General features: G+C 59.2%; 210 protein-coding genes and 9 pseudogenes (2 of these 219 running past the window's edge). 102 read left to right on the plus strand and 117 right to left on the minus strand.

From position 1 onward, the window contains the following. Positions 1-489 carry the beginning of an aldehyde dehydrogenase family protein gene (locus tag DDQ68_RS03630; RefSeq protein ID WP_109654931.1) on the minus strand. It extends 528 nt beyond the left edge of the window, so 489 of the gene's 1,017 nt are visible here — the first part of the coding sequence; the start codon lies at positions 487-489; its stop codon lies beyond the left edge, outside the window. Positions 490-658: 169 nt separating this feature from the next. Between DDQ68_RS03630 and DDQ68_RS03635 the strand changes: the two genes are divergently transcribed. Continuing rightward, positions 659-1,009, plus strand: a complete 351-nt coding sequence (locus DDQ68_RS03635; protein ID WP_109654932.1) for a 4Fe-4S dicluster domain-containing protein — start codon at positions 659-661, stop codon at positions 1,007-1,009. Between the two features lie 247 nt (positions 1,010-1,256). Further along, positions 1,257-3,890, plus strand: coding sequence for a valine--tRNA ligase (locus DDQ68_RS03640; protein ID WP_109654934.1), 2,634 nt, complete (start codon positions 1,257-1,259; stop codon positions 3,888-3,890). A gap of 251 nt (positions 3,891-4,141) precedes the next feature. Here DDQ68_RS03640 and DDQ68_RS03645 read toward each other — a convergent pair whose 3' ends face one another. From DDQ68_RS03645 to DDQ68_RS03665, 5 genes are all read right to left on the minus strand, one after another. Then, positions 4,142-6,187 carry a T9SS type A sorting domain-containing protein gene (locus DDQ68_RS03645; protein ID WP_109654937.1) on the minus strand — a complete coding sequence of 682 codons (2,046 nt, stop codon included), beginning with the start codon at positions 6,185-6,187 and terminating at the stop codon, positions 4,142-4,144. A gap of 692 nt (positions 6,188-6,879) precedes the next feature. Continuing rightward, positions 6,880-7,089, minus strand: a complete 210-nt coding sequence (locus DDQ68_RS03650) for a hypothetical protein (RefSeq protein WP_109654938.1) — start codon at positions 7,087-7,089, stop codon at positions 6,880-6,882. A 39-nt stretch (positions 7,090-7,128) separates the two neighbouring features. After that, entirely contained in the window at positions 7,129-8,547 is a 1,419-nt protein-coding gene (locus DDQ68_RS03655; protein WP_109654940.1) for a dihydrolipoamide acetyltransferase family protein, read from the minus strand. 141 nt (positions 8,548-8,688) lie between these two features. After that, positions 8,689-9,060: a hypothetical protein gene (locus DDQ68_RS03660; RefSeq protein WP_109654942.1), complete on the minus strand. Its 372-nt coding sequence runs from the start codon at positions 9,058-9,060 to the stop codon at positions 8,689-8,691. Positions 9,061-9,089: 29 nt separating this feature from the next. Next, positions 9,090-10,364, minus strand: a complete 1,275-nt coding sequence (locus DDQ68_RS03665; protein ID WP_109654944.1) for a competence/damage-inducible protein A — start codon at positions 10,362-10,364, stop codon at positions 9,090-9,092. Positions 10,365-10,500: 136 nt separating this feature from the next. Here DDQ68_RS03665 and DDQ68_RS03670 point away from each other — a divergent pair, with 136 nt between their 5' ends. Then, the gene (locus tag DDQ68_RS03670; RefSeq protein WP_162549793.1) at positions 10,501-11,352 is read left to right on the plus strand and encodes a DUF4197 domain-containing protein; all 852 of its coding nucleotides are present in this window, start codon (positions 10,501-10,503) and stop codon (positions 11,350-11,352) included. Between the two features lie 81 nt (positions 11,353-11,433). On the opposite strand, the gene DDQ68_RS03675 is transcribed toward DDQ68_RS03670, so the two are convergent. The 6 genes and pseudogenes from DDQ68_RS03675 to DDQ68_RS03700 all read right to left on the minus strand — a co-directional run bounded on the left by DDQ68_RS03675 (position 11,434) and on the right by DDQ68_RS03700 (position 17,407). Further along, complete coding sequence (locus DDQ68_RS03675) at positions 11,434-11,799, minus strand: hypothetical protein (RefSeq protein ID WP_109654948.1); 366 nt, start codon at positions 11,797-11,799, stop codon at positions 11,434-11,436. A 204-nt stretch (positions 11,800-12,003) separates the two neighbouring features. Beyond that, a pseudogene (locus DDQ68_RS03680) lies at positions 12,004-12,567 on the minus strand (ABC transporter ATP-binding protein); the annotation flags it as partial. 64 nt (positions 12,568-12,631) lie between these two features. Beyond that, on the minus strand, positions 12,632-13,435 hold the full coding sequence (gene lpxA, locus DDQ68_RS03685; RefSeq protein WP_109654949.1) for an acyl-ACP--UDP-N-acetylglucosamine O-acyltransferase: 804 nt from the start codon (positions 13,433-13,435) through the stop codon (positions 12,632-12,634). A 96-nt stretch (positions 13,436-13,531) separates the two neighbouring features. After that, positions 13,532-14,929 carry a bifunctional UDP-3-O-[3-hydroxymyristoyl] N-acetylglucosamine deacetylase/3-hydroxyacyl-ACP dehydratase gene (locus DDQ68_RS03690; protein ID WP_109654951.1) on the minus strand — a complete coding sequence of 466 codons (1,398 nt, stop codon included), beginning with the start codon at positions 14,927-14,929 and terminating at the stop codon, positions 13,532-13,534. Between the two features lie 100 nt (positions 14,930-15,029). Next, a complete protein-coding gene (gene lpxD, locus DDQ68_RS03695; RefSeq protein ID WP_109654953.1) occupies positions 15,030-16,070 on the minus strand; it encodes a UDP-3-O-(3-hydroxymyristoyl)glucosamine N-acyltransferase in 1,041 nt (346 codons plus the stop codon). A 107-nt stretch (positions 16,071-16,177) separates the two neighbouring features. Continuing rightward, entirely contained in the window at positions 16,178-17,407 is a 1,230-nt protein-coding gene (locus DDQ68_RS03700; RefSeq protein ID WP_109654955.1) for an HD domain-containing protein, read from the minus strand. Positions 17,408-17,685: 278 nt separating this feature from the next. Between DDQ68_RS03700 and porX the strand changes: the two genes are divergently transcribed. Next, entirely contained in the window at positions 17,686-19,251 is a 1,566-nt protein-coding gene (porX, locus tag DDQ68_RS03705) for a T9SS response regulator signal transducer PorX (protein WP_109654956.1), read from the plus strand. 22 nt (positions 19,252-19,273) lie between these two features. After that, positions 19,274-19,540: a hypothetical protein gene (locus DDQ68_RS03710; RefSeq protein WP_109654958.1), complete on the plus strand. Its 267-nt coding sequence runs from the start codon at positions 19,274-19,276 to the stop codon at positions 19,538-19,540. A 132-nt stretch (positions 19,541-19,672) separates the two neighbouring features. Here DDQ68_RS03710 and DDQ68_RS03715 read toward each other — a convergent pair whose 3' ends face one another. From DDQ68_RS03715 to DDQ68_RS03735, 4 genes and pseudogenes are all read right to left on the minus strand, one after another. Beyond that, on the minus strand, positions 19,673-20,629 hold the full coding sequence (locus tag DDQ68_RS03715) for a glycosyl hydrolase (protein WP_109654960.1): 957 nt from the start codon (positions 20,627-20,629) through the stop codon (positions 19,673-19,675). Between the two features lie 186 nt (positions 20,630-20,815). After that, on the minus strand, positions 20,816-21,343 hold the full coding sequence (locus DDQ68_RS03720) for a fibronectin type III-like domain-contianing protein (RefSeq protein ID WP_109654962.1): 528 nt from the start codon (positions 21,341-21,343) through the stop codon (positions 20,816-20,818). A gap of 32 nt (positions 21,344-21,375) precedes the next feature. After that, positions 21,376-22,356, minus strand: a pseudogene (locus DDQ68_RS03730) (glycoside hydrolase family 3 C-terminal domain-containing protein). 213 nt (positions 22,357-22,569) lie between these two features. Next, positions 22,570-23,229: a transposase gene (locus tag DDQ68_RS03735; RefSeq protein WP_162549794.1), complete on the minus strand. Its 660-nt coding sequence runs from the start codon at positions 23,227-23,229 to the stop codon at positions 22,570-22,572. A gap of 598 nt (positions 23,230-23,827) precedes the next feature. On the opposite strand from DDQ68_RS03735, the gene DDQ68_RS22480 reads away from it, so the two are divergent. The 12 genes from DDQ68_RS22480 to DDQ68_RS03780 all read left to right on the plus strand — a co-directional run bounded on the left by DDQ68_RS22480 (position 23,828) and on the right by DDQ68_RS03780 (position 35,499). Beyond that, on the plus strand, positions 23,828-24,052 hold the full coding sequence (locus DDQ68_RS22480) for a hypothetical protein (protein WP_162549795.1): 225 nt from the start codon (positions 23,828-23,830) through the stop codon (positions 24,050-24,052). 9 nt (positions 24,053-24,061) lie between these two features. After that, entirely contained in the window at positions 24,062-24,193 is a 132-nt protein-coding gene (locus tag DDQ68_RS24215) for a hypothetical protein (protein ID WP_281271077.1), read from the plus strand. 331 nt (positions 24,194-24,524) lie between these two features. Further along, the gene (locus tag DDQ68_RS03740; protein WP_109654969.1) at positions 24,525-25,493 is read left to right on the plus strand and encodes an aspartate carbamoyltransferase catalytic subunit; all 969 of its coding nucleotides are present in this window, start codon (positions 24,525-24,527) and stop codon (positions 25,491-25,493) included. 175 nt (positions 25,494-25,668) lie between these two features. Next, a complete protein-coding gene (locus DDQ68_RS03745; protein ID WP_109654971.1) occupies positions 25,669-26,946 on the plus strand; it encodes a dihydroorotase in 1,278 nt (425 codons plus the stop codon). A gap of 144 nt (positions 26,947-27,090) precedes the next feature. After that, a complete protein-coding gene (purE, locus tag DDQ68_RS03750; RefSeq protein ID WP_109654973.1) occupies positions 27,091-27,603 on the plus strand; it encodes a 5-(carboxyamino)imidazole ribonucleotide mutase in 513 nt (170 codons plus the stop codon). A gap of 23 nt (positions 27,604-27,626) precedes the next feature. Further along, positions 27,627-28,850: a 5-(carboxyamino)imidazole ribonucleotide synthase gene (locus DDQ68_RS03755; protein WP_109654975.1), complete on the plus strand. Its 1,224-nt coding sequence runs from the start codon at positions 27,627-27,629 to the stop codon at positions 28,848-28,850. A gap of 94 nt (positions 28,851-28,944) precedes the next feature. After that, entirely contained in the window at positions 28,945-30,021 is a 1,077-nt protein-coding gene (gene carA, locus DDQ68_RS03760) for a glutamine-hydrolyzing carbamoyl-phosphate synthase small subunit (protein WP_109658306.1), read from the plus strand. A 415-nt stretch (positions 30,022-30,436) separates the two neighbouring features. Continuing rightward, positions 30,437-30,826 carry a COG3415 family protein gene (locus tag DDQ68_RS22485; protein ID WP_162549796.1) on the plus strand — a complete coding sequence of 130 codons (390 nt, stop codon included), beginning with the start codon at positions 30,437-30,439 and terminating at the stop codon, positions 30,824-30,826. 2 nt (positions 30,827-30,828) lie between these two features. Next, positions 30,829-31,470 (plus strand): IS630 family transposase, encoded by a 642-nt coding sequence (locus tag DDQ68_RS03765; RefSeq protein ID WP_245897275.1) that lies wholly within the window; start codon positions 30,829-30,831, stop codon positions 31,468-31,470. Positions 31,471-31,599: 129 nt separating this feature from the next. Next, on the plus strand, positions 31,600-31,890 hold the full coding sequence (locus DDQ68_RS03770; protein ID WP_109654978.1) for a GIY-YIG nuclease family protein: 291 nt from the start codon (positions 31,600-31,602) through the stop codon (positions 31,888-31,890). 106 nt (positions 31,891-31,996) lie between these two features. Beyond that, a complete protein-coding gene (carB, locus tag DDQ68_RS03775; protein WP_109654980.1) occupies positions 31,997-35,227 on the plus strand; it encodes a carbamoyl-phosphate synthase (glutamine-hydrolyzing) large subunit in 3,231 nt (1,076 codons plus the stop codon). 62 nt (positions 35,228-35,289) lie between these two features. Then, positions 35,290-35,499, plus strand: a complete 210-nt coding sequence (locus tag DDQ68_RS03780) for a hypothetical protein (protein WP_109654986.1) — start codon at positions 35,290-35,292, stop codon at positions 35,497-35,499. A 129-nt stretch (positions 35,500-35,628) separates the two neighbouring features. Here DDQ68_RS03780 and DDQ68_RS03785 read toward each other — a convergent pair whose 3' ends face one another. The 6 genes from DDQ68_RS03785 to DDQ68_RS23675 form a co-directional block, all read right to left on the minus strand. Continuing rightward, complete coding sequence (locus tag DDQ68_RS03785; RefSeq protein ID WP_109654988.1) at positions 35,629-35,949, minus strand: hypothetical protein; 321 nt, start codon at positions 35,947-35,949, stop codon at positions 35,629-35,631. 65 nt (positions 35,950-36,014) lie between these two features. Further along, a complete protein-coding gene (locus tag DDQ68_RS03790) occupies positions 36,015-36,455 on the minus strand; it encodes a transposase family protein (RefSeq protein WP_109654769.1) in 441 nt (146 codons plus the stop codon). A 5-nt stretch (positions 36,456-36,460) separates the two neighbouring features. Continuing rightward, a complete protein-coding gene (locus tag DDQ68_RS03795) occupies positions 36,461-36,964 on the minus strand; it encodes a transposase family protein (RefSeq protein WP_109654390.1) in 504 nt (167 codons plus the stop codon). An 8-nt stretch (positions 36,965-36,972) separates the two neighbouring features. After that, the gene (locus DDQ68_RS03800; protein ID WP_109654990.1) at positions 36,973-37,203 is read right to left on the minus strand and encodes a hypothetical protein; all 231 of its coding nucleotides are present in this window, start codon (positions 37,201-37,203) and stop codon (positions 36,973-36,975) included. A gap of 26 nt (positions 37,204-37,229) precedes the next feature. Further along, positions 37,230-37,448: a hypothetical protein gene (locus DDQ68_RS03805; RefSeq protein ID WP_162549799.1), complete on the minus strand. Its 219-nt coding sequence runs from the start codon at positions 37,446-37,448 to the stop codon at positions 37,230-37,232. A gap of 269 nt (positions 37,449-37,717) precedes the next feature. Beyond that, a complete protein-coding gene (locus DDQ68_RS23675) occupies positions 37,718-37,873 on the minus strand; it encodes an IS1/IS1595 family N-terminal zinc-binding domain-containing protein (protein ID WP_438830720.1) in 156 nt (51 codons plus the stop codon). 119 nt (positions 37,874-37,992) lie between these two features. On the opposite strand from DDQ68_RS23675, the gene DDQ68_RS03810 reads away from it, so the two are divergent. From DDQ68_RS03810 to DDQ68_RS22495, 5 genes are all read left to right on the plus strand, one after another. Continuing rightward, a complete protein-coding gene (locus DDQ68_RS03810; RefSeq protein WP_109654994.1) occupies positions 37,993-38,199 on the plus strand; it encodes a hypothetical protein in 207 nt (68 codons plus the stop codon). A gap of 32 nt (positions 38,200-38,231) precedes the next feature. Continuing rightward, complete coding sequence (locus DDQ68_RS03815) at positions 38,232-38,762, plus strand: hypothetical protein (RefSeq protein WP_109654996.1); 531 nt, start codon at positions 38,232-38,234, stop codon at positions 38,760-38,762. A gap of 23 nt (positions 38,763-38,785) precedes the next feature. After that, on the plus strand, positions 38,786-39,100 hold the full coding sequence (locus DDQ68_RS22490; RefSeq protein ID WP_162549800.1) for a transposase-like zinc-binding domain-containing protein: 315 nt from the start codon (positions 38,786-38,788) through the stop codon (positions 39,098-39,100). 19 nt (positions 39,101-39,119) lie between these two features. Continuing rightward, positions 39,120-39,509 carry an IS1 family transposase gene (locus DDQ68_RS03820; RefSeq protein WP_162549802.1) on the plus strand — a complete coding sequence of 130 codons (390 nt, stop codon included), beginning with the start codon at positions 39,120-39,122 and terminating at the stop codon, positions 39,507-39,509. Between the two features lie 122 nt (positions 39,510-39,631). Next, positions 39,632-39,928: a hypothetical protein gene (locus DDQ68_RS22495; protein ID WP_162549803.1), complete on the plus strand. Its 297-nt coding sequence runs from the start codon at positions 39,632-39,634 to the stop codon at positions 39,926-39,928. Between the two features lie 27 nt (positions 39,929-39,955). Here the strand turns inward: DDQ68_RS22495 and DDQ68_RS03830 are convergent, their stop codons facing one another. Both DDQ68_RS03830 and DDQ68_RS03835 read right to left on the minus strand, forming a co-directional pair. Further along, positions 39,956-40,405, minus strand: coding sequence for a transposase family protein (locus DDQ68_RS03830; RefSeq protein WP_109655002.1), 450 nt, complete (start codon positions 40,403-40,405; stop codon positions 39,956-39,958). After that, positions 40,402-40,905 (minus strand): helix-turn-helix domain-containing protein, encoded by a 504-nt coding sequence (locus DDQ68_RS03835; RefSeq protein ID WP_109655004.1) that lies wholly within the window; start codon positions 40,903-40,905, stop codon positions 40,402-40,404. The genes DDQ68_RS03830 and DDQ68_RS03835 overlap by 4 nt, the downstream gene beginning before the upstream one ends. Here DDQ68_RS03835 and DDQ68_RS22500 point away from each other — a divergent pair, their 5' ends adjacent. From DDQ68_RS22500 to DDQ68_RS03845, 3 genes are read left to right on the plus strand one after another with little or no spacing between them, the layout of a single operon-like run. After that, positions 40,906-41,304, plus strand: a complete 399-nt coding sequence (locus DDQ68_RS22500) for an IS1/IS1595 family N-terminal zinc-binding domain-containing protein (RefSeq protein WP_162549804.1) — start codon at positions 40,906-40,908, stop codon at positions 41,302-41,304. After that, entirely contained in the window at positions 41,243-41,695 is a 453-nt protein-coding gene (locus tag DDQ68_RS03840; RefSeq protein ID WP_109655005.1) for an IS1 family transposase, read from the plus strand. Before DDQ68_RS22500 ends, DDQ68_RS03840 begins: the two co-directional genes overlap by 62 nt. Beyond that, positions 41,692-42,804, plus strand: coding sequence for a transposase (locus DDQ68_RS03845; protein ID WP_109655007.1), 1,113 nt, complete (start codon positions 41,692-41,694; stop codon positions 42,802-42,804). Before DDQ68_RS03840 ends, DDQ68_RS03845 begins: the two co-directional genes overlap by 4 nt. Positions 42,805-43,098: 294 nt before the next feature. Here DDQ68_RS03845 and DDQ68_RS03850 read toward each other — a convergent pair whose 3' ends face one another. From DDQ68_RS03850 to DDQ68_RS03865, 5 genes and pseudogenes are all read right to left on the minus strand, one after another. After that, entirely contained in the window at positions 43,099-43,278 is a 180-nt protein-coding gene (locus tag DDQ68_RS03850) for an IS1 family transposase (protein ID WP_162549805.1), read from the minus strand. Positions 43,279-43,330: 52 nt separating this feature from the next. Beyond that, positions 43,331-43,405: pseudogene (locus tag DDQ68_RS24595) on the minus strand (hypothetical protein); the annotation flags it as partial. Positions 43,406-43,537: 132 nt separating this feature from the next. Then, a complete protein-coding gene (locus tag DDQ68_RS24600) occupies positions 43,538-43,642 on the minus strand; it encodes an IS1-like element transposase (RefSeq protein ID WP_162549806.1) in 105 nt (34 codons plus the stop codon). A 39-nt stretch (positions 43,643-43,681) separates the two neighbouring features. After that, complete coding sequence (locus DDQ68_RS24930; protein WP_438830721.1) at positions 43,682-43,822, minus strand: IS1/IS1595 family N-terminal zinc-binding domain-containing protein; 141 nt, start codon at positions 43,820-43,822, stop codon at positions 43,682-43,684. A gap of 75 nt (positions 43,823-43,897) precedes the next feature. After that, entirely contained in the window at positions 43,898-44,668 is a 771-nt protein-coding gene (locus DDQ68_RS03865; RefSeq protein ID WP_162549807.1) for an IS3 family transposase, read from the minus strand. Between the two features lie 60 nt (positions 44,669-44,728). Between DDQ68_RS03865 and DDQ68_RS03870 the strand changes: the two genes are divergently transcribed. After that, a complete protein-coding gene (locus tag DDQ68_RS03870) occupies positions 44,729-45,694 on the plus strand; it encodes an IS481 family transposase (protein WP_109655015.1) in 966 nt (321 codons plus the stop codon). Between the two features lie 128 nt (positions 45,695-45,822). Here the strand turns inward: DDQ68_RS03870 and DDQ68_RS03875 are convergent, their stop codons facing one another. The 10 genes from DDQ68_RS03875 to DDQ68_RS03930 all read right to left on the minus strand — a co-directional run bounded on the left by DDQ68_RS03875 (position 45,823) and on the right by DDQ68_RS03930 (position 56,816). After that, complete coding sequence (locus DDQ68_RS03875) at positions 45,823-46,341, minus strand: hypothetical protein (protein WP_162549808.1); 519 nt, start codon at positions 46,339-46,341, stop codon at positions 45,823-45,825. A gap of 255 nt (positions 46,342-46,596) precedes the next feature. Then, entirely contained in the window at positions 46,597-47,292 is a 696-nt protein-coding gene (locus DDQ68_RS03880; RefSeq protein WP_109655019.1) for an IS630 family transposase, read from the minus strand. Then, the gene (locus tag DDQ68_RS24605; RefSeq protein ID WP_109655021.1) at positions 47,228-47,626 is read right to left on the minus strand and encodes a helix-turn-helix domain-containing protein; all 399 of its coding nucleotides are present in this window, start codon (positions 47,624-47,626) and stop codon (positions 47,228-47,230) included. Before DDQ68_RS24605 ends, DDQ68_RS03880 begins: the two co-directional genes overlap by 65 nt. 608 nt (positions 47,627-48,234) lie before the next feature. Next, positions 48,235-49,821 (minus strand): DHA2 family efflux MFS transporter permease subunit, encoded by a 1,587-nt coding sequence (locus tag DDQ68_RS03895; protein ID WP_109655025.1) that lies wholly within the window; start codon positions 49,819-49,821, stop codon positions 48,235-48,237. 195 nt (positions 49,822-50,016) lie between these two features. After that, complete coding sequence (locus DDQ68_RS03900) at positions 50,017-50,658, minus strand: hypothetical protein (protein ID WP_109655027.1); 642 nt, start codon at positions 50,656-50,658, stop codon at positions 50,017-50,019. An 18-nt stretch (positions 50,659-50,676) separates the two neighbouring features. After that, the gene (locus tag DDQ68_RS03905) at positions 50,677-51,987 is read right to left on the minus strand and encodes an HlyD family secretion protein (RefSeq protein ID WP_162549809.1); all 1,311 of its coding nucleotides are present in this window, start codon (positions 51,985-51,987) and stop codon (positions 50,677-50,679) included. A 260-nt stretch (positions 51,988-52,247) separates the two neighbouring features. Further along, on the minus strand, positions 52,248-54,005 hold the full coding sequence (locus DDQ68_RS03910; RefSeq protein WP_109655031.1) for a TolC family protein: 1,758 nt from the start codon (positions 54,003-54,005) through the stop codon (positions 52,248-52,250). Positions 54,006-54,406: 401 nt separating this feature from the next. Then, on the minus strand, positions 54,407-55,258 hold the full coding sequence (locus DDQ68_RS03915; protein ID WP_109655033.1) for a formate/nitrite transporter family protein: 852 nt from the start codon (positions 55,256-55,258) through the stop codon (positions 54,407-54,409). A 412-nt stretch (positions 55,259-55,670) separates the two neighbouring features. Continuing rightward, positions 55,671-56,228: a hypothetical protein gene (locus DDQ68_RS03925; RefSeq protein ID WP_109655037.1), complete on the minus strand. Its 558-nt coding sequence runs from the start codon at positions 56,226-56,228 to the stop codon at positions 55,671-55,673. Positions 56,229-56,384: 156 nt separating this feature from the next. Further along, positions 56,385-56,816 carry a hypothetical protein gene (locus DDQ68_RS03930; protein ID WP_109655038.1) on the minus strand — a complete coding sequence of 144 codons (432 nt, stop codon included), beginning with the start codon at positions 56,814-56,816 and terminating at the stop codon, positions 56,385-56,387. A gap of 265 nt (positions 56,817-57,081) precedes the next feature. Here DDQ68_RS03930 and DDQ68_RS03935 point away from each other — a divergent pair, with 265 nt between their 5' ends. Together DDQ68_RS03935 and DDQ68_RS03940 are read left to right on the plus strand one after the other, a co-directional pair. Beyond that, entirely contained in the window at positions 57,082-57,345 is a 264-nt protein-coding gene (locus DDQ68_RS03935; RefSeq protein ID WP_109655040.1) for a transposase, read from the plus strand. A gap of 28 nt (positions 57,346-57,373) precedes the next feature. Continuing rightward, positions 57,374-58,129: an IS3 family transposase gene (locus tag DDQ68_RS03940; RefSeq protein WP_109655042.1), complete on the plus strand. Its 756-nt coding sequence runs from the start codon at positions 57,374-57,376 to the stop codon at positions 58,127-58,129. A 129-nt stretch (positions 58,130-58,258) separates the two neighbouring features. On the opposite strand, the gene DDQ68_RS03945 is transcribed toward DDQ68_RS03940, so the two are convergent. The 3 genes and pseudogenes from DDQ68_RS03945 to DDQ68_RS03955 form a co-directional block, all read right to left on the minus strand. Continuing rightward, entirely contained in the window at positions 58,259-58,684 is a 426-nt protein-coding gene (locus tag DDQ68_RS03945; RefSeq protein ID WP_162549810.1) for a transposase family protein, read from the minus strand. A gap of 8 nt (positions 58,685-58,692) precedes the next feature. Next, entirely contained in the window at positions 58,693-59,157 is a 465-nt protein-coding gene (locus tag DDQ68_RS03950) for a hypothetical protein (RefSeq protein ID WP_109655045.1), read from the minus strand. 120 nt (positions 59,158-59,277) lie between these two features. Further along, positions 59,278-60,262, minus strand: a pseudogene (locus DDQ68_RS03955) (IS701 family transposase). A 238-nt stretch (positions 60,263-60,500) separates the two neighbouring features. Between DDQ68_RS03955 and DDQ68_RS23680 the strand changes: the two are divergent. The 4 genes and pseudogenes from DDQ68_RS23680 to DDQ68_RS03975 form a co-directional block, all read left to right on the plus strand. Continuing rightward, positions 60,501-60,578 (plus strand): annotated as a pseudogene (locus DDQ68_RS23680) (hypothetical protein); the annotation flags it as partial. 305 nt (positions 60,579-60,883) lie between these two features. Then, positions 60,884-60,973 (plus strand): annotated as a pseudogene (locus DDQ68_RS24610) (hypothetical protein); the annotation flags it as partial. Between the two features lie 73 nt (positions 60,974-61,046). Further along, positions 61,047-61,343, plus strand: a complete 297-nt coding sequence (locus DDQ68_RS23685; protein ID WP_245897278.1) for an energy transducer TonB — start codon at positions 61,047-61,049, stop codon at positions 61,341-61,343. 9 nt (positions 61,344-61,352) lie between these two features. Then, entirely contained in the window at positions 61,353-61,655 is a 303-nt protein-coding gene (locus DDQ68_RS03975) for a hypothetical protein (RefSeq protein WP_109655052.1), read from the plus strand. 527 nt (positions 61,656-62,182) lie between these two features. Here the strand turns inward: DDQ68_RS03975 and DDQ68_RS22510 are convergent. From DDQ68_RS22510 to DDQ68_RS23690, 5 genes and pseudogenes are all read right to left on the minus strand, one after another. After that, complete coding sequence (locus tag DDQ68_RS22510; RefSeq protein ID WP_162549814.1) at positions 62,183-62,986, minus strand: hypothetical protein; 804 nt, start codon at positions 62,984-62,986, stop codon at positions 62,183-62,185. 370 nt (positions 62,987-63,356) lie between these two features. Beyond that, the gene (locus tag DDQ68_RS03985; RefSeq protein ID WP_109655056.1) at positions 63,357-63,875 is read right to left on the minus strand and encodes an acyl-CoA thioesterase; all 519 of its coding nucleotides are present in this window, start codon (positions 63,873-63,875) and stop codon (positions 63,357-63,359) included. 139 nt (positions 63,876-64,014) lie between these two features. Beyond that, a complete protein-coding gene (locus DDQ68_RS03990; protein WP_109655057.1) occupies positions 64,015-65,109 on the minus strand; it encodes a PKD domain-containing protein in 1,095 nt (364 codons plus the stop codon). 55 nt (positions 65,110-65,164) lie between these two features. After that, a pseudogene (locus DDQ68_RS24615) lies at positions 65,165-65,347 on the minus strand (malectin domain-containing carbohydrate-binding protein); the annotation flags it as partial. Then, the gene (locus DDQ68_RS23690) at positions 65,263-66,708 is read right to left on the minus strand and encodes a PQQ-dependent sugar dehydrogenase family protein (RefSeq protein ID WP_245897280.1); all 1,446 of its coding nucleotides are present in this window, start codon (positions 66,706-66,708) and stop codon (positions 65,263-65,265) included. The gene DDQ68_RS23690 and the pseudogene DDQ68_RS24615, both read right to left, overlap by 85 nt. A gap of 339 nt (positions 66,709-67,047) precedes the next feature. Here DDQ68_RS23690 and DDQ68_RS04000 point away from each other — a divergent pair, with 339 nt between their 5' ends. Both DDQ68_RS04000 and DDQ68_RS22515 read left to right on the plus strand, forming a co-directional pair. Next, positions 67,048-68,793 carry a chitobiase/beta-hexosaminidase C-terminal domain-containing protein gene (locus tag DDQ68_RS04000; protein WP_162549815.1) on the plus strand — a complete coding sequence of 582 codons (1,746 nt, stop codon included), beginning with the start codon at positions 67,048-67,050 and terminating at the stop codon, positions 68,791-68,793. Between the two features lie 5 nt (positions 68,794-68,798). Beyond that, complete coding sequence (locus DDQ68_RS22515; protein WP_162549816.1) at positions 68,799-69,293, plus strand: hypothetical protein; 495 nt, start codon at positions 68,799-68,801, stop codon at positions 69,291-69,293. A 135-nt stretch (positions 69,294-69,428) separates the two neighbouring features. On the opposite strand, the pseudogene DDQ68_RS23695 reads toward DDQ68_RS22515, so the two are convergent. The 3 genes and pseudogenes from DDQ68_RS23695 to DDQ68_RS04015 form a co-directional block, all read right to left on the minus strand. Beyond that, positions 69,429-69,533: pseudogene (locus DDQ68_RS23695) on the minus strand (acyl-CoA thioesterase); the annotation flags it as partial. A 49-nt stretch (positions 69,534-69,582) separates the two neighbouring features. Next, the gene (locus DDQ68_RS04010; RefSeq protein ID WP_109655061.1) at positions 69,583-70,575 is read right to left on the minus strand and encodes a TlpA family protein disulfide reductase; all 993 of its coding nucleotides are present in this window, start codon (positions 70,573-70,575) and stop codon (positions 69,583-69,585) included. A 219-nt stretch (positions 70,576-70,794) separates the two neighbouring features. Further along, positions 70,795-71,487: a protein-L-isoaspartate(D-aspartate) O-methyltransferase gene (locus tag DDQ68_RS04015; protein WP_109655063.1), complete on the minus strand. Its 693-nt coding sequence runs from the start codon at positions 71,485-71,487 to the stop codon at positions 70,795-70,797. A 124-nt stretch (positions 71,488-71,611) separates the two neighbouring features. On the opposite strand from DDQ68_RS04015, the gene DDQ68_RS04020 reads away from it, so the two are divergent. The 3 genes from DDQ68_RS04020 (at position 71,612) to DDQ68_RS04030 (ending at position 74,009) form a co-directional block, all read left to right on the plus strand. Then, positions 71,612-73,033 carry a sugar transferase gene (locus DDQ68_RS04020; RefSeq protein ID WP_109655065.1) on the plus strand — a complete coding sequence of 474 codons (1,422 nt, stop codon included), beginning with the start codon at positions 71,612-71,614 and terminating at the stop codon, positions 73,031-73,033. 119 nt (positions 73,034-73,152) lie between these two features. Next, complete coding sequence (locus DDQ68_RS04025) at positions 73,153-73,743, plus strand: riboflavin synthase (protein WP_109655067.1); 591 nt, start codon at positions 73,153-73,155, stop codon at positions 73,741-73,743. Between the two features lie 68 nt (positions 73,744-73,811). Then, positions 73,812-74,009 (plus strand): hypothetical protein, encoded by a 198-nt coding sequence (locus tag DDQ68_RS04030; protein ID WP_109655069.1) that lies wholly within the window; start codon positions 73,812-73,814, stop codon positions 74,007-74,009. Between the two features lie 255 nt (positions 74,010-74,264). On the opposite strand, the gene DDQ68_RS04035 is transcribed toward DDQ68_RS04030, so the two are convergent. Both DDQ68_RS04035 and hemF read right to left on the minus strand, forming a co-directional pair. Continuing rightward, positions 74,265-74,855, minus strand: coding sequence for a phosphatase PAP2 family protein (locus tag DDQ68_RS04035; RefSeq protein ID WP_109655071.1), 591 nt, complete (start codon positions 74,853-74,855; stop codon positions 74,265-74,267). Next, positions 74,848-75,822 (minus strand): oxygen-dependent coproporphyrinogen oxidase, encoded by a 975-nt coding sequence (hemF, locus tag DDQ68_RS04040; RefSeq protein ID WP_342767433.1) that lies wholly within the window; start codon positions 75,820-75,822, stop codon positions 74,848-74,850. Before hemF ends, DDQ68_RS04035 begins: the two co-directional genes overlap by 8 nt. A gap of 67 nt (positions 75,823-75,889) precedes the next feature. Here hemF and DDQ68_RS04045 point away from each other — a divergent pair, with 67 nt between their 5' ends. After that, positions 75,890-78,079 (plus strand): thiamine pyrophosphate-dependent enzyme, encoded by a 2,190-nt coding sequence (locus DDQ68_RS04045; RefSeq protein ID WP_109655073.1) that lies wholly within the window; start codon positions 75,890-75,892, stop codon positions 78,077-78,079. Between the two features lie 184 nt (positions 78,080-78,263). Here the strand turns inward: DDQ68_RS04045 and DDQ68_RS04050 are convergent, their stop codons facing one another. From DDQ68_RS04050 to tamL, 5 genes are all read right to left on the minus strand, one after another. Further along, entirely contained in the window at positions 78,264-80,675 is a 2,412-nt protein-coding gene (locus DDQ68_RS04050; RefSeq protein ID WP_162549817.1) for a TonB-dependent receptor, read from the minus strand. A gap of 367 nt (positions 80,676-81,042) precedes the next feature. Continuing rightward, positions 81,043-81,477, minus strand: coding sequence for a hypothetical protein (locus tag DDQ68_RS04055; protein ID WP_109655077.1), 435 nt, complete (start codon positions 81,475-81,477; stop codon positions 81,043-81,045). A gap of 62 nt (positions 81,478-81,539) precedes the next feature. After that, on the minus strand, positions 81,540-81,989 hold the full coding sequence (locus tag DDQ68_RS04060) for a hypothetical protein (protein WP_109655079.1): 450 nt from the start codon (positions 81,987-81,989) through the stop codon (positions 81,540-81,542). Further along, positions 81,986-82,591, minus strand: a complete 606-nt coding sequence (locus DDQ68_RS04065; RefSeq protein ID WP_245897282.1) for an RNA polymerase sigma factor — start codon at positions 82,589-82,591, stop codon at positions 81,986-81,988. The genes DDQ68_RS04060 and DDQ68_RS04065 overlap by 4 nt, the downstream gene beginning before the upstream one ends. Before the next feature lie 244 nt (positions 82,592-82,835). Then, positions 82,836-85,439 carry a translocation and assembly module lipoprotein TamL gene (tamL, locus tag DDQ68_RS04070; protein ID WP_162549818.1) on the minus strand — a complete coding sequence of 868 codons (2,604 nt, stop codon included), beginning with the start codon at positions 85,437-85,439 and terminating at the stop codon, positions 82,836-82,838. Here tamL and DDQ68_RS04075 point away from each other — a divergent pair. Beyond that, positions 85,430-86,188 carry an RNA methyltransferase gene (locus DDQ68_RS04075; protein WP_109655085.1) on the plus strand — a complete coding sequence of 253 codons (759 nt, stop codon included), beginning with the start codon at positions 85,430-85,432 and terminating at the stop codon, positions 86,186-86,188. The genes tamL and DDQ68_RS04075 overlap by 10 nt on opposite strands. Before the next feature lie 238 nt (positions 86,189-86,426). Here DDQ68_RS04075 and DDQ68_RS04080 read toward each other — a convergent pair whose 3' ends face one another. The 6 genes from DDQ68_RS04080 to DDQ68_RS04100 form a co-directional block, all read right to left on the minus strand. Then, positions 86,427-87,578 carry a porin family protein gene (locus DDQ68_RS04080; protein WP_109655087.1) on the minus strand — a complete coding sequence of 384 codons (1,152 nt, stop codon included), beginning with the start codon at positions 87,576-87,578 and terminating at the stop codon, positions 86,427-86,429. A gap of 26 nt (positions 87,579-87,604) precedes the next feature. Beyond that, the gene (locus DDQ68_RS04085) at positions 87,605-88,699 is read right to left on the minus strand and encodes a hypothetical protein (protein WP_109655089.1); all 1,095 of its coding nucleotides are present in this window, start codon (positions 88,697-88,699) and stop codon (positions 87,605-87,607) included. Between the two features lie 79 nt (positions 88,700-88,778). Next, positions 88,779-89,327, minus strand: a complete 549-nt coding sequence (locus DDQ68_RS04090) for an RNA polymerase sigma factor (RefSeq protein WP_109655091.1) — start codon at positions 89,325-89,327, stop codon at positions 88,779-88,781. Positions 89,328-89,518: 191 nt separating this feature from the next. After that, complete coding sequence (locus DDQ68_RS04095) at positions 89,519-89,917, minus strand: hypothetical protein (protein WP_109655093.1); 399 nt, start codon at positions 89,915-89,917, stop codon at positions 89,519-89,521. Between the two features lie 276 nt (positions 89,918-90,193). Beyond that, positions 90,194-90,946, minus strand: coding sequence for a hypothetical protein (locus DDQ68_RS22520; RefSeq protein WP_162549819.1), 753 nt, complete (start codon positions 90,944-90,946; stop codon positions 90,194-90,196). 20 nt (positions 90,947-90,966) lie between these two features. Next, positions 90,967-91,323, minus strand: a complete 357-nt coding sequence (locus tag DDQ68_RS04100; protein WP_109655095.1) for a CoA-binding protein — start codon at positions 91,321-91,323, stop codon at positions 90,967-90,969. Between the two features lie 129 nt (positions 91,324-91,452). Between DDQ68_RS04100 and rpe the strand changes: the two genes are divergently transcribed. The 3 genes from rpe (at position 91,453) to DDQ68_RS04115 (ending at position 96,140) form a co-directional block, all read left to right on the plus strand. Next, positions 91,453-92,166, plus strand: a complete 714-nt coding sequence (gene rpe, locus DDQ68_RS04105) for a ribulose-phosphate 3-epimerase (protein WP_109658308.1) — start codon at positions 91,453-91,455, stop codon at positions 92,164-92,166. 57 nt (positions 92,167-92,223) lie between these two features. Then, a complete protein-coding gene (locus DDQ68_RS04110; protein WP_109655097.1) occupies positions 92,224-94,785 on the plus strand; it encodes a carboxypeptidase regulatory-like domain-containing protein in 2,562 nt (853 codons plus the stop codon). 632 nt (positions 94,786-95,417) lie between these two features. Further along, positions 95,418-96,140 (plus strand): transposase, encoded by a 723-nt coding sequence (locus DDQ68_RS04115; protein ID WP_245897284.1) that lies wholly within the window; start codon positions 95,418-95,420, stop codon positions 96,138-96,140. A 1,412-nt stretch (positions 96,141-97,552) separates the two neighbouring features. On the opposite strand, the pseudogene DDQ68_RS04130 reads toward DDQ68_RS04115, so the two are convergent. Further along, positions 97,553-98,251, minus strand: a pseudogene (locus DDQ68_RS04130) (transposase); the annotation flags it as partial. Between the two features lie 51 nt (positions 98,252-98,302). Beyond that, complete coding sequence (locus tag DDQ68_RS04135; RefSeq protein ID WP_109655105.1) at positions 98,303-98,878, minus strand: DUF4386 family protein; 576 nt, start codon at positions 98,876-98,878, stop codon at positions 98,303-98,305. A gap of 807 nt (positions 98,879-99,685) precedes the next feature. On the opposite strand from DDQ68_RS04135, the gene DDQ68_RS04140 reads away from it, so the two are divergent. Next, positions 99,686-100,156, plus strand: coding sequence for a helix-turn-helix domain-containing protein (locus tag DDQ68_RS04140; protein ID WP_109654405.1), 471 nt, complete (start codon positions 99,686-99,688; stop codon positions 100,154-100,156). Continuing rightward, complete coding sequence (locus DDQ68_RS04145; RefSeq protein ID WP_162549743.1) at positions 100,114-100,851, plus strand: IS630 family transposase; 738 nt, start codon at positions 100,114-100,116, stop codon at positions 100,849-100,851. Before DDQ68_RS04140 ends, DDQ68_RS04145 begins: the two co-directional genes overlap by 43 nt. A gap of 3 nt (positions 100,852-100,854) precedes the next feature. On the opposite strand, the gene DDQ68_RS22525 is transcribed toward DDQ68_RS04145, so the two are convergent. Continuing rightward, on the minus strand, positions 100,855-101,094 hold the full coding sequence (locus DDQ68_RS22525; RefSeq protein WP_162549820.1) for a hypothetical protein: 240 nt from the start codon (positions 101,092-101,094) through the stop codon (positions 100,855-100,857). Between the two features lie 240 nt (positions 101,095-101,334). On the opposite strand from DDQ68_RS22525, the gene DDQ68_RS04150 reads away from it, so the two are divergent. Then, positions 101,335-101,886, plus strand: a complete 552-nt coding sequence (locus DDQ68_RS04150) for a GNAT family N-acetyltransferase (RefSeq protein ID WP_109655107.1) — start codon at positions 101,335-101,337, stop codon at positions 101,884-101,886. Positions 101,887-101,908: 22 nt separating this feature from the next. On the opposite strand, the gene DDQ68_RS04155 is transcribed toward DDQ68_RS04150, so the two are convergent. Further along, on the minus strand, positions 101,909-103,018 hold the full coding sequence (locus tag DDQ68_RS04155; protein WP_162549821.1) for a glycosyltransferase family 9 protein: 1,110 nt from the start codon (positions 103,016-103,018) through the stop codon (positions 101,909-101,911). A gap of 222 nt (positions 103,019-103,240) precedes the next feature. On the opposite strand from DDQ68_RS04155, the gene DDQ68_RS04160 reads away from it, so the two are divergent. From DDQ68_RS04160 to hisIE, 10 genes are all read left to right on the plus strand, one after another. Then, the gene (locus tag DDQ68_RS04160) at positions 103,241-103,705 is read left to right on the plus strand and encodes an Xre family toxin-antitoxin system antitoxin (RefSeq protein WP_245897285.1); all 465 of its coding nucleotides are present in this window, start codon (positions 103,241-103,243) and stop codon (positions 103,703-103,705) included. Between the two features lie 19 nt (positions 103,706-103,724). Further along, positions 103,725-104,177, plus strand: coding sequence for an RES family NAD+ phosphorylase (locus tag DDQ68_RS04165; RefSeq protein ID WP_109655108.1), 453 nt, complete (start codon positions 103,725-103,727; stop codon positions 104,175-104,177). A 1,018-nt stretch (positions 104,178-105,195) separates the two neighbouring features. Further along, entirely contained in the window at positions 105,196-106,047 is an 852-nt protein-coding gene (hisG, locus tag DDQ68_RS04170; protein ID WP_109655110.1) for an ATP phosphoribosyltransferase, read from the plus strand. 177 nt (positions 106,048-106,224) lie between these two features. Continuing rightward, the gene (hisD, locus tag DDQ68_RS24380) at positions 106,225-108,672 is read left to right on the plus strand and encodes a histidinol dehydrogenase (RefSeq protein ID WP_342767434.1); all 2,448 of its coding nucleotides are present in this window, start codon (positions 106,225-106,227) and stop codon (positions 108,670-108,672) included. Between the two features lie 58 nt (positions 108,673-108,730). Further along, positions 108,731-109,837 (plus strand): bifunctional histidinol-phosphatase/imidazoleglycerol-phosphate dehydratase HisB, encoded by a 1,107-nt coding sequence (gene hisB / locus DDQ68_RS04180; protein WP_109655112.1) that lies wholly within the window; start codon positions 108,731-108,733, stop codon positions 109,835-109,837. A 75-nt stretch (positions 109,838-109,912) separates the two neighbouring features. Next, positions 109,913-110,554: an imidazole glycerol phosphate synthase subunit HisH gene (hisH, locus tag DDQ68_RS04185; RefSeq protein ID WP_109655114.1), complete on the plus strand. Its 642-nt coding sequence runs from the start codon at positions 109,913-109,915 to the stop codon at positions 110,552-110,554. 93 nt (positions 110,555-110,647) lie between these two features. Continuing rightward, positions 110,648-111,370: a 1-(5-phosphoribosyl)-5-[(5-phosphoribosylamino)methylideneamino]imidazole-4-carboxamide isomerase gene (locus DDQ68_RS04190; RefSeq protein ID WP_109655116.1), complete on the plus strand. Its 723-nt coding sequence runs from the start codon at positions 110,648-110,650 to the stop codon at positions 111,368-111,370. A 70-nt stretch (positions 111,371-111,440) separates the two neighbouring features. Next, positions 111,441-112,169: an HAD family hydrolase gene (locus tag DDQ68_RS04195; RefSeq protein WP_162549822.1), complete on the plus strand. Its 729-nt coding sequence runs from the start codon at positions 111,441-111,443 to the stop codon at positions 112,167-112,169. Positions 112,170-112,207: 38 nt separating this feature from the next. After that, positions 112,208-112,993 carry an imidazole glycerol phosphate synthase subunit HisF gene (gene hisF, locus DDQ68_RS04200; protein ID WP_109655121.1) on the plus strand — a complete coding sequence of 262 codons (786 nt, stop codon included), beginning with the start codon at positions 112,208-112,210 and terminating at the stop codon, positions 112,991-112,993. A 136-nt stretch (positions 112,994-113,129) separates the two neighbouring features. Beyond that, on the plus strand, positions 113,130-113,804 hold the full coding sequence (hisIE, locus tag DDQ68_RS04205) for a bifunctional phosphoribosyl-AMP cyclohydrolase/phosphoribosyl-ATP diphosphatase HisIE (protein ID WP_109655123.1): 675 nt from the start codon (positions 113,130-113,132) through the stop codon (positions 113,802-113,804). A 122-nt stretch (positions 113,805-113,926) separates the two neighbouring features. Here hisIE and DDQ68_RS04210 read toward each other — a convergent pair whose 3' ends face one another. The 6 genes from DDQ68_RS04210 to DDQ68_RS04235 all read right to left on the minus strand — a co-directional run bounded on the left by DDQ68_RS04210 (position 113,927) and on the right by DDQ68_RS04235 (position 123,116). After that, entirely contained in the window at positions 113,927-114,895 is a 969-nt protein-coding gene (locus tag DDQ68_RS04210; protein ID WP_109655124.1) for a hypothetical protein, read from the minus strand. A gap of 879 nt (positions 114,896-115,774) precedes the next feature. Beyond that, positions 115,775-116,941 (minus strand): tetratricopeptide repeat protein, encoded by a 1,167-nt coding sequence (locus DDQ68_RS04215; protein WP_109655126.1) that lies wholly within the window; start codon positions 116,939-116,941, stop codon positions 115,775-115,777. Between the two features lie 214 nt (positions 116,942-117,155). Further along, a complete protein-coding gene (gene gyrA / locus DDQ68_RS04220; RefSeq protein ID WP_109655127.1) occupies positions 117,156-119,729 on the minus strand; it encodes a DNA gyrase subunit A in 2,574 nt (857 codons plus the stop codon). 162 nt (positions 119,730-119,891) lie between these two features. Then, positions 119,892-120,143, minus strand: coding sequence for a hypothetical protein (locus tag DDQ68_RS04225; RefSeq protein WP_162549823.1), 252 nt, complete (start codon positions 120,141-120,143; stop codon positions 119,892-119,894). 90 nt (positions 120,144-120,233) lie between these two features. Then, positions 120,234-120,881 (minus strand): HD domain-containing protein, encoded by a 648-nt coding sequence (locus DDQ68_RS04230; RefSeq protein ID WP_245897287.1) that lies wholly within the window; start codon positions 120,879-120,881, stop codon positions 120,234-120,236. 333 nt (positions 120,882-121,214) lie between these two features. Then, complete coding sequence (locus DDQ68_RS04235; protein ID WP_109655133.1) at positions 121,215-123,116, minus strand: right-handed parallel beta-helix repeat-containing protein; 1,902 nt, start codon at positions 123,114-123,116, stop codon at positions 121,215-121,217. Between the two features lie 462 nt (positions 123,117-123,578). Between DDQ68_RS04235 and DDQ68_RS04240 the strand changes: the two genes are divergently transcribed. From DDQ68_RS04240 to DDQ68_RS04260, 5 genes are all read left to right on the plus strand, one after another. Continuing rightward, on the plus strand, positions 123,579-123,827 hold the full coding sequence (locus tag DDQ68_RS04240) for a type II toxin-antitoxin system HicA family toxin (protein ID WP_109655134.1): 249 nt from the start codon (positions 123,579-123,581) through the stop codon (positions 123,825-123,827). Between the two features lie 28 nt (positions 123,828-123,855). Beyond that, positions 123,856-124,197, plus strand: a complete 342-nt coding sequence (locus DDQ68_RS04245; RefSeq protein WP_109655136.1) for a type II toxin-antitoxin system HicB family antitoxin — start codon at positions 123,856-123,858, stop codon at positions 124,195-124,197. Between the two features lie 3 nt (positions 124,198-124,200). Next, on the plus strand, positions 124,201-124,887 hold the full coding sequence (locus tag DDQ68_RS04250; protein WP_109655138.1) for a helix-turn-helix domain-containing protein: 687 nt from the start codon (positions 124,201-124,203) through the stop codon (positions 124,885-124,887). An 83-nt stretch (positions 124,888-124,970) separates the two neighbouring features. Continuing rightward, entirely contained in the window at positions 124,971-126,956 is a 1,986-nt protein-coding gene (locus tag DDQ68_RS04255) for an AAA domain-containing protein (RefSeq protein WP_245897289.1), read from the plus strand. 122 nt (positions 126,957-127,078) lie between these two features. Continuing rightward, positions 127,079-127,342 carry a DEAD/DEAH box helicase family protein gene (locus DDQ68_RS04260; RefSeq protein WP_109655140.1) on the plus strand — a complete coding sequence of 88 codons (264 nt, stop codon included), beginning with the start codon at positions 127,079-127,081 and terminating at the stop codon, positions 127,340-127,342. Positions 127,343-127,463: 121 nt separating this feature from the next. On the opposite strand, the gene DDQ68_RS04265 is transcribed toward DDQ68_RS04260, so the two are convergent. The 3 genes from DDQ68_RS04265 to DDQ68_RS04280 all read right to left on the minus strand — a co-directional run bounded on the left by DDQ68_RS04265 (position 127,464) and on the right by DDQ68_RS04280 (position 130,298). Further along, entirely contained in the window at positions 127,464-128,606 is a 1,143-nt protein-coding gene (locus DDQ68_RS04265) for an SMP-30/gluconolactonase/LRE family protein (protein ID WP_109655142.1), read from the minus strand. Positions 128,607-129,182: 576 nt separating this feature from the next. Next, positions 129,183-129,518, minus strand: a complete 336-nt coding sequence (locus DDQ68_RS04275; protein ID WP_162549824.1) for a hypothetical protein — start codon at positions 129,516-129,518, stop codon at positions 129,183-129,185. A 234-nt stretch (positions 129,519-129,752) separates the two neighbouring features. Further along, complete coding sequence (locus DDQ68_RS04280; RefSeq protein WP_109655148.1) at positions 129,753-130,298, minus strand: histidine phosphatase family protein; 546 nt, start codon at positions 130,296-130,298, stop codon at positions 129,753-129,755. Between the two features lie 186 nt (positions 130,299-130,484). Here DDQ68_RS04280 and DDQ68_RS04285 point away from each other — a divergent pair, with 186 nt between their 5' ends. The 3 genes from DDQ68_RS04285 (at position 130,485) to DDQ68_RS04295 (ending at position 132,880) form a co-directional block, all read left to right on the plus strand. Then, on the plus strand, positions 130,485-131,168 hold the full coding sequence (locus tag DDQ68_RS04285) for a response regulator transcription factor (RefSeq protein WP_109655150.1): 684 nt from the start codon (positions 130,485-130,487) through the stop codon (positions 131,166-131,168). Positions 131,169-131,256: 88 nt separating this feature from the next. Further along, the gene (locus DDQ68_RS04290; protein WP_162549825.1) at positions 131,257-132,609 is read left to right on the plus strand and encodes a sensor histidine kinase; all 1,353 of its coding nucleotides are present in this window, start codon (positions 131,257-131,259) and stop codon (positions 132,607-132,609) included. An 82-nt stretch (positions 132,610-132,691) separates the two neighbouring features. Further along, positions 132,692-132,880, plus strand: coding sequence for a hypothetical protein (locus DDQ68_RS04295; RefSeq protein ID WP_109655153.1), 189 nt, complete (start codon positions 132,692-132,694; stop codon positions 132,878-132,880). 58 nt (positions 132,881-132,938) lie between these two features. Here the strand turns inward: DDQ68_RS04295 and surE are convergent, their stop codons facing one another. Next, a complete protein-coding gene (gene surE, locus DDQ68_RS04300; RefSeq protein WP_109655155.1) occupies positions 132,939-133,841 on the minus strand; it encodes a 5'/3'-nucleotidase SurE in 903 nt (300 codons plus the stop codon). Positions 133,842-133,917: 76 nt separating this feature from the next. Here surE and DDQ68_RS04305 point away from each other — a divergent pair, with 76 nt between their 5' ends. After that, on the plus strand, positions 133,918-135,684 hold the full coding sequence (locus tag DDQ68_RS04305; protein WP_109655157.1) for a M14 family zinc carboxypeptidase: 1,767 nt from the start codon (positions 133,918-133,920) through the stop codon (positions 135,682-135,684). Between the two features lie 94 nt (positions 135,685-135,778). Here DDQ68_RS04305 and DDQ68_RS04310 read toward each other — a convergent pair whose 3' ends face one another. Further along, positions 135,779-136,300, minus strand: coding sequence for a DUF5996 family protein (locus tag DDQ68_RS04310; protein ID WP_211320225.1), 522 nt, complete (start codon positions 136,298-136,300; stop codon positions 135,779-135,781). A gap of 244 nt (positions 136,301-136,544) precedes the next feature. Here DDQ68_RS04310 and DDQ68_RS04315 point away from each other — a divergent pair, with 244 nt between their 5' ends. Beyond that, positions 136,545-137,231, plus strand: a complete 687-nt coding sequence (locus DDQ68_RS04315; RefSeq protein WP_162549826.1) for a 2'-5' RNA ligase family protein — start codon at positions 136,545-136,547, stop codon at positions 137,229-137,231. A gap of 30 nt (positions 137,232-137,261) precedes the next feature. Here the strand turns inward: DDQ68_RS04315 and DDQ68_RS04320 are convergent, their stop codons facing one another. The 6 genes from DDQ68_RS04320 to DDQ68_RS04345 form a co-directional block, all read right to left on the minus strand. Beyond that, complete coding sequence (locus DDQ68_RS04320) at positions 137,262-138,506, minus strand: bifunctional 3,4-dihydroxy-2-butanone-4-phosphate synthase/GTP cyclohydrolase II (RefSeq protein ID WP_109655160.1); 1,245 nt, start codon at positions 138,504-138,506, stop codon at positions 137,262-137,264. Between the two features lie 147 nt (positions 138,507-138,653). After that, a complete protein-coding gene (locus DDQ68_RS04325) occupies positions 138,654-139,877 on the minus strand; it encodes a glycosyltransferase (protein WP_109655162.1) in 1,224 nt (407 codons plus the stop codon). Then, on the minus strand, positions 139,877-141,112 hold the full coding sequence (locus DDQ68_RS04330; protein ID WP_109655164.1) for a glycosyltransferase family 4 protein: 1,236 nt from the start codon (positions 141,110-141,112) through the stop codon (positions 139,877-139,879). The genes DDQ68_RS04325 and DDQ68_RS04330 overlap by 1 nt, the downstream gene beginning before the upstream one ends. Before the next feature lie 29 nt (positions 141,113-141,141). Continuing rightward, positions 141,142-142,317, minus strand: a complete 1,176-nt coding sequence (locus DDQ68_RS04335) for a glycosyltransferase family 4 protein (protein WP_109655166.1) — start codon at positions 142,315-142,317, stop codon at positions 141,142-141,144. 269 nt (positions 142,318-142,586) lie between these two features. After that, positions 142,587-143,648 (minus strand): potassium channel family protein, encoded by a 1,062-nt coding sequence (locus DDQ68_RS04340; protein ID WP_109655167.1) that lies wholly within the window; start codon positions 143,646-143,648, stop codon positions 142,587-142,589. A gap of 56 nt (positions 143,649-143,704) precedes the next feature. After that, a complete protein-coding gene (locus DDQ68_RS04345) occupies positions 143,705-143,923 on the minus strand; it encodes a PspC domain-containing protein (RefSeq protein ID WP_109655169.1) in 219 nt (72 codons plus the stop codon). 150 nt (positions 143,924-144,073) lie between these two features. Here DDQ68_RS04345 and DDQ68_RS04350 point away from each other — a divergent pair, with 150 nt between their 5' ends. Beyond that, complete coding sequence (locus DDQ68_RS04350; RefSeq protein ID WP_109655171.1) at positions 144,074-145,897, plus strand: tetratricopeptide repeat protein; 1,824 nt, start codon at positions 144,074-144,076, stop codon at positions 145,895-145,897. A 95-nt stretch (positions 145,898-145,992) separates the two neighbouring features. Continuing rightward, positions 145,993-146,700 carry a hypothetical protein gene (locus tag DDQ68_RS04355; protein WP_109655173.1) on the plus strand — a complete coding sequence of 236 codons (708 nt, stop codon included), beginning with the start codon at positions 145,993-145,995 and terminating at the stop codon, positions 146,698-146,700. A 3-nt stretch (positions 146,701-146,703) separates the two neighbouring features. On the opposite strand, the gene DDQ68_RS04360 is transcribed toward DDQ68_RS04355, so the two are convergent. Beyond that, the gene (locus DDQ68_RS04360; RefSeq protein WP_109655174.1) at positions 146,704-147,717 is read right to left on the minus strand and encodes an IS701 family transposase; all 1,014 of its coding nucleotides are present in this window, start codon (positions 147,715-147,717) and stop codon (positions 146,704-146,706) included. A gap of 95 nt (positions 147,718-147,812) precedes the next feature. Here DDQ68_RS04360 and DDQ68_RS22530 point away from each other — a divergent pair, with 95 nt between their 5' ends. Beyond that, positions 147,813-148,202 (plus strand): hypothetical protein, encoded by a 390-nt coding sequence (locus tag DDQ68_RS22530; RefSeq protein ID WP_162549827.1) that lies wholly within the window; start codon positions 147,813-147,815, stop codon positions 148,200-148,202. A gap of 11 nt (positions 148,203-148,213) precedes the next feature. Continuing rightward, positions 148,214-149,197 carry a pyruvate dehydrogenase complex E1 component subunit beta gene (locus DDQ68_RS04365; RefSeq protein WP_109655176.1) on the plus strand — a complete coding sequence of 328 codons (984 nt, stop codon included), beginning with the start codon at positions 148,214-148,216 and terminating at the stop codon, positions 149,195-149,197. Positions 149,198-149,357: 160 nt separating this feature from the next. Here the strand turns inward: DDQ68_RS04365 and DDQ68_RS04370 are convergent, their stop codons facing one another. After that, positions 149,358-150,752 carry a hypothetical protein gene (locus DDQ68_RS04370; RefSeq protein ID WP_162549828.1) on the minus strand — a complete coding sequence of 465 codons (1,395 nt, stop codon included), beginning with the start codon at positions 150,750-150,752 and terminating at the stop codon, positions 149,358-149,360. A 105-nt stretch (positions 150,753-150,857) separates the two neighbouring features. Between DDQ68_RS04370 and DDQ68_RS04375 the strand changes: the two genes are divergently transcribed. Beyond that, positions 150,858-151,424, plus strand: coding sequence for a DinB family protein (locus DDQ68_RS04375; RefSeq protein ID WP_109655179.1), 567 nt, complete (start codon positions 150,858-150,860; stop codon positions 151,422-151,424). Here DDQ68_RS04375 and DDQ68_RS04380 read toward each other — a convergent pair. After that, the gene (locus tag DDQ68_RS04380; protein ID WP_109655181.1) at positions 151,421-151,888 is read right to left on the minus strand and encodes a thioesterase family protein; all 468 of its coding nucleotides are present in this window, start codon (positions 151,886-151,888) and stop codon (positions 151,421-151,423) included. The genes DDQ68_RS04375 and DDQ68_RS04380 overlap by 4 nt on opposite strands. Positions 151,889-151,960: 72 nt before the next feature. Beyond that, positions 151,961-152,719 (minus strand): class I SAM-dependent methyltransferase, encoded by a 759-nt coding sequence (locus tag DDQ68_RS04385; protein WP_109655183.1) that lies wholly within the window; start codon positions 152,717-152,719, stop codon positions 151,961-151,963. A 75-nt stretch (positions 152,720-152,794) separates the two neighbouring features. On the opposite strand from DDQ68_RS04385, the gene DDQ68_RS04390 reads away from it, so the two are divergent. After that, positions 152,795-152,962: a DUF2256 domain-containing protein gene (locus DDQ68_RS04390; RefSeq protein ID WP_109655185.1), complete on the plus strand. Its 168-nt coding sequence runs from the start codon at positions 152,795-152,797 to the stop codon at positions 152,960-152,962. On the opposite strand, the gene DDQ68_RS04395 is transcribed toward DDQ68_RS04390, so the two are convergent. Further along, on the minus strand, positions 152,959-153,393 hold the full coding sequence (locus DDQ68_RS04395) for a hypothetical protein (protein ID WP_162549829.1): 435 nt from the start codon (positions 153,391-153,393) through the stop codon (positions 152,959-152,961). The genes DDQ68_RS04390 and DDQ68_RS04395 overlap by 4 nt on opposite strands. Positions 153,394-154,025: 632 nt before the next feature. Between DDQ68_RS04395 and DDQ68_RS04400 the strand changes: the two genes are divergently transcribed. Together DDQ68_RS04400 and DDQ68_RS04405 are read left to right on the plus strand one after the other, a co-directional pair. Further along, the gene (locus tag DDQ68_RS04400) at positions 154,026-154,409 is read left to right on the plus strand and encodes a hypothetical protein (RefSeq protein ID WP_109655189.1); all 384 of its coding nucleotides are present in this window, start codon (positions 154,026-154,028) and stop codon (positions 154,407-154,409) included. 267 nt (positions 154,410-154,676) lie between these two features. Then, positions 154,677-156,242 carry a tyrosine-type recombinase/integrase gene (locus DDQ68_RS04405; RefSeq protein WP_109655191.1) on the plus strand — a complete coding sequence of 522 codons (1,566 nt, stop codon included), beginning with the start codon at positions 154,677-154,679 and terminating at the stop codon, positions 156,240-156,242. 449 nt (positions 156,243-156,691) lie between these two features. On the opposite strand, the gene DDQ68_RS04410 is transcribed toward DDQ68_RS04405, so the two are convergent. Then, complete coding sequence (locus DDQ68_RS04410; protein ID WP_162549830.1) at positions 156,692-157,162, minus strand: ankyrin repeat domain-containing protein; 471 nt, start codon at positions 157,160-157,162, stop codon at positions 156,692-156,694. A 168-nt stretch (positions 157,163-157,330) separates the two neighbouring features. Between DDQ68_RS04410 and DDQ68_RS04415 the strand changes: the two genes are divergently transcribed. Continuing rightward, on the plus strand, positions 157,331-158,176 hold the full coding sequence (locus tag DDQ68_RS04415) for a hypothetical protein (RefSeq protein WP_162549831.1): 846 nt from the start codon (positions 157,331-157,333) through the stop codon (positions 158,174-158,176). A gap of 209 nt (positions 158,177-158,385) precedes the next feature. Next, entirely contained in the window at positions 158,386-158,994 is a 609-nt protein-coding gene (locus DDQ68_RS04420) for a hypothetical protein (protein WP_109655196.1), read from the plus strand. A 248-nt stretch (positions 158,995-159,242) separates the two neighbouring features. Here DDQ68_RS04420 and DDQ68_RS04425 read toward each other — a convergent pair whose 3' ends face one another. Next, entirely contained in the window at positions 159,243-159,788 is a 546-nt protein-coding gene (locus DDQ68_RS04425) for a murein L,D-transpeptidase catalytic domain-containing protein (RefSeq protein ID WP_109655198.1), read from the minus strand. Between the two features lie 282 nt (positions 159,789-160,070). On the opposite strand from DDQ68_RS04425, the gene DDQ68_RS04430 reads away from it, so the two are divergent. Beyond that, entirely contained in the window at positions 160,071-160,457 is a 387-nt protein-coding gene (locus DDQ68_RS04430) for a hypothetical protein (RefSeq protein WP_109655200.1), read from the plus strand. Between the two features lie 98 nt (positions 160,458-160,555). Here DDQ68_RS04430 and DDQ68_RS04435 read toward each other — a convergent pair whose 3' ends face one another. After that, positions 160,556-161,296, minus strand: coding sequence for a hypothetical protein (locus tag DDQ68_RS04435; RefSeq protein ID WP_162549832.1), 741 nt, complete (start codon positions 161,294-161,296; stop codon positions 160,556-160,558). A gap of 292 nt (positions 161,297-161,588) precedes the next feature. Between DDQ68_RS04435 and DDQ68_RS04440 the strand changes: the two genes are divergently transcribed. After that, positions 161,589-162,575, plus strand: coding sequence for a GIY-YIG nuclease family protein (locus DDQ68_RS04440; protein ID WP_109655204.1), 987 nt, complete (start codon positions 161,589-161,591; stop codon positions 162,573-162,575). 222 nt (positions 162,576-162,797) lie between these two features. Next, positions 162,798-163,499, plus strand: a complete 702-nt coding sequence (locus DDQ68_RS04445; RefSeq protein WP_342767435.1) for a DNA/RNA non-specific endonuclease — start codon at positions 162,798-162,800, stop codon at positions 163,497-163,499. Between the two features lie 211 nt (positions 163,500-163,710). Here DDQ68_RS04445 and DDQ68_RS04450 read toward each other — a convergent pair whose 3' ends face one another. Next, on the minus strand, positions 163,711-165,501 hold the full coding sequence (locus DDQ68_RS04450; protein ID WP_109655206.1) for an ATP-dependent nuclease: 1,791 nt from the start codon (positions 165,499-165,501) through the stop codon (positions 163,711-163,713). Further along, a complete protein-coding gene (locus tag DDQ68_RS04455; protein WP_211320226.1) occupies positions 165,498-166,628 on the minus strand; it encodes a DNA cytosine methyltransferase in 1,131 nt (376 codons plus the stop codon). Before DDQ68_RS04455 ends, DDQ68_RS04450 begins: the two co-directional genes overlap by 4 nt. Before the next feature lie 167 nt (positions 166,629-166,795). On the opposite strand from DDQ68_RS04455, the gene DDQ68_RS04460 reads away from it, so the two are divergent. Further along, entirely contained in the window at positions 166,796-167,200 is a 405-nt protein-coding gene (locus DDQ68_RS04460) for a very short patch repair endonuclease (RefSeq protein WP_245897416.1), read from the plus strand. 55 nt (positions 167,201-167,255) lie between these two features. On the opposite strand, the gene DDQ68_RS22535 is transcribed toward DDQ68_RS04460, so the two are convergent. The 5 genes from DDQ68_RS22535 to DDQ68_RS22540 are packed head-to-tail and all read right to left on the minus strand — an operon-like array spanning position 167,256 to position 179,140. Continuing rightward, entirely contained in the window at positions 167,256-167,561 is a 306-nt protein-coding gene (locus DDQ68_RS22535; protein ID WP_162549833.1) for a hypothetical protein, read from the minus strand. 41 nt (positions 167,562-167,602) lie between these two features. Then, positions 167,603-168,766 carry a DNA cytosine methyltransferase gene (locus DDQ68_RS04465; protein WP_109655207.1) on the minus strand — a complete coding sequence of 388 codons (1,164 nt, stop codon included), beginning with the start codon at positions 168,764-168,766 and terminating at the stop codon, positions 167,603-167,605. A gap of 4 nt (positions 168,767-168,770) precedes the next feature. Then, the gene (locus tag DDQ68_RS04470) at positions 168,771-169,847 is read right to left on the minus strand and encodes a RecB family exonuclease (RefSeq protein ID WP_109655209.1); all 1,077 of its coding nucleotides are present in this window, start codon (positions 169,845-169,847) and stop codon (positions 168,771-168,773) included. Further along, a complete protein-coding gene (locus DDQ68_RS04475) occupies positions 169,844-176,092 on the minus strand; it encodes a DEAD/DEAH box helicase (protein WP_109655211.1) in 6,249 nt (2,082 codons plus the stop codon). Before DDQ68_RS04475 ends, DDQ68_RS04470 begins: the two co-directional genes overlap by 4 nt. 60 nt (positions 176,093-176,152) lie before the next feature. Then, positions 176,153-179,140 carry a hypothetical protein gene (locus tag DDQ68_RS22540; protein WP_162549834.1) on the minus strand — a complete coding sequence of 996 codons (2,988 nt, stop codon included), beginning with the start codon at positions 179,138-179,140 and terminating at the stop codon, positions 176,153-176,155. A 692-nt stretch (positions 179,141-179,832) separates the two neighbouring features. On the opposite strand from DDQ68_RS22540, the gene DDQ68_RS22545 reads away from it, so the two are divergent. After that, positions 179,833-180,561 (plus strand): transglutaminase-like domain-containing protein, encoded by a 729-nt coding sequence (locus DDQ68_RS22545; protein WP_162549835.1) that lies wholly within the window; start codon positions 179,833-179,835, stop codon positions 180,559-180,561. Positions 180,562-180,710: 149 nt separating this feature from the next. Continuing rightward, positions 180,711-181,031 (plus strand): hypothetical protein, encoded by a 321-nt coding sequence (locus tag DDQ68_RS04495; RefSeq protein ID WP_109655219.1) that lies wholly within the window; start codon positions 180,711-180,713, stop codon positions 181,029-181,031. A 360-nt stretch (positions 181,032-181,391) separates the two neighbouring features. On the opposite strand, the gene DDQ68_RS04500 is transcribed toward DDQ68_RS04495, so the two are convergent. The 6 genes from DDQ68_RS04500 to DDQ68_RS04525 all read right to left on the minus strand — a co-directional run bounded on the left by DDQ68_RS04500 (position 181,392) and on the right by DDQ68_RS04525 (position 190,002). Next, a complete protein-coding gene (locus tag DDQ68_RS04500; RefSeq protein ID WP_109655221.1) occupies positions 181,392-181,931 on the minus strand; it encodes a type II toxin-antitoxin system VapC family toxin in 540 nt (179 codons plus the stop codon). A 19-nt stretch (positions 181,932-181,950) separates the two neighbouring features. Further along, the gene (locus tag DDQ68_RS04505; RefSeq protein WP_109655223.1) at positions 181,951-182,769 is read right to left on the minus strand and encodes a hypothetical protein; all 819 of its coding nucleotides are present in this window, start codon (positions 182,767-182,769) and stop codon (positions 181,951-181,953) included. Positions 182,770-182,891: 122 nt separating this feature from the next. Beyond that, positions 182,892-186,335, minus strand: coding sequence for a sacsin N-terminal ATP-binding-like domain-containing protein (locus tag DDQ68_RS04510; RefSeq protein WP_109655225.1), 3,444 nt, complete (start codon positions 186,333-186,335; stop codon positions 182,892-182,894). A 63-nt stretch (positions 186,336-186,398) separates the two neighbouring features. Next, positions 186,399-187,430 (minus strand): hypothetical protein, encoded by a 1,032-nt coding sequence (locus DDQ68_RS04515; RefSeq protein WP_109655227.1) that lies wholly within the window; start codon positions 187,428-187,430, stop codon positions 186,399-186,401. 43 nt (positions 187,431-187,473) lie between these two features. Further along, a complete protein-coding gene (locus DDQ68_RS04520; RefSeq protein WP_211320227.1) occupies positions 187,474-189,099 on the minus strand; it encodes an SNIPE associated domain-containing protein in 1,626 nt (541 codons plus the stop codon). Positions 189,100-189,696: 597 nt separating this feature from the next. Next, the gene (locus DDQ68_RS04525; protein WP_109655230.1) at positions 189,697-190,002 is read right to left on the minus strand and encodes a hypothetical protein; all 306 of its coding nucleotides are present in this window, start codon (positions 190,000-190,002) and stop codon (positions 189,697-189,699) included. Between the two features lie 278 nt (positions 190,003-190,280). Here DDQ68_RS04525 and DDQ68_RS22550 point away from each other — a divergent pair, with 278 nt between their 5' ends. From DDQ68_RS22550 to DDQ68_RS04540, 4 genes are all read left to right on the plus strand, one after another. Continuing rightward, positions 190,281-190,613, plus strand: coding sequence for a hypothetical protein (locus DDQ68_RS22550; protein WP_162549836.1), 333 nt, complete (start codon positions 190,281-190,283; stop codon positions 190,611-190,613). A gap of 435 nt (positions 190,614-191,048) precedes the next feature. Continuing rightward, positions 191,049-191,846 carry a DNA/RNA non-specific endonuclease gene (locus tag DDQ68_RS04530; RefSeq protein WP_245897291.1) on the plus strand — a complete coding sequence of 266 codons (798 nt, stop codon included), beginning with the start codon at positions 191,049-191,051 and terminating at the stop codon, positions 191,844-191,846. 402 nt (positions 191,847-192,248) lie between these two features. Then, the gene (locus tag DDQ68_RS04535; protein ID WP_245897293.1) at positions 192,249-193,388 is read left to right on the plus strand and encodes an NAD-dependent epimerase/dehydratase family protein; all 1,140 of its coding nucleotides are present in this window, start codon (positions 192,249-192,251) and stop codon (positions 193,386-193,388) included. Between the two features lie 29 nt (positions 193,389-193,417). Next, positions 193,418-194,161 (plus strand): NAD-dependent epimerase/dehydratase family protein, encoded by a 744-nt coding sequence (locus DDQ68_RS04540; protein ID WP_211320228.1) that lies wholly within the window; start codon positions 193,418-193,420, stop codon positions 194,159-194,161. Between the two features lie 29 nt (positions 194,162-194,190). Here DDQ68_RS04540 and DDQ68_RS04545 read toward each other — a convergent pair whose 3' ends face one another. From DDQ68_RS04545 to hsdR, 3 genes are all read right to left on the minus strand, one after another. Further along, positions 194,191-195,708, minus strand: coding sequence for a restriction endonuclease subunit S (locus DDQ68_RS04545; protein ID WP_109655236.1), 1,518 nt, complete (start codon positions 195,706-195,708; stop codon positions 194,191-194,193). Continuing rightward, a complete protein-coding gene (locus DDQ68_RS04550) occupies positions 195,698-197,104 on the minus strand; it encodes a class I SAM-dependent DNA methyltransferase (protein WP_109655238.1) in 1,407 nt (468 codons plus the stop codon). The genes DDQ68_RS04545 and DDQ68_RS04550 overlap by 11 nt, the downstream gene beginning before the upstream one ends. A gap of 76 nt (positions 197,105-197,180) precedes the next feature. Further along, entirely contained in the window at positions 197,181-200,459 is a 3,279-nt protein-coding gene (hsdR, locus tag DDQ68_RS04555; RefSeq protein ID WP_162549837.1) for a type I restriction-modification system endonuclease, read from the minus strand. Positions 200,460-201,205: 746 nt separating this feature from the next. Here hsdR and DDQ68_RS04565 point away from each other — a divergent pair. Further along, positions 201,206-201,871: a hypothetical protein gene (locus DDQ68_RS04565; RefSeq protein ID WP_109655244.1), complete on the plus strand. Its 666-nt coding sequence runs from the start codon at positions 201,206-201,208 to the stop codon at positions 201,869-201,871. A gap of 134 nt (positions 201,872-202,005) precedes the next feature. On the opposite strand, the gene DDQ68_RS04570 is transcribed toward DDQ68_RS04565, so the two are convergent. After that, entirely contained in the window at positions 202,006-202,452 is a 447-nt protein-coding gene (locus tag DDQ68_RS04570) for a hypothetical protein (protein WP_162549838.1), read from the minus strand. A gap of 364 nt (positions 202,453-202,816) precedes the next feature. Here DDQ68_RS04570 and DDQ68_RS04580 point away from each other — a divergent pair, with 364 nt between their 5' ends. The 6 genes from DDQ68_RS04580 (at position 202,817) to DDQ68_RS04600 (ending at position 206,505) form a co-directional block, all read left to right on the plus strand. Next, positions 202,817-203,797 (plus strand): ADP-ribosylglycohydrolase family protein, encoded by a 981-nt coding sequence (locus DDQ68_RS04580; protein WP_109655249.1) that lies wholly within the window; start codon positions 202,817-202,819, stop codon positions 203,795-203,797. Between the two features lie 124 nt (positions 203,798-203,921). Beyond that, the gene (locus DDQ68_RS22555) at positions 203,922-204,398 is read left to right on the plus strand and encodes a 6-fold beta flower protein (protein WP_162549839.1); all 477 of its coding nucleotides are present in this window, start codon (positions 203,922-203,924) and stop codon (positions 204,396-204,398) included. A gap of 194 nt (positions 204,399-204,592) precedes the next feature. Further along, positions 204,593-205,075 (plus strand): hypothetical protein, encoded by a 483-nt coding sequence (locus DDQ68_RS22560; protein ID WP_162549840.1) that lies wholly within the window; start codon positions 204,593-204,595, stop codon positions 205,073-205,075. A 120-nt stretch (positions 205,076-205,195) separates the two neighbouring features. Next, complete coding sequence (locus DDQ68_RS24620) at positions 205,196-205,609, plus strand: DUF4339 domain-containing protein (RefSeq protein ID WP_369076536.1); 414 nt, start codon at positions 205,196-205,198, stop codon at positions 205,607-205,609. 63 nt (positions 205,610-205,672) lie between these two features. Beyond that, positions 205,673-206,245, plus strand: coding sequence for a DUF4339 domain-containing protein (locus DDQ68_RS22565; protein WP_162549841.1), 573 nt, complete (start codon positions 205,673-205,675; stop codon positions 206,243-206,245). 44 nt (positions 206,246-206,289) lie between these two features. Then, positions 206,290-206,505 carry a hypothetical protein gene (locus DDQ68_RS04600; RefSeq protein ID WP_162549842.1) on the plus strand — a complete coding sequence of 72 codons (216 nt, stop codon included), beginning with the start codon at positions 206,290-206,292 and terminating at the stop codon, positions 206,503-206,505. 63 nt (positions 206,506-206,568) lie between these two features. Here the strand turns inward: DDQ68_RS04600 and DDQ68_RS04605 are convergent, their stop codons facing one another. Further along, positions 206,569-207,261, minus strand: a complete 693-nt coding sequence (locus DDQ68_RS04605; protein ID WP_109655258.1) for a tetratricopeptide repeat protein — start codon at positions 207,259-207,261, stop codon at positions 206,569-206,571. A gap of 318 nt (positions 207,262-207,579) precedes the next feature. Between DDQ68_RS04605 and DDQ68_RS22570 the strand changes: the two genes are divergently transcribed. After that, positions 207,580-209,013, plus strand: coding sequence for a hypothetical protein (locus tag DDQ68_RS22570; protein WP_162549843.1), 1,434 nt, complete (start codon positions 207,580-207,582; stop codon positions 209,011-209,013). A 221-nt stretch (positions 209,014-209,234) separates the two neighbouring features. On the opposite strand, the gene DDQ68_RS04610 is transcribed toward DDQ68_RS22570, so the two are convergent. Then, a complete protein-coding gene (locus DDQ68_RS04610; protein WP_162549844.1) occupies positions 209,235-210,815 on the minus strand; it encodes a hypothetical protein in 1,581 nt (526 codons plus the stop codon). A gap of 1,063 nt (positions 210,816-211,878) precedes the next feature. Between DDQ68_RS04610 and DDQ68_RS04615 the strand changes: the two genes are divergently transcribed. From DDQ68_RS04615 to DDQ68_RS22575, 4 genes are all read left to right on the plus strand, one after another. Beyond that, positions 211,879-213,072 (plus strand): replication initiation protein, encoded by a 1,194-nt coding sequence (locus DDQ68_RS04615; protein ID WP_109655262.1) that lies wholly within the window; start codon positions 211,879-211,881, stop codon positions 213,070-213,072. 507 nt (positions 213,073-213,579) lie between these two features. Further along, positions 213,580-213,903: a hypothetical protein gene (locus tag DDQ68_RS04620; RefSeq protein ID WP_109655264.1), complete on the plus strand. Its 324-nt coding sequence runs from the start codon at positions 213,580-213,582 to the stop codon at positions 213,901-213,903. 187 nt (positions 213,904-214,090) lie between these two features. After that, positions 214,091-214,642 carry a hypothetical protein gene (locus DDQ68_RS04625; protein ID WP_109655266.1) on the plus strand — a complete coding sequence of 184 codons (552 nt, stop codon included), beginning with the start codon at positions 214,091-214,093 and terminating at the stop codon, positions 214,640-214,642. Then, the gene (locus tag DDQ68_RS22575) at positions 214,614-214,922 is read left to right on the plus strand and encodes a hypothetical protein (RefSeq protein WP_162549845.1); all 309 of its coding nucleotides are present in this window, start codon (positions 214,614-214,616) and stop codon (positions 214,920-214,922) included. Before DDQ68_RS04625 ends, DDQ68_RS22575 begins: the two co-directional genes overlap by 29 nt. A gap of 234 nt (positions 214,923-215,156) precedes the next feature. On the opposite strand, the gene DDQ68_RS04630 is transcribed toward DDQ68_RS22575, so the two are convergent. Continuing rightward, positions 215,157-215,837, minus strand: coding sequence for a recombinase family protein (locus DDQ68_RS04630; protein WP_109655268.1), 681 nt, complete (start codon positions 215,835-215,837; stop codon positions 215,157-215,159). A 616-nt stretch (positions 215,838-216,453) separates the two neighbouring features. Between DDQ68_RS04630 and DDQ68_RS24385 the strand changes: the two genes are divergently transcribed. From DDQ68_RS24385 to DDQ68_RS22580, 3 genes are all read left to right on the plus strand, one after another. Then, on the plus strand, positions 216,454-216,810 hold the full coding sequence (locus DDQ68_RS24385) for a caspase family protein (RefSeq protein ID WP_211320229.1): 357 nt from the start codon (positions 216,454-216,456) through the stop codon (positions 216,808-216,810). A 117-nt stretch (positions 216,811-216,927) separates the two neighbouring features. Then, on the plus strand, positions 216,928-217,263 hold the full coding sequence (locus tag DDQ68_RS24390; protein ID WP_342767436.1) for a hypothetical protein: 336 nt from the start codon (positions 216,928-216,930) through the stop codon (positions 217,261-217,263). A 5-nt stretch (positions 217,264-217,268) separates the two neighbouring features. After that, entirely contained in the window at positions 217,269-218,807 is a 1,539-nt protein-coding gene (locus DDQ68_RS22580; protein WP_162549846.1) for a hypothetical protein, read from the plus strand. A 246-nt stretch (positions 218,808-219,053) separates the two neighbouring features. Here the strand turns inward: DDQ68_RS22580 and DDQ68_RS04640 are convergent, their stop codons facing one another. The 4 genes from DDQ68_RS04640 to DDQ68_RS04655 form a co-directional block, all read right to left on the minus strand. Continuing rightward, positions 219,054-219,530: a hypothetical protein gene (locus DDQ68_RS04640; protein WP_162549847.1), complete on the minus strand. Its 477-nt coding sequence runs from the start codon at positions 219,528-219,530 to the stop codon at positions 219,054-219,056. A 651-nt stretch (positions 219,531-220,181) separates the two neighbouring features. Beyond that, on the minus strand, positions 220,182-222,050 hold the full coding sequence (locus DDQ68_RS04645; RefSeq protein WP_109655271.1) for a GmrSD restriction endonuclease domain-containing protein: 1,869 nt from the start codon (positions 222,048-222,050) through the stop codon (positions 220,182-220,184). A 1,089-nt stretch (positions 222,051-223,139) separates the two neighbouring features. Beyond that, positions 223,140-224,504, minus strand: coding sequence for a signal recognition particle protein (gene ffh, locus DDQ68_RS04650; RefSeq protein WP_109655272.1), 1,365 nt, complete (start codon positions 224,502-224,504; stop codon positions 223,140-223,142). 58 nt (positions 224,505-224,562) lie between these two features. After that, on the minus strand, positions 224,563-225,000 hold the full coding sequence (locus DDQ68_RS04655) for an LPP leucine zipper domain-containing protein (protein WP_109655273.1): 438 nt from the start codon (positions 224,998-225,000) through the stop codon (positions 224,563-224,565). Positions 225,001-225,114: 114 nt separating this feature from the next. On the opposite strand from DDQ68_RS04655, the gene DDQ68_RS04660 reads away from it, so the two are divergent. Continuing rightward, complete coding sequence (locus DDQ68_RS04660; RefSeq protein WP_245897295.1) at positions 225,115-226,437, plus strand: glycosyltransferase family 4 protein; 1,323 nt, start codon at positions 225,115-225,117, stop codon at positions 226,435-226,437. Between the two features lies 1 nt (position 226,438). On the opposite strand, the gene DDQ68_RS04665 is transcribed toward DDQ68_RS04660, so the two are convergent. Then, positions 226,439-228,256, minus strand: coding sequence for a hypothetical protein (locus tag DDQ68_RS04665; protein WP_109655274.1), 1,818 nt, complete (start codon positions 228,254-228,256; stop codon positions 226,439-226,441). Positions 228,257-228,318: 62 nt separating this feature from the next. On the opposite strand from DDQ68_RS04665, the gene pseB reads away from it, so the two are divergent. Further along, positions 228,319-228,465: the 5' portion of a UDP-N-acetylglucosamine 4,6-dehydratase (inverting) gene (gene pseB, locus DDQ68_RS04670; protein ID WP_109655275.1), read on the plus strand. It continues 873 nt past the right edge of the window; only the first 147 of its 1,020 coding nucleotides appear in the window; it begins with the start codon at positions 228,319-228,321; its stop codon lies beyond the right edge, outside the window.

Raw genomic sequence — 228,465 nt, forward strand, 5'->3', positions numbered from 1 at the left:
CTTGCCAAAATAGAACTCAAAGTACCGGGCGGTATTATCCGAACCCGTCGCAATAAAGGCGTCGGCCGCATTCAAACGGGGCACGATTTGGATGAATTTGGTAAATCTTGTCTCAATTTGGGAAAGTTGTTCCAAAATCCACGTCATCAAAAACGTGTCGGATGCGCTGAGCTTGGCCAGCAAAATGTGGCCGCTCAGTAGCACGCACAGCGCGTCGTGGAAGCCCACCAGCGGGATGTTGCCAGCCATCACCACGCCCACCTGGCGCACGGCGGTGGGCTCGGGCGGGTAGCGGGCGGCCCACTGCGCCAGGGCCCCTGGCTCCAGTAAGTGGGCGATGCCAGCGAGGGCGACGGCCACGTTGGGCCGGTCGAACCAGGCGTTTTGGTTGCGGGCGCGGGCGGCCAGTTCGGTGAGCTCGTCGGGGGAGAGGGCGGTGAGGCGGTGGCCCAGGGCTACGAAGGCAGCCAGGCGTTCGGAATAGTTCATGCGGAAGGTGAGGGCGGCGGAGAAGCCGTAAAATTGGGGCGCGGCGCGGGAAAGCGGCGCTTGGTGCGTAAATTTGTGGGCCCAGCCACACGGCCGCGGGCCTCGCTTTTACGTAAAGCGTCCCGTCTCCTTTTGGTTTCCTTCCCTACTACTTGACCCGCGACGCCCCATGGCCATCATGATAACCGACGAGTGCATCAATTGCGGTGCCTGCGAGCCGGAATGCCCCAACAACGCCATTTACGAAGGCGGCGCGCAGTGGCGCTGGGCCGACGGCACCACCCTGAAGCAAGTTGAAACCGCCGACGGCGCCACCGTGGCCGGCACCGCGCCCCAAACGCCGGTGTCGGACGAGTACTACTACATTGTATCGGATAAGTGCACCGAGTGCGTCGGTTTTCACGAGGAGCCGCAGTGCGCCGCCGTGTGCCCCGTCGACTGCTGCGTGGACGACCCCGACCTGCGCGAAACCCGCGAGCGGCTGCTCGAAAAGAAAGGCTGGCTGCACCTGGTTGCGTAAGCGCCGGGGCCCCCTGGCCCAAACCGAATCAGCCGCTGCCTCGCCGGGAGCGGCTTTTTTGTGGCCCCCGGGGCCGTCATGCTGAGCTTATCGAAGCATCTCTACCGCTAACTAATTATGGATTGCTGCTGCGGGAGAGGTGCTTCGAAAAGCTTCAGTATGACCACCTAAATAGAAACAGTGCGGCTCTCAAACGGAGCCTGCCCCAGGGCCCTAAAACGTACCTTTGCCGAAATACCCTTTACTGATGAATCCCACCAAAACCACGTACTCGCCCGCCGATGTTGAAGCCAAATGGTACCAGCGGTGGCAGGAGCAGGGCTTTTTCAAGGCCAGCGCCAACCCCAAAAAGACGCCCTACACCGTTGTAATCCCGCCGCCGAACGTGACCGGCGTGCTGCACATGGGGCACATGCTGAACGCCACCATTCAGGACGTGCTGGTGCGCCGCGCCCGGATGCAGGGCAAGGAGGCGTGCTGGGTGCCCGGCACCGACCACGCCAGCATCGCCACCGAGGCCAAGGTGGTGGCCCTGCTCAAGGAGCAAGGCATCGAAAAAAAGGACCTCACCCGCGAGCAGTTTCTGGCGCACGCTTTTACCTGGAAGGACAAGTACGGCGGCATCATCCTGGAGCAGCTCAAGCAGCTCGGGGCCTCCTGCGACTGGGACCGCACGCGCTTCACCATGGAGCCCAAGCTGACCGAGGCTGTGCTGCGCGTGTTCGTGGACTTGTACCGTAAGGGCCTGATTTACCGCGGCGTGCGCATGGTGAACTGGGACCCGCTGGGCGGCACCGCCATTTCGGACGAGGAAGTGATTCCGAAGGACGTGATGGCCAAGATGTACTACCTCAACTACGAGGTAGTGGGCCAGCCCGGCCGCTTCCTGACGGTGGCCACCTCGCGCCCCGAAACCATCATGGCCGACGTGGCCGTGGCTGTGAACCCCACTGACGGGCGCTACGCCGACCTGGCCGGGCAGCGGGTGCGCATCCCGCTGCTGGGCCGCGACGTGCCCATCATCCAGGACGAGTACGTGCTGACGGACTTCGGCACCGGGGCCCTGAAGGTGACGCCGGCCCACGACCTGAACGACTACAACCTGGGCCAGAAGCACAACCTGCCCACCATCGACATTCTGAACGACGACGGCACGCTCAATGAGAAAGCCGAGCTATACGTGGGCCAGGACCGGTTTGCGGCCCGCCGCAACATCGTGAAGGACCTGGACGCCGCCGGCCTGCTCGTGAAAACGGAGGAGTACGCCAGCATCGTGCAAACCTCGGAGCGCACCAAGGCCGTGATTGAGCCCAAGCTTAGCATGCAGTGGTTCCTGAAAATGGAGCACATGGCCAAGCCCGCCCTGGAAGTGGTGGAGAACGACACCGTGCGCCTGCACCCCGCCAAATTCAAGAACACCTACCGTGTCTGGATGGAAAACGTGCGCGACTGGTGCATCTCGCGGCAGCTCTGGTGGGGCCAGCAAATCCCCGCCTACTACCTGCCCGACGGCTCGTTCGTGGTGGCCCTGTCGGCTGCCGAAGCACTTGAACTGGCGCGTGAGCAGAGCGGTAACGCGGCGCTGGAAATTAGCGACTTGCGCCAGGACGAGGACGTGCTCGATACCTGGTTCTCGTCGTGGCTGTGGCCCATTTCGGTGTTCGATGGTTTTGAGGACCCCGACAACGCCGACGTCAACTATTTCTACCCGACCAACGACCTGGTGACGGGCCCCGACATCCTGTTCTTCTGGGTGGCGCGGATGATCATGGCCGGGCTGGAATTTCGCCAGGAAGTGCCGTTCCGCAACGTGTACCTCACCGGCATCGTGCGCGACGGCCAGGGCCGCAAGATGAGCAAGCAGCTCGGCAACTCGCCCGACCCGCTCGACCTCATTGCGCAGTTCGGGGCCGATGGCGTGCGCACAGGGATGCTGTTTTCGGCGCCTGCCGGCAACGATTTGCTTTATGACGAGAAGCTGGTGGAGCAGGGCCGCAACTTTGCTAACAAGCTCTGGAACGCCTTCCGGCTGGTGAAGGGCTGGACCCCCGACGCGGCCCTGCCCTTCGTGCACGACAAGCCCGTGGCCTGGTTTGGGGCCCGGCTGGCGGCGGCCGTGGCCGAAATCGACGACCACTTCGAGAAATTCCGCATCTCCGACGCACTGCTGGCGGTGTACAAGCTTGTCTGGGACGACTTCTGCGCCCATTACCTGGAAATGGTGAAGCCCGCCTACCAGCAGCCCATCGATGTCGAAACCCTGCGCTACACCACGGCCTACTTCGAAACGCTGCTCAAGCTGCTGCACCCCTTCATGCCCTTCATCACGGAGGAGCTGTGGCACGAGCTGGCCGCCCGGGGCCCCCGCGAGTACGTGACCGTGGCGCACTGGCCTAAGCCCGCGCCGCCGGCCACCAGTGCCCTGCTGCTGGCCGATATGGACAAGGCCCTGGCTGTGGTGGCCGGCATCCGCGCCGTGCGCAACCAGAAAAACCTGGGCCCCAACAAGCCCCTGGCCCTGGTCATCAAAACCGATGAGCCCGCGCTGTTCACGGCCTACGCGGGCGTGCTGCGCAAGCTCGGCAACCTGGAAGCGCTGGACTTTGCCGACGCGGGCCCGGCCGGCGCGGTGAGCTTCGTGCAGGGCAGCAGTGAGTTCTTCATCCCGCTCGAAGGCCCGGTTGACGTGGCCGCCGAGCGCGCCCGCCTCGAAAAGGAGCTGGCCTACGCCCAGGGCTTCCGCGAATCGGTGCAGAAAAAGCTGGGTAACGAGAAATTCGCGGCCAACGCCAAGCCCGACGTGCTGGAGCGCGAGCGGCAAAAGCTGGCCGACGCTGAAGCTAAAATAGGGGCCCTGGAGCAAAGCCTGGGGGCCCTGTAGCCCGCGTTTACCCCATAAAAAAGCCGTCGGTGGTCTAGAACAGGGTGGTCCGGCGAATTACCCGAAGGGCTTCGTCGGGCCACTCTTATTAAAAAGAAACAGCGGCTCCGGGTCATTGCAAGAGTGGTCCGACGACGGAAAAGCCGCTGGACCACCCCGTTTTATACCACCACAAAAAAAGCCGTTCCCCCAACTGAGGGAACGGCTTTTTTATGGGCTCGCGGCGGGGCCCCCGGGGCCCTACGCCGGGGCTACTGGATCAGTAGCGACTGGGTTTTTACGTTGGTGCTGGTCTGTACTTTGGTGATGTACAAGCCTTTGGGTAAGCTGCTGAAATCTTTCGTGGTTTCGAGTTGGGTAGTGCCCTCGCTGCGGAATATCTCCTTGCCCATCTGGTTGAGCACCGTCAGCACGATGGTTTGCTGGTCCTCGGCCACCACCTGGAAATTCACCCGGCCGTTGGACGGGTTGGGGTATAGGGCCACCAGCAACTGCTTGATTTTGCTGATTACCTTCTGCTTGATCAGGTCGCGGATGGCGGCGTCGGCCTGCACAAACCCCACGCCGGTCTTGAAGTCGAAGCCGCGGTCGAAGCCCGGGGTGAGCGGGTTGTCCATATCGACGGCCGATTGCTGCAAGAACTTCGTGACGGTGCGCGGTGGGAGGTCGCCGTCGACCTCCAGCATCAGCGCCGCCACGGCCGCCACGTGCGGCGCTGCTGCGCTGGTACCGAAGAAGTTGGGGAAGCCATCGCCCTCGAAGTCCTGGCCGGGGAAGGGCGGGAAGAAAGTCGTGTTGCCGCCGTCGGGGCCCGTCACTTCGGGCTTGTTGGACGTCAGGGGCTGGCCCAGCCGCCGGCCCTGGTTGTTGAACAGCAGGGGCGTGCCACCCAGCGACGAGAACGACTCCACCACCGGTACCGGCGTGTTGGCGTTGAACAGCGGCGTGTTGAAGTACGGGGCGGCCCCTACGGCTACCACCTGCGGGGCGTTGGCGTGGCCCACCAGGGTCGAGCTTTGCGTGTCGTACTCGATGGTTGTGGGTCGGTCGCCGAAGTTGACGTATTTGAGGCGGGTCGGGTCGGGGCCGTCAAATTTCACGATTACCGCTTCCACGGTTACCGCGGCCGTGCTGCTGTTAGTGATGCTAATAAACTCGAAGGGGTCGCCGCCGATGTTGTTGTCGATGGACGAGAACACGGGCACGCCGTTGTAAAGCAGGTAGAGGTCCATGTCGCTTTTGGCCCCGCGCACGCCGCTGGCCGAAAATGCCGGGTCGTCCCATTGCAAGGCCAGCGACAGGCTGCGGCCAGGGCCGATGGTGATGCTCTGCCGCACGTCGCCGGGGGCGAAGCTGTGCGCCTCGCCCGTGATGCCCGGCACCGAGGTTTTCGAGTTGCGAAACACCGCTTCGTACGACTGCTGGGCCTGATTGCCGGCCGATGAGAAGTACGACGCACCCTTGGCCACTACTTTTTGCGCGGCTTGCGCAATGATGCCGTTCTGGAAGAAGGGTTCGTCGAAATAAATTGCGTCGTCTACAATGGCTTGGCAACCAGCGGCTTGCAAGTCCTCAATGCCCTGGGCAAAGTCGGCCTGGCCCAGGAATGCGGTATGGAAAGCAATGGCAGCCCCGGGGGCCACGTCGTGCACGATTTCGGCCATGCCGCGGCCCTCGTCGGTGCCGCTGCCGGGCAAGTCTTCGAGCACTTCCACGCCGCCGCGGGGCAGGTCGTTGCTGGCCACACCGGCGGCGGCCCCGCCCAGGTTGTTGTAGCTGTCGGAGAGGATGCCCACCTTCACGCCCCGGCCGCTCAGGCCGTACTTGGAGCGGGCCGCGTCGGCCCGCAGGGCCCGGTCGCCCTGGGTAGTGGTGCGGCCCACGTTCAGGGCCGGCTTATAAGCGGGCCGGATGAGCTGTAGCGACGGCACGTTCTCCAGCGTCGATAACTTGTCAACCGGGAACAGGCCTGAGACAAGCGCGCCGTAGGCCGTGCCTTGGCGCAAGCCCTTGGCCTGCAGATCGATTAGCAGCTGCTTGGCGCTGGGCGTTGTGGCCAGGGCCTGCACTACCACGTAGCCGTTGTAAACCTGCACGGCATTGGTGGCCTGAAGCGGCGAGCTTATCCCCGCTTTTGCCGCAAGGCCGCGGGTGGCCACCGCGGGCTTGGCCAGTTCGAGCAGGCTGGCCGATATTTTGCCCTTGGGGGTGGGCATAGTTTGGGCCCCGGCGGGCGCCCCCACCAAGGTTGTCGCGGCCAGCAAAGCCACGGCGGTGCGGAAGTAGATTTTTCTCATGGGTAGTGGAAAAGAGGGAAAATGAAAAAAACTGTCCCGGGTACCGAAAACAGCCACCGTTTGCGTGACAAATCAGCGTCGCCGAGATGTACAAATATATCAATTAAAAATATTAACTTTCACACGTATTTCTTGAGAAAATAAAAAATAATATTCAAAATTAACCAGGTGCTCGCAGACCGGTTTTTCCAGACTCACAGCGGTAAAAATTGGCTGATTGCAAGCACAAACTACTATCAATGAATGAATTGGTAATCTAGCAACCCAGCTGCCCTTGGTGCGGTTCTTTTGCTATGGGGACACGGTGGATGGGCCCCACCGTGTCCCCATAGCAAAAGAACCGCACCAAGGGCCGCCTTCGATCAGTGCAAAAGCGCTACAGTAAAGGCAGCCGGCCTAAATGTAAAAACTGCCGCACCGGTAGGCCCACTGCGTTTCGCCAGTAGATAGGGCCCCCAGCGCAATGGTAGCAAACCTGCCGGGGCCCCGGTACACCATTCGCGCAGTTTTCAGGCCAGGGTGCCCGGTGCGGTAGAACGGAGTAGTACTCCGTTTGGCGTTCGCACGGAAGGAGAGTGCCACTCCGTTTTACAGCACCAGGTACACGGTCCTGAAAACCGCTACAGGCACGCCATAAAAAAAGCCACCGTCTGGGTAGACGGTGGCCTTGGTTAGGTTTTGGGCAGTGGGGCCTACTGCTTGGGACGCGGCGCTACGCCCGTGCCGGCTTGCTTCTGCTGCTGGGCCAGCTGGTTTTGCAGCTGAAAGGTGATAATCTCGCAATCAGCAAAGCGCTGGTCGGCCACTTTCAGGGCCGCTTCGGCGTTGCTCAGCTGCTGGTAGAGGAAGGCGATGATGCCCAGCGCCAGCACCAGGGACCCAATGGTGAGAATGTTTCGCATGGCGGTGGGGCCCCGGGCGCAGCTGCCCGGGGCCGGTCATTAAATCGTGGTGTTGGGGTCGAACTGCTCCAGGTAATCGGCCACTTTGCGCACGAACATGCCGCCGAGCGAGCCATCGACCACGCGGTGGTCGTAGCTGTGGCTCAGGAACATGAACTGGCGCACGCCGATAAGGTCGCCCTGGGGCGTCTCAATTACGGCGGGCTTCTTGGTGATGGCCCCCACGGCCATGATGGCCACCTGCGGCTGCATGATGATGGGCGTACCCATGACGTTGCCGAATGAGCCCACGTTGCTCAGGGTGTAGGTGCCGCCCTCAAGGTCGGCGGGCGTGAGCTTGTTGGTGCGGGCGCGGTTGGCTAGGTCGTTCACCTTCTTGCTCAGGCCGTTGAGGTTGAGCTGGTTGGCCCTGTGAATGACCGGCACGATGAGGTTGCCGCTGGGCAGAGCCACGGCGATGCCGATGTTGATATCCTTTTTCTTGATAATGTAGTCGCCTTCCACCGATACGTTGATGTTCGGGAAATCCTGGATGGCGCGGGCCACGGCCTGGATGAAAATGGGCGTGAAGGTGAGGTTTTCGCCCTCGCGCTTCTTGTAGGCATCCTTGTGCTTATTGCGCCAGTTTACGAGCTCCGTCACGTCGGCTTCCACGAAGCTGGTGACGTGCGGCGCAATGCGCTTCGAGTCGACCATACGCTGGGCAATCATTTTGCGCATCCGGTCCATCTCCACCAACTCATGGCCGCCGCTCACGCTGGGCGCAGGCTTGGCCGCCGGGGCTTGGTTGTTGGCGCTGGGGGCCGGAGCCGCTACGGCAGCGGGCGCGGCCGGGCGCGGGGCGGGCGCGGCCGGGGCAGGCGACGCGGCTGGGGTAGGCAACGCGGCCGGAGCCTGCGGCACCAGCGAAGGTTTGCCGGCCGCCACGTAGTCGAGGATGTCCTTTTTGGTGACGCGGTTTTCCTTGCCCGTGCCGGGTAGGTATTCCAACGCGCTCAGGCTCACCTTTTCCTCGCGGGCAATGCTGAGTACAAGTGGCGACAGGAACCGGCCGGGCATGTGCGGGGCCCCGTCGGCAGCCTGGGCGTCGTCGGGACCGTCGAGCGCGGGCAGGTAGGGTACATCGGAGGCTGACGCGTTGCCGTTGGCGCTGGCCAGCATGGGGGCCGGGGCGGCGGGTGCCGGGGCGCTGGAAGCTGCCGAAGCCGCGGCGCCTACTTCGGTTTCGATGACGGCGATGGGGGCCCCCACGGCCACCACCTGGCCTTCCTGTACCAAAATCTCGGCCAGGGTGCCGGCGTGGGTGGCAGGCACTTCGGTGTCTACTTTGTCGGTGGCTACTTCCAGCACCGATTCGTCCTGCTCGATGGCGTCGCCGACTTGCTTGAGCCATTTTAAGACGGTGCCTTCCATGATGGATTCGCCCATCTTGGGCATCGTCATTTCCACTCGTGCCATAAGGTGCAGGGGGGGGATTGGGGTAAGGGGTGGGGTGGGATAGAGAGGTCGCAAAGGTAGCCAGAAAGCCTTCATCCCCGGCGCACGGTGCACCGGGTGTAGCAAAGCGTGGGGCCCCAACCAGGGGCCCCGGCCGAGCCGTTAGTCGATGGTCAGCCGCGGAATGTCCTCCTCTCCCAGTTCGTCGCCGGCCGTGGCCGGGGCGGGGCGGTAGGTGGTGAAGCAGATGCTGCGGTTCGACGCGTACTTGCTCACCGGGTCGTTGATGATGACCACGTGGCCAAACGTTCCGAATTCTTTGCCCTGCCAGAGCAAGGTTTTCTTGCGGCCCAGCGTCGGTTGGTTCAGCACGTCGACGTAGATGAGCCGGCCGCCGCCGGGCCGGGGCTTGGCGTATAGCACCGTGCCTTCGATGTTGCCGGTGCACGGCGGCGTGCACGCGGGCAGGGCCAGGGCCCCGGCGCAAAGGAGCCAGCGCCCGGCGGCTCCCCAATAACCTAACGAGTTTTTCATGGCCAAAAATAAGGCGCGCACGGGCACGCCTACGCTTGGCCCGTCAGCCGCTGCCACAGCAGCGCCAGCACCGACTGGGCAGTGTAGGTGATGTTCAGGGCCCGGCCCCGGTCGAAGCTAATTTGCCGGGTCACCGTGCCCTGGGCGTCGGCCACGGCAAAGCAGATGGTGCCCACGGGTTTGCCCGGGGTGCCGCCGCCGGGGCCCGCCACGCCGCTGGTGGCCACGGCCACGCTGGCGCCCAGGCGCTGGCGGGCCCCTTCGGCCATGGCCCGCACGGTGGCCTCGCTCACGGCGCCACTGGTAGCCAAGGTTTCGGCGGGTACGTTCAGCTCACTCATTTTAAGGTCGTTGTGGTACGCCACCACGCTGCCGCGGAAGTAGCCCGAGCTACCCGGCACGCCCGTGATGCGGTGCGCTACCAGGCCCCCGGTGCAGCTCTCGGCCGTGGCCAGCGTCAGGCCCCGGGCCAGCAGTAACTGGCCGATGGCGGCCTCCAGCGTGGTTTCTTCCTCAGCAAAAATGTAGGGCCCCGCGCGCTCGCGCAGCGCCGGCAGCAGGGCCAGCATCCGGCCGCGCAGGTCGGGCTGGCCGTCGTCGGTGCCCGTGAGGCGCAGGCGCACGGCCCCCAGGCTGGGCAGGTAGGCCAGTTTGAAATTGGGCGGGAGGGCGTCTTCCCAATCGGCAATTTTCTCGGCCAGGTACGACTCGCCCAGGCCCACGGTCATCACCACCACGTGCTCGATGGGCGCGATATTGAACCGTTCGCGCAGGCGCGGCAGCACTTCGTCGGCCATCAGCTTCTTCATCTCGAAGGGCACGCCGGGCATGCTCACGAACACCGTGCCCTGGTCCTCAAACCACATGCCCGGGGCCGTGCCCACGGCGTTGAACAGCACCTGGCAGCCCGCCGGCACTAAGGCCTGCTGGCGGTTCACGTCGAGCATAGGCCGGTTGTAGCGCCGGAAAAACTCGGTGACGTGAACCAGCGTGGGCGCGTCCATCACCAGCTCGCTGCCGAAGTAGCGGGCCAGCACGTGCTTGGTCAGGTCATCCTTAGTGGGGCCCAGGCCGCCGGTGATGAGTACCACCCGGGCCCGCTGCCGGGCCTGGTCGAGGGCCTCCACTATCTCGTCGGCGCGGTCGGATACCGACGAGATCTGGCGCACGCGTAGCCCGATTTTGGCCAGCTCCTGGCCCATAAAGGCCGAATTGGTGTCGACGACCTGGCCGTAGAGCAGCTCGTCGCCAATGGTCATGATTTCAACGTCGGGCGGGGCAGGGCGGGGGGCAGTAGTGGGCATGAACGGGCGGGCGCGGGGCCCTGCGGGGGGAGGAGGAAATGGATTTGGCGGGAAAATTGCGTCACTTTGCAGCCGCGCCGGCACTACGACAGCCACACCGGCTACCGGGTTTTCCCGCCGCGCTTTTTTTATTGCCATGTTTACCCGTTTTGTCACCCTTTTGCTAACCGCTGGCCTGCTGGCCGCCGCCCCCGCCGCCCGGGCTCAGACCACTAAAAAAACCACTAAAACCAAAACCACGGCCACCAAAACGGCCACCGCCAAGGCTGCTGCCGCTAAAGCTGCCGCGGCTAAAACGGCCGCCGCCAAGGCAGCGGCAACTAAGGCAGCTGCAACCAAGGCTGCCGCCACGCCCGCCCCAGCCCCCGTGGCGCCCCTTACCGAGGCTGAAGCCAGCGGCGGTATTAAGGATGCCCTTAACAAGAGCGTCACCAAGGCCGTGGAATTTGCCTCGGAGAAGGACGGTTTCAACCTGAACGACGATATCCACATCCCCTTTCCGGAAGATATGGTGCTGATGAAGAGCACGCTGGGCCGTATCCCAGGCATGAGCACCGTGGTGTCGACGTTCGAAACCCAGCTCAACCGCGCCGCTGAGGCCGCCGCGCCCAAGGCCAAGGGCATTTTCCTGGCCGCCCTCGCCAACATCAGCCTGACCGACGCGCTGGGCTTGGTCACGAGCAGCTCGACGGACGCGGCCACGCAGTTCCTGCGCAAATCGACCGAGGCGCAGCTCGTAGCGGCCTTCAAGCCCGACATCACCGCGGCCATCAGCCAGGTGGGGGCCGAGGCCGCCTACACTAAAATGACCACCCAGTACAACCGCATTCCGCTGATGACGCCGGTGCAAACCGACCTTTCGGCCTACACCACCCAGAAGGCCGTGGACGGCATCTTCATCCTCATGGCCCAGGAAGAGGCCAAAATCCGCCGCAACCCCGCCGCCCGCACCACCGACTTGCTCAAGCGCGTGTTTGCCACTAAGTAAGGTCTTATTTAGGGGTCCGTCTTACAGAGAAGCTCCAGTTGCACAGCGCAGCCGGGGCTTCTCAGTAGGACGGGGGTCCTACTAATAATCGTCGTTGTCGGAGCTGCGGCCGCTGCGGCCGCGGGGGCTGAAACCGTCGTCCTCGTCCTCATCGTCGCCGAAATCATCGTTTTCGTCGTCGAGTGAGCCGAAGCCGCTGCGCTCGGCGCTGTCGGCATTATCGGCGTTTTCGGCGGCTACGTGCTCGGCTTCGGTCATGCCGGCCAGGTCCAGGGCTTCGTCGTGGCTTGAGCCGGTGTCGCGCCACATCAGGTAGTCGGCGTACTTGGCCGAAAGCTGGTCTTCGGGGTTGCCCAACGCCTTGGCCCCGCCTTGGGCGGCGTAGGAATCGAGGGTATCGTCGTCGTCGAGCAAGTCGTCGTCCAGGTCGTCGTCGTGGTCAATCATGGCCGGGGCGGAATAAAATAAGGGTGGAAGGTAAAGGCAGAAACGGCGGCGAAGATACGCACCGCAGCAAAACGGAGTTCCCTCAGAAAGCGGGTTTGGGGCCCCGGAAGCAATATTACTTTTAGAATAGCCGCATTAGCCGTGCCGTGGTGGCGGGCAATTGCCAGTTGGGAACAGCCAGCGGCTGGGAAGAAAAATACGCGCCTAGCGCGGCCGTACCGCCTGGAAATCTGTCACCAGCAACTCCTCGTCGCAAAAGGCGTACTCGGCCGGCACGTTGGAGCTGAGCAGCACCGTACGGCCGGTGCGGGTGGCGCGCACGTGCTCCTGGAACCAGGCCGCCCCGGTGGCATCGAGGTTGGTGGTGGGCTCGTCGAGCAGCAGCAGCGGCGCGTCGGCGTACAGGGCCAGGCCCAGCTTGAGGCGCTGTTTCATGCCCGACGAAAACTCGCGCACCAGCCGCTGCCGGGCCCCTTCCAGGTACATGATGCCGATGAGGCCATCCAGCGAAACGCCCGGCCGCAGCGGCTTAAACTGGGTGTGGAAGCGCAGCAGCTCGGTCAGCGTCAGCTCCTCCAGCAGGTCGAGGTAGGGGGCGGCGTAAGCCAGGTGCCGGGGCACGTCCTCCACGGCCAGGGCCCGGCCGGCCAGGGTGTAGGCCAGGGTGCCCTCGGTGGGTAGCAATTGGCCCGATAAGGTATTAAGCAGTGTGCTTTTGCCGGCGCCGTTGGGCCCCAGCACGGCCGTAGCGCTGCCGGGCCGAAAGGTGCGCGTGAGGCCCCGGTAAATCCAGTCGCGCTGGTAGCGCTTGCCCAGGCCGGTGGCCGTCAGCTCAATCGGCACCCTCGTCGAGGCCTTTTTTGCCGGGGCCCTTGATGATGCCGCGGCTGGCGGCCTGCACAAACGCCACGGCCAGCGCACGCTCGGCCGAAGCAGGTACTTCGGCCTCGATGCGGTCGAGGGCTTCCTGGGTGTTCAGCCCGCCCAGGAACAGGATGCGGTACAGGTCCTGAATTTCCAGCACCTGCTGCTCGGAGAAGTTGCGGCGGCGCAGGCCCACCGAGTTTACCCCGGCGTAGGTAAGGGGCTCGCGGGCGGCCTTCACGAAGGGGGGTACGTCCTTCCGTACCAGCGAGCCGCCGCCAATAAAGGCGTGGGCCCCCACGCTCACAAACTGGTGGATGGCCGTCATACCACCCAAAATGGCCCAGTCGCCTATCTGCACGTGCCCGGCCAGCTGCACCGCGTTCGAAATCACGCAGTGGTCGCCCACCACGCAGTCGTGGGCCACGTGCACGTAGGCTTGCAGCAGGCAGTGGGCCCCCACCACGGTGCGGCCGCGGTCCACGGTGCCGCGGTTCACGGTCACGCACTCGCGCAGCACGGTATAGTCGCCCACGTGGGCGGTGGTGTGCTCGCCGGCAAACTTGAGGTCTTGCGGGATGGCCGACACTACGGCCCCCGGGAAAATCTGGCAGTGGGCCCCGATGCGGGCCCCGGCCATGATGGTGACGTTGGGCCCCACCCACGTGCCTTCGCCAATTTCCACGTCTGCGGCAATGGTCGTAAAGGGCTCAACGGTAACGCCTGGGGCCAGGCGGGCGTCGGGGTGAATGTGGGCGAGGGGTGAAATCATTTTTTGAGCTATTAGCTACAGCTGTAAGCCGTTAGCTTTTTTGAGTAATCAACAGCGATGAGCTAACAGCTAAAGGCTGATAGCTAACGGCTGACTTCAGGTGTTCTCTTTGCGCACGATGGCGGCGCTCATTTCGGCGTCCATCACCACTTTGCCGTTCACGAAGGCCTGGCCTTTCATTTTGGCAATGCCGCGCTTGACGGGGGCCAGCAGCCAGCAGTGGAAAATGATGGTGTCGCCAGGGATAACCTTCTTGCGGAAGCGGCAGTTTTCGATGCCCAGGAAGTACTGCCAGTAGTTTTCGGGGTCGGGTACGGTGTTCATCACCAGAATGCCGCCCGTTTGGGCCATGGCCTCCACCTGCAACACGCCGGGCATCACCGGGTTGCCGGGGAAGTGGCCCTGAAAGAATTGCTCGTTCATGGTCACGTTCTTCACCGCCGTCACCATCTGCGAATCCAAGTGAATCACCTTATCGAGCAGCAGAAACGGGTAGCGGTGGGGCAGCACCTGCATGATGCGGTTGACGTCCATCACCGGCTCGCGGGTGGGGTCGTACGCCGGTATGGGATTGGAGCGATCCTCCAGCATCTTCTTCTTGATCTTCTTGGCGAAGGCCACGTTGGCAGCGTGGCCGGGCCGGGCGGCCAGGATCTGGCCCTTCAGCGGGCGGCCCACCAGAGCGAGGTCGCCCACGAGGTCGAGCAGCTTGTGGCGGGCGGGCTCGTTCTTGTAGCGCAGGTCCACGTTGTTGAGGATGCCTTCTTTCTTGACGCTCACGCGGGGCTTGCCCAGCATTTTGGCCAGGTCGTTCAGCTCCTCGTCGGCCACCACGCGGTCCACCACCACAATGGCGTTGCTCAGGTCGCCGCCCTTGATAAGGTTGGACTTATACAAGTGCTCCAGCTCGTGCAAAAAGCAGAAGGTGCGCGAGCTGGCAATTTCGTTGGCAAACTGCCCGATGTCGGCCAGCGTGGCGTGCTGTGAGCCCAGCACCGGCGAGTTGTAGTCCACCATCACCGTGAGGCGGTAGTCGGAGAGCGGCAGGGCGGCAATTTCCACGCCCCTCGCATTGTCCACGTAGCGGATGGTGTCCGGGATTTCGTAGTAGTTGCGCAGCGCGTTCTGCTCCTCCAGGCCCACGCTTTGCAGGGCGTGGATGAACTCGGCTGCCGAGCCGTCCATAATTGGCGGCTCGGGGCCTGAGAGCTGGATCAGCACGTTGTCGAGCTGCAAGCCCACCAGGGCGGCCAGCGTGTGCTCCACAGTGTTCACGCGGGCCCCGTTCTGCTCGATGGTGGTGCCCCGCGAGAGGTCTACTACGTTGTCCACGTCGGCGTCGACGACCGGCTGGCCGGGCAAATCCACGCGCTGAAATTTGTAGCCGTGGCCGATGGGAGCGGGGCAGAAGGTCATCGTGGCCTCTACACCGGTGTGCAGCCCAATGCCGCGCACCGTCACGGGCGCTTTGATGGTGTGTTGCTTATCGTTCATTCTGGTGAGTTGTCAGCTGGTAATTACCAGTTGGGAGGGGTTGTAGCCCGAAAGCTTTGACAACCGACAACTGCTAACGAACAACTAAGGGGGTACAAAGCTAGGGCTTTTCCGGCGCGTTTGCTGCCTTTTCGAGGCGTTCGACGCGGTGCAGGATTTCGGGCAGGTTGCGGAACACTACCAGCACCCGCTGGCTTTGCTTGAGGTCGAGGGCGGGGCGACCCTGGAGGATGCGGCCCTCGCCCTTCACCGATTTGTGCACGCCGGTTTGGGCCGCAAGGGTGGTTTTGTTGGCCAGCGTGATGTGGCCCACCACGCCCACCTGCCCGCCCAGTAAGCAGTAATCGCCAATTTTCGTTGAGCCCGAGATGCCGGTTTGCGCGGCGATAACCGTGTGCTTACCAATTTCCACGTTGTGGCCCACTTGCACAAGGTTATCGATTTTGCTGCCCTCGCCCACCCGCGTCGTGCCCATGGTGGCGCAGTCCACGGTGGTGTTGGCCCCGATGCTCACGTAGTCTTCAAGTACTACGTGGCCGATTTGCGGGATGGGGCGGTAACTGCCGTCGGGCTGCGGGGCGAAGCCGAAGCCGTCGGTGCCCACCACGGCCCCCGCCTTGACGACGCAAAACCGGCCAATGACCGTATCGGGGTAGATTTTAGCCCCGGCGTGAATCACGCTGCCCTCGCCAATCGTCACCCGGTCGCCGATGTAGGCATGCGGAAACACCAGCACGTTGGGCCCCAGCCGGCAATTTTCGCCGATGTAGGAGAAGGCCCCGCGGTAGTGCCCGGGCCCCACGGTGGCCGTGGCGGCCAGGTACGCGGGCTCCTCCACGCCGCGCTTGCCCATGCGCGTGGCCTGGGCATAAAATTCGAGCAGCTTGGTGAAGCCCGAATACGGGTCGGCTACCCGGATGAGGGCGGCGGCCACTGGCTGCCGCGGGGCTAAGTCGGGGCCCACAATTACGGCCGAGGCCTGGGTGGTATAAAGGAAGTGCTCGTACTTGAGGTTGGACAGGAAGGCGAGCGAGCCGGCCCGGGCTTCATCAATTTTGGCCAGGCTAGTTACGCGCCGGGTGGCGTCGCCTTCCACGGTGCCCCCGAGCACCTCCGCAATTTGTTGAACGGTAAATTCCATAGGCGGGCAAAAGTAGGTTTTTTTAACTTTTTGCAGCGCGCAACCGGGCCGTGGGGCCCCACGGCCCGGTTGCGCGCGGGGCCCCGCGGTAGCTAACCGCCGACGGCTCAAATTATTTCCTTCGGGTAGCAGATGTAGAACTTGTCGACGCGCTGGCTCAGGGCCCGGATGTTGGGTAGGTCCGAGGCGTCCATCACGTTCACTACTTCGCCTTTTTTGGTGAGGATGTTGATGGGTTCCTGGCTGCGGGCGTCGTAGGCGCTATTGCTGAGGCGGCCGGCAATCATGAGCAGGGCGGCCTCGGCGGGCGGCAGCCGGAAGTGCTCGGCAATCAGCTCCTGAATGCCGAGCTTAAAGTCGTCGTCGAATGGCGCGGAGGCAATCACGATTTTCAGTAAGTTCCGGTTCAACAGGCTTTTGGCCAGGTAGCTGAGCACGACGTCGGGGTGGGTTGCCCAGCCTTTCACCGCCGACCAGATGTCGTAGTCGTCCAGCTCCACGAAGCGGCTCAGGATTTTGGGGTCGGCGGCGAAGTCGGCCAGCGTCACGGCCTGGCCCAGGAAGAAGCCCAGGCAACTGTTGGCCGGCACTGCCACGCCCTGGCGGGTGAGGTCGCGGGCCCGCTGCACGGTGCGAATCACCATTTGCTCGGCGCTGGTCACGGTTTTGTGCAGGTAGACCTGCCAGTACATCAGCCGCCGGCTTACCAGAAAGTTCTCGACCGAGTACACCGCTTTCTCTTCCAGCACCAGCTGCTCGTCCACCACGCGCAGCATTTTGATGAGGCGGTCGGCGCCCGGGCGGCCTTCCTCCACGCCGGTATAGAAGGAGTCGCGGTTGAGGTAGTCGAGGCGGTCCATGTCGAGCTGGCTGCTCACGAGCTGGTGGAAAAACGGCCGGCCGTAGGTATCCTCAAATATTTCGATGGCTAGCGTGAGCCGCCCGCCGAACGTTTCGTTAAGCCGCTGCATCAAAAATAGCGAGAGCTGCTCGTGCGGCACGTCCTGGAAAATAGCCGTTTCCAAGGCGTGCGACAGGGGCCCGTGGCCGATGTCGTGCAGCAGGATGGCGGCCAGCGCGGCCTCGCCCTCGGCGGCCGAAACCGGCACGCCCTTGTCTTTGAGCGTGCGCAGGGCCAGCTGCATCAGGTGCATGGCCCCCAGCGCGTGGTGAAAGCGCGTGTGCAGGGCCCCCGGGTACACAAACCCCGTGAGGCCCAGCTGCTGGATGCGCCGCAGCCGCTGAAAATACGGGTGCTCGATGAGGTCGAACAGCAGCTCGGTGGGAATGGTGACGAACCCGTACACGGGGTCGTTGAAAATCTTCTTCTTGTTCACAGGCAAAACTGGCGCAATGGGCCCCACAAAAGAACGACGCCCGGCCCAACTACCGCCGCCAGGGCCCCGGCAGCCGCCCTTTGGGCCCCCCGGGCGCCGGCCGCGCCGGCCCGGTCGAAACAACCTAACTGCCAGTTTTTCGGTACTGCTGAGCAATTGCGCACCGCACCGGGTACTTATTCCGGCGCGTTTGCCGTTAACTCCTTGCGGGCCGCTGTTGTGGCGCGCGGCAACACCCGCGGCGGGCTCCAGGGCCCCCGCCCTAGTTCCTATTACTTATGCAAACCACGATTCTCTGGGCCGACGACGAAATTGACCTGCTCAAGCCCCACATTCTGTTTCTCAAGGAGAAAGGCTACGACGTGACCCCCGTGAATAGCGGGGCCGACGCCATTGAGGAAATTCAGGAAAAGACATACGACTTGGTGTTCCTCGACGAGAACATGCCCGGCCTCACCGGCCTTCAAACCCTCACCGAAATCAAGGCCATCCGCCCCACCGTGCCGGTGGTGATGATCACCAAGAGCGAGGAGGAACACATTATGGAAGAGGCCATTGGCTCGAAAATCGCCGATTATCTCATCAAGCCCGTTAACCCTAACCAGATCCTGATGTCGGTGAAAAAGGTGCTCGACAACAAGCGCCTGGTGACCGAAAAAACTAACTCGGGTTACCAGCGCGACTTCCGCCAGCTGGGGATGCAGTTTTCCGACCGCCTTTCGCCCGCCGAGTGGGCCGACGTGTACAAAAAGCTGGTGTACTGGGAGTTGGAAATCAACGAAACCGAGGGCAAGAGCATGGCCGAGGTTTTCAACATGCAGAAGGATGAGGCCAATACGTATTTCGGGCGCTTCATCACCGAGAACTACGAGGATTGGGTGAACGGCGACGACAAGGACGCGCCCCTCATGTCGCACCAGCTGTTCAAGGAGCGCGTGTTCCCGACGCTGAAGGCTACCGGCGATACGCCCGTGTACTTCGTGCTCATCGACAACCTGCGCTACGACCAATGGAAGGTGCTCGAACCCATTATCAACGAGTTGTTTACGGTGGATAGCGAGGAGATGTACTACGCCATCCTGCCCACTACTACGGCCTACGCGCGCAACGCCATTTTCTCGGGCATGATGCCGAGCGAGATTCAGAAAAAATACCCCAACCTGTGGGTGGACGACCAGGACGACGAGGGCAAGAACCTGCACGAGGCGGAGTTCATGGAAATTAACTTCCAGAAGAATAACCAGAAGTACCGCCACAGCTACCACAAGGTGACCAACTTGCAGGCTGGCAAGGATTTGCTGGGTAAGATGAGCAACCTGCACAACAACTATAAGTGCAACGTCATCGTGTACAATTTCGTGGACATGCTCTCGCACGCCCGCACTGACATGGCCATGATCCGGGAGCTGGCGGCCGACGAGTCGGCCTACCGCAGCCTCACCCGCTCGTGGTTCCTGCACTCGCCGCTCTACGAAATGCTGCAAGTAATTGCCGAGAAAAAGGGCAAGCTCATCATCACCACCGACCACGGCACCATCCGCTGCAAGCGCCCCTACAAAATTGTGGGCGACCGCAACACCAACACCAACCTGCGCTACAAGCACGGCCGCAACCTGGGCTTCGAAGAATCGCGCGACGTGTACGTGGTGCGCAAGCCGGAGCGCATTTTCCTACCCCGCGAGAACGTGAGCACTGCCTATGTATTCACCGTCGGCGACTACTTTTTCGCCTACCCGAACAACTACAACTACTACGTGAACTACTACAAGGACACGTTCCAGCACGGCGGCATCTCGCTGGAGGAGTGCATCATTCCCTACATAACGCTCACGGCCAAGGGATAAGGATGGTACTGAATTGAAGATTATGAAAAACTTCTTGCTCGCCGGGGCCCTGGTGCTGGGCCTGTCGGCCGCGGCCCGGGCCCAAACCGCGCCGCCCGCCGCCACGCCGCCCACGGCCACCACTACGCCCGCCGCCTCGGGGGCACCTCTCAGCCCTGATGCGTCGTCGCCGGGCCTCGCGTCGGACGACCGGGTGCGCCTGGGCCAGAAAAAGGACAAAAGTGACCAGCTCCCGAAGCGTAAAAGCCGCCGGGCCAAGGAGAAGGACCTGCCGAAGCCCGGTAACTAAGCCGTTTTGATGGTTGCAAAAAAGCCCCGCTGCACACTGTGCAGCGGGGCTTTTTTGGTAGCCCGGGGCCAGTACTCCGTTGCGTTGGTTGCTGGGCGGTATTTGTTTCTACGGTGGGCCCCCTGGGGGGGGCTACCGTTTCGGCAACTCGTCCAGCGTGAGCACGCGCGGGTCGTTGTAGAGCGTTTGGATGGCTTCGACGGAGTTACTTTCCTTCAACAGCTCTGCCCAGGCCATGAAGAACACCCAGCGGGGCTGCGCGGCCAGCACGGTGGGCGTGGGCAGCGCGGCGCACTCGCCGATGGCCATGGGTTTTGGCCCCACAATGGGACGAATGTAGTCGTACCACGACGCGTCGTAGCCCTTGCCGTACACGTCGAAAGCAAACACGTCCCAATATTTATCGCCGGGGTTGTACTGGGCAAAGTCGCGGCTCATGTCCTGCATATCCCACACCCACACTAAGTTGGTGAGGCCCTTGGTGTTTTTCAGGTAGTCGTGGGTGATTTGGTAGAGGCGGGCCGTGCCCTGGGGCCCCGGGCGGCCGCCCCACCAAAACTTGCCTTGGTTCATCTCGTGCAGCGGCCGGAACAGCACCTCCACGTGCCGGTCCTTCAGGTATTGCAGGTACACGGCAATGCCGTCCATGCGGGCTTTCCAGGCCTTATTCAGCGGCGTACCATCGGTGATGAGTTCCTGCCACTGCGCGTCGGTGAGGGGCGCGTTCATCAGGCCGGGGTCCCAGCCGCAGGGCTCGCCGGGGCCCGGCGGGCAGGCGTGCCACATGATATTGACGACCGCGCCGCGGTGCCACTGCCGCTCGGCCTCCTTAATCATCGTCCAGCGCTGGTCGATATTTTCCTGCTGAAAAAGAAAGTCGCCGCTCCATAGCGCCGGGTACTTGCCGGTGGTCCGAAACACGTAGTCGGTCCACTTGGTGGGCTCGGCGCTGGGCTCGCGGTTGTGCTGCCCGGCCAGCGTGTAGGTGCCCGAAATGCGCTGCAAGTAGGCCAGCACCCGGGGCGGCGATTGGGCCGGGCTGCGGGTGGCCAGTAGCGCCAGGAAGAGAAGTAAAACGCGTAGACGCATGGGTGGAAGCAGAAGAGTGGGTGTTCGCTAGGGATGAGCTTTTCTTCACCCACTGGTTCGAGATGAAGTGGAAGCAGAAGAGTGGGTGTTCGCTAGGCGGTCGGGAAATTACTGCGCTCCCGCCGGATTGGGTCCAGCGGGGGTGTAGAGCGGGCCGGGGCGCGGGCGGTTATTTCGCGGCCGCGCTTATTTCCGTGATGGGCCCCTGGGGGGCCAGCAGCTTGCGGCTCTTCTCCACCGGCGAGGCCTGGGGTACCGGAAGGTAGCTGCCTGCTTGATGGCCAGCGACGAGGCCCCCACGCGCACCGTGTAAGTACCCGCATCGGCCACCCACGACTCGGTAGCAGTGTTGTACGAGGCCAGGTCGGCGGCGGTGAGGGCGAAGGTGAGGGTTTGCGACTGGCCGGGGGCTAGTAAGCCGGTTTTAGCGAAGGCTTTCAACTTGATTTCGGGCTTGGCCAGGGCCCCGGTGGGGGCGTGCACGTAGAGTTGCGCCACTTCCTCGCCGGCCACCTCGCCGCTGTTCGTCACCTGGATGCTGGCCGTGATTTTGCCCGCCAGGGTGGGGGCACTCAGATGGAGCTTGCCGTAGGCGAAGGTGGTGTAGCTCAGTTCGTAGCCAAACTCATACGCCGGTTTCACCTTGAAGGTGCTGTAGTAGCGGTAGCCCACATAAATGCCTTCCGCGTAGGTGTTTTCCGAAGGCTTGCCCATCAGCGTGTTGTCGCCGGTGCCGGTGCCGCCGGTCAGTAATTTGCCGGGGAGTCGGCGCTGTAGGGCACGTCCTTGTAGGCCACGGGGAAGGTGGTGGCCAGCTTACCCGAGGGGTTGGTTTTGCCGCCGAGCACATCGGCCAGGGCATTGCCGCCTTCCTGGCCGGGCTGCCAGGCCAGTAGAATGGCGTCGGCCTAGTCGCGCCAGTTGGCCAATTCCACCACATCGCCGGTGTTGATGACGTCAATAACCTTTTTATTTTGAGCGTAAAACGCTGTAGCTACCTGTTTCAGCAGGGCCTGCTCGGTAGGAGGGGTAAGGGTGAAATCGTCGGTTTCCTTGCGGTCGCCGCCCTCGCCGGTGCTGCGGCCCAGCGTGAGCACGGCCACGTCGGCCACTTGCATGGCTTGCTGGAGGGCCCCGGCGTCGGCCGCTATCTCGGGAATGACCGGGGCGGGGTCGAGCAGGCCGCGGGTTTTGGGCAGCTTGGCTTCCTCGGCGCGCAGGTGCTGGGCGTAGGCCTGGCTGAGCGGCGTATTCACGGTGTAGCCGGCGCGGGACAGGCCCATGTAGTGCGAACGGCGCATGCCAAAGCCCCGGACCCCTTGAGAGAGGGTGCCTTCAATGCCCGCTCGCTGATTATAGCGCAGGGGCCAGTCGGCCTGACTATCTCGTACGCGGGCCGCTTGCAAGGCGTGATACGGGGCATCGGCTCGCAGCTTAATAGCTCGGCGTTTCGTGCGCGTGCACTGCGCGCGAACGGGGCAGGGCCCGCAGTGCTTACAGGAGAATTTGCTAAACACGCGGGGCTGGCCTTTTTCCAGCGTGTGAATCCAGGATTGTGACGGATGTCCTTGGGGACAAGTGGCTTGCGGCGCGTCCCAATCCACGTGGAAATCTGCCTCTGCATACCCCTGCCTCGCCAAAGCCTGCCATTTCTGGTCTTTCCGAGCGGGCCCTACTAACTCCACCTGGTGGATTGCCTGACGCTGAACGAGCAGCTCGGCGCTCACATAGGCGGTGTCGACCAGCTGCTGAGACGGTAGTAACGAGCTGTCAGCCAATCTTTACTGAATCTGCGGCAAGGTGGTCGAGTCCGCCTCGGTGCTGACAGTGGTCGCTACCTGCGTGATGAGATGCGGTTGGTCGGTTTCGCAGGTTTCACTCAAATGGACTTTATAGCCCCCCCCCCCACGTCGTGGTGCGTTTGCGACTGAAGCGGGCTTCTATATCGTAGGGGGAGCTGATGAGCTGCGCGAAGGGGGTAATTCTCCCTGATTCTCCACGCGCCAGTTAAGTTGGCCGTCCACCACCTGAAACTGCTGGAGCCAGATTCGGCGCAAGATATCAATAGCCGGCAGCTGCCACAGCCAGGCAGCCCGGTCATCCTGTTCTATTCGCTCCAGTAGCCAGCAGCCGTCCTGACCGACTTGCTGGGCATGGGCCAATCGCTGGGGTTTGGTGTGTGGTAGGCGGTACTCCTCGGTGCGGGGGCCGTACCGGGCGGCCCACTCCGGTTGGAGATGGCTGGCTAACCAGTTGGGCAGGAGCGTGGCCAAGCTGTTAAGGGTGAAGCGCATGGTCTCCCCCACGCACTCCAACCGGTTCATGTCCCGGACACGGGCCAGCACGTGGGTCGAGTCTGTTCGTTGTTTACCCCCGGCTTTCAGCCACTGGTGGTCCTGGCAGCAGAGCAGCAGCTGATTGAGTAGTCGTTCTTCGGCCTTGCCGGCCACTAACCGCTGGCGAAATTCAGACAGGATGCTAAAGTCAAACCCGGCATCGGTCAACTCCAAGCCCAGCAGATACTTCCAGTCAATGCGACTGCGCACGGCATCGGCCGTTTGGCGGTCGGAGAGGTTTTCCGCAAATTGCAGCAGCGTCACCAGCGCCAACTGCTAGGGGGCCTGGGCCGCTTGCCCCCGCGCTGGAAACAGGTCGGCAAAGAGAGTATCGTCGTATAAGGTGCCCAGGGTGTCGCGCAGCTGTAGATAGCGATTGTCACGTAGCGCGCTTGGAGCGGAACAGGCGTACTGTAGGGGTGCAGGCTCATAAGTAGAAGCGGTTAAGATGCCTCCGAAAATAGCCTTTCTATCCCCAAACCAATTCGCCAACAGTATCTCGTTTTAACGAGAACCCCATACCGTGCTTGCCGCCCAGTTTTTGGCTGGTTCGTTACACTTACCCTAATTACGCCGGTCGAAAATGAAGCAGCCCATGAAATACCGGGTATTTCATGGGCTGCTTGCCACCGGAAAGTGGCGGCCCGCTAGCTGAGGTTGCGGAATAAAGAGATAAAGTTAAGGTGGGTTACGCTTGCAAAGCAATTGGTTACGCGGGTTATAATTTTTTTACGGCAAAAAAAATGACAAAGAGTGCTTCGCTCAGCCCGTTAGGCCAAAAATAAAATTTGAGAAAAGCAGTGCAAAATAAATTAATATTACCGATGCGTTACCGGGGATAACGATGCCGTAATTTTGTATCATGCTTCAACCAAAAAGCCAGTTGATGAAGCGCGGTATCCTGCTCGGCAGGGAACCGCGGGAGGGCCGGAAGGTCTTCGCTACCGTCGGTTTTTCCAGTTTTGCCGCTGGTATTTCCGCTATTTTCTCTGGGTATTGCCCCGCCACCGTTTCGGATTCCGAAACGGTTTTTTTATGTCCATTGAGTTCGTCGGCTACCGCCCCGCAGTCAATTCATATTTCATAACCCAAACTCATGGACACCAGCACCCTCTCCCCAACTGTAGCTGCTGCCACCATCGCCTCGGCCCACACCGGCGGTCGCAACCTGAGCACCGACCCCAAGCGCATGGCGGTCATCAAAGTATGGGTGTTGTTAAATAAATAGGGTAAAACTTCCGACTCGTAAGCCAATTGGCCTGAACGATTTTGATAAGGTGTAAACGCGGTGTAAGAGCATCGAAACCAGATAGTCTTACACGTTCCTTAAGACAGTCGAAATCCGTCAGCGAAAACGGTCGTTTACACAATCGCTCATAACGCTACATCACATAATTAATTGATTAACAAAATTTTAGATCATTAAATCAGGTGCCTGCACCCCTGAGTCGGAGGTTTTGCCCTATTTGTTTAACAACACCTCTTATTGTTCATTTGCCCCCGACTACCTCGATTAACAGCAGTTTTCGGCGCACGCTACTATTTTCCCCAACTCCGGTATGGCACGTAAAGACCTGCTCGACATCGCATCCCTTCACCGTGAGGAAATCGAGCTCCTGCTCGACCAATCCACGTCCTTTAAAAAACTGTTCACCCGCTCGGTGAACAAAGTCCCGGCCCTCGGGGGTAAGTCCGTACTCATGCTTTTCTACGAGGCCAGTACCCGGACGCACTCCTCCTTCGAGGTCGCCGCCAAACGCCTCTCCGCAGATGTGACGAATTTCGACATCGCCCATTCCTCCATCACCAAGGGCGAGTCGGTTCGCGAGACGGTCGAGACGCTCCAGGCCATGCGCACCGACTACATCGTTGTCCGCCATGGTCGGTCCGGCCTGCCCGGCCTGATTGCCCGCCAAACCAAGGCGTCGGTTATCAATGCCGGCGACGGGGCGCACGAGCACCCAACCCAGGCTCTGCTGGACGCCTTCACCATCAAAGAAAAGTTTCCCGACCCCAGGGGCAAAAAAGTCCTCATCATCGGCGATATTCTTCACTCCCGCGTCGCACGCTCTACCAGTACCCTGCTGCAAAAGTTGGGCGTCGAGGTCGCCTACCTCGGCCCGGGGTCGCTGGTGCCCAAGTATGGCCCCGCAACCATCCGCCGCTTCACCGACTATCAAGCGGCCATGGCTTGGTCGCCCGATGTCGTGTACCTGCTCCGCGTGCAGATGGAGCGCCAGGACGTGCAGTTTTTTCCCAGCCTCCGGGAATACCACCGGCTCTACGGCATCACCAACGACCGGCTGGCGGAAATCCAACAACGCGGCCTCTACATTATGCATCCCGGTCCCGTGAACCGGGGAGTCGAACTGTGTGACGCTGTCATGGACTATGAGCGCAGCCTCATCACCAACCAGGTCGAAAACGGTATCGTCATTCGAATGGCCGTGCTCGACTGGCTCACGCCGGGTGGGGATGCTCCGAGAGCAGAACCGACTTTCGGCCGGTCCTATGAACGGTCATGCTGAGCTTGTCGAAGCATCTCTACCGCGTAACTAATCCTTTCGATTGAGTTTGCTACTGCGGTAGAGATGCTTCGACAGGCTCAGCATGACCGTTCTTTTGGTTTTCTAAATAGCTTTTTCATATCTAATAGCCAGGACCTCCCAACACGCCTGGCCAGTTTACAGAAATCATTCCTTCATGCTCCTCCTTCAAAACGCCCGCATTGCCTCCGAAAATTCACCCGTGCTTCTCGAGGCCGATGTCCTGATTGTCGAAGGAAAAATTCAGGACATCGGGAACAACCTAGCCATTCCCGAGGGCGCCCGCGTCATCGACGCGCGTGGTCGGATTCTGATGCCGGCCATGTTTGATGCCCACGTCCATTTCCGCGCACCGGGATTTGAGGCCAAGGAAACCATTACCACGGGTAGCGAAGCGGCCATCAACGGCGGCATTACTGGCGTGGTTATGATGCCCAACACCCGCCCGGCCATCGACTCGGCGATGGTGGTGGCTACCGTGCTGGATAATGCCAAACACCGGTCCCGCATTCCGATTTACACCTCCGGCTGCGTCACCAAGGACCGCCAGGGCAAGGAACTGGCGGAAATCGACGGGATGCGCGAACTCGGGGTGAAAATGCTAACCGACGACGGGGATACCACCAACGACCCGGCGGTGCTGCTACGGGCGATGCAGTATGCCACCGAGTTTGGGATGTTTTTCGCCAGCCACTGCGAGGTGCCGGAGCTTGCCGGGCCGCGCGCGCTGAACGAAGGGGTGATGAGTTACCGGCTCGGCATCAAGGGCTCGCCGGCTTGCGCGGAGGAAATCATCATCGACCGCGACATCCGCCTGGCCCACGCGGCGGGCGCGCACGTTCACATCCAGCACGTTTCCAGCAAGCTCGGGATGGAAACCATCCGCTGGTGGAAATCGCGCGGCGATGTGAAGGTCACGGCGGAAGTGGCTCCGCACCATCTGTTGTTCACCGAAGAGCACATCGGGAACTACGACACGAACTATAAAATGAACCCGCCGCTGCGGACGCAGGCGGATTGTGATGCGCTGCTCGAAGGGCTCATTGAAGGCGTACTCGACCTGATTGCCACGGACCACGCGCCGCACACGCCCTACGAAAAAGCACAGGATTTCATCAGCGCGCCCAATGGCATCACCGGCCTGGACACGGCGCTGGTGTCGCTCTATCACTACTTCGTTGAGCCCGCAAAATTCGGGTGGGACGTGGTGGTAAAACGCTATTCGGCGGAGCCCCGCCGCCTGATGGGCCTGCCGGTAGCCGCCATCGAAGTCGGCCAGAAAGCCGAGTGCCTCTTGTTCGATACCGAAGCGGAAACAACCTTCACGCGGGAATTTATGAAATCTAAATCCCACAACACGCCCTTCCTCGACCAGACGTTGAAAGGCCGGGTGGACCTGGTGATTTTAGGTACGGAAATCCTACTGGAGCGCTGATGGTTAAATAATCAGAAGAAGTTTTTGCCATTTTTAGAACGTCATGCTGAGCTTGTCGAAGCATCTCTACCGCTTCATATGAGCCGTCCAACGAAGCGGTAGAGATGCTTCGACAAGCTCAGCATGACGACCAAATATTTTTCAATGAGTACTGTTTCCACCTCCAATACCTCCAAGCCACTTGTCGGCGTTGTAATGGGCTCCAGCAGCGACTGGGACACCATGCAGCATGCCGTGCAGATGCTCACGCATTTTGGCGTAGCCCACGAAGCGCGCGTGGTGTCGGCCCACCGCATGCCCGACGACTTGTTTGCCTACGCCGAACAAGCCGGCCCGCGCGGCTTGCAGGCCATCATCGCCGGCGCGGGTGGGGCCGCCCACCTGCCGGGCATGATGGCCGCCAAAACCACGCTGCCCGTGCTGGGGGTGCCGGTGGCCAGTCGCCATTTGCAGGGGGTAGACTCGCTGCACAGCATCGTGCAAATGCCCAAAGGGGTACCGGTGGCCACGTTTGCGATTGGCAATGCCGGGGCGGCCAATGCCGCGCTGTTCGCGGTCAGCATACTGGCCTTGCATGACGCGGGCCTGGCTACTAAGCTGCAGGCGTTTCGCGCCGAACAAACCGAAGCCGCTCGCGCCATGACGCTGCCACTATGAGCACCACTAGTCAAGTTGCCACGATGACGCCAATTTTCCCAGGCAGTGAAGATGCCGCTGGCCAGCGGGCCACGCTGGGGGTGATGGGGGGCGGCCAGCTGGGCCGCATGTTTGTGCATGCCGCCCAGCGCCTGGGTTACTTCACCGCCGTGCTGGAGCCCGACGTGCAAAGCCCGGCTGGGCAGGTGAGTCACTACCATATCCAGACCGATTACAACGACCCGGCCGGGCTGGCGCAACTGGCCCACCTGTGCCAGGCCATCACCACCGAGTTTGAAAACGTGCCCGCCCAGGCCCTGCAAACGCTGGCGCTGACCCGGCCCGTGGCACCGGGCGCGGCCGTGGTGGGCATTGCCCAAAACCGCATCGAGGAAAAAGCCCACTTCGCGGCCTGCGCTAACTTATCAGGGGTGACCTGCGCGCCCTATGCGGTGATTGAAACGCGGGCCCAGCTGCAGGCCGTCCAGGCCGACCGGGCGGATTTGCTGCCCGGTATCCTGAAAACCGCGCGCATGGGCTACGACGGCAAGGGCCAGGTCCGCGTCAAGACCGCCGTTCAGCTGGCCGCCGCATGGGCCGAGTTGGGCGGCGCCGCTTGCGTGCTGGAAAAGCTGCTACCGCTAACCGCCGAGTGTTCGGTGCTGGTGGCGCGCGGCTGGGACGGGCGGGTTGTCAGCTTCGCGCCGCAGCGCAACGTGCATGTCGATGGCATTTTGGCCGTGACCCACGCTTACGAAGGAAATATGCCGCCCGCCCTGGCCACCAGTGCCCGCGACGCTGCTGTTTCCATCGCGCAGCATCTCGGCTACGTTGGGGTGCTGTGCGTCGAGTTTTTTGTGGTGGACGACGGCAGCGCGCACGGCGGCCTAGTTGTCAACGAGATGGCCCCGCGCCCGCACAACAGCGGCCACTACACCCTGGACGCCTGCGACGTGTCGCAGTTTGACCTGCAGGTCCACGCCATGGCGGGTTTGCCCTTGCCGCAGCCGCGCCAGCATTCCCCGGCAATCATGCTCAACCTACTGGGTGAGGTGTGGTTTAACGCCAACGGCCAACCGCAGGAGCCCGACTGGTCCACCGTGCTGGGCCTGCCGGGCACGCACCTGCATCTATACGGCAAGCTGCAGGCGCGCGCAGGCCGCAAAATGGGCCACCTGACCATCACCGGCCCGGACGTCGCCAGCGTCAAAACCGTGGCGCGCCGCGCCGCTGGTCTACTCGGCTTGCCGGGGCTAAACGAAACATAACTGCCTTAGCATTAATCATTTCTATTCGCACCACTGTTTCCCCCCCCTCTCCTTTTCGGAGAGGGGGTCGGGGGTGAGGCGCAACATCCGCACAATGCCCCAAGTAACCCTAACACTAGAAGACGGCACCACAATACAAGGCGAATCCTTCGGCGCCTTCACCTCCACCGCCGGCGAGGTCGTGTTCAGCACGGCCATGACGGGCTACCCCGAAAACCTCACCGACCCGTCCTTCGCCGGCCAGATTCTGGTGCTCACCACCCCCATGGTGGGCAACTACGGCGTGCCCGGCGAGCAGCTCTACGAGTCGATTTCGACCATTTTCGAGTCCGACAAAATCCACATTGCCGGGCTCGTGGTGAACTACTACTCCGAGGAGCACAGCCACTGGAACGCCGCCAAAAGCCTCGGCGACTGGCTGAAGGAGTACAACATCCCCGGCATCTGCGGCGTCGATACCCGCATGCTCACCAAGAAGCTGCGCGAGAAAGGCGCGATGCTGGGCAAAATCGTGGCCGAGGACGACGTGCCCTTCCACGACCCCAACCTCGACAACCTAGTGGCGCAGGTAAGCCAGCCCGGTGTGCAGCACTTCGGCAGCGGCCAGCACAAAATCGTGCTGGTCGATTGCGGCACCAAAACCAACATCATCCGCTGCTTCCTGGAGCGGGATGTGGAGCTGATTCGCGTGCCCTGGGACTACGATTTCACGACCCTCGACTACGACGGCCTGTTCCTGAGCAACGGCCCCGGCGACCCCAAAATGTGCGAAGCCACCATCCGGCACCTGCAAAAGGCCCTAGCGCAGGACAAGCCCATTTTCGGCATCTGCCTGGGCAGCCAGCTCATGGGCCTGGCGGCGGGCGGCGACACCTTCAAGCTGAAATACGGCCACCGCAGCCATAACCAGCCCGTGAAGCTCACCGGCACCCAGCGCTGCTACATCACCAGCCAGAACCACGGCTTCGCGGTGGATACCGAAACGCTTCCCGCCGAGTGGCAGATGCTGTTCGAGAACCTGAACGACGGCACCTGCGAAGGCATCAAGCACACGTCCAAGCCGTTTTTCTCCACCCAGTTTCACCCCGAAGCCGCTGGCGGACCGGAGGATACAGAGTTTCTGTTTGATGATTTTTTAAAAGCGGTGGTTGCTTACAAAGAGGGGAAATAAAAGGCCGTCATGCTGAGCGGAGCGCAGCGAAGTCGAAGCATCTCTACCGCTTCGTTGAATACGTCACTAACCGTTAATTAATAGTATCAACTCTTCATCAATTTCAACATGAAACTATTGAGCTTATCCGTTTTGATGCTATTGATTTTTCGTAAACATGTGGTGGAAAAGTATGAAGGCGGAAGTCCATACCACTCGCATCTAATTGTAGCGCTGTTCAATGATTCCACTTTTACTTACTCAACTTGGTATCACAGTAGTCCCAAGAAAATAAATACTTATAGAGGCGTTTGGCATAAGACTCCGGGGAAATTAGTACTCGATTCTCAAAAGCGCAACGGTGTATTCCACAATGATAGTTACACTCTTAGAGCGGTTTCCAATTCAATGTACAGAATTTCACGTACCTTCTGTTATGAAAGCGTATTCGATTGATTTGCGGGAACGGGTAGCGGCGGCATGTGCCGCGCCGCAGGCCCGGATTTACCAAGTGGCGGCGCAATTCAGCGTTTCCATCTCCTTCGTGGACAAGCTTTTGCGTCGTCAACGTACGAGCGGTTCGCTGGCGGCCCTGCCCGCGAGCGGCGGCCCGATGCCGCGCCTGGACCCGGCGGGCCAGGACCTGTTGCGGGCCTGTCTGGTGGCGCAGCCCGACGCGACACTGGCCGAAATAAGCCTCGCCTTGGCCGCCGCCGCCGGCCCGGCCCTGAGCCGCACGAGTACGTGGCGGGCCGTCGAGCGCCTGGGGTGGGGGCGCAAAAAAAAAGCATCCACGCCGCCGAGCGTGACACCGAACGCGTCGTAGCCTTGCGCCGCTTGTTTTTGGAAGCCATTCAGCCAGAAGATGTTACCCGTTTCGTATTCGTGGACGAGACGAGCACTAACCTCACCTACTGCCGCCGCTATGGCCGGGCCCCGGCCGGCCAGCGCCTGGACCAGGCCGTGCCGTTGCACAGCGGCCCGAACGTGACGCTCCTCGCCGCCCTGACCCCGGACGGGCTCGGGGCGTTGCTCAGCGTCAACGGGGCTGTCAACGGGGCTGTCAACGGGGCTGTCAACGGGGCTGTCAACGGGGCTGTCAACGGGGCTGTCAACGGGGCTGTCAACGGGGCTGTCAACGGCGACGTGTTTGCCGCCTACCTCGACCAGGTGCTCGGCCCCACCCTGCGGCCGGGCGACGTGGTGGTACTCGACAACCTCTCCGTGCATAAGGTGGACGGGCTGGACGATATCGTGCGCAAATACGGGGCACGGCTGCGCTACCTGCCGCCCTATTCGCCTGATTTCAACCCCATTGAACTGGCTTTTAGCAAGCTCAAGACGTGGCCGCGCACCGCCAAGGCCCCTACCCGCGACCTGCTGGAGGAAGCCATCCGGGCCGCCGCCGAGTGGGTAACCGAACAGGATGCCAAAAATTGGTTTGACCATTGTGGATATCATGTACAGTGATTTGGAAACCGCTCTAAGGGTGACACTTTATTTCTCTATACTAAGGAGGATTCTGTGAAAAGTTACAGTTTCTATAAGGAGTATAAAACCTTAGTTCGCAAGCGGTAGCTATTCACAAAATCATCCAGCATGTACGTCTACATCCTGACTAATCAAACCCAAACCGTTCTGTATATCGGCGTTACCAATGACCTCACGCAACGGCTCTACGAACACAGCGAAAACCGGGGTAATGCAGCGAAATTCACCGGACGGTATCAAGCTGATTTGCTGGTCTACTTTGAAATAGCGCCCGATGCAACGCAGGCCATAGCAAGAGAGAAGCAATTGAAAGGCTGGACCCGCCGCAAAAAAGACGCACTGATTACCGCGTTTAATCCGACGTGGCAAGCCATTGATTTAGAAACCTGGGAAGGCTGATTACTCCTTCAACGAAGCGGTAGAGATGCTTCGACTCCGCTGCGCTCCGCTCAGCATGACGTTCAACTTACTCCGCCTGACGCTCAAAAAGAACAGTACCCTTAGAATGAACAAACCCAACAAAGTACTCATCCTCGGTTCCGGCGCCCTGAAAATTGGCGAGGCCGGGGAGTTCGATTATTCGGGCTCGCAGGCCCTCAAGGCGCTGAAGGAGGAAGGCATCCGCACCATCCTCATCAACCCCAACATTGCCACCGTGCAGACCTCCGACGGTATGGCCGACGACGTGTACTTCCTGCCCGTGACGCCCTACTTCGTGGAGGAAGTCATCAAAAAGGAGCGGCCCGATGGCATTCTGGTGGCCTTTGGCGGCCAGACGGCCCTGAACTGCGCCGTGGCCCTGTACCGCGCCGGCGTGTTCGAGCAGTACGGCGTGCAGGTGCTGGGCACGCCCGTGCAGAGCATCATCGACACCGAGGACCGGGAGATTTTCAAGGTCAAGCTCGACCAGATTGGCGTGCTCTCGGCCCGCAGCGTGGCCTGCACCACGATGGCCGCCGCCCTGGCCGCCGGCGAAACCATCGGCTTCCCCATCATCGTGCGGGCCGCCTTCGCGCTGGGCGGACTGGGCAGCGGCTTCGCCAATAACATGGACGAGCTGCGCCCCCTGGCCCAGCAGGCCTTTACCACGTCCGACCAGATTCTGGTGGAAGAATCGCTGAAGGGCTGGAAGGAAGTGGAGTACGAAGTAGTGCGCGACCAGTTTGATAACTGCATCACGGTCTGTAACATGGAGAACTTCGATCCCATCGGCATCCACACCGGCGAGAGCATCGTGGTGGCCCCGTCGCAGACGCTCAGCAACCGCGAGTACCACAAGCTGCGCACTATCGGCATCAAAACCATCCGGCACCTGGGCATTATCGGCGAGTGCAACATTCAGTACGCCCTCGACCCTTTTTCCGAAGATTATCGGGTGATTGAGGTGAATGCCCGCCTCTCGCGCTCGTCGGCGCTGGCCTCGAAAGCCACGGGCTACCCACTGGCCTTCGTGGCCGCCAAGTTAAGCCTGGGCTACTCGCTGGCCGAGCTGAAAAACAGCGTCACGCAGACCACCTCGGCCTTTTTTGAGCCCGCCCTCGACTACGTGGTGGTGAAGCTGCCGCGCTGGGACCTGGGCAAGTTCTCGGGCGTGAACCGGCAGATTGGCTCGGCCATGAAGAGCGTGGGCGAGGTGATGGCCATCGGCAAAACGTTCGAGGAAGCCATTCAGAAGGGCCTGCGGATGCTCGATACCGGCAAGCGCGGCTTCGTGGCCAACCGGCCCGACAACGTGGATAAAGATACCATCGACCAGCTCCTGAGTGAGCCGAACGAGGAGCGCATTTTCGCCATCAACAGCGCCTTCGAAGCTGGCTACACGCTGGAGCAGGTGCATCAACTCACGCGCATCGACCACTGGTTTTTGCAGCGCCTGCTCACCATTTTCGAGCTGGGCCAGCAGCTAGCCGCTGGCCGCGCTGCGGGCCTTGATTCTTTAGAAACCAAGTTATTGCGCGAGGTGAAGAAAGCCGGTTTCTCGGACCAGCAGATTGCCGTGCAGCTGCTGGGCGAGGGTGATGTGAAGGCCGACGAGCTGCGCGTACGCGCCCGCCGCAAGGCCCTGGGCGTGCTGCCCGTGGTGAAGCAGATTGACACGCTGGCCGCCGAATTCCCAGCCAAAACCAACTACCTCTACACCACCTACCACGGCACCGAAAACGACCTGACCCGCGAAACCGCGAAGTCCATCGTGGTGCTGGGCTCGGGCGTGTACCGCATCGGCTCGTCGGTCGAGTTTGACTGGTGCGGCGTGCAGGCCGTGCAAACGGCCGCCGAGGAGGGCTACAAAACCATCCTCATCAACTACAACCCCGAAACCGTTTCGACCGACTACGACGTGAGCGACCGGCTCTACTTCGAGGAGCTGAGCTTCGAGCGGGTGATGGACATTCTGGATTTCGAGCAACCCGGCGGCGTGATTCTGAGCACCGGCGGCCAGATTCCTAACAATTTAGCCATGCGCCTCGAAGAGGCCCACGCACCCATTTTGGGCACCACGGCCGCGCACATCGACGAGGCCGAGAACCGCCACAAGTTCAGTAGTATTATGGACGAGCTGGGCATTGCCCAGCCCCGCTGGAAGGAGCTGACTTCGCTGGAAACCATGCATGGGTTCGTGCGGGAAGTGGGCTACCCGGTGCTCATCCGACCGAGTTACGTGCTGTCGGGCGCGGCCATGAATGTGGTTTCCAACGCCTTCGAGCTGGAAGAATTCCTGAAAGCGGCCAGGGAAGTCAGCGCCGAATATCCGGTGGTAGTGTCCGAATTCATGCAAGAAGCCAAGGAAATTGAGCTGGACGCGGTGGCCGATAAGGGCGAAATCGTGAGCTACGCCATTTCCGAGCACGTCGAGTTTGCCGGCGTGCACTCCGGCGACGCCACCATGTACTATCCGCCCCAGCGGGTGTACGTGGGCACCATCCGCAAGCTCAAAATCATTGCCGAAAAGGTGGCCAAACGCTACGAAATCAGCGGCCCGTTCAACATCCAGTTTCTGGAAAAAAACGGGGCCATCAGCGTGATTGAGTGCAACCTGCGCGCCTCGCGCAGCTACCCCTTCGTATCGAAAATCTCGGGTAACAACCTCATCAAAAAGGCCACTCAGGTGCTGCTGGGCAAGGAAGTAATGCGCGACGAAAGCGAGCGAATCTACGACCTGCCCTTCGTGGGCGTGAAGGCCCCGCAGTTCTCCTTCACCCGCCTGCCCGGCGCCGACCCGGTGATGCGCGTCGACATGGTGAGCACCGGCGAAGTGGGCTGCCTGGGCGATACCGCCGAGGAAGCCCTGCTGAAATCGATGCTGAGCGTGGGCTACAAAATCCCCGAGAAAACGGTGCTCATTTCCGGCGGCCCCATCCAGTCGAAAGTGGCGCTGCTCTCTGCCACCGGGCTGCTAGTGAAGCGGGGCTACCAGATTTACGCCACCAAGGGCACCCATCGCTTCTTCGCCGAAAATAACATCCCCAGCAACCTGCTCTTCTGGCCCGACGACCTACAGGAGCCCAACGTGCTGACCTACCTGAAGGAAAAGAAAATTGACCTGGTCATCAACATCCCCAAAAACCTATCAAAAGGCGAATTAGATAACGACTACAAAATTCGCCGCACCGCCGTGGATTCCGGTGTGCCCTTGCTGACGAATGCACGGCTGGCAAAGGCGTTTATTAAGGCGTTTTGTACGCTGGAGATGAAGGACTTGAAGATTAAGAGCTGGAACGAGTATAAGGCAATGTAGCGCGGACTTTGTAGTTCGCGTATGGGTGTAATTCAAACTTTCGCTTAGCTATTTTTGAGTAGTTGAGTGACGAGGTCGAATTTTCGGCTTTTACAGGCTGTGCGCAGGCGCAGCAGATGGTCGCAGCCGTGGTTGGCCTAGCGTTGGCCGGAGCGTTTCATGCGTACTTGCAGGACACTTCGGTGGGCGGCTTCGATGGGACCGCTGCCAATGAGCAGGCCGGCGGCCCGATAAGAGCCGTAGCGCATGCGGTGGTGGTTGGCGTGCAGTAGGTCCCCAGGCGCTGGCGCTCGGCCTGGGGCAGTTGCCGCAGCCCGGCCACGTGGGCTTCGACCCGCTCGCTCTCGTCGGCCAGCAGATGTGGCTGTTGGCGCTCAAGCCACGCGGGGCCTTGCGGGGCCTTACGGCAGCAACCGGGCCACGGCGGCCAGCTTTTCGACCACGTGGTAGTAGTCAAGAATGTGGGTAGCAGCGGGGTAGGTAGCCGCTAACCAGTTACCAATCCACTCGGCACCGTCGGTGATAAATACCTTTTGGGCGGCACTATCGGGCGGCAGCCGCCGCTCAAAGTGGGGCGTGAAACCGCTATAATGGCCTCGATGGGCCACGTATTCGGAAGCTTGTGGCCCGGCGGGTCCGTCGGCGGGCACGGCGGCGGGCACGCGGCCGAGTTTGGTTTCCTGCCATCCCTGGTCGGTGAAGAGCATACTGCCGTCCACCATCCCATAAACCAGGCCCGGGGCCTGCGCTTGCTGCCCAGCCAGCGTGGGGGAGGGCGTACTAAAGCTTATTCGGCGTAGTTAGCGAGTTTCGCGTGGACAGGTGCGCGATAGGCGCGGTGCGGGCTGCGCACGCGCAGGTTGTGCAGCCCACAGGCCACGACCATGACCGTATCGCGCACCCATTCGCCGCGCAAGCGGATAGTGCCCTGCACCATGTGCAGGCGCTTGATACCGCTGTGCGCGTGTTCGATAACGACGCGCAACGGACTCAGCAACTGGTTATACAGCTTTTGGGCAAACGTCAACTCCCGCTTCGGCGGCTTCTTGTGGGGCATCTCCACCACGACCCCGGTCGGGGCGTGGCCCAGCAAGCCCAAATCCTGCCGTAACACGCAGCCCGCCGGTAGGTGCAGCGCGTACTCGTCGGCCAGTTTTTTGTCGTGCGCTCGCCCGCTTTCCGTAGCCGAGAGAAAATGCACGTACTGCGTGGAATCGCATAAGGTCATGTTTTTCACGCGGTGCGCTTTTTTTTGGCGCTGTACTCCTCGGCCTGGGCCTCCCGGTCCGTGTTACGTGGTACGCCCCGCTCGACCCCGTCGTAGGCAAAGACCGGCTCCGGGTGGTTAGCCAGGCGCTGAGCCAACTCGCCGCCGTCGCGCACGGGCAGCAGCCCGCGCCGGGCCAGCACCTGGTTGAGCACGCCCAGCAGGGCGGTAGCCAAGTGGCTGACGCGCGCTTGCGAAATGCCAAAGCTGGCGGCCTGGTGCTCTTGCAAGGCGTTGCTTTTGAGGTAGGTGAGCAGAAAAAAGAGCTTTATATCGCTGCCCGCCAGCACGGCGTTGGCCCGCTCGCGGTGGGCGGGGAACGCCCGTTTGGTTCCTTCCAGGGTGTGGTAGCGGTGGTGGCGCTCCCAGGCCGGGGCAAAGTCGGTCAGCAAGTCGTCAAACTCCGCCGCTCGCAGGCTGGTCAGGGCCAGAAACTGGCGGGGCCGCTCGCGCAAACTCAGGTAATCCATAGCCAAATTTACGCCTCGCCTACGGGCAGTAACTTAACACACACTTCCGAATTAGCTTTACTGAGTTGCTGCTCGTCGAGCGCATCGGCGATGCGCTGGCACTGCCGGTACACCTGGCTCTGGTTGACGCGCAGGCCCAGCAACTGCTCGACCAACCCGGGCACCTGGCCAAAAACGGTCAGTGTGCTGAGCAGGGCCAGCTTCTCCTGCAGATAGGGGCTGGTACGGCTGCCGAGCACGGGCCGGCTGAAGGCGTGGCCAACGGCTACTTCAATCTTGCCGTAGCGGCTGTGGATACCGTTTTTTTTCGCTTGTCGGCCGGTACCGGCCCGACCGTCTGCTCCAGCACCTGCCGGCCCATGCCGGTCCAGACCTGGTTAAATTCTTTCTCAAACGTGTAGAAGTCGGCGTGGCGCGCTAACGCGCAGAGGGCCTCGAAACGGGTTTCAGCCAGGGCCAGGTAGTCCGCTTTGGTCATCCTCATGGCGGGGAATGGTGTTAGTCAAAGATAGCACCCCCAAACGAAGATTTGAATTACACCCACGTCTCACTTACATCGCATACGCGATAAATGCCAGAAAGTGAAATGCGTTCTAATAATAATTTAAGGCGGTGGTCCAAAGCAGGATGATACCGGACCTTTAGTTTGTTAATTAAGTCAGCTTAAAAACACGTCAGGAAAGCTGGAAGGACGAATATTCAGACATCATAAATTGAGTGAAATACCAAAATCATCTCGCTTTGGACCACCGCCTAATTTATTAATTCCTTATCAGCGGTACTGTTAAACCACGATTGGCCTGCCGCTACAAATTGGCGCCAACAATTCGTGCATTGATAATTTTGCTTGCCATGATGCGTATGGCCGTTCTTCTTAATGTGTCGGCTTTGACAGTCGGGGCAATTCATATCGTTTTTTCTCAAAGATGGCGGTGGTCTAAAATAAGATGGCCTACGTATATTGGGGTGTAATTCAAAACTACGCGTTGGGGTGGTAACTTGGGGTATTCACTACCTGCTTATTCCCAATGACGAAAGAAGCCTACCTGGCGCTGGCCGCCGCCCAATACGACGAGTTGCGCGCTATCGGCCAGGAGCCGGATTTTTACACGCTGGAAGAGAAGTTTGACCAGTTGTGGACAGCCCTGGGGCGTTCGGTGCTGGAACAGACGCTGGGGCCGGTGCCGGCCAACAAGCAAAAAAAAACAGTGTCCAGACCCGGTTCGGGCGCGTAGCCATCGCCAAAACGAACCCGTTCAGCGCCCCGGTGCTGGGCTCGCGCACCAGCCCCTACCTACAGGCCAAACTCGTGTTGCTGGCCGCTGAGCACGTCTTTGCCCAGGTGCCGCCGCTGGTCGAATCGCTGCTGGGCATCCGCGTGAGCACGACCCAGGTTTACCGCCGCACCCAGGCCGCCGCCCAGGCCCTACCCGCTGCCGGCCTGGATGCGCCCTGCCCGGGGGTGAGCGCCGGGCCGGGGCCGGTCTATGGCATGGTCGACGGCTCGATGCTTTTCACCGACACGGGCTGGCAGGAGGTGAAAGTGGGTCGCGTCTTCCAGCACAGCGCCCCGGCGAGCGCCCCGGCGAGCGCCCCGGCGAGCGCCCCGGCCGGGACGATGGGACCGTCGCAGTACGTGGCGCAGCGCGGGCCCTTCGCCACCTTCACCCAGCGTTTTGAGCAAGTCTTGCCGCCGGACGCGGCGGCCGACCAAGTGTTTGTTACCGACGGGGCGCAGTGGATTCACCGCTGGTTACAAGACGCTTACCCCCATGCCACCCAGGCGGTGGTCTATTAGCGAGTGAGGTTGTAAATTAGCGCATGGTTTATACGCAACACTTATGTGCCCGCTGTGGTAGTGAACACATCCGCCGCAATGGCACGCAGGGTGGTCAGCCTAAATACCAGTGCAAGGCGTGCGGGTATCAGGCACGGTTTATACCAGCGGCCGTGGCCAAGGCGGCACAGTATGCGCAGGTGGAAGCCTTGCTCACCGAGCGTAACTCCCAACGTAGCATCGTGCGCGCCACCGGCGTGGCACGGATGACCATCGCCAAGCTGATAAAAAAAAGCGGCCTTGGACTCGCCCCGGCTGCCGCGTCGCCGGACGAAAAAGGCCCAACGCCGGAAACCTGAAGCCCTCGAACTTGACGAAATGTGGACCTTCGTGGGCCGGCGCACGTGCAAAGTCTGGTTGTGGCTGGCCGTTGAACGGGCCTCGCGCCGCATCGTGGCCTGGGTGCTGGGTTGCCGGGGAGCCGCCACGGCCTGGCGCTTGTGGGCCGCGCTGCCGCGACGCTACCAACGCCACTGCCGCTACCACACCGACCAGTGGGAAGCCTACGCCAAGGTCTTGCCCGCCCACCAGCATCGGCCTCATCCCAAAGGCAGCGGCAAAACCAATATTGTTGAGGCTATCAACTGCTCCTTACGCCAGCGCTGCGGGGTATTGGTCCGCAAATCCTGCTCCTTTAGTAAAAGTTTGCGCATGCACACGGCTCGCATCAAGATTGTGATTGACAATTACAACCTCACTCTTCAATAGACCGCCGCCGCCACCCACATCCTGGACTTCTACCACGTGGCCGAAACACTCGCCGCCGCCGCCCAGGCCGCCGCCGCCCAGGCCGCCGACGCGCCCGCCTCTGGGCCGGACAAAGCCCGGCCGTGGAACAGGCCGTGGCCGGGTTGCCCGGCCTGGCCGCCCCGGTGGCCGCCCAACTCGGCGCCTACCTGGCCACCAACCGGGCCCGCATGCGCTACGACCAGTTCCGCCAACGCGGGCTGCTCTGTGGTAGCGGGCCCGTCGAGGCGGCCCACCGCACCCTGCTGCAGGTCCGACTCAAACGAAGCGGTCAGCGCTGGTCCAATGGCGGACTCGACCGGCTCGTACACTTACGCTCGGCACTGAAAAGCCCTCAAATGCACTTGCTCACAGACCTGTTTAAAAAACCAACCGCGTAGTTTTGAATTACACCCGTATATTAGACCTTATTCGGAAGAGTTGCCGAGACTCAGGGGCGCTTGCGCGAGGTAGGCACGAAGCGGGCTGCACACGCGCAGGTTGTGCAGTCCGCACGCCACGACCATCACCAGGTCGCGCACGGGTTCGCCGCGCAGCCGGACTGTATCGGCCACGATACGCAGCCGTTTGATGCCACTGTGGGCGTGTTCAATCACCACCCGTAAGGGGCTGAGCAAGTGGTTGTATAACTTCTGCGAAAACGACAGCTCCCGCTTGGGCGGCTTTTTGTGGGGCATCTCCACCACCGCCCCGCCCGGGGCGTGGCCCAGCAGGCCCAGGTCTTGGCGCAAGACGCTGCCGACGGGCAGCGACAGGGCGTACTCGTCGGCCAGTTTCTTGTCGTGCTGCCGCCCACTCTCCGTCGGGGAAAGGTAATGCACGTACTGGGTCTGGTCGCACAGGGTCATGTTTTTCATGCGGTGCGCTTTTTTTTAGCGCTATATTCCTCGGCCTGGGCTGCGTAGTCAGCGTTACGCGGCACGCCGCGCTCAACCCCGTCGTAGGCCAGCACGCGCTCGGGGTGGGCAGCCAGGTGCTGGGCCAACGCGCCCCCGTCGCGCACGGGCAGCAGCCCGCGCTGGGCCAGCACGTGGTTGAGCACCGGCAACAGCCCGGCGGCCAACTGGCTAACGCGGGCTTGCGAAATGCCGAAGCTGGCGGCCTGATGCTGCTGCAAGCTGTTGTTTTTGAGGTAGTTGAGCAGAAAAAACAGCTTCGCGTCGCTGCCCGCCAGCACCGCATTGGGCCGCTCGCGGTGGGCGGCGAACCGCCGCCGCTGACCCGCGAGTGTGTGCCAGCGGTGATGGCGCTCCCAGGCCGGGGCAAAGTCGATGAGCAAGTCGTCGAACTCGGCCACGTGCAGGCTAGTCAACGCCAGGAACTGGCGCGGCTTCTCGCGCAGGGTCACATAATCCATGTGCAAAACTACGACTGCCTCGCACGGGACAACCTAGTAACCTTTTCCGAATTAGGTCTATTGTTTATGGTCACGACAATTCACACTTGCGCGAAATGCAGCAGCGCGGATATCCGCCGCAATGGGCACAGCAATGGCCATGCCCGCTACCAGTGTAAAGCTTGCGGCTACCAGGCGCGGTTCGTGCCGGCCGCCGTGGCCAAAGCCGTGCAGTACGCGCAAGTCGAGGCCCTGCTGGTCGAGCGCAATTCGCAGCGCAGTATTACCCGCATCACGGGCGTGGCACGCATGACCATTGCCAAGCGGCTAAAAAAAAGCGGCGGCCGCCTCCCCGCCCTTGCCCCGGTTACGCCCGAAAAAGGCGCAGCGCAAGGAATGGGAAATCCTCGAGTTGGATGAATTGTGGAGCTTTGTGGGCCACAAAAAGCGCAAGGTCTGGTTGTGGCTCGCCGTCGAGCGGGCCCGGCGGCGGATTGTGGGCTGGGCGCTGGGCAGCCGGGGTGAAGCCCCGTTACGCAAACTTTGGCAGGCCCTGCCTCGCCGCTACCACCGCCACTGCTGGTATTTTACCGACCAGTGGAAAGCTTACGCCAAAGTGCTGCCCCGTTGGCAGCACCGGCCTTGTCCCAAGGGCGAGGGCCAGACCAACAGCGTCGAAGCCATCAATTGCTCCTTACGTCAGCGTTGCGGCGTACTCGTGCGCTACTCTACCCTACTAAAAATCGGGCATAAAAACGGGAAGGCCCGACCTTTGGAGTTCCTCAACTACCAAATGCGCTCCTTCCCGTGAAGCAACGCCTCGTGGTCAAAATTACGACCCTTTTACATTCGGTCCCGCTGGTGCGGAACCTGGCCCGCAAAAAGTTCGTGGCCCGCTTCGTGCTCGGCCTCTTTAAAAGCCGAAATGTGCAATTCTGCGAGGTGGCGCAGCACCTCAACGACGGCGTGAAACTGGCCTCGAACGAGACGCGCATCCAAGACTTTTTCCGCGAAGCCGACCTGGATTACGTCGCCTTGGCCGTGTTGCTCGTCGGCCTCTTGCCGGGCACGGGCAAGCTGCGCCTGTGCATCGACCGCACGGAGTGGGACTTCGGCCGCTGCCAGGTCAACATCCTGCTCGTGACGGTGGGCCGGGGCGATTGCCACTGGCCCTTGTGCTGGGAGTTGCTCGACAACCGCAGCGGCAACTCCGGCACCGCCGACCGCACGGCGCTGCTGGATTTTTGCCTGCGGGTGCTGGGCCCCGACCGCGTGGGGCTGGTGGTGGGCGACCGCGAGTTTGTGGGCCATGCCTGGTTCAAATACCTCAAAGACAAGGGCATATTATTCGTCATGCGTCTGCCCAAGCACCACCTGCTCACCGACCCCCAAGGCCGTCGTCACGCCGTGGCCGACTGGGGCCTGCGGCCAGGCCAGTGCCGCCAGTTGCCCGTGTGCCAAGTCGACGGGGTTTGGGGCGGGGCGCAGGTCACGGCCTTGGCCGGGGGCGAGTACCTCTTCCTCTTCGGCACGGCCAACCCGGCTTTTTTGGGCCAGTTCTATCGCAAGCGCTGGACGATTGAGGCTTGTTTCCAGAACCTGAAAGGGCGAGGCTTTGCCTTGCGGGCTACGCACCTGCGTTGCCGGGACAAACTCAAAAAACTCGTGGGCCTGGTGAGTTTGGCCTACGCGCTTTGCGTGAGCGTGGGCACCCGCCTGCACGAAAAAGTGCAACCCATCCCCCAGAAGAACAACGGCTACAAACGCGCCAGTTTTGGCCGCCACGGCCTCAACGCCCTGCGCCAGTACACGCGGCCCGGCCGCAGCACCGACCCGGTATTTACCGCCAACATGAATGCTGTGTTCCGATGGATTATCAATCAACTAACTCATTATAAAGCAACTAAAATAGTAGGGTAGAGTACTCGTGCGCAAGTCCTGTTCGTTCAGCAAATCGTTGGTCATGCACACCGCCCGAATTAAAATAGTCATCGATAATTATAATCGAAATATCATCTTAAATTAGATCACCGCCCTCAAAGATAACAAAGCATTACATTTTGGCAATGGTCTAAACCAAGGTGCTAAACTCGTTATTTAATATAATGATTTTGAGGAAAAATTATTGGATAAATATATTGATAATCAATGGTTTATGCATGAAATAAAAATAAATTTCTAAGTCTGATTAATGATTTTGCAAATCACCATAAATTAGACGACTGCCAAAAAATGGAATATAAATAGGGGGATCAATCCATCGTGGAAGAACTGTTTTTTGGAGAAGCAAATGGTCTTGCGGGTCAGCCTTTTGAGGCGGGTACGCCAGGTCAGATGTTTGCGTTCGAGGCGCTGCATCGGTGCCTTGCCCGTTTGCCGCTGTTCGACGGGCAAGGCACGCCTCATAGGCTCCCCAGGCATCGGTAAACCACCTGTCTGCGACCCAGCCCGCCGCTTCGAGCACCGCCGGCAAGCGCCGAAACGTGGCGTGGGTACGCCGCCCAAATACAAAGGCGACCACCTGTCCCGTGGTAGCCTCTTCTATCCACCACAGCCAGCGTTACTGCTTTTTGCAGCGTACAAACGACCACATCTCGTCGGCGCACAGCCGCCGCTTGGTGCCCGTTTCGGGCGAGTAGGTCGGATGATGCGGCTAGCGCTTCAATCTTTTTTTAAGCTCTCCCATGACCGTTTGCGGACTGATGCCCAACACCCTGGCCGTATCCCGTACGCCGCTGCCATTCAGGGCTAAGTCCATGATTTTGGCCCGCACCCATGGCGCATGTACCTTGTGCCGCTAGTGCAGTTGGAAGGTGCGCCGGTAAGCCGTGCAAAGGTAGCGCTGGGTCCCATCGGTGGCTCTGCCGTGCCGATAGTGTCTCGTCCGGCTATAGCTATACAGGTGAAGGTGATAATCCGTCCTGCGCTTTACAGGCAGAGATAGTAATCCGAATTGAACTTTACAGGTAGGTAAGGTAAGTCGCCATTTTCTTTTAGCCGCTTGGACCGTGCGTCAGGTTGGGGCAGGAATGGCCACCGGCTGATAGTAATTTTTCCAGCGCCGTACCAGCGGCCCTTCCTGCTCGTGAGCTTGGTTCGGGGTCAGGAAGTCGCAACTGCCGTGCGGGCGCAGCTCGTTGTAGGCCCGCACCGCCCGGCCCACCAACGCGTCGGCCTGGGCAAAGCCGGGCAGCACATCGCCCAGGCCAAACTCGTCTTTGAGGATGCCGTTGACCCGTTCGGCCACGGCATTTTCGTACGGGTCGCCGTTTTGGGTCATGCTCAGGGCCACGCCGTGACTTTCCAGCAGGCCCACGTACTCGCGGGCCGCGTACTGCAAGCCCCGGTCGGAGTGGTGAATCAGGGGCCGGTGCGGCTGGATGCGGGCGGCCAGGGCTTGGTGAAGGGCACTGAGCGTGCCGCGCACCGACAGGTCGGGGTGCAGGCAGGCACCCACGATTTTGTGGGAATACAAGTCGGTAATCAGGCTCAGGTAGCTCCAGCCGCTGAGCAAGCGCACGTAGGTGATGTCGCTGACCCAGACCTGTTCCGCCCGGCTCACCGTCAGGTGCTCAATCAAATTCGGCCGCCGAAACAGGGGCAGACAGGTTTGGGTGGTCACCACGCGCCGTTTGCGACGGCGGATGAGCAGGCCGTGGGCGGCCAGCAGGGCAAACAGGTAGTCCCGGCCCACGCGCGGCGCGTGCTCGCCGAGTTGCGGCAGCAACCGGAAATACAGCTTGCGCGTGCCCAAGCGGGGCAGATCCTCGCGGATGTCAGCCACTAGGTGTATAGTCCCGGGGGATGGGAAAGGGGACTTTTGTCGTAGCCTTCAGGCAACTCTATGGAAAAAGTACCACACGGCTGCGCCACCACAACGCCGGCAACTCGGCGCCTTATCCAGCAAAGTACAGAAGGCGTACAAACGCTAGCCAAGCGCCTGGGCCTGACCCAGGGCACCGTGCGCAAATGGCGGCGGCGTACCAGTACGGAAGAGGCTGTGCGCGGCCCCAAACCGGCCTCCACCGTGCTCACTCCCGTGGAAGAGGCGGCTATCGTGCTCTTCCGCCAGCACACGCTGCTGCCACTTGATGACTGCCTCTATGCCTTGCAGGAGACGCTTCCGCACCTGAGCCGCTCGGCCCTGCACCGCTGCTTCCAACGCCACGGCATCAGCCGCTTACCCCCGGCCGACGAGCCGGCAGCTGGGGCGGGTAAGGCGCTGTTTAAGGCCTACGAGCTGGGCTACCTGCACGTGGATTTTGCCGAAGTCCAGACCGAAGAAGGCAAGCAGTATTTATTCGTGGTCATTGACCGCACCAGCAAGCTGGCCTTCGCCGAGTTGCAGCCACAGGCCACGCAGGCGATAGCCACGGACTTCTTGCGCCGGGTCTTGCCGCAGATTCCCTACAAGGTGCATAAGCTATTGACAGACAACGGTATTCAATTCCGAAACTTACCGCATCATACGAAAGTCGGTCGCCATCCGTTCGGTCAGCTCTGCGACGAGTGGGGCATCGAGCAGCGCTTTACCAAGCCGGCTCACCCCTGGACCAATGGGCAGGTAGAGCGGATGAACCGGACGGTGAAGGAGGCCACGATTAAGCAGTTTCACTACGAGACGAGCGCGCAGTTAGACAGTCACTTACAAGCCTTTTTGCTGGCTTACAACTACGCCAAGCGGCTCAAGCGCTTGAAGGGCCTAACCCCGCACGAATTTATCTGTGCGGAATGGCGAAAAAATCCTACTATCTTTCACCGCGACCCAACCCGCGACCCCCTTCCCCATACACCGGTACCATACAACTAGGGCTAGTACCAGCCCGTCGAGCAGGGCCTGGGCCGTGGCCCGGCGCTGGTGGTCGTAAAATGCGTTTCGGGTCTTGCCAAACAGTCCGCAGAGCGTGCCCACACCCACGTGCGGGTACTTCCGGCGCATTATTTCGACGGCTTGGCACCACCCTTTTTTCGGATGTCGATTTTATAAGCGGTCTCGGCCTGGTCGATGAGCGTGTGCAGCGCTTCAATCTGCCACTGCGCCTGCCGCAGCTGCGCGGCCAGGTCGGCGGTACCAGCCGCCTCGGCGGGCGGGTCAGGGGCGGGCGCAGCGGCTACCACCTCGGCGGCGACTTGCGCGGCCACCCACAAGCGCAGGGTCTTCTTCTCGCGCAGCCCATACTTGAGCAAGGCGTCGGCCTCGGAGAGGAGGCCCGTGCGCAACTCACGCACGATGGCGTGTTTTTGGGCGGACGTGTACACTTTTCGTTTAAGCAAGGCGTAAGCGGCCGTGCCGTGGCGGCGCAGCCACTCAATTAGCGTAATCGGAGCGATGCCCATCGCCGCGGCCACCACGCGCTGCACTTCGCCGGCCTCAACGCGGCGCACGGCTTCCAACCGGAACGCAATAGGATAATGAGCTTGTTTGGTTTGCCTGGGGGGAAAGTCATCTAGGGTCATTTACCGGGAGCTTGGTGTAAAGCTCTGGCCGGACGAGACATAGACCACGTCCGGCTGCTGACAAGCTGGACAGAGAGTGGGTTCTAAAACCATAACCAAAGATACAGCCCTCTACATACTCAACACACGACCCTAAATAGAATGCCCGAAATTAAGTTGGTAGACCACTAGTGCTCCGACAGCTTAATTTCGAGGTGTTATATTTCTCTAAAACTTAAATTAATCAAGCACTTGCTTGTAAGTAGGTCGGATGAATTAGTTTGCATTAAATGGGCTGAACGTAATAACGAGTTGCTTCCCGAAATTTGCGAGGCAGCGATTGGTGGCGTAGGCCAAGTCATCGGCCTGGGCGTAGTCCTGGGGTTGGAGCCAACCGCCCTTTAAATGCCGCCATAGGGTTTCGGCCAGGTTGAGGTGGGGCGAATAGGGCGGCAGAAAAAACAGACGCAGGTCCCGTTGCGCCCAGACCGCCCGCCATTGCTGGATAAGATGCGCCTTGTGGATGCTGGCATTGTCTAGCACAATAACCGTTGGACCAGCGATTCGCAGTGAAAGAGCGTCTAATTTTTCGGCCACAAAAGCGGCGGCAATGTTCTGGCAGGTGGTGGCCCAATGGCACTGGTTATCGCGGCTGAAGAGGCCCCAGTAGTTGAGGCGAACACCTTTTTGAGCGGGGATAAACACGTCTTCGCCCGGAAATTGCCAGCCGTAGGGCACGTAGCCTTGCTGGCAGACGTGCGATTCATCGCCGTAGAACAGGGTCAACTCGCCGGCCTCGGCCAAGGTCTCCAATTCTGCTAAGCGTTCGACCGTTTCGGCGTAGTGGAGCGGGTCGGGCTCCTTGGCCGGGCGCCGCCGGATGCGCTGGTATCGGCCACCAAGGCTTTTAAAAAAGCGCGGAAGGCATCGCGTCCCACGGCCGGTTCCCCCGCCACCCGCTGGCTTTCCCACTCGGCCTTGGCCAAGGCAATGCGCTGGCGATTGGTGGCCACGGCGGCCCGCACGCTGGCTTGGTCAGCGGCGACCGTGAGCAGGGATTTACGGCCGCGTCCGGGCTTGTTTTCCAGCCCGTTAACCCTTCTTTGCGGTAGCGTTTGAGCCAGCTGTTGACGCTGACATGACAGAGGCCGACCACTTGACCAACGTCGTGCGAAGTGCGGCCCGTGGCTTTGAGCAGCACCAGTTGGCAGCGCTGCCGCAGGGTATGATTCGGATGCTGTTTGTACAACGATTCCAGGGCTGCCCGTGCGGCCTCATCCAACAGGGGAGTGTTAACGCGACTCATAACCCAAAGATACGCCGATAATGCAAACTATTTCATCCGACCTACTTACGGTTTATTACTTGAAATTATGCTGTTGGAGCACTAGTTACCCTTGGCTGACGGTACCTGAACCTATCTGTGGGCGTTTCAGGACGTGGCCAGCCAGTAGGTGCTGGGCTGGCACGTGGCGGCCACTATGCCGGAAGAATTACTCACGACGGCTTTGCAGCGGGCTTTTTGGCCCAACCGCCTACCCTTGAACTCATCGTTCACTCCGACCGCGGCGGGCAGTACGGTGGCAACGCCTACCAGTAATTGCTGCGCGACCACAAGGCCCGGCGCTCGCAGAGCCATCGCGGGGACTGCTACGATAATGCCCAAGCCGAAAGCCGCTGGTCGCGCTTCAAAACCGAAGCGCTCGAATGCCGGGAATGACCAGTTTTTGCCGACTTAGCCGACGCGAAAGCCAGCGCCGCCACCTATTTTGACTATTGTAATCACCACCGTTTGTACGCCAGTATCGGCTACCAAATCCCGCATATTACTCACCAACAGCCACTTCAAACTACTACCCTAAACTGTCCAGCCTGACTCGACTACCTCAGCTGACCTCATGCGGCCGCGTCGGCCTAGCCGCCCGCGCCGGTTTTGTTAGGTTTCATTAAAAACACGAGCGCAACCGAAATGATGCAGGTAAAACCCAGCAGGTAGAAGGCGTCGGTGTATGCCAGGGTGGTGGACTGCTGCAGCACCGCCCGGTAGATGGCTCCCTGGGCCTGTTGCATGGCATCGCCCGCGCTGGCATTGACCCGCCCAAAAACGGAGGTAGCGAATTGGCGCAGGCCCGCCGCATAGTCAGGATTGGTGAAGGAGAGGTGGTCAATGATGCGGCTCTGGTGAAACTGGCTGCGGCGGGCAATTACGGTTTCGATAGCCGCGATGCCGAAGCCGCCTCCTATAGTTTGCACTAGGTTAGTAAACATGGCCACTTGGTTGGTCTTGGACTTAGCCAGGCCCACGTAGGAAGCCACGCTGATGGGGACGAACAGAAAGCCCAGCCCCAGGCTCTGGTAGACCCGCGCCGTGGCCACCGTGCGAAAGTCAATACTTGTGCTGAGGACGTGCGCGTAATAGAAGCAAGCCAGCGAGCTGATTACCAAACCAAAGCCAATTAGCCAGCGGGCTTGCACCTTGCCCGTCAGCCAGCCCACAACGGGCATTAGTAAAATTAGCGACAGGCCGCCTGGCGTGATGGCCAGGCCGCTATCGACGGCCCGGTAGCCCAGCAGGGTTTGCAGAAATTGCGGCAGCTGCGTGGTGCTGCCGTAGAGTAGCGCGCCCACCACAAACATGACCAGCATGGCGGCCGTAAACGTGCGATTGCGGAACAAGCTCAGGTCGAGGAGCGGGTTTTTAGTGCGCATCTCCCAAATAATGCCGCCCGCCAGCAGCAGCACCGCCGCAACACTGAGCAACATAATGGCCTTCGAGCTGAACCAATCGTCGCGTTCGCCCCGGCTCAGCACGTATTGCAATGCGCTAAGGCCCAAGCCTAATAAGCTTAGTCCAATGTAGTCCACGCTGATGCCCTTGGCCCAGGCATTGGCTTTTTCCTTCACTAGCTCCGGCGGGTCTTTCACCAGCGCCGTCACCAAAAACGCGGTGATTAGGGCGATGGGCACGTTGACGAAAAATACCCAGTGCCAACTGTAGCTATCCACGAGCCAGCCGCAAAGCAGGGGCCCCACCGTGGGAGCTACCACCGTGGCCACGCCGAACAGCGCAAACGCCTGCCCCTGCTCCGCGGGCGGAAAAGAATCTTTGAGAATGGCCTGGCCGACGGGCGGAATAATGCCGCCGCACAGGCCCTGAAAGACGCGCATGACCAGCAGCATCCCCAGCGACGACGACAGCCCGCACAGCAGCGACGAAACCCCGTAGGCCACCAGCGCCAGCATAAACAGGCGCGACCGCCCAACGGCCGTGGATAGAAAGCTCGCCGTAGGCAGCATCACGGCCTTGGCCACCAGCAGCACCGTAATTACCCAGGTCACATCGTCCTGCGACGTACCCAGGCTGCCGCCGATGTTTTGCAGGGCCACTGATACGCTGGAATTGTCCAGCACGTCCATGAACGTGCCCAGCGCCACCGTGATGGCAATGGCCCACTTCAGGTTGCCGGCTCCGGCCGCCGACTGGGGGAGGGCTTGCGCCATAATCGATTATGAATATTAAACTATAAATTATGAATTAGTAATAAACTAGGCCGTTATGCGGAGCTTATCAAAGCATCTCTTCCGCTTCATTGAACGGCGCGGCGGAAGTGGTAGAGATGCTTTAACAAACTCAGTATGACGTTCAACATTAAGCACCTAGCCTTTCTGAGTAGTAGCCTGCCTCTGCCATGTTTTCTAACTACCCCCCTTGTGCAGCTGGGTGCGGGCTAGCCCAATGGCTTCTTTGTAATGCTGCACGAAGTCGTTGAGGATTTCCTCGCGCGTCACGTCCTCGATGCGGCGGTCGTCCTGCCAGGTGCTGAGGACCTCCATCGTTTTGGTGCGGGTCGGCTCCTCTTCCTTCTGCTTATCGTCGCCGCCCTGGTTATCGCCACCTTTATCGTCGTTGCCTTCGTCAGCGGGCTGGTCGTCGCTACCTTTATCGCCAGACTTCGGGGCCTGGTCGTCGGGCTGCTTTTCGGGTTGACCCTGCTGCTTGGTTATCGCTTCGGCCAGCTTGTTTTCCTCAAACCAGCAGTGGATGTAAGGCGTTACGGCCTCGATGCGCACCTCGGCCACCACGGCGTACTGAAACTCGACCTCGCCCGTCAGTTGCCGGATGATGAGGTAGACGCGCTCTGGGTCGAGGCCGGTTTCGCAGCTGCGGGCGTGAGCGCGCAGGGCCTCGGCGGCGGCTTCCAGGGCGGGTAGGGCCGTGTCGTGGTCGAAGGCGCTCTGCCGGTTCAGGTTATCAATGTAGGTGTGACTCTCGTGGTCGATAGTGGCGAACAAGTCGTTGAGGTCGGCCTGCCAGTCGCCGGAAACAGAATTTTCCATGTTTTTTAATGCGTTTAACTACTTTTTATCGGGGGGTACCTTATGGCGGACGGGGGAGTCGGTAATGCGGGGGAGGGCTTCGCGATGGGCGGCTTCCACATTTTGTTGGGTGGGGGCAATGGTAATGTTAACCTCCGGCGTCACCGACATGCCGGGAGCCAGCAGGTGCAGGTCGGGCTGGCCTTCGAACACGATTTTGACCGGGATGCGCTGCACCACTTTCACGTAGTTACCCGTGGCATTCTCGGCCGGCAGCAGGCTGAAGCGGGCCCCGGTACCGCGCTGGAAGCTCTCGACCCGCCCCGCAAACTGCTCGCCCGGATAGGTATCTACCTCCAACTGCACCGGCTGACCCACCCGCATGTGGGTGAGCTGCGTTTCCTTGAAATTAGCCGTTACCCATAGCTGACCGTAGGTAATGAGGAGTAATTGCTGGCCCATTGAAACGGTCTGGCCCTCGTCCACGGCCTTGCTGGTGATGCGGCCCGCTTCGGAGGCGTAAAGCTTGGCGTAGGAAAGTTGCAGCTTCGCTGCATCGGCCTGCGCCTGGGCTTGCTTAATCTGCGCATCGTTGACGGTGATTTGCTCCGTAGACTGGCGGTAGTCGTTGCGGGCCTGGGCTACCACGGCCTGCGCCTGAAGGGCCTGGGCACCGGCGCTTTGGGTGCGGCGTTGGGCGGCGTCGGCCTGGGCGGCTGAGGCGCGGGCGGTGGTAAGGGCCTGGTCGTAGCGTTGGCGCGACACGGCGTCCGTTTTGTACAACTCAGCGTAGCGCTGCTCGTTGCGGGCATCGTTAGCGGCCTGGGCTTGGGCGGCGCGCTCCTCGGCGGCGGCTTGGGCTTGGGTAGCCTCGGCGGCGGCGGCCTGAGCGCGCTGCTGGGTGATGACGCTGGCCCGCGAACGGGTAGCCTGCTGGGCAGTATTTCGCTGGGCGCGAGCGCTGGTCACGGCCGCCTCGGCCTGGGCCAGCTGCGCCTCGTAGTCGCGCGGATCCAGCTCCAGTAGCAGCTGGCCGGCTTTTACTAACTGGTTGTCACGCACGTACACCTTCAATACCTGGCCGGCCAGGCGTGGGCTCACCCGTACGGCGTGGCCTTCTACAAAGGCATCGTCGGTGGTTTCGTGGTCGCTGGCGTAACGGTAGTAGCGGATGCCCCAAATCAACAGCCCTATCAGTAGCAGCGCCGCCCCAATCAGAAACCAGGTGCGCCGGTAGATGGGCTTGTGGGTAACCACGGCCGGGTCGTCCTTGGCCTGGGGCACGGTGCGGCGCGCGGGGTCGAGGCGCTGGTCGGGCGCGTCCGAAGGGGCAGCGACCCGTCGCCGCATCGGGCTGGCAACGGGAGATGGGGGTTTATCGGCCATTGGTATAAATATTTTTGAGGTTCCTGGTTCAACACACTTACCAGTGGAGCTTTTTAAGTTTTTGTGAAAACGTCATGCTGAGCTTGTCGAAGCATCTCTACTGCGTAAGTCATCAATACTGTACAACGAAGCGATAGAAATGCTTCGACAAGCTCAGCATGGCTGTTCTTTTAGCCTTTCAATTTATAAATATCGCTAAGTAACCAGTAATCAATAACTTAAATTTACAAGCGAAAAGACTGCGCCGTGCCGGTGGCGGCGGCAAAATTGAGGCGAGCCGCGCCGTACTGGGCCAGGGCCTGCACGCGCAAGGCGCGGGCGTTGGCCAGGCCGGCCTGGGCCTGCAGTACTTCGAGGTTGTCGGCCACGCCGGCCCGGAAGCGCTGGGTAGCCAGGGCTAGTTCGCGGCCGGCAATGGCGAGCTGCTCGTCGGCCGATTGCACCTGGGCCAGCGATAAATTCCAGGCCAGCAGGGCTTGACGCACGTCCTGCTCTACCTGGCCGCGGGTATTACCGAGCTGCAATTCGGCCTGGCGCTGCTCGCTCAGGGCCGCTTTCACCCGGCCGCCGATGTAGCCGCCGTCGAAAATGGGTACGCTCAGCGTAACGCCGTAGGTTCGGGTAGCGTGGTCGCTCTTGAAGGGCGTCACGGCCGATTGCCCGTAGTCGGCGGCGGCCGTAACGATCGGAACGCGGGCGGCGGTGCGGCTCCGGCGCTCCAGGGTGCGCTGCTCAATGGTTTGCTCCGCGATGCGGGCATCCAAACGGGCGGCCTGGGCGGCGGGCAGAGCGGCGGCCACGGCCGGGATGGCCTCCGGGCGGGCCGCCAGCGTATCGGTCAGCACCGTGGCGCTGCCCTGGGGCAAGCCCACGGCGCGCTCCAGGTCGAGGCGGTCCTGCATGGCGCTGGCTTCGGCCTGCACCACCCGCAGGCGCTGCTGCGCCACCCGCGACTCGGCCCGCACCACGTCGATACCGTTGGCCACGCCCACCTCGCGCTGCTGGCGGGCCAGTTGCAGCAGCGCTTCGGCCAGCACCAGGTCAGCGCGGGCGGCCCGCACGTCGAGGCTGCCACGCTGTGCTATGAGGTAGGCCAGAGCCACGAAAGTCGCCACTTGCTCGCGGGCCAGCTGGGCGGTGAGGTCGGCCACCTGCACAGCGGCCTGGATACCCTTATACTGGCGCAGTGCGCTCAGGTTCAGTAACGTCTGCGAGAAATTGAGCCGGGCATCAAACGTATTAAACGGCCCTACAAAGGAGGGGATAAGCGGGGCCATCCCGCCGCCGGCACTACCCCCCATGCCGCTGCTCATATCCTGGCCGCCGCTGGGCACCAGGCCCTGCGCCACCAGATTAAGGGTGCGGTTTTGCTGATACGCCGTGCCGAACAGGTTGGGTAACAAAAATGAGCGCACCTGCTGCCGCATGGCCCGCGCCTCCAAGGCGCGCTCGGTGGCCAGCAGGGTGGTCAGGTTGTTCTCAATGCCGATGCCGATGGCCTCACCCAGGCTTAGGGTGGCCGGGGCCATGGCCAGCGTACGGGCCGCGCCAGTGGCCTGGCCCGCGCCTACCATGCCGCCCGCGCTTGGGGAGCTACCAAACTGCGCCTGCGGGGTCGTAGCGCCGCTGGGCTCGCCCACCATGCCGGTGCCGCCGGGCCCGAGCGATGGTGGGCCCGTGCGCTGGCTGCCCCCGCCACCCGGCTGCCCACCTGGTGCCGGGCTGGACGGCCCGGCCGGCATTTGCGGCGGCAGCATACTCTGCTGAATTTGCTGCTGGCGCTGTTGCAACTCCTGCTGCTGCTGCTGGCCCACAGGCGGCCCCCCAATGCCGCCCTGTTGGCTACTTTGGGCCCCAGGACGAGTGGCTGGCGGGTTGGAATTGGTTTGCGCCGCCGCGCTCAGTGTCGCGGCCAGAAGCCCTATCCCCGTGGCTGTTATCCGGTAGTTGGCCCGTGCCAGTAAAGGGTGCCTTTTTTGCATAATCGCCCAAGTCAAGCTTCTATTAATCCGGTTGAACGCAAAAATCTCAGAATTGACTAGTCCGTTTCGAAAGAATTGTTGGCTCGCCGTCCATATGCTCCGCCGTAGTTAGCTCTGAAGCCCAACATTAGCTCGCATCAGACGGGCATGGGTAGCGCAACTGAAATGGTGGAACAGGACCTGAGGTGGTCAAGCGGAAGCGATAGTTCGAAGACCTAATCGAAACCAGCAAGGTGCCCCTTTCTGATCCCATTGATACGCAGTCAGCTGGCGTTGGTACGCCCCAGTGAGGCGCTACCTACTAGCCATCCGTTTACCTTTTGGACCAACTTTTTACCCAAGGTCCATCCTCTCCTGTTTTACCCGACCACCTCAGTCGGTCTCAAGATGACCTATCTTGGCTATCCAGCAGCGTTGTCGTCGGGGTCGTTGGCAACTACCTGCGCGTTGTTGAGGCCAGCCACCAGCAGTACCCCGCCCAGAATGTTGCCCAGCAGCGCCGGCACTGTGAAGCCGCCCAACGCCTGCCCCCAGGATACCCCACCCGACGCGGCCAACGTAAACGCCTCTATTGTACCGGCAATAACGTGGCTGAATTGGCAGATGCCTACGACGTACGTGATAACGATAATCACCCAGATGCGTCCCGTGTCGGCAAAAGGCAATATCCACACCATCAAGGCAATCATCCAGCCGGCAAAGATGCCGCGTATCAACACGATGCCGAAGCTGGGGGCCAGCACCTCCTGCCCCATGTGGGCAAACTCGGCCCGGATGGCTGGCTCGAACGTGTCGGTATGCGCCACGACCAGGGCCAAGGCCAGACAGCCCAGCAAATTGGCCACCAGCACCACGCCCCACAAACGCAACACGTTCCACAGGCTACGCCAGGTACGCTCTTCCAGCAGCGGCAGAATCGGGGTGAGCGTATTTTCGGTGAACAGCTGCTGCCGCCCCAGTACCACGACCAAAAAGCCCAGACTATAGCCCAGGTTAGCCACCAGCAGGCGCCCGGGCGAATCAGGCAGGTAATGCATCATCACCCCCTTCGCTATCATCGACAGGCCCATCGACAGGCCTGCCGCCAGCCCCGACCAGAACAGCGCGGCCGACGTGCGGGCTAGTTCCTCCTGGCCTTCTTTGAGAATAGCTTCGTGGATAACTTTACTGGACGGCGCGCTACGCTCTTTGGCTTCCTGATGCTCTTCCTGAGCAGTTACTGACGGACTGGTAGAATGAGGGGGCTGATGCATAAAAATAAGTGGGTTGGTTAGGAAAAGAATATCTCCGCTACTTAGACCGAAAATTCAGGGGGCAGCCCCATTACCTGGCTCAAGGAGCGTGAGTTGATTGTTGGCCGGGTCAATCAGGGAGAGGGTGGCCTGGGCCGGCCGCCACTATCCGCCCCTGGTTTTCGCCCGGCACCACTAGGCGGTGCTCAAACCGCTGCTGGGCAGCGGTAATGGACTCAACTGGAGGTACGTGTGACCCCGGCCGGGCCTGTTCGGAAAATACTAGCGTACCGGTATTGGATAACCGAAGCGTCGGCGGGTCAGCCCGCACCGCCTCTGCGGGCAGGTTGAGTACGCCGGTGTACCAGCGCTGGGAAGCCAGTTGGTCGGGGGCGAAAATAAACTGAATGGCCATGAGCGAAATGAAGAAATGTTAAAGGCCAGAGAAAAGCCAGCCCAGCCGGGCTCCTACCCCGCCTGCGCCTCGTGCTGCCGCCGCAGCGGCACGTCCAGCAGCATGGGCACGCCCTGAATGAGGGCCAGCACTACATATTCGTAGGCCCCCTAGCATCTCGAGGTTGACCAGTAGCAGATCCGCCCCGATCAGGTTGAGCAGGGCGGCTCCGGCATACGGTCGTTTACGGGAGCTGCCATCCACCACGGCGGCCGTGTATGCAAAGTCGACCGCGTCGAACAGGAACCACAGCGCATGAAAACTGAAGTGCATCAGCGGCTTGGACTCGGCAGCGTGGGCTCCGAAGTTTTCGACCGTAGCCAGTACCAGGGCCCCTGCCCACACCCAGACCAGGACGTTGGCCCGACGGCCGAGTAGCAGCGATATGACCACCGGCACAAGCATGGCCCCGGCCCGGGTCCAGAGCACGGCGGCGTGGCCGTAATCCGGGGCATCGTCGAAGTATTCGGTAAGCAGGTAGGCCCCGGTGACGGTAAGCCCCCACCGCAGCAGCAAGGAGTGACGGGTAAGCTTCATGCGGAGATAATCAGGATGAAAAGCGGTTTGCTGGCCGGCCTCGCGGGCTGGCCAGGTAGCATTAAAACGCGTGCTGGAAGCCCAGCGTAGCCCTAAACTTCTCGGCGTCGGTGCCCAGACCGGCCGATGCGCCGGCGCTGAGGACCAGCCGTGGATTCATCTGGCGGCGGATGCCGGCCTCCATGGACGAGCCCATTTCGCCCCGGAAGCGGCGCTGCTCGCGCACGAAATCCAGCACCAGCGACGACTGCGGCGCGATGCGCGTGGAGTAGCCCACAGCAGCGCACAGCAGTTGGGCAGCTTCTCTTTCAGCTGGCCGCCTTCAGCCCGCACGCCGGGCTGGCTGTTATGGAAGCAGACTACGTTGAAATGCAGGCGGTTAATGGTGACTAGCAAGCTCTTAATGAGGATGAAGCGGCCGTTGTAGTCGGTGCCCTCGTTGTGCAGGCTGGTGGGCAGCGTGAGGGCCCCGGCCAGGGCCACGGCAGGCAGGTATTTGCCTTCGTTGTTGAAGTTGTAGAAACCCGACACCTGCACGTCGCTGCTGCCCGACCGGTCGCCGTTGCCTAAGTAAATGGGTACGGCCACGGCCAGCTGCGTGTTGCGGAAAGGGCCAAATTCGAGGGCGTATACTGCACCAGGTTATCGTCCTGCCGGCTGCGTTGGTAGCGCACGGGCAGCTAGAACTCGCGGTTGCCGTAGGTGGTGGGGTAGGCGTCTTCGAGGCGGTTAGGCCGGCCGGCATCGAGGTTAATCTGGTCGGACTAGGCGTAGTGTAAGCTTCCCCTTCAGGTGAGCCAGTCAAAACTAGAGAGAAGTAGTAACTTTTCACTTCTTCTATTTTTAAGTGTTCATGAAAAAGAGTCGCTTTAGCGAGGCCCAGGTTCTGGGTATTTTGCGCCAACAGGACCAGGGTCAGACGGTGGTTCAGATTTGCCGGGAGCACGGCATTAGTGAGCCCACGTTTTACGCGTGGAAAAGCAAGTTGGGGGGCATGAGCGTGCGCGAATTGCAGCGCCTCAAGCACTTGGAAGACGAAAACCGCCGCCTTAAACAGCTCTATGCCGAGTTGAGTCTGGAACACCCGGTTATCAAGGGGGTGTTGCGAAAAAAGTAGTTATCCCCACCGCCCGGCGTGCGCGCTCGTGGGCCTGGCCCGCGGCAGCTACGCCCCGCCCCCAGGTGGGGGCCGTGGGGGAATTCAACCCGCTGAGGACGTACTTGTTGCCCGGCTGCGGGCACTAGTGAAGCGGCACGGTGGCTGGGGCTTTTGGAAATACTACTACCACCTGCGCAAACTACGGGTCGTGGTCAATCACAAGTGCCTGTGGCGTATCTATCAACTCATGAACTTGCAATTCGGCAAGCGGCGGAAAAAGAAACGCCTGCCCGAGCGGGTAAAACGGCCCCTGGAAGTGCCCACGCAGCCCAACGTGTGCTGGTCCTTAGACTTTATGAGCGATGCGCTGACCGGTGGCCGCCGCTTCCGCACCCTGAACGTAATCGAGGACTGGAACTGGGAAGTGCTCGGCATCGAGGTCGATTTTTCGCTGTCCGCCACGCGGGTCGTCGCCTTGCTCACTATGCTGGTCCACCGCCACGGCATCCCGGCCCGCATCCGGGTCGATAATGGTCCGGAGCTTATCAGCCAGGTGCTCCAGGCCTGGTGTCAGGCCCAGGGGATTGACTTGCACTGGATTCAGCCCGCGAGTCCGATGCAAAACGCCTACATTGAACGCTTTAACGGCTCTTTTCGCAGGGATCTGCTCAACGCCTACCTCTTCACCAGCCTGCGCCAGGTGCGCGAACAATGCCAGCGTTGGCAGTACGATTACAACCACCTGCGGCCCCATCAGGCCCTTAACTTCTTAACGCCCATCGAGTTTCGACAAGCTGCCTGACCTCTAGTTTTGACTGGCTTACTTTGAAGGGGAGCTTACAGTAGGCCAGTGGGCCCAGGCCCAGCAGGCAGAGCGCCACCAGCAGCAGGACGCGCAGGATAAGCAGCTTATTACTAGAGCTTGTGCGGATTACTTGTCAAGATTCGTGCGCCCGTGTGCGAGGTGAGCCCGGTGCGGGCTGCGCACGCGCAGGTTGTGCAGGCCGCAGGCTACCACCACGACCGTATCACGAAACCAGTCGCCGCGCACCCGCACTTTGTCGCGGACCATGCGCAAGCGCTTGATGCCGCTGTGAACGTGTTCAATGACTACCCGCAAGGGGCTTAACATTTGGTTGTAAATAAGTTGTGAAAACGTCAACCCCCCTTTCGGGGGCTTCTTGTGGGGCATTCCCACCACGACCCCGGCCGGGGCGGGGCCCAGCAGGCCCAAATCCTGCCGCAGCACACTGCCCACCGGCAAGTGCAAGGGGTGCTCGGCGGCTATTTTTTTGTCGTGCGTCCGCCCGGATTCGGTGGGCGAGAGGTAGTGCAGGTACTGCGTGTCGTCGCACAAGGTGTTGTTCAGGGCGTGGACTTTTTTTTGGCGCTGTATTCCGCTTCCTGGCCGGCCCGATCCACGTTGCGGGGAATACCGCACGCCACCCCGTCGCAGGTGAAAACCTGGTCGGGGTGCGCGGCCAGGCGCTGGGCCAGCGGGGCCCCGTCGCGCACAGGCAACAGGTGCCGGGCGGCCAGTGCCTGGTTGAGTACGCCGAGCAACGGACCCGCCAGGCGGCTGACGCGGGTCGGCGAGAGGCCGAAGCTGGCGGCCTGGGGCTGCTGCAAGGAATTGGTTTTGGGGTAGGTGAGCAAGAAGAAAAGCTTCGTGTCGGTGCCGGGCAAGGTGGCGTTGGCACGCTCCCCGTGCGCCGGGATGCGCCGCCGTTCGCCATCGAGGGTGTGGTAGCGGTGGTAGCGTTCCCAGCGGGGGGCAAAATCGGTGCGCAACGCGTCAAATTCGGTGGGCAGCAGACTGGTCAAGGCCAAAAACTGCGTCGGCCGCTCGCGCAGAGCTAAGTAATCCGTGCCGCAAAATACGACCTCGCCGCACGCATTAGTGCAGCTAAATTTGCCGCATTAACACTAATATAGGACTTACGCACTCGACTACACAAGTGCTGGAATGAGCGGTTTTTGGAGCAACTGCCGCAGGTAGGGTGCCCCTTGCTGTTGGTGGGCTTGATAAATGGTTTGCCCCATCCGGCGGGCGTGTTGGCGGAGCGATACCCAAGTCATGTAGCAACAAGTCAAATGGTTGCGCTGTGCTGCGGCCTTGCGGCACTGGCACTTCTCCGACCTTGAAGCTGCGGTGAAACTCCTCTATCTGCCAGCGTAGCTGCACGGCCTCAATGACTATTTCACGGGTCAGATGAGCGGCCAAGTGGTTAGTCATGACCCATTCCATGTCGCCGTTCGTGGCCACCAGCTTGAAGCGCTTTATCCCAAAGGGCACTTCTTTGAGGCGTACTTCCACGCCCTGGCCCCAGCCCCGGGGCGGCGGTTCGAGCGTATCGAGGCCTTGGTAGCCGCTTGCTTGGGCCAGGCTCACCAACCGGTTGCTTCTCAGGGTCGTGAAAAACGTCCAGCCCGCGCGGTGCATGCGCTTCAAATGGGTGCTGCCCGCGTACCAGGAATCGAATAAAATCGTGCGGGCCAGCAGCTTGTCTTCCGCCACCACCTGGTCAACCATGGCCAGGAAGTGGTCGTTTTTCGTCTGCCCGTCGGTATCGGGGGCGTAGACGCGGTAGTCCAGGGGTAAAAAATCGCCCGCCTCCCCGCTGCTGTGCACCCGGTAGACCAGCCCGATGCCGGTGACCATGCCGTGCACGTTGCCCTGGCGCTTGGCCACGTCGATGAAGCGGCCGTAGCGCTTGTCTTGGACGCTGTCGTCCACGAGCAGAAAGGCCTCGGGCGAATCGTGGAGCAAGGGCAGAACCAGCTCGCGCAACTAATTGACCGGCAGTTTACTTGTGCGCAAGAACCGGTTTGCCTGGTCGTGGCTCACGTCGGGCAGATGGGCCGCCAAATGCGTACAGGTGTAGTTCGTGGGCGTACTGAGCAGGTACTCGATGGAAGTGGTTTGAGTCAGCATGAGCGCGCGCTTTTGCCTAAATTACCTCAAAGTGCGTAAGTCCTATTAACATAAACTGTTTACCAACGGGTACTTAATGTTGAGCAAATGCTCACGCCGCCCATTGGCGGGGGCATAGCCAGCGTCGCGGTGGCCATTTAAGGAGCAGCTGGTATATTTCGCCGAAGTCCGATAGGGCAAGGTGGAGGGCCGGGTATTCATCTCCTTTGTCATCAGCACCACGGGCGAAGTGAAGGACGTGAAAGTGCTGAAGGGCCTCAGTGCCAGCTGCGACGAAGCTGCCGTGAACGCTGTGAAGGTGCTGCCCCGCTTTATCCCCGGCAAGCAAAACGGCCGCCCCGTGGCGGTGGCGTTCACTGTGCCGGTTGCGTTCAAGGAGCCCGACCCGGGGGCCCCACCGGACCTGGGGCCGCCCCGGCGGGGCCCCCAGCCGGCATCTACACCTACGTGGAGCAAATGCCCGCGCTGCCTAACGCCAAGGCAGCGGCCCCGGGCAAGGTATCCGAAACTATGGAGGAAAAGCTGAGCGGGGCGTATGCCGCTGGCTAGGTCACCGTGCTGGCTGCCGTGCAAAAAGCCCTGGTGCTGCCGGCCGGAGTGCTCGACGGCCGCTCCGAAGGTATGGTACAGGCCAGATTCGTGGTGGCGGTCATCGGCGAGGTAACCGACCCAAAAATCATTCAGGGCCTGTGCCCGGCCCGCGATGCGGCCGTGCTGGCCGCCGTGCGCAAGCTGCTGCGCTTCGTGCCTGGCAAGCAAAACGGCCGTGCCCGTATCCCTGAATGTGCCCGTAGTCCTACGTTCGCCCAACCACGTGTACCGCAGCTACGAAGCGCCCACGCGCGCTGCTTTCCCGGCCCCCGGCCTCTACGATTTTCTGCGGCGCAACGCCCGAGTGCCCACCGTGATGGCCGCCGAAAACCTGCGGGGCCGCGTCCGGGTCGATTTCGTTGTGCGAGCCAATGGCAAGGTGGACGCCGCCGAAGCCAAAAGCCACCTCTGCGCCAGCTGCGACGCCGAGGCGCTGCGCCTCGTGCGGGCCTTTCCGGCCTGGGTCCCGGCCCGCGCCGCCGGCGGCTAGCCCGTGGTCATGCACCAGTTCGTTGAGATTTTACTGCCGCTGCCCAACTCCGATGCCCGGCTTACCGATGCCGGAAAGGTGTACACCTACGTTTCGCAAATGCCCGCGCTACCCGATGGCAGCCGCGATTTTCCGGCGGCCATCGGGCGGGCGCTGCGCTATTCCGACGCGGTGCGGCGCAAAAATATTGCCGGCATTGTCGCGGTGGAGTTTGCGGTGGAGTTCGCGGTGGAGGCCGGCGGCCTGGTGCGCCGGCCCTGCATCACCCGCCCCCTCTGCGTAAGCTGCGACCAAGCAGTGCGGTGGCCCTGAGCCGCTTGTGGGTCTTCACGCCCGGCCGCCAAAACGACCAGAACGTGCCCGTGCAGGTGCAGGCCGTGGTGAAGTTTGAGCCCGCGCCCGCGCCCAAGAAATAGGGCCCCGGCTTGGCAAGCAAAAAGCCCGTCTGGTAGCAGCTTGTCCTTACCCAAATCTTTCGCCGGCATATTTGGATGTTGCGTCAAGGTCTTTTTTGCTAATTAATGCAGTTTTCAGGTTCGTGTACCGTCTGGTCGTTGCTGGTCCACCAGCCTTTTAAGCCGGCTGAACGCTTGTCGTCAAGGAGAACAAATAAAGGCTAGGCAACCGGTCGGCCGGCTGAAAAAGCCGGCGGGCCGGACCGTACACGGACCTGAAAACTGCTCTAACGTCATCCAGAAAGCAGCAAAATGAGTAGGGAACCGCCCAAAAGAACTCTTCCGGGCATGTGGCCAGAAGGGCTTTCGAGACTTGGGTAAGGACAAGCTGATAGCAGGCGGGCCTTTTTGTAGCTGAGCGTTCACGCCCGGGGCCCTAAAACCTTACCCCAAAAACATGCGTTGCAGGCCCGGCCAGAGGCGCTTTTTCAGGCTTACGTCGTACTCCACCATCTCAATTTCGGCGGCGGCCAAGTAGGAGAGGCCCTGGGCGGCGAATTGCACGGGCTCGTAAATCTGGGTGTTGCGCACGGCGATGTCGAGCAAGTTGCGGCCAAAGGCCACAACTTGCGTGGCGGCCAGTTCGCGGCGCAGGCTGCTGAGTGCCACCGGCAGGTGCGATTCTACGTTCACCAGCACTACGTCGGCCATCACCAGCCCCAACGCCTGCAACATCTTGTTGAGGAACACGTTGCGGTGCAGCTTGTGGAACTGGTCGGGCGGTAGGCGCACCAGCAGCACCACGCCGTCGGCCCGGCTGCCCAGCGTGGTGAAGGGCGTGAGCTGGGCCGGCGGCACCATTGGCCCAGTGGTTGCCGGGGCCCCAGCGCCCGCTACCGGGCGTGCCGGCCCGGCGTCCGGCGCCGCTGTGGGTTGCGCCGGGGGCAATACCGGCGCCGTTGCTGAGGCCGCTACTGGGGCGGGCGGTACCGGTACCGCGGGCGCTCCCGGGGCCCCGGGTACCGGCGCAACCTGGGCGGCGGCCACCTGGGCCGCGGGCACGGCGAGTGGCGCTGCTGTGGCCGCTGCGGGCAGCCGCGCTGGCGGGACTGGCATGACCGGCGGCGGTGAAGTGGCTGTTTCGGGCGCGGCGGCAGGAGCCCCGGCTACGGCAGCGGGCTCGGCTGGTACGTAGAGCGTGACGTTGGTATAGAAATTCTGGAGGAAAGCCAGGGTTTCGGCAGACATGGCAGGGCTTAGAACAGTTTTCGGGTTGGGGTACTATGCGGCCCGACGGCGCAGGCTTCAGGCCGGTTGTTATGCGCGCTGCCTGCGCCAGTCACACGGCCACTATTTCTACGGCAACCGGTCGGATGCCTCCGGCGTCGGACCGGAGCGGGTACCCCAACCTGAAAACCGCTGTGGTTGTCAGTTGCGCATGGGCAGTTGTTGGTGAGCCTATAAAGCACTGATCGACAACTAATAACCTGCTTGCTTTTCTACGGCTACTCAGTTTTCACCTGCGCATTATTTAGTTGCGCTTTGGCATTTGCGCGTTGGTAGTCAATGTGCTATCCATTCATTACCAATTGACAACCGGTAACTGACAAAAAAAGCGCTATTCCAGCGCAAACAAGGCTTTTAGCTCCTGGGCTTCGGTGGGCTTCATGCGGCCGGCCAGTACCAGGCGCAGCTGCCGGCGGCGCAGGGCCCCGTCGAACAAGGCAATTTCCTCGGGGGTTTCGGGCACGGCTTCGGGCACATCGATGGGCCGGCCCGACTGGTCGACGGCCACGAAGGTGAAGAACGCCTCGTTGGTTTTGAACTTGGTGCCGTTGGGAATGTCCTCGGCCCACACGTCGATGTGCACCTCCATGCTGGAGGCGAACGCCCGCGTGACCTGGGCCTGGAGCGTGACCACGTTGCCGAGCCGGATGGCGTCGCGGAACGACACGTTGTCGACCGAGGCCGTGACCACGATGCGGTTGGAGTGCTTTTGGGCAGCAATGGCGGCGGCGATGTCCATCAGGTGCATCATGCGGCCGCCCATCAGGTTGTTGAGCGTGTTGGTGTCATTGGGCAGCACCAGCTCGGTCATGATGACGAACGAGTCGGCGACGGGCTTTTGCTTACGCATTGTTCTGGAAGAAGGAAGAAAAAAGGTAATAGTGGAGCGAATCGCCCGCACAAAGGTAGGGCCCCGGTTTAGCGGGGCCCTACCTTGGCATGAGTGAAAAGCGCACGGCCTGGCCGTTACCGGCGCTCTAGCTTGAGGACTAGAGCGTGGGCCCCGGGGAAACCAGGCGCAGGTAGTACACGCCGGGGGCCTGCATCTCGGCCGAGAAGTCAAAGGCTAAACCAAGGGCGGCGGCTTCCCGCGGGCGGGTGCCTTGGATTAGTACCGCGCCGGTGGCCGACATCAAGGCGTAGGTTACCTCGCCAGCCCGTGCCGCCGGCAAGGCCACGGTGAACCGGCCGTCGGCCGAGGGGTTGGGGTAAGCCCGGGGTGGCTCGGCCACCGTCAAATCGGGCACCACCACTGGGGGGGTATGCTTCGCCGCAGCGGTAGCGGCGGCTTGCTGCACAACGGTGAAGTTGACGGTGAGGGCGGTGCCAGCCGCGCCGGTACCGCCGGGCCCGGCGTAGGGCGTAGCCGTGAGCTTGTAGCTGCCCACCGCCGGTATCCAAGCCGCGTAGCTCCCATTGGCGTCGCCGAACAGGGCGTAGGGGGCCGTGGTTTCGGTCTGGGTCCGGGCTTGGGCGCCACTCAGGGTGAAGACGACGCTGCCCACCGCCGCGGGGTTGGTGTTGGCCCGCACGTTGAGTCCTGCGGCGGGCAAAGCCGCCAGGTTGAGCACGGCCCCATCGGCCAGGGGTTGCAGGTCGGGCCCGGTACCGGTGCTCACCAGTGTGAAACTCGCCAACCGCGACCCGCCCGCAGGGAGAGGGGGGTTGACGGTGACGGTGGTGGTGCTGGGGGCGCTGGGGGTGCCGAGGTTGTCGGTGACGACGAGGGCGAAGACGTAGGTACCGGGGGCCAGGCCGCTGACGGTGGGGGCGGCCACGGCCGTATTGGGGCTGAAGGTGGCCGGGGCCCCGGCGGGGCCGCTGGCCTGGGCCCAGGCGTAGGCGGCGACGGTGGCGCCGGGGGCCCCGGCGCCACCGTCGCCGGTGAGGGCTGCGCTGGTGGCGGGCAGGGTAAGGTCCTGGACGGGCCCGGCGCTGGCCACCGGTGGGGCGGTGGCGGCGGACTGGCCCAGGACCTCGATGGCCGAGACTTTGGACTGGTCGAGGCCGCCGGGGTTGCGGGCGGAGAAGTCGAGGTTGAGCACGCCGTCGGCGACGGCGAAGGTCTCGGTGGTGGCCGTCATGGGCCCCCGCTTTTCGGTAAATATCGCAAGCGCTCAAGACCTTGGTGCCCTCGGCCGACACGTCGAAAACGCGCTGGCCGGGGCCTGTCCAGTAGATTTCGGCGAAGTGGAGCACGAGCGTGTAGGCGCCGTTGGCCAGGGGCAGGGCGTAGCTCAGCAGCCCGTTGGTGCCGTAGCGCCCGCTTTGGTAGAGGCCCGCGTCGGCGGTGCCGGTGATGGCCGCGTTCGTGGCGTACACGTTGCCGGGGGCGTAGTACCGGTCGGCGGCGAAGGGGCCGCGCGCGGTGGCCAGTCGGCGGGCAGCGGGGTCGGCCCCGTTTTGCTGCTGCGCCACACGCCCGTCGTGCCGTTGGAGGTGTAGAGGCCCGCGCCGGCCGGGTTGGCCCTGGTGGGATCGGGGTGCCCTCCGTAGTAGCTGCCCGGCGTATACGAACCGAGGCTGCCGATGTAGTGCAGGCCGTCCAGGTTGTTCACCGGGCCTTCGGTGGCGGTGGCGGTGGTCGAGCCCGGCTCGCCCACGGCGTAGTTGTTGGTGACATTGGCCGTGCCTTCGTTGGGCGGGTAGCCGCCCCACCCCTGGTTGGCCCCATTGTCGATGGTGTACATCTTCCGGGTCTTAGTGATGACGAGGTCGTAGGGGTTGCGGAAGCCCGGCGAATACACCTGCACGGGGCCGCCCGGCACAATCTTGGCCTGGTTCAATCCGTTGTTGCCGCCGAACGGATCGAAAGGGTCGGAGCCATTGGCGGCGTTCACCCGGTCCGGGTCGTCCAGCGTGGGCAGGTCGTACTTGTAGGCGGTGTTGCCGCTGCCCTTGGTCGGCAGGGCGTTGATGGCCGTCAGGTTGACGGACAGGATCGCCGCCGACAGGACAAACTCGCAGGCGTAGTCGAAGTTGACGGAAGGCGACCCCGCATTGGTATTCCCGCCCTGCGCCACGTACAGGGTGTTGGTTACCGGGTCTAACTGCATCCCGTTCGTGGAGTGGTTCTCTTCGGAGCGGGGCAGGCCCCGCACCAAATCAATCTTGGCCCACGTGCCGCCGCTGCGGGTGAGCTGGGAAATGACGCCGGAGTTGGTGTCGAGCGCGGTTTTCCCGCCGGGGCCCCCGATGCGGCTGCCGCTCGACGTTACGTACAGCAGCGGGGCGGCGGCGGTGCCCATCACCAGCAGGCCCGTCACTTGGCGCACGGCCACGGCCGGGTTGGGCAGGCCGTTATCGTCGTGGTTCGGGATCTGGTTGATCAGGTCCATGGTTTCCGTGGCCGTCACGGCGTAGTCGTTGGCCTTGTTGCGCTTCACGGTGAAGACCTTGATCAGCCCGTCTTGCTGGGCCACGTACAGGCGGCCATCCGGCCCAAACTGCAGCGAGGTTGGGTTGGTCAAGGCCGCGCCGCTCAGGTCGTTCGGCGTGAAGTTGAAGGCGGCCGGGGCCTGGGTCCGGGCCGGCTGGGGAGCAGCGCCGCGCCGCCAGCCCCGGCCAAAACCAGCAGCATGGTAAACGTTGCCTTTAGGGCTTGCGTGCAGGCGTAGAGCATTTGTTTCATGGCAGCTTGTTTGTGGTAGTTGGAAGCGTGGCAGGCAGGGATGGGCAGGCAAGGGAGAAAGGGCCCAAAAACAATCCGAACCCATGCTTCAGCTGGGTCATCGCCGTTGCACGAGCTGAGCCTTATTACTGCAATTTAAATAATATATTATTTAATATATTATTGATAGTCAATATTATGCGACCATAAAATAAATTTATTTTATGGTCGCTCTGGTAAGGATTGCCTTAGCGGAGCGGGGAAGGATTGCGTATCTTGTAACGTATAATATTTTATATATATTTATGTTAATAAATTGATCTAGCCAACCCGCAGCCGGGGCCCCGGCCGCACTAGCGCGTTTCCCCATCCTTTTGCCTGCTGGCCATAAAAAAACTTCTACTTCTTCTTGTTGCTTGCCTGGCTCGTGTTTCCCGGGGCCGTCCGGGGCCAGGACGTAACGTTTTCCAGCACGCGCGGCTTCTACGACGCGCCGTTTCAGCTCGCGTTGAGCACGGGCTTGGCGGGCGGCCGCGTATGCTACACCACCGACGGCTCGGTGCCCACGCCCACCGCCGGCACCCTGTACGCGGGCCCCATCGCCCTGACCACTACCAGCGTAGTGCGCGCCGTGGCCTACGCTGGGGCCGTGGCGACGCCCGTGGCCACCCACTCGTACTTGTTTCTGAACGACGTGCTGCGCCAGCCCAAAACTGTGGCGGGGTGGCCCAACCACGCGTATGCGCTGGGGGCGGGCACGGCCACGGCCGTGCACGACTACGAGATGGACCCGAACGTGGTGAACGCCCCGGCCTACCGCGCGGCCGCCAAAACGGGCCTCACGGTCATCCCCACCATGTCGCTGGTGCTGAACAAGGACGATTTCTGGGACCTGTACGAGGGCGATGCGTCGCACCCCACGTCGGTAGAGGTATTTTACCCCGATGGGGCCAGGGAGCAGTTCAACTGCGCCCTGGGGCCCCATAGCACCAACCGCCTCAAACGCTCGCTGGCCCTGGGTTTCAGCACCCGCGTGGCGACCCAGCTGCTGCAAAAAGCGCCCTTCAACGGCCCCGGCACGGCCACGACATTTAAGGACACTAAAATTGTGCTGCGCGCGGGCAACAACCGGTCCTGGGCCCGCAACTGGAACCCCGACCGCACCGCCTACACCCACGACGAGTGGTACCGCGAGTCGCAGCAGGCTATTTCGGGCGAGGGCGGCCGCGGCACCTTTGTGCACCTCTACGTCAACGGCCTGTACTGGGGCCTCTACAACCCGGTGGAGCGTACCGACGAGGGCATGCTGGCCAACTACTTCGGCGGGGCCAATGCGGACTGGATGGCCCTCGACCAGGACAGCATCCGCAGCGGCGACGGCACCCGCTTCAACTACCTCACCACCACGCTCGTGAACCAGGACCTGCGGGTGCCGGCCAACTATGCCCAGTTCCAGCAGTACCTGGACGTAACCAAGTTTTGCGATTACCTCATCCTGACCTGGATGGCCGGCATGGGCGACTGGCCCAACAACAACTTCCACGGCGCCAACCGCAACGCCCCGGCCCAGCCGTTTTGGTACAGTGCCTGGGACTGCGAGTGGTCGTGGGACGTGACCAACGGCTCGAACCTGGGGGCCTGGGTGCATCCCGAGTTCCGGGTGGCCACGCCGGGCACCTCCACGCTGGCCAAGCTCTGGCACGCGGCCCGGCGCAACCTCGCCTTCCTGCAGCTCTTCGCCGACCGCGTGTATCGCAACTGCTTCAACGCCGGCGGGCTGACCGACGCCGCCGCCCGCGCCCGCTGGGCCCGGGTCAACAACTTTATTCAAACGGCCATCGTCGACGAATCGGCCCGCTGGGGCGATGCGCTGGGCGACGGCGTGACGCGCACGCGCGACGGCTACTGGGCCCCGGAAGTAGCCTGCGTCGATGGGCTAATGAACGGCAACGTGGCCCGGTTGGTGGCGGCGCTGGTGGCCGAGGGCTACTACCCCACGGTGGGGGCCCCCGGCTTTGGGCAGGAGGGCGGCGCGGTGGCCCCGGGCTTTGCCCTCGTGCTCACCAACCCTAACGCGGGGGGCACCGTGTACTACACCACCGATGGCACCGACCCCGCAACCGCCGCCGGGGCCGCCGGCGCTACGCCGGCCCCGTAGGCAGCGTGGTCTTCGCCCTAAGTGGCGCCCAGGCCCGGGCCCAAACCGAAACCGTGGCCCCCTACGCTCTGTTCGGCGACACCAATGGCTCTCACGTGCCGTGGACGCCGGCGCTGGGGGCTTATAAACTCACGGCCACGCCCTACGCCGGGCCCAGCGGCACAGGTGGCGCCGGCATTCCCCTCACCGTCAGCTTCTCCATCGTGGCCACTCCGGCGGCCCGGGGCGGGGCGCCGGCGGTAGCCGCGGCGGTGGTTTACCCCAACCCGTCCGGCGACGGCCGGGTGGTGGTGGCGTTACCCGAGGCATTTGCCGGCGAGGTCACCTACGCGTTGGTGTCGGCCATGGGCGCGCGGGTAGCAACTGGCACATTTGCCTGCCCGGGGCCCGGGGGCACGCAGGCGCTGGATTTTTCCGGGCACATGCCGGCCGCCGGCGTTTACAACTTGTACTTGACAGGGGGGCAGGCCCAAGCGCACCTCAAGTTGCTCCGCCGTTAGCCCTGCCGCCCCCGCTTTTTTGGAGATATCTTTTTGGAGCAGGGGTAATTTTGCGCGGCGTCGCTCCGACGTTTTGGTCCCGAACCAGGTAAGTAGAAATGAAATGGCGGAGCAATATAATCGGGGCGCGGGTGCAAGGCTGCGGCCGCCCATTAAGTTGTTGAGCGTGTTGGTGTCGTTTGGTAGCACCAGCCCGGTCATGATGACGAACGAGTCGGCGACGGGCTTTTGCTTGCGCATCAGGCGGCGGGGTAAAGGGCGAAGTGAGGCCGCAAATACCGGGCAGTCGTTACGGGCCCGGCACCAGCATTTTCAGTTTCGCTTCGACGGGCCCCAGCTCGTTGGCGCGCTCCACCACCACCACGCCTTGCTGGTCGAGCAACAGGTAGGTGGGGAAGGCCGTGATGTTGTACTGCGCAATCACGCCTTCCTCGCCCTTTAGCTCGGATAATTGGGTCCAGTTGGCCTGGTGTTTTCGGATGGCCTGGTGTTTTCGGATGGCCTGCTGCCACTGGGGCTTGTCGTCCGCATTTTCCATCCCGATGCCGACCACCGCCAGCTGCCGGGCGTACCGGGCCTGCACCTCCTTGAGGTGGGGCATTGATGCAATGCACGGCCCGCACCAGTGGCCCCAGAAATCGAGCAGCACCAGCTGCCCCTTGAAGCGACTCAGGGGCACGGCCACGCCGGCCGTGTCGGGGATGGTGAAGGCCGGGGCCGGGCGGCCCACCACGGGCTGGTTGCGCAGCGCCACCAGCCGCCGGGCCACTTTGCGGCCCTGTGCGCTGGCCTGCACGGCCGGCGCGAGGCCGCGCAGCAGCTGCTCATACGCGGCCACGGGCAGGTCGTCGTACATCGTTTGCATGTAAAGTAAGTCGGCGCTGGTGCGGGCCTGGGCGTGGGTTTTCACGAAGGCCAGGGTGGGCCGCTGCGCAAGCTTGCGCAAGGCCAGGGCCGAGTCGGGGTGGGCGATGCGGCGCCGCTCGAAGGGCCAGCTAATTTCCTGCTCGGATTGGGTGAGCAGGTCGTTTTCTGGCGTACCGCGTACGGCAATTTCGCCGGGCACGGCCAGGGCCCCGGCCAACGTGAGGGCCCCCGGCTCGGCCCAAAAGGTGGTGACGCGCCACGGTACAAGCTTCAGGTAGCATGTGCCGTCGTCCGTCGGCGGCACGGTGTAGCGGAAGCGGCCGCCCGTGGCGCGCACCGTGTAGCGGAAGCGGCCGCCCGTGGCGCGCACCGTGTCGCGGTGCTGCCGGCCGTGCTGCTCGTAAACGAACACCACTGGCTTATTGCCCAGGCCTTTAATGTTGCCGCTTACCTGGTACGGGTGCGGCGTTTGGGCCCCGACGGCGGCGGCTCCCAGCAGCGCGCAAAGGGTGGCGGCCTTCAGTATAAGTTGTTGGCTGATAGAAGTAAATCCCGATATAAGTAACGCCGGATTTTGTTGACAGCCGGTGGGCCAAGCCCCGAAATGCCTTTGCCGAGGCCCTACCTGGCGGCTTTACTGCCAGCCACCGGCCCCGAGCAGGGGCACGAAGCGGGCGGGGGCCAGGTCTTCGCGGGCGAAGGCGTCGGGACCTTCGCGCACCACGCGCACCATGCGCTGTGCCTGCGCCGGGCCCACCGGAATGACGAGCTGTCCGCCCACTGCTAGCTGGCGCAGCAGGGCCGGCGGCAGCCCCGGGGCCCCGGCCGTGACGAGGATGCGGTCGAAGGGCGCGGCCTCGGGCCAGCCCAGCGAGCCGTCGCCGCAGCGCAGCCGCGGGGCGGGGCTCCCGGGCGGCAGCAGGGCCCCCAGCCGCCGCTGGGTGGCGACAAACAGGTTGGCGTTCAGCTCGATGCTGTGCACGTGGGGCGTGAGGCGCAGCAGCACGGCGCACTGGTAGCCCGAGCCGGTGCCCACCTCCAGCACCCGGTGCTGGGGCCCCACCGCCAGCAGCTCCGACTGGTAGGCCACGGTGTAGGGCTGCGAGATGGTTTGGCCCTCGCCGATGGGAAAGGCCTTGTCGTGGTAGGCGTGGGCCTCGAAGGCGGGCTCAAAAAACAGGTGGCGCGGCACGGCCCCCAGCGCGGCCAGCACCCGTTCGTCGCGGATGCCGCGCCCGCGCAGGGCGGCCACCAGGGCCCGGCGCTGGCCGCGGTGGCGGTAGGTGTCGGCGGCGGTAAAAGCGGAATTGGGGGAGGGAAGCGGCACGGGAAAAACGCAAAATAACCGGCCGTGCCGGGTGGGGCCCCGGCTGGCCGGTGGGCCCCGCCGGCGCTACCTTTGGGGCCGCGCAGGGCGTTGGGCCCGCAAAAATACACCCGTTACCCCCTCTGTGCTTCTTCGCCGCCTCCAATACGCCAAGCTTGTGGCCGCCGATTTTTTGGCGGCGCTGCTGGCCTGGGCCGCGTTCTTCGGGCTGCGCAAGTACCTGCTGAATGAGCTGGCGGGCTACCGCTTCACGCAGGAGGCGGCCGCGGCGCTGGCGCTGGCCGCCCTGGCCATTGGCCTGGCCTGGACGGCCCTCTACGCCCTGGCCGGGCAGTACCGCAACGTGTTCCGCAAGTCGCGCCTGTCTGAGGTGCTGCGGTTGCTGCGGGTGTCGGCGCTGGGAGTGGTGGTACTCTTTTTCGTCCTGCTGCTCGACGACCAGGGCGTGAGTAACTACCGCCTCTACTACCGCACGCTGGCGGCTTATTTTCTGCTGCATTTTTCGTTCACGGTTGTGTTGCGCATCGCCGCCGTGCGCAGCGTGCAGGGCCTGGTGCGGCGCGGCGTCATTTACTTCCCCACGCTGCTGGTGGGGGGCAGCGCGCTGGTGCTCGACACGGCCCGCGACCTGGCCCGCACCGGCCGCCACCTGGGCCTGCGCGTGGCGGGCTTCGTGGCCCCCGAAGACGGGCCCGTGGACGGGGCCCTGGCCGCAGCGCTACCCGCCTGCGGCACCTACGGCCAGCTGCCGGCCCTGGTGGGGGCCCTGCGCATCGAGGAGGTCATCATTGCCATCGAGCCCAGCGAGCACCGCCGCATCCAGGAAATCCTCAACCTGCTGGAGGGCAGTGCCGTGCGCATCAGCATCCTGCCCGACCTGTACCAAATCCTGCTGGGCTCGGTGAAGGTGAACCACTCGTTCGGTACTCCGCTCATTGAAATCAAGCAGGATCTGCTGCCGCCCTGGCAGGCGCTCATCAAGCGCTTGTTCGATGTGGCGGCGTCGCTGGGCTTCATGGCGCTGGCCTGGTGGGCGTACGCCATAACGGCCGGCATGGTGCGGCTCTCCTCGCCGGGGCCCGTATTTTACCGGCAGGAGCGCATCGGCAAAAACGGGGTGCCGTTCGCCATCATCAAGTTCCGCTCGATGTACCTCGGCTCGGAGCGCCTGGGGCCCGCGCTCAGCTCCGACCACGACCCGCGCGTGACGCCCTGGGGCCGCTTCATGCGCCGGGTGCGCCTCGATGAGCTGCCCCAGTTCTGGAACGTGCTGCGCGGCGACATGAGCGTGGTGGGGCCCCGGCCCGAGCGCCAGTTTTTCATCGACCAGATTGTGCGCGCCGCGCCCCACTACCGCCACCTGCACCGCGTGCGCCCCGGCCTCACCAGCCTCGGCCAGGTGAAGTACGGCTACGCCGAAACCGTGCCCCAGATGGTCGAGCGCCTCAAATATGATGTGCTTTACATCGAAAACATGAGCCTGGCCATGGACTGCCGGGTGATGCTCTACACGCTGAAAATCATCCTCGAAGGTCGGGGCAAATAACGCTTTGCCGATTGTAGTAATTAAGATATAAGATACTATTTAATAAGCGTTTATCTGCTGAGGCCAAACGAAGGCTTGAATTAACTGTTACCCGGGCACGTTCCCTATTAAAAGCAACCATGTTTACCGGAATTATTGAAGCCCTGGGCACCGTGGTAGCGGTGGCCGCCGACGGCACCAACCGCCAGTTCACCGTGCAGTCGCCGTTTGCAGTGGAGCTAAAAATCGACCAGAGCGTGGCCCACGACGGCGTGTGCCTGACGGTAGTGGCCGTGGACGCGGCCGCCGGCACCCACGTGGTGACGGCCATCGCCGAAACCCTGCGCGTGACCAACCTGGGCCAGTGGGCCCCCGGCCGCAAAATCAACCTGGAGCGCTGCCTGGCCGCCAACGGCCGCTTCGACGGCCACATCGTGCAGGGCCACGTCGACGCCACGGCCGAGTGCGTGGGCATCGAGGACCAAAACGGCTCCTGGATTTTCCGGTTCCGGCACGCCCCGGGCCCCGGCCGCGTCACCGTCGAGAAGGGCTCCATCTGCATCAACGGCACTAGCCTCACCTGCTTCGAGAGCACCGACGATGCTTTTGCGGTGGCCATCATCCCCTACACCTACGAGCACACCGGCTTCCACCAGCTGCAAGTGGGCGAGGTCGTGAACCTGGAGTTCGACATCGTGGGCAAGTACGTGGCCAAGCTGCTGGGCCGCTAGCCGGGGCCCCAAGCGGCGCAACTGCCTGGCTGCACGGCCCGTAAACGGACAAACCAACTCCCCCGGCCATGTCCAGCAAACGCGAAGAAATTGAGCCTACCCCCGGCGACAAGCGCTACATCCGGCGCAACAAAGACGGCGAAATCGAGACGTCCGTCGAACTGCATAAATCCCTTTCGCAAGACGACAAGCACGACGCCAAAAAGACCAGCAAGCCCGGCCAGGGCGACCACGGCGACGGCCACACCGGCAGCCGCAAAAAGTAATACCGGGGCCCCGCAGCATCAGCTACGGGGCTCTGGTGTTAGCCGTTATGCAAAAATTCGTTGTCAGTTATTCGCTTTCTGACAACGAATAACTGACAACTATACTGCTCACGAAGTGGAATGCGAAAACGAAGTAGGGTGCGGGGCTTGTCCCCGCCCGTCCTTGAACGGTTCAGTCGGCTTTCGTTCAACGACGGGTGGGGACAAGCCCCGCACCCTACTTCGTAACGAGCATAACAACGAATAACCAAAGAATCAGGCGCGCCCCAAGGATTCCCAGCGGCCCCGGGGGCCCGTGGACCGGCGGAAAAGCGCCGCGGCGCCCCAGCCCAGGCCGGCGCCGATGAGGGCCCCGCCCAGCACGTCGGTGGGGAAGTGGGCCCCCAGGTAGATGCGGCTGTAGGAGAGGAGGCTGGCCCACAGAAACACCCCCGTTTTCAGGGCCCGGTAGCGGCCGGCGGGCAGCGTGAGGAGCAGGAACACGGCCAGCGCAAAGCCGTTGGCGGCGTGCGACGACATGAAGCCGTATTGGCCGCCGCAGCCGTCGGGTAGGTACAACTGGGCCTCCAGGGCCGGGTTATGGCAGGGCCGCAGGCGGGCAAAAAACGGCTTGAAGAAGCGGCTCGTGATGCTGTCGGCCAGGGCCACGGCCGTGACCACCAGCGGCAGCAGCAGCAGGGCGCGCCGCCGGAAGTGCCAGATGAGCCACCCGATGAGCAGAGCGTAGCACGGAAACCAGACCAGGCGGTTCGAGGCGAAGGTCATCACCGCGTCGAGGGCGGGGCCCCGGGCGTGGTTCACGGCCAGCAGCAACTGGTCGTCGAGAGAAGAGATGGCCCTAAACATGGTTAATCCAATCGACGCCCTTGCGCAGCCAGGTCTGGGTGGTAGCCTCCGGGGTGCCGGGGGCGGGCGGGTGGGGCTGGTAGCTCCAGCCGGTGCGCGGGGGCAGGCTCATGAGGATGGATTCGGTGCGGCCCCCGGTTTCGAGGCCGAAGCGGGTGCCGCGGTCGAAGGCCAGGTTGAACTCGGCGTAGCGGGCCCGGCGGATGGTTTGCCAGGCTTCTTCGGCGGGGCCGAAGGGCAGGGCCTGGTTTTCGGCCATCAGCTCGGTGTAGAAGGGCCCGAACAGTTCGGCCACGTCCTTAATTAGCTGGAATAATTCCTCGGCCGTGCCGTCGGTCCCCACCGTGAGGCGGTCGAAAAAGATGCCGCCCACGCCGCGGGTTTCCTGGCGGTGGGGCAGGTAGAAGTAGTCGTCGGCCCAGCGCGTGAAGCGCGGGTAGTAAGCCGGGTTATGCTGGTCGCACACTGCCTTGAGGCGCTGGTGGAAGCGCCGGGCCTGGGCCTCGTCCACATAAATGGGCGTTAAATCGATGCCGCCGCCGAACCAGGCCTCGCCGTTGCCGGCCTCGAAGTAGCGCACGTTCATGTGGATGATGGGCACGCGCGGGCTGCGCGGGTGCAGTACCAGGCTCACGCCGGTGGCATAGAAGGCGGGGTCGGGCATGTGCAGCTGGCGGGCGGCGGCCTCGCTCATGGCGCCCCACACGGCGGAGAAGCCCACGCCGCCTTTTTCCAGGATGGCGCCGTCTTCCAGTACTTTGCTGCGGCCGCCGCCGCCGCCGGGGCGCTCCCAGGCGTCGGTGCCGAAGCGGGCGGAGCCCCCATCGGCGGCTTCGAGATGGGCGCAGAGGCGGAGCTGAAAATCGGCCAGCCAGGCTTCAATTTCGGGGCGAACGGTGGGGGAGGTGGGCACGGGCAGTACCGGCGCGGGGCCGGGCGGGTGAAACGGCGAAAAGCAGGGGCCCAAAAGTACGGCTACATCCGGTCCGGCCCCGCCGCCCGTACCTTTGGGGGCCCCACCCGCCAACCCCTGTATGCTGTCTCACTCCGCCCCGCTGGCCGTTGCCGCCGAGGACCTCACCCCCGCGATGCTGCGCCGCGCCTACGCCCTGATGCACACCGCTGCCGCCATGGCGGCGCTCTACGAAGACCAGAAAGCCGTGGCCGCCCGCTACGTGCACGCCACCGCCCGCGGCCACGAAGCTGTGCAGCTGGCCGCCGCCTTCCTGCTCGCCGCCACCGACTACGCCGCTCCATACTACCGCGACGATGCCTTCCTGCTGGGCCTGGGCCTGCGGCCCTACGAGCTGATGCTCCAGCTATTAGCCAAGGGCGACGACCCGTTCAGCGGCGGCCGCACCTACTATGCGCACCCCTCGTTGCGGCGGCCGGGGGTGCCCGTCATCCCGCACCAAAGCTCGGCCACGGGCATGCAGGCCATTCCGGCCACCGGCATGGCCCACGCCCTGGCCTACCTCGAAGGGCAGGGCCTGCGCCCGGCCCCCGCCCCGGCCGACGCCGGGGGGGCCAGCGGCGCCTGGCTGCAAGAGGCCCTGCGCCCGCTGCTGGGCACCCGCGCCGACCCCGACGAGGCCCCCGCGCCGCTGCCGCCGCTGGTGCTGTGCTCCATCGGCGACGGGGCCATGACGGAGGGCGAGGTGAGCGAGGCCCTGCAAATGGCCGTGCTGCACCAACTGCCCATCGTGTACCTGGTGCAGGACAACGACTGGGGCATTTCGGCCACCGGCCGCGAGATGCGGGCCATGGACGCCTACGAATTCGCCGCTGGCTTCCCCGGCCTGCACCGCGTGCGGGTGGACGGGGCCGATTTGATTTCCTCCTATAAAGGCCTGGCCGAGGCCTACGCCCACGTGCGCCAGCGCCGGGGCCCCGCCCTGGTGCACGCCAAGTGCCCGCTGCTAGGCCACCACACCAGCGGCGTGCGCCGCGAGTGGTACCGCGGCGACGACCTGGCCCAGCACCAGACCAACGACCCGCTGCCCCGCCTGCACCGCCGCCTGCTGGCCGCCGGCGCCACCGAAACCGAGCTGGCCGCCCTCGCCGCGCAGGCCCAGGCCACCGTGGCCGCCGACTGGGCCCTGGCCCTGGCCGCCCCCAACCCCGACCCGGCCACCTTCGCCGACCATGAGTTCGCCCCGCCCGCTGTGACCGAAGAGGCTGGCGAGCAGGCCCCCGCCGGCGCCGAAAAAGCGCTGATGGTGGACGCCGCCCTGCACGCCGTGGACGATATTCTGGCCGAGTTCCCCGAGGCCCTGTTTTATGGGCAGGACGTGGGCGGTGAGCTGGGCGGCGTGTTCCGCGAGGCGGCGCTGCTGGCTAAAAAGTACGGCGACAAGCGGGTGTTCAACATGCCCATCCAGGAGGCCTATATCGTGGGCAGCACGGCCGGCATGACCGCCGTGGGGGCCCGGCCCATCGTCGAAATCCAGTTCGCCGACTACATCTGGCCCGCCCTGAACCAGCTGGTGGAGGAGCTCAGTAAGAGCTGCTACCTGAGCATGGGCAAGTTCCCGGTGCCGGCCCTGATTCGGGTGCCCATTGGGGCCTATGGCGGCGGGGGACCCTACCACTCGGGCTCCATCGAGAGCATGCTGCTCACCATCCGGGGCATTAAGGTGGTGTACCCCAGCAACGCAGCCGACATGAAGGGGCTGATGCGCGCCGCGTTTCTGGACCCGAACCCGGTGGTTATGCTGGAGCACAAGGGCCTGTACTGGAGCAAGGTGCCCGGCACCGAGGAGGCCAAAACCCTGGAGCCCGCCGCCGGCTACGTCATTCCCTTGGGAAAAGCCGCCGTGGCCCAGGCCGCCGACCCGGCCCAGCTGCGCGGCGGCGGCACGGCCCTGGTCATCGCCTACGGCATGGGCGTGCACTGGGCCCGCACGGCCAGCCGCGACTTCCCCGGCCGCGTCGAAATTCTGGACCTGCGCACCCTCAACCCGCTCGACTTTGCGGGGGTACAGGCCGCCGTGCACCGCCACGGCAAGGTGCTGGTCCTCACCGAAGAGCCGCTTATGAACAGCTTTGCCGAGAGCCTGGCCGGGCGCATCCAGCGCCACTGCTTCATGGTCCTCGACGCGCCCGTGTTCACCCTCGGGGCCGCCAACCTGCCCGCCATCCCCCTCAACGCCGAGCTGGAAAAGATGATGCTGCCAAGCGCCGCCAAAGTAGCCGCGGCGCTTGGGGAGCTGCTGGCGTTTTAAAGCGTTTTTTAGTTGCCCGTTGTGAGTGAGGCCGTCATGCTGAGCGCAGCCGAAGCATCGCTACTGCGCAGGTAGTCCAATCGATTGGGTTTACTGCCGCAGTAGCGATGCTGCGCTGCGCTCAGCATGACGCTATTTTTCTGTGCGATTTTATTCGGGAACGGTTTCAAATACTAATCTACTGCTAGCCGCCAAAGCCGCCGGCGTCGCCTTTGGGCTGGTTTTCGATGGCGCCGGCGGGCTTGTCGTTGCCCAGGAACCAGGAAAGTCCCAGGTAGCCCACGCGCGTTTCGTACTTGGTTTGCAGGTCGGCGGCGAGGCCGCCGGCCGCCAGCTGGGTGTACTGGCGGCGGGTGTTGAACACGTCGCTCACCCGCAGGGTGAGGGCGGCCCGGTCGTGAAACAGGCGCTGGCGCAGGGCCACGTCCACGCCGTACACGGCCAGCAGGCGGCCCTGCGGCACCACCAGCGGGGCCCGGTAGTTGCCGCTGAGCTGCACGGCCAGCGCCTTGGTCGGGCTGAAGGTGCTGAGCAAATATGCCGTGCCGGTGAAGTTGGCGCGGGTGCCGTCGCCGGTGTAGCTGGCCACCTGGCTGCGGTAGAACGAGCCGTTAGCCGTGAGCTTCCACCACGCCGCCAGGGGCCGCGTCAGTGAGATTTCCAGCCCGTAGCTGGCCGTGCGGCCGAAGTTGGCGTAGCTGGTGCGGGCAATGAAATCGGGCTGGCCGCTGAGGCGGGTTGCCAGCGTGTCAATGGTGCGCAGGCTTTGAATGGCTTGGCTGGCGAAACGCCCGAAGAGGGTGGTGCTCAGTGTGGTGGCCTGCCACGCCACCTGGTGGCCCAGCTCCGCGACGTGCACGTACTCGGGGCGCAGGTCGGGGTTGCCCACCGCGTAATTACGGGCATCGAAATAGATGGGCAACGCAATGATTTGCAGGAAATTGGGCCGATTCAGCCGGCGCGAGTAGCTGAGTTGCAGGCGCTGCTCGTGGGGCAGTGTACGGGCCACCGTGGCCGAAGGGAATACGTTAAAAATGCGCTGGCTGGCCGATCCCGTGGGCAGTACCTGCGCTTGCAGTCCCGTGAATTCGGCCCGCAGGCCCGCCTGGTAGTCCCACGCACCGGCTTTCTGCTGGTAATTGCCATAGGCCTGGGGGATAACCTGTTGGTAGTGGTAGCGGTATGAGCCCGCCTCTTGCCGAATGAATTCGACCCCGGCGGCCGGCTGCACCGCGTAATCGGCCGAGCCAGGCGTCACCACAATGTCCGTTTTTACCCCCACCCCCCAGCGGCGCTTGTCGTCCAGCGGGTGCACGTAATCCAGCTGCGCGGAGGGCAGGTGAATGGTCACGTCGAGTAGCTGCTGGCGCGCCTGCCGCGCGTAGCTGGCCGGCCCGTCCAGCACGCGCTGCTCGGTGGTCACCGTGCCGCCGTCCAGGATATAAGTGGCGCTGGCCGTTAGCTCGCGGCCGGCGTGGGCGGCCCAGGTGCGCCGGTAATTACCCGAAATCCGGGCGTTGTAGAGGTTGTCAACCTCCAGGTTCTGGTTTAGGAGGGTAATGGCCGGGCCGGGGCCCCGCGTGAGCCGGGTGGTGAAGTCGCTGGTCTGGTGCAGGTCGTTCTTGTAAAACTCAGTGGCCAGGGTGAAGCGCTGCTGGTCGCTGGGGGCGTACTCCGCGCCCAGGCGCAGGCCCTCGTTGGCCTGGCGGCGGGTGTTCTGGCCAACCTGGTCGGTGCGGGCGGTACGGCCATCCACCGTGGCTACCTGCTGCAAAGCCGAGCTGCCGCGGAACTGATTATTGAGCCCGTCGGCGCTGCCAAAGAAGTTGAATTTGCCTACTTGCCGGTTGAGGTTGAGCGAGGTGCTGTACTTGGCGCGGGTGCCCACCGTGGCCAGGGCCGCACCGTTCCAGCCGGGCTGGGTTTGCTTTTTCTGCACGAGGTTGATGATGCCGCCCGTGCCCTGGGCCGAATACTGGGCCCCCGGGTTGGTGATGATCTCAATGGTTTCGAGGCGGCTGGCGGGCAGCTGGTCGAGGCGCAGGCTGCTGGGCGCGGGCTTGCCGTCGAGGTAAAGCATGACGCTGGAGCTGCCCCGCAGGCTCACCTGCCCGTTGTCGTCCACGGCCACGGCGGGTACTTTCTGGAGCACATCCGCCGCCGTACCGCCCGCGCTGTTCAGGTCCTTCGCTACGTTGAGAACGGTCTTACCCAACTCGTTGATCATTAACGCCCTTTCGCCCTGCACCACCACGCCGCCGAGCCGCACGGCCGCCGGCGCCACCAGCCACTCGCCCAGGCGCACCGCCGGGGCCCCGGCGGGCAGTGCAATGAGCCGGCACGCGGACTGATACCCCAGAGCCTCGGCCCGGAGCAGGTAGGTGTTCGGCGCAATGCCCGCCAGCGCAAACGTGCCGTTTTCAGCTGTTTGGGCGCTTCCCACCAAAGTGGAGTCGGGCAGCCGCAGCAGGATAACGTTGGCAAAAGGCAGCGGCTGGCGCGTGCGCTGGTCCAGCAGCGTGCCGGCTATCTGCCCGGGGCCCTGGGCTGCCGCGGGATGGGCTGACAAGCCAACTACCGCCAGCAAGAAAGCCACGGTCCTTCCCAGACTTACAAATGCCAAACGGCCGCGAATATGATACCGTAGCCAGGTAACTAAAGCCGTGGTGGTTGAAGTAAGTACTTGGTTGACAATTTTATTTGCAATGCAAGATACCAGGCAATACCTAGTAGATTGAGCTGAGTAGGCAGACGGATTCATAAGGGATTGGAAGATTAAGCGGGAGAAAAGCGCAGCGTCGTTGGCCGTGGCCGCGCCCTGGCGCTGGAGGCTTTCGAGGCCAGCGGGCGAATAGGCCCCACGGGGCAAGGCCGTTAGTTTCAGGCGGGTCGGCGTGAACCTCATGCCGACCCGCCTGAAGCTGATGGCCTCGGAAGGCAGGTTAGCAGGGGGGTGGAAAGACCTATTTTGCCTGGCGGTGCAAGTAGAGGTAGTAGGCCAAAAAGCCCAGTGCGGTGCTGAAAAGCAGAATGATAACGGAGTGAATGCCCACCGGCGGGTACCAGCTGCACAGCAGGAGCCCCCCGCCACTGCTCAGCAGCAGCGCAACCCACTTCACGATTTTATTCTGCTCGTCCTGCGGGCCGGGCAGCAGGCGCTCAACAATGCTTTCCGAAACGGCCGAGGCTATTATCTGCCGCTTCAGCAGGTAATTCAAGACCAGTTTGATAGCAGCCAACACGAAGTAACCGAGCAGAAAAAGCGCCAGTCCGGGCAGAAAGACGTGGCGCGCCAGGGATTCTAACGTATCGGAGCCTAGGGCCAGGGCCGGGGCATCCTGCGCCTGGGCCCCCCAGGTAGTCAGGCAGAAAAGTAAGAGCAGCCAGATACGTTTCATAGGTTGGGCCGGGTGGCGGTACCGGATGAGACCGGCCAGCGCCGGTCAGGTTGCAAAAAAAATTACGAAAAGGCGAGCAGGCGCATTTGCCGGCGGTGCCGGGCCAGCAGCTCCAGGCCCTGCCCGGCCACGAGGAAGCCGGCCACCACCGCAAGCCCGGCTCCCAGCCCGGTTGATAAGCCGTGGAACGCCTGCCCCAGCGCGCCCCCAAACAGGGCCATAAACGCGCCCACCACGCCCAGCACGAGCACGGCCACCAGTGCGAGCACCCAGGGGAAAGCCGGCTGCGGCCGGGGTAGCTGGGCCAGTACCGCCGCCGTGAGGTCAAACGCAAAAGCGGGCGGCGGCAGGCGGGCCGCGGCGGCAAACAGCTGCTGGTAAGCCGTTGCCCGGGCCTGGCAAAGGCGGCAGCCGGGCAGGTGGGCGGCGGCCGCGGCCGGCAGCGGGGCGGTGGCGGCGGCAAGTTGCAGGTCGTCGTCGGAAAGATGGGGCTGCGTCAGGGGCTGCGTCATAGGTCGTCGCGTTGGTAGGTGGCCAGCAGGCGTTGCTTTAAGAGTTTGCGCGCCCGAAACAGGTAGTTTTTTACCGTCCCGTCCGGCAGGGAAGTTATCTGCCCAATTTCCTCGTAGCTCAGCTCCTGCTGGTGGTAGAGGGCCACCAGCGTGCGGTAGAGCGGGGGCAGCTGCTCGATGGCCGCGCCCAGAATACCGGCCAGGTCCTGGTCGAAAAGGGCCGTTTCGGGGTCGTAGTCCGGCCCGGCTACCAACGTTGGGGGCCCCCGGCGGCCTTCTCCCGCCGCGTCGTCGGGCGCGGGTTCCGCCAGGTCCACCAGCACCAGCTGCTTCTTTTCCAGGTAGTGCAGGCACGTATTGTAGGCAATCTGGCCCACCCAGGTCGAGAGCTTTGCCTGAAACTTAAACCCGGCCAGATTCTTGAAAACCTTCAGGTACACCTCCTGCGCAATGTCCGGTCGGTCGGCGGGGTGGCGAATCATCTTAAATACCAGCTGCGTCACCAGGCCCTCCGTGCGCCGCACGAGCTGCCCAAACGCCGCGGTATTGCCCCCCAGCACCTGCGCCACTAGCTGCTGGTCTGTCACGGGAGGGGTGGGCAAGTGGCTCATCTGCGGATTGGACCGGCCAGCCGAAAAGATGTTGCACCGGCGCGTTTTTGGGGCCCCGGCCGGCGCGCATTTCTTTGAGGCGAGTTGAGTAAAGGCCGTTCAAAGGCGGTCATGCTGAGCTTGTCGAAGCATCTCTCCCGCTTCGTATGAGCCGTTCAACGAAGCGGGAGAGATGCTTCGACAAGCTCAGCATGACCGCCTTCAAAGTGCTCCTAAACCAATAGTATACCGCCGGCTAAAACGGGTAGCCGATGCCCAGGTTGAAGGCCGGCTCGTGCTCGGTGTCCTTGTAGAAGCGCTTGATAGCCCAGCGCGCGTCGGCCGGGGCGCTGGGGTCGTACACCTTGGCGGCCACGTCGAGGCGTAGGATGAGGAAGGTGAAATCGAGGCGCACGCCCACGCCCGAGCCCACGGCAAACTGCTGGAGGAACGTGCCGGGCTTGAACTGGGCCCCCGGCCGCTGCGGGTCGGCGGTAATCGTCCAGGTGTTGCCGTAGTCGGTGAACACGGCCCCCTTCACGAACGAGTACACCGGGAAGCGGTACTCCACGCTGCCTTCGAGCAGCAGCTCGCCGGGTTGCTCCGAGTTGTAGTCGCGCCGCAACGTGCCGTCGGCGTTTGTAATGGTGGGCGAGAAGCCGCCGATGCCCAGGCGGCGCGGCTTCCAGGCGCGCACGCTGTTGCTGCCCCCGGCAAACAGGTACTTGTCGTAGGCCACGGTGTAGCGGCCGTCGGTGGGCGTAAGGGCGTGCACCACGCCCCCGTTGAAGCGGTACACCAGGAACGTGTTGGGCGAGAGCTTGTGGTAGCGGCGGTAGTCGGCCGTGATTTTGGCGAAGTTGTACACCGCCACCGCCGTGTCGTACCAGGCCGCGTGGCGGTAGAGCTCGCGCGTGAGGCCGCCCACTTCCACGAACAGGCGGAAGTAGCGCGCGTCGCGGGTTTCGTTGAAGTCGTTGGAGTTGTAGAGCGACGAGGCGGCCATGCTGGGCTCGTAAATGCGCCGGAACGACTGGTACAGTGGCGAGCCGTAGAAACGGCGCAGCGAGTCGAGCCGGTACTGAAAATCGCCGCTGATGGCCGTGGTATTCACTACGTTCTGCACCACCGGCGAAATCACGAACTGGTGAAACGCCGAGCGCTGCCAGATGTAGTCGTAGGTCAGTTCCACGTTGGTGCGCGTGTACTCGGGCCGGCTCACGTAGGTGTCGGAGAGTGAGAAGCGCGTGCGCGGGCTGTAGCGCGAGAAGTCGCGGCCGATGCGGAACGGCACCAGGAACTGCGGCAGCACCAGCGCCGCCGTGGCCCCAAACAGCGTGGTGTACTCGGACTGGGCGGTGGCGCGGTTAAACTGGCCCTCGAAGCCCACGCGCACGCCCAGCTCCAGCACCTCGGCCCCGCCGAAGGGGTTGCGGGTTTTGAAGCGCACGTTCACGAAGGGCCCCACGAGGTTGGCCACGTAGGTGCCCCCAAACTCGGTGGTTTCCTGAAACTTGGGGGCCGGCGTGGCCGTCACCACCGCGTCGAGCAGGCCGGTGGCCGTGCTGTCGGGCACCCCGTCGGCGTCTACGGTGCGGTAGGTCACGGGGTTGAAGCGGAACATATCGAGGTTGGCAAACTGGCGCTGCGTGAGCTGGGTGCGCGGCAGGCTATACAGCTGGCCCGGGCGCACGGCCACCTTGCCCGCCAGCAGCCGCGGGCTGAAGCGCTGCCGAAACGCGGCAAAGTGCACCGAGTCCACCACCGTCGTGTCGGGGCGGGGCCCCCGCCGGGGGCGGCCCAGCAGGCCGGTGCCGGCCCGGCGCAGGGTGTCGGCCGCGGCCGCGCGCAGCGCACGGCCCACCCCAGCGTCGGTGATGACCGTGACCTGGCGCAGCGTGTACACGCGGTGGCCCAGGCCGGGGCCCGGGTTGGCGATGTTGGTGCGCAGGCGCACGGTGAAGGCCTGGTAGCTGGTGTCGGCCTCCAGGGTAATGTAGGCCTGGCGGAAATCGTAGTAGCCGTTGCTCTTGAGCAAGGTTTCGAGCCGGGTGCGCTCCTGGCCGATGGCGTCCTCGTTGTAGCGGCCGCCCACGTGCAGCCGGCTGGCGCCCCGGCCCCGGCGCACCACGGCGGCCACCCCCGAGTCGGGGATGGTGGCCGTGAGCTGGCTCAGCACAAACGGGGTCCCCTGGCGCACGCGGTAGCGCACGCTCACGCGGCGGTACAGCTTGGCGCGGTCGGCCGAGTCGGCGGCGGCGTGGCGGCCGGCCAGCAGCCGCAGCAGCGGGTTGTGGCGGTAGCGGGCCGTGTCGGTGGCCGCCACCCGGGCCCGGAAGTAGCCCTGGCTGTGCAGGTAGGTCGTCATCTGCTCCACCGAGCGGCGGGTGCTGGCCGAATCGTAGATGACCGGGGCCTCGCCCAGGCGCATGATGGCGTTGCCCTTGTCGAGCACCAGCTGCTTGCGGTTGAGCCGGCGCGCGCGGCGGTTGAGCAGCTGCCCCAGCTTGGCCGAGTCGCCGCCGGCGGCCAGGCGGCGCTTTTCAAAGTCCTGGCGGATGGCCGCCAGTTGCCGGCGGGTGCTGGCCGAGTCGTAAAAGTGGTTCCCCAGCTGGTAGATGGCTAACTTGGGCAGCGGAAAGCGGGTGTTGGGCTTTTGCTGGGCCAGGGCCACGAGGCGGTCCTGGTCGGCACGGTCGGCGCCCACCACCTCCATTTTGCTGAGCAGGCGCTGGCCCGGGCGTAGCAGCTTCAGCGGCGAGCACGCCGCCAGGGCGGCCGCGGCCACCAGCAGCAGCGCCGCCGCGGCCCGCCAGGGGCCCCGGCCGCCAAGTTTCGTTACGAAGAACAATGATTTCAAAAGCCCAAGCCAAATACGTGCAGTCGCTGCACCAAAAAAAGTACCGCCAGCGCCACGGCGCCTTCCTCGTCGAGGGGGGCAAAAGTGTGCTGGAGCTGCTAAGTTCCGGGGTAGAAACCGAAACCGTGTTCTGCACCCCCGAATTTGCCGACCAAAACCGCGCCAAATTGGCCCCCGGCCCGGCCCCCGTGCTCGTCAGCGAAGCCGAGCTGGCCCAGGTCAGCACCCTGGCTACCAACACTACCGCCCTGGCCGTGGCCCGCCGCCCGCCCGAGGCCCCCCTACCGCCCGCCCTGCCACTGGGGGCCCTGGTGCTGGCCCTGGATGAAGTGCGCGACCCCGGTAACCTGGGCACCCTCATCCGGCTGGCCGACTGGTACGGCCTCCCCGGCCTCGTGCTCAGCGACACCTGCGCCGACCCCTGGGCCCCCAAAACCGTGGCCGCTACCATGGGCAGCTTCGCCCGGGTCCGCATCTGGCCGCGCCCGCTGGCCGAGTGGCTGGGGGCCCTGCCCGCCGGCACCGCCATCTACGGGGCCGACCTGCACGGCACTAATGTGCACCGCGTCGCCCTGGCCCCGGCCGGCGTGCTGGTCATGGGCTCCGAGTCGCACGGCCTCACGCCGGCCGTGGCCGCCTGCCTCACCCAGCGCCTGCACATCCCCCGGGGCCCCGGCGGCGGCGCCGAAAGCCTGAACGTGGCCATCTCCGCCGCTATTCTGCTCGATAATTTTTTTCGCGGGCAGTGAGGTTTGGGGAGCGGGCAGTGAGGAGGTGAGGAGCGGGGAGCGGTAAATAGGGCCCCCAGGCCGTCATGCTGAACGCAGTGAAGCATCTCTCCCGCGTCACTAACCCAATCGTTTAACGAATGAATTACTGCTGCGGGAGAGATGCTTCGGCTGCGCTCAGCATGACGGCCTAGGGGTCCTCACGCCTCACTTCGCATTTCCCACTCCTCATTTCCCACTCCTCGCTCCCCACTTCCAGTTAATTCCCGAATAGGCGCACGCCGAAGCTGACGACTTGCGTGTCGGGGCCCTGGCCGGCTTTGAAGAGTGGGTTCAGGTTGTACTTGGCGAATAGGGTGAGGTTGCCGTAGCCGATGGTGCCCTGCAGGCCGTACTGGAAGTCTTCGAGGTTGTAGCTGCCGTGGTCTTTGTCCTTGTAGGTAGTGCCGTCGGTGGTGTACTTGAGCTTGGTCCAGGAGGCGAGGCGGTAGCCCACGAAGCCCCCGGCGGCGAGGGCAAACGTGGGCCGGTAGTGGGCGTCGTGCAGCTTGAGCTGGAGCATGAGCGGCAGGTTCACGGTGGCGGTGGCCAGCTTGGTCTTGTCGTACTGGCGGGCGGGGTTGGCTTCGCCTACGACGCTCGTTACGTTGTTCTGGTTCACCCACTTGTTGTTGCCGTTCAGCATGTAGTTGTTGAAGGCAAACTCGGGGCCCACCACCAGGTACAGGGGGCTGTGCTTGCCGCCCAGGCGCTGGGCGTAGTCGAAGCCCAGGTTGACGTAGCGCGAGCCGCCAGGGCGCAGGTCCACGGCCGATTGGCCGGCGCCGGGGTGCTGGTTAGCCAGCGCGTTCAGGCCCAGGTCGAGCACGAAATTGGCCACGTGGCTGGTGTTGCGCTCGTAATTTTTAATGCGCAACGAGTCGCGGTGGGCTTCGCGGTCGGCGCGGGTGGTACCGGGCGTGGAGTTGATTTTCACGCTCCGGTTGCCGTCAGCGTCGGTATCAACCTTGATTTTGAAGGCCTTGTTCAGGGCCACGTCCACGCGCTTGGCGTTGGGGTTTTGCTTGTGGGTGGTGATGCGGATCTGCTCGGGCAGGCGCTGGCCGGGGGTGTCCTTATCGGGATAAAACTCCAGCGTTACCTGCTCGGTTCTGGCCGTTTTGGCCGCCGCCTCGGCCTGGGCAATGTAGCCGGCCAGGCGCACCGTGAGCGAGTCGAGGTGGTACTTGGGCAGCTCACGCAGCTGGGCCGCGTCGCGCACCAGCAGCGTAAGGGTGGCCTGGTTGGGCAGCCGCACCACAATGGTATCGTCGGGGGCCCTGGGCGGCCGGGCGGCGCGGGCAGTAGCAGGGGCGGCGGCGCCGGCGGCGGCGGCGGCGAGGAGGAGCAGGGTGAAGAAGGGGCGTTTCATGGTGTTGTGGGCAGGCAATAGCAAGGTTAGAGTCGAATGGTGTGGGAGAGGGTGCGGCCGCCCAGGTTGGCTTGCAGGGTGAGGTTCTCGGGCAGGCCGGTGGCTTCGGCCAGGCTCACCCGCTCGCCCCGCACTACGTGGCGGGCCTGGCGGAGCAGGCCCCCCAGCACGCGGCGGCCAGCGGAGCGGTCGTCGCCGTCGGCCAGGGTTTCGGCCGAGGCCACCGCGGCTACGGGGGCCGGGGCGGCGCTGCCGCGGCGTACTTCCACTTCAATCACCGCAGCCGCGCTGGCCGGCGTGGCTACAGGGTTGGGGATAACGGCCAGGGCCCCCGCGTCCAGGGGCATCGCGCCGTGCGCCGCCGGGGCTTGCGGGTCCGGGGCCCCGAACCGCGCCGGCCCCGGTTGGGCCGCTACTGAAGTGGAAACCGCCGCCCGTTTGGTGGCCGATGGACCGCTAGATGCCAGCGCTGCGAACCGGGTTGCCCGGCGCGAAAAATTATTTTTAGCGGTGGCCAACGCAGCTGTTTCCGGGGCCGGAGCCCGGCCGGGGCCCGGTTGGCCCGCAGCGGCCAGGGCCACCTGCGGCGCGGCGGTAGCAGCCGGCGCGGCCACAGCAGCCAGGGCTTCGGTGGGGGCCCCAGCGGCGGCGGTTGCAGTGTTTTGCCGGCTGGTTTCGCCAGTTGCACTAGGGTGCAGGGGCCCGGCCGTGGGGCGGGTGGCCACGGCACCACGCGGACCGGGCCCCCCGGGGCGGGCGGCCAGCTCGGTGCCGGGGCGCAGGCCCGCGGCGTGGCGCCACAGCAGCCCGGCGCCGCCGGCTACCAGCAGCAGGGCCACCACAGCAGCCAGGGCTCGGGGCCCCCAGGCGGCCGTGCGCCGCCGCCCCGGTGGGCGCAGGTGTTCGTCCTCCAACCGCTCCCAGAGGGCGCGGTCGGGCGGGGTGGCGTGGGCGGCTAGCCCGGCGCGGAACAGCCCGTCGAGGCGGGCGTCATCGGCGGCGGGTGGGGCCCCGGCGGCGTTGGTGGCGTTAGCTAGGCGGGCCCACAGCGCCGGGTCGGGCGGAGTGGCGTGCCCGTCGAGGCCGTCGCGGAACAAATCGTCAATATTTTCGGGAAGCATAAATTTTCAGTTATCAGTTAATAGTTAGCAGTTGGCAAAAGCGGATAGCGGCAGCGCTGTGTTCAGCGACTGCGCACCGCTAGTTGCCCACGGCTACGGCGGCGGCCCGGCCCACGCGGCGCTGCAACAGGGCCCGGGCCTTGCTGAGCTGCGACTTGCTGGTGCCCTCCGAAATGCCCAGGAGCTCGGCGATTTCTTGGTGGCCATAGCCCTCCAGGGCGTAGAGGTTGAACACGGTGCGGTAGCCGGCGGGCAGCTCAGCCAGCAGGGCCAGCAGGTCGTCGGCCTGCAGCTGGATATCGGCCGTGGCGGGGGTGCTGGCCAGGTTTTCGGGCTGCGCGAAGTCGTCGAACGAGAGCGTGAGCGGCTCGCGGCGGCGCAGCTCCATCAGGGCCCGGTTCACCATGATGCGGCGCACCCAGCCCTCGAAGCTGCCCTCGCCGCGGTAAGTGGGCAGGGCCCTGAACATTTGGGCGAAGCCCAGCAGCAGGGCTTCTTCGGCGTCTTCGCGGCGCTTGAGGTAGCGGCGGCACACCGTCAGCATCAGGCCCGCCAGGCGCTCGTAGAGCAGGCGCTGGGCGCGGGGCTCGCCCCGCTGGCAGGCGGCAATCAGGTCGGCTTCAGTCACGGCAGAAAGGTAGAGAAGAGCAGAGGCAAGGCGGTTTGGGCGCGGTAGATGCGGAAAAGACGCCCGGGGTTGCCCGGGACCCCGAAATTATTTCCCGTCCCCAGCCGAAGCGCGTATTCGAGCCAAATAGACGCAAAAAAATGGCCCCGGCAATGTTGCCGGGGCTGCTGAGGGGAAATCTGAGTGAGCGACTAGCGGGGCGCGCTGCCCGGCGTTGCCACCGCGCCCGGCGTCGGCGTCCCCGTCGTCGAGGCGCCCGGGACGGTGGCGCCCTTGGAGGTGGGGCTGCCCACCGGGGTGCTGCCGCGCCGTACGCCGCGGGCGCTGCCGGTGGTGCTGGTGCCGCCTGTGGGCTGGCCCGTGGCGGTGCCGGTGGTCGACAAGCCCGTGGTGCTGGTACCCGCCGTGCCGAGGCCCGTGCCGGGGGTGGTGCCGAGCACGCCCCCGGGCGTGGTAGGGGCGCTGGGGATGCTGCCCACCACGGGGGTGACGGTGGTGCCCGCCGTGGGGACTACGGTGCCCGGCATGGTTTGGGCCTGGGCAGCGGCGGTGGTAAAGAACAGGGCGGCAAAAACAAGTGACTTTTTCATGACACTACTGGATGAAGGAAAGAGGAAACAACCCGGAGGTGGCGGGCCGCGGTGGGTAGTCATACGGCCAGTGGGGGTGGCTTTGTTATGGTTGGGGTTGAAAGAAGCCGCGTGCGGGGCGCGGAATTAAACCCCGGTTCAAACTAGACTACCGACGAAAAAGCCTCGACAGTGTGGCCATAGCATAGCTTTCTTATGCACAGTACTTCGACTATTTTCCGTGGGTCCTAATTATTTGTCGCAGGTTGAAATGCAGGCATGTATGGTAATGTTCATTCAATCTAACTTGAGGTAAGTCATCAAGATTCTATAGAAAACATCTAATTGCTGCAACTCAATATTACCTACCGCGCTGTTATGGCCTATAAGAAGCCGCACAGCGTACAATTCACCCATCATGGAGGTAAACCAATGCTCGTTCTTGCTGGGAAAATATTGAGCAAATACATCCCAATTAGCTTTAACAATATCAGCTAGTTCGATGAAATCACAGTAGTACACATCTGAGTTGCCTCTGACCGGTAAATACTTGCGAGTAGCCTCGCTTAGCTTACGTGTATTAATTTTAACTTGCACAGGTTTAGGCACTTTAATGCCTGTGTCTCCTGTAACCTGAAGGATGAACTCCCTAATAGAATTTTCAATACAAAAGAGGTAGACAAAGCAGTCTGCTCCTTCTTTTCCCTTCTGCTGTATATCCTGTGGTAGCGTAGCTAAATTAGAAAGGTCAGTGGTAGCAACTACTTCTGTAAATGGGTCACGTTGCAGGGAAATGACACCGTTTAGTAGCGGGCTTAATTCTTCTCTGATGAATCGTTCCCGGTCTTTCCATTTAGGACTAATTTCCTGCATTTCCTGACGTACCTCCCTGAGGTTACTAGCAATGAGGAGAAATTTAGGTAGACGATTTCTTAATTCAGGTTCAGCCATTAGAACTCGCCTAATAGCTACATACTCTTTGTCATCATTTACATCCGTGTTGCCTTCTCTAGCGGCCGAAATTGCTAAAGTTTTTAAGCGTTCTATCATTCCCTTTTAGAAAGGCATAATTAATACTGTCCAATCGAGAGTAGCACCAGCGTACAGGCCTCCTCGGTTTGGATGCCCTGCTTTTGCGCTAATTCTTCCAGTTCGGGGTTTTCGGTGCCGGGGTTGAAGAGGATGCGGCGGGGTTTCAGGCCCAGGATGTAGTCATACCAGCCGGGTTGGTTTTGGGCCCCCACGTACAGCGTTACGGTGTCGACGCCGGTTTCTTGGGGGCGGTCGGTGCGGATGGGCAGGCCGCCGACGGCGCCCTTGCGGATGCCGACGGGCACCACCTCGTGGCCGTGGGTTTGGAGGGCGTGCACGGCGCGGTAGGCGTAGCGGTCGGGGTTGTCGGTAGCTCCTAAAACGAGGGTTTTCATGCGAGATAAAATGGCGAAGGAAAAAAGCAACGGCCGGGGCCCCGGGGGCCCGTCGCCCGCAAAGTACGGGAAACCAGCCCCGGCCGGTTGGGTTGGGCCCGGGCCGGGCACGTTACCTTTGCCCGCATGATGCACCCGCGCCGGGCCCCTTTGCTGGCCCCTTCGTTCCTGGCCGCCGATTTGGCCAACCTGCAAGCCGAAACCGAGCGCCTGGCCACCAGCGCCGCCGACTGGCTGCACTTCGACGTGATGGACGGCCGCTTCGTGCCCAACATCTCCTTTGGCCTGCCCGTGCTGCAAGCCGTGGCCCGCTACGCCCGGCAGCCCATCGACGTACACCTGATGATTGAGGAGCCGCAAAACTATCTGGCCGCGTTCCGCGACGCGGGGGCCGCCGGCCTCACGGTGCACCACGAGGCTTGCCCGCACCTGCACCGCGTGGTGCAGCAAATTAAGCAGCTGGGCTGCCGCGCCGGGGTGGCCCTCAACCCGGCCACGCCCGTTTCGGTGCTCGTGGACATTGCCGCCGACCTCGACGTGGTGCTGGTGATGTCCGTCAACCCTGGCTTCGGGGGCCAGGCGTTCATCCCGCACACGCTGGCCAAAATCGCCGCTCTTAAGGAGCTGCTGCTCGACACCGGCTCCGACGCCCTGATTGAAGTGGACGGCGGCGTGAACGCTGACAATGCCGGGGCTCTGGTGCAGGCCGGCGCCGACGTGCTGGTGGCCGGTAATTTCGTGTTTTCGTCGCCCGGGGGCCCCGTGGCCGCGCTGGCCGCCCTGCGCGCCCAGCTCGACGCCGCCGTGGCCGACAACGCCCCCGCCGGCCGCGGCCGGCAATAGCCGGGCCCCCGCGCCGTTAGTGCCCCACTGCTTCCTGCCCTGCTTTTCTGCCCGCCCTTGCCGCACCCTTACTTGCTTGTGTTTGTGAACCGTGGCGGCCGGCCGCTGCTGGCCGGGCTGGCACTGGCCGCCGCGCTGCTGGGCCCCGGGGCCCCGGCCGCCCGCGCCCAAACGGCCCCCGCCGGGGCCCCCGCGCCGGGCACGCGGGTGCTCACCGGTACCGTGCGCGACGCCGCCGGCCAGCCCCTGGCGCTGGCCACGGTGGCCGTGCTGGGCCAGGCCGGGGGCGCCACCACCGCGGTCGACGGCACGTTTGCGCTCGCCGTGCGGGCCCCCGGGCGGGACGGGGCCGCCGTGCTGGTGGTGCGCCGCCTGGGCTACCTGCCGCTGCGCCGGGCCCTGGCGCTGCCCGCCGACGCGGCCCGCCCGCTGGCTTTCGTGCTGCGCCCCGACCCGCAGGCGCTGGGCGACGTGACGGTGCGCGCCCGCCGCGATGCGGCCGACCCGCGCGAGGAAGTCAGCCTCACCCAAATCGACCCGCGCGACGTGAAGACACTGCCCTCGGCGTTCGGCGATTTCAACATGATACTAAAGACCCTTCCTGGTGTGGTGGGCAACAACGAGCTGAGCAGCACTTACAACGTGCGCGGTGGCAACTACGACGAGAACCTGGTGTACGTCAACGGCTTTGAGGTGTACCGGCCGTTCCTCGTCACGGCGGCGCAGCAGGAGGGGCTCAGCTTCATCAACCCCGACTTGGTGCGCAGTGTCGATTTCAGCGCCGGCGGCTGGCAGCCCAAGTACGGCGACAAGCTCTCGTCGGTGCTCGACGTGACCTATAAGGAGCCCGAGCAGTTTGCCGCCTCCGCCACCGGCAGCCTGGTGGGCGGCGCGGTGCATACCGAGGCCCGCTCCAAAAATGGCCGCGTAAGCTACCTGGCCGGTGTGCGCTACAAAAATGCCCGCTACGTATTGTCCTCGCTGCGCGAGGCGCAGGGCGGCTACAACCCCACGTTTTTCGACGGGCAGGCCTTCGTGAACATCGGGCTGGGGCCCCGGGGCGACGTGCAGCGCACCACCCTGGGCCTGCTGGGCGTGGTAGCCCACAATGACTACCGCTTCATGCCCGAAACCGGGCAGGCCACGTTCTCGACCAACCCCAACCAGGTCACGCGGGTGTTCATCGACTACCAGGGGCGCGAGCGGATGCAGTACGACACCTACCAGAGCGGCCTCAGCCTGAAGCACCGCTTTACCCCCAACTGGCAGGGCGAACTGCTGGGCTCGGCGCTGGTGTCGCGGGAGTTTGAGTACCGCGACGTGGAGGCGGCCTACCGGCTGGCCGACGTGAACCGCGACCCCAACTCGCCCGATTTCAACCAGGCCATCCGGCAGCGCAACATCGGTGCGCAGTACCAGCACGCCCGCAACTCCCTTACGGCCCAGGTATTTACGGCCGAGGCCCGCACCCGCTGGACGCCCGGCCTGCACCACACCGTGCGGGCGGGAGCTAAAATCGGCCGCGAGAAAATCAACGATACGCTGGACGAGTACAGCTTTGCCGACTCGGCCGGCTACGTGCCCGATGCGCGCCGCACCCGCCTGCGCACGGATTTGGCCCTGGTAAGCACTCGCGCCCAGGGATATGTGCAGGATACCTGGCGCCCCGACAGCCTGCGCACGCTCACCTACGGCCTGCGCGCCCATTACTGGACCACCAACGGCCAGCTCGTGTGGAGCCCGCGCGTGCAGTACGCCCAAACCAGCCGCCGCCACCCGCGCCGCACCTACAAGGTGGGGCTGGGGGCCTACGCCCAGCCGCCCTTCTACCGCGAACTGCGTAACCAGCAGGGCGTGCTCAACCCCGAGCTGCGCGCCCAGCGCTCGTACCACCTCATTGTGGGCCGCGAGGAAACCTACACCTGGGGCGGCCGCCCGTTCCGGCTCACCACCGAAGCCTACTACAAGTACCTTACCGACGTGGTGCCCTACGACGTGGACAACGTACACCTGCGCTACTTCGCTAAGAACAATGCCCGCGCCTACGCCGCCGGCTTCGACGCCCGCCTCAGCGGCGAGTTTGTGCGCGGGGCCGAGTCGTGGTTCAGCCTAGGCGTGCTCACAACCCGCGAAAACGTGGACGGCGACTCGGTGAACCGGGTGACGACGCCCGCCACCTCCACTCAGCCTGCGGTCATTACCCGCGAGGCCAAGGGCTACATCCGCCGGCCCCAGGACCAGCGCGTGACGCTGGGTATCTTCTTCCAGGACCACCTGCCCGACAACCCCTCGGTGCGCGGCTACGTGAACGCCGTGTTCGGCACCGGCCTGCCCTTTAGCCCGCCTAACCTGCCCGACCTGCGCGGCCTCAGCGTGCTGGAGCGCAATTACCTGCGCGTCGATTTGGGTTTCTCGAAGGTCGTGTCGCTGCGCAGCGCCCCAGCCCCGTACCGCTACGCGCTGCAAAGCCTGTGGCTGGGCCTGGAAGTGCTGAACGTGCTGGGCGCCAACAACGTGTCGGGCTACAGCTACTTGCAGGACGTGAACGGCCGCACCTACGCCGTGCCCAACTTCCTCTCGCAGCGCGTGGTGAACCTGCGCGCCATTGCCCGCTTCTAGCGGGCGACGTTTGGGCCCCGGTCCGGGAGCTACCGCCGAAACCGGACCGGGGCCGGGCGCGCCCAGCCGCGCCCGGCCCCGCGTATTCAGTACCTGCGGCCGCTTAAGGCGGTTTCCGTGCACATGTATATAATGATAAATAAAAATTCTGAAGGTGAGACTTTTAATTTATCATTATGGTTCTTAGAGACTTTTAGTGGAGCTGAGGCAATTTGAGCATTTGCTGTGGCATAAATTGCTGAAATTAAATAGGTTGTGATTCACCGCCTATCCGCTATGCAGCTGCTTCACTAAAAGTCTCCAAGAGCCATCATTTCTAATTTTTAATTAATGCCGAAGGTGTACATAAATCTGAGCGTTGAAGCTGCTTAGAAAGCAGAAAGGACCTCCAAAAAAAGGGCAAGATTTGAGTTGTAACACTCTTTTTCCTCGCACTTTGTGGAAGTTCTGCCCCAAGATATCATCCGCACCTGGACTCCGCCCTCGCTCACCTTTCCCACGCAAGGCCGGCCCTCCGCCGTGGACCCGACCGAACGCGTGGAAGTCATTTTGCACAAGCTCAAGACCGGCTGCCAGTGGCGTTTTCTGCCTGTCAAACAGTTTTTGCGGGGGTTTCCCGTACATGGCAAGGCGTGTATGCCCGTTTCAATACCTGGCGTAAAGACGGCTCGTGGCAGCGCATGTGGCTCCACTTGCTGCGCCAGAACAAGGCCTACCTCGACTGCTCCAGCGTCCAACCCGACGGCAGCCACACGCCGGCCAAAAATGGGGGCGCGGCCATCGGCTACCAGGCCCGCAAACGGGCCCGCACCACCACGGTCCTGTTCCTGGCCGACAACCAGGGCCAGCCCCTGGCCTGCGCCACCCCGCAGGCGAACAACCACCACGACAGCTACCACTTAAGCGAGTTGTTTACTGAACTTTGTACGCTACTGGAAGCGGCTGACATCCCCCTTAAGGACTTGTCTATCAACGCGGATAGTACCTTCGATACCCAAGCGTTTCGCCAGGCATGTGCCGAGTGCGACATCGGGGCCAACATCGCCCGCAACCAGCGGGTAGCGGATTGGCAGACCAACGACGGCACCTTTTTCGACCCCGAACTTTACCGGCGCCGCACCGTCGTGGAACATGCCAATGCCTGGTTCGACAGCTTCAAAACCTTGCTCGTGCGCGACGAGACCAGCGTCGGTAATTGGTCCGCCTGGCACTGGATGGCCTTCGCCGTACTGTTTTTGCGAAAAATTAACCAAAAGCCGACTAACTTAAAACAGCTTCAATGTCTAAGAAGCTGTTTTAAGTTAGTCACATTCAAAAAAAGCTGCTGGTGTATCAATGAGGTGCTTCCGCAGTAAACGTTGCGGCTAATGGGCCAACTTTATGCCAAGCAAGGGCCAGCGGCTGGGTTGAAGGGCAGGCGAAAAATATCTTTTATTTGAAAATCAGTTAGTTAATTTAAAAAAGCTAGCTTAAACAGCTTCTAATGCTTTGTGACAAATAAAAGCAGTGTTGAGCTTCTTTTTCAAGCGAATTATATGGATACTTTCGATTTTCCAGAAACAATCCGGGGCGAGCATGGTTTGGAGGTGCTGTTTGCAGGGACGTAACTAGCAATAAAATCATTATTTTCGAGCGAGCCATGCTAAAAAGATTTAGATTGTCAGAATTAATCATTCTGTCTCTAGCCGTATTTTTGATATTCGTATCGGAGTACTACTACTTGGTCTTAAAGGACCATGACCGGGCGATATTTATGGGGTTATGGCCCCCAACTATGATATTGTTTCTTGTATACCTTAATCTGAAAAAACAGCAATAATATGGATAACGTAGATATTCTTATATTTACTGTCTTGGTCGTTCCATCGTTCATGGTTTTTGTATTTCTTACCATCAGGGAGTTTGGTAAAGCCAGCGATGACAGTTTTAAACCCGAATCTGATAAGCGGCTCTCTTAACTGCTTATCAGCGATGGGGGGATAGAAAAAAGATGGCCATGCTCATGAAGCCGGGTGTTGCTAAATGAACGGGGTAAAAAAACCAACTCGGCGCTACGCGAGTCCGCCCGGTGGCAGTTAAGTTGCAATCAGGTTCATCTCAGACGGAGTTCTCGCTGGCAGGGGCTGGTCGGAAAAGTTATGTTCGCCGTGCAAGGGTTCTTCTTGGGGTCCTCTCAGTAAGCGGAAACATAGCACGTTAAGTCTTCCAAAACAGCCTCCTGCGCACTGTCAAGGGCTTGTTAAAATGCGGGTTTTTCTGTATACCTACGTGCTGAGTCAGGGGAACCCGACCGAAACTATTGGTAAGGCTCCAAAAAGTGTACAACTAACTGGTTCAGCCATCAAAGTACTGTAAAGACCGGCAAGTGAATAAGGAATCTGTTCTGTCCCGGCCGCCCGTAGCCAGCCGTGGCGAACGATTAAAGATGGCCTTTCCTATTCATCTCCCTTGACGTGCGATATCCTCCGAATTCTGACCGGACTCCAAATAGGGCAAAACCACTGACTCTGTCCTATTAGCTACCGGAGACTGTGTAAGGCGCTTCCCCCAGCGGGCTGGCTTGGGTGGGCTAGGACCAGGCCAGCCCGCTGATGAGGCCCGTCAGGACTATTTTAAATCCCCTATAGAACTGGTAGAAGGGCCAGCTGTCCTGAATCACCAGTAATATAATGCTGGTGTATAGGAGCCCCAGTCCGAAGTTTAGCCACCGGGTTAGGCGAGCGGGGAGCAGTAGCGTGAGGGCCAGCAACTAGTTGGTAATGAATCATTTAATGTCACCGTTTGTGGCCACTAGCTTGAATAATTTCACCCCAAACGGCACCTCTTGCAGGCGCACTTCCACGCCCTTGCTCCAGCCCGGAGCAGGTGGTTCGAGCGAATCCAACTTTTGGCACCCGGTTTCTTTGCTCAAATTCACGAACCGGTTGCTTTTCAGGGTCGTGAAAAACATCCGACCGGCCCGATGAACCTTTTTCAGATCCGTGCTGCCCGCATACCAGGAATCAAATAAAATGGTGCGCGCCAGCAACTTGCCCTCTGCTGCTACCTGCTGGAACATGTCCAGAAAATGGTCGTTTGTGGTCTTCGTATCTTGGTCCGGCGCGTAAGGCCGAAAATCCAGGAGTACAAAATCGCCGCCACCGCCGCTGCTGTATACCGAATTGACCGGGCCAATCCCGGTGGCCATGCCGTGCACGTTGCCGGAGTGTTGACGCTTGGCTACTGCGATGGACTTACGATAGCGCTTGTCTTGCACGCTATCGTCCACCACCAGAAAAGCTCCCGGTGAATCGGAGAGCAGCGGTAGTACGAGCTGACGCAATTAACTAGAAGAAAACTGATTACCGCGCAAGAACCGATTCACCTGGTCGTGACTGACGTCGGGCAGATGCGCCGCTAGATGCGTACACGTGTAGTTTCTTGGCGTACTCAGTAGGTAATCTGCGCACTTGCTTTGTGTGAGCAGGGTGGGCATTTTTTGCCTGATTTACCTCTGACTGCGTAAGTCCTAGCTTGGTTACAGAGTTGCCTGCTTCGTATTTCGGCGGTTGGTTTCGGAAACGGCCACTGGTTGGGGCGGCCGAACCGGTGACAGCCGGCCCACCAACAGCCACAGGGTCAGGGCTCCCTCCCCCACCAGCCCGGAAACCATCGGGTACGGGGCCACGTGGTGCACGAGCCAAGGGGAGAAAAACGTCAGCCAGCCCAGGCCGGAGAAGGCTAGTAGCCCGCCGAGCCAAGCCGGCAGTAACTGGGAGCGCCAGATAAGGTAGCTCAGTAGCAGGCAGTAGCCGCCGAAGAAAACCAGGTAGTTGACGTCTACGGGACTGCGCCCCAGCGCATCCAATATCCCCAGTAGACACCCCGCTAGGCTGAGACCAGCTGCCAACCTGCAAACCAGGGGGTTGACCGCTACCAGCAAGCGGTACATAAACAGCGTGACCCCTAGATAGAAGCCAAACGAAAGCAGTGTGGCCAGCGTGCTGGCACGCGGGGCAGCCAGCAGCGCCCCCACCATGCCCGTGACGATAGTAAGCAAATAGCAGCCGCCGGCTAGGCGAGCGGTGGTAGGCAGCGAACGAGTGAGCATCATACGCAGCGTGACAGGAGGTGAGAGGAAAAATGACCGCGCACCAGCGCTGAACAGCTGGCACCGGACGGAACGCCAGATGCGGTATGAAGACCAGCGGTTGCCTGGACCGGAAAAAGGAGAGCAGGGCGCTATGCTTAGCGCGTTTTAGCGGATTTGTCGAACAGTGGCTCAGCACTAGCTTTTTTAAGCCTAGAATGGTAAGCAGCAAACCCGGGAGTGAATGTGCTTTGGCGTGTTTGCCCGTTTTCAGGTCGTGGGCAAACTTAGGGTCTGTTAAAATTTACGGATAAGGTGTCGAATACTGGACAAATACAAAGTGGCTTCGGCGCTGCTCGTTTCACATTCGTGGCCTTGGTTAAAAGCTTGTTCCAAAAGGCGCATTTGCCCGCTGCCTGAAGGCGATAAATGGATAATTGAGCACGAAAAAGACCCTTTTTGGGTACCAGTGAGCCTATTGTTAGCTCAGGCCCTCACCTGGTAAAAAAGCGGTATCCGAGGTTTACTCGATTAAAGTACCGTTTAGGTGCTGCTAATGGCTTTCCAGTACGCAACATACGAGTCAACTAAGTAACCGGCCATAATTATCTGCATAATGTTAGGGGGTAAACTGGATAGTATATTTCGAGCCGGCGCGGTCAAGAATGTACCAGACGGCGGTCCTGAGGGTCTTGAAATCAGCGTAGGCTTCGGGGCGGCGCCACTCGTATTTTATCTTGCGCCAGCGGGTTTCGATTTTAGTGAGGTGGGGCCTACTGCTGAGTCAGCGAAGTTGACTAACAGAATACAGGTAGTTTAGGTTGGCCTGGTATGGCCCGACCAATCACTCCTTTTATCCTAGCGGCCGCCGACCAGGCTGCCCTCGAAAACTTCACCCGCACGGGCTGCCGCCCGGTGCGGGCCGTACGCCGCGCCCAGGCCCTGTTGGCCTTAGCTACGGGCATCGGCCAACAGGCGGCCGGTAAGGCCATCGGCCTGAGTCGGCAGACCGTCAGTGAGCTGCGCCGCCGCTACGAAGCGGGCGGCTGGGAGCTCGCGCTATCTGAGGCCCCGCGTAGTGGCACGCCCCCACGCTTCGACGGGCCCCAGCGGGCCGCCCTCACCGCTCTGGCCTGCACCCCGGCCCCGGTAGGCCACAGCCGCTGGACGTTGCGTTTGCTCGCCGACAAAGCCGTGGAGCTGGAACTGGTGGAAACTATTTCCCACGAGACGGTGAGCCAGGTGCTCAAAAAAACGAGTTGCCGCCTCACCGCCAGCAGCACTGGTGCCTGGGGGCGGTGAACGCCGCCTTCGTAGCCCGGATGGAGGACGTACTGGCCGTCTACGAACGGCCTTATGACGCGCGTTTTCCCGTTGTCTGCTTCGATGAGCGGCCCTGCGTGCTCCACGGCCAGCCCGTCGAACCGCTGGCCCCGGTGCCAGCCCAACCGGCGGTGGGCAAGCAACCGGCCAAAGCCGGGCGGCCCCGCCGCGAGAGCAACACCTACGTGCGCCAGGGCACGGCTTGCCTGCTGGCCGCCTTCGAGCCGGGCACGGGCCAGCGCCTGGTCGAGGTCTCCGCCCGCCGCACCGGGGCCGACTACTGCCGCTTTATGCAGCAACTGGCCGCTCACTACCCGCAGGCCGAGAAAATCGTGTTGATGCAGGACAATCTCAACACCCACACCGATGCCGTCTTCTATCAGCACCTGCCGGCGGCCGAAGCGCGGGTGCTAGCCGCTCGCTTCGAGGTGCATTACACGCCTAAAAATGCCTCCTGGCTCAACATGGTCGAACTCGAACGCTCGGCCATCGCCCGCCAGTGCCTGCACCAGCGCATCCCCACGCAAGACGAACTCACGGCCCACGTCGCCGCTTGCGTGGCTGAGCGTAATGCGGCGCGGGCCACCGTAAAATGGCAGTTCACCCTCGAAAAAGCCCGCGTCAAACTCGACCGACACTATCGGAAAATTAGGGCAGCTAATTTGCCTGACTAAGCACTAGTAAGCAGTTAAATAAGGTGCAGGTCTTGGTCTTTCCATGCCGCCAGGCGGGCCTGGCAATCCCCCGCGTGGTGGAATGCGGGCATTGTCGGGGACGAGGACGGTGGGGCGGCTACGGGTGGCGGCCCAGGCATCGAGCGTATCGATGACGTGGGCCGCGTCGAGGCGGTCTACGCGGGCCGTGGCGGGCAAGTCGTTGGTGGGGGCGTTGTAGCAGCTCAGCACGTTGAAGCGCATGCCTCAGTCGTGGGCTTGGTCATTTCGGGTGCTTACCACGGCTGGAATTATGGCTGGGCCGAGCGGTTTTCTCGTCGCCACGGGCCTGGCCACGGCGTTCTACAAAGCCTGCCCAAAACCCGCGCCCCGGTAGGTCCGAGGAGCACTTTCGACCCGCCCGCCGACCGCCGCCGCGGCTACGGAATAGTCCCCCCGGCCGCCAGGTGCTTACTTTGGGGTTTTACGCGGCTTTTGCTTGCTATGATTACGCTAGAACCCTTCGGCCCCGCCGATTTTGCCCAGCTCATCGCCTGGATCGATACCGAGCAGCTGCTCAGCGCGTGGTGCGGCGCGCTCTTCGCCTTCCCGCTCACCCCCGACGATTTGGCCTGGTACATCCGCGGCGCCAACGACTTCGCCGCGCCCGACGTGTTCATTTACAAGGCAGTGGAGGTGGAAACCGGGCGCACGGTGGGCCACATCTCGCTGGGCAGCATCAGCGCCCGCGACCGGTCGGGGCGTATCACGCGGGTGTTGGTGGGGCCTGGCGCAGCGCGTGGCCGCGGCTACTGCGGGGCCATGGTACGGGCGCTGCTGCGCATTGGCTTCGAAGCGCTGGGGCTGCACCGCATCGGCCTGGGCGTGTACGACTTTAACCACGGCGCCATCCGCTGCTACCGCGCCTGTGGCTTCCACACCGACGGCACCCTGCGCGACGTGGCCCGCCACGGCGATACGTACTGGAGCCTGGTGGAAATGAGCATCCTCGCCCCCGAGTGGCGCGCCCAGCAGGCCGTCCCGGCGGCCGGGTAGGGGCCCCGGCGGCGCAAGCCGGTCACGCGGCGGTGGGCGCGGGGAGTCCCAGCGCCTGCAAAAAGGGACGCAGCTGTGCCCAAGCGTCGGCAAACGGGATGTTTTTGATGGTGCTGGGGGCGATGATCCATTCGTAGTGGCTGCCGTAGGGGTACCAGTTGAGTTGGCCCACGCGCTCGGCCACGTACAACCCAAAGACGGGAATGCCGTAGGCCGCCGCCACGTGCACCGCTGCCGTGTCCGGCGACACCAGCACCGCCAGTTCGCCGATGACCGCCGCAAACTCGTCGAAGGACGCGGAACAAAATACGGGCGCTGGGTCCAGGGCCTTCGTTACCCGCTCCCGGTCGGCCGGGGACGCTAGTACCACGGGGGTCCAGCCGTCGGCCCGTAGCGCGTCGGCCAGGCGGCGGTAGTTGTCGACGCCCCAAAACCGCGAATCGCCGCCTGCGGACGTGTTGAGGCCGACGAAGCGGCTCGCACCCGGAAAGGCCGTGCGCAAAAAATCCTGCGCTTCCCGCGTGGCCGCTGCCGGGGCCCGGTAGGCCAGGCGCAGCGGCCCCGGGCACCCCGCCGGCCCGAACGCCTCCCCCAAGTGGGCCAAGCGTTCCACCACGTGGTGGCTGGCCGGGTCCAGGTCGGGCACCGGGTGCGTAAAGAGCGCGGCGTTGCGCTTGCGCAGGGATACCTTACAGGGGGCACTCAGCACCCCGGCCAGCAGGCTAACAGTGGTGGAGAGCTGCTCGTGCAAGTCGACGACCGCCGTGGGCCGGAACGCCTGGGCGTCCCGGCGCGCGCGCCACAAGCCCAGGGGCCCCTTGCGGTACACGACGACGTGGTCGACGCTGGGGTTGTTGGTAAAAATAAAGTGGTTCTGAACGTCGGCGACGACGACTGTCCGGCAGCCGAAACGTTTCTTGATGGCCTGGATGCAGGGCGTGCTGACCAGCGCGTCGCCGATGCCGTTGAGCCGCAGAAACACCACGGTGTCGGCGGCCGTGAGGTGAACCGGGCCGTTTCCCACCCGGCCCCGGCGCAGGGCCAGGAACGCGTCGAGCGCCAGGTTCTTGAAAAAATGTTCCGCCCACTTTAGGCGGGCGGGGCGGCCAGGGGGCAACGAGGCTGGGGGCATCGGGCGGTGTGGGAAGGAGGGAGTAGCGGTGCCGCTTGGGCCCCGCGGTGGGATGATACCCGGCCCGGCCCGCACCCCTACGCGGGGCTCTTTTTTATTTTCCTGGTCGCCGCCTCCGCTTCTTTTCGCCCGTGGCCCGCACGCAGTTTGCCAGGGGAGGGGCCCCGAACCAAAACGGAACATTTTCCCGTTGTTAGGGAAAATGTTCCCATCTTTGGGGAAATGCTTCCCGCCGTTGCCATGCCTGCCGCCGCTATTCATCCCCGCGCCGCCGTTTACTCTACCGCCTTGCTGAGCCTGGCCACCGCCGTGGCCGACCCCTACGCGCTGGTAATGGCGGCGCGCGCCGGCGTGCCGGCCAAAACGGCGTTCGATGTGGCCAGCGTGCTCCATCTCCGCGCCGATGAGCTGGCCGACCTGCTGCACACTACCACCAAAACCCTGCGCACCTACCGCGAGGCCAAGAAGCGCCTCAACCCTGCCGCCAGTGAGCAGGTGCTCAAGCTGCTGGCCCTGGCCCGCCGCGGCGAAGAAGTGTTCGGGGCCCCGGCCGCGTTCCGGCGCTGGCTCAGCAAGCCCGCCTACGGCCTGGGGGCCCAGGTGCCGCTGGCGCTGCTCGAAACCAGCGGGGGCATTGACCTGGTAACGGAGGAAATCGACCGCATTGCCTACGGCGACCTGGCCTAGCCGTCCCAGCAGCGCCGCCGTGGAAGTTTACCGCATTTGCCTGGCCAAGTACGCCGACGCCCTGGTTGCTTCCGGCAACCCCGGCCGCTGGAACCTGCGCGGCCAGTTCGTGCTCTACGCCGCCGGCAGCCGGGCCCTGGCCTGCCTCGAAAACGTGGTGCACCGCAGCGGCGAGGGCCTCAGCGACCTGTTCAAGGTGGTAGTCATCGACTTCCCCAACGACCTGGCGGTGGAAGCACTCACGCTGGCCGACCTGCCCGCTGATTGGCAGTTGCCGGCGCACTACGCTCGCTGCCAGCCCCTGGGTGCGGCTTGGTACATGCGCCGTGCTGCGGCCGTGCTGCGGGTGCCCTCGTCCGTCATCGCCCACGAGTTCAACTACGTCTTCAACACCCAGCACCCCGATTTTGCCCGCGTGCGCCTCGTGGCCTGGGAGGATTTCGCGTTCGACCCGCGCATCAAGGGGGAGTAGGCGGGGTGGCAATGGTCTAAATCAAGGTGCTAAACTCGTTATTTAATATAATGATTTTGAGGAAAAATTATTGGATAAATATATTGTTAATCAATGGTTTATGCATGAAATAAAAATAAATTCTAAGTCTGATTAATGATTCTGCAAATCACCATAAATTAGACGACTACCAAAATTATTAGTGCCAATGGGGTAACTGTACCGGCTGTAATTACTGACGTAGTTTTCAGCAGAGAATATAACATATAATTCAATTATACATATAAATGAAAGCAATACGAAAACAGCGGTAACACCACCTTCGATTGTGAAGTAGGAGATTCATTACTTATTAGAGTGATGCCTCAAAATCCTGACGGTGGATTCTATATATTAAAAAGTTTGTACAGAGTAAAAAAGCGTTCGATAATACACCTTTGGTGGTGGTCCAAAGTGGGGTGATATTCTATTTTCAGTTATTAGCGCGTTCTGATGGGAACCACTTGAATAGCGTCAGAAAAGCGGAAAACAGCGTGTCAAGAAGCAGAATTAAATGCTGGAATCACCCCGCTTTGGACCACCGCCACACCTTTAAACCAATCGGTGTAGGCAACAGCCACCGGCGGCCGTGTATACAGCGCCAACAAATTCTGTATTGCACAGTTCGGCCCCGCCCGCAAAACAATTGCCCGGCCTTGCCCGTTTGGGAAACCGAACTACCTTTGCGGCCAGAATGACCACCCTCGCTTTCCTCTTTTGCTTCGCTGCAACGGCCGTTTCGGCCGGGGACGCCGCTGTGGGCCACGGCCACCATTACCACCATCGGTAGGGGGCCGGGCGGCGTGCCGGGGGCTGATGCAGCTCCGGTAGCCCGCGCCTCCGCCGCCGCGCCCGTACTGCGCCGTTGCGCCGGGTTTCTTGTTCCGTTTTCATTTTGTGGGATGCGCGCGGGGCGCCGCCGGCCGGTATTGGCCGGCCCCCCCCGCCGCCGGCTCGTCGTCGCGGGGCCCTCACCGGGCCGCCGCTTACCAAGTTTCTTATGCTTCGTTTAGCCATTCAAAAGTCCGGCCGCTTGAGCGAGGACTCCCTCCAGCTCATCCGCGAGTGCGGCATCAGCTTTCTCAGCAGCTCGTACAAGCTCAAGACCGAGGCCACCAACTTCCCGCTCGAAATCCTGTTTCTGCGCGACGACGACATTCCCGGCTACGTGCAGGACGGCGTAGCCGACTTGGGCATCGTGGGCCAGAACGTACTGGAGGAAGCCGACGGGGCCCATCTTCAGGTCGAAGCCCTGGGCTTCAGCAAGTGCCGCCTGAGCCTGGCCGTGCCCCGCGGCGACGCCTACGATTCGGTGATCAGTTTGCAGGGCAAGAGCATCGCCACTTCGTACCCCCACCTGCTGGGCCGCTACCTGGCCGCCCACGGCGTGCAGGCCCAGCTGCACACCATCAGCGGCTCGGTGGAAATTGCGCCCAGCATCGGGCTGGCCGAGGCCATTTGCGATATTGTGAGCAGCGGCTCGACGCTGCTCGGCAACGGCTTACGCGAGGTCGAAACCGTGTTTCGCTCCGAGGCCGTACTCATTGCCCAGCCCAACCTGAGCGCCGAGCAAAAAGACCTGCTCGACCAGCTCCAGTTCCGGATGCAGGCCGTGCGCCGGGCCAAGCGCAGCAAGTACATCGTCCTGAACGCCCCGGTGGAGGCCCTGGAGGAGGTGCGCCGGTTGCTGCCGGGCATCAAGTCGCCTACGGTGACGCCGCTGGCCGAGGCCGGCTGGGTGTCGGTGCAGTCGGTGGTGGAGGAAGATGACTTCTGGCACATCACCAGCCAGCTCAAGGCCGTCGGGGCCGAAGGCATTCTGGTGCTGCCTATCGAGAAAATGATTGCCTGATTTTTATTCAACAGTTATCAATTAACATTTAACAGGTAGTTAATTATTGATGATGAGCTGTTCATCAGGGAATTAGACTGGTAATGGGCTGAAAAAAATACTCTTATAACCCTTCAATTCCTCGTTGACAATCGCTCCTTGTTAACTGTTAATTGATAACTGTTAATTGTAAAAGCAATGCAAACCTACCGCACCCCCGCACCCGCCGCCTGGGGCCCCCTGCTGGCCCGCCCCGCCGCGGCCGAAAGCATCGCCGTGGCCGCCCGCGTGCAAGAAATTTTTAACCAGGTAGCCGCCGGCGGCGACGACGCCCTGCGCCAGCTGGCCCAGGAGCTGGACCGCGCCGCCGTGACCGATCTGCGCGTGAGCGCCGCCGAGTTTGCCGCCGCCGGGGCCCAGGTGCCGGCCGCGCTGCAAGCCGCCATCCGCCAGGCCAAGGCCAACATCGAAACCTTCCACGCCGCCCAGCGCGTGGTGGAGGCTCCTATTGAAACCCAGCCGGGCGTGCGCTGCTGGCGCCAATCGGTGCCGGTGCAGCGGGTGGGGTTGTACGTCCCGGGCGGTTCGGCGCCGCTCTTCAGCACGCTGCTGATGCTGGGCGTGCCGGCCCGCCTGGCCGGCTGCCCCGAGGTGGTGGTGTGTACCCCGCCGCAGGCCGACGGCACGGTGAGCCCGGTGATTCTGTTCGTAGCCCAGCTGCTGGGCATCACCACGGTGGTGAAGGCCGGTGGGGCCCAGGCGGTGGCCGCGCTGGCGCTGGGCACGGCCTCGGTGCCGGCGGTGGACAAAATCTTCGGGCCCGGCAACCGCTACGTGACGGCCGCCAAGCAGTTGGCCGCCGCCCGCTACGGCGTGGCCATTGATATGCCGGCGGGCCCCTCGGAAGTGCTCGTCATTGCCGACGCCAGCGCCAACCCCGCCTTCGTGGCCGCCGACTTGCTCTCGCAGGCCGAGCACGGCCCCGATTCGCAGGTCGTGCTGCTGACCGACTCCGAAGACATCCTATATAAGGTGCAAGCGCAAGTGGAAACCCAATTGGCCACGCTGCCGCGCCGCGACGTGGCCGCCCGGGCCCTGGCCGAGAGCTGCGCTGTGCTGTTGGCGGGCCCCGCCGAGATGCTCGCCTTCTCCAACCAGTACGCGCCCGAACACCTGATTTTGGCCGTGGCCGACCCCGAGGCCCTGGCCGCCGGCGTCACCAACGCCGGCTCGGTGTTCCTGGGCCACCTCACGCCCGAGGCCGTGGGCGACTACGCCTCCGGCACCAACCACACGCTGCCCACCAGCGGCTACGCCCGGCAGTACAGCGGCGTGTCGCTCGATTCGTTCGTGAAGAAAATCACCTACCAGCGCCTCACCGCCGCCGGGGTGCAAGCCCTGGCCCCGGTGGTGGAAACGATGGCCGAAGCCGAGGGCCTGCACGCCCACGCCCGCGCCGTGGCTCTGCGCCGTGAAAGCCTGGAGCAAGAGCAGCAGCAGCAAGCTGCCGTAGAAATTGAAGCCACTGAGGAAGCGGTCCCGGCCTTCGAGCTGGGGGCCCTGGTGCGGCCCAGCATCCGCAAAATGCAGCCGTATTCGTCGGCCCGCGACGAGTTTGAGGGCACGGCCGCGGTGATGCTCGACGCTAACGAAAACAGCTTCGGCTCGGTCGGCGACCGGGTGTTCAACCGCTACCCCGACCCGCAGCAGCGGGCCCTGAAGGCGGCGCTGGCCCCGCTCAAAGGCGTGGCCCCGGCCCAGATTTTCCTCGGCAACGGCTCTGACGAGCCCATCGACCTGCTCGTGCGCCTCACCTGCGTGCCCGGCCAGGACGCCATCGCCGTGCTGCCGCCCACCTACGGCATGTATGAGGTGGCCGCCAACCTGAACGACGTGCGCGTGGAGCGCCTGCCGCTCACGGCCGACTTCCAGCTGTCGCCCGAAACTATTGAGCAGCTGGCCCGCTCGTCGGCCAAAATCGCCTTTCTCTGCTCTCCCAACAACCCCACCGGCAACCTGCTGGACCCGGCCGCCGTCGAGCAGGTGCTGCGCCGGTTCCGGGGCCTGGTGGTGGTGGACGAGGCCTACGGCGACTTCACCGGGGCCCCCAGCTGGACCACGCGCCTGGCCGAATTTCCTAACCTGGTGGTGCTCCAGACCTTCTCCAAGGCCTGGGGCCTGGCCGGCCTGCGCCTGGGCGTAGCCTATGCCTCGCCGGAAATTACCGGCTACCTGAATAAAATCAAGCCGCCCTACAACCTCTCTGAAAATACCCAGCAGCTGGCCCTGGCTGCCCTGGGCGCCGCCGACCGCCTTCCGGGCCTGCGCCAGCAAATTCTGGCCGGTCGCGCCTGGCTCACGGAAGAACTGCGTGAATTGCCCGTGGTCGAACACGTGTTCCCCTCGGATGCCAACTTCCTGTTGGTCCGTTTCCGCCCCGACGCCACGGCGGTGTACGACGCGTTGCTGTCCCGCGGCATCGTGGTGCGCAACCGCACCACGCAACCCGGTTGCGCCGGCTGCCTGCGCCTGACCGTGGGCACGCCCGCCGAAAACGAGCAGCTCGCCGACGCCCTGCGCGCCATTGGGGAGGAGCACCCCGCCGCGGCCGACGTCGGCCTGGGGGCCCTGGTAGGCAACGCCTGACGCCGGGGCCCCGGGCTCGCCGTAATTGTTAAATGATACCTGTTAAATGTTAATTGACTTGAAGAAGGCCCTGTTCATCGACCGCGACGGCACTATTTTGATCGAGCCGCAGCCCAGCCAGCAAATTGACGGCCTCATGCCCGACAAGTTCCAGTTTGTGCCCGGGGCCATCAGCGGCCTGGCGCGCATTGCCCGCGAGCTGCCCGGCTACGAGCTGGTGCTGGTGAGCAACCAGGACGGCCTGGGCACGGCCAGCTTCCCGGAGGACACGTTCTGGCCCGCCCACCAACTGATGCTGGACATTCTGGCGGGGGAGGGGGTGCGCTTCGCCGCCGAGCACGTCGACCGCAGCTTCCCGGCCGACAACTTACCCACCCGCAAACCCGGCACCGGAATGCTGGGCCAGTACCTGGGCGCGGCCAGCGGCTACGACCTGGCGGGCTCGTTCGTTATCGGCGACCGCCGCACCGACGTGCAGTTGGCTCACAACCTGGGGGCCCAAGCCATTTTGGTCAATGCCGAGCCCGACGCGGAGGCCGCGTTGAGCACTACGGATTGGGACGAAATTTACTGCTTCCTGCGCTACCCGGCGCGGGTGGCCGTGGTGCAGCGCGACACCAACGAAACCCAGATTGAAATCCGTCTCAACCTAGACGGCACCGGCCAAACCAACATCCACACCGGGCTGGGATTCTTCGACCATATGTTGGAACAATTGGGTAAACACAGTGGTTCGGATTTATTCATAAGGGTAAAAGGGGATTTGCACATCGACGAGCACCACACTGTTGAGGACACGGCCCTGGCGCTGGGCCAGGCCTTCGACAAGGCCCTGGGCGATAAGCGCGGCCTGGCCCGCTACGGCTTTTTGCTGCCCATGGACGAGGCCCTGGCCCAGGCGGCCATCGATTTCTCGGGCCGCCCGTGGCTGGTCTGGGACGCGGATTTTAAGCGCGAGAAGGTTGGCGATTTGCCCACCGAGCTGTTCTTTCACTTTTTCAAGAGCTTTACCGACGCCAGCCGGGCCACGCTCAACATCTCCTGCCGGGGCGACAACGAGCACCACAAGATCGAAGCCATCTTCAAGGCCGTGGCCAAGGCCATCAAAATGGCTGTGGTCCGCGATGCCAGCTCGGCCATCCCCAGCACGAAGGGCATTTTGTAGCATCAGGCCCAACTATGCACAAATGTATTAATTTTATGCGTGTATAGTTGGGATACGTTTATTACGCATTTGTTTATGGTAGCGGTTGTGAATTACCAGGGCGGCAACGTCCAGTCCGTGTTGTTTGCCTTGGAGCGCCTGGGCGTGGAGGCAATGCTGACCGATGAGGCGGACGTGCTGCGGGCGGCCGACAAGGTGCTGTTCCCGGGCGAAGGGGAGGCCTCGTCGGCCATGGTGGCGCTGCGTGCCGCTGGCCTGCACGAGGTACTGCCCACGCTCACGCAGCCGTTTTTGGGTATCTGCCTGGGCATGCAGCTGCTGGGCCGCCGCAGCGACGAGGGCCCCGCTGGCGGCACCGAGCTGCTGGGCATGCTGCCTTTTGAGGTGGTGCGCTTCGCGCCCCCCGACGCCGCCCATAAGGTGCCCCACATGGGCTGGAACAACCTTCATGACCTGCAAGGGCCGCTGTTTACCGGCCTGCCGGGCGCGGAACCCGCGGGCGCCGGGTCCCCCGGCGCGGCCGATTACGTGTACTTCGTGCACAGCTACTACGCCCCGGTGGGCGATTACACCATTGCCCAGGCCAGCTACCCGGCCGGGGCGCCGTTCAGCGCCGGGGTGCGTTACCGTAATTTTTACGGGGTGCAGTTCCACGTTGAGAAGAGCGGTCCCGTGGGCGAGCAAATCCTGCGCAATTTCCTGCACGGCGACTTGTGAGCCGTCAGCTGGTAGCGTTCTTTATTACCCTGGTCAACGGCCATCATCAAAAAAAAAGCTAACAGCCACCAGCTGCCAGCTAACAGCTAAAATATGGACCTTATCCCCGCCATCGACCTGATCAACGGCGCGTGCGTGCGTCTGACGGGCGGCGACTTCGCCCGCCAGACCACCTACTCCGCCGATCCCTTGGCCCAGGCCCAGCACTTTGAGCAGCTCGGGGCTACCCGCCTGCACCTCGTGGACCTCGACGGGGCCCGGGCCCGGGAGCCGCGCCAGCTGGCGGTGCTCGAGCGCCTGGCCCGCCACACCGGCCTGCACATCGACTTCGGCGGCGGCATCCAGACCACGGCGGCGGCCGAGCAGGCCTTTGCGGCGGGTGCGGCCCAGCTCACGGCCGGCAGTATCGCCGCCCGCGACCCGGCGCTGGTGGGGGAGTGGCTGGCCCGGTTCGGGGCCGAACGGATCATCATCGGGGCCGATTTCAAGGGCGACTACATCGCTGTGAGCGCCTGGACGGAGCAGTCCACCCAAACGCTGCCCGCCTTCATCGAGGCCTACCTGGCGGCCGGGGCCACCACCTTCATCTGCACCGACGTGGCCCGCGACGGCCAGCTCCAGGGCCCCGCCACCGCCACCTATACTACGCTGCGGCAGCAGTACCCCGCGGCGCAGCTCGTGGCCAGCGGCGGTGTTACGACCGTGGCCGATGTGGCTGCGCTGCGGGCGGTGGGCATGGCCGGGGCCATTATCGGCAAGGCCTTGTACGAGGGCACTATTACGGAGGCGGAATTGCGCGGCGAGTTGGCGCGTTAAGCGATGCTCCTTGGCCCTGCGGCCGACTAAACAAAATCTCATTGCCATGCTGCCCCAATCGTCCCCGCCCGTGCCCATAACTACTGTGCTCTTCGACCTGGACGACACGCTGTTTGACCACACCGGTACGGCCCGGGCGGCGCTGGCCGCCACGGCGGCGGCGGATGCGCGGTTGCAGGTGGCCGACCCAGAGGCCTTGTACCAGCACTACAGTGAGCTGCTGGAAGAAATTCACGCGCAGCTGTTGGCCGGGCGCTACACCTACAATGAGGCGCGCCAGCTCCGGTTCGAGTGCCTGCTGGGCCCCTACGGGGTGGGAGCGGCCGAGGTGCCCGCCATTGCGCAGGCCCATTACGGACGCTACCAGCAGCTGCGCCGGCCGCTGCCCGGGGCTCGGGCGCTGCTCGAAGCCCTGAAACCGCACTACCGCATTGGCATTGTCACCAACAACCGCACGGCGGAGCAAGTGGAGAAGCTGCATCATTTGGATATGCATCCATTTGTAGATGTGCTAATTACTCCGGAAGACGTGGGTGTGCCGAAACCCGACCCGCGTATTTTTGCGTTGGCCCTGGCGCGGCTGGGGGCCCGGCCGGCGGAAACGGTGCTGGTGGGCGATAACTGGACGGCTGACGTGCTGGGGGCCTTGGGGGCGGGTATCCGGCCCGTGTGGCTGAACCGCACCGGCCCCCCCCGGTCGCTGCCCCATGTGCTCGAAATCACTAGCCTGGTGCCGCTGTCGGCTGTTTGGCACGCCATCACCGGCCGGCCCGTTGCGGTGGGGGCCCCGGCGGCGTAGTTCCTTTTTCTTTTGTTTACCTCTTTTTATCCTGCCCGATGCTCACCAAACGCCTCATTGCCTGCCTTGATGTGCAGAACGGCCGCACCGTCAAGGGCACAAACTTCGTGAACCTGCGTGATGCCGGCGACCCCGTGGCTCTGGCCGCCCGCTACGCCCAGGAGGGCATCGACGAGCTGGTGCTGCTCGACATCACGGCTACTGTGGAAAAGCGGCGCACGCTGATCGAGCTGGTGCGCAACGTGGCCCGCGAGGTCAATATTCCCTTCACCGTGGGCGGGGGCATCGGGGCAGTGGCCGACGTGGAGGCTCTGCTGCTGAGCGGGGCCGATAAGGTGAGCCTGAACTCCTCCGTGCTGCGCGAGCCGGGGCTGATCGACGCGCTGGCCCGGCGCTTCGGCAGCCAGTGCATCGTGGTGGCCGTGGATGCCCGCCAAACCAACGCCGCCGCCGCGGACCCTGCCGACGAGGCGTGGGAAGTATACACCCACGGCGGCCGCCAAGCCGCCGGGCGTGAGGCTGTGGCTTGGTGCCGCGAGGCCGCCGACCGCGGCGCGGGCGAGTTGCTGCTCACCTCCATGAGCCACGACGGCACCCGCGACGGCTACGCCCTGGGTCTGACCCGGGCTGTGGCGGCGGCCGTGGGCGTGCCGGTGGTAGCCTCGGGTGGGGCGGGGGCGGCCCCGCACTTCCGCGACGTGCTGGCCCCCGGCGGGGCCGATGCGGCCCTGGCGGCTAGCGTGTTCCACTTCGGCGACTTGTCGGTGGCCCGCCTCAAAACCTATTTGTTGGCCGAAGGCGTGGCCATGCGCCCGGTCGGGTAGGGGCCCGGCCGCCGGGGTTCCCGCTGCTCAAGCGGCGCTTCGGGGCGAACTTTGTTGCTTTCTGGTGCGTGGGGGTCCCCGCTGTCTGCTGCGCGAAACATCCGCCCGCACCGTTCCTATTACTACTGTTTGTACTATGGCCACTGGCTCTGCTTCCGATACTCTTGTTCCGCTCGATGCGCTGCGCTTCGATGCTGCCACCGGCTTGGCGCCCGCCGTGGTCCAGGACGCCGCCACCGGGCAGGTGCTCATGCTGGGTTACTTTAATGCCGACGCCTGGGCTCAAACCCGGCGCGAGCAGCGCGTCACGTTCTTTTCCCGCTCTAAAAACCGCCTGTGGACCAAGGGCGAGAGCAGCGGCAACTTCCTGGAAGTCGTGAGCCTGCACATCGACTGCGACGCTGACACGGTGCTGGTGCGCGTCCTGCCGGCGGGCCCCACCTGCCACCGGGGCTACATAAGCTGCTTCGAGCAGCCGGGCCAGGCCGTGGCTCCGGTAGCTCCCGTGGGCTTCCTGGCTGGCCTGGAGCGCCTGATTGTGGACCGCCGCGCCAACCCTGGGGCTGCACCGGGTTCTTATACCGTGTCGCTGTTTAATAAGGGCTTGCCCAAAATTGCCCAGAAAGTGGGGGAGGAGGCCGTGGAAACTGTCATTGATGCGGTGGCCGGCCACCGCGACACGCTGCCCGGCGAAGTAGCCGACTTGCTATTCCACCTGATAGTGTTGTTGGTTGCCACTGGTGTCCCGCTCGCAGAGGTGCTGGCCACGTTGCAATTCCGGCACCTGGGTCCTCGGCGGGGCGAAGAGTAGTTCGGTTTGCGTTAACTGCTGAATCCCGCGTAATCAAAAAGGCTCGACCGCATTTGTGCAGTCGAGCCTTTTTGATGGCAAAAAGCTAAATCGTTACTTAACATAATTATAAAACAAGTTAATTATACTCTTAATTGGCGTCGTATTTTCTCCAGTAACCCTTGTACCAGTAGTAGATCGTCCTCGTGGGTGATTTCCAGCTGCGTGTCGATGCCTGGTCCTGCGAGGTGAATCGTGAACTGGGTGCCGGATATTGGGACAGGTACGATTGCCGGCACAGGTAAGGACCGGGCCGTTGCAGCTGGATAGGCAGCCCGGGGAACGGCCGGTGGGTTGGGTGTCGGTTGTGGTGCAGCAGTTGCGGCAGGGACTGGTGTTGCGTTGGGCATCTCGAGTGCGCCCCCTCCGAGTCCAAACAGGTTTGCTACAGCGTCTGTAGGGCCTGGTGTTGGGGTGTGACGGGTCGCAGGTGGGGGGTTAAGTGTTAAAGCGGGCTCTCCCCCTTCAATGCCCGCAACGCTTCTGGTGGGTTCCCTGTTGGCAGTCGGTGTGCGAAAGGAATTTGCCGCCGGTGTGGGGGAGGCCAGTTCGCGGCGGGGCGGAGCCTGTGCGGCCAATTGGTCAATGTCGGCCACGGTGTTGTGCTCGTCGAGCAGGCCAACTGCGCGGGCACCTTCTGCGAAAGCCTTTGCCACGGCTGCGGCGTTTATTTCTTCCACGTCGAATTCGCGGATGAGCATTACGTCCAGCATTTGCACGGGCAATTCCCGCTGGCGGAATTTGCGGCATAGCTGTGTAAACAAAGGTGGCGTTAGGAAGGCCTCCCGGTGAAATAGCAGTTCTTCCTGCTTGTCGTAGGCGTGCTTGATGCGGCGGAACAGGGTGGTGGTGCTCAGCAATTCGCGCTTGCTCGTGAGCAGCCCAAACTTAACGGCCGATCCCACAATGGCCTTAAATGAGCCGCTAACCTTGCGGTCAAGCTTGCGGGCGCAGGTTTCGAGGGCACACTTGCCACCGGTGTCGTCCACGACTTCCGCTACTTCCCAGGCGCTGGCGTATGTAGTACGGGGGTAGTCTATAAGTTTAGGCATAGTATCAAGGATTAGGGTATAAAGTACGGAAGTATTACACAGGTAAAGAAAAAAAAGTTAGCATTCAGATATAAAGTATAAAAAAGTACAAAGTATAATATTATTTATACTTTTTATACTAATGAATACTTTCCCACGCCTTTTAATATACTTTTTTTTCTTATGGAGTTCTTATTGTCACCCTAAATACACCTGCTAAAAAATTGGTCTATAAAAATATATTTATGACTTGCATTGAGACTGTGGGAGGGGATACCCGCTACAACTCGAAAAACGCCATTGCGGGAGGACCTTAAGAAATTCAGGCAACTCAGATACTATGGCCGCCCAAACAAAAACCCTACACTGTATCGGACACAGCAATTGCTTTCGCGTCCACACAAGGGGCACTGCACTTAAAACTCGTAAAAAGCTCGCTAGCCGCGAAGCCAGAAACAAGCACAGGAGCTTCGAGCATTTTAGAGGTGCGTATTCGCTGCTGTTGATTTGTGAACGCGACACGGATTTCTATTACTGAAAAACTGATTTAAGGTACACCTTGGCAGAACCTAATCATCAAAAAGATAAGCGCACCGTTGAATTCAATCGCCAGGCAGCAATGCGAATGCACACATTACTGATAAAAACCAGTCAAGCTCTCATCAGAACCAGTGGCATATTGACACCAAGATGGCAGCAACAAACCAGAACAGCCTAATCGCGAACAAAACAGCGGATCAGTTATTTGTCTTATAATTTATATTATGTTAAATTGATCTACTTTAATTACGGGCCTTCGCCCCAAGAACCCTTCCCTGCTACCCAGGGTGGCAACAAAAAAAGGCCCAGACGTCAAACGACGGCCGGGCCTTTTTTACTCATACTCGATTTACAGACCGACTACTTCTTCAGCTTAGCGCTGAGACGCTCCGAGTCAGCAGTACGACCGAGGCGGAAGTACACTTTCTGCAAGGTTTGCATCACGGCCGTGTCGTCGGGCTTGATTTGCAGCGCTTTTTCAAAGTACGGCACACTGTCCTCGAAATACTTTTTGCCTTGGACCTCGTATTTTTTGCCCGACACCTGGTAAGTTTTCAGGTCCATTTTGCTGGCCTTGGTATAGGCTTCGGCCGCTTTATTATAGTTGTACACGCCCAGGTTATACTGCGCGTCGAAATTATTCGGGTCGGCGGTGATGGCTTTTTGGTAAGCTGCCGACGCTTCCGCGGGCTGCTTGTTGCGGTCGTACACCCCGCCCAGCACTGCGTACAGGTTCGAGGCATTAGCTGGGTCGGCGGCAATGGCCTTGTTGATTTTTTCGATGGCTTCGTTGCCGCGGCCCGTGGTCAGGTACACGTTCAACTCCTCCAGCATAAAGTTTTTGTTGTTGGGATACGCGGCCAAGGCCTGCTGCAACACCTTGGTGGCCTCGGCCTCGTTTTTGTCCTGACGGGCAATCTGGAGCAGGCGGTTATAGACCTGCACCGGGGCCGGCTTAGCCTTGTAGGCCTCCATGCCCAGCAGCTGATTGTAGGTGGCCTTTGCCCCCACAAAGTCCTGCTTCGCATCTTGGGCATAGGCCGAGTACAGCACAGCAGTGGTGTCAGTCGGGTTCAGCTTCGAGGCAAGCTGGTAGCTGGCAATGGCCTTGTCGTAGTCCTTGCCATTGTAAGCTTCCACGCCGGCGTTGAAGGCCTGGCCGTAGAGGTTCTGGAGCTGGGGCACGGCCAGCTTGCCGTATTCACCGGTTTTGGTATCAAGCTCGATGGTTTTGTTGAACGACTCGGATGCCTTTTGCAGGCCCTCGCCCGGCTGCAGCTGCTTGCCGTAGATGGGGCTGCCTAGCATTTGGGCATAAATGTCGCCACGGGTGTACCAGGTTTTGGCCTTGCCACTGGTTTTAGCGTCGAGCACCGCCTTATCGATTTCGGTGCGGGCCTTGTCGAGCAGGCCGGTTTTCTGGTTCAGCAGCGCGTTGGTTACGGCCGAGTTCTGGGCCTGCGCCGCGTCGGGCGCGACGGCGGCCAAAGCAGCGGCCACGGCCAGGGTCAAAAGAACTTTCTTCATGATGGAAAACAGTTGCGCGCCGAAGCGCGGTGGCTCCGGGCGCGACGCGCCCGGCAGGGTGAAGGAAAAAAAGCAGCGCCCGGTGCACCCGCCGTCCGCGGGACCGGACCTACCTAAAGCGCAAAAAACGCGCCGTTGGCTGCTCAAAAGTAAAGGGAGCGCAGCAAATGCCCCGCCCCCTCCTACTTTTTTTGCACAAAGACCTAACGCGACCCTAGTCGGCGTCGTCGGTACCCAACGCGTCAACTGTGGCGTCGGGTGCCAGCGGGGCGACCACGGAGGCCTCTACCGCATCGTCGGGGCCCCCAGCGGGCAACCCGTCAACCGATTCCACGGCTTCGGCGTCGTCGGCCGTTACTTTGGCCACCGACGAAATAGCGTCGTTGGTGCCAATTTTCAGCAGGCGCACGCCCTGAGTGGCGCGGCCGATGGTGCGCAAGTCGCTCATACGCAAGCGAATGGTAATACCCGACTTGTTGATAATCATCAAATCGTCCGTGTCGTTCACATCTTTAATGGCCACCAACGGGCCGGTTTTGTCAGTAATGTTCATGGCCCGCACGCCCTTGCCACCGCGATTGGTGATACGGTATTCGTCGAGAGCGCTGCGCTTGCCGTAGCCGTTCTCACTCACCACCAGCAGCTCCTGAGTAGGGTCGGCGATGCACACCATGCCCACCACCCGGTCGCCGGGGGCCTCAGATAGGGTAATGCCGCGCACGCCGGCCGCCGCCCGGCCCATGGTCCGCACCTTGGCTTCGTTAAAGCGTACGGTGCGGCCCGAGCGCAGGGCCAGCACCACTTCGGCGTTGGGGGCCAGCAGCTGCACGTCGAGGATACGGTCGCCTTCGTTGATGGTGATGGCGTTGATGCCCGCCGTGCGGGGCCGCGAATAGGCCTCCAGCGGGGTTTTTTTCACCGTGCCCTGCTCGGTGCAAAACATGAGATAGGTGTTCTCCAGGTAATCCGGGTCCTTAAGGCCCCGCACGTTGAGCACCGAGCGAATCTTATCCTCGCGCGGAATCTCAATCAGGTTCTGGATGGGCAAGCCCTTGGTGGCCTTCCCGCCTTCCGGAACCTCGTACACCTTCAGCCAGAACACACGGCCCAGCTCAGTGAAGAAGAGCAGGTACTCATGGGTGGTGGCCACAAACATGTGCTCCGTGAAGTCGTCCTTCTTGCTCAGGGCCCCACGAGCCCCCAGGCCGCCCCGGGCCTGGGCCCGGTACTCGTCCAAGTTGGTGCGCTTGACGTAGCCCTCGCGGCTCACGGTAATGACCATGGCCTCGTCGGCAATCATGTCCTCGGTCGAGAAATCGCCGCCGGCATAGTTGATGTCCGTACGGCGGGCGTCGCCGTAGCGGTCACGCAACTCCAGTAGCTCGGTTTTGATGATGCCGCGCTGCAGCTCCTCCGAGGCCAGCACAGCCTGAAAGTGATCGATCTCGCGCATCAGGCCCTCGTACTCGGCCACGATTTTGTCGCGCTCCAGACCCGTGAGGCGTTGCAGACGCAAATCGAGAATGGCGCGGGCCTGCACCTCGCTCAGGGCGAAGCGGGCAATGAGTTGGGCCCGGGCCAGGTCGCCGTCACGCGAGCTGCGGATCAGAGCAATAACCTCGTCGAGGTGGTCGAGGGCGATGAGCAGGCCTTCGAGAATGTGGGCCCGCTTCTGGGCCTCGGCCAGCTCGAAGCGCGTGCGGCGCACGACGACTTCGCCGCGGTGCTCCACGAAGTAGTGAATCAGCTCGCGCAGGTTCAGCGTCATCGGCCGGCCCTTCACCAGGCACACATTGTTCACGCCAAACGAGCTTTGCAGCTGGGTATACTTGTAAAGGTTGTTGAGCACCACTCCCGGCACGGCGTCGCGCTTGAGGTCGTACACAATGCGCATGCCGTCGCGGTCGCTCTCGTCGCGCAAATCGGCAATACCCTCAATTTTCTTCTCGTTGATGAGCGCGGCCGTCTTCTCGATCATCGACGCCTTGTTCACCATGTAGGGAATCTCGGTAACAATGATTTGCTCCTTGCCGGTTTTACTGGTTTCAAAGCGGGCTTTGGCGCGCATCACCACCCGGCCACGGCCAGTTTCGAAGGCCTGGCGCACGCCCTCGTAGCCGTAAATGGTGCCGCCGGTGGGGAAGTCCGGGGCCGTAACGTGCTCCATGAGCCCGGCCACGCTGATGGTGGGGTCCTCCAAATAGGCAATGATGCCGCTCACGACCTCCGTGAGGTTGTGGGGGGCCATGTTGGTGGCCATGCCCACGGCAATGCCCGTAGTACCATTGAGCAGCAGATTCGGCAGCTTGGCCGGCAGCACGCTCGGCTCCTCCAGCGAGTCGTCGAAGTTGGGCTGAAAGTCCACCGTGTCCTTGTCTAGGTCGCCGAGCAGCTCGTCGGCGATGCGTTTAAGGCGGGCCTCGGTGTAGCGCATGGCGGCCGGCGAGTCGCCGTCGATGGAGCCAAAGTTGCCCTGGCCGTCCACCAGCGGGTAACGCAGACTCCAGTCCTGGGCCATGCGCACCATCGTGTCGTACACGCTGCTGTCGCCGTGCGGGTGATACTTGCCCAGCACTTCGCCCACGATGCGGGCCGATTTCTTGTGGGCCTTGGTGTAGGATACGCCCAGCTCGCTCATGCCGTAGAGCACGCGCCGGTGCACGGGCTTGAGGCCGTCGCGCACGTCGGGCAGCGCCCGCGAGATGATGACCGACATCGAGTAGTCGATGTAGGCCCCGCGCATCTCGTCTTCGATATTGATCGGAATGATTTTTTCGCCGTCTGCCATACCAGGTGAAAGAGCGGCCCGCCGGGCCCCACCGGGGCCCGCGCCGGCCGCGGGGTGAAGTGAACGCCGTCGTGTCGTTACGCCCGCCAAGGTACGCCAAAAAGCCCGTTCTAACAAGCCAGGCGGGCCTTTTGGTGGGGCTCCAGGGGCCCTGTCCTGTGCTTACTTCAGGGGCTTGCTGCGGTCGTTGAGGGGCTTGGCTCCCGAGGGCCCCGAGACACGGATTTTCTCGCCCACAGCCGGGTTTTGCTTCTTCCACAGCGGCTGGCCGCGGTAGGTAGTGCCGTTGTGCAAGTGCTTCTTGCGCACGTGGCACGACTCGATGGGGCAGGTGCGGCAGCCGGCAGCGGCCAAGGCCAGCAGCCCACCCAGAGCCAGGGCCCGCAAACGGCAGGGAACAGTAGAGATGGCCATAGCGATAAGAATAAGTGGGAGCTGAAACGTAGCAAAGGTAGCCGCCCCGCTCCTACCCGCGCGCCGGCCGGCTGGGACCCCAGCAAGGCCCTACGCCTCCCCGTCCCACTCGGCCAGGAACTGCGCCACGAAGGCTTCCATGTAGGCTTGGCGGCCGGCGGCGAGGATCCGGGCAGCGGGGGTTTGCAGACGCTCGTGCAGGTGCAGCAGCTTTTCGTAAAAGTGGTTGAGCGTGGGCGCGGTGCTTTGCTTATAGCTCTCAAACGAGGCGTGGGCCACCGGCGGCACGGCGGGGTCATGCAGCGGGCGGCCCTTATGGCCGCCGTAGGCAAAGGCCCGGGCAATGCCCACGGCCCCGATGGCGTCGAGCCGGTCGGCGTCCTGCACCAGGGCAGCCTCCACCGACGACACCGGCGTGGGCACCCCCAGCCCCTTGAAGGACACCTCGCGAATGAGCGTTTCCACCCGGCCGATGAGGGCATCCGGAGCCCCCAGGCCAGCCAACCAGGCGCGGGCAGCGCGGGGCCCGGCCTCGTAGTCGCCGCCGTGGGCTTTCCAGTCGGCCACGTCGTGCAACAGGGCCCCCAGCTCGGTCAGCTCCGCGTCGGCCCCGGGCGAATCGGCCGCCAGGCGCCGCGCCAGCGCCCACACCCGGTGGATGTGGGCCCAGTCGTGGCCGCTGCCCTCGTGGCGAAACTTCTCTTCAATGAACGCGGCGGTTGGGGCGATATAATCCAAATGTGTAATAAGTAGAAGGTGACGCAACGACTCACCGCATTGCCTTGCCAGGGGCAAGTTTACGAACGAGTTTGTGGACGAGGGCCGTAAATATTGGGATTCATGGCCGCCCAATCGAATAATTACTGTGAAGATACTCCCCCAGGTAGCACCGATGAGCATTAACTCAATACTCAAATGTATAATTGAAAAAAGTAGCGGGTATTATGCATTTGAATAATAACTAATGTATTTAGTATAGCTCCGGCAGTAGCGCGCGCTTCGCGCTCACCAGGCAGGCCCGCTAGCCCCGCGGGAAACTGCGCCTTTTGCTACGGCCGGGTAACAGCCCCCCTACCGCTGGGCCGGCGAAGGCGGGGCCAGCACGGCCGCGGGCGACACCAGCAACTGGCCGCGGCCTTCGGTGCGCACGGTGGCCAACGGGTCGCGGACGTAGTAGGCCCCGGCTTCCACCACCAGCTGGCCGGCCACCACCACGCGGGCGTAGCGGCGCAGCTCCAGGGCCCCGCCCCGCTCGATGACCAGCCGGGCGGTAGGCCCGAGGTAGAGCGTGGCCGTGTCGCCGGGCGCGGCGGCGGCCAGTGCCAGGGCGTGCCCCGCTCCCACCGCCACCCGGGCCGAATCGGTGGGCCGGCTGGAGCCCCGGGCCACGTCGAAACGGCCCCGCACGAGGGTAACCGCCCCGCGCACCCGCAGCTCCAGCCGGCCCGGGGCCCACAGCACCGCCGGCAAGGGCGCCCGGACGTCGCCCAGCACCAACGCCGGCGGCGGACCCGGGGCCCCAGCGGCCGCATTGGGGCCGGGGCCGGTGCGGAACACAGTGGTGCCGCTGAACACCGGGCCCGCCAGCAGCAGCGCCGGGCCCGGGGCCACCGGGGCCCCGGGCGCGTTCCACTCAAACGTGCAGCCGCGGAAATGAAATGCGGCGGCCGAATCGGCCGCGTCTGCGGCCAGCGGCACGGCGCGCAGCAAGGCCCCGTGGGTGGCAACAAAGCGGCAGCCGGCGAAGCGCAGGCCGCGGGCGTGGCGATCGGAGAGCAGCAGGCCGGGGCCCAGGGCCGGGCGGCCGGCGTAGGACCGGTCTTCGAAGGTGCAGCCCACGAAACGCGTGGCCTCAGCGGCCGTGGCGGCGGCGCAGCCGTGCACAAAGGCCCCGTACACCCGGCAGTTCTCAAACGTAAAGCCCGGCTGCGTTACCCACGCCGACCAGTTGGTGGTGCCCCAAAGCGTACAGTCCACCAGCCGCACGTCGGCCGTGGCGGGGGGGTGCGAGCCAGCCGGCCGGTCCGAAACCAAGCCCTGGCCACCATTGTCGACGAAGCAGCAGCCCACAAAAGCCAGGTGGGCCACAGTGCCGCCCTCGGGCTCGACGTCGACGCCCGCGGCGGGGTTCGAGAACAGGACCCGGCCCAGGCCGGCGTTGCGGGCCCGGGCCGTATGGCTGAAGCTGCAATGATCGGCCCGGAAGCCGTGCACCCCTGTCAGCGAGAGACCCTGGCGGCCGTTGTAGTCGAAAGTGGAGTTTTCGAAGCGGATGTTTTCCCGCGCCGGGTCGGCCAGGCCGGTGGCCAGGTGGTTGAGCACCTGCGCGCCGTCGCGGCCGAAGTGGTGCACGGCAACCCGGCGCAGCGTCACCCCGCGCGAATCTGTCACGAACACCCCGTCGAAGGGCAGCTGGATGCCGGTGTCGCCCCAGGCGCCGCCCACCGCCAGCTGCGGGCTGTTGCCGTTGAGGGCCAGATCGGCCACCACCACGTTTTCGCAGCGTTCCAACCGCACGCACGTCCCGCCGCTGGCCGCGTAGGCCCGATCGGTGAAGTAACCCGGCGGCGGCTGAAACACCCGGCCGGTGGCGGGGTCGAACGAGCCGTAGCGCAGGCCGGCGGCGTACCGAATCTCAGTGCGGGCGCTGTCAGCGCCCGCCACCGTGAGGTTGCGGCAGCCCACCAGTGGCAGCACATCGGCCCCCCAGCGGTAGCCGTTAGGACCAACCGCCTGCTGGCCCACCACGTACACGCCCCGCGGAATGAAGAGCAGCGCCGGCGCATCGCCGCCGGGCCCCTGGGCCCGCTGGTTGAAAAACGCCGCCGCCCGCACAAACGCCGCCTGGTCGTTGGTACGGCCGTCGCCCACCGCCCCGAAGTCCTTTTTCAGGTCTTTGCGCAGCATAGCCAAGGGCCCCGGCCGGGGCCCGGCGGCCAGCAGCCCAAGCAGCAAGAAAACGGGGAAGCGCATAGCGAAGCGGCAGCAAGAAACTCGGGGAAAGCCCAAAGAACGTAGCCCCGGCCCGCCGCGGTGCCAAAAGCCAGCACTTAAGTGTTGAGCCGTTCGCTGGTAGCTACCAGAGTTGTTCCTAAACAGGACTTACGCACCGGGGCATCCAGTAGCCCCAACAGGATGGCCCAAACGCCAGGGCCACCGCCACCAGGCTTTTCGCGCTTTCGGAGGTGGGCACGGCAGGCGGCGCGGCGGCAGCCACCTTCACCGGCTTGTCGGGTTTGGAATAGGTGCTACCAGGCGGGCAGCGCCAGGAAAGCAGCGGCGGGGAGGATGGATGAAAGGCGGCGCACGAGGCAGGGAATGGGTAGAATATTCCTTACACGGTGGATTGGGGGCGGGATTAGCTAAATTTCCCAAATTTTGCACAGCACGGCATTTTGTCTACCTTTAGCAACCAAAATTCAGGTGCATTGGTTAGTGGCCCAACTCGATAAACTGCGGGCCCGGCTCTGTGCCAAGCCCAAGGATTTTACTTGGGACGAGCTGGTGAAGCTGTTGGCGGCTTTCGGCTTCGAGGCCCTGGGCAAGGGCAAAACGGCGGGCAGCCGCCGGCAATTTTTCAATCCGGCGACCCAGGTTGCCATCAGTATGCACAAACCGCATCCGGGCAACATTCTCAAAGAATACCAACTCAAGGAAATTATCACCCTGCTGGGCATTTGCTGACTTTCCGCTACTTTATCCTTATTCACTCATGGAAAACGGACTCATCTATAAAAGCTACGTCGGCTCGGTACAGTACAATGCGACCGATGAGATTTTCCACGGCAAAATCGAAGCCATCACCGATTTGGTGACGTTTGAGGCCGATTCGGCCAAGCAGCTCCGGCCCGAGTTTGAGCAGGCTGTGGACGATTATCTGGCGCTGTGCGCCGCGGTAGGCAAGGCCCCCAACAAGACCTTCACGGGCAGCTTCAACGTGCGCCTGGGCCCCGAGTTACACCGCAAAGCCGCGCTGGTTTCTACGGGCCGAGGCATCAGTCTCAACCAACTGGTGAGCCAGGCCGTCCGCCAATTTGTGACGCAAGGTGAATGAGTCATGGCTATCAAACCCATCTGCACCGAGGCTGACTATCGCGCTACACTGGCCCGCGTAGAAGCCATCTTTTTGGCTCAACCCGGCAAACCGGAATTTGACGAGTTGGATACTCTTACTATGACTATCGAAGCCTACGAGGCCCAGCACTATGCCATTCCCAAACCTGTAGAGCACGAGTTCAATCAGACAAACACAGGTCCTATAATTGGCTATCTGGCTTTACTCGGACTGTTTTTTTGCGTCTGTACCTTAGTAGGATGCCATGTACCGCGCACAATTCATGTCACGAGCTATACTCAGGGCAAAAAGTTAGCGGCGGGATACGAGCGGTACTATACCCCACGTCAAAGGGCCACTTGTTGGCTGGGGCCGCCGCCCGCATCCTGCACCCGTCTGCGGCGAACGAATCCTACCAAACAAGCCATTATATTGGGCCAAGTCGATGAAATATTGGAGAATGGAGGATTGATACCCGCTCCTGTCACCCTTATCAAAATCGACCAATTCCGCACATCTGCCGATGCAGCAGGGCGGTATGTACAGGTAGTAAGCCCGGGCCGGCACACCGTACAGGCAGGATGGATAGGGCTACTCTGGTCGAAAGCGCCACCGTTACAGATTGCGCAAGGCGATTCCGTGCGCATCAATTTTCAGCTGATGCCCGATTTTAGGCCCCTGATAGATTAAGGCCGTCATTTTTCGCTGGTATCCCCACCACACATTCCCCCTTTTCGTTGTTACCCTTCGTAACGAAATCAACCCGCTTTCTTTTGACTGAAACTACCCTCCCCCCCACCGACCCTTACGCCATCGAGAAAGAGCTGCGCCAGGTGCAGGCCCTGATGAAGCTGGAACAGCAGGAAGACCTGGTGCAGTTCAAGCTCAAAAACGCCAAGGCCAGCATTCAGGAGCGCCAGCAGCGGGGCCTCACCTGGTACCCGGTCACCATCACCAAGGAAGACGTGGGCTTCGGCGGCAAGGTGGTACTGGAGCTGGAGCGCCCCGCCGGCCAGCAGGGCCTGCACCTGTTTCAGGTGGGCAAAAACGCCTCGCTGTTTGGCAACGTGGCCGGGCGCGCGGCCACCGACCGGCCTACCCTGAGCGGCGTGATTACCAGCGTGCGGCGCAACAAGCTACTGCTGGCCACCACCAAGGAAGACCTGCCCGACTGGGTGACCGAGGGCCACAAGCTGGGCATCGACCTCACCTTCGACGAGGTGAGCTACCGCGAGATGGACTACGCCCTGGGCAAGGTGATGGGGGCCTACGGCGACCGCCTGGCCGAGCTGCGCGACATCCTGCTGGGGGCCCGGCCCGCCCGCTTCCGCGCCGAGAAAGCCGACGATATTTTTTACCCCAGCCCGCTGAACGATTCGCAGCAAGCCGCCGTGCGCCACGTGCTGGCGGCGCAGGACGTGGCCATCGTGCACGGCCCCCCTGGCACGGGCAAAACCACGACGCTGGTGCAGGCCATTCTGGAAACCATCCGGCGCGAACGGCGGGTGCTTGTCTGCGCGCCCAGCAATACGGCCGTAGATTTACTGACCGAAAAGCTGGCCGAGCGCGGCGTGAACGTCATCCGCATGGGCAACCCCTCGCGGGTGTCGGACCTGCTGCTCGAGCACACGCTCGACGCCCAGGTAATGGCCCACAAGAGCTACAACGAGCTGCGCAGTATGCGCCAAACGGCCGAGCAATACCGCGAAACGGCCGGCAAGCACGTACGCAACTTTGGTTGGGAAGAGCAGCAGCAGCGCCGCATGCTGAAGGAAGAAGCCCGGGCCCTGCACCAGGCCGCCGACGATTTGGAGCGCTACATCACGGAGGATTTGCTGGAGCAGGTGCAGGTGATTACCTGCACGCTGGTGGGGGCCTCCAACCGCAACATTCGCCACCTCACCTACGAGACGGTGTTCATCGATGAGGCCGCCCAGGCCCTGGAACCCGGCTGCTGGATTCCCATCAGCAAGGCCAAGCGCGTGGTACTGGCCGGCGACCACCACCAGCTGCCACCAACAGTGAAAAGCGAGAAAGCCGGGGCCCTGCGCGAAACGCTGTTCGAGAAAGCCATCAAGCGCCAGCCCGCCGCGGCCCGGATGCTGACGGTGCAGTACCGCATGCACGAGCAAATCATGCAGTTCAGCTCCGACCAGTTTTACGACGGCAAACTGACGGCCTACGCCACCGTGCGCCACGCCGGCCTGGAGAACTACGACCTGCGCTTCGCCCCCGACCTGCCGGTGGAATTCCTCGACACGGCCGGCTTCGGCTTCACCGAAATCACCATCCCCGAAAGCCGCTCGACGGCCAACCCCGAGGAGGCCGACTTGCTACTCAAGCGCTTAGCCCAATTGCTGGAGCCCTACGACCCCGCCGACCACGAGGACGACCTGCTCAGCATCGGCGTGATTGCACCGTACCGCGCCCAAATCAATTACCTGAAGGACGCAGTGGAGGAAAACGACGAGCTGAACGGACTCATGACTCATCGGATGCTCAGCATCGGCACCGTCGATTCGTTCCAGGGCCAGGAGCGCGACATCATCGCCATCAGCCTGACACGCAGCAATAACCACGGCGAAATCGGCTTCCTGAGCGACGTGCGCCGCATGAACGTGGGCATGACCCGCGCCCGCCGCAAGCTGCTGCTCGTGGGCGACTCCAGCACGCTCAGCGCCAACCCGTTCTTCAAACGGCTGCTGGCCTACATCGAAAGCATCGGCGGCTACCGCACCGCTTGGGAAATGCAGGATTAGGGCCCCGACCTAAAATACTCCCCAGGCAGGGCGATTACCCAGGCACACCCATTTCTGTGGCCCCATCTTTTTCCGCATCCCCCGGCCCTTCCCAGCCCAGCCCACAGGGCTTCCAAAACATTATGCTCGTGCACGGCGCGTTGGTGGACGGCTCCGGCTGGGCCAAAACTATTCCGCTGCTGAAAGTCGAAGGCTACCGCGTGACGGCGGCACAAAACCCGCTGACCTGGCTGGCCGAGGACCGTACCGTGAACCCCGACATGCAGCATGCTATTGCGCAGAAAATTAATGCCACGACACGCACGGTGCCCGGCAGCCACCTATTTTGTCATAATGCAGCCGGCGCTGGTGGCCGCCGCCATCATCGAAGCCACGCGGCAGATTAGTGCTTAACCGCACGCAGCCAGCGCCTACAAAACGAGCCCCACCTTCCCGCCGGTGAAAACTGGCGGGGAGGTAGGGCCCGTTTTGGGTAAGGGCGGCGGCAATGCTACGCCCCGGCCCGCGCTACTTCAAGTCGATGACCGACTCGGTGTGCGGAGCGTCGGACTTCTTGTTGACGAAGTGCTTACTAGGGTCGTCGTAGTTGGAGATAATCAGCTGCTTGCCTTTGAGCAGCACTTCAGCCGGCTGGTCGAGCAGGCCGTTGGCCCCATCGGTATCGCCGTTGCGCGAGAGCACCGTGTGGGCCCCGCTTTTCAGGCCCACCACGTCGATGGCGTTGAGGCGCGAACTGCAAACGTAGGCCTTGTCGGTTTTACGGTCGATGACCAGACCATCGATGCACGGAATTTTCGCACCCTGCACGGTCACTACTTCCTGGCTGGCGTAGGTGCCGTCGGGCTTCAGCTTCACCCGGTAGAGCTTGCCGTCGCCGTACGAGCCGGTGTAGAGGTTGCCCTGGCTATCGTAGTCGATGCCGTCGGCCCCGTTGTCCACTTCCGTCTCGTTCACGGCCGTCGTGAACTGAGCCAGCACGTGCGGGTCCTTGGTTTTGGGCACGAGGTGGATGGTGCCGGGCTTGCTCAACTCAGCCAAGGTGAAGTGCATAATAGCGCTGCCCTTGTCGTCGCTGGGCATGTCCCACTGGCTATCAGTCACGTACAGGTCGTTACCTTTCCACACCACGCCGTTGGCCAAAGCAAATTTGTCCACCACCGTTTCGATGGCTCCGGGCTTGCCGCCCGTCATGCGCACCCGCATCAGGCGCGATTTAAAATCCTTACTGTTTTCGTACTGGTTTTCGGCGTAGTACAGGTTACCGTCGGGGCCCAAAGCCAAGTCCATGGGGGCAGCTTTTTTGGTAGTCGGCTCCACGGGCAGGTTGTTGATGAACGGCTGGTAGCCGTTGGCCGTCAGCTCCACGATGCGCGCCGGGTACTGGTTATCGGCCAGATTAGGAATCGACAAAAACACCCGGCCGTCGGGGGCCAGGGCCAGGCCATCGGGCGTATTCAGCGAGTCAGGGAAGGTGGCGAGCAGGCGGGGCGTGGCGCCGATGCGGGCCGTATCGGCCTTCTTAATGGCGTCGGCGGTTTGGTCGGTGGCCTTGGCATCGGCATTCTTTTTGGCCGATTGCTGAGGCCCGCAACTGGAGAGCAGGGTGCCGCTGGTGAGCACGGCCGCCCAAATGGATGGTGAAATTTTCATTTAATCTTCAGAATGACAATGAGTTAATTGTACGTCTTTCACTGACCCGCCGTTATTGTTCAGCTTGCATATTTTTTGGGATGAGCCGTAGTAAAAAGCCCTTCAGCCAATGGCTGAAGGGCTTTTTACTACGGCTCAGGGCCCCGTCACAGGCAGTTAGTTAGCGCCGTGCGGGGTCTTATCCAAGGCTGGGGCCGACGCGTAGTCGTGCTTGCCGCTGCGGTCGCCATTGTAGCGGCAGTTGTGGTTCCCCTTACCGTTGGATTAGCCGATACTATGGATAGTATGGTCATCGTCCAGCTTCACGCCCAGGCCGTCGGCTACGCCGCGGCCGGGTTTCTCGTCCACCTTCAGCCACGGCGCCGGCTGGCGCTTGGTAATGGTTTACTAGGGGCCCCTCGATGCCGTCTACGTGGCCCACGATGTTCTTAATTGTGTCTCCCTGGGCTTTTGCACCCAGCAGGCGGAACGGGTCGCCAGGCTGGGTGTAGTGGTCGTCGTCGCCGGGGGCGTTGCGGTCAAAGCGGGCGGCGTGGATAGCCTCAATGAGGTAGGCATAGTTGCCCGCATCACTCCTTACCTTTCGTCTGGCAACTCGTAGCGCACGGCCATCAGGTGGCCCTGACCATCGGTGTGATCTTCGTGCAGTTCAAACGGCAATTGCTTGCCGGCGGGACTCGTCCAGGTGCCCGTGAGTACCGCACCGGCAAACTGACTGGCCTCCCAGCGCCCAGTGAGCGTGCCGGGGCGCGTTGTGTCAGCTTCTGCCAGCACCAGGGACCGCTGCGGATAAAATGGCCGGAGGCCGTGCAGCACCAATAGGCCGGCTGGGTGCCGGTCGTAGGTATAGCTGCCTTCGCATACAGTAGCAGCATTGCGCGAATTATCGATCGGCCCGATAGTTAGTTCCACCGTCACGGGCTGGCCGCCTACGGTGCCCCGATAGCAATGGTAGCCAGTAAAGAGCGGCTTATCCGCTCGCTCAACCGTGCTGGTATCTTTGGAAACAACGGCCAGAGCCTACCCGGCAGCGGCAGTCGGAGTGGTTTTGTCGGGGGCAGTGTGGCAGCTGGCCAGCAAGGACACGGCATCGCTCAGCAGTGTAAAGCAGAGGTTTTTCACGCGCCGAAACTACGGCCAGGCTTGCTATTTTGCCCCGTAGTGGCGCACGCGCACCGTGGCGGGGCCCTGGGCCGGCACGCGCACCTCGAACAAATACCTGTATTCGTCGTCGCCGATAGCGGCCATTGGCGCGGGGGCCCCCAGCGCGGCCAGCAGCGGTAGCAGCGTGTTGGAATGGCCCACCACCACCACGGCCCGGCCGGCGTAGGCGCGGCGCAGCGTGTCGGCCAGCGCCCCCGGCTGCCGGGCGTCGTAGAGGTACGGGGCCAGGCCGGTGGCGGCGGCCAGCGGGACAAGGGTGGCGCGGGTGCGCAGGGTATTGGTGGTGAACAGCGCCGCCGGGTGCACCCGGCGCAGGGCCCTAGCCAGGGCCCCGGCGCGGGCCCGGCCGGCGGCCGTCAGGGGCGGGTTAGGTCCGCGCCGGGGGTAAGATCTTTGTCGGCGTGGCGCACCACGTACACGGTAAGAGCGGGCGGCGCGACGGGCGCGGCGGCTAGACCCGGCCGCCAGCACCAGCAGTAACAACAGGACCCACGCGGCGCGCAACGTCCAAGGCTTCGTGACATTCATGGCATTGATGGCAAACAGAATAAATGCGTGATGGGGGCCAAAGAACGGGGAATTGGGGCCCCAACGCGTGCCCTAAAAAAATTTCTTCATCAAATCGACAGCAAATCTTCATCTTTATCTAACCATCACGTACCGAATGTTGTACCGCCGATGCGGCTTCTCTCCCATTTCCCCCCTACCCCAGCCATGCACGTTCTGCTTGTCGAAGACGAAAAAAGCCTCCACCAGGAAATGCGGCAGTTCCTGCGGCAGGCCCAGTACCTGGTCGATTCGGCCTTTACCTACTCCGAAGCTTCGGAGAAGCTGTTCGTCAACAGCTACGATTTTGTGCTTCTCGACCTGGGCCTGCCCGACGGCGACGGCCTCGATTTGCTGCGCGAAGCCCGGCCCCGCGAGGGCCAGGAGGCGTCGTTCATCGTGCTCACCGCCCGCGGGGCCCTCGACGACCGCATCCGCGGCCTCGACCTGGGCGCCGATGATTACCTGCCCAAGCCGTTCTCCCTCTTGGAGTTGACGAGCCGGATGCAGGCCATCACGCGCCGCAAGTTTGGGTTGAAGCGCACGGAAATCACGTTCGGCGATGGCTTCAGCCTCGACTCCACGGCGCGCATTGTGCGCCAGAGCGGCCAGGAGGTGCCCCTCACCAAAAAAGAGTTCGACCTGCTGCACTACCTGCTGCTGCACCGCGGCCGGGTGCTCACGCGCCTGCAACTCGGCGAGCACCTGTGGGGCAATGTGTTAGAAGACGATTCCGACTCGAACTACATCGACGTGCACATCAAAAACGTGCGCAAAAAGCTGGCCCTGTTCGCCCCCGCCGACTTCCTCGAAACCGTGCGCGGCATCGGCTACCGGGCCTCGGAGGCGTAGGCGGCCGGCGCTCATCAGAAAGAACGTCATGCTGAACGCAGCGCAGCATGACGTTCTTTTTGCATTCTTTAAAGTTGTACCTCATCCGATGCGCTTAGAAACCAAGCTGGCCCTGTTCAACGCGCTGTCGAAGCTGCTGCTGGTGCTGCTGGGGGTGCTGCTAATCACGCCCATTGTGCAGCGGGTGGCAGTGGCCCACACCGACCAGCGCCTCCACGAAAAGAAGCTGGAGGTGCTGGCCCTCGTGCAGCGCGACGGCCTGGCCGCCTTCGTGCGCGCCGAGCGCAGCGAAACCTATGCCGACTACAACCTGCTCAAGCAGGAATACATCAGCATCACGCCGCTACTGCTGGGCCCCGGCAGCCCCACCGAACGCGTATTTGAGGAGCGCCGGCAGGTGGACAATGAGGTGGAGGACTTCCGCATCCTGAGTTGCGTCGTGCCGGCCCAACGACCGGACGGGCGGGCGTTTCGGCTCGAAATTGGCTCGTCGCTGGGCACTCTAGAGCTGCTCACGCACACGCTGCGGCAGCTGGCGCTGTGGGTGCTGGTGGCCGTGGCGCTGGGCACGGTGCTCACCGACGTGGCCTTTGCCCACTACCTGCTGGGGCCCCTGCGCGAGCTCACGGCCCGCAAGCTGCGCGGCATCCGGCAGCCGTCGGAGTTTTCGTTTGCGCCCATCGCTACCGGCACCACCGATTTCCGGCGCCTCGACGACGGCCTGAACGCGCTGATGCGCCAGATTCAGTCGGCTTTCGAAAAGGAGCGCGAGTTCATGAGCAACGTGAGCCACGAGCTGCTCACACCAGTGAGCATCCTGCAGTCGCGCTTCGAGAACATGCTGCAAGACCATACCTTGCCCGAGCAGCACGCCCGCCAGGTGGTGGAGTCGCAGCGCACGCTCTACCGCCTGCGCAACACGGTGCGCACGCTGCTGCTCATCGCCAACATTGAGAACGAGCAGTACCTGCGCGACGAAGTGGTGAGCCTCACGCAAACCGCGCGCGATGTGGCCGAGGAACTCGAAGACCGCCGCCAGCAGCGCGACATCAGCCTGGCCGTGGACCTCGAACCCGACTGGGTGCTGCGCCGCGCCAACGCCACGCTGCTGCACACGCTGCTGCGCAACCTGCTGGCCAACGCCATCAAGTACAACCACATGGGCGGCACCATCCGTATTGTGGGGCGGCCCGTGCTGGCCGGCGGCTACGCCCTGCGGGTGGAGGACACGGGGCCCGGCATCGCCGCCGAGCACCTACCCCACTTGTTCGACCGGTTCCGGCGGTTTTCGGCGCCCGGCCCGGGGGCCCCGGAGGGCTACGGCCTGGGCCTGCCCATCGCCCAAACCATTGCCGCTTTCCACGGGGCCACGCTGCGGGCCGAGTCAGTGCTGGGCCAGGGCACGGCCTTCGTAGTGGAGTTTGGGCCGGCAGCGGGCTAGGGCGCTGGCGCCGCGATTCACGGAGGCTTCACCCACTGGGTCCTAGCTTCCTGCCGTGGTTGCTGCCCCTACCCTTCGGGTTATGAAATACGTGTTTTTCCTTGCGCTGGCGCTAGCGTTGGTGCTGGGCGTGGTGGCGACGGGCCGCCACCGGGCCCGCGCACGCCGCCCTACGCCAGGTGCGCCGGTAGTAGTGCGCAAGTCGGCCTGGGGCCCCGGCCGGCCCAAAACCGTGCGGACGGTGCGCGCGGCGGCCATAGAGCGGCCATAGAGCGGCCATAGAGCGGCCCTAAGGTTGTTGACTACCGACCTGTAAGTTTGGAATTGCTCTATTTCCCCCCGTGGGTTCCCAGTTCGGGCGCGGCAATGCCGTAGTCTTCGGCCGGAATGGGCTGAGGTGGCGTAACGGCGGTGCTGGCGGCGGGCAGCGGCAGTTGCCACTGCTGGCTGAGGAATTCCAGGCCGCGGTAGGCCGTAAAATCGAACTGGCAGGGCACGATGGACACGTACTGGTGGGCCAGGGCCCACTCGTCGGTGTCGGTGCCGGGGTCGAGGTTCACGAACGAGCCGATGAGCCAGAAGTACGGGCGCTGGTAGGGGTCGTGGCGCTCGTCAAATTCTTCCTGCCACTTGGCGCGGGCCTGGCGGCAGAGGCGCAGGCCGGCCACGGGCCCGGCTGACTTCTTGGGAATGTTCACGTTCAGGGCCGTGCCGGGGGGCACGCCGTGGGCCAGGGCATGCTGGCAAATCTGGGTAACCCAGGGCCCCACGTGCGAAAAATCGGCGTTGTCGCCGTACTCGCACAGCGAAAAGCCGATGGCCGGCAGCCCCTCGATGGCCGCCTCGATGGCCGCCGACATGGTGCCCGAGTACAGCACGTTCACCGAGGCGTTGGAGCCGTGGTTGATGCCCGACACCACGAGGTCGGGCGTGCGGTCTTTCAGCACGTAGTGCTTGGCGATTTTCACGCAGTCGGCCGGTGTGCCCGAGCACTGATAGGCGGCCACGTCGGGCCCAAACACGCGGTTTTCCGTCAGGCGCAACGGCTGGCCGATGGTGATGGCGTGGCCCATGCCCGACTGCGGCGAGTCGGGCGCCACTACCACCACTTCGGCCCCCAGGGCCTGTACGATGCGCACCAAATGCCGGATGCCGGGGGCGGTGATGCCGTCGTCGTTGGAAACGAGGACGAGCGGACGAGGAGCGGCGGAAGCGAGGGGCGAGTCGGACATGAGAAAAGCAACGGTACTGGGCACAGGTACGCGAGGGCCCCGGGTGCGGTTCGGCTTTTTGGTGGAATTTGCAGCCATGTTCGCTTTACTCTTCGCCGCCCTGATGCCTGCCTTCGCCCCCGCCCCACCGCCCGCCCCCGCCTGGCGCACTCCGTTTGAGCTAGATCCGGCCCGCAACACCACCGCCACCCACGCCGAGTGCGTGGCCTACTACCAAAAGCTGGCCGCCGCCTACCCCGGCCATATCAGCCTACGCGAGGCGGGCCCCACCGACTGCGGCCTGCCACTGCACGAGGTCGTGCTGTCGGCCGACGGCGACACCGACCCGGTGCACCTGCGGGCCCTGCACCGGCCGGTGCTCTTCATCCAGAACGGCATCCACCCGGGCGAGCCCGAAGGCATCGACGCCAGCATGATGCTGGCCCGCGACCTGGTGCAGCAGCCGCGGCTAGCCAAGCTGCTGGTGGGCGTCACGGTCGTCATCGTGCCCATTTACAACGTGGGTGGGGCCCTGAACCGCAACGCCACCACCCGCGCCAACCAGGACGGCCCGGCCAGCTACGGCTTCCGCGGCAACGCCCGCAACTTCGACCTGAACCGCGACTACGTGAAGCAGGACACGCGCAACGCCCGTTCGTTTGCGGCGCTGTTTCAGAAGTGGCAGCCGGAGGTATTCGTGGAAACCCACACCTCCAACGGGGCCGATTACCAGTACACGATGACGCTCATTCCGACCCAGCCCAGCAAGCTGGCGCCGGCCCTGGGGGCCTACCTGCAACAGCAGCTGCTGCCCGCGCTATACAAGGGCATGGACCAGAAAAAGTGGGCCATGACGCCGTACGTGGACTTTGCGGGCGAAACGCCGGAGAGCGGAATGCAGGCGTTTTTGGAGAGCCCGCGCTACTCCACCGGCTACGCGGCCCTGTTCCACACCATCGGCTTCATGCCCGAAACCCACATGCTGAAGGCCTTCGGGCCCCGCGTGCGCGCCACCTACGACCTGCTGCTAACCATACTCGAAACCGTGCAGCGCCAGGCCCCCGCCCTGCTGGCCGCCCGTGCCGGGGCCCTGGCCGCGCAGGCCACCCAAACCACCTTCCCCCTGGCCTGGGCCCTGGACGATAAGCCGAGCGAAACCGTGCAGTTCCGCGGCTACGAGGCCGGCCACCGGCCCAGCGAAGTCAGCGGCCAGCCGCGCCTGTACTACGACCGCGCCCGGCCCTACACCCGGCCCGTGCCCTACACCAACACGGCCCACCCCACGGCCACCGTGGGGGCCCCCACGGCCTACCTCATCCCGCAAGCCTGGGCCGAGGTGGTGGACAACCTGCGCCGCAACGGCGTGCAGCTGGAGCGCCTGGCGCAGGACGTGACCGTGCCCGCCGAGACGTACTACGTGGAGGATTTCCAGACCGTACCCCGCGCCTACGAAGGCCATTACCTGCATAGCAAAGTGCGCCTGCGCACCGTGGGGGCCCCCGTGGCCTGCCGCGCCGGCGACTACGTGGCCCGCGTGGCCCAGCCCGCCGCCCGCTACCTCGTGGAAACCCTGGAGCCCCAAGCCACCGACTCGTTCTTCGCCTGGGGCTTCTTCGACAGCATTTTGCAGCAGAAAGAGCACTACTCCGACTACGTGTTTGAGGACCTGGCCGCCGACCTGCTGCGCCGCGACCCGGCCCTGCGCCAGCAGCTCGAAGCCGCCCGCCAGGCCGATGCTAAGCTGGCCACCAGCGGCCCCGCCCAGCTCGAATGGGTGTACCAGCACTCGGCCTACCACGAGCCCACCCACAACCGCTACCCCGTGGCCCGCTGGTTGGGGGCTGGCGAGCTACCCACGGAGTAGCCGTTGAACGACCGTGCAGCCGCACGGACTTGCAGCGTCCGCGCTACCCTATTTCCAGCCCTTTCCGGTTCCAGTGGGCCAGAGCGGCGGCGGCTTAGTATGTATTCTGGCAGAAATCGAGTACGGCGATGCGGGGGTCGGGAGCGGTGCGGACGGCTTCGTAGGGCAGCAGGAATTTGCCCATTTCGGTGCTGGACGCGGCCGTGGCAGGCTGCACGGGGGCTCCGGCGCTGGTGAAGAGCCGCAGCCGATAGGCCCGAAAATCGAACAGCACCTCAAACGAGCCGCCAGCGCAGAGCACGGTCCCCGTGCTGAGGCCCCGGGGCGTGACGCAGAACGTGGCCTGCCACCATTGGTTGAGCAAGGGACTGAGGGCCAGGCGCGTTTTGCACACCACCTGCGCCAGCGGTGCAGCGTGTCGCGGGTGGGGGCTCAGGCAGCGGCGGGCAGGGCGGGCCAGGCAGCAGCAGCGGAGCAGCGGGCAGGGCGGCAGGAAGTTAGTGCGGGCGGCAGGGTAAGCGCCACCGGCCGGGGCCCCGGCGACGGCCAGCGGCGTAGAGCAGTTTGCGGACCGGGCCGAGGCCGTGTATGGCCTGCGCCGTGCGCGCGGCGGCATTCTTCGGGTTCGTGCTGGCAGGGGCTTTTGGGATAGAAAGTCTCGGCTGCACGCCCACAACGGCCTGGCCTTGCGGGATGTGCCGGAAATGGCGCGGGAAGCCCTGCGCCCCGGGGCCCCGCGTGCTGGCGCGGGAACTGCTGGCCACGTGGGGCCCCGGAGCGGAACAGCCCGCGTATTTTGGGCCGAGGCGCAACCTTTGGGGCCCCGGACATCACAGCCGGGGCCCTAAAAGATGCCCCGCATGAACCTCCAAGCGCACTACGACGCCATGCGCGCCGCCGCCGTCCACCGGCTGGCGCATGGACAAGCCGAGCTGGACCCCTTGATTGATTCACCGGATGACGACCGCCGCGGCATCACGCTGCTGGCGCGGCCCCCGGCCCGCATCACAGCCGCCATCGAAACTATTATGGCTGATTTTCGCCGCGCCGAGCCCCAGCAGTACTACTACCCGGCTTCCGACGTGCACCTCACCGTGTTGTCCATCATCTCGTGCTACCGCGGGTTCGCGCTGCCCATGATTGACGCCGCGGCGTACCGGGCGGCCGTGCGCGAGATTGTGGGGCCCGTACGGCCGTTCGGCGTCACCTTTTCGGGCCTCACGGCCTCGCCGGGCGGCATCATCGTGCAGGGCACGCCCATCGGCCCCGGCCTGGCCGAGCTGCGCGACCGCACCCGCGCCCACTTCCAGCACTCGGCCTTGCAGCAGTCCATCGACCAGCGCTACAGCATCCAAACGGCCCATTCCACCATCATCCGCTTCCGGGCCAACATCCTGTACACTAAGACGCTGCTGGCTAAAATCGAAAAATACCAGCACCACTTCATCGGCACATTCGAAGTGGACGAAATAGAGCTGGTATTCAACGACTGGTACCAGCGGGCAGCAAGTACCGTTCTAATGGAGAAATATTCCCTGTTTAAATAGCCTCTTAGTGCTTGTACGCTGGCACCGCTTTTAAGCCGCCGGGGCCCCGGCGCTGGTCACCAGGGCCGCCTCGGCGTCGCGCAGGATTTCGTGGCCCATTTTGTCGCGCTTAGTGGCCAGGTAGGTGGCGTTGTGCGGGTTGGAGGCAATTTCGATGGGCACGGTTTCCACCACTTCCAGGCCGTAGCCGGCCAGGCCGGTGCGCTTCTTGGGGTTGTTGGTGAGCAGGCGCATCTGGCGGATGCCAAGGTCGCGTAGGATGGCGGCGCCCACGCCGTAGTCGCGCTCATCGCCCCGGAAGCCCAGGTCCTCATTGGCCTGCACCGTATCGCGGCCCTGCTCCTGCAACTTGTAAGCTTTCAGCTTATTAATCAGGCCAATGCCGCGGCCTTCCTGGTTCATGTACACTACCACGCCGCGGCCCTCGTAGTCGATTTGCTGCATGGCCTGGTGCAGCTGGGACCCGCAGTCGCAGCGGCACGAGCCGAAAATATCGCCCGTGATGCACGAGCTGTGCACGCGCGTCAGCATCGGGGCCGGGTCGCTGAGGTCGCCCTTCACCAGGGCCAGGTGCTGGGCCCCGTTCGAGCGCTGGGTGTAGGCATAAAGGTCGAAATCGCCCCAGGCGGTGGGCAGCTGCACCGAAATCTCGCGCTGAATCAGGCTCTCCTGCGCCAGGCGGTACTTGATGAGGTCCTGCACCGAAATCAGCTTCAAATCCCACTGCTTGGCCACTTTTTCGAGGTCGGGCAGGCGGGCCATCTCGCCGTCTTCCTTCAAAATCTCGACCAGCACGCCGGCCGGTGCGAAGCCCGCGAGGCGGGCCAGGTCCACGGCCGCTTCGGTATGGCCGGCGCGGCGCAGCACGCCCTCGCGGCGGGCCTTAAGGGGGAAAATGTGGCCGGGCTTGCCCAGGTCTTCGGGCTTGGTGGTGGGGTCCACGAGGGCCCGGATGGTTTTGCTGCGGTCGGAGGCCGAGATGCCGGTGGTCACGCCATTCGTCAGCAAATCCACGCTCACCGTGAAGGGCGTGGCGTGCAGGGCCGTGTTGCGGCCCACCATCAGCTCCAGGCCCAGCTCGTCGCAGCGCGCTTCGGTGAGGGGCGCGCAAACCAGGCCGCGCCCGTGGGTGGCCATGAAGTTGATGATTTCGGGCGTGGCGGCCTCGGCGGCGCAAATGAAATCGCCCTCGTTTTCACGGTCCTCGTCGTCCACTACGATAACGACTTTACCGGCGCGCAGGTCCGCAATGGCGGATTCAATGGTATCGAGCATGGAATAAATTACTGAATTGCTAATTGATAAATTGTTGCCAAGGGCCAGGCCAGTGGGCGGTGTGGACAAACAAACCGGCGCGGTCCTGCCCGTTTGCTTGTCAGCGCTGCGCAAACATCCTTCTCAACCGCCCAAGCCGCCGCGAAGTTACCCCCGGCCCTCCGATGCCCGTTGAAACCGCTGCGTGGGCTGCCACACCGGGGGCCCCGCGCCGCGCAGGTAGCGCCAGCCGCCAAGCAGCAGCGCCGCGTTCATGCTGTAGAAGTGGGTGACGAAGCGCAGCTTCCGCGAGTGCCGGCCCCGGCGGCGCAGGGCCCCGTCGAGCAGCAGCAGCGCCGGAACTACCAGTTGGCCGGCCAGGGCCAGTTGGTAAAACCAGCCCGCACCCCGCGCCACCAGCCCCGCCGTAGCCGCCAGCAGCGCCAGCAGCAGCGCCGGCGTGAGCCAGCGCAGCACCTTATGCGACCAAAACGCAAACGCCACCCCGCGCCACGGCGGCCACAGCAGGGCCCGGAACTCTTTCAGGTTCTGGAAATTGCCGGTGGCGATGCGCGCCTTGCGGCGGAACTCTTCGGGCAGGTGGTCCGACACGTCCTCGTAACAGTGGGCCCGCAGCTCGTTGATGGCGCGGTAGCCGGCGCGCAACGCGGCCAGCGTTACGTAAAAATCATCGACCAGAAACGCGGCCGGGGCTGGAAAATAAGCCGCCCGGCGCACCGCGAAACAGCCGCCGAAGGCCCCCATCATGGCCCCCCACACCACGCCCTCCTGGTACTTTATTTGGTTTTCGCGCTCCAGGTAGGCTTTTTCCTGGCCGGAGATGCCCGCCGCCCCGTGCGCGGGGTTGAGGATGTGGCCGCCCACCACCCCCACGCGCGGCTGGCGGAAGTGCTTGGCCAAGTGGTAGAGCGTGTCGGGGGTAAAAAATACGTTGGCATCCGTCAGCACCAGCACCGGGGCGGTGGCTTGCCGGCCCAACTGCTCCACCACGGCCGGCTTGCCCCGGCGCTGGGCGTGGGCCACTACGTGCAGCTGCGGGTGCCGCCGGGCCAGTTTTTCGAGCAGGGCGTTGGTGTCGTCGGTGGACGCGTCGGACCCCACTAGCAAGCGTATTTTCTCTACCGGGTACGTGGTGGCGAAGGTGGACCGGACTTTTTTCTCGATGACCGCTGCCTCGTTGTGGGCGGCCAGCAGGACGTCGATTGCCGGCAAATCGGGGTCTTCGGGCCCCCACACAGCGGCGTTCTGGGACTTATTACGCGCCCAGCGGGCCAGCAGCCACGGAAACAACACGTAGCTGTGGGCCACCAGCAGCAAGCTGCCCCAAAACACGGCGGCCAGCACCAGCAGCACCAGGTAGGAGCCCGGCATCACGGGGCGGGCACGGCTTGCCCCGTCCCGAGTTGCGCGTACAGCGCCTCAAATCTTTCCGTCACCCGGTTATTGTCGTACACATCGGCGGCGGTGCGGGCGGCGGCGGCCCCGAGGGGCCCCACGGGCAGGCGGCCGTGGTAGTAGTCGCGCAGGGCGGCCTGCCAGGCGGGGGGCCCGTCGCGCAGCACCACATCGTGGCCGTCGCGCACGGCAATGCCTTCGGCCCCCAGGCCGGTGCTGAGAATGGCTTTGCCCAGGGCCATGCCCTCGATGATTTTGACGCGCATCCCGCCACCGCTCAGCAGCGGCACCAGCATCAAATCGTATTGCCGCATGAAGGCGGCGGCCGAGTCCACGAAGCCGTGGATGAACACGTTATCCGTGCGCGGGGCCAGCAAGTGGGGCGGCGTGCCGGTGCCGGCCACGTGCAACTCCAAATCGGGCAGCTCGGCGTGCACAGCGGGCCACACCTCGCGCAGCAGCCAGTCGAGGCCCTCCAAGTTGGGCAGCCAGTTCAGCGAGCCAATCATGAACACGGAGCGCAGCCGGGGCTCAATAGCCGGGTCGGGCTGAAAGGAACTCATTTCCACGGCCGCCGGAATCAGGGCAATGGGCTCGGGGCAGCCCAGCTCCTTCAGGCGCACAATATCTTCTTCAGTAATAGCCGCTACGCCGTCAAAACACCACAGATATTCTTTCTCAAAACTACGTAGCCGGGTAGCTAGCTGGCTTAAATACCGACGTTTCGCCGAATTTTTCTCGCCCTTCGCGAGTCGCTCCCAGATGACATATTCAATATTGTGGGCACGTAGTACACTCACGGTCCTTTCAGGCGTCAATTCTTCCGAAGCCAGCCACTCGTGGTACCAAGCCATATAAGTGCCTTCGTACTGTATTACGTCAAATTTTTCGGCCTGAATTAGTGCCACCAACGCGCCGATTACCTCCGAGCTGATAAACCGCTCCACGTTGTAGGGCATACCGGAAAACAGCAAGTTTCGCAGCGCCTTCAGCGGCTTGAGGCGCGTGTCCACTGCCACCGTTACCAGCCGGAAATTGGGGCCCAGGTGGGCCAGGGCGTCGGCGGGCTGGTAGTGCTTGGGGGTGTTGATGGCTAACATCGTGACGCGGTGGCCGGCGCGCAGCAGCCCGGCCGTGATGTTGTAAATCCCGATGGCCCCGCCGTCGTGCAGCGGAAATGGCACCCGCGGGCTTACTTGGAGAATGTGCATGGGCGGCGAAGATAAGCCGGGGGCCCTCCCTACGCCGGGCCGGGCGCCAGGGCGGCCTGCACGGCTTGCCACAGCACTTCGGCGCTGCGCACCCACGAAAAGCGGGCCACGTTAGCCAGGCCAGCGGCCCGCAGGCGCGCCCGCAGCGGCGCGTCGTGGCTAATCTGGGCCAGGGCCCTGGCAATAGCCGCCGGCTGGTGCGGGTCGCAGAGCAAGGCCCCGGCGGAACCGCCCGCCACCTCGGGCAGCGACGACAGGTTGGACGTGATGACCGGGCAGCCGCTGGCCTGGGCCTCCACCACGGGCAGGCCAAACCCCTCAAAGAAAGGCACATACACTGTGGCCAACGCGGCCGCGTACAGGCCCGTCAGCTCCTCCTCGCCCACGCGGCCCGTGAAGCGCACGGCGGCCCGCACGGCCGGCGGCAACTGCTGGTAGGCCTCAAAAATGGGCCCGGCCCGCCAGGCCTCACGGCCCACCACCAGTAGCTGCATATTAGCCCCGGGCCCCGCCAGGTCCTCCCCTGCCGCCGCGGCCTTAAACAGACCGAACGCCCGTAGCAAATTCTCCAGGTTTTTGCGCGGTTGCAGGGCACCCACGAACAGGAAATACGGCTGCCCCCCGCTGAATTGCGCCCGCACGGCCGCTTGCTGCGCCGGCGGCTGCGGCCGGAAGTGCGCGGCCGGCGCGTTGTAGGCCACCCGAATGCATTCCGCGGGCAGGCCAAACTGCTCGGCCACGTCGCGCCGGGTAGCCTCCGACACGGCCACCAGCTGCGCGGCGGCGCGGGCGAAGCGCGGCAGGAAGTACGCGTAGTAGCGCTGCATGAGGCGGCCCACGTCGTGGGGACGGTGCAGGTAGGCCAGGTCGTGCAGCACCAGCACGCGGGGCACGCGCGTGCCCAGCACCGTGAAGGATTCGGGCGAGAGCAGCACGGCCGGGCGGTGCCGCCGCAGCCACCCGGCCACGGCACCCTCGTACCAGGCCAGGATTAGCAAAGGGTGGCGCGCCGGGGGCCGCAGCACATGGGGCACCACGTTGGGCCCCAGCAGGTAGCGCGGGTCGTAGAACCGGTCGAAGAGGAAGTGAAACGTGCACTCCGGGTGCTGGTGCACCAGGCAGCTTAGCGTTTCAAACGTGTAGCGGCCCAGGCCCTCCAGCTGGTTGCCGGGCAGCAAAAAGCGCGTAGTGACGGCGATGTGCATGAAAGAAAAGCAACGAAAAAATACTGGCGGCCGCCACCTGCGCCGCGAAGGAAGCGGGTTTAGCCGCCCCCGGGACCCCGTTGGGGCCCCGGGCCGGCTGGCTACCTGACGGCCCCGCCCCGCCCGCACCGGCTGTCCACCCACCCCGATAACCCCGTCGTCGCGGGCAACCACTCATTTACTCCGAGCAAACCCAGCGCGACGGGCTCCAATCCTGGAAAATCCAGCCCGCAGACAAGCAGGCCGGGGCCCCACCAGCGCCGGTGCCCCTACAGCCCCAGCTGGCGGAAGTTCACTTCCATGCTCTCGATTTGCTGCTCCGAGCCCAGCAGCAGCAGCACGTCGCCGGGGGTGGGGCAGTAGTCGGCCGAGGGGCTCACCGAGAAGCTGCCATCGGCCAGGCGCAGGCCGATGACTGTAGCCCCAGTGCGCGAGCGCACGTCGAGCTCGCGGATGCTTTGGCCCCGCATTTCCTTGCGCAGCTGCTCGTAGCTCAGTTCCTCCAGGCGCAGCTTGTCGGCAGTGAGGCCCGAGATAAGATCCAGGAAGCGAATGACTTCAGGGCGCACTACCAACCTGGCCATGTGCGAGCCACCGATTTCGTCGGGCATCACCACGGCGTCGGCCCCGGCCGAAATGAGCTTACTTTCGGAAGTTTTGAGCTTGGCGCGGGCGATGATTTTGAGACGCGGGTTGAGGGCCCGGGCCGAGAGGGCCACGAACACGTTATCGGCGTCTTTGGGCAGGACCGTGATGAGGGCCGAGGCCCGGACCACACCGGCCTGCTCGAGCACCACATCGGTGGTGGCGTCGCCGAACACCGTGACGATGACGCCGCCCGCGTCGCCCGAGCCATCGTAGTCTTCGCCGGTTTTGCCGTCGCTGATATCTTTCATCAGCTGCTCGTTTTGCTCGATCACCACGATGCGCGCACCGTTGGCGCGCAGTTCCTGGTAGGCGCGCCGACCGTTGGCCCCAAAGCCGCAGAGGATGATGTGCCCACTAAAGCGTTGGATTTTTTGGTCGATCCGGTACATTTTAAACAGGTTGCGCAGCTCGCCGGTAAACAAAAACGTGGTGAACACCGACACCAGGTAGGCCACCATCACTAGGTTGAAGAGGATGTAAAACGACACAAAGATGCGTCCAGCCTCCGAAAACGGGTGTACCTCGCCGTAGCCCACCGTGGCAATGGTGGTGATGGTCATGTAAAACGCGTCGGCCCAGCTCAGGTGCTCGATGAGGCGGAACCCTGTCAGCCCCGCGCTCAGGCTAACGAGCGTGAGCACGAATGCCAGCCGTAGACGGCCCAGGTTGAGGCGCTTAAACATGCACGAAAAGGGAGCGGGATGGCGGCAAGGGCACCAAAGCTACGCCCAGCGGGCCCTTAGAGGTCCCACACAGTGCTACGCTGCTGGCGCCAGGCGCGGCGCGCGTTCATCCAAAACACACCCGCTAAATAGAGCACGACGGGCGAGCCAAACGTAAAAAACGAGGCGTACACGAACGAAAGGCGGATGCTGCGGGTGCTGAAGCCCCACCGCTGGCCCACGGCCGAACACAGGCCAAACGACTGCGCTTCAAGGTAATCGGTGAAGGTTTTCATGGCAGAGGATGTAGGTTGGAAAGGGCCCCGGGCTGGGCCAAGATACAACGCAAACGGGACCGGCCCAACTGTACCGGGTAGCTTTGCGCACTCAAGCCCTATCTTTTTGGCCCCTTGTACGTTTAGGGGGCTCGCTTAAGCCACATTCTGTTGCGTATTATTTCAAATTTAATTTCGAGAGCCCGCCCGGCCGCGCTGCTGGCCGCCGGGGCCCTGCTGCTGGGCTGCTCGCCGCTGCCCAAGGTACTGCGCGCCGCTGAGGCCGGCCGCCAGGCCACGGCCACCCCCGCCCCGCTCACGGCCGTGGGCGAAACCGTGCCCTTTGAGGTAACGGCCCGCGTGCCCGCCGCCCACCTGCGCAAGGGCGTGGCCTACGAGCTGCTGCTCCGCTACCGCTACGACCACGGCCTGCGCGACGACACGCTGGGCCGCGTATCGTTCGTGGTGGGCGACTACGTGTACGACGACGAGCACAAGGGCCTGCTGGTGGCCCGCAAGGCATTCAGCCTGCCCAACACACCCGGCCGCAGCCCCGGCGAGCTGCTGGCCCGCCCCCAGGTGCGCGTGCTGAAGCGCGGCGGCCAGGTATTGCGGGGCCCCGCCGACGTGCACCTGGCCCGCGGCATCGCCGACCCCGCCCGCCGCGTGGTGCGCGAGGACACGGCCCTGGCCCTGCTGCCCGAGAGCGTTACCAACCAGGTCGGCGGCACGCGCATTCTGCCGTTTTTCTTCGACGACGGGGCCTGGTTTATTCGCTCGTTTTTGGGCACCAACGTGGCGGCGCTGGAAGACCTGATTGACGCCAGCCAGCGCACCCAACGCGTGCTCATCACCGCCGGCCACTCGCCCGATTCACTCGATGCCCACAACCCGGCCCTGGCCAGCAAGCGCGTCAAAATGCTGCTCTATTACTATAAGAAGCGCGTCGAAGGGTTTTCGTACCTCAACAAAGTGGCCGACATCAAATTCGACACCCTGGCCTACCGCCGCCGCTGGGACTTATTCCTGAACAAGGTCACGCAGTCGGCCCTCAAGCCCGCCGACCAGGACTCGATTATCGCCATCATCAACGACACGCGCGGCGGCTACGTGGCCAAGGAAAAGGCTCTGCACCGGCTGCAATCCTTCGAGTACGTGGAGCAGTACATTTACCCGGTGCTGCGCGTGGGCACGGTGGCCGTCACCTTCACGGCCCCGGCGCGCTACAACTCGGAGGTGTATTTATTGTCGAAGAAAATTGTGGCCAAGCAGGCCGAGCTCGACGCCCTCACGCCCGAGGAGCTGCGCTACTCGGCCACCCTCACGCCGCTGCTGGCTGAGAAACAGCGCATTTATGAAGTGGCCAGCGCCGCCGAGGGCCGCTGGGAAGCCTACCACAACCTGGGCGTGGTGCTGCTGCTACGCTCCGAAAAGGAAGAAAACCCCAAGGTGGCCCGCGCCTACCAGCGCCGGGCGGCCACCAACTTTACCCTGGCCGCGCACCGCAACCCCACGGCCGAGCTATTTTACCACGCCGCCACGGCCTACCACCGCGCCGGCGACCGCCTCGAAGCCCTCCAGAACTACGACTACGCCATCAAGCTGGGCGGCGACCGGGCCCTGCTGCGCAAAATTATTTCCGACAAAGCGGCCCTGGAAATTGAAATTGGGCAGCCCGACGAGGCCCTGCGCACGCTGCGCTTCGCGGGCCCCTCGTACCAGAACGATATGAATACGGCCCTGGTTTACGTGCAAAAAGGCGGCTACGACCTCGCCGAGGCCCAGTACCGCCAGGCCCTGGCGCGGCGCCCCGGGGCCCCGTCGGCCCTCTACGGCCTGGCCGTGGTGGCCGCCCGCCGCCACGACGAGGCCCAGCTCGCCACTTACCTGCACCAAGCCATAGCCGCCGACCATGCCTTGGCCACCCAGGCCGTCGAGGATTTGGAATTTCAGGACTACGCCCAGGGCGACGCCTTCCGCGAGGCGCTGAAGTAAAGCGCGGCCAACGATGCGATTTTATCGGGTAAAAATACCAGTGGCAGTAGTGTACTTGCAGCTTGTAATCATGCTTTAAGAAAACCTGTTTCTAAATGCCGTTTTCGCCCGACTACGAGGGTCCGCTTGCGCTGTATCAGACTTGGAAACAGAAGGGAGTTACTTGGGGCTCCAACCCAACGGACATCGCATCTTTTCTGGCCAATCAATTTTCTGGCTTCGATCTGTTCGAGCTATTAACTACTTTAGAAGCAGTAGCTTTGGGGAGAAATTTTGAATGGACGGCCATCAAAATCGAGGTAATGCCAAGTGGTAATTTACGCATTGAACACCAATACGACAACCCGGACGATGAGGAGCCATTAATTCTTATTCGCACACTGCACCACAAGTCGCCACGCCGGGCATCTCATGAAGAGATGAGTCTTCCCCTCCGATTGCAGCGCCAAGGGCTTTCCCGCAGATTAATTGGAGCGTGTTATAAGCAATATAAGCAAGCTAAGGTCGATTTAATGACCGTGCAGGCCGGCATGACTGGCGGGGGCTACGCTTGGGCCAGATACGGTTTCGCAGCTGTTCAACTGACAGAAGTACAGCGCATTTTAGATACTGCCGCCGAACGAGGTATCGATGATACGGGAGCAATCCAGGAACTCCGCGAAGACTTGGCGAATTTTCGTGAGCAAGCAGTTGGGCCATTCCCAATTGAGAGTTGGGCACGCCTTCCTTTTGGCGAAAAATTGCTAGCTGGCACGCAATGGGAAGGCGTGCTGAACTTGCGCAACCCCGCTCAGATTCAATAGGACTTACGCAGTATTAGGTAGTAAAACAGGAATGGATGAATCTTTTAATTGTTTCCGCAGCCATTCAGCCCACGGCAAACAGGCGGCTTGATAGATGGTGCGGCCAATGGCGCGGGCGTATTGTTGCAGAGAAACCCAGGCTAAATAACAGCAGGTTAGATGATTGCGCTGCGCCTGTGCCTTGCGGCACTGGCACTTCTCGGACCCCGTTAACTGCTTGAAACTCCGGTGAAACTCTTCCACCTGCCAGCGCACCCGTACTGCATCAATCACCATCTCCCGATTTAGATGAGCCGCTAAGTTATTGGTTATCCCCCACTCAATGCGGCCGTCTGTGGCAACCAGCTTGAAGCGTTTGACCCCAAAGGGCACCTGTTGCAGCCGCACTTCTACGCCCCGACTCCAGCCCCCAACCGGCGGACCCAACGTGTCCAGAGACTGGTAGCCCGTTTCTTTACTTACGCTCACTAACCGATTGCTTTTCAAGGTCGTAAAAAACGTCCACTTGGCCCGCTCAATCACTTTCAGGTTCTCGCTGCTGGCATACCAACTGTCGAAGAGCAGGGTTCGGGCCTGAATTTTTCCCTCCTCCACGACCTGCTTGAACATGGCCTGGAAATGGTCGTTCTTCGTCTGGCCGTCTTGCCCAGGGGCATACACGCGGAAGTCAAGAGGCAGAAAATCACCACCTTCGCCGCTACTATGCACTAAATTAACCAGCCCGATGCCCGTGACCAGTCCGTGAACGTTGCCCGAATACTGGCGTTGCGCCAATTCAATGAAGCGACTGTAGCGCTTATCCTGCACACTGTCGTCCACCAGCAAAAAGGCTTCGGGTGAGTCGTTTAGTAAGGGCTGCACTAACTCGCGTAATTGACTCGCTGAAAAGTCATTGTCCCGCAAAAAACGATACACCTGGTCATGGCTCACCGCCGGTAAATGGGCGGCCAGATGAGTACCCGTATAGCTGCGCGGCGTGTGAAGCAAAAAGTCAATGTAGGTGCGCTGAGTTAACATAAAAGGTCGTTTTTGGCCCAAATTACGCCTTTTGCGTAAGTCCTATTCAAATTTTTGAAGCCTGTCTTTACGGGCATTAGCTGCGTACAAGTCACATGCACCATCCTGCTTTTTCATCTGCTCAAGTGTCACGCTGCGGTTTCGACCCATTGGACGACTTAGAGGTATCCGCTCTTACTGAGCGATACTTTAAGGTAAGGGCCGCGCTTAGTTTTTTATTACGGAGTAAATCCTCGCCGGAGCGCGTATTTAAGTTGTACGCTTTGACTAAAACTGAACTTGAATGGTTCACCCAGTCACATCCGCAAGAAGCCGAGGCTTGGTACCAAGCCTACTTATTAAAGAGTATTAAAGCCGCTTTAAGCGGCTTTTTTTATTACATCCATTCGCAGCAAGGGAAGGACTGCATTTGGCCGCTTCGGGCTCGCCTTGCCCATCCCAAGCGCTGTCGTAGCTTTGCTAAACAGTTCCAAGCCGTTTTTTAAGCCAGCATTTCATGCGTCAGATACAATTCCGGGAGGCCTTGCGCGAGGCCATGAATGAGGAAATGCGCCGCGACCCCCGCGTGTTCCTCATGGGCGAAGAAGTAGCCGAGTACAACGGCGCCTACAAGGTGAGCCAGGGCATGCTCGACGAGTTCGGCGCCGGCCGCATCATCGACACGCCGATTGCCGAGCTGGGCTTTGCCGGCATCGGCGTGGGCGCGGCCATGAACGGGCTGCTGCCCATCATCGAGTTCATGACCTTCAACTTCTCACTGGTGGCCATCGACCAGGTGATTAACTCGGCCGCCAAGCTGCATTCCATGTCGGGCGGGCAGTTTTCGTGCCCCATCGTGTTCCGGGGCCCCACCGGCAACGCCGGGATGCTTAGCAGCCAGCACTCGCAGAACTTCGAGAACTGGTACGCCAATTGCCCCGGCCTCAAAGTGGTGGTGCCCAGCACCCCCTATGATGCCAAGGGCCTGCTCAAAGCCGCCATCCGCGACCCCGATCCGGTGATTTTCATGGAGTCGGAGCTGATGTACGGCGACAAGGGCGACGTGCCGGAGGAAGAGTACATCCTCGAAATTGGCAAGGCTAACGTGACCCGCCCGGGTACCGACGTGACAATAGTTTCGTTCGGCAAAATGATGAAAATAGCCCACACCGCGGCCGACGAGTTGGCCAAGGAAGGCATCCAGGCCGAAGTTATCGACCTGCGCTCGGTGCGGCCGATTGACTACGACACTGTTATCGCCTCCGTCAAGAAAACCAACCGCCTGGTGGTCGTCGAAGAAGCCTGGCCCCTGGCCAGCCTCTCGGGCGAAATTGCCTACGTGGTGCAGCGCCGCGCCTTCGACCACCTCGACGCGCCGGTGGTGCGCATCACCTGCGCCGACGTGCCCCTGCCCTATGCCCCCACCCTCATCGAAGCCTCGCTGCCCAACGTGGCCCGCGTGGTGAAAGCGGTGAAAGAAGTGACCTACGCCAAAGTTTAGGGCCCTGGGAATTTTTTTTGAAAAATCCCCGCTGGTCATACCAGCGGGGATTTTTCGCGTTTGCACCAAAATTAGTCGGGAAGTTGTCCAAAATACGTCGGAACGTCACGCTTACCGGGTATCCGCTTGACTTCCTAAACAGCTTCATTGAGAAAGAAAACTAATACGCAGGCACGTCGCCGGGCTGCAGCTGCGCGGCCGTGGCCGCTGCCAGCTGCCACCCGCCCCACAGCACCGCCGCCAGCACCACCAAAGCTACCGCCTGCCGCCACCGGGACGCGGCCCACCACCGCCAGGACCAAGCCCCCTCGGCGGCCGCAGTGAGCAGTAGTAGGTGTAGTGGCAGCAGGTAGCGGCACTCCACCAGCGTGGGCAGCGCCAGGGCCACCGGCAGCCCCAGGGCCAGTACCGCCCAACCGGCCCCGGGGCCCCGGGGGCCCGCGTGGGGGCCCGGGCGGCGGCGCAGTATGTGCGCCAGCCCCAGGGCCAGCACGGCGTAGTTCAGCAACTGCCAGGGACCGGGGCCCAACGGGCGCAAGTGGCTTGGGTAAGGCGTCGGGTACCACACGTCGAGTCCGTTAAACAAGTGGCGAGCGCAGCGGCCGGCCACGGCCAACGGGTGCCGCCCGACAAATCCTACGTACTCGGCGTAGCTGCCGAACATGCTGCCCGGCACCGCCCGCAGCTGCCGGGCCCCGGCCGCGTCGGCAAATGCTACGCCCCCGTAGTGCGCGGGGTCGAGGCTCGATTCGTAGCGCTGGAAGGCGGTGCCCCAGTTTAGCTGCTTGAGGTAGATGGGCAAGCGGCCATCGTCGGTGGCCAGCACCAGGGGCGTCAGCTTCCCAAAATGGCAGTAATTGATGGCCACCTGGGGCGCCAGCACCAGCGCGGCCCCAGCCGCCACCGCGGCCCAGCGCCGCGCCGCAGGGCCCCAGCCCAGGCCGCACGTGTGCCACCACAGCCACCCCGCCGCGCCCGGCGCGCAGGCCACGTACACGGGCCGCAGGTTGATGGCCGCCGCCAGCAGCAGGCCGCCCAGCACCGCCCAGCGCCACCCGGGCCGGGCCCCGGCGGCCAGCGCCAACAGCAGCAGGGTGAGCGCGGGCGCGTCTTGCAGCGAATAATTGAAGTGGCCGCGCCAAAACGCAAACCCCAGCGCCACCACCAGTAGCCAGGCCCCGCCGTGCAGCGCCCGGCCCGTGGCCGCTGCCCACGCCGCCGGCCCCGCCACCCCAAACAGCAGCACGGCCCAGCCCAACCCCATCAGTTGGGCCCCGGCCAAGGCCGGCCAGCCCGTGGCGTAGCACAGCGCTCGCACCGGCACCAGCAACAGGGGCCCCAGGTAGCCGCGCAGCATCACGGAGTAGTGCAGCAGCGAAAAGCGCAGGCCCGGCTTGAAAAACGTGGCCGCCAAACCCCAGTATTCGCCCGCATCGAACGGCAGTCGGTCGGCCCCGCTTAGGGGCAAGTAGGCGGCGTAGAGGGCCAGCACCACAGCGCACCGCCACGGCCACGGCCAGGGCTGCGCCAGGGCCCGCGCCGCGGCGGCCGGCATACGGCGAAAAAATACGGGGCTCACAGTGGCCAAAGCTACCGGTTGCGGCCCTAAAATTGCGTAGCTAAGGGCCGCGCCCCCCGCACCCTTTCCCACGCCTCGGCCATGAATCACCGCTTGCACCTCAAATTCGAACAGCTTGAGCGGGCTACCCAGTACCTGCTGGCCGCCACCGAGGCCCTGGGCCCCGGCGCCACCCGGGCCCCCGCCCCCGGGGAGTGGGCCGCCACGCAGGTCGTGCATCACCTGCTGCTGGTCGAAAACAGCATTGCCGGCTATATACAGAAAAAACTGCTTGCCGCCGAGCAACTGACCAAGCCCAGCCTGCTCACGCGGGCCCGCATTCTGCTGGTGAACTTACTCTTGCGCCTGCCCGGCCTGCGGTTTCGGGCCCCGCGCGGAGTAGCCGAGCTCACCCACACTCCCCCCGTGCCCGCGCTGCCGGCCCTCCAGGCCGAGTGGGCTGCCACGCGCCGCCGCCTCGAACAATTGCTGAACGAGTACCCCGGCCGCCTGCTCGACCGCGCCATCTACCCGCACCCGCGCGCGGGCCGGCTCAGCATCTACCAAGTACTCGACCACTTGGTCGACCACCTGTTGCACCACCAGCAGCAAGTTGACCGCATCGCCCGGGCCCTCAAAGCGGCCCCGGCCGTCGCGGCCCGCGGCTAGCTGGCGCGGGGAGCCGGCGCCACGTAGGGCGGCATGGCGGCGAAGGCCGCGGCCAGCTCGGGCGGCGGCACGGCCAGCTTGCGGCGGTCGAGGTCAATCCAGGCGCCGTCCACGGTCACGGTGGCGGCCACCCGGCCGTCGGCTTTGTAAATGGTGTGCACAATGGTCCAGCGCCCGCCGTCGGGCGTCACCGACGCCAAGTGGCCATCGACGCGGATTTCCTCGCCGATGCCGATTTCTTTCAGGAATTTGGTTTCCTCGCGGAACAGGATGGGCCCCAGGCGCAGCTGCGCGAACCGGGCCACGCCAAAGCCCCAGCGGGCCAGCACCGCCACGCGCTGGTCGGCGGCATAATCGGCATAGGCAGAGTGGCGCATATGGCCGTTGGGATCCATATCGGCCCAGCGGGTGCGGTAAGTGATGGCGTTTTCGACGGGGTTTTCGGCGGGATTTTCGACGGGCATGGCGGGAAAAAGCGGATGGCTTCCCGCCCGTTGGGGCCCCACGGGGCCGCCCAGCGGGCAGGACAGGAATATTTAAATGGCTTGGTTGGCGGCCTCGGCCAGGCCCACGGGCACGAGCCGAACCAAGTACTGCCCGTCCTCTTCCTCGTCGAGGAAATCAGCCTGGTAGCCGGCGGTGGCGGCGGCATCGTTCAGCAGGGCGGCATCGATAAACAGCCACGGAAACGGTTCGCCAGTTTGCTTTTTATACGACCAGGTGTACTCCACCTCGCCGTAGTAGGGCCCGTTCAGGTCCAGCACCAGAGCCCCTTCCTCGTCCTCGTAGAGGTAGCTCACGTCGGACGACGTGGCCAGGATCTGGCCGTCGGGGGCCAGCAGCGTGCGGGCGTGAACCAGAAAGCGGTCGAGCCCGTCGAGCGTGCCCGCCAGCCCCAGGCCGTTCATGAGCAGTAAAATGGTGTCGTAGGGCCGCTCGCCGGCCGGCAGCGGAGCAAACAGGTCGTGGCGGGCCGCGGTACGCACGCCGCGGGCCCCCATCACCTCCACCGCCCCGGCCGACACGTCCACGGCCTTCACCTCAAAGCCGCGGCTTTGCAGCTCCAGGGCGTGGCAGCCGGCGCCAGCGCCCACGTCCAGCACGCGGCCGCGGCACTCATCGAGGGCGCGGCGCTCCAGGACGGGCATTTGCAGCAGGGTGCGGAAAAAATAGGCGGCGGGCAGCGGCTCGTCGTCGGCCGCGTTGCAGTGTACGGTGAGGGCGGCCGTGGTGCGGCCGCGTTGGTAGTCGAGCAGGGCTTGGCCCAGCAGGTCGGGAGCGGTGAGGGTAGTCATCAGGCCCGAAAAGTAACCAAAACTTCGGGGCCCCGCCGCGCGTTGCACGGGCACGCCCGTTCGTTTCCCCCGCTCATGCTCCCCGATAAGCTCCGCAAAGGCCAGTTGCCCACCAAAATCTGCGCCACCTGCGGCCGCCCCTTCGAGTACCGTAAAAAGTGGCGTAACTGCTGGGAAGAAGTAAAATACTGCGGCGAAAAGTGCCAGCGCAACAAGCCCAAGCCGGGCCCCGCCAGCGTCTAGGCCACCATAGCCCCCGCCGAAAAGATGGGCAGGCGGTGCGTGGTACGCAGCCACGACACGGCCGATTCCAAGTCGTCAAATACGTACACCGACGGGGCGTCCAGGCCATGCAGGGCCGCGTCGGTATAACACTTCACGCGCAGGTTAGGCGAGTGCACCCAGGCCACCTGTTGCACGCCTACCAGCCGCAGGTAGGGCAAAAACTCGCGGGCGAGCCACGCGGGTACGTTGGACGCCATGCCGGTCACGCCCACGTTACCGTTGAGAATGCGCGCGTAGCGCACGTCCAACAAGTGCTGCGCCATGGCCACGCAGTTGTCCTGCACCAGAGCCAGGGTCAAGTCCCCGCGCCAGTCAACGAACAGCCACTCGTTGGCCGAGTCGTAAAAAACGGAAAGGTTGGGGGTTTCGTGCAGTAGTTGTAGTTCCATCAAGTACAAAAAATAAACGGCCAAATACAATTTTGATAGTAAAAATGGAGTAAGGACATTAAAAATAATATGATTTTATTGCGATAATATTTATCGATTAAAACCGTTTATTCCGTCACAAAGAAAGCTCAAATAAAATAAATAAGTGTGCGCACCTAATAAAATTTTGACTACTAATGCTAATGCTACAAATCTACCTTATTTGCTTACAAAAGCAGAGGCAAACGACAGGAAATATCATTCATTTTTTATCCATAGTATTGATTTATAATTTTTTAATCATCAAATTATATTATAAATTCATCGTTAATTCAGCTTGTATAATTACAATTAATTAAGGCTTAAGAGCAATAATTTTAATCTTTTACCAATAGGCAACTCTATTCATTCGTACCATATTACAATAAAATAAAATCTATTATACCCCATCTATGCATATCATCACACTTTGTTCGCATTTGTATTATTATGGTTTAAATCAGCATTTATTGTGAGGCCAGCAACCGGTCGCAACGCCCCCGTCCGGCCCCTCAAGTACCTAGGCGGACCCCCAAATGCTGCGCCTAGCCCGCCCGGTGCGCCAACGGCCGCGCCCACTGTGGCGTATGTTTAGCCTCCATTTCCTCCATCCCATGGCTTCCAATCTCGATTACCTCGCCCCCGCCCTCGAACCGCTTGAAGAAAAAGTAAAGGCCTACCTGCGGGCCGAAGAGGCCCTGCGCAAGGCCCGACTGGGTACTACCGACGCGCCGCGGCAAGCGGCCAACCGCGCCCAGACGGCCGAAACGTTTGAGCAGCGCTCCGCCACCGGCAGCTACGACCAGGCCGCCGACGAGCGCCGGCAGCAGCATCAAACCCTGCACGACGACCTCGTCCGCCTCCGCCACGAAATCATTGAAATACTGCCCATCCGCGATGCCTGGGTGAAGGTAAACCTAGGCTACGGGCCCAGCCGCGTGGGGGCCTGGGCGGTGCCCGGCCCGCCCGCTGGCTACGAGCTGCGCGTGGTGCACTAAGGCCCCATTGGGCATGAAAAAAGGACGAGGCATGGCCCCGTCCCTTTTTAAACCAAAACACCTGACAGAAATAATATGCCCTGATTCGCTTCAATCACTATTTATTAGAGTTATGGGATACGAAAAGGGAGTTATGGGATACAGAAGTGGTACCTTTACCACCACGTTAGCGGGGGGTACGGGACTCTAATAAGGGGTACTGGACTTAAGGGGCAACACACCTGACCCGTCCTGCCAGCATCCTCTTCACCCTACCCCTTCCCCTCAATGGCACGTCCTGTAGCAACTGAAGCTACCATCACCCCCTTTTTGCGCGGGGACAACCTATCCGTGCGGTGGTCATTCCGGGGGCTGAAGTACCGCACTAAAGTCCTTGGGGTTGTCGCACCGGTCCATCTGATGAAGAACGGCTACGTGAAGAACACCCACGCCGACCACATCGGTATCAACCAGAAAATCGAACAAGCCCAAGACCTGCTTAAGCAAGCCACTGCCATCCTGCTAGCCACCGGGGACGTGACCGAACAGCGCATCAACCGGGAATACACTCGGTTGCTGGCAGAAGCGCAAGCAGCGGGGGTGGCAGATGAAGCCGTGATCAAGCGGAAGGCAGCCAAGAAGGAACAGGTACGAAAGATTGATACGGTAGTCCTGATTCCTAGCCTACAGGATGAAATTGCGGAGCTAGAAGCGCAAATAGTTGCCAAGCGGAAGGCAATGGTCAACATGCAGAAGGAACACCACCTGTACCAAGACGATAGGTTGGTGACCTTCCTGGACCGGTACCTGGAACGCAACAAGACCAAGATGGTAGCCGATACCACCCAGCGCACGTTCAGAGCCTTTATCACCACCGTTACCCGCTTTGATGCCAACGCACGGATTCAGGACGTGGGGGAAGACTGGCTGACCAGGTTTGAAACGTGGTTGACCACAACTAATTCCTTCCGCTCTATTCACCATATGGTGCCGAACCCCGTGACGGGGAAGATGGCACGGGGTGCCTTTATCCGCTTTGATGAAGGTACCCCCCGCTTGAACGGCACGGTTACCAACTACATCACCAAGATTAAGACCGTGCTGAACTACTTCAAGTTGCGCCCCGAATTGTTGCCGGTGGACTGCATCTTGACCGATAGCCACAAGCGTTATTCTTTTGAACAACCAATTAGCGATGGCAACGTGGTCGCCCTGGAAGCCGACGAATTGTTACAGCTATTCCGGTTTCGCGATTACCAGCGCAGAACCCACGAACAGGCAATGGACATGTTCTTGTTTCTATGCGCAACATCCCTACGGGTATCGGACCTGAAGAAGGTTGTCCCCGGGGTAGTCCAGCACGGCAGCATCCTGGTCACGGCGCGCAAGACCAAAAAGCACAACATCAAGGCAGTCATCCCCATCAACAGCATAAGCGCTTACGTGCTGGAAAAGTATCAATACGACTTCCCCGCCAACTGCTGCATTGACGACACGCTGATCAATGAACGCGTGAAAGAAGTCTTGAATTACCAGTACCCCAACCACCAGTACGTGTTCCCTTCCTTCCAAACGATGGACACCATCGTCCAATATTGCGGCAGCGAAGAAGTCAAGACCACCGACACCCGCGCCAACCTCATCACCAGTCACAGCGGCAGAAGAACATTCATCAACTTGTGTTTGGATGCAAACGTCCCGCTCAATAACATCATGCAAATGACGGGGCATATCAACGTGACGACCCTGATGGTGTACGCGGACAAGCGTAGGAATATCAAGAAGAACATGGTGAACGTATTCGGCTTCACCAACTACCCTCAAGTCCCAGTACCCTTGCAGCTAGAAGCCTAAAGTTAAGCCTTTGTAACGCCCGTGACTTCGCCAATGCGAAGCTTATTCAAACCAAGGAATGGTATGGAAACTACGCCCGGCTTCTCGCCATCAAATTAAAGGACAAGCAGTTTACCTGGCGACCGCTTTGGAAATTTTCCGAATGGTACCGGGGCTAAAACTGGGAGGGGATTGTGGCATACAAAGGCGGCTACTTCCTCATCAACGACAAGTACACGCCGGCGGTGGTCCAAAGCGAGATGATTTCGGTATTTCACTCAATTTATGATGTCTGAATATTCGTCCTTCCAGCTTTCCTGACGTGTTTTTAAGCTGACTTAATTAACAAACTAAAGGTCCGGTATCATCCTGCTTTGGACCACCGCCTACACGCCTAGTCGCCCCTACCGCACAACGCTGCTTTATTTGCAACAGGTGAAGTAGCACCTGATGTGGCTCGTGAGCTCGTTCTACTGCCTTGTGGACGGGCAATGCAACCGGTAGCCCTCCGCCCCCGCGGCGAGCAGGGTGGCAAAGACCAGCCGGACCTGTTGCAGCAGCACCGGTTGCTTGACGGCTGCCTGGGGGTGTTCCAGCACTTGCCTGGCATCCAATACCCCCCGGGGCAGCCCCGCGTTACCATAGGAGTCCTGCGCCTGGGGGCTCGCGCCGCGTGCCAGGAGTAACCGCAGCGCGGCAAGCGCCTGGTCGAAGGTGTTCGTGTCGGGCTGAAGCGACCACGTGCTGAACAAGGCTGCTCGAATGGCGTCGTGCAAGACCGGGGCGGTCCACGCATTGACGGCAGAGGTTTCCTGGAAGTTTACGTCAGCCCCCTGCTCGATGAGTAGTTCCGCAACGGCGAACTGCCCGGCTTTGAACGCTACTTGCAGCCCCGACTGTCCATCATCTTTTTTGGGTGGCGCGACCCGGCAGGCGGTCAAGTAGGCTTTATCAACCGCCACCCGTTCAGCCGACTGGCAGGCATATACGGTGATTAAACCGAATCACCGCCTTGAAGTCACTATCGACTCCCTGTGGAGCAGGATAGCGACAGTGCAACAGATTAGAACTACTAGTTTAAAGTAAGCCCCTCGCCAGCAAGCACTGCCATGAAACCTTGTTCCGTACTTCTGCTCGGTTCCCTTTTAGTAGCTGCTTGTTCAAAAGAAGCCAAGCCAGTAGAAAAGACTTACTCCTTTAGCTACCAAGGCGAATATTATCCTTCTTTTATGCCGCCGTGCACCATCACGATTGTCGCCCGGGGCTTAACCAATCGCGTCAACCTACGTGCCTACGATGACCGGGGCGCTACTCAAAAAACTATCCTACTGGATAGCGCCCGTTTATCCAACGCCGACCTCACGTTCTTCTTTGCCAAGCTCGACAGTGTACCGGTGCTGAAGCTGGTTACCAAAGAACAAACAGGCACCGATGGCATCACCGTCTACAATACGATTTCAAAAGACAGTGCCTCGAATAAGTTTAAGTTCTGGTCCCCTCGGAAGCGCTCGGCTCCTCAGGAGCACCAGTTGGTCGAGGCGGTCTTGAAACTGTGCGAACGCAAGTTCACCACGCAGAAGGAGCAGGAATATTTCGAGTCGTTGGAGCAGTACTTCGACTTTGGACTGCCTTGCAAGATTACCAGCCTCCGCCCATTTGAGGTCAGAATGTACGGGGGTCTATCTGCCAACGAGGAGCAGGCGTTAACTAAATTTATGCATGAGCTTCCCTCCGACCGTTCTATTCTTGTCGACATGACCAATTTCGAAGGAATGGGCACCATGTTCTATCCCCTGTTTCGAAACCTACTGGCTCGCAACCGTCAAATTGTGTGGGTAGCATCCAAATGGAGCCGAAAGCAGCTACGGGAGATTAAAGTGCCTGCTGACAGAATTACGATGTCCACAGTGGAAGGGAGGGCATTGGTTAAGCGTTTATCAGGCACTGCTGATTAGAGTCGCCTGTTCTATTTTCCCCTCCCTGTGCACGGTGAACGGCATCGGACGAAGCGCCTGAACCAGGGCATCGGGTAGCGCTACCCTTTCGAAGCCGTGATTCAGAACTATTTTACTTCTAGAAATGGGACTTCACGCAAGCCGTGACACGATAAAATCCGAGCACTCAACTCATCAATTGATACCCCAAACCACACTTATCACTACTTATGGAGCAACTCTTACAAAAAACGCTGACCTCGATTAAAACCGTACGCATTACCCCCACCGGCTTACGGGTACAGACCAAAAACCTGCGGGAAGAGCTGGACTACACACTCCAGTTTGACGACCTGGGGTTTGACACGGTCCGGCAGCGGGTCAAGTCCGCTAACCTGCCGTTCTACTGCTTTTTGGTCTTCGACGGGCTGTACGTGTGGCTCTTGGTCACGTCCGTCCGCCACCACGAGCCGTTCAAGCAACAGCTTTTTTGGCTGGGGGCGCTGCTGTTCTTCTCGGCACTCACGGGGTTCGCCTTCTTCCACCGCAACAAAGACGTGGTCCACCTGACGGGGGGAGCACGCACGCTGGAACTGCTTGCCACCCGCCCCGATGCGCCCCGCGTTGCCCTGTTTATTGCCGCCGTTCACCAGGCGATGCGCGACTACCACAAAGCCCGGTACGCCGCCCTCGACGCGCACCTGCCCTATGCGGCGCGCCTGGGGCGCTTGCAGGAGCTTCGGGAACGACACGTCGTTTCCGACGAAGAATACCGCACCCTACGCGATGCAATGCACTGGAGCAACGTCCTAAGCTTCCCCCGTCTCAGCGACAACTGAAGAGAAGTGGCGAGGTAGCGAGCGCCGACGATTTGCTACCTCATCTGTCCGTTGCCCAACTACGCTTTCGTACCGCTGGGGCATTTTGTGAGGCGAACGTCGTCATGCTGTACCCAGCACGAGCAGCGCACCAGCGCCTAACGGACCGCCGCCCCGCCTAACAGCGGGTAGCCTGGGCAAACCGGTTCCCCTTTGACAGGGTCAGTACGTTTGTCCCAGGATATATAGGAACACTTTTCGCCAACTTGCTACTTGTACACCACGACCAGGGAGCGTCCTTTAATCATAGCAATCAGGCGCTCGTTCACGGCTTTGCTCGTCATGAAGCACGCCAACGAGAAATTATAGAAGCCGGGGTCCGCGTGAAAGACGATGGCTCTACTACGGGCATTCGTGTTGACCCCCGCCGTGATGCCATCCACGCGCAAGGCGCGCCCAAAACGCCCCGTGTACGGGACTTTATCGGTCAGGAAGGTCCCGTAGCAACTTAACTCACTGCCCTCCTCGTTGGAGAATTTTGTGGGGTAGAGCAAGCCCGACCGGAAAGCGTGGGCAACCCTAGTGGACAAGACAACGGATTGACTTTTAACATCGTACACAAAAAGCCGTTTTTGACAAATGCTTTTCCGAAAATCGATGATTGTGATGAACCGGGTGTTGGCGAGCTTCGCCTGTTGAGCACCGTACTCCTTTTTTGCTTGCCTTAACAGGGCGGGGTCTAGCGAAGCGTGCGTGCTGTACCAAACTAGGGCGAGCAATCCACCCAGGAGCAGTAGCAAGAGCGCTTTCTTCATAAAGGAGCTGTATAGCAAGCAGGAAGGATTATTCGCGGCACCAATAGCCAACTCAACGTGAAGCGGGATAGCAAACCACTCGGCTTTGCAACGGGCGGTCGTTGCGGCTGAACGCCCTCGCGGGGGGGGCGGCTGTTTCCGGGCACGCACCACCTGGCAACGTTCCAAGTCCGGGAGGCGTCGGGTGCATACGACGTCAGCTTCACCAGCTCCGACAACACTACTATCCGGGTAGAGGCGAAGAAAACCACAGACTTTGCGCCGGACTCCATCTTTCCTTCCTTGGCGGCGGCTTCCGCCTTTTTTGAGCAGGGTGCCGTGGGCTACTCGCCCGGCGCCCACGGCTACGAGGGGCTACGGCTGCACGCCTACCGGTGGCAAGTGCGCCCGCTTGCCGTAGACAAGGTCCAGTCGAGCTTCTTCGAGGATACGACCCGTTTTCCAGTGGGCTCCATTCAGTTTGATAACGCGTTATTAATGAAAAATAGAGAACGAATAGCACAGCTTGGCTGCCAAGCCGCGTCTAGTCGGTACGTGCGGCGGCTAAATGCGGTGGTACGCGCCATTCCTATGGAAAAGAAAGTTGTCTACGGGAGCCGCCCCCAGCTTATCACGCGACTGGTTATAAGTTGGGGCTTCGTCGGGATGAGCCTTTGGATTAAGTACTAGGCTGGGCTCGCCTTTTTCGGGCTGTGCACCGTTGTGAGCACGTATCCGCTGCCAGACCCCAAAAGTTGCGAGCTTTTCGAGCCGATGAATAACCCAATTTAGTGAAGGGGATAACTACTGCGAAGCGCATACCACTCCTCGGCTGCTTCTACGATGTCATCTACGTAAACCTGACGTTTTACCTTCGTTTGAGCCGGATGGTAAGCGTCAATGTACAGCTTGCCATCCTTCATGTAATAGGCAATACTTGCCTTCCGTTGCGGCTCCACTCCTTCTAAACCCAAGGCGCGTTGGTAAAGCCAAAAGGTATTAGCAAAGACGAAAATATCGGGACTAAGCAAATTGATTTGCTCGTGTAATAAGTCCTTGTGCTTATTGTAGGAATCCGCAATATGGGAAAACTGGGTTCTGGTCATGCCCAGCGCGGGCAGTTTTTGTGCATTCACGATAGCTATGCTGCGCACGACATCACACATGAGCGGCTGATGACGAATAAAAGGCATATCGTCCCACCGCGTAAACCCGTTTATAATACCGAACGTCGCGTAAATAATAGGGTGCCAAGTTACCTTATGCGGCATTTTAAAGGTGCTGTTGTAAAGGTCGTCTCTATCAAAAAGTCCAGTAAAAGTCCACCCGCCGCCTTTGCCATTCGCTTCGTCGTAGGGCTCTTTCAGTAGCCAAGCCATTTTAATGGATGATTGCAGATAACGCCCGGCATTAACGGCACCATCATAAATCACGGACCGCTCATTATGCGGGTCGCCCATGTCGGCGTGAAACCGCGCGCTTAAGGCGTTGTCCAGTTCAGTAAATTGCGCTAGTTCCACAGTTGACACACGGGGGATAAATGAATATTAAGAATGCTTGGCATGATTACAGATAATATTTAATTGAAATCTTACTAATATTAAAATTGTCAAGTAAAAACAATGGCTAACATACAGCGACGGCAAAGAAATCCCCTGCGATTATGTTTGTACTTAGTGAACCACCTCCAACGAGACGCACAAAAGTGGTTGAGCGCCTGTGGTAAACATTCAAATTATTCATCAAATGGTTCAGCACACTTAACGCGTGCCTAGCGAGTCAATGCGACTTCATCTCGTCCTTCCCTAATTCAAAGGTGCTATGCTGAGTGAGTGGTTACTGGAACGGGGCTTTTCGCTGCGGCACGATGTAGCGGGGCGACCATCCATTGCCGCCCTTTTCGCTGGCTCCGCCACGTGCGGCATTCACATCCTGCACTTCGCCAACGAGGAGTACTACGTAGGATTAGCGAAGAATGTGGTCCGGCGGTACGTACAGCACCGCCGCACGCACACGGACATCGTGAGCCTGAGCTTTAAACCCGTGGAAGATGCACTGCTGAAGCGGGTCGAAAGCGCCGAGATTGCGTTCTTTAAGTCGCGGGTGCGCCTGCGCAACATCGACGAGATGGAAGACCTCATCATGGAGCGCGACGTGGACAAGCTGGTGGTACCCGAGGTTGCCGCGCGTTTCCTGCGCGAGGTTACCTATAACGACCTGAGCGGAGAGAAGTATCTTAACGAGGAACTGCAAGCCAACTACCGCTACCGGCAGTGCTTCCAACAGCTTACGCAGCAGCCATTTTACGTAGCGTTGCTTGCCGCGTGCAAACAATACGTCCACGCCGGGGTGCCCGCACCGGTCAAGACCGAGTACGCCTTCTGGTCGGTGACCTGCTTTCCGTTGAAGCCGCACAAGGAGGACACCATCGTTCTGAGGCTAAACATCTACCAGCAGGAAGTTTTCACCGTCTTCCGAACGACCCTGGCGAACGGAAAGAAGTCGTTGGAGTACTGGTTCCAGCTAGCGAAGACCCCGCTCATGGAACTGAACAACGGCATCAGCGGCATGGCAATGATTCGACAACAATGTTCCTCCGCGAGGTTCGATGACCACTTCTACCGCACCGGGGGCAACGACCAACTGCGGCTGGGGGTATCAGCCGCAGACTTCACGCGCTTGGTGCGTTTGCCTGCATTCCGCAAAGCGGTTCGCTTGCACAACCTGCGGCTGATGCGCAAAGGCACCAATATGAACCGGGTATCCCATTGCATGGATTTTGCGGAGGAGTTACTAAAACCTGCTTAACTCTACTCGTGGAAAGAAGGCATTGCCCGGAATTACTCCACGACCTTTGCTGCCGAACCTGCGCAAATGCAGCGCCTCCAAAATATAGTTTTTACAAGCTTGGAGAAAAATTAAGCAATTCAACAACGTGGATATGCCGCAAAGCATCCTTAACTCTTAAGCTTAATCAAGCTGCTAAACCGGTTCAAAAGTATTGCCCGCGGCTCCTTCCCTGTTTTTTCAATGTTTATTTCCCAATTGTTCTTCCGTGCGGTACTCAGCACGTTGCTCGTCACTTGGCTGGTCGGGTGCTCCCACGACGAAATCCCTACCCCCGCCGCGGACAGCACCATGGCGACCCGCGACGACCACCTGGCACTGGGCAACCCCAGCGGCGCGACGACGGACGTAAACCAGCCTACGAACTATTTACTCCTAAAGCCCCAATACGCGCTCTCTTACCATCGTGACCGCGGCATCCCCAACTGGGTGAGTTGGCACCTCAGCGCGGCGTGGCTGGGCACTGCTTCGCGGCAGGATGATTTTCGAGCAGACAATACCTTGCCTTCCGGATGGTACCGGGTCACCGCTTCCAGCTATTCCGGCTCGGGCTTTGACCGGGGGCACAACTGCCCGAGTGGGGACCGGACCAGCACGGTGGCGGACAACTCGGCGACGTTTCTGATGACCAACATGGTCCCGCAAGCGCCGCAAAACAATCAGCAGACGTGGGCGAAGCTCGAAGACTACTGCCGTACGCTGGTGGCTGCCGGTAACGAGCTTTACGTGGTATGCGGCAGCTACGGCAATGGGGGAACAGGCACGAACGGCTACCAAACAACCTTGGACAATGGTCGGGTCGCCGTTCCCAATCGTATATGGAAGGTCATCGTGGTGCTTCCCGTAGGGGCAAACGATGTGGGTCGCGTCACTAGCAGCACCTGATTCATTGCCATCAACACCCCAAATGACAACGGGCTGAACAACGATTGGGGGAACTACCGCACCAGCGTCGACGCGGTTGAACAGGCGACCGGATTGGAACTGCTGTCAGCGCTTCCAAATGGTATACAAAATGCCATTGAAACGCGGGTCGATCCCGGTCCCACTCAATAGATTTCAACCGCAACAGCTATGTCAGGCTTGGAATCGGGTTCTAGTCAGGGATAGAATCCTTGAATGATTTCAGGGTTCCGGCAAGTTCTACGTAAGAACTGTTGCGGCTTTTAATCATCTCGTTTATGAGCAACTTCTTGGCTGATGCTGTTGAATCAGGAAGGTCATCCCCGAATAGACCATTAGCGAACATCATTATGTTGCGCTTGTAATCGGTGGTGAATGCCGGGACGGTTCCACCTTCCTCAGTGATTTTCCTTGTAACGTAGGCTTCATCCCAAAGCATTTCTTCAGAAATGCGCCCGGGCAGGTAGCCAAGGTTAGTAGATAGATAGGCGAGGTAAGTGTTCGATGAAGCAATTTTTTGCGCTACATCCCCGGTTTTTCCTGTTCCGTTTATTCGGAAACCAAGTTTTTCAAAACCTATGTTCGTCGCGTCTTTTAGCGTGCGCTCCAGAAAACTGAAGTCTTTGGCATCGGCAACCCCGAAGGATGACGGGTCAGGAACCGCTTTGCGTTTGTCGCCGTCCAGCAGGATGAATTTATGCTTTTCATTTTCCTCGGAGTAGGTGACCGCCCTCTTATAGATTTCCTCCGACCCCCCGGGATAATAAATGACCCGAAACAGCAGGGCGTAGTCAGTCCCCATACTGGTCAGCACCTTTTCAACGATGGTTTTGGCGGTGATGTCCTCAACAATCACAATGTATTTGTCATCCTCATGCAGCTCCATACCGATGCTTTGGAACGCCTCAAGATAATGGCTTGAGTTCTGCACGATAAATTTTCCAGACGGGTCCTGCAGGAATATTTTGATTGCGTTATCGGGCAGAAATTCAACGAATTTCGGAGAGTGTGTTGATATAACTATCTGCAATTTCTTTGCGAGCAGGGTCTCAAGCAGGAAAATCTTAAGTTCTTCCTGCGCTCCAGGATGCAGCGAAACCTCCGGCTCATCCAATATAATGAGGCTGTTATTAGGGACTTTACTGACTTCATGCACCAGCTTTACAACAGCATACTCGCCCCTGCCGGCGTAGGCTTCCGAGTAGCTAAGAGCATTGGTTTTGAAATATGCAGTCAGTCCACCGCTACCATAAAAATTGTGGACAAGCAAAACGCAGGCATCGTAAGTCTTACCCAGAATCTTAGCTACAGTCGCTATTTCAGCGGCAGTAAGTGTCACCGGGACACTGTTTTTTCGGTTACGGACCGAGACGACGGTACCCGTGTCGATGGCGCTTTTAACATATTTGGAATACTTCCTCAGAACGTCCTGCTTGCTTCTAAGTGTCGACGTTATGGAGAATTGCCCGAAATAAAAGAACTGGTCGAACGCACTCAACTCGGCTCTGAAATCAAGATATACAACCTTCTTCTCAATTGCAGGTCGGCGCTTTCCCCCGGGCAGTAGTGTCATACCATAGGCGGCAATAGGGCGAGACGGCTCCCAATAGTCAGCACCTTTCGAAGTGCCGATACGTGACTTGAGAACTTCGAAAATTCCTCCAGCGGCACTCTTGTACCCGTAGACAAAACAGTTGGGTGCATTCGATTCCTGCTGAATCGGGTCAACAAGCGTTGAAAACCAGAATCTGCCAGTGCTCCGGTTCTTGGGGGCTCCATAAATTGCATGAAGCGCGGAGCTTTTACCAGAGCCATTTAACCCGGTTAAAACCGTAAGCGGAAAAGAGAAGTCAATTCTGGTGTTATCCAGCAGGTTCTTGAAATGAGGGAACCTTATATACTCAATGTAATTTGGGAATTGGTTTGCGGCATGAGCGCGATGAATACTATTAATCAACGCTTTTATTTTTGCCGCTTTGCTCATACTAGTGAAGCCGTCACCTCGGCTGTTTGGGGAGAAATAATAGAGCGGGCAATCTGCTCAGCGAGAAAAGGAGGAACAGCATTGCCGATTTGACGTGCCTTGGCTGCAATGCTGGAGCCATAGAAAGAGTAGTTCCTGTCAAACGTCTGGAGTGTAGCGCCCTCCCGCAGTGACAATGCTCTGTCCTGGTCTGGATGACCAAACCTTCCGTTGGACAGACTGATAAACTTTGTAGTAATGGTTGGTGCGGGAGCATTCCAGCGCAGCCTACCGTACGTGTCAGTGAATGCTTCCGTGTCCTGAAACTGTGAGGGTATTGCCAGCGCCACATCGTCGACATAAGAAAGTCGTGTCCCACCGTCTTTTGGCGTAGACTGTATCCTAAGCAGGTTCAGGTCGGACAAACCTGCTGTTATGTGCAGTGCTGAGGTCTCATCTTTTGCACCCGCAGCGAGAACAGGGAACCCATGCCCCTCTGAGATGAAATCGAATACCACGCTGGCAGGAGATGCAGCGGGTGCCGGAAGCTTTACTGCCTTGTTTACTCTTGAAGCGATTAGTAGGAATCGTCGGCGCGTTTGCGGCACGCCATAGTTCATGGCGTTGATTACCTTTTTATCGAAGTGATAGCCTTTGGTTGACAAAAAAGCCAGAAAATCGTCCAGCGGGCTCTCCACTTTCTTGGTAAGAATACCCGGGACGTTTTCAATTACAACTGTGCCCGGGTTGTAATGGTCAACAAATCTTCTGAAGTCATTAAGCAAGTTTTTGGATTCTTCTGACTTCTTCTTGTCTGTTTTAATCTTACTCCAGTACTGGCAAGGGCTGCAACCGATGAATATCAAGTGGTCATCCCCGACCCTGATTTTTGTCTGTTTTGTGAACTCACGAAAAGTGAGCGTCTTGATATCTGCCAGTATGAACTTGGAGCCGACGTTGTTATCCTCGTAAGTCTTCCTGCAGTCGTGGTCAAAATCAACCCCGGCGATGACGTTCACTCCGGCTTTCCGGAAACCATTGGTCATGCCTCCTGCTCCACAGAAAAAATCGACTGCTTTGTATTTAACTTTTTTGGGCACCTTGCTTTTTTTCTGGATTTCAGAGGCTAAGATATAGCAAGTTTCCACGCTTAAGGCAATGGTTCACGCAGACCCAACCTGAAAGCATCGGGGTTCGGACCGAAGAGCGTTATCCTTCCTATTGGCAGGAGGCTTACCTACAGCACCTTTCCAGCATGGAGCATGTTGAAAATTTCATGGCAGATGTTCACTCACCTTCGGTGCGCAGTTATAACATGTCCCGAATCAGGAGCAAGGATACCAAGCCTGAGCTCCTTGTTCGTCAGTACTTGCACAGGCATGGATTCCGTTACCGCCTGCACACTGCCACGCTTCCCGGTAAGCCCGACCTAGTGTTTCCTAAGCTCTGCACCGTGGTATTCGTACACGGCTGTTTCTGGCACTGCCATGAAGGTTGCCGGTACTTTGTAGTGCCAAAAACCAGAACTGACTTCTGGATGAATAAAATCGGGCGAAATGTTGCCAACGACCTGCGGCAGCAATCGGAGCTTGTCGCACTGGGGTGGAGGGTGATAACGGTTTGGGAGTGTGAGCTGAAGCCACTTACCAGAGAGGCGACCCTTGTTGCTTTGGTCAACGAGCTAACGAGTCCTCCAGAGGCTGCCCAATTCGTCAACTAGCACGAAGCTAAGAGGCTGCTCAATGCCAGCCTGAAATCAAGTGTATTAGCTTCTGTTACTCCTGCACAATCAAAATTGTCCCGCATAGAGTTTCGTCTTCATCGTATCCAAATCTCACTCCGGTCAATTCAGACAATGCCACCATTGCCGAATGGTTTATTTGTCCTTCGTGGTCAAATATTGAGTAAGCAACGTAACCTGTGTCACTTGCAAGTATATCTACTAACCCTGGTGCACAATTTAACAACAGAGGCACCCGCTCGGGTATGCTCACTAATTTAGTTATTGCGTCAGGTAAAACCAGCCCCTGAGTGGTTATAAGTTGGGGTGGTTGCTGCGGAACGTAGAGGGTAGCGTACATGGGCAATAAATAGACTGCGTTGTATCCCACATAGGAGCAAATTATAACTTTAAACCGCAGTATTCATCCAATAGTCTACGCATGGTAGTTGCTACGCCTAGCGCCATTGGCACTGGCACACCGTTTCCTATCATCTTAAACTTCGTGGTTAATGAGGGACCTTCGGGTAGGATATAACTTTCGTCTACGCCTTGAATACGCAGCACTTCGCGCACGGATAACCGTTGGGGCAACCACGGGTGTAAGTGTACTTCGTTATTACCATAACAAGCAGTGGGACTAAATCGATAACGGTGCAGCCGCTTGAAACAGCGGTTTCCTACCATCCCTTCTGGTGTGCTTATTGCTTTTTGGGAATTTAACTTGAAGCGGTCACGGGCATTATGGGTTGAGGCTTCTTCTTCAGTAGGCACCAAGCAATTGTTAATAGATAGTGCCTTGACTGTTTCACAGGTTGGTACTTCAGGTACCGCGCCTGGCAATTCTATGGTAGCCCACTTGCAACTTTTTCTTTTTCCCCGATGAGTAGGATGTTGCTCGGTTGTCCATCCTGCCCAGTTATTCGCAGGCGCCAGTTTACGTTGGTCGTCCGTGAGTTCCTTTGTCACCAAATCACGTCGTAGCCCTATAAAAAAAAGTCGCTCCCGGCTTTGTGGCACACCATAATCCAGGGCATTGAGCTTGGCGAAATCTGTTAAATAGGCTGCTCCCATGCTTTCACGTAACTTGTCGAAAGTAGCCCGGTGATTCTTCTGGAGCAGTCCAGTGACGTTCTCCATTACAAAAAATGCTGGATGCATCTCTAAAATGTGTCGGCAATACTCGTGGGTCAAACTGCCACGATTACCCTCAAAGCCAGCCCTTAACCCAGCAATACTAAAGTCCTGGCATGGGGGTCCCCCGATGATGCCAAATAATTCGTGCTTACCACCGGGGAATACACTTTTCAAGATACTCGCAGGTCCGCCCAGGTCACTCAATTGAGCTGGCGAACTAATTTTTGCCTCTGGTTTAGCGCAGCCTCTATCGCGCCTCCACGCAGTTATGCCATGCTCATAGAATTGTACGAAACCCGGATGCATCTCATTGGTCCAGACAATGGAGTACCCTGCTTTTTCAAAACCCATGTCCAGAAAGCCACCACCGGTAAAGAAGGAAAGAACTGGGATGGTCGAAAGCTTACCAGATGCAACTAATTGAATCATATACTTAACTAACGCCACAGCCCCCTACGGGCACGGCGCACGTAATATCGGTTGCAGTAAAAGTAAGTCGGTTGGCAGCAGGTCTTGCGTTACATACCAAGATTTCGCCCCCTGTGATGGATGTAAGCTGGGCAGACAACCTCTTACTAACGATGCCAACAGACATGAGCTGCCGCCTGGTACTGCCCAATTCAAGGACGAGTTGCAGGCGGTCACCAAATATTTTATGCGAGACGAGTGCCCCCATGAGGTCAGAGGGTGCACTATCAGGGTCGAGGCGTATTTGCCCTATGTAAACCGGGCACATTGCCCTGGACCTACACCAACCGCATTGCTCGGGTGTAGGGGTTGCTAATTGCTCAACTTGACCGTCAGCTACCCCTTGGTTTACAGCAGCCAGTAACTGCCGTGCTTCGGTTAGTAAGCCTACACATTCCTCTGGGGTAAATGGAACCTCTATTTCTTCACCCGTCGCGTCCACCAAGAGCAGCTTGCTAGGAAACTCCTTATAAGTGTGCTTGTAGAGCGCCGCGTATAATTTAAGCTGGCTTGCGTACTCTGGCTTTATTTCACCAGTTACGCTATCAATTACTTGACCCGATTTAAAATCCTTAATTACCCACCCAGATGAGGTGCGTAGTATTAAATCAGCTTTGCCACTTACTTGCCCTGTATCGTCAGCTAGCACCTTTTCCGCTCCACCTTGAGTGGAACAGTCATTTTTATGCTCGTGGGACGGAGTTCGGTATTTCCATGTGCGCAGGAAAAGGGCTCGACGGACAGCAAAGTTTGGGACCGAATAACGTAGAGGCGCTATAGGCGCTGTTGATGCCCTTTTTGAAAGCTGAGCTTCAAAATCATCCGCTACCCGCAGCCAAATTCGCTCTAGTTCGACTTGGTTGGCAGGCGATTCTTTAAACGCCTGCTCGGCAACACGGTGAATCAATGTCCCTACCAGCATGTAGACCGTAGGCGGAAGCCCCCCTTGAGGAAATGTGCGTTCCAGCACTACTTGAAGCGCACACTTCCTCAACGCCTCAAAGTGGCTAGGTGAAATTGACGTTAGGGGAACGAGCTTCATAGTGAGCACTTCCCGTTTAATAGCCACTCGTAGCAACGTCCCTGTCGCCGATGTAGATTGAAAGTATCGATGAAATGGGCTGAACCTCCTGTCAGGGCTGCCATTACTTTTGCCTCAACCACTATATCAGCCAGCCAGCCATCCTCCTTATTGTCCAGCACATTCCAAAAGGGATGCACTATCAATAGAATTTCGCTACCGTCAACTTTAACACCAGGTAGTCCAGGACCAACCACGGGTTGAATTGTGATTGGCTCCATCTGGTCAAACGTGTTACAAAACAGGTCCCGCAACCCGTGGGCATGAACAAGCCAATCAGCAATTTCTGGCGCATCAAAGAACCCATCTGCTCCCGAATGATGTTTTTTTTCAAACATCACACGGAGTAATCCCAACCCTAACCGCCAATCGAGCAGAGCATGGTAGCTCATATTACGGTACCCCTTTAAGCAGTCGTAACACGCATCGGCACAGGTGGTCCTATGACCATCTAACAAAAACACATCTGTATAGCAGATGCTTTCGTCGGGTTTTAACTCGCGCTTGTAAAGCACCTGCCGGAGCAAATTATTGGCATCATCCTTCAACAGTAGGTTATATAGCTCCGCAACAAAACCTGAACCGTTGGGCAGGCTGTCACATAAAATCAGCTCCCCAACCTGACGCCCAAATATGTCATCGGGTAAGGCAACGCTACTCAATCCGGCTACCTCAATCTCAACGGGGTCAACGTCGAGCTTATCTGCTATTACCCGTTGCAGTAAAAAAGCAGCGGTGTAGTATGCCGCCTTTACGCCATCCGCGAGTGGGCTACGCAACGGATTGGGGTCAAGGCTTAGGCTTCCAGGTAGCTCGTTGGGGCGCAACCGCAAAATCTCAGTGGTTTTGTGCGCGGCTAACGCTAGCTTTTCCAGGGGGGTATCGGCAGTTGGTGCTGGTCGAGCCGATATCTCGTAACCGCGCTGCCACTCATCGCGGTCAGTCCACAACTCCGCCGGTTCAGCCAGCCATTGCTGGGGTGAGTTGAGGAACTGGCTGGTATTTGGTCTGGAAGGAAAATCATTTCGAACGTTGTCGTACAACCGCCCCCTAAATAACTGTTCCCGTGGACCACGATTGAGTCTCCACGCAGCATCAGAATCAGCCAGTTCAGCCCACATTCGCCCGAGAACATCAGATGTAGGTGCTACGGTACTACGCTCAGCTACCAGCGGGGGGCGTGTGAAAAATGCTTGCGTTTGACTCCGCTCATCGCGTCCACCCGTGTAAGCAGTGCGGAATGCTGCTGGAGTGCAAATACGGAAGAGAGTTGGTGGCTTGTTTCCGTCCCCATCTTCGGATAAAGTGACGCCGCACTGCGGGCATACTATCTCCAATGACACGGGGTCTGGCGCAGGCTTGACTTTGTAGGTCTTACAATGCAAGCAAACTGTGCAGTTACTCATCCACATGTCCAGTTCGAAGGGTTTTCCGGGTTGGGACGTGTCCAAGGGGTCTGGGGCTATTGAAGGATTATAAAATCTTCCCTCACGCTTCTCCATCAGGGGGGCGGTGAACCCCACTGCTAGTTGTACCGTCTTGTCCTTCAATTTCTGAGCTCCCGGCGCAAACTCGTATATCGCCATGTCAAGGGAGCGGTCGATGCACGGGAACTCCCAGTGGCGCTCGTTGCCATTAGCACGGCGAACGTCCAAGTGAAGATTCCTGACATCGGAGGGCATCCCGAACATGGGCAGCACACCCCCTCTCGCCAGCTTTTCAGCAGGGTCAACGCCCGGTACCGTAACCGACGTGGCGGTGCCATTCACTTTGGCATCCATTCCTTCCAGTCCGTTATCCAGCATCCAAGCCAGCATATGAGCCCGCCTTGCAACTGCCGCTGGGGCTGCCCCTGGCACCAACTGCTCTAGTAATCTTGAAGCCAGTCGTTGCCCGTCAGCACCCTGCAACCAAGCCTTTGCATGAAACCAATTATTACTCCACTCGCCTAGCCCCCCAAATGAGCCAAGCATATTGTTGCCGGTAATATTCAACTCTTGGAATGCCGCCTGTAACAGCGCTTTTACTAAGACGCGGCGCACAATCCGGTCTTGGTCCATTGCGAGGAAGGGGATTGGGGGCGGGTCACCGGTAATCCGTTCGGGATGAGAGAAATAAAATTCGTCGTGGCTTCGCCCTCGGCAAAAGGTGAGGGTGACTGCGTAGGCTTGCCCACGGCGTCCAGCCCGTCCGACCCGTTGCTGATAATTGAAGCGTTGCGGGGGCATGTTCGCCATCATCACAGCCTGCAAGGAACCGATATCGACCCCGACTTCTAGCGTGGTTGTTACGCTCAGCAGGTCGATACGGCGCACCTTGCCCGGTCCCTCGTCTGGCAGCACAACGTTACGGAAGTGCCGCTGGCGCTCGAACTGGTTGTCAGTTTGACCTGTAAGTTCTTCACAGTGAAGTCGGATTGGGGCACGGTGTTCAACGGCAGCATGATAAGCCAGATAGTTTCGGCTCCACAACGCTGCACAATTGGACTTCTGATTATCGCTAAGTGGTTTGCGGCAATTGGTGCAAACATTGGCTGCCAAATGCAAGTGCGGGCGTTGGCAGTTGGCGCATATCCATGCTGGGCTAGATGAACCCATCCCTTGTAGCCATAATCTGCGGATTACTACGTGGGCTCTAGAGTCTAATATGTTGCGGTTGTCCGCTTGGTTTTGATTATCGGGTCGCAATGCGGCAAATAAAGCCCTACCCAATTCGTCCTCGTTCAGCCCGTGTACCTCGGCTACCTTTTTAAGGTACCTGCGCACTTTGGAAGGCAACTCGTTCCAGCCCGAAATCGAGTCCGGTTTTTCATATTCACCAGGCGTGTACATGTAGCTGTCGCCCAGCACCCTTATAAATGCGGCGGCTACTTCTATCTCCCGGTCTTCAAGGGTAGTCCCTTTTAATTTATTGGCTAAAGGGGATAGTTGGTTTAGTGGTGGGATAGCCAGCCCCAGTCCGGATGCCTCAAGTGAGTAGAATAGTCTTTTAAACAGTAGTTCACCAACGGTACGCTCAAGCCCTTTAGCTAAAAGGGCTTCCTGATTGGTATAGTCGTCTCGCAAGTAAGGGACTTCATTATCGAAATTGACGGCTTGGTACCAAGGTACCGATTCACCACCTGCATTAGATTGGGCACGTTGATTGTCCAGCTTGTAGCCGCCTGGGTTGACACCTAATTGGAGAAGCCCCCGCAACAAAAACCCCTTACCAGATTTTTCAAGTCCAGAAATCAGCGCCGCTATAGGTGTCAGCTTACGTTGAACGTGCTCGATTTCTTCCCTTGCCAAGCGCCGTTTATCACCGGGCACTTTGCTTTGGCTATCGTCGATAATATTAGCCATATACAAATAGGCTGCCGCGAGTTCTGGCGACTGCTTTTGCATTTCTAATAAATCATCATCGTCCAATTCGGTCAATTTATTAAGCAGCGAAGCAGATTTAGGATACAGAGTTGCTAATTGAGCGTATCCTTCTTTATCCAGCTTTTTAAACAGGGCCTCATGCAAAAGTCCCAAGGCGGGTAATTCTCGCATCAAGTAGTCAGCTAGCACTTCACGGGTCAAGTCGCTGAAATGGGTTTTTTCTATGCCATCTGCTACCCGTGCCGCGTCCTCCCGGCTATCCGAAAACACTACCAGTTTCCGTCTTTTCTCGTCGGGCACCAGTTGTAGCAACAGCTCTTTGGCATAGGTCTGGCTAGTCTGGGCAAAACCAGTCCGAAACCCTCGCACTGGGCTCATACGCCCTGAAAATGAGTCATTATTGCCGTATGGTACGTGGTTAGCTCCACACCCTGGGCACACCCCCGGCAGCCCCCTCAACTGACTTTCCAACTCCGGGGTAATCGGTGTTCCATCAGCTTTCACCTTGAAAATTCGTCCGGGAATCCAGTCCGGTTTATTCTCATTATGCCTGCCTTCGACCACAAGACCTGAGCGGCTGTTCAGGCAGGCATCATGCCATTCTGATTTATTTTGCCACCCCTGCCCATCATTGGATTCGTTTTTAGGCTGCCTCCACCAAGGTATCGTACTTCCCCAGGACTCACTACGAACACGCTCATGAGGTGTGTAACGTTGACCTGCTTCAAGCCAGAAAACCGCATAGTCCCGGTAGGAACGTCGCTCGACTGTCGTGTCTGCACCCTTTTCTGGTATTCCCTCAATCTCGGGGCTAACCGATAACATTTGGAATCCTTGCCCATTAGGTAATCTCAGGCGACTACCACCCAGGAATGTCGTCCCACATTTTTCACAGTACAGCAGCTCAAGAACGTGTTGGTTATCATGGGTGCGCAGCTCCGGCTGGGGCAAGAGTACTGCTAAGGAGTTTTTGTGCAGGGCATCCGCCTGCTGCAACCCAGCCCACAACCCTTCAATATTTCGGAAAAAATAATGAAATCTGAAGCGGGGAAGGTCTACATCGCCCAGCAAGCCCCGTGCGATAAACATCCCACGCACAGCTTGTCGCAGCCTTTCGGGGATTACTCCATCCTGGTCACCAAACAGGCTTACTGTCAGCGGCGTTAATGTGTCTTTATGACCAAGTGCAGGAAATGGTGGGGACGCCACTGGCACAGCCCGATACGCTCCAGCCCCATCACGACAAGCAATGTATAACCGCTCTCGTAGCTGCCAGTGGCAGAATGCGCTCATTAACTTACCATCTCCACCTGGAAGAAGGGCGGCTGCCAGCTTAGCGACTAACGTCGCGGGGTCACCCTCATTCCATGAGTTAGCTAGCTCCTCGAAGGGCTGCCATGGTAGTGAGCCAGCATTAGGCGTAGGCGCTTCTATAACCTTTGTTTTACCCGTGATAATGGAAAAATTTTGCGCGGGGTCTACTACGCCGAAAAAGTCGCGTAGGAACTGAGTGCTTTTACCTTCCGGGGCACCATCAATTTCAGGTTCCAACGAAGCACTGCTCGCAAGTATGCGAAGCTGAGGATGTGTGGGATTTAGCCCTAAACGGTCCAATACCAGCCTGAGCAGACATGCTACTTCGGTCCCCGCAGTTCCACGGTATAGGTGCAATTCGTCTACTACTAAGTGGAAGATGCGCTTTTTTAGCTCCTCTTTCTTTGTTTCATCCGCTATCCCCTCAAGGTCATCACCCCGTAACCATTTTTTTGTTTTCTCAAAAATTGGCTCGTCTACCTCGCGCATCAACATGATGCCAAGCATAGAGAAGTTTGTGATGAGTATGTCAGGAGGGGACTCCTGCATGTCAAACCGACTCCGCATCTCAGCACCGTCTGCTTTCGGGAAAAAAGCTAACAATTCTCTTGTTTCTTCCTCGGATAGCCCCTCCTGACGAGCATAGTCATTTATGCGTAGCTCATTTTCGGTCAAATTCTGCAAACGCTCCCGAAGCTTGCTAACCTTCGCCAGATTAGCTTCTCCATCTTTTAGCAACTCGCCTGCAACTGGGGTTTCGCTTGTATAGCGCCCAAATGTGATGCGGTTGCCCTTAGCCGGACTACCGGACGAGGTAAGCCATTTCGTTACCTCGGTGGAGTCGAGAGCAAGGCGCAACCGGGTAAGTTGGTCTTCAACTAGCGCATTCATTGGGTAAAGGAGTAACGCCCGCATAGCAGCGGGACGGGTTTCGTTTCCCCGTTGTTGATACTCTTCGCAGAGCCCCGTGTGCGAAGCGCCAGGCTGCACGACCCTGTTATCTCTCACCCCACTATTGGCATTCCACCAAGTATTAGCTTCTGGGAAGGAAGCGCGTGGTGGTGTCCAGCCAACTAGTTCACGGCATATCTGGGCAAGCAGTGGGAGTAGAAAAGACTCTGTTTTGCCAGAACCAGTACCAGAAGTAATGACGCAGCGCTCACCTTCCAATGCTCGACGCAGCATCTCGGCTTGGTGCGCGTAGAGTTCACGTCGCTTTCCGGGGACTTCGGGCATCAGCCCAACTTTTATTAACGACTTAAATGCCTCAAGCTCCTCGTCATTCAAAGCTCTGCTCACATCCTCACTTGTCAATTCTGACACTTGCATGTCACTCGACAGGTATTCGGGCAGGGGCTCAGCCCATGGCTCGCGATACATGACCCGGTCTTGTAGAAGCAGGTCTTTACGCGCATCTTCCAAATACTGAAATTTTGTACGGAAGGCTGTTTGAATGTATAGTATGAAGTTGTCTCGAATGGTATCAAATGCACCAACTGGGTCAATGAGGTCGGTAGATGTCGGCATGTAAGACTGGGTGTGTAAGGGTAGGTGCCGAGGTGATAATGCCTTAGCTGGGCAGGTGCCCTAGCTTACAGGCTCTTGGCTCAGCAATTCGCGAAGTTCGTTTTTGAGCATAGCCTGGGCAGTGGCTGGGTACTCATGGTAGAGTCTCCCGTCAATTCGTTGCAGGTCAGGCACTAATCCATCTAACAAACTAGCAGCCAATCCGATGCCGCCTGGTAATTGTGCGCTAGCTGGCACTAGGAGCTTATTGCCACGTACTTGGAGTGCGCGGCGCTTATGCCGTTCGAGAATGATATATCTTCCCCAAGCAGGCTCAACCATATAAGGTATTCCGTCCAGCCAAAGTCGAAATCGCTCTTGCCCACGGCGCATTTCGTATTCTACCAAGGCACCTTTATCCCGGCAATAAGGTAGTACCCCGCCAAGCTCTATCTGTACTGGCTTCATTGCCAGAAGATCAGGGTCGAAGTATCGATGTGGTGATTCCGGGGGTGGCAGCGTACTAATGTCAGCCTTAATCATACTCGCCTTGTAGTGGCTAAGTCCACCTCCAAGCAGCATCCATTGCGCCGTTGTCGGCATCCAGCTTTGAAAACGGAAACCCAATTCTTTTGCGATATTTTGGATGTCACTGGTCGCTCCTTCCAGAATAACCGCGTCAGGCAATAGGAGATGGTCATTGGCTGCGTGTTGCCTTATGCTGTAGACGCTGACGCACTCCGACTTCAACTGCGCCAGTTCTGCTACCATGCCAGGGAGCCTCATGCCGGTTAACAGGAACCTGCTGCCCCCATCACCCCGTCCGGGAAGTAACGATAACGTTGGAGGCAACACCGTGAGAATGTCCCGCCCGCGCTCGTACCGGTAGGCGGCATGACCAAGTTGACCAAACCACCGCATAGCAAACCGCCATTCGTTACCCGCCTCTGGGCGCAGGCTGCCAAAGGCTTCGCGGAAACTTTCGCGCTCAAGCTTCCCACGGGCAGACAATAAGTATAGCATCCGGTCGGCTTCTGAAAAAGCAACCGGAGTGATTTTTGACGATGACGGTGTGGTATCCCTGGTGGAGCTCCCGCTGAAATAGTGGTTGTAGATAATCCTAAAGCGCTGCGATGCCTTGTATTTTTCGGATTCTGGAACTTCAATGCCAAGTCCATTAACGAACTCGGTTGACTTATCTGGTTCAGGACAATCTTCTAACAATAGTCCCCGGTACACATCTGGGCATTTGCCCATTGTCGGCAACAGTGCTCGCCATGCTCGCAATTGGCGCGAGGTAACCATGCTGTCGTTCGTTTCCACGACGAAAGGTTCATCCAGGCGTAAATCAAGCGGCAACTTCCAAAAACCCGGCTTACCTATAACCGGGGTCAATAGCTGCTTACTTGAATCTACTGGGTAACTCACCCACAACTCCGCTTGAGATATTGAGCTACTAACTTTAAATAAAGGCATAGCATCTGCCAGGTAATCACCACGCCCTACTAGCAGTCCTCCTACCGCCTCAATACTTTTTTCAGTCCTAATGCTGATTGGCAGCCCATGCGGTACGGCGCATATTCGCTCGAACTGCATTTTCACATACCAGTAGCCAGTGGCTTCACCAGCTACAAGTGGCATATCCTGTGAAACATTCCCACAGTTCGCAAGCCACGGGCGGAGTTTTTCAATATGCACAGGTTGACAGAGAACTAACATTTCCCCTAGTTCTGGCTCGTCTACTGCCACGTAGTCGGGTAAACCGACCATGTTACTTGCAGGTGCAAAGAACTGTACTTCTTGTAAGTGGGCAACTGCTTTCCATCGCCGCAACTTATCCTCAAGTACTACACCGCTAGCCTGTATTGGGACATTATCTAAACGTGCAGACCAAGCTGCCCCTACCTCACAGGGGTAATGTACGCCTCTATATACCAAATCAAGTTTTGCCTCCGCTTCGGCATTTGGCTGCAGCCTATGATAGAATGTAGGCTTTCCAAACCCGATTTTGGCGAATAAGACCAGTTCCCCAATGGCTGCTTCAAGTACCTCCCCTGAATGGGAACGGCTTTTACTAATCTGGGTATCGGTTCTTTCTACCCGCACTAAACCATTGTAGAGGCGCAAGCGCCCACGTACTTGCTCGATAACTGCATCCCGGACTTCTGGGTAAGCAGTACCCGCTAAAATATCGCGTGTACGACTGGGCAATACTGCACCTATATCCAACAAGCACGCTTTCAATGCTTCCGACGAGATGCGTGATGCAGCCTGTGCCGTAAAATCCCATTTATAAAACTGGCGGTCCAATCGTCGTAAGCAAACTGGGGGTAGTAGACACTGAGATAGGGGTATGCCAACATACTTCCAATTAGGATTTGTAAACTGTCTCACAACCAAGGTACCCCGTTCGCCCGCGAGGTCATCCTTGCTCCACCTACCTATTTCATCCCACATTTCAGCCCATGTACCCTCCCCTATTCCCCTAAGTGCGGATGAAGATAGTTTAGCATTACTACTGATTAGATTCCTAGTGGGAGCAAGATAGAATTTATTCCAAGCGTCGTAGTATTTATTAGAGTCCTCAGCCCCCACTGCCCCAAGCGGGAGCGTGAAGCTCAGTAAGTAAAGCATGTGTAACGGGGCAGAAATCCGTATTTTCCGGTCCTGATACTTTATAGCCCTAGCACCTGGCGACCCCATGATAGGCTGAGCTTTGCGCCAATCATGCCAAGTATATTTGGCATATTCAGCAGGGTTTCTTGGGGCTGAGCGAATAACCAAGTCGGATACATCATCTCCCATGAAAAAGCTCTGCTGCCCATCGGTCAGTGGCGTTCCCCAAAACATAGGTCCCCGTTTCAGCGCACGCCAAAAATCCGCCAAAACCTCCTCTCTAGACATTGGAGCAAGCAGCCGCAGTGACTGTGATGCAGTAAGATTGTCAGCGGCTATAATTACCGCTTTCACTAAGTCATCTTCCGATATACATAAAAAGACTTCTTGCCCTTTGCGAGAAGGTTTGAATAAATAGTTAGCAACTATATTATTCCATTCTATATAGTGCATATTTTTTTAATCAGAAGTAGATTAAGGTACGTCTCCGTCCTTAGACTTTGATGGAGTTGATGTGGACCACGTCATAGTGAGCCGGCAAGAGACTCGGCAACCCGCGTAAAGATGCTGTTCACTCTGGCTAAGCGTAGTGCATCAGCAACATTATCAGGGAGTAGAGCGCTATCAAACCGCCGTAGAGGAAGTGGAGTAACCCGAAGTTGTTGGTAGAGATGATCACAACAAGGGCAGGAACTGCGGCGAGCAGATAAGGGTGTGGAAGATAAGGATCCGGCGCGACAACTCGATGCCAATCATCGCCAGGGTAGTGCTTAGTGAACATATAAACGACACATTCGATGAAGCCATCAAATTAGTTTCGAGCACACTATTTACGCTAGCTCGCACTCCTACACGCGTTGTTAAGTTTTCAATTCGATCAAGCTACAGCCCTGACCTGTGCAGTCGGCGTTGCAAGCAGCTTAGGGAAATATTATATCTGGTGGCGATTTGCTTGCGCGTCACGTATTCCTCGCGGCTTTCGGCTTCAACGTAGTGCCTGACCTCCTCTAGCATTTACTCAGGTTGTTTATACTATATATCGTATACGGCTCGTTCCCTAGGCATTCAGACGTCCCTTTTTCGTAACTTTTTTATGGTGAATCGCGGCAAAAGAGGCACAAATTGCAGTGTACCCCCGCCAAACGATGTTTTCTATACGCCTCTACCTGCCTCTGTTACTGGCGCTTGCCCCGCTGGTATGCAAATCCCAAATGCTGACCGTGGCGCAGTACGAGGTGCTGCCCTTAGATAAGATTGACACACTGCCGACTGACTTAGCCAACGACTCCTTGACCAAGGAGTTGCTAGCCCACCGCTCGGTAGAGAAACGCGTCCCCGTCGTGCGGGTCGCACAAACAACATCGGCGGCGGCAGCTTTTGCCAAGAAGCCGCTGCCGTTTGCCGTGGCATCCCCGCAGCAGCTCGCCACCTACCTGACGCAGCCCTTTAAGGACGAAAAGCTAAAGGCGTGGGTACTATACGTGTGGATGGCAACCAACCTGAAGTACGACAAAAACCAGTACACGCCCGCCAAGCGCCACCTGATTCGCTTGAATCCATTGGAGGTGCTGCTGTACCGCAAAAGCATTTGCCAAGGCTACGCCAACCTTTTACTGCGAACTGGCGCAGAAAGCCCACCTCAGGGCGGTGGTGGCGACCGGTTGGTTCAAGGGCACGGTGCCGGGGTCGAAACCGGGGGAGCACGCGTGGAATCTGGTAAAAATCAACGGGCAGTGGGGAAATCTGGACGTGTTGTGCTACGACCCGCTCTACCCGACGTACGATTTCTTACTGGACCCGAACGAGTTCCAACGCACGCATTACGCCAACAAGTTCTCCGACGACGAAGCCCTGCGCATTCTCAAGCAGTTTAAGCGCCTCAACCGGCAGCTATCCTATTTTCTGGTGCTGGGACCTCGACAAGCTACCCGCGTCGTTTGTAGCGCCTAAAAATGCGGGAGAATGAATGGCGATAAATAGGTATTTTCGTGGTAGGTTTGGAGCTCACTAACCCCCATCCCCGATGAGCCTGAGCGCCGATGAAACCGTTGCCCGCCTGAAAAATTATGAAACCGAAAACCAGCGGTTGGTTGCCGATGGGGAGTACCCCGGTCTATGGACCGAGGTCGTCTTGTTGGGCGACAACAATTTGGGCGTTGCCAGCGTGGAACCCAACGGGGATGACGCCACCGAAAGCGACGGGTTTGCCGTGGAGCCCGCCGTGTACGCGAAGCTCAGCGAGTTGCCCTCCTTTGTCCCCGATAACCGCATGGATTTGGCAGCGTACGGACGCGGTCAGCGCCAAGTAGAGCTCGCAGCCGTCATAGCAGCCCTGCAATCCTAGTACCTTTACGTCAACTTGGTGGGTGACCATCATGTTGTCAATTCTGAAAACCCACGGTCCTGCTGTGGGTTTTTTTTGCGTCCGTAGGCAGCCTTGTGGACACCATCTTTCACGGTTCTTTTATTTAAGAAATTTATTTTGAAACATGGTGTCCAATCATTATTAAACCTAAGCGGGTTTCCTCTTACTGTTTTCGGCTTTCACTGCCAGTGCGGCGGATTCAATCTTAATGTACTTCTTGAGTTGGCTGTAGTCCTTACTCCCCAACATGGATAACAGGTCGGATTCGGTGAAGTGACCCGAATTGATGTTGCGGCTAATGAAACCGCGCCGGGCAGGTCTTCATCACCCCGTGTAGTCTTAAAACAGCGACTGTTGTCCCGGTATAATAGCCCGGCTTACCACCGTGCCACTGGCGGTGCGGTGCACGGCGAAGTGCTTGGTTACCGGGTCCGATGCCAGAATCGGGGTGATGCCGCGAAACTCGTCGCCTATTTTCTTGGTGAAGGGTCCGTCCTCCGTGGCAAAGTAGGGAACGTTACGTTGCAGCATCTGCGCCAAAAGCTTCACGTCGTCCTTGACGCTGGCACGGTCTCGGTCGCCCCCAGGCTTCATGAACGTGCTAAAATTGAGCTTACCCGCGAGCGCTCCGTCAAAGATGTCGAAACCCAAGGGTAGAAAGTTACCGAGCGGCAATTGCTTGATATCCCCCCGGGTGCAGAACTCCGCCACCACTATGCTCGACAGGAATAGTAAAAATCCGTGTTCGATGAGGAATTGGTAGAGGGCGAGCGCGGTGGCGTGGTTGGGGCGCTGGTCGTCAAAGACCGTAATCAAAAATCCGGTGTCAAGCAGAATCGACTTGTCAACGGCAACTGGGGCAGGGACACTCTTAGCCATGTGCTACGACGGGGGCGAACTATTCACCTCGGAGTTGGGAAACCCAGTCCGTTAGGCTATCAATGCCAGCAAATGCCTTGGAAACCGCGCGGGTGGCGTTGGCGTGGCTGTCTTTATCAAACGTAGGGGCGTACTTCACGAACTGTCCCAATTCCAGATTTCGCAAATCCCCCGATTTATACTGACGCTCTGCCTTCACTCGCATGACCACTTCATGATAGACGAGGTTGGCTTCCTGCTGCGCGAGTTGCTGTTCGCTGGCGGCTACTTTGTAATGGTTTTGCCCTACCTCAATGGTGAGCCCGGTTTTGTTGACCCCGCCCAGCGACAGGATACGTCCGCTGAGGTACAGTTCGGTGGGCAGCCACAAATCTTCCGCTGCTTCGACCAAGGTCGTGTAGCGGTCAATGATCAACAGGGGCTGGTCCCCGTGCTGGGGGTCAAGCACCTGGTACACGTCCCCATAAGCCTGCGCCTGCTGAAACCAGGTGTGTATCACGCGGCGCTGCTTCGGCAGTAGTGCTTCTAGCTGCACTCCTACCACCGTGTTGCCCTCCGCGTCCTGGGTACGCAGGGGACGTAGCGCCTGCACCAGGCGCAGCGCCCGCTCCTGCCGCGACCGGGACGAGCGAGTGCGCAGTTGCGCGGACCCCTCCTCGTAGCGCAGGGTAATCGGCTCTTCGGCACGCTCAGCGGCAGTGGTCGTTTCCGGACGCAACAGGTCCTCGACCTCACCGATGAATCGCTTAAGCTCTGCCACGTCCCACGTATCGGGACTAATGGGCGAGCCGTTACGCTGCCCTTTAAGCTTAAATACCAATTCGGTACGCGCGGTCATCAATCGGGGTGCTGCTCATGGCAGCCAGTTGAAGGGGGGCGAAGATACGGTGCCACCCTTATTAGCAAGACAAATTCAAAGCCGAGTAAGTTGTAACGGACTCACGTTTTGCATCGGATTCATTACCCTTGTGCACGGCAGTGTGGTGGCTGCTCAAATACTGCCTTGATAGCACCAATAAGTTGAGTGAACGTCTGTTGGCGCGTGCTGATAAATTTGTGGGTGATGAACACTTTGCTTTCGTGCAGCGCTGACACGTCGAGCCACACGTTATCCTGCGGGGTTTTTTCTAGCCTCTCGGCAGCGGCAATGTCGTCGTATACCGGCTGCAAGGGCTGACTTATATCGACGACATACACCAGGTTCTGCCGCACATATTCTTCATCCACTTCTTCGGCGGGTTTGTCGCGCCCGATGACGCAGAGTGCAAACGGGTCCTTGTTTTCTGCTGCCCGCTTTGCCTGCGAACGCGCTAGCCGAATAGGTTGGGCATTGCTTGTGCTGTACGATTTCAGTTCCAAATAAAACGCCTTGAAGTTTACGAGATCGGCATTGTGAATAACAAAATCGTACGACCCAATGCCTTTGTAATCAATCTGTGCCACGGTCGTAGTGCTATCCTGCCCCGACTCAATGCGCACGGTGATGTTCTCTTTTGTAAGCGCGGCAGCGAATGCCTTTTCCATGAGGGCACCGATACGCTGTAGAAACCGGAAGCTTGAGTAGTCATCCTGCAACTGCTTGGCGTTGCGTACCACTTGGGTAAGGAGGTCGTTCGATGGCGCCAATTTTACTAACTCAAGGAGCTTTTTTAAGTCCACTTCGGACCTGGCGATAGCCGCTAAATCCGACAGTTTGCCTTCGTGACGCATCAACTCAAGGACTTCTTCACTTTTGCCGTTGCGCTCTACCGTCAGGCGGAAATAAGTACTGGCAGCTTGGGCGCGGAACTGCGTCAAGTACCTTTTCGCCAGCTCATCGTTATGGGGGTTGAGGCACCAGCCCAGCAAGTCCAGCAGCTCGGCACGATTGTTTTCGTGTTGGTGGTCGGCGTACAGTACCTTGTTAGCAAAGCTCACCAAGTCATTGCCCAACTGGTCGAAAGTGTAGGAGTTGAGCAGGGTCAGGTCCACTCCTTTTGCCAGCAGTTTAGGCTCCCAATCCTGCTTCTCATCGCATGCTTTCAGAATACGCAGCAACGTGTCGTCTAGTGGCAGCTCAGGCGTCCCGGCGTTGTGCAGCTCGGCGTAAGGACGTAATTCTTTTTTTCGATTGGGTACGATGCTACCTATCTTCAGCAATGGCTCCATCTTGGACGATTTCGCCAGAAAGCCCAGGTAGCCATTCAACCAAGCGAGTGCCGCAGTCTCGGAATCGGCACCACTGTTGCCCAACTGGGTGGCAAGCTCCGCCAGGTTACCGCAACGGGTAATTTGAGTGTTTAAATGCAACACCAGCAACTCGCTGGCGCGCTCAAAGCTCAACGTCGCCAAGTAGGGCACTTCCAATAAATCTTCCTCGAAATGCAGCAGTTGCTTGGCAAAACTAAAAAGCTGGCGGCGCAGGTTGTTGTCGCGCGCACTAGGCGAAGTCAATTGCAGCATTCTTACGAGGATGCCCACGGCGTCGGGCAGCCGTAAAAAGCTAGCGTCCAGTCCTTCTACTTGTTCACCAACTTTCAGGGCGTCACTTATCGCGCCCGATGCATCGCTTAGCCCGCGGCTTTTGTGGGTGTCGTCGGGTAAACGCACCCCCAGGTGCAGCAACTCATTACGCCAAGGCAATCCAAGCTCCTCCAACACGTTGAGTACCGGGGGCGCGATGGGGTCGGTGCCGCGCTCTAGCCATAATTCGCCAAGTTTACGCAGTTCGTTTTCTTGATTCGGTACCACGGCGTGGTCATGGAGCAACGCGAGCTGTTGCTGCTGCGCCAGAAACTCGTAGAGGCGGTTGAGCCATGCCAGCCGGCTTGCCGTGTCGGTACCACAGGGCAACTGGTCGAGGTGCGGGTGCGTTGCCACCAGTTCCACCAGTTGCCTGGCGTCGAGTAGCAGCGGTAGTTGCCAGCTTTCCATCTCGGCTTCCACGCCCAGTGCCTCAATCCAGCGAGCTTGTAAGTCGCTGGTGGGCACGTGTTCCGCGCCCAGGTAGTCGTGCGTTAGCTCCCACAAAGCATGGTGGTCGGCAGCCTTGGGGGTACCACCCGTTGGCAAGCGGTGACGCGGCACTCGCACTGTGCGCAACGGCTCACTGGTACCCGCGGCGGATTCGACCAACGGCATGTCAAGTAGTAACGCTCGGTAACTGCGCTGCAAGGGCTTGTACCAATTGCGCAACGCGAGGTCGTCGAGGTGTCGAGGTTCGGGTAAGTGAGTTCTTGCCAGCACGAAACGGTTTCGCGTAGTCGGCTGCTCCAGCAACCAGTGGCTTAGCACTAAGGCGGCGCGCTGCCCGGCTTCCAGCACGGTACGGTTGTGGCTAGGCTTATCGCCGGAGGCGGCGGGGTCGGCATTATTCAGAAAAACACTGTCGCGCCGCTCGGTTGGAAAGAGGGTTTGCCCATTCAGCACAAAAGGCAAGTAAAACCGCTCGGTGCCGATGAGCGGGAAGTCGCGGTACAGGCGTGGTTCGCTATCGGTGTCGGGGGCGAGCACCAGGTCGGTGAAGTTGTCCACCGGCGCTAGCAGCCGCAGCCTCACGGGCTCGGTTTGCTCGTATGCGACAAAGCAATGGTGCTTTGGATGGCTCGCGTCGAGAGAATGCTGCACCGTCACGCCGTAGCGAACGATGCCGGGCGTCGCAGTCCCCTCGGCGTCTGAGGCAGCCACTTTATTACAGGTGTACGTTTCCTCACTGCCATTGGCGTGGCGCACCCGCACCTGCTTAATTTTGCCGTGTAGGTTCACCAGGGTGGCGGGAAGAGCATTTATCAGGTCGTCCAAGCCGGCAACGGCAGCCGCGCGGTTGGCTGGGGTATTGAGTTGGTAACAAAATGCGGTGTCTAGGTCAGTTTCGCGCCGGGCAGCCTCGTAGTCGGTCCGCCACGGAAAAGCAGGGTTGCGGTCGTCTTGTGGCAATTTCTCTAATGCCTGCTTGATGCTGGCTTGCAGCGCCTCCGACGTTTTACCAGAACGGTCAAGCTTCATTTCTAGCCCTCGGTGCGCACCGTTTGCGCGCGCCACGTAGCCCGAGACGACAATCACATCGGAGAGTAAGTGGGTGCTAATGAAACCCGTGCCAAACTTGCCCGTGATATCGGCATCTTCGCTGCCGGGCGGCTTCGAGCTGACCTGCTGCACCAAGCTCGTGAGTTGCTTCGCCGTGAACGGGTCTCCGTTATGGCGGAACGTGAGCGCCTCGTCCGTCAATTCCAACGCTACGGACACGCCTCTTTCCCAGCGCTGCGGCGAGAGGTCTTTAGCGTTTTGCAACAACTCCCACACCCACCGCCGCTTTGACAATTCACCGTCGTTACGCACTTGGTCTAGAATCTGCAAAATCTTATCCGCCGACAATTTATAGTTGTTGTCGAGCTGGCTTTGTTCAAAATCGGATAGCTCCGCCATAAAGAAAGAAATATAGTAAACGGTGAGAATTTGTCTGATTAAAACTGGGCGGTCGGGTGCCAATCAACGTAGCGGCTCAGCCGAGCCTCTACTCCGGGGACTGGGCACGGGGGCTGCCAATCCCACCCGCTCTACTGCCTGAAAGCCGCCCGTTTTTGTGAACTTCATCGTGTGGGTGAAGTTGCGCATCGAGTCGGAAGGGTCGAGTGCCGTAAAATTCAGTGTTTCCAACGTCGCCCGGGGCATCGAGGCGGAGGCAATGACATGGCGTTCGATTTGTCCCGTAGCCGGATTAAGCTGCTCAACGAGGGCGTGGGTGACCACCTGCGCGACGGGCAGGTGCGCAAATACCTCACGGGCAACCCGGAGCAGCGCGCCGCACACTAAATCCTGGTACAACTCATTGAATTTGCTCAGGGACAATTTCTTGCGCGAGAGCTTACCGCTGGCGAGCTGCGAGACGACGAAGTCGGGGATGACTTCCGCCGTTCGCACGTGCACATCTACTTCTACGTGGTCAGCCGTGAACGTAAACTCTAGGTGAGATCCCAAGTGCTCAATTCCCGCGAAGGGTGCGAAGGCGTCTAGCACGGAGGAATACACCTCGGCATTTTTTGCTAGCACCTGCGCGGCGAGTTCCTGGCGCTCTTGCCAATCGGCGTATTGGCGGGTATGGTTTGCCTGCTGTTCCAGGGTCACCTGCTGGTCGCACTGGCGGGCGGTCGCCACCGCCTGCGCTAACTGCTCCTGCTTCTTCGGACCCCGCTTGAAAAGCCTATCCAAAAAGCCCGGTTGGTAGCCCGCCAAGGCGGCTTGGGCATTCCGCTCGTGCTCAACACTGGGCGTTGGCACACCCGGCGCTTTTTCCTGCTGCACCGCTGCCCAGTTTAGCTCGGGACTACAGTCGTGGTGGACCGACCCGATAACGGCAAGGTAATCGTTGTACGTTGCCACTGCCTGTGCCGCACTGGTCACTACTTGTTCCTTTTGCAATTGCTTGAATTGCTGCGCGGCGATGCGCGAACGACGTTGCTGGTCACGTTCGATGCGCCGGGCAGTGGCGGCGAACGAGCGGGCGGCTCCTTTCCAACTCATGGGTACGGGACGGGCGGTAGTGGGGGTTAACGAACGGTAAGGGTTAAGCTTCCTGCTCTTCGGCTGCCACTTCCGCTTCGGAAGGAGCATTTTCCAACTGAAATTTTTCCCACTCCGCCTGGTCGAGCGTATTGTTGGCGAGGGCTTGTTCAATCGCCAAGCTCTCGCGGTATTCGCGGGCTTCGGCTGCCAGGGTCCACTGGGTCGCAATGCCCAGCCGCTCAATCTCGGCGCGAATCTGGGCGAGGTCCACGCGGAAGAACTCCTTGCGGGGGTTGGCTTTGTTGAGCTGGCAACGCAAGAAGTGCCGGTGCAGGTCACGCTCCAGCGCGGGGGCATCGTCGCTGAAGAGCAGCGCGTGGACGTCGAATGCGAACGGCACCGACGCATCGCCCAGCTCCCGCACCCGGTCGAGGGGTTCGAGCCGGCGCGTCATCCCAATCTTGTAGACGTGTTCGCCAAACGACCCGATATTGGAGATGACGTAGACGTGCCCCGACTTGGTTTGCTGCGCCATCGACAGCGCCCGTTGGTTCTTCTCCTGGGCAGCGCGCAACTTGCCTTCCAACTCCCGCAACTGCGCCTCAAAGGCTTCCCGCTGGGCTTCCGAGGCTTTCGCCGCTTGTTGCTGCACCCGGTCAATTGTTTTCTGAATGGTCTCTTCCTGCTTCGCGGCATCGCGCTGGGCTTTCTCAAATTCGCGGCGGGCTTTTTCTTCCTCCCGAATCTGCTCCCGAATCTGCCGCTGCTCCTCGCGCTCGCGCAACTTCAACTCGTGCGCCACGGTCGCCCAGCGTAACTCCTCCAAGCGAGCAGCGAGGTACTCCGGGGCAATGTGGGCGTCTTTAAAGGGCTTGCCCAGGTTATTAACCAAGGCGTAGGCATCCTTGATTTGCTGGGTGAGCGTTCCGACGTTGTCGTGCTTGACGCTGGTCAGAATGGTGTCCACCTTTCCGTTGAACGCATCGGTGACGAAGTTCTCGGCACTGGTGCTGCGCACCGCCTCTACGTACCCGCACTTGGCGGCGGTGCGCGCGCGGACCATGAGCCGGGTGCGTTCCCGCGCCTTTTTCAACTCCTCCCCCGCCTCCGTATGCCCAAAGTCGGCAGCTAGCTCATCGAGCAGGGTATAGGAGGGAACCAGGTACTGGTCGCCGTAGCCATTTACCGTATTCTTGAGCGCTTGGATGATTTTTTCCAACCCCGTCGCGTTGCGGGCAGCCGCCAGCGCTTCGCCCGCAATTTCCTCGGCGCGCTGGTTTGCCGTAGCCACGATGCGGGCGGCTTCGCGGCTGGCGTTGAGAAGCAGGTTATCGGCTTGCGTTTGAAGCACGCGGGCTTTCATCCCCGCTTGCTCCTGCATTTGCTTGCCCTCGGCGCGGGTACTTGCCAATTCCTGAGTGGCAGTTGCCCGTAGCTCCCCCGCCTCCTGGTGGGCACGGGTCAGGACGGTTCGCGCCTCGGTATCGGCAGCCGTCCGTACCGTGTCCGCCTCCCGCTGGGCACGGGCAAGTTGCGCCTGGGTTTCCACGTCGGCGGTTGCTCGAATTTGCTGGGCGTACTGGTTGGCGTCCGGGATGACGCGGTACGCACTAAGCTGGGCTAGCTCCTCGCGCAATTGCACCTCGCGGACAGCCCCGGCTTGGTGCTGCTCCTCAGCGGTAGCCAAGGATTGGGCGAGCGCAGCTTCCTTTTTAGTGGCTTTGCGGTGCTGAGTAACTAAAACGGCGAGTAAGACGAGGAGAAGAATAAGTAGGACTGCAACCATGCGCGTTTGTCAATAATCTTTTGACTTATAGGTACTAATGAAGCCGACAACGATTTATTTGCTAGGCTCTCGCTCCCAATATAGGCGTTTTATGGGCGGTTGAAAAGTTAAGAATTAGTTTGGTCCACCGAATTGTACTTTACGGCAGCCGCGCGCCCTTTTGCTTCCCTCCCCGCCCGTGCCCGCCTTCTGTGCCTTCTACAGCGGGTTTCTGGCGCAGCTTCGGCATCGGAGGGATGAAATCCGAGGACCGTTGACATTCTCGTCTAAAATTGGCGAGCCAATAATACTGACGGGCGTCCCACAGGACAAACTGGCGAACACCATAACAAGTACATCAGACAGGTAATTGGCTTAAAACAGCAAGTTAATAGCCCTAATATTCACCACTACTGTCGACTGACTCCACGGGGGCTACCCCGCTTGGCGCTGGGGATGGCAGGGTACGGATTCCTTCCGATGCCCCCGTCGAAATCTATTCCTGCCGTCTAGTTGCACTTACGGACAATGAGCGGTAAAGAGCTGCCCTTGCTTTTCCACTTTGCCCAATTTTTTAGCGGAGTCGCCAAAGCGTAGTACATTCAGCAATAAGCCTTTTTGCAGGCTAAGCTCGGCGGTTTCACCCGGCGCTATGCTTTTCACCAGGGTCGTCGCCGCCCCAACCGACGTCGCAGTTCCAAAAAGAACGGTTTCTGAGCAGGTGTTCACCACCCGCACCGTAACCATGGTGGCGGGCGGCAACGGGCGCGGCGTGAAGGAACTGGTGGCTGCCGCTAGCAGGAGCAGTAGTAGGCGTTTGAGCATATATATAGTTAAAAAGACAAGCGACGCGAAGGTACGTCCGGGTGATGCCTCGATGCGCTCAGGGCAGCGGGGAAGGTAGACAAAGCGGCGGGCGTCTAAAACGAAGTGATGAGCAATTTAGCGAATAACCATTATTCAATTTAATGTGCTGATAAACAGAAATTTTTGAATAATTATCATCCTTACTAAATCATCCTTTTACCCTGCTTTGGACCACCGCCATATTACTGTTGGATTCGGGTATATTGCGGCTTCAATTTTTACAACCAAACATTTGTATGGATAAGAGATTTTCGCTACTTGTGTTGGCAGTTGCCAGCATCAGTGCTTCAGCTTGTGCCTTTCCAGTGTTTAAGGGCGGGAATGAAATGGTGCAAATTGAAATTGTGAATCCATGCACCCGGACTATTCAGTACGGTTATAACGGACACGATTTTAAGCCACAAATGCAAGTTGACAACGGCGGAACTGTCGATGCAGGTAAGTCGAGAAAAGTCATGGTGCCAAAGGGTACCTATCTAAAATATAGGGCTAAGGCTGACGGGGGCAGTATTACCATTGCTGCTCATATTGAGTACGCCGGACAAGTGGTGAATTTGGGCTGCAATTGATTTTTCGTAGAATCCCACCCCCGTCTTGTATAATTCTTGGTGTACGAACGGGTAATTCGTATCACTTTCGCCTATTTATCTTAAACAGTGCCATGGCATAATTGCCATGGCACTGTTTTTTTGTACGCATCGCCAGGGACTCAATAATGCTTGCTGCTAATCCGAAGAACGGCATCCGCCGAAACCATCATTCCATTGGGCATAGCCAATTGGTACAAGCAGCCCCGTAAATTTATTTAGCTGCTGCCGCATCCAAGGCTTTAAATCCGTAAGGCGGAATACTTGCTTCCTGCTTAGGTATTCCATAAATAGGGCAGCACAGGTGTATTTACACCAAGCCAAGGCTACGGTGCCGGTGGTTTACATAAGTGGCGCCGCGCCAGTCAAGCCGATGAAGACGCAGGAAGCAGGCTACTGTAAAGCACAACCCCGCCTTTGCTAACCGTTTCAAAAGTCTATTTCAAAGAAATGAAGAGATATGCAGCAATTCTTGATTTTATCAGCCGGTTATTAACGGGCTTGGCTTGTTGGTTGTCGCTGAGCGCTTGCGCCCGGGAAGCAGTAAGTCCCGGCACCGGACCGTCGAACTCCCTGGCTACCCGCAACGACAACCTCACGCTGGGCAATCCCAGCGGCGCGGTCGCCGACGCAAGCCAACCCACCAACTACCTGCTGGTGGAACCGCAGTACACGCTGAGCTACCACCGGGACCGCGACATTCCGAATTGGGTGGCGTGGCACTTAAGCAGCGCATGGCTGGGCACTGCTTCGCGGCAGGATGATTTTCGAGCAGACAATACCTTACCCACCGGATGGTACCGGGTCACCGCTTCCAGCTATTCCGGCTCGGGCTTTGACCGGGGGCACAACTGCCCGAGTGGGGACCGGACCAGCACGGTGGCGGACAACTCGGCGACGTTTCTGATGACCAACATGGTCCCGCAAGCGCCGCAAAACAATCAGCAGACGTGGGCGAAGCTCGAAGACTACTGCCGTACGCTGGTGGCTGCCGGCAACGAGCTTTACGTGGTGTGCGGCAGCTACGGGAAGGGAGGAACGGGAGCGAACGGTTACCAGACCACCTTGGACAATGGGCGGGTCACGGTTCCGAATCGCCTCTGGAAAGTCATCGTTGTACTGCCCGTGGGCTCCAACGACGTGAGCCGGGTCACCAGCAGTACCCGCGTCATCACCATCAACACCCCCAATGACAATGCCCTGAGCAGCGTTTAGGGCGGCTACCGCACCAGCGTCGACGCAGTTGAACAGGCAACCGGCTTGGATTTGCTCTCTGCGTTACCAAGCGGCGTACAAGCTGCTGTTGAGGCTCGGGTGGATTCGGGTCCTACGCAGTAACCAAAACGGCGCGGGAAGGAGCCCGTACCGCTGGCAAAAGTTCTTGCCGTTAGCGGGACGGGTAACTAAGGCGCGGTAGGCAAATACCGTACTCGCCTTTTGAGGTGGTGCGCTTTGGTTGCATTACAGATTAACTGGTACATTGCTTCAATTTTCCGGCTTAAATCCAGTATTTGAGCAGTGAAGTAAGCTCCTTCTCATTCCATAAAGGATTTGAATAGCTGCACTATACTAAGTTCAATACCTTGTTCTCCTATTTGAAGCTATTCTACCATCTACATGTCTTTACGCGCAGCCTGTAGCGAAGACCGTAGTACCAAATCTTTCATGCGGCGAATTTTAGTAACGGGCTCTTCGGGCTTGATTGGCTCAGAAGTTTGCACCTTCTTCAGCCAGCATGGCTGGGAGGTACATGGGCTTGATAATAACATGCGGGCTGCCTTTTTCGGGGCGGCGGGCGATACCCGGTGGATGCAATACCATTTGCAGAAGACCCTGCCCCACTTCACGCATCATGAAGTGGACATCCGCGACCGGACGGGCATTCGGGACAAGATAAAAGCCATCCGTCCTGATGCGGTTGTGCACACGGCTGCGCAACCTAGCCACGACAAGGCGGCAAGCATTGTGTTCGAGGACTTCGACATCAACGCGGTCGGCACCCTCAACCTGCTGGAAGGGCTGCGGCAGTTTAGCACCAGCGTGCCCTTCGTTCACATGTCAACGAACAAAGTGTATGGCGACCGACCCAATACCATCAAGTTGACGGAATTGCCAACCCGATGGGACTTCGCGGATGAAGCATTTGCACACGGCGTTGCGGAAGGCTTTCCCATCGACCAGAGCGTCCACTCCCTGTTTGGAGCCTCCAAGGTGGCGGCAGACATTATGGTTCAGGAATACGGCAAATACTTCGGCATGCCGACCTGCAGCCTGCGCGGGGGCTGCCTGACCGGACCGAATCACGCCGGGGTGGAGCTGCACGGGTACTTAAGCTACCTCATCAAGTGCAATCTTGAGCAGCGGGAGTATACCGTATTTGGACATCAAGGGAAGCAGGTGCGGGATAATATTCATTCCTACGACGTCGCCCGTTTTTGCTATGAGTTCATCAAGAACCCCCGCCATGGGGAAGTTTACAACATCGGCGGGGGCAAGCAGAACACCATTTCAATTCTGGAAGCCTTCCAGCGCATCGAAGCCATGTCCGGTTTGCCCATGAACTACGCTTATGTGGAGTCAGCTCGGATTGGCGACCATATCTGCTACTACAGTGACTTGCGCAAGATTAGCAGCCACTACCCGGACTGGAGTATTACCAAGTCGTTGGACGACATCTTCTCCGAAATCTATAGCTCCTGCTACCCCGTCCCCGTTGCGCGCGCGGTAGTATCACCCGCTGATATCATCATCCAGTGAGAATTTTAGTAACCGGGGGTGCGGGCTTTGTGGGGTTCAACCTACTTTGCTACCTGAATGATGGCTATCCCCACTATCGGCTAGTGGGGCTAGACAACCTAAAGCGGTTGGGCAGTGAGCAGAACGTATCCGCGCTCTTAAAACGGGGCATTGAGTTTTTGCACGGTGATGTGCGGAACATGCACGAGCTGCAACAAGCGGGGACGGTCGACGTGGTCATTCATTGCGCGTCGGACGCTTCCGTACTCGGGGGAATCACCTCCCCGGCGGAACTCATCATCCAGAACAATCTGATGGGCAGCGTAAACGTATTCGAGTACGCGGCGCAACAGCATGCCCGCCTTATTTATTTCTCTACCAACCGCATCTACTCGTGCGAATCGCTGAACGCCTTGGCGTATGCCGAGCGGGACAGTCGATTGGTATTAGCGAAAACGCAGAAGCTGTCCGGGGTATCAGCGCGCGGCATTTCGGAAGAATTTCCGGTCATGCTGAGCAAAACCTTCTACGGCGCCACAAAATACTGCGGGGAGGTTTTACTACAGGAGTACGCCGCTTACAAAGGGCTGCGGTACGTTATCAACCGTTTCGGGGTCATCTCGGGCAGTGGGCAGTTCGGCATGGAGTCCCAAGGGGTCATCGCCTACTGGCTGCGGCAGCATTTCGAGCAAAAGCCCTTGAAGTACATCGGCTCGGGTCTGGATAAGTGGGCGGGGCATGCAGAGGTTGGGATGTTAGGGACACCACGGGCTACCCTGGTGTACATCGCCTAGGGCGGGCAAGCGGAAGAAGACAAATGACCTTACTCAAACAGGGGCGTAGCCTCGGGCTGCGCTTTGCGCCCACGCTTGCTTTTTGCGGGGGCGGCTCCACCAGAGCGCAATCGTTCTAAAAGGTCGATAGCCGGCTCATCGTTTGGGTCCTGGGGAACGAGCTGCCCGCTGAATGCCTTGGCTAGCAACGCCTGCGGCAACTGCTCTACCAGCGCCGCTGCCTGCTCGAACCGGACTTCCAATTGGTCTGCTAGATCAAAGTAGTGATTGACTTGACGAACGATTTCCTCTTGTTCAGCCTGAGGTGGAATAGCAATAGCCATTGGCTTGAAATGCTTTGCCGCAATGCCAGTGACCATAGTTCCAGTACCACGATTTCGTAACCGAGTCTGTACTACTTCGCTCATAAACTGGATTTTTATGAACTCAGAATTTAGACCCGGCAGGGGACGTAAAACCATCATCCGTTGAGCCAGTGAAAACTTTTGGTCAGGGACCATTGCTACCTCGCCAAGTGGGGCTTCGGAAGTAAGTAAAACGTCTCCTACCTTGGGAATACCTCTTGTCATAAACTCAGCATACACTTCTTCGGTAACATAAGCCAAGTCATTCCAGATGATTTTCCCGCGTTTAACATTCGACGAACGTAGATGAGGAATGTCTTGGTCATTGCCGCTAAAAGGCGGCGTCCGTCCTCGGTAGTCTATGATTTTAATAGAATTACCGACAGAATCATAAATCCAGCCTTCTGGTAATTCAGGTAACTCATGGGTATCTATAACTTCTGCAGATTCAGAATCAAATTGCAAAATTTCACTTAGTGCGAGTTGGTTTCCATTCGACTTTCCGAGCCCCTTACCTTGCTGGAGAACATGACGTTCTAACCTGATGCGGTTCAGAAGTTCCACCGCCGTCTCACCCTGCGGTTGCTCAGCCCGCCACGCTTCAGTCAGCTTCCCCGACACTGCTGCCACTAGCACCGCTTGCCGAAACTTCTTCAGCAGCTTCGGCAGCTTTTCTAGCCGTTCTTGGCTGGCTTCAAGCTTCTGCATGGTGGCTTCGAGCTGGGCTACGATGCGCTCTTGCTCGGCAAGTGGAGGGAAAGGAATTTCAAGTTCATAAATATCCTGAACCCTTATCCCTTGTACTGTTGTACCACTGGCTATTTCTAAGAACTTTCGTTCATAATTAAGGAAAGCGTAATAGATGAATAATGGTGAAAGCGGTAGTTTAGGGCGAACAATTTTTAGGTCTTGATTTATAGCCGTCTTGACCTTTGTTATGATAGGTCTACCTGGAGCCATTCGAGTTACCATGAGAACACTACCCGGCTCTGCGAGTTGAGTAGCGCTAGCTTTTAGTCCTTCCTCCGTAATTGTGTCTTGGGTTTGGGTAAGATATTTACCCTTGACATCCTTAACAGAAGCCCAAAATATATTTCCGTTCCAATATTTAGTAACATGTTTGGAAGGAGTACCGCCACCACTAAGACTCAGGATGTCGCCTATTTTGACAACCGACCAACCTATAGGTAAGTTACTTTTCATTGATTTCGAGTAGGCGTAATAGTTCCTTCAATTCATCAACTACCACTTCCAACTCATCAATAGCCGCCGTAGCCAGCTCTTTTGGGTCGGGGAGGTCGGCGGTACCGGCGAGGCTAGAATCGGCAATAAGCCCTAAGTCCAGCGAATCGCTACGTTGCTCAATTTCTTGCCGAGTAAAACTCGCCCACCGCTCATCTGCGTGGGCGGCGCGTTCATCGGCACGGTACGCTTCCACAAACCCGTCGAAATGGGTGCGGGTGAAGGGCGTCCGCTTCCCGAAATTCTCCATGTTGGTGCGCAGGTCATAGTACCACACCTTCTTGGTATTTCCCTTATCCGTGGTGCCCCGCTGGAAGAACAGAACGTTGGTTTTTACCCCGGCAGCATAGAAAATACCCGTAGGCAAGCGCAGAATGGTGTGCAGATTGCACTTGTTCATTAAGTCCGCCCGCACCTTCTGACCATCGCCGTCTTGGAACAGCACGTTGTCGGGGAGTACCACTGCTGCCCGTCCACCCGGCACCAACGAGCGGTAGATATGTTGCAAAAAGTTTAGCTGCTTGTTGCCGGTAGGGAAGGTGAAGTCCGAACGGCTTGGACGCTCGCCGCCCTTCTTCGTACCGAACGGCGGGTTGGCAAGCACCACATCGTATCCCTTGAGCTTTTCACCTTGTTGGCTCAGTGTGTCGCCCAATACGATGTTGCCCGAAATGCCGTGCAGCAAGGCGTTCATCAGTGCCAAGCGGTGGGTGTCGGCGACTAGCTCGCAGCCGGTAAATGCCTGCGTCCGCTGGAAATTAGCTTCATTCTCCGAAAGGTCGAAATAGTCGTCGGTTCTCGCTTTCACGTGCGCATCGGCGGCAATCATGAACCCGAATGTGCCACAGGCGGGGTCGTTGCAGCGCTCGCCCGGCTTTGGGTCCATCAGTTCCACCATGGCATCAATCAGCGGACGCGGCGTGAAGTACTGCCCCGCACCTGACTTCACCTCGGAGGCATTCTTCTCCAACAAGCCTTCGTAGAGGTTGCCTAGCCCTTCGTGCCGCGCTGAGTACCAGTCCAGCGCGTCGATATTGACGATGATTTTGCGCAGGTTCATGGGCTCGTCAATGTGGGTCTGCGCATTGCCGTATATCTGAGCCACGCTGCCCGTGCCCTTGGTGCCGAGGTCTAGTAAGAGCTGACGGTAGAAGGTCTTCAACTCCAAGCCCTGTTTGCTGGTCAAGTCGTCCCAGCGGTTACCCTCGGGAAGCCGCTCTTCTTGCCCCGTCTCCTTCATCATCTTCAGAAAGAGTAGGTAGGTCAACTCCGATAAGTACTGATGGTAGGTGATGCCGTCGTCGCGTAGCACGTTACACAAGCCCCACAGCTTGGCAACAATTTCTTGGTTATTCATACAGGAAGAAAGGAGTATCCGAGCTATTCAAGGGCAGAATACAAGGAAGTTCCATGGAGAAAAGAACGAAAGATACTTACGCCGCCGTCATGGACGGATACAGTTTTTCTTGGATGGTATGCAGCAAATCATCCAAGTTTCCACCCATCAGCTTGTTATACTGAGTGAAGCCACCCCCGGAGCGGAAGGGCTCTTGGTCGAGGTCCGTGCGGGTAAGGATGGTTTCGCGTAGCAACTGCTTTTGCACCCGGTCCAAGAATTTTAACTGGTGTACGTTCCAGTTACGCAGGAACCGAACGTGGTCGATAGCATCCTTCACACGCTCCGTCAACGGGCGAGCGGCGGTACCTAGCGACATGGTGCGCACGTAGGCAATGATATCCGCCCCGAGCTCCTGCTTTTTTACCTCCCGCCACGCCGTATTCAGTTGCACGGCGTTGAAACCTTCGGCGTCCAGCGCCTGCTTTACCTCCCTCAACATAGCGCGGGTGATGTTCTGCGGCTCGGTGCAGATAATTTTTAATGCCTCAATCGAGTTCTGATTCGTTTTGACAAACTCCTCGAAATCGTGGAGGTAGTCCTCGGGACGTTGGGCAATGCCCCCGTACCCGCGCTCATGGTTTAGGGCAACGTCTTCTTGGGTGCTGACCAATATCCGGGTTTTCCGAGACTGAACCGCTGATGCATCAATTAAGGCGGCTTGATGCTGGCTCAGCAGCGCCCCGGCTTCGGCGGGCGGCAACGTGCGCACTTGTGCCAAGAAGTCGGTCAGTGTCCTGCCACTCGTGCTGGTATATACGTTCTCGGCTTGCGCGTTCGATAGCTTGTTGCGCTTGCGGTGCAACATCGCCACGATTTGTTCTACCTGCTCTTGAAGTGCAGCTTCGGAATGGATATTTGGCAGTTCCGCCAACAAATCGGCGACCGACTGCCCCGGATTCGCCACCACGGGTTTCATGGTCGTCACTTTTTCCAGCGCCTCATACAGCCGCACGGCATCAAAGATGCGGAATACTGACTTCCCATTGTCGTCGTCTCGGCGCGTTGCCCGCCCGAGCATTTGCTCGTAAAGAATGCGGGATTTCACCCGGCGCATGAACACCAAATTACAGATGGAGGGAATGTCAACACCCGTGGTCAGCAAGTCCACAGTCACGACAATGCTGGGGTACTGCTCATTTTTAAACTTCTTCACGAGCTGCTGCGGCTTGTCGGCTTTCGCTGTGATTTTAACGATGGCATCGTCGTCTACCAAAATGCCCGCCTGCTCGTATGCCTCTGTGAGCTTGAGCACCAACAAATCGGCGTGTTCGTCGTTGGCGGCGAAAATCAGCGTTTTCTGCGGACCTGCTGGGTCGAGGTAGTTGATTAGCTCCCCCGCAATCGTGCGGTTGAACGGCTCGGTCAGCACCTGCTGGTTGAAGCCGTCTATTTCAATGCGCAACTCGTCCGCCAGCGTATCGAGGTCTTCGATGCTCTGAGTAGCAGGGTTGTACACTTGAGGGGTACTACCTGCCTCCCACACAATCCCATGCTGGTTGAGTGCCGTGCGCAGCAAAATGGGCGGCTCATGGTCAATGAGGTACCCGTCAATAACCGCTTGCCGGTAAGTGTACCGGAAGACCGGTAATCCGAAGATTTCCACCGTATGCAGCGCGGGCGTTGCCGTCAGCCCAATACGGGCGGCGTCGAAGTAGTCCAACACGGCGCGGTACTTACTTAGGTAATCGAGCTGGTCCTTGAAATCCACCTGCTCGTCGCTCATGCTCTTGTCGAGCGTGTAGCCCCGGTGTGCCTCGTCCACGATAATGCAATCGTAGGTGTCAACCGGTAGTGGCGTTACGCCCTCTGCAGAGTAGTACAGACGCTTCACCAACGACTGCACCGTAGCAACGTGTAGGCGCGTATCCTTCTCCGGCAGCTTCTCTTCCAGTCCTTTAAGGTCATATATGTCCTTCAGCGCTTGAAAGCCCTCCACGTACACGTCGTTAAACGCGTCGGTGGCTTGGGTGCCCAATACGTTGCGGTCCACCAAGAACAGGATGCGCCGAAACCGGTCACTTTTGATGAGGCGGTAAATCAGTCCCAGCATGGTGCGGGTTTTGCCTGTGCCTGTCGCCATTGCTAGCAGCGCCCGGCGCTCCGGGGTGTGCTGCGCTAAGGTTGCCTCTACCTGTTCAATCGCCTCGATTTGGTAGCTGCGCAAGCCAAGCCCATGAGGGTCGCGCAGGTAGTCGAATGGGTCAGCGAGGAGCTTGGCTTCGGCGGCGGCAACATCTTGTGCATGTAATGCCAGCAGCCCCTCGGGGGTATACCATTTGTGCAGCGGGCGCGGATGGTTAATAGGGTTGCGCCCATCGAGGAACCAGATGCCCGACTTTTCCGGCAGTTGATAATGAAGTTGCCTGCCATTTGCTGAGAATAGGAAGGGTGCTTGATAGTCGCCCCAAGGAGCCCCGTTTAGCAGTTCCACACCAACAGTCGGCTTGAATCCTTTGGAATAACGTTTGGACTGAACCAGTGCCCCCGATACGTCCTTATTGATACGCTTGGCTTCCACCATGCCCACGAGCGTCATGCCTGCAAACAGGGCGTAATCAGCCCTACCCTTTTCTCCGTTCCACTCCGTGCTCCATTCGGCAATGGCTAGGTTTCGTCCTTTCTGCGGGCGAGTTCCTTTCCCATAGCACAGGACTTGCGTATCGGCTTCCCAACCCGCCGCACGCAATTGCTCGTCGATGATGGCACGAGTCTCGGCTTCGCTAAGGTGGATGTTGTCGGCTGCCTTTTGCGCTTTCTCTTGAAGTTGAAGCCGTGCTGGAGCCGTCAATTCGGGACGAGCCGTCAGGCTGGCTTCCAGTTCTACCACCCGAGCTTGCAACGTCTGCTTCTCGGCTTCGAGCTGCGCCAGTTCTTGCGCCGTGTTGCGCGGTTCGGGTAAAAGAAACGGGGGAGGATTTGCCGCGCCCATTGCGCTGTACGCATCCGCCACCCATTTGCCCAAATGATAGGCGGATTCCAGCAGGATGGTCGCATCGGCGAAGCTGCCCACGTTCTGGTGCGCGGCGACGTTACCCTTGCGCTTGAAGAGCTGTAGAATGTCTTCCACCTGCCGGGGCAGCAGCCCCTGTCGCTTGAGTTCTTCCAGCCGCCGATGTTGGGTGTTCTCCACCAGCGGGGGCAATTGGTGCTCCGCAAAAAGGCGGTCTACCAATTTTTCCCCGAAAAGCCGCAGCTTAAACAACGCGGCAACGGCATCGTGATGTAGCTGAAACTCCGCCTCCGTGCCGAGCGAGTAAAGCGTCGGGAAGTCGTCGCGTAAGAAGTCGAAATTACTGGTGGTAGAATTGGACACAGAATAAAGGAGTGGCGGATGGAAATCAGCACCCAAGGTATGGCAAGTGGGAATCGTTTCAAACGCCTTCTCATCGGCAATTCCGTCCCATTTTGCCGGAGCGCTTTTAAATGGTCGATTCCATACAATCCAGCCACTTTTATACGTTCTTTTTGTCCCCTACTCTTTTCTTTCTTTTTCTAACCGTTCCAAAACGTACTCTCCGGCATGCCCAAGCATTTTTTGGTTTTCCTGAACGGGGCATGGCACCGCACCAATCGACTGCCGGTGCCGAAGGTGGCACCCCCCGAAGCTCACCAGATTAAGTGGCTGATACGGGGGTGGGACGAATACATTGTATGCGAGCGCAACAAGCTCTGGCGGCTTCCCCATACCAACTCGCAAGGCAGAGGTAAAGGGTTCAAGCAAATCCTTTCCATTGAGAAAAGGGATGGATATCGAAGTTTTAACCTTTGGAAGGACGACAAGCGCTGCTATTACTCAGTTATCCAACTCAGACGGCTGCTAATACGAAACCTCGCATCCATTAGACCCTAAAATCGACTGCCCTATTCTTCTAACCATTCTTCCATCAACACAGCAGCTATATGACTTGGGTAAAGCAAGAACACGTTTACAGCGCTATCGGAAAGAGGTTCGAGAGTGCCACGCTAATGTATAGTTAGTTATGAGGCAAAGCACATAATAGTGGATGGAATAACTAGCTTCGGGCTTTTCTCACCAAATGCACCTGTGCAACTCTACCGATGACTCAAGATGAAAAGGAGAAAGTTGAAGACGTCGTATTTCTAATCAACGCAATAGCTAATGAGGTTGAACACTATGTACAATCAGCCAAATTGGCAGCCCAGAAACGCGGCATATTCAAAGGTGATAGGGCTCTTGAACCGGATGAAACGCTATCGCAAGGAGCGCTGATGTACGTGGTCATCCGAGTTGTTTCTTTCATTGAGGAATGGGACCGCCAAATTGGTGAATTGATTAAGGATGGAATCGAAACGGCGCGCTTTCAAAAGCTAAAACGAGTCACCAAGCCAGTAATTAAGGAAGTGCGCAAGTTCACAGGGCTTGTACCTATGCGCAATATATTGGCACACAATGCCAGAATACAAAGTCAGGGTTACAAGAATGCATACAGAGGGGGATACTTATCAAGCTTGTATGTGCCTGCAAGGTTGCCAGACTACCTCCTCATCAGTGACTGCTTAAAGATTTGCAAGGAAATGCTTAACAAGGCATTTCCAGAATTTATAGTGCTCTCATCTGATTTTATCAAAGCTAACACTGTTGTAAATCTGCCTAATAGCATTACCGAAGCAGAACAGGTAGAGTTGGTAGCAGCGTTGATACAAAAGGTGAAAGACAATGTCGCATCGTACGTGGCAGAACAACCAAAAGAAACCCTATCGTAGGTCTTTTCCCTATCGATACATAAACTAGTAGAATCTTTTCACCGCCTGTTTATGGTACTAGGACAGTGGGAGCGCCACAGGGTTCCTTTTTGCAGTATCTGCTATAGGAGTGCCATGGTTTAAAACCTTACCTCCTACCCTTCCGCGCTACGAGACTTGTTCAGGTGGTATGTCTGCACTTCCAGCAGAATGAGCGGGATGCTGGACTGGTTTGGCTGCAAAATGGACGTCACGTTTTGATGCACTACCTCGTCGTCCTTTCCGGCGTTGAACGTCACTTCATTGATGCCTTCCAGCCATAAAGCCATCAGTTTGGACTGCACCATGGAGAAGATGGAAAGAAGAAACGGGAACGAGGGTACCCCACTGAAAATAAGGGAAAGCTTAGCGCCGTGTTGTTCGTAGCCAAAAGGCTCGTCGAGGGGAAGCTTGCCAAAAATGTCCTCGATGCCGTAAAAAAACGCATCTGGAGTAAACCCGTCTGCAGGTGGGTTTTCATTCAGTAGGAACGCTTGTATCTCCTCATCAGTGGGAGAGACTTCGTAGTCGTCATAAGAAATCAGATTTTGGAAGTTTTTCAAAGATGCCGATGGGTATAAGTCACTCATATATGCCTAGTTTTTTTGTTCAATAATTTGTCCACGTCCTTTAGCAAGAAATAGAACCGGGTGCCTTCCACGACTTTGCGCAGACCCGCTTTGTGCAGTCGGCGTTGCAAGCAACTCAGCGGCATATTGTATCTGGCAGATATTTGCTTACGCGTCACGTATTCCTCCCCATTTTCCACCCCAACGTAGTGCCTGACCGTGTCTTGCATGTACTTAATGTTATTTATACTATATATCGTATAAGGCTCGCTTCCTAGCGGTTGAATGCCTCCTTTTTCGTAATTTTGCTAGTGATTAGGGAGCTACACGGGCTCCTGTTAAGCGCGAACAGCACTATATGACGGAGAAGCGAGTCGGCGAAACGATTAAGCAGGTTTTCCTTGCCATTGCCACCGCCGATGCGCTGGGCGTTCCCGTCGAATTTGCGCCCCGTAGCGTACGCCAAGCCGACCCGGTCACGGGCATGCGCGGCAACGGCACCTACGCAGAAGTACCGGCTGGTCATTTTTCCGACGATACCTCGATGAGTTTCTGTCTCGCTGAAACCATGGTGCAGAGCGGAGTCGACCGCATCGACTTGGACGATTTGGCTACGCGATTTATACGCTGGCTCCACGAAGGGTATTGGACGGCAGATGGTTGGGTATTTGACGTCGGCATTGCAACCCGTGCCAGCATTGAGCGGATGCATGCCGGTTGTGCCCCAGAACTGGCGGGTGGCACAGGTGAGCACCAATGTGGCAACGGGGCATTGATGCGCATTATGCCTTTGTTGTTCCACTCGTTGTTCCAGCAGGGAGATGCTTGCGAACGGCAGAATCTTGTGCATCAAGTATGCAGTTTGACGCATCGCCACCCCCGGTCCACGCTAGCATGTTACATCTACTTGGCGTTGGGGGATGCCCTGCTACAGGGGATGGAAAAGCAGGATGCCTATGCTCACATTTGCGCTACTATCCCGGCTTCACTGAACCCCGACCTTGCCCCGGAGTTGACCCACTTCACCCGAGTTTTGAGCGGCGGGCTCAATCTGCTGGCAGAATATGAAATTCAATCCACAGGCTACGTAATCCATACGCTCGAAGCGGCTATTTGGCTCTTAGTCAACTACCATGGCTTTCGGTCCACCACCTTGGCTGCGGTCAATTTGGGCAGTGACACGGACACCACCGCTGCAGTTGTGGGACCCTTGGCAGTGTTAGCCGCCCCACAAGAGAATGGAATACCCGCAGAGTGGCTGGCGGTATTGGCTAGGCGAAAAGAAATCGAAGAACTGGCTAGGCGCGTGGCAATAATTGTAAGTGAATCGGGTTGTTAACTGTCAGTATCTAAATCCCCACTCCTTGTTTACAAAAAAGAATTTTATGAACTTCTTCCGCTGCTGAAGCCAGTTATACATTTGGGGCTCATTTCACACCTTTTTTTCTCAGTCCACAACATGTATGAAGAAACTTATCCTTGCAGTACTAGCAACAATGACAATTAATATTTCAATGGGACAAGTAAAAGTGTATAAAGGCACTTCCAATTACGGAGGTGATGTGATTTGCAATCTTGCGAATCAAAAAATCTACAAAAAAACATCCAGCTATAGCGGAGATGTTACTTGTAATGTGTCGAAAAATAAAATCTTTAAAGGCACAAGTACATACTCAGGCGATGTGCTATATAACATTGCTGAGGGCAAAGTTTACAAAGGCACATCCACTTACAGTGGAGACATTGTCATGAACATTAAGGATGGTAAAATCTACAAGAACACATCGACCTATAGTGGTGATGTAATAGCTACAATTCGTGATGGCAAGGTGTTTACCGGCACTTCTAGCTATTCTGGTGACATCGCATTTAGCATCAAGGGCGATGTCACTATTGAGGAATTTGTCGCTATTTGGTACACTATAAAATACATTTATTAGAGACGAATCAACAGAACATGCACAGTGCAAAAGACATTAAGTGCGTATTAGATGAAGGACATCGTCTCGAAATTAAGGATGATATGACATACCTACATCCATTCACGCACTAAGTAATTGTGTTCATTGTAGTAATAGGAATCCTTTGCGCTCCTTTCGTCGCAATATCATGATTGGATTCCTGTTTTAAAGGCATGAATAAATATATTGCCTTAGCCTGTTTATCATTGTTAGCTAACACGGTCAGCAGCCAAACTAGAGGTCCACTCCGCACCTACAAGCAAGCCTGTAACTTGCAGCAATTAAATCATGAGTACGCCGCGCTGCTCCAAGTCAAGCGCCGACAGTTCGTGCGCAACGCGCCAGCAGTGGTCTTCGACCCCGCACTCTTGAAGGATATAGTCGAGCACAACCGAATTATGGAAGTGCGTAACAAGCTATTTCATGCCGACCCAGCGCCATGCGCAGAGTTGGTGGGCATGAGTCCCGAACTGAGGCAATGTCGTAGCGACCCCAAGTTATTGGCACTGGCAATCTGGTCGGCATTTCAAACGTCTACCAAGGGACACTGCGAGATACAGGCGAGTCCGGAATATTACAGTGTCGCTGTAAGTTGCAGCCAGAACTACTTTATTGTGCGGCTGCAACACATTTCAGTCATAAGCAACGAAGAATAACACCAGAAGGCATTTCTTACCATACGATACTCGTGGAACGGCTGAGCTCGTTCACGTTTTTTTATGGCAACTACAAATCCGCAGGGTAGTGTAGGGCGACAACAGAAAATAAACGAGCCCATGAGAGAATATTTCTACGAAAAGGAAGGGCAGCAAGCCGGACCTACAGCCGGTCATCTCTTAATTGCCCACGGAGTGAAAGCCAATAGTTTGGTTTGGCACAATGATATGTCGGGATGGGCTCCTGCGTCAACCGTTCCCGAATTGTTGCCCTTATTTTCAGAAGTATCGGAAACTTCCTCCACGAGAGATGCTCAAGAAAAGAAGGCATCCCTGATACAATCACAAAGCCGCACCCATACCGCGAAGCCAAGGCTTGTGCGCCGTACTTCAGTCAGGGCTCCTCAATTCAGCGCGTCCTCGAAAACTACAAAATGGTGGCACGTAGTACTGTACTTTATAGGCTGTATAGTCGCGCTATTATTTGTCCGAGCCTGTGGAGTTATCTTGGCACAGCTACTGCTCAAGCTATAAGGCAGTTGCGGTGCTTGAATTTCACTGTTTGCATATTAATGGGTTTTGTTTCTAAATAGTCAGATGTATTATATCGAAAAGGGTGGCATTGCTACTGGTCCTTTAGCAATGCATGAGTTGATGAGCCATGGGGTAAAAAGGGAAACGTTAATCTGGACCGCAGGAATGGATACATGGGTCGCTGCTGAGCAAGTAAAAGCCCTTTCATCGTTGTTTGCAACCATTCCCCCTCCTTTCCCTTCAAAGAATGCCTCCCTTGCGCAAACGCACTCGACCGGGGCTGCTCCGAGTTCGGGTATTAATGCAGGCAAAGCCTTTAGTGCTATGGGGTACTCAGTCCCAAAATTAGGTGTATTTCAAGATGACCGAGAGGTCCTTACCATGGACACCGCTGAGGTGTTCGCGGCTTTCTCGAATAACGAAGATTTACAACGCTTAATAGAAAAAGGGTTGTGGTTTAATGAATCCTATAAGCTCCCCCTCAGGGGTGCATCAGGGCTTTTGTTTACCCTTTATAAGCCCAAGCAAAACTATTGGAGCTTCCTCTCCAGTAAACAAGAGTTACATGTGCTGGACACAAAAAACCAGTTATTGGCAATTTGCCGCGTGAGCGCACGCCTGCCCAAGTCGGGTTGACGGTCGAAGACGCACAAGGCAGCGTTATAATGACGTTAGACTCCTTGTCGCTGCTCATCCAAATCAATCTCGACATAGAATTGATGGTAGAAGGGCGCGTTATTGGAAGACTAAGGCAAAGTAAAGAAGGCTCGGAATGGACCCGCGCTATTCTTGTCCACCAAAGTGACCGGTTCGAATTGATATTTGAATCTGGCGTCGACCACACGCTGAAAACGGTTGGGATTGGTGCGGTCGTTGCATTGCACTTTTTTCTGTAACACCGATGGCGGTGAGTTGCCTCGTGTTAATATTATCGGTGACAGTGGTTAACTCAATCAAGCTTACTTGTTACCCCGTAATTGTGCAACCAGTAGGGAGTCATGTCGGCAGAAAGTTTGCTCACCCAAGAGCCGGTACGCTTCCTCCCGATTGTCAAGCGCATCCAAGTACAGTGGTTCCATCTGAATCGCCTTGTTCAACGCTGCCACCGCACGGCGTGGGTTGCCTAGCTGTAGCTCGCAGTACCCCCGCAGATTATAATAGGAGGCATTGAGCGAGTCCCCGAGTGACAGACCATGGCTAATATCGCTCAGTGCTAGGCGATATTCTCCTTCTGCGACCCGAAGCAAGGCTCGGTTTCCATAGGCGAGCGCATAGGAATCATCCAGCCGAAGTGCCATGGAATAATCTTGGTTTGCCTTCTTGAAATCACTGGTTAAATAGTAAGCATGCCCCCGATTGTTGAGTGCATTAACGTAAGTCGGGTTCAGGTAGAGGGCAGCGGTAAAGTCGGCGATGCCGGCGTCGTACTGCGCCAACTCATCCTTCGCATACCCGCGCAGCAGCAGGTACCGGGCACTGTCGGGTGCTGCGGCAACCAAGGTATCCAGTTTACCAATGGCAGCTTGAAACTGCTTTGTCCTTATGGCTTGGTAAGCCGCCTCCGGATTAAGAGAAACCTCTTTTGCGGAGCTATAGCAAGCCGTACAGAGCAGCGGTAAACATCGAAATAGCTTCAAGCGCTCGAAATTCATGTGGTTTTATTAATATAAATTGGATATTAATTTAATAAAGTATATCAAAAAGATTAGAAAGCAAGCCCCTATGACTGTACATTGCATTGCTTATATCAGCGCTGTTCACATCCCTTGCTACTGAATAGCTCGAGATGGTTCAATGGCATTTGGGCATAGAATAAACACGAGCATTATCATTGATTTGCGCACTACAATCCGCGATAAAATAGTGTAAATAAGCAAAACACATTACACTCACACATTGGCACTCAACTACCTCATGTTAATTAAACACAGCCCTGTGAAATAAAATGCATAAACTCCCCCGCAAACAGCTTGCTCATTAATCTACTAACTTTTGCTTGCAAAATGTTGTCTGTAAAAAGCCTTCGAAAGACTGTTACTGTCGAGTTTGATATTGCTGTGGTAAAAGAAGTGATGTACAAATTGCCAGATCCAATTAATACAAATTACTCCTGCGTTGAGGCTAATGATATTACCAGCATGTATTATTTTGAATCAGAGGAGCATGATATTGAAATACAGCCACAGGGATTGACTTCGGTTCACACCCAAGTAAAGAGATTACCTAAATTATTTACGGCTTATTGGCTGAGCTTTGGCTTTGCATTGGTGGCGCTGCTAATTTTCGCAATGAATGCACAAGCACAAGTAATAATCGAAACGGCAAAGGCGATACCACCGGCTGAACCGAGTTTCTGGACGTTCAAAAACATTGCCTGTACCATTGGGGCACTAATTTTCATTCCTCTTATACTCGACAGAATTGGTATTTCCATATGGCGTGCCGCGACTGTCTTTGTAGGGTCTGTAGTGGCTTTTACAGTGGTTTCAATGGCTTTCAGTTATCTCGCAAAGAATGCCAACGGTATAAAAGGGAGCATTTCAAGTATGCAACACCAAGTGGGCAACGAAGCCCTCAGTTTTAAAAGGTGGGTTGCCGAAGCGCCGAGCCCAACTAATACGGAGCCCATTGTCAACTCCGACCACCAAAGCAGCAACAAATCGGACAATAGTGCTTTGGTCTCGACTGAAAAAGCTGCCACCACAACTTTGGAAGAAAAACTTCAGTTCGATAGTGGCGACAAGGAAAAGTACCCACACGAGGTGCAAGTTCTATCCAGTGCTACAATGAATGAGAGGATACACAAGGTTATGCAAGGTGCTTATTACGAGCTTGCGGGATTTTCATGGTTTCTGCAGCCGGGATATTCATCAAGGGCAGGGTTAATAACTGCCGATGGAGATAACGCAGAATTGAGGCAAACGAAGGGAGTAAAAATAATGTTTGACGAGAAAAAAAACGCCGTGACTGTGGGTATTTGGCGCTCAGGTAAAGTTGAGCTTTACGCTGAAGATGCTGCTGCAGTGCCTTCCGAAATGCAAGAGTGGGCTAATGACAATACCGGTAATTCGGAGCCTACTAAAGCTGATGAGGTAGAAATAGCGAAGGCTCCACAGGCAGAAGACAACTCCCCAGTGGTCCAATGGCGACCCGCGGAGGTTAAAGTAGAAGAGCGAAGTGTTTTCATGTGTGATTACTGCGGTGCACAAGTAACCAAAGCCGGTTCTCCACGTGGCGGTGGGTGCTCAGCACACGCCGGCTCCCATAGCTGGTCTAATCTGGGCTCCCCGGGCAGTACCTCTTTTTCATGCGAATACTGCGGCGCGGTGGTTTTAATGGCAAGGTTTCCCCGTGGCGGTGGATGCTCAGCACACGCCGGCTCCCATAGTTGGAATAGGCTTTAAAGCCGGCGTTGAGAATAGCCATGCCGGCTCCGAGGAATAATATAAGTGGTCTTAATGTTTTGATTAAAAGAACATTGCTTATACAAGTTGAGACCCGCGTTAGTAGCTCCGGCGCCCCCCATTTTTCAGATGGGTGGTGCGCACTTCTATGACAAATTCATGGCAGAGTAATACCGGCTCCCATTCTTACAGGAACGCTTAAAATCGTACTTCGGGCATGCTCATTTCAGACTTGGTTTTAGTTTTAGCTGTGCAAATGCGCGCTTGATGATCTTCTTGGCTTGCGCCGCATCTTGCTCCCGCACGCAGAAAGAATCGTGGATGGTCACGATGCGCGTAATGCCCGCGTCTACTAGTGCCTTTACCACAACGGTGTACACAATGCTGGCTTCCATGCGCTGCGCCAGCAACGCCGGGTTCGCGTAGTATTTGGTATAGAAGGTCTTCGTGCCCCGCTCAAAGTCCCACGGCAGCAACTTGATTTCGGCAAGCAAATCGTATGCCCCGCGAAACTCCGCTTTGAACATAGTGATGCACTGGTGGCTAAACAGCAGAGACTTTGCCAGCTTGACCCGTTTTTTGGCTGCTTGTAGCTGTTGCACTGCCTCGTGGCGCTGGTAGCGATAACCGAAACACAATACGTGCTTATGGGACTCTTCTACTGCCGCTAACGCGTCGCAAGCTCGCTGGACTCGTACGGCACATTTAGCCGGGGTAAGTTTCTCGTGCTTTTGATAATTGGTGTAGAAAGCACGAAAGCAAATGCGCTTAGCATCGGCGCGAGTGAACTGTGCCCCGTACATCGCGTTGTAGGCGTCGCGAAACGCTTCATAAATGCCGTAGTCGGGATCCGCGCACAGTCGGCGGAAGCGCAGCAGGTCTGGGTGCCGGTTGTACGTTTTGAAGGCAGGGATGGCGTCCGCGCATTCGGGCACGAACTTCTTAATTAAGGCGGGGGTGATGATGGAAAGGAACCACGGCTGGGACGCCACCAAATCAATTTCTTCCCACTTGCTTGAGTCCCCGCCAAAGCGGAAGTCTTCGCGCATTTGCTTCAAGTTATTAGTGATTTCGGTGTGGACGCGGGTACCAAAAGCGCAAATCACGCTGCGCTTCACTGGGTCGAAGTTGAAGGCATTGATGCGCGCCGTGGCGTACTCGTCGGTGTACGCCACACCGCGCTTAGCACATTCCAGCGCAATCACGGACCGGCTGTGGTCGTTATCCAGCAACACCACTTGGTTCATTTGCGCCAGTACATAGTTGCGGTAATATTCGCGCTTGAGATGTTGGTCAGTGGTCACGCCTTTCAAGCGTGCAATTTTATTCATCAGCACTTTGTCTAGTGTATTTATCGTGGCAGTTTTATAAAACTTGCCCAGCTCGTGTAAGCGCTTGGGTATGCGATAGGACTTGGCAGTGGCACGGGTCTTGGAATAGTAGCCGGTGGTTTTCACTTCCCCCGTTTCGGGGTTCACTTGGTTAACCTCCAGCAAGCCAGCGGCTAATAGCAAGTCTAGCACGCCGCGGTATCCAATTCCAAATATATCCACCAACTGCGCGTAGTGGAACTGGGTGTATCCATCGAGCTCGTTGCGGTTGTACAAGCGCAGATAATCCTTGCACAGCATCGTATAAAACAAACAGGCTTGGTCAACTATTTGGGCTTTGCCATGGTCAACAACCAGGATATTTTTCAATTCATTGACACATAGATTTGAAGGGAGAAAGAATTTCTTAAGCATCCATGTATAATTATTTTTTAGGTATTGTTCCACCAATACTTCTACTTCATATTTCAAAAAGAGGAATTTATTTTATTCTGCAATTGTGGTGATGCTGTGGTGCAACAACACGACTTATAGGTTCGTATAAGGAATCGGGTATTTATCCAGTAAGCGAGCACGGGTGATATATTCAGTACTACCGGACAAGTATTGAATCATATGCGTTTATTATTTTTTATACGATATGGAAAATTCTGTTCCATATCGTATTTATTATATTATATAAAATTTGTTTAGTTTAAAAAATATTTAGATTATTTTCAATCTTTTCCAGGGCTTATCGTGGTGGTCTTTGCGTGTGTGGCACCCACACGCTTCATGTAAAAAATACTATTCTCACGTCGTTAAAAGAGGGAATGGAGTAAAATGCAGGGAAAGGGAAGGATAGCCAATGCTACCACTATGACTAACGAATTTGACATAATGTACCCTTACGCCCTGAAAACGCATTTATTTTTGAAAAAACAGTGATAAATTGGGTAGCGCAGGCTAGCAGCCTATTATTAAATACGCACCAAAATGTCATCGCAAAAAACGGACGCATGAGAGAATCATTTCGTAGTTAGTTACCGAGAAAAAGCCCGCCCGACCAGCGATTTTTTTTGTGCTTACACAAGCCTAGTGATGAATGTGAGAATATATTTTGATGTTGATATTAGGCATTGACGTGGGGTCCGTCACACACCTTTATTCTGACATTTCATCTTTAAAAAAGCCGACTCGGTGCCGCGCATCACCCCCGTTGTTCTACTATCTTCGGTTTTTTTGAGAAATATTTTGTGATATTATAGAATATTAAGACGTGTTTACACATCCGTAACTACTTGAACGATTGAGGCGTTTTACTCATCTACACGGCAGCTACCCACAAATACACGGAGCTACCCACGAAAATGGTGTGGCTATGAATTATCACGCCAATGCTTTTTTTAAAAATTATTTTACGCCGATGCAAACAATTACAAAACTTTGCCGTATTTTTGTCCCACAATACCTCTCACTTTCACGTCTGAGAATACATTAATCACCGTTACCATCTACTTACAAGAACCTCAGCGTGTGTTAACCCACACGCCCAATGCCGCTTCACAACCACGCTAGCTTAACCAACGAGTTTGTCCAGTTTCCGCAAGAGCCCATGCCGCTCACGGAAACGCGTCTGTATCATGCCGCCTTGCGCTGTCTGCACCGGAAAACCGGGTCGGCAGCGCCTTCTTTATGCGTACTGGTCAAGGAGCTGAACGTGTCCGGCGCGGTCGGGTACGCCCAACTTGCCGCTGCTATCGTGTCGCTGCAGGCACGGCGGTGGTTTGGGGAACCCTTGTTCCTAAGCATGGACCGACCCGCTAGGGAAGGCGCCATTGACTTCGTGTTCAACCCCAGGTTGATGCCGCACTTGCTGCACGATGACGCGTGGTACACGACGTTGGACATAGCAGATTTGGAAAAGCGGGGGTTGCGCAACCCCAACGCCCACCGATTGCTGTGGGTGCTGCGCTCCTACTACCGCCCACTGGCTGCGGTCAAGAAAAAGTACCTGACCATTGCCGAAATCGAGTGTCTATTTTTTGGGGGTGACTCCCCCTTTGCCGGCAGCTACACGCGGCTGAAAGGCTGGCTTGATTCGGCGGTAAAGAGTCTCAAAAAAGCGGGCATTGACTGCACCGCTACGACCAAAAAACGCGGCATGGTGGCAAAGGGAGTGTGGTTTACCATTCCCGAAATCGCGCTGACCCGCAAGAAAGCCGCTCCGGTGCGTCAACTCGTGGGGAACGCGGTGGCAGCGGTCCAGGACACGGTGGAGCCAGTCAAGGGAATCGTGAAGGAAGCGGCGTTGCCGGCGGCTGCCGTGGCATTGGTTGCCAGTGCGCCCAGCGTGGCGGCTGCCGAGCCCGTAACGTTCACTCCCACAGTAGAAACGGCAGCGGATTCCTTGGCTGCGCTGATTCGGCAAGCCCTGCCCCACCAGCTACACTGCACCGTTATCGAGCCGGTGCCCTCGCACCCACCGACCGACTCGTTCGTGCCGGGGCAAAAGCTCCCGTTGCGGCAACGACTCATCAATGCTCACGCCAAGTTGTTCACCTACGGCGTATCCGAGCACCAAGCTCGCAAGCTGTGCCGTGCCGTGCTGAATCAACCGGAAGTCTACGAAACAGGATTTTTCCGCGCTGTCTTAAAGGTAGATTGTGAAAAGAAGAAAGTAAGTGCGGACAAGCTGGCGGGGTTTGCGATGAACACCTTCAAGTCCGAAATGCGGTACATTTTTTAAGACCACAGACATGACGGAACAATAACTATTGCAACGGCTGCTGCGCTGCTTTAAGCTGGATATGCTGCTGAAGTAGCAGTGCGCAAAGACTTTGCGCACCTCCAACATGCTCACCGCCTTATACATCCAAGTCTGCCACCACATCCCTAAATCATCCATCAGGATAAAATGTGAATAGCAATACACCGTTTATACCCGCGGCAATAAACGTGTTACAACATCTCGCTTGTACACCACCACTAGCCGCTAATACAAATCATTTCCCCGCGACAGCCCTAGCGTTATGGCTGCTGGTAAAATAGCCGGCTTACCCCTTGTTTTCATGAACCAACTCGACCACTATTCGAAAAGATTTCATATAAAGCTTGGCACCACCATCGACGTTGATATGATGTACACCACGTTTTCGCGCCCGCGGCATCGCAAAATTAAAACCCTGCTGAATAATAGTACATAATCGTACTACTTGCAAATACTTAACACTTTCAAAATTTAACCAACAATCCAATGAGCACCACCACCGCGTTGCGCGACGAAGCGCAAGCATTGTTAAAAAGCTTTTTTCTCGTCGCTGATTTTTGGGTTGGGGTTAGCAACGATGATGATGCAGAAATGCCTTTTTACCTTTACCCATACACCGGCAACAACGAAGTTTACGAAATAAGCGAAGAGCTGTATAACTACTTCGGTGACGCTTTTTTTGATTCTAAGTTTGATAAAAATCGCAACGCAGAAGAGCACCGTTTTAAGCAAAAATACATTATGCAGATACTGTACGAACTAGTGCCGACCCGCAAGGATAAAATCAACCGGTTGCTAAGCGAACAGTAAGTTTACGCCGATGCGCAACCACCAATTTTACTACACTATACCAGCCAGCACAGTTACCGTATTGACAAACTAGTAATTCCACCGCGCTTTAGTTTTTCACGCTTCCGCACGGAAAAATATACTGAAATCCAATTGTTTATCGAATGAGCGCTCAAACTGCATAAACCCCTCTCTCGTTCACCATTTCATGAGCCGCTACGGCATGAGCGTATCTGCCCTGGCTGCTAAAATCGGCGTGGACAAAAACGTGCTCATCAACAAGCTCCACCCCGCCCGTTACAATAAGCTCACCGACCATGAGCAGCAGCAGATTTTTGCCGTGTTTCAGCAATTACAGCAGGAGCTTGCCGCTTTTTTGGAGACCGACCTCGACGAGTTGCCCGCGGCACTCGCTAACCAAGCAACCGCACCACGGGATGCCGTACGCGAAATGGTTCCAGCGGATGTTTCTGTGTTAAAAATTCAACAAAGCGACGTAGTGGCTTCCACTCCTATTGCTCAGGTTCTGACCATTCGCGCTGGTACCAAGGGGGTAGCGCCGGAACAGCAACCATTGGTTGGGGTTCGAGCCGCCAACCTTCAAACCGTCGCTGACCCACTCGCCGCACTCGAGAACGTTTTGATCGCCACCGAACCGACGTCCACTTCAAAACCCGTTACTGTCGCCAAGACGAAGCTACAAAAACGCATCGCTGAGCTACTGTTAGGATATGAAGGTGCAAACAAACCAGCAGAGTGAAGAAAACAAACCCGCCCCAGTGCAGGAGATTTCGTTTGCGCAATCACTTGAAGACGCCAAACGCCGAGTCACGGCAACGAAAGCAAAGGCAACCAGGCAACGCGACCTCGAACGAGCGCAACGCCGCCTGAAAGACCCGCTTTGGTTGGAAGACAACCCCTACGCGATTAAAGATGCCAGCGAAGAAGCCTTAAATCAGTATCCGCACCTACGTGATCTAATTCCGCCGCCCTCGTCGCCAGAAGACTATGCAAAGACCTTGGTACTATTTGGAAAGTAGTAGCCACCAAAAGTTCTACTCATGGCAGCCCCGGTTTAGCATGTATTAGACAATCGGTCGCCGCTACTCATACAAAATACGATCAAAACCCATTGGTTGCGACTAGCACCGCCCCTTCTGCTATTTGCTGCATCCTTGCAAAGGTGGTTACTAGAATGAGGCGGGTATAAACATGTGCCTAAGCCATCTGAAAGCACAACATGCTTACGTGTTACACTGAAAACCATAGTGTGATTATCCGGTAAGAGCAATTCTGAATAACAACCGCTGGACTGCCGAATGATAGAAAGGCTTTCCACGACGTGTTTTAAAGCCCACACCATTTAACTCATCAACAATTTGTTGCAGCGAATGACCCTTAGCATGCAATAATGCTGTCAACATACCTGCCTGCTTGTTCTGGGGGTTTTCTAACGCATTCCTTCTTCTGACCTCTTCACCTTTGTTTCTGGCGGCTGCCGTAAGGTTTTGTGGTGATCCAAGCGTAGCCCCTCGTACTTTCTTCGCCGCAAGTGCATCCTTAGTGCGCTTACTAATGGTTTCGCGCTCGTGTTGAGCAATCACCGTAAAGAGACCCACCGTTAGCGAATTGGCGTCCGGCATGTCGCAACACACAAAGGATACGCCGGCATCGCGCAAGGCGAAGATGAAACCGGCATTACGAGAGAGCCGATCCAACTTGGCGATAAGAAGCGTCGCATTCTGACTCTGCGCCGCAGCAATTGCAGCGTGGAGTTGTGGACGAAGGTCCTTATTCCCGCTTTCGACTTCGACAAACTCACCGAGGACGTGCGCTTCCTCCTTGACAAAAGAAGTGACTGCGGCTTTCTGTGCTTCTAGCCCCAATCCAGAAGCGCCCTGTTTTTGGGTGGATACCCGATAATAAGTAATAAATCTGCTACGGGTTTCGATCATCGTTAGTAATAAACTTTCGACAAGTTACGAAATTGCGCATTATTTAAACGCTCGTTTAAATAATGCGCATCCCCTAAACGCATAAGGTGAGCGTTTTACTACGAAGCTGTAAATACACACATTTTTCACCATTACTGCGCTTGCCAAGCAAAATTCGCTTAGGCACACGGCTGATTCTACACAATGGCATTCACCTGTACGATTGAAACTGAATTTGTCAGCCGCTGACGAGCGATAGGTATTTTTCCGCAGTAGGGACACGTTTTTGTCGGCACGGGGAAACACATCATCGTACCCCCGTTATTCTAAGGCATTATGCTTAACATTCACCTAGTACTAGTTGGGCAACCTTACGCACAACAAATTGAAAATGAGGTTATTTATTTAAAATTAGCCACATTTTATCAATTATTACTCAACTGCTCAAATTCAGTGGTAGCACTGATGTACTAGCAAAAACCCTGTACTACTTTCGCTTCATTCAGAAAGACTAACATAAAAGAGTTTGAGCCCAAACCTTAGAAATGATTAAAGAATACTTTCAAATACTTTAAATAATGTATCTGAAAATAGAGTCTCATGCATTTAAAAATCTAACCACAAACACATAATAACAATGGCAACAGCAATTTCGCTTCACATCGGTCTAAACTATGTTGACCCAAATCACTATTCAGGTTGGAATGGGGAACTCAATGCTGCTGAGTATGATGCAAATGATATGTCTCTGATCGCAAAATATCAAGGATTCCAAACATATGTTCTTCTTAGGTCAAATGCGACAAGGCAGGCGGTTACTTCATCGATTCTAAATGCTGCTCAAACACTGAACCAAGGAGACATATTCGTTATTTCATATTCCGGTCATGGAGGGCAACTGCCTGATATAAATGGCGATGAAGATGACGGGCTGGACGAAACATGGTGCTTATATGACGGCGAACTTGTAGATGATGAGTTGTCGCAACTTTGATCCAGTTTTAAGGCAGGTGTTCGGATCTTAGTAATTTCAGATAGCTGTAATAGTGGTACAGTTCTCCGACTAGCAAGTAATAGGGAGCGAATTAGCACTGATTTTCGTGCAAAATACATGCCCAATGAAGTGGCATCCAGTACATATTACGAGAACAAGGAGTTTTACGATGACATTCTGAAATCGGTTAAAAATGTTAGTTCGCCAAATATTAAGGCAAGTGTAAAACTACTCTCCGGCTGCCAAGACAACCAATCCTCTTACGATGGACCTTTTAATGGCAAATTCACGAGTATGTTAAAAAACGTGTGGAATGGAGGCAAGTTTAGTAGTGGTTATTTATCATTTTACAAACAAATAGTAAACCTTATGCCTGCAGAGCAAACGCCAAATTATTACAACATTGGTCAACCAAATCCAATTTTCGATAATCAAAAACCTTTCACTATTTAGGCAAGATGAAGACCTTTACGTTTACCTTTTTACTCTTTTCAGTCACATACCTGACAGGTTTTGCTCAGCAGTCTTTGTATCCGAGAGGAAAGAAGATTAAAGATCAGGCTCTCTACCTGTCTATGGATGCTACAGACAATACCTTAAGTTATTTTCTCACAGGCAAGACTTCTGACAATCCAATTCCAATAAAAGACGGTATCATTTTCTCTTTGGCTGGCGATAATTCATGTAGCATATACATGAAGTGGTTAAATCCGCTAAAGTATAAGGTACTATGGAAAGACACCACTTTTACAGACGATAGAGACAAAGCCCTGAGCGATTTTGTTGGGCTATTAACATCTCAGTTCGGCACACCTGTAACATCGCTAAACAGCGCTGAAACTAAATCCATTGTTAAAGGCTCACGTGCAGCATTATTGGCTGCAGGAACAACTGAATTAAGTATCCCTGCAAATGGCTTTAATAACACTGCTCTAACGTTACTTTACTTACAGCTTCGCGCAAGCCAAGACTTATTGACGGAAAGTGATAGGATAAATTTTAATAAAATTACGCCTTTACTTGAAAACGTTGACAAGAAAATATCAACCAACATTCCAAAGGAATTAGAAGGTATTTTTGAAAAGTTGTTTGCTCTTTCTGACGCTACCAATGTAGCAAGCACAACAGCTTTAGAATCGTCTAACGTTGACAAATTTGAGACTCAACAGACTGAAATAGAGTCAACTCAGATTGAAATAGTAAAATTAATTACTGAACTCAAGCTTTCAGACGTATTATTAAATAGCTATACAAGGACAACCGTATCAAACTTCATTGAACAAAACTCCCTAATCGTAAACTCAAACCGGAATTTAATAAAAAATATGAGATCCGTGATCGCAATTATTAACACTTCGCAAAAAAACGAGTCTTCTTACAACACAAATCAACCGGAAACTAAAGGGTATTATAAGATACGCCCTTTATCATTTGAAGACGGAAAAAGGCTTCAAACGAAATTGACAATCACTGAATATGAATACAAAAAGACAGATGCTAGCAAAGAGCGCAAAGAGCTTGTTAAAAAAAGCGATGTAACAAAGAAAACATTAGTGTTCGAAACATACGATTTCGTAGTAGTTTCTGTCAGTACTGGAATATTTTATGGCAACACCACGTTAAGAGGTTTTGGCGTTTCAAATACTGGTCAAGGTCAATTCTCTATCACAGAAGATGATATTAAAAGCAACACTCCTATAACAGCACTATTTTTAAATTTTAACCCGGGTATAAGGTCAAGATACTTCGTCCCTATTGCACAGATTGGTTTAGACCCCACTAAGAAAAGACCATTTATTTTATACGGAGGGGGGTTTGCATTTCCAAGCAAAAAGTTTGCGATCACTGCTGGCGGCATTCTTGCGTGGGAACAAAGTTTAAACAAACTGGCAGTTGGGCAAACAATATCTTCAACAACTGAACTAGAGAAAGACATTAAATACACATTTAATCTTAAAACTAAAGGGGCATATGTCGGCATCCAGTACAACTTTTAAGAATAATTGGGATACCGGAGCATTAGTTGTACCAAGCTATAAGTTCACTTAAATTTATTAAAGGTTGTACCTGCTTTACTAACTAAGGGTAGATAACGTTTAATGCCAATCTCAGGGGCAGACTGCAAAGGGGCTATGGCGTAACCTTTTGCTGCGACATATTCGTTCGCTAACGCGCATGCCATGTTCTTACTAAGGTAGTTACAAGAAGGTAGCATTTTTTCAAGCATAGCTACAGCTATCCTATCACTTCTTTCCTTTTGAATAATTTAAGTGACTTGGCATAAGCACTAATTTGGTATGCACAGCTAGGTATTTAACCTCTTTTAATACAGTATCGACTTCATCCATACTGTATTGGTTTACTATCCTTTCGTACTCACCGCGCATTTTCTCCTTATTTAGCTTCCGTCCATTGCTAATAGTTTGATAGAGCAACTTTAAGTCAGGTAGTTGAGATAAGTTCTGATTAACCAAGTTATAAAAAGAAACGGTATGGTCTAACGTGATATGCTTTATACTAGCACTAATAACTTGAAAATTATTCAGCATAATTTCCTTCCCGTCATGCAGTGTGCCGTACACGTCGAGGTTTTTTATTGAGACAGATTGCAGTTCATGAAGCTTCTTCATTCTACCATCTACCAAAACTACATCTACCTGATTAATTAATTCATCGTAAACATCACTTAATCTTGGCTTTAGTTCAGGATAACGCCTCACAAATTTTGCAAATAGGCGCGGCGTATAAAAAAATCCAAGGTCATTATACGCCCTTTCCTGTGTCTTTAACCTTCGCAAAAAGGTCTTATACAATGTGTCGCTTGGTATCTGCATTGCACTTTGTTTTAGAGCTTGGCAAGAAATAGTGAAGCAAAATAAGGCTTGAAATATGAGGTCAGCAAGTTAACTAAGTTATAGATGAGACCTCTATTTCTATCGTAACTAAGTGCAAAAATTCAGTTGTATACCTTTTGCACTTAAACTAGTTCAGTAATTTCATTGACAAAGCTATACCCAATCTTTATAATGTTACGAGTAAAGAAGCGTTAGCTGACATCGTCAACGTAGAGATGTCCAGCGTCAGGGGAATAGAGCAAGTGGACACAGCCCGATACTGATTGTGCTGATCTTTGTGGCAACAGCCTTGGGTATTGAGAGGGGCATTCTCAGGAACGCCCCCATATTACTCGAATCGGCTCCGATTTGCATTGGACTCACCGAAGGCTGCGGAGGCATAGTCAATCGTAGTGGGCGACTTTGCATCCATTAAGCTTCACCAGCAGCTTAATAACTCTAAGGCATTACAGTTATAAAATCGTAGTACCTTTTGGCTTTGTACTAACTCATTTATAATTATTTCAAAGCCTTATTTTAACTAAATTTTTTATGCAAAAAATTAAATTCAGAGCTCTTGACTTTTACAGTATTGCTATCAATTCTAGTATAAAATCCTTCGTCAAATGTCACAGGATGGTCAGCCGAATTTACCCGAAATATTACTATGGCTTTACCAAAGTATTTGATCGACCAAATTCTTATATTGTTATGCAAAAATCCGGATTCAACAGGCATGTTCTTTACTTTACTACTGATCAATGACATGTATTTATCATGGTCGCTTTTGTAGTGTTTATCTACTTCCCCATTTACACCTGTCACACAAAAATTGCCAAACTTTATGGGCTGGGTCCTCACGCCCTGTTCTTGATAATATTGTAGACAGAATGAAGCGTCCTTTTCATTGTCAGCCACACCGATTATAATATAACCAGTTGCTTTTTTTCCGACATTAGCCATGGCGGTTAAAGTTTTGACTATTTTTTCTAGCGATTCCTGATTAAAAAGACCCTGTTCATCAAGGTTGTGTAATCCTAGCTTGAAATCGTATAGCGATTGCTCCGTATATGATTGGACTAGAATGTTTTCCAACCTTGTCGTCCAGTTGTCTTCAGCAGGATTTTCCTCGTGTGATTCCCTACTACGAAATGATTCTATAAAAACGCCTTTGACAGCGGCTATGTTTGTATTTTTATTTTTACCACTATAAGATCCAGAAGCAATTCTCATTATCTTGCCAGCTTCTCTAAACTTTTTAACTAAAAGTTCATAACTAACCACCATCTTCTTATCGATAGCGATTAGCTCATACAATGCCATAAAAATGGTTTGGAAGTGTTTTGGTGAAAACCTGCTTTCCGTATGTTTATTGACAAGCGAGTTAAAAGACTCGTTAGCCACTTCCATAACTTGGCGAACCACATCATAGATAGCAATAAATTTATCAACCCACCCATCCAAGTCTTTGCTTAATTCGGATTCTATTTTCTGATGGCGGTCTGTTTGAGTAGGGCTGTCCAGTGAATGAATCCCGTACATATTATTCAAAAGCACTGCGTTGCTTGTGAACTTATCGGGATACAAAATCATGCTCGACAATATGTCAGCCACGATTTCTTCATCATTTGACTGCCTCATCTTTTCACGAGAAATTATTCCTTGCTTCACCCAAAATATATCATCTACATTAATGCCATAATGCTGTAGCCTTTTATTGGATACACTTATTTTTCGCATCGCGTTTAAAAGTAGCATATCTGAATTAGAGTCATCACCACGGATTTTAGCAGCAATTCTTCTAACAGCATCTGCAAAACCACCTAATGAGCTTGACTGTCTAACTTCTTGAATTGACAATTGTCTACCACCAGAATTTATTCTTCTGAAGATTTCATCAATTTCTTCTGACGTTTCCATTCTATAAACAGAAAGCGGAAGAAGATAACCAGCAATTTTGCTACAAATAGCTCTTGAAAGCATTGGCACTTTTTGTTCCAATAAATTCTCGTCCTTCAAAAGCTTTGTATCAGCCATTGTATCTAAGTCAAAGAAATATTCTTTTTCGCCACCGCCTTCCTCCTTAACTAATAAACCAAATTCTTGCTCAATAAAAGATGTAATGGCATTGAGCCTTTGCATGCCGTCAATTATTTCGTAGCGGTCTTTATCGTTATACTCAACACTTGCCCACAGGAAAAGAGGGACCGGATAGCTCATAATTATCGAGTCCAAAAACTTTTGCTTTTCTTCCACATTCCATACAAGTTTTCGCTGATATCGCCTATTAACCAATAATCGCTCTTCGATATAGAAATTATAAACTCGTTGAATACTCTCACCACGAATTGAAAGCTCAGGTTCAAGGTCTTTTCTTAAGTTCAGTGACTGTTTGTCTGGCTGCATGGATAAGGGAAATTCAATCGTTTTTAAAACAAAGCACTAGTTGGAAAGGCTTTCACCTTATTGAACGACTAAGTGTACTGGGCTCACTAATATAGCTACTGATTTAGTGACTCACGCCCTCGTTTAGTTTGTTTGAGACATTTACTGACGTGTATTTCCATAAAAACTTCCTGTTCAAAAAGTTATGAATCCCTCGCGCGATTTCAGGCTTGTAGTAAATTAGTAATGTCATCCATTATCCACGTGTATCCACGTGCGTTGTACGGTCTCACAAAACACGGCAAGTGGTAGACCTATTCGAGGTGGTGTATGCCCGAAGTGTTGGTACCATTAAAATGAAGAGCCCTCTTTATAACGGTTAAAGGGAGATTAACTGGAGTCATTTAGCGTCCCGGCTGGGCTACAGAGCCGGCAAAAAGACAGGCTACAACGGCAAAATTGTGGCAGGCATGTACTACACGGGATGCTGGCTATCATCGCCGGTATAGAAAAGGCAGATTGATAGGCAGTTTTAGTTACTTAGCCCATATCATGTTTACGCAGGGGCACTTGCTGGGCTTCTACCTTTTGGCAACCACGTCCACAGTTAGGGGCGTGGTGGCGGAATACCCAATTGCATTCCTTCAAAACGTGAGAAGAGCCCGCGCCTACGGCTTCAAGAACGTTGGTTTTACGCCACCCTGGGTGGGGTAACGCTTGGAAGCGGGGTGCCGAGAGGATCTCGGTATACAGCATATTCGATTCGGGTGACCTTCTAGGCACCAGGAACAAGTGTCCAAGCTGGCAAATTCACGATTAACCGCCTTGTTATCAGGATTCGTGCTTTCCTCCAGCTTGTATTTTCTGTATCCCAAAACCCATTTTCTGTATCCCACAATTCGGGATTATGGGATACAATGGGAAAGTGAAGGACTACTTTTAACAGTTAAGTAACTGATTGTCAGTAAATGAAAAATCCCACAGCCAAGGACCGTGGGATTTTTAAACCAAAACACCTTAAAAAACTATTCTTTCACTATGAGATAACGAAACAGCCGGGAAAAGATTCCCGGCCGTTTCGTTTTTGTTGTAAATCCGCTTACGGTGGAGCTAGCGCATCATACCGCCGGGGCCCCCTTTGAGGCCGCCCATCATCTTGGCCATTTGGGCCATGCCGCCCTTGGTCTGGCTCATCTTGTTCATGGTGCGCATCATTTTGCGCATGTCTTCGAACTGCTTCATTAGGGCATTTACCTGCTGAATGTCAGTGCCAGAGCCCTTAGCCAGGCGGCGCTTGCGCGAGCCGTTGATGAGGTCGGGGTTGGCCCGCTCCTGCTTGGTCATGCTCTTAATGATGGCCTCAACGGGCTTGAAGGCGTCGTCGTCGATTTCGACGTCCTTCATGGCCTTGCTCATGCCCGGAATCATGCCCATCAGGTCCTTGATGTTGCCCATCTTCTTGATCTGGTCCAGCTGCGAGAGAAAATCGTCGAAGTTGAACTGGTTCTTACGGATTTTGGCGTTGATGCGCTTGGCCTCGTCCTCGTCGAACTGCTGCTGGGCCCGCTCCACGAGCGAAATCACGTCGCCCATGCCCAGGATGCGCTGGGCCATGCGGTCGGGGTAGAACAGGTCGAGAGCTTCCATTTTCTCGCCCGTCGAGATAAACTTGATGGGCTTCTCCACCACGGCCCGAATGCTAAGGGCCGCCCCGCCGCGGCTGTCGCCGTCGAGCTTGGTGAGCACCACGCCGTCGAAATTTAGGCGGTCGTTGAAGGTTTTGGCGGTGTTCACGGCGTCCTGCCCGGTCATGGCGTCCACCACAAACAGCGTTTCGCTGGGGTTGATAGCGCTTTTGACGGCCTCAATCTCGCGCATCATCTGCTCGTCGACGGCCAGGCGGCCGGCGGTGTCGACGATGACTACCTTCTTGTTGTTTTTCTTGGCGTAGTCGATGGCGTTGCGCGAAATCTCGACCGGGTTCTTGTTGTCGATTTCGCTGTACACCTCCACCCCAATTTGCTCGCCGAGCACCTTCAGCTGCTCGATGGCGGCGGGGCGATACACGTCGCAGGCCACCAGCAGCACAGTGCGGTTCTGCTTCTTGATGAAGCTGGCCAGCTTGCCGGCAAACGTAGTTTTGCCCGAACCTTGCAGGCCCGAAAGCAGCACCACGGCCGGGTCGCCCTTGATGACGATGTCCTGCTTTTCGCCGCCCATGAGCGCGGTCAGCTCGTCGTACACAATTTTGACCATGAGCTGGCCCGGCGAGACGGCCGTAAGCACGTTGCGGCCCATGGCCTCGTCCTTGATTTTATCGGTTACATCTTTGGCAACTTTGTAGTTAACGTCGGCATCGACCAGGGCCCGACGGATTTCCTTGATGGTGGCCGCAACGTTGATTTCGGAGATGCTACCCTGACCCTTGAGGGTTTTGATGGCCCGGTCGAGCTTAGTGGAGAGGTTATCGAACATAGACCACGGATTAAACGAATTTTAACGGATTGAACAGATTTTTTAGGGTTCCGCCTGGTTAAGAGGGGTTGCGGAACTGAGCTTCGACGGCTCTTAACCGAGCGTCCAGTTCGGCATTGGTGGGCTGCTGGGCTTCCTCCATGTAGCTTAGCCGCATCCCAGTGGCTTTCGATGCTTCGGTTAGCTGGCCGGTATGCTCAAAAACGTTGCCGAGACGGCGGTTGGTTTCCTGACCCTGGGTTTTGACTTCCCGCACGTCTTCTTTGATTTCCTTCACTTCTTCGGTGAGGTTGTCCACCCGTTCCGTGAGGTGGTCCACCCGCGCCGAAACATTGTCGATGCGGGCCCCGAGCCGGTCTTCCAACCGCAAAAAACCGCTCACCATCACGTCGGTCAGCTGCGCGAAGCGGCGGTCAGAGGTTTCGCGTAGTTCGGCTTGGCCCTTGATTTGTTGCCCCATCAGGGCCAGCAGCTCATTAATTTGGTCGTTATTCATGGAAGAAGAATGGCCCGCGGTGCGGAGGCGGGGCGTAAAGTTACGGCGGCGATGGGCGTGTCGTGCGCGTAGCTTTGCAGTTTAGCGCAGTCGTCGCGCCCGTTTTTTGTTCCCGTGCCCGAAACCCGCCCGTTGCGCCTGCTCATCCTCACCTACTACTGGCCGCCTTCGGGCGGAGCCGGTGTGCAGCGCTGCCTGAAATGGGTGAAATACCTGGGCGACTTTGGGGTGGAAGCCACCGTGGTGACCGTGGACGCCACCCAGGCCACCTACCCGGTGCTGGACGAAAGCCTGGCCGCCGACGTGCCGGCCGGCGTGCGCGTCATCCGCACGCCCACTTCGGAGCCGTTCGAGAGCTACAAGAAGCTGACGGGCCGCGCCGTGCCCTACGGCGGCTTCGCCAACGAGGGCAAGCCGGGGCTGATGCAGCAGGCCTTGCGCTTCGTGCGCGGCAACCTGTTCATTCCGGACCCGCGCCGCGGCTGGAACAAGCACGCGCTACGGGCCGTGGAGCGCCTGCTGGCCGCCGGCGAAACCTTCGATGCGGTGCTCACCAGCTCGCCGCCGCACTCCACCCAGCTCATCGGCCTGGCGCTGCAAAAGCGCTACGGCCTGCGCTGGCTGGCCGATATGCGCGACCCATGGACGGATATTTATTATTATAAAGACCTGCACCACACGCCCCTGGCCGCCTGGCTCGATGCCCGCTATGAGCGCCAGGTGCTGATGCGGGCCGACGCCGTGCTCGTGACCTCGCCCGAAACCGAGCGCCTGTTTCGGACCAAGGTGCCGGGGCTGGCGGCAGGCAAAATCCACGTGCTGCCCAACGGCTACGACGCGCCCGACTTTGGCCAGCCCTCGCAGCCCCCGGCCGATTGCTTCCGCATCACCCACACCGGCACCATCACCGAATTATACCACCTCGGCGGCCTGCTGGGGGCCCTGGCCGGGGCCCTGAAGCGCCACCCCGCCGTACCCGTGCGGCTACGCTTCGTGGGCCAGGTGAGCGCCGAGCTGCGGGCCCAAGTAAGCGCCGCGGGCTTGGCCGGAGTCACCGAGTATCAGTCGTTTGTGCCGCACGCCGCCTCGGTGGCCGAGCTGTTGCAAGCCACCGTGCTGCTGATGGCGATTCCGGACGTACCACGCAACCGGGGCATTTTGCCGGGCAAAATATTCGAGTATTTAGCCGCTAACAAACCCGTACTGTGCGTGGGCCCCGCTGGCTCCGACGCCGATAAGCTGCTGCAAGAATGCGGCGCTGGCCAGGCCCTGCCCTACGCCGATGCGGCCCTGATGCAGGAAACCCTGGATATGCTGCTCCACCAATGGGCCATCAACCCCAACCTGGACCTGCCCGCCGCCAGCCACGGCCGCTACACCCGCCGGGCCCTTACGAAGCAGCTAGCCACCATCGTGAGGGCCCCAGCGCGGGGCTAAGCTACGTGAGCCGCGCCACGACCCCGCGCAACTTGGCGGGCATCCGGTTCCAGAGGCGCGCGCGCCAATCGGCCCAGGCCGAGTGCGTCAGCTGCCGGCCCCGCCACTCGCCGATGGCCGCGGCCAAGTGCTGCGCCAGGGTGCGGTAGTGGCGCGGTTGGTAATGGCGCAGGTTGTTGGTCACGTCGGCGCGCTGGTTGATGAACGAGCGGGCGTCGACGACGAAGCAATTGGGGGCCGTTTTAACGAAAGCCTCCAGGGCCGCGTTCAGGGCTGCGTGGCGCTGGGGGGCCCCGGGCTCGCCCGAATTAGGCACGTCGATTTCGGTGCCATTGAGGAAGAAAATGGGCACGGGCGCCGGCACCTGCTGGCGCAGCCAAGCCAGATTTTCGCGGAACTTGGCGGGGCCAATGGGGCCTTCAAACTGAAAGTCGTGCGCAAACTGCCGCAAAAAGGCCTCGTCCATTCCCCGGAACTTGCGCTGGGCGTAACGGGCCGCCAGGGGCTCCGGTAGCTCGGCCGTGAGGTCGCGGTAGCCACCGAAAGGAACGGCGATGCCCGTGGCCCGCTCGCGGTACAGGTCCTGGGTATAGTCCATCAGCGGGCTGAACACCAGTACGTCGTAGGCGCCGCTCCACAAGTCCGTAGCGTACGCCTCAGCGCCCAGAAACGGTAGGCGGTGGGCCAGGCGCTGCTGCTCGGCGGCGGGCAGCTCGCGGGTCTGGCGCAGCAGCATAGTGTGCTCCAGGTGCGCCGTTATCTGGTTTTCATTGAGGAAGTTGAATTCTTCGTGCACGTCCAAATCGAAGGCTTGCAGGAAGGGCGTGAGCTGGCCCAAGTCGCAGCCGCCTTTTAGAAACACGCGCAGCCTGGGGGCCCCGGCGGCGGGCGCGGGCGGCGCGGCGGGGGCCCCGGCAGCAACCGTCAGCCAATCGGGCCGGTCGGTATTGTTCAATTCCGTGGCTACGTCGCCCTGCACGTCCAGCGCTGGGAAACCCAGCCGAGCGTAAGTAAACTGCTCGACGCCGAGGTGCAGAATACGGCACGAAAACACAAACTGCTCCAGCCGATTCGCCGCAATATTCAGACAAAACGCGCCCACCAGACCGTAGTCGCCGAACTGGTCGCGCACGCGCACCGTGCCCCAGCGGCGGGCCGGGTCGGCGAAGCTAGCCGCCAGTGCTTCGGTAGTAACCCGTAGCTTGGTGAAATTGAGTTGGTTGGAGCGGTTGATGAGCTCCTCGATGCGAGCCAAATCGGGTACTACTTCGGGGCCCTCGCGGAACTCAACTTGCACGCCGGCGGCGCGCAAAAAAGCAAGGTTATCGCCCTCGTACTGGGCGCGGGCCTGCTGCTGGCGCTCCAATAGTTGGTACTGTTTTAGGCGCGAAAACTCGGGGTCGGGCTTGCCGCTGGCGAGTAGGACCCCGGCCAGCATGGGCAGGTCGGCGGGGTCGGCGGTTTGCAGGCCGGGGTTGTAGAAGGCGGCCTCGCGCAGGTTCACGGGATTGTCGTCGAGGAACAGCGCGTTGGGAGCCCGGAGCTGCATGGCGTCCAGCAACTCCTTGATGACGGGGCCCTTGGGCTGCCAGCCGATGCGCAAAAACACGAATAAGTCGCGGATGCCCAGTGCCTCCAATTCGGCCTCGGCGGCGGCGGGGTCGTTCTTACTGACGACAGTGTGCACCAGGCCGCAGGCGGCAGTGGAGCGCACAAGGGCTAGGTTTTCGGCGATAGGCGCCACGGGGCCCTCCGAGAGCGTACCGCGCCAGAAGGTATCGTCCAGGTCCCAAATGAGAAGTTTTACGGGCTCGGCCATTCCACAAATTTACGCCGCCCGGCCCGGGTGCGTACTTTTGCCCTTTCCCTCTTTCGCTTTTCATGGCCCTCGACCTCAACCACAAGTCCATCCTCGTCACGGGCGGCACCGGCTCGTTCGGTAAGCAGTTCGTGCGCACTGTTTTCGCAAAATTCCCGCAGGTGAAGCGGCTGGTGGTGTTCTCGCGCGATGAGCTGAAGCAGTACGAG

The sequence above is a fragment of the Hymenobacter nivis genome, assembly GCF_003149515.1.
GTDB lineage: Bacteria > Bacteroidota > Bacteroidia > Cytophagales > Hymenobacteraceae > Hymenobacter > Hymenobacter nivis.

Coding starts and splice junctions, on each gene's coding strand:
- DDQ68_RS22555 (WP_162549839.1), top strand. CDS start 203,922: ATGAAGAAACTTATCCTTGCAGTACTAGCAACAATGACAATTAATATT.
- DDQ68_RS03925 (WP_109655037.1), bottom strand. CDS start 56,228: ATGAAGCTTACCCGTCACTCCTTGCTGCTGCGGTGGGGGCTTACCGTC.
- DDQ68_RS04095 (WP_109655093.1), bottom strand. CDS start 89,917: ATGAAAAAGTCACTTGTTTTTGCCGCCCTGTTCTTTACCACCGCCGCT.
- DDQ68_RS04495 (WP_109655219.1), top strand. CDS start 180,711: ATGAGCCTGAGCGCCGATGAAACCGTTGCCCGCCTGAAAAATTATGAA.
- DDQ68_RS04385 (WP_109655183.1), bottom strand. CDS start 152,719: ATGACTACCCTCACCGCTCCCGACCTGCTGGGCCAAGCCCTGCTCGAC.
- DDQ68_RS22490 (WP_162549800.1), top strand. CDS start 38,786: ATGGTTTATACGCAACACTTATGTGCCCGCTGTGGTAGTGAACACATC.
- DDQ68_RS22530 (WP_162549827.1), top strand. CDS start 147,813: ATGCACCATCCTGCTTTTTCATCTGCTCAAGTGTCACGCTGCGGTTTC.
- DDQ68_RS24605 (WP_109655021.1), bottom strand. CDS start 47,626: ATGAGTCGCGTTAACACTCCCCTGTTGGATGAGGCCGCACGGGCAGCC.
- DDQ68_RS04380 (WP_109655181.1), bottom strand. CDS start 151,888: ATGCCCGTCGAAAATCCCGCCGAAAACCCCGTCGAAAACGCCATCACT.
- hisD (WP_342767434.1), top strand. CDS start 106,225: ATGCAAACCTACCGCACCCCCGCACCCGCCGCCTGGGGCCCCCTGCTG.
- DDQ68_RS04135 (WP_109655105.1), bottom strand. CDS start 98,878: ATGATGCTCACTCGTTCGCTGCCTACCACCGCTCGCCTAGCCGGCGGC.
- DDQ68_RS22480 (WP_162549795.1), top strand. CDS start 23,828: ATGCTTCAACCAAAAAGCCAGTTGATGAAGCGCGGTATCCTGCTCGGC.
- DDQ68_RS03670 (WP_162549793.1), top strand. CDS start 10,501: ATGTTTACCCGTTTTGTCACCCTTTTGCTAACCGCTGGCCTGCTGGCC.
- carB (WP_109654980.1), top strand. CDS start 31,997: ATGAACAAACCCAACAAAGTACTCATCCTCGGTTCCGGCGCCCTGAAA.
- DDQ68_RS04565 (WP_109655244.1), top strand. CDS start 201,206: ATGACTCAAGATGAAAAGGAGAAAGTTGAAGACGTCGTATTTCTAATC.
- gyrA (WP_109655127.1), bottom strand. CDS start 119,729: ATGGCAGACGGCGAAAAAATCATTCCGATCAATATCGAAGACGAGATG.
- DDQ68_RS04475 (WP_109655211.1), bottom strand. CDS start 176,092: ATGCCGACATCTACCGACCTCATTGACCCAGTTGGTGCATTTGATACC.
- DDQ68_RS03795 (WP_109654390.1), bottom strand. CDS start 36,964: ATGGATTACCTGAGTTTGCGCGAGCGGCCCCGCCAGTTTCTGGCCCTG.
- DDQ68_RS04615 (WP_109655262.1), top strand. CDS start 211,879: ATGCCGCTTCACAACCACGCTAGCTTAACCAACGAGTTTGTCCAGTTT.
- DDQ68_RS22520 (WP_162549819.1), bottom strand. CDS start 90,946: ATGATAGAACGCTTAAAAACTTTAGCAATTTCGGCCGCTAGAGAAGGC.
- DDQ68_RS04345 (WP_109655169.1), bottom strand. CDS start 143,923: ATGAAAACCTTCACCGATTACCTTGAAGCGCAGTCGTTTGGCCTGTGT.
- purE (WP_109654973.1), top strand. CDS start 27,091: ATGAGTACTGTTTCCACCTCCAATACCTCCAAGCCACTTGTCGGCGTT.
- DDQ68_RS03875 (WP_162549808.1), bottom strand. CDS start 46,341: ATGACCCTAGATGACTTTCCCCCCAGGCAAACCAAACAAGCTCATTAT.
- DDQ68_RS04470 (WP_109655209.1), bottom strand. CDS start 169,847: ATGAAGCTCGTTCCCCTAACGTCAATTTCACCTAGCCACTTTGAGGCG.
- DDQ68_RS03805 (WP_162549799.1), bottom strand. CDS start 37,448: ATGAGGATGACCAAAGCGGACTACCTGGCCCTGGCTGAAACCCGTTTC.
- surE (WP_109655155.1), bottom strand. CDS start 133,841: ATGTCCGACTCGCCCCTCGCTTCCGCCGCTCCTCGTCCGCTCGTCCTC.
- DDQ68_RS04045 (WP_109655073.1), top strand. CDS start 75,890: ATGCTGTCTCACTCCGCCCCGCTGGCCGTTGCCGCCGAGGACCTCACC.
- DDQ68_RS04150 (WP_109655107.1), top strand. CDS start 101,335: ATGATTACGCTAGAACCCTTCGGCCCCGCCGATTTTGCCCAGCTCATC.
- DDQ68_RS22525 (WP_162549820.1), bottom strand. CDS start 101,094: ATGCGCTTCAACGTGCTGAGCTGCTACAACGCCCCCACCAACGACTTG.
- DDQ68_RS03720 (WP_109654962.1), bottom strand. CDS start 21,343: ATGGGCAAGCCTTCGGAAAACACCTACGCGGAAGGCATTTATGTGGGC.
- DDQ68_RS04290 (WP_162549825.1), top strand. CDS start 131,257: ATGCGCTTAGAAACCAAGCTGGCCCTGTTCAACGCGCTGTCGAAGCTG.
- DDQ68_RS22560 (WP_162549840.1), top strand. CDS start 204,593: ATGAATAAATATATTGCCTTAGCCTGTTTATCATTGTTAGCTAACACG.
- DDQ68_RS22485 (WP_162549796.1), top strand. CDS start 30,437: ATGAAAGCGTATTCGATTGATTTGCGGGAACGGGTAGCGGCGGCATGT.
- DDQ68_RS04645 (WP_109655271.1), bottom strand. CDS start 222,050: ATGCAGCCAGACAAACAGTCACTGAACTTAAGAAAAGACCTTGAACCT.
- DDQ68_RS04620 (WP_109655264.1), top strand. CDS start 213,580: ATGAGCACCACCACCGCGTTGCGCGACGAAGCGCAAGCATTGTTAAAA.
- DDQ68_RS04445 (WP_342767435.1), top strand. CDS start 162,798: ATGTTTATTTCCCAATTGTTCTTCCGTGCGGTACTCAGCACGTTGCTC.
- DDQ68_RS24600 (WP_162549806.1), bottom strand. CDS start 43,642: ATGGACTTAGCCCTGAATGGCAGCGGCGTACGGGATACGGCCAGGGTG.
- DDQ68_RS04085 (WP_109655089.1), bottom strand. CDS start 88,699: ATGCTTCCCGAAAATATTGACGATTTGTTCCGCGACGGCCTCGACGGG.
- DDQ68_RS04335 (WP_109655166.1), bottom strand. CDS start 142,317: ATGCACATCGCCGTCACTACGCGCTTTTTGCTGCCCGGCAACCAGCTG.
- DDQ68_RS04405 (WP_109655191.1), top strand. CDS start 154,677: ATGGCACGTCCTGTAGCAACTGAAGCTACCATCACCCCCTTTTTGCGC.
- DDQ68_RS04235 (WP_109655133.1), bottom strand. CDS start 123,116: ATGCGCTTCCCCGTTTTCTTGCTGCTTGGGCTGCTGGCCGCCGGGCCC.
- DDQ68_RS03675 (WP_109654948.1), bottom strand. CDS start 11,799: ATGATTGACCACGACGACGACCTGGACGACGACTTGCTCGACGACGAC.
- DDQ68_RS03935 (WP_109655040.1), top strand. CDS start 57,082: ATGAAAAAGAGTCGCTTTAGCGAGGCCCAGGTTCTGGGTATTTTGCGC.
- DDQ68_RS03985 (WP_109655056.1), bottom strand. CDS start 63,875: ATGCGTAAGCAAAAGCCCGTCGCCGACTCGTTCGTCATCATGACCGAG.
- DDQ68_RS04035 (WP_109655071.1), bottom strand. CDS start 74,855: ATGTTTAGGGCCATCTCTTCTCTCGACGACCAGTTGCTGCTGGCCGTG.
- DDQ68_RS03655 (WP_109654940.1), bottom strand. CDS start 8,547: ATGGCACGAGTGGAAATGACGATGCCCAAGATGGGCGAATCCATCATG.
- DDQ68_RS03990 (WP_109655057.1), bottom strand. CDS start 65,109: ATGACGGCCACCACCGAGACCTTCGCCGTCGCCGACGGCGTGCTCAAC.
- DDQ68_RS04320 (WP_109655160.1), bottom strand. CDS start 138,506: ATGCTCGATACCATTGAATCCGCCATTGCGGACCTGCGCGCCGGTAAA.
- DDQ68_RS03745 (WP_109654971.1), top strand. CDS start 25,669: ATGCTCCTCCTTCAAAACGCCCGCATTGCCTCCGAAAATTCACCCGTG.
- porX (WP_109654956.1), top strand. CDS start 17,686: ATGCAAACCACGATTCTCTGGGCCGACGACGAAATTGACCTGCTCAAG.
- DDQ68_RS04225 (WP_162549823.1), bottom strand. CDS start 120,143: ATGGCCATCTCTACTGTTCCCTGCCGTTTGCGGGCCCTGGCTCTGGGT.
- DDQ68_RS03915 (WP_109655033.1), bottom strand. CDS start 55,258: ATGCATCAGCCCCCTCATTCTACCAGTCCGTCAGTAACTGCTCAGGAA.
- DDQ68_RS04260 (WP_109655140.1), top strand. CDS start 127,079: ATGCTCGTGCACGGCGCGTTGGTGGACGGCTCCGGCTGGGCCAAAACT.
- DDQ68_RS04360 (WP_109655174.1), bottom strand. CDS start 147,717: ATGTTAACTCAGCGCACCTACATTGACTTTTTGCTTCACACGCCGCGC.
- carA (WP_109658306.1), top strand. CDS start 28,945: ATGCCCCAAGTAACCCTAACACTAGAAGACGGCACCACAATACAAGGC.
- DDQ68_RS04265 (WP_109655142.1), bottom strand. CDS start 128,606: ATGAAAATTTCACCATCCATTTGGGCGGCCGTGCTCACCAGCGGCACC.
- DDQ68_RS22565 (WP_162549841.1), top strand. CDS start 205,673: ATGTATTATATCGAAAAGGGTGGCATTGCTACTGGTCCTTTAGCAATG.
- DDQ68_RS03820 (WP_162549802.1), top strand. CDS start 39,120: ATGTGGACCTTCGTGGGCCGGCGCACGTGCAAAGTCTGGTTGTGGCTG.
- DDQ68_RS04500 (WP_109655221.1), bottom strand. CDS start 181,931: ATGGCTAAGAGTGTCCCTGCCCCAGTTGCCGTTGACAAGTCGATTCTG.
- DDQ68_RS22510 (WP_162549814.1), bottom strand. CDS start 62,986: ATGTCTGCCGAAACCCTGGCTTTCCTCCAGAATTTCTATACCAACGTC.
- DDQ68_RS04395 (WP_162549829.1), bottom strand. CDS start 153,393: ATGGAACTACAACTACTGCACGAAACCCCCAACCTTTCCGTTTTTTAC.
- DDQ68_RS03910 (WP_109655031.1), bottom strand. CDS start 54,005: ATGCAAAAAAGGCACCCTTTACTGGCACGGGCCAACTACCGGATAACA.
- hisH (WP_109655114.1), top strand. CDS start 109,913: ATGGTAGCGGTTGTGAATTACCAGGGCGGCAACGTCCAGTCCGTGTTG.
- DDQ68_RS04515 (WP_109655227.1), bottom strand. CDS start 187,430: ATGAGTTGGAAAGGAGCCGCCCGCTCGTTCGCCGCCACTGCCCGGCGC.
- DDQ68_RS03905 (WP_162549809.1), bottom strand. CDS start 51,987: ATGCGGCGACGGGTCGCTGCCCCTTCGGACGCGCCCGACCAGCGCCTC.
- DDQ68_RS04250 (WP_109655138.1), top strand. CDS start 124,201: ATGGCTATCAAACCCATCTGCACCGAGGCTGACTATCGCGCTACACTG.
- DDQ68_RS04415 (WP_162549831.1), top strand. CDS start 157,331: ATGAAACCTTGTTCCGTACTTCTGCTCGGTTCCCTTTTAGTAGCTGCT.
- DDQ68_RS23675 (WP_438830720.1), bottom strand. CDS start 37,873: ATGAATTGCCCCGACTGTCAAAGCCGACACATTAAGAAGAACGGCCAT.
- DDQ68_RS24385 (WP_211320229.1), top strand. CDS start 216,454: ATGGCAACAGCAATTTCGCTTCACATCGGTCTAAACTATGTTGACCCA.
- DDQ68_RS04215 (WP_109655126.1), bottom strand. CDS start 116,941: ATGAAGAAAGTTCTTTTGACCCTGGCCGTGGCCGCTGCTTTGGCCGCC.
- DDQ68_RS22535 (WP_162549833.1), bottom strand. CDS start 167,561: ATGTACGCTACCCTCTACGTTCCGCAGCAACCACCCCAACTTATAACC.
- hisF (WP_109655121.1), top strand. CDS start 112,208: ATGCTCACCAAACGCCTCATTGCCTGCCTTGATGTGCAGAACGGCCGC.
- DDQ68_RS04315 (WP_162549826.1), top strand. CDS start 136,545: ATGAACCTCCAAGCGCACTACGACGCCATGCGCGCCGCCGCCGTCCAC.
- DDQ68_RS04160 (WP_245897285.1), top strand. CDS start 103,241: ATGCTTCCCGCCGTTGCCATGCCTGCCGCCGCTATTCATCCCCGCGCC.
- DDQ68_RS04055 (WP_109655077.1), bottom strand. CDS start 81,477: ATGAAACGTATCTGGCTGCTCTTACTTTTCTGCCTGACTACCTGGGGG.
- DDQ68_RS04605 (WP_109655258.1), bottom strand. CDS start 207,261: ATGAATTTCGAGCGCTTGAAGCTATTTCGATGTTTACCGCTGCTCTGT.
- DDQ68_RS04550 (WP_109655238.1), bottom strand. CDS start 197,104: ATGAATAACCAAGAAATTGTTGCCAAGCTGTGGGGCTTGTGTAACGTG.
- DDQ68_RS04580 (WP_109655249.1), top strand. CDS start 202,817: ATGACGGAGAAGCGAGTCGGCGAAACGATTAAGCAGGTTTTCCTTGCC.
- DDQ68_RS03895 (WP_109655025.1), bottom strand. CDS start 49,821: ATGGCGCAAGCCCTCCCCCAGTCGGCGGCCGGAGCCGGCAACCTGAAG.
- DDQ68_RS03810 (WP_109654994.1), top strand. CDS start 37,993: ATGACGAAAGAAGCCTACCTGGCGCTGGCCGCCGCCCAATACGACGAG.
- lpxA (WP_109654949.1), bottom strand. CDS start 13,435: ATGATTTCACCCCTCGCCCACATTCACCCCGACGCCCGCCTGGCCCCA.
- DDQ68_RS04030 (WP_109655069.1), top strand. CDS start 73,812: ATGTCCAGCAAACGCGAAGAAATTGAGCCTACCCCCGGCGACAAGCGC.
- DDQ68_RS04280 (WP_109655148.1), bottom strand. CDS start 130,298: ATGAATGTCACGAAGCCTTGGACGTTGCGCGCCGCGTGGGTCCTGTTG.
- DDQ68_RS04625 (WP_109655266.1), top strand. CDS start 214,091: ATGAGCCGCTACGGCATGAGCGTATCTGCCCTGGCTGCTAAAATCGGC.
- DDQ68_RS04340 (WP_109655167.1), bottom strand. CDS start 143,648: ATGTTTAAGCGCCTCAACCTGGGCCGTCTACGGCTGGCATTCGTGCTC.
- DDQ68_RS03900 (WP_109655027.1), bottom strand. CDS start 50,658: ATGGAAAATTCTGTTTCCGGCGACTGGCAGGCCGACCTCAACGACTTG.
- DDQ68_RS04365 (WP_109655176.1), top strand. CDS start 148,214: ATGCGTCAGATACAATTCCGGGAGGCCTTGCGCGAGGCCATGAATGAG.
- DDQ68_RS03635 (WP_109654932.1), top strand. CDS start 659: ATGGCCATCATGATAACCGACGAGTGCATCAATTGCGGTGCCTGCGAG.
- DDQ68_RS22540 (WP_162549834.1), bottom strand. CDS start 179,140: ATGCACTATATAGAATGGAATAATATAGTTGCTAACTATTTATTCAAA.
- DDQ68_RS04140 (WP_109654405.1), top strand. CDS start 99,686: ATGGCCCGACCAATCACTCCTTTTATCCTAGCGGCCGCCGACCAGGCT.
- DDQ68_RS04460 (WP_245897416.1), top strand. CDS start 166,796: ATGTCCCGAATCAGGAGCAAGGATACCAAGCCTGAGCTCCTTGTTCGT.
- DDQ68_RS04245 (WP_109655136.1), top strand. CDS start 123,856: ATGGAAAACGGACTCATCTATAAAAGCTACGTCGGCTCGGTACAGTAC.
- DDQ68_RS04370 (WP_162549828.1), bottom strand. CDS start 150,752: ATGCCGGCCGCCGCGGCGCGGGCCCTGGCGCAGCCCTGGCCGTGGCCG.
- DDQ68_RS04155 (WP_162549821.1), bottom strand. CDS start 103,018: ATGCCCCCAGCCTCGTTGCCCCCTGGCCGCCCCGCCCGCCTAAAGTGG.
- DDQ68_RS04100 (WP_109655095.1), bottom strand. CDS start 91,323: ATGAAAACCCTCGTTTTAGGAGCTACCGACAACCCCGACCGCTACGCC.
- DDQ68_RS04450 (WP_109655206.1), bottom strand. CDS start 165,501: ATGAGCAAAGCGGCAAAAATAAAAGCGTTGATTAATAGTATTCATCGC.
- DDQ68_RS03975 (WP_109655052.1), top strand. CDS start 61,353: ATGCACCAGTTCGTTGAGATTTTACTGCCGCTGCCCAACTCCGATGCC.
- DDQ68_RS24620 (WP_369076536.1), top strand. CDS start 205,196: ATGAGAGAATATTTCTACGAAAAGGAAGGGCAGCAAGCCGGACCTACA.
- DDQ68_RS03785 (WP_109654988.1), bottom strand. CDS start 35,949: ATGGTGGACGGCAGTATGCTCTTCACCGACCAGGGATGGCAGGAAACC.
- DDQ68_RS04330 (WP_109655164.1), bottom strand. CDS start 141,112: ATGCACATTCTCCAAGTAAGCCCGCGGGTGCCATTTCCGCTGCACGAC.
- DDQ68_RS03640 (WP_109654934.1), top strand. CDS start 1,257: ATGAATCCCACCAAAACCACGTACTCGCCCGCCGATGTTGAAGCCAAA.
- DDQ68_RS04305 (WP_109655157.1), top strand. CDS start 133,918: ATGTTCGCTTTACTCTTCGCCGCCCTGATGCCTGCCTTCGCCCCCGCC.
- DDQ68_RS03665 (WP_109654944.1), bottom strand. CDS start 10,364: ATGCCCACTACTGCCCCCCGCCCTGCCCCGCCCGACGTTGAAATCATG.
- DDQ68_RS03755 (WP_109654975.1), top strand. CDS start 27,627: ATGACGCCAATTTTCCCAGGCAGTGAAGATGCCGCTGGCCAGCGGGCC.
- DDQ68_RS04310 (WP_211320225.1), bottom strand. CDS start 136,300: ATGCCGCCGCGCGCACGGCGCAGGCCATACACGGCCTCGGCCCGGTCC.
- DDQ68_RS04190 (WP_109655116.1), top strand. CDS start 110,648: ATGGACCTTATCCCCGCCATCGACCTGATCAACGGCGCGTGCGTGCGT.
- DDQ68_RS03790 (WP_109654769.1), bottom strand. CDS start 36,455: ATGACCTTATGCGATTCCACGCAGTACGTGCATTTTCTCTCGGCTACG.
- DDQ68_RS04210 (WP_109655124.1), bottom strand. CDS start 114,895: ATGCCTAAACTTATAGACTACCCCCGTACTACATACGCCAGCGCCTGG.
- DDQ68_RS04440 (WP_109655204.1), top strand. CDS start 161,589: ATGCTGAGTGAGTGGTTACTGGAACGGGGCTTTTCGCTGCGGCACGAT.
- DDQ68_RS22575 (WP_162549845.1), top strand. CDS start 214,614: ATGAAGGTGCAAACAAACCAGCAGAGTGAAGAAAACAAACCCGCCCCA.
- DDQ68_RS04295 (WP_109655153.1), top strand. CDS start 132,692: ATGAAATACGTGTTTTTCCTTGCGCTGGCGCTAGCGTTGGTGCTGGGC.
- DDQ68_RS22550 (WP_162549836.1), top strand. CDS start 190,281: ATGGATAAGAGATTTTCGCTACTTGTGTTGGCAGTTGCCAGCATCAGT.
- DDQ68_RS04075 (WP_109655085.1), top strand. CDS start 85,430: ATGATTTCAAAAGCCCAAGCCAAATACGTGCAGTCGCTGCACCAAAAA.
- DDQ68_RS04355 (WP_109655173.1), top strand. CDS start 145,993: ATGCCGTTTTCGCCCGACTACGAGGGTCCGCTTGCGCTGTATCAGACT.
- DDQ68_RS04655 (WP_109655273.1), bottom strand. CDS start 225,000: ATGAATAACGACCAAATTAATGAGCTGCTGGCCCTGATGGGGCAACAA.
- DDQ68_RS04420 (WP_109655196.1), top strand. CDS start 158,386: ATGGAGCAACTCTTACAAAAAACGCTGACCTCGATTAAAACCGTACGC.
- DDQ68_RS04665 (WP_109655274.1), bottom strand. CDS start 228,256: ATGGCCGAGCCCGTAAAACTTCTCATTTGGGACCTGGACGATACCTTC.
- DDQ68_RS03870 (WP_109655015.1), top strand. CDS start 44,729: ATGGAAAAAGTACCACACGGCTGCGCCACCACAACGCCGGCAACTCGG.
- DDQ68_RS04425 (WP_109655198.1), bottom strand. CDS start 159,788: ATGAAGAAAGCGCTCTTGCTACTGCTCCTGGGTGGATTGCTCGCCCTA.
- lpxD (WP_109654953.1), bottom strand. CDS start 16,070: ATGGAATTTACCGTTCAACAAATTGCGGAGGTGCTCGGGGGCACCGTG.
- DDQ68_RS22545 (WP_162549835.1), top strand. CDS start 179,833: ATGTTTTCTATACGCCTCTACCTGCCTCTGTTACTGGCGCTTGCCCCG.
- DDQ68_RS03715 (WP_109654960.1), bottom strand. CDS start 20,629: ATGCGTCTACGCGTTTTACTTCTCTTCCTGGCGCTACTGGCCACCCGC.
- DDQ68_RS03830 (WP_109655002.1), bottom strand. CDS start 40,405: ATGAAAAACATGACCCTGTGCGACCAGACCCAGTACGTGCATTACCTT.
- DDQ68_RS04510 (WP_109655225.1), bottom strand. CDS start 186,335: ATGGCGGAGCTATCCGATTTTGAACAAAGCCAGCTCGACAACAACTAT.
- DDQ68_RS04285 (WP_109655150.1), top strand. CDS start 130,485: ATGCACGTTCTGCTTGTCGAAGACGAAAAAAGCCTCCACCAGGAAATG.
- ffh (WP_109655272.1), bottom strand. CDS start 224,504: ATGTTCGATAACCTCTCCACTAAGCTCGACCGGGCCATCAAAACCCTC.
- DDQ68_RS03770 (WP_109654978.1), top strand. CDS start 31,600: ATGTACGTCTACATCCTGACTAATCAAACCCAAACCGTTCTGTATATC.
- DDQ68_RS03710 (WP_109654958.1), top strand. CDS start 19,274: ATGAAAAACTTCTTGCTCGCCGGGGCCCTGGTGCTGGGCCTGTCGGCC.
- DDQ68_RS04545 (WP_109655236.1), bottom strand. CDS start 195,708: ATGAAAAGTAACTTACCTATAGGTTGGTCGGTTGTCAAAATAGGCGAC.
- DDQ68_RS03650 (WP_109654938.1), bottom strand. CDS start 7,089: ATGCGAAACATTCTCACCATTGGGTCCCTGGTGCTGGCGCTGGGCATC.
- DDQ68_RS24390 (WP_342767436.1), top strand. CDS start 216,928: ATGCCCAATGAAGTGGCATCCAGTACATATTACGAGAACAAGGAGTTT.
- DDQ68_RS04630 (WP_109655268.1), bottom strand. CDS start 215,837: ATGATCGAAACCCGTAGCAGATTTATTACTTATTATCGGGTATCCACC.
- DDQ68_RS03740 (WP_109654969.1), top strand. CDS start 24,525: ATGGCACGTAAAGACCTGCTCGACATCGCATCCCTTCACCGTGAGGAA.
- DDQ68_RS04375 (WP_109655179.1), top strand. CDS start 150,858: ATGAATCACCGCTTGCACCTCAAATTCGAACAGCTTGAGCGGGCTACC.
- DDQ68_RS04465 (WP_109655207.1), bottom strand. CDS start 168,766: ATGATTCAATTAGTTGCATCTGGTAAGCTTTCGACCATCCCAGTTCTT.
- DDQ68_RS04390 (WP_109655185.1), top strand. CDS start 152,795: ATGCTCCCCGATAAGCTCCGCAAAGGCCAGTTGCCCACCAAAATCTGC.
- DDQ68_RS04525 (WP_109655230.1), bottom strand. CDS start 190,002: ATGCTCAAACGCCTACTACTGCTCCTGCTAGCGGCAGCCACCAGTTCC.
- DDQ68_RS03835 (WP_109655004.1), bottom strand. CDS start 40,905: ATGGATTATGTGACCCTGCGCGAGAAGCCGCGCCAGTTCCTGGCGTTG.
- DDQ68_RS03690 (WP_109654951.1), bottom strand. CDS start 14,929: ATGAACGATAAGCAACACACCATCAAAGCGCCCGTGACGGTGCGCGGC.
- hisG (WP_109655110.1), top strand. CDS start 105,196: ATGCTTCGTTTAGCCATTCAAAAGTCCGGCCGCTTGAGCGAGGACTCC.
- DDQ68_RS22580 (WP_162549846.1), top strand. CDS start 217,269: ATGAAGACCTTTACGTTTACCTTTTTACTCTTTTCAGTCACATACCTG.
- DDQ68_RS24215 (WP_281271077.1), top strand. CDS start 24,062: ATGGACACCAGCACCCTCTCCCCAACTGTAGCTGCTGCCACCATCGCC.
- DDQ68_RS04025 (WP_109655067.1), top strand. CDS start 73,153: ATGTTTACCGGAATTATTGAAGCCCTGGGCACCGTGGTAGCGGTGGCC.
- rpe (WP_109658308.1), top strand. CDS start 91,453: ATGCACCCGCGCCGGGCCCCTTTGCTGGCCCCTTCGTTCCTGGCCGCC.
- DDQ68_RS04080 (WP_109655087.1), bottom strand. CDS start 87,578: ATGAAACGCCCCTTCTTCACCCTGCTCCTCCTCGCCGCCGCCGCCGCC.
- DDQ68_RS04400 (WP_109655189.1), top strand. CDS start 154,026: ATGGCTTCCAATCTCGATTACCTCGCCCCCGCCCTCGAACCGCTTGAA.
- DDQ68_RS04535 (WP_245897293.1), top strand. CDS start 192,249: ATGTCTTTACGCGCAGCCTGTAGCGAAGACCGTAGTACCAAATCTTTC.
- hisIE (WP_109655123.1), top strand. CDS start 113,130: ATGGCCACTGGCTCTGCTTCCGATACTCTTGTTCCGCTCGATGCGCTG.
- DDQ68_RS04060 (WP_109655079.1), bottom strand. CDS start 81,989: ATGACGCAGCCCCTGACGCAGCCCCATCTTTCCGACGACGACCTGCAA.
- DDQ68_RS04325 (WP_109655162.1), bottom strand. CDS start 139,877: ATGCCGGGCTCCTACCTGGTGCTGCTGGTGCTGGCCGCCGTGTTTTGG.
- DDQ68_RS04505 (WP_109655223.1), bottom strand. CDS start 182,769: ATGACCGCGCGTACCGAATTGGTATTTAAGCTTAAAGGGCAGCGTAAC.
- DDQ68_RS03645 (WP_109654937.1), bottom strand. CDS start 6,187: ATGAGAAAAATCTACTTCCGCACCGCCGTGGCTTTGCTGGCCGCGACA.
- DDQ68_RS03660 (WP_109654942.1), bottom strand. CDS start 9,060: ATGAAAAACTCGTTAGGTTATTGGGGAGCCGCCGGGCGCTGGCTCCTT.